Annotated in this window: 219 protein-coding genes, 3 tRNA genes and 1 pseudogene (2 of these 223 only partly in view); 97 read left to right on the top strand and 126 right to left on the bottom strand. The window is 71.5% G+C overall.

The features are described 5' to 3' along the window. Together ACFVQ0_RS09525 and ACFVQ0_RS09520 are read left to right on the top strand one after the other, a co-directional pair. Positions 1-446, top strand: partial view of a pyridoxal phosphate-dependent aminotransferase gene (locus tag ACFVQ0_RS09525; protein WP_390086235.1) — the 3' end only. The gene continues 781 nt to the left of window position 1, outside the view; 446 of the gene's 1,227 nt are visible here — the last part of the coding sequence; its start codon lies beyond the left edge, outside the window; its stop codon occupies positions 444-446. A 134-nt stretch (positions 447-580) separates the two neighbouring features. After that, on the top strand, positions 581-1,603 hold the full coding sequence (locus ACFVQ0_RS09520) for an adenosine deaminase (protein WP_390086234.1): 1,023 nt from the start codon (positions 581-583) through the stop codon (positions 1,601-1,603). A 21-nt stretch (positions 1,604-1,624) separates the two neighbouring features. Here ACFVQ0_RS09520 and ACFVQ0_RS09515 read toward each other — a convergent pair whose 3' ends face one another. Continuing rightward, positions 1,625-2,230: a TetR/AcrR family transcriptional regulator gene (locus tag ACFVQ0_RS09515; RefSeq protein ID WP_390086232.1), complete on the bottom strand. Its 606-nt coding sequence runs from the start codon at positions 2,228-2,230 to the stop codon at positions 1,625-1,627. 87 nt (positions 2,231-2,317) lie between these two features. Here ACFVQ0_RS09515 and ACFVQ0_RS09510 point away from each other — a divergent pair, with 87 nt between their 5' ends. Next, positions 2,318-2,953 (top strand): NAD(P)-dependent oxidoreductase, encoded by a 636-nt coding sequence (locus tag ACFVQ0_RS09510; RefSeq protein ID WP_390086231.1) that lies wholly within the window; start codon positions 2,318-2,320, stop codon positions 2,951-2,953. A 12-nt stretch (positions 2,954-2,965) separates the two neighbouring features. On the opposite strand, the gene ACFVQ0_RS09505 is transcribed toward ACFVQ0_RS09510, so the two are convergent. From ACFVQ0_RS09505 to ACFVQ0_RS09470, 8 genes are all read right to left on the bottom strand, one after another. Further along, positions 2,966-4,021: a UDP-N-acetylmuramate dehydrogenase gene (locus ACFVQ0_RS09505; protein WP_390086229.1), complete on the bottom strand. Its 1,056-nt coding sequence runs from the start codon at positions 4,019-4,021 to the stop codon at positions 2,966-2,968. A gap of 70 nt (positions 4,022-4,091) precedes the next feature. Continuing rightward, the gene (locus tag ACFVQ0_RS09500; RefSeq protein WP_390086227.1) at positions 4,092-5,522 is read right to left on the bottom strand and encodes a DHA2 family efflux MFS transporter permease subunit; all 1,431 of its coding nucleotides are present in this window, start codon (positions 5,520-5,522) and stop codon (positions 4,092-4,094) included. 75 nt (positions 5,523-5,597) lie between these two features. After that, positions 5,598-6,146 carry a TetR/AcrR family transcriptional regulator gene (locus ACFVQ0_RS09495; protein WP_390087739.1) on the bottom strand — a complete coding sequence of 183 codons (549 nt, stop codon included), beginning with the start codon at positions 6,144-6,146 and terminating at the stop codon, positions 5,598-5,600. Positions 6,147-6,278: 132 nt separating this feature from the next. Beyond that, positions 6,279-6,707, bottom strand: coding sequence for a MaoC family dehydratase (locus tag ACFVQ0_RS09490; protein ID WP_390086225.1), 429 nt, complete (start codon positions 6,705-6,707; stop codon positions 6,279-6,281). Further along, positions 6,707-7,159, bottom strand: coding sequence for a MaoC family dehydratase N-terminal domain-containing protein (locus ACFVQ0_RS09485; RefSeq protein ID WP_390086223.1), 453 nt, complete (start codon positions 7,157-7,159; stop codon positions 6,707-6,709). The genes ACFVQ0_RS09490 and ACFVQ0_RS09485 overlap by 1 nt, the downstream gene beginning before the upstream one ends. A 110-nt stretch (positions 7,160-7,269) precedes the next feature. Further along, positions 7,270-7,434: a 50S ribosomal protein L33 gene (gene rpmG / locus ACFVQ0_RS09480; RefSeq protein WP_003956487.1), complete on the bottom strand. Its 165-nt coding sequence runs from the start codon at positions 7,432-7,434 to the stop codon at positions 7,270-7,272. A gap of 90 nt (positions 7,435-7,524) precedes the next feature. Then, positions 7,525-7,597 (bottom strand) — tRNA-Met (locus ACFVQ0_RS09475). Positions 7,598-7,642: 45 nt separating this feature from the next. After that, positions 7,643-7,715, bottom strand: a tRNA-Thr gene (locus ACFVQ0_RS09470). Positions 7,716-8,039: 324 nt separating this feature from the next. On the opposite strand from ACFVQ0_RS09470, the gene ACFVQ0_RS09465 reads away from it, so the two are divergent. Both ACFVQ0_RS09465 and ACFVQ0_RS09460 read left to right on the top strand, forming a co-directional pair. Further along, entirely contained in the window at positions 8,040-9,317 is a 1,278-nt protein-coding gene (locus ACFVQ0_RS09465) for an amidohydrolase family protein (RefSeq protein WP_390086222.1), read from the top strand. Between the two features lie 36 nt (positions 9,318-9,353). Continuing rightward, on the top strand, positions 9,354-10,010 hold the full coding sequence (locus ACFVQ0_RS09460; RefSeq protein WP_073733143.1) for an SDR family oxidoreductase: 657 nt from the start codon (positions 9,354-9,356) through the stop codon (positions 10,008-10,010). 28 nt (positions 10,011-10,038) lie between these two features. Here the strand turns inward: ACFVQ0_RS09460 and ACFVQ0_RS09455 are convergent, their stop codons facing one another. The 4 genes from ACFVQ0_RS09455 to ACFVQ0_RS09440 form a co-directional block, all read right to left on the bottom strand. Then, a complete protein-coding gene (locus tag ACFVQ0_RS09455) occupies positions 10,039-10,512 on the bottom strand; it encodes a DUF523 domain-containing protein (RefSeq protein WP_390086220.1) in 474 nt (157 codons plus the stop codon). Positions 10,513-10,756: 244 nt separating this feature from the next. Further along, positions 10,757-11,440: an HAD family hydrolase gene (locus ACFVQ0_RS09450; protein WP_390086217.1), complete on the bottom strand. Its 684-nt coding sequence runs from the start codon at positions 11,438-11,440 to the stop codon at positions 10,757-10,759. Then, positions 11,437-12,285 carry a GntR family transcriptional regulator gene (locus tag ACFVQ0_RS09445; RefSeq protein WP_390086215.1) on the bottom strand — a complete coding sequence of 283 codons (849 nt, stop codon included), beginning with the start codon at positions 12,283-12,285 and terminating at the stop codon, positions 11,437-11,439. The genes ACFVQ0_RS09450 and ACFVQ0_RS09445 overlap by 4 nt, the downstream gene beginning before the upstream one ends. Positions 12,286-13,050: 765 nt before the next feature. Further along, positions 13,051-13,176, bottom strand: a complete 126-nt coding sequence (locus ACFVQ0_RS09440) for a hypothetical protein (protein WP_390086213.1) — start codon at positions 13,174-13,176, stop codon at positions 13,051-13,053. 25 nt (positions 13,177-13,201) lie between these two features. Between ACFVQ0_RS09440 and ACFVQ0_RS09435 the strand changes: the two genes are divergently transcribed. The 15 genes from ACFVQ0_RS09435 to ACFVQ0_RS09365 all read left to right on the top strand — a co-directional run bounded on the left by ACFVQ0_RS09435 (position 13,202) and on the right by ACFVQ0_RS09365 (position 24,079). After that, complete coding sequence (locus ACFVQ0_RS09435; protein ID WP_390086211.1) at positions 13,202-13,624, top strand: NUDIX domain-containing protein; 423 nt, start codon at positions 13,202-13,204, stop codon at positions 13,622-13,624. A gap of 93 nt (positions 13,625-13,717) precedes the next feature. Further along, on the top strand, positions 13,718-13,984 hold the full coding sequence (locus ACFVQ0_RS09430) for a DUF6284 family protein (protein ID WP_390086209.1): 267 nt from the start codon (positions 13,718-13,720) through the stop codon (positions 13,982-13,984). Beyond that, positions 13,981-14,178 carry a hypothetical protein gene (locus ACFVQ0_RS09425; protein ID WP_390086207.1) on the top strand — a complete coding sequence of 66 codons (198 nt, stop codon included), beginning with the start codon at positions 13,981-13,983 and terminating at the stop codon, positions 14,176-14,178. The genes ACFVQ0_RS09430 and ACFVQ0_RS09425 overlap by 4 nt, the downstream gene beginning before the upstream one ends. Continuing rightward, on the top strand, positions 14,175-14,465 hold the full coding sequence (locus ACFVQ0_RS09420; RefSeq protein ID WP_390086205.1) for a DUF6303 family protein: 291 nt from the start codon (positions 14,175-14,177) through the stop codon (positions 14,463-14,465). The genes ACFVQ0_RS09425 and ACFVQ0_RS09420 overlap by 4 nt, the downstream gene beginning before the upstream one ends. Further along, entirely contained in the window at positions 14,462-15,460 is a 999-nt protein-coding gene (locus ACFVQ0_RS09415) for a DUF2637 domain-containing protein (RefSeq protein ID WP_390086203.1), read from the top strand. Before ACFVQ0_RS09420 ends, ACFVQ0_RS09415 begins: the two co-directional genes overlap by 4 nt. Beyond that, a complete protein-coding gene (locus ACFVQ0_RS09410; RefSeq protein WP_390086201.1) occupies positions 15,457-15,804 on the top strand; it encodes an RRQRL motif-containing zinc-binding protein in 348 nt (115 codons plus the stop codon). The genes ACFVQ0_RS09415 and ACFVQ0_RS09410 overlap by 4 nt, the downstream gene beginning before the upstream one ends. Further along, complete coding sequence (locus ACFVQ0_RS09405) at positions 15,801-16,028, top strand: hypothetical protein (protein WP_390086199.1); 228 nt, start codon at positions 15,801-15,803, stop codon at positions 16,026-16,028. Before ACFVQ0_RS09410 ends, ACFVQ0_RS09405 begins: the two co-directional genes overlap by 4 nt. Before the next feature lie 88 nt (positions 16,029-16,116). Further along, positions 16,117-16,500 carry a DUF6251 family protein gene (locus tag ACFVQ0_RS09400; RefSeq protein ID WP_390086197.1) on the top strand — a complete coding sequence of 128 codons (384 nt, stop codon included), beginning with the start codon at positions 16,117-16,119 and terminating at the stop codon, positions 16,498-16,500. Between the two features lie 81 nt (positions 16,501-16,581). Continuing rightward, on the top strand, positions 16,582-16,902 hold the full coding sequence (locus ACFVQ0_RS09395) for a hypothetical protein (protein WP_390086195.1): 321 nt from the start codon (positions 16,582-16,584) through the stop codon (positions 16,900-16,902). Between the two features lie 90 nt (positions 16,903-16,992). After that, positions 16,993-19,167, top strand: a complete 2,175-nt coding sequence (locus ACFVQ0_RS09390) for an FtsK/SpoIIIE domain-containing protein (RefSeq protein WP_390086193.1) — start codon at positions 16,993-16,995, stop codon at positions 19,165-19,167. 297 nt (positions 19,168-19,464) lie between these two features. After that, positions 19,465-19,746, top strand: a complete 282-nt coding sequence (locus ACFVQ0_RS09385; protein WP_390086191.1) for a hypothetical protein — start codon at positions 19,465-19,467, stop codon at positions 19,744-19,746. 87 nt (positions 19,747-19,833) lie between these two features. Next, the gene (locus tag ACFVQ0_RS09380) at positions 19,834-20,733 is read left to right on the top strand and encodes a bifunctional DNA primase/polymerase (protein WP_390086189.1); all 900 of its coding nucleotides are present in this window, start codon (positions 19,834-19,836) and stop codon (positions 20,731-20,733) included. A 340-nt stretch (positions 20,734-21,073) separates the two neighbouring features. Then, on the top strand, positions 21,074-22,240 hold the full coding sequence (locus ACFVQ0_RS09375; protein ID WP_390086187.1) for a DUF3631 domain-containing protein: 1,167 nt from the start codon (positions 21,074-21,076) through the stop codon (positions 22,238-22,240). A gap of 204 nt (positions 22,241-22,444) precedes the next feature. After that, positions 22,445-22,633 (top strand): helix-turn-helix domain-containing protein, encoded by a 189-nt coding sequence (locus ACFVQ0_RS09370; RefSeq protein WP_363222244.1) that lies wholly within the window; start codon positions 22,445-22,447, stop codon positions 22,631-22,633. Between the two features lie 66 nt (positions 22,634-22,699). Then, complete coding sequence (locus ACFVQ0_RS09365; protein WP_390086185.1) at positions 22,700-24,079, top strand: tyrosine-type recombinase/integrase; 1,380 nt, start codon at positions 22,700-22,702, stop codon at positions 24,077-24,079. A gap of 174 nt (positions 24,080-24,253) precedes the next feature. Here the strand turns inward: ACFVQ0_RS09365 and ACFVQ0_RS09360 are convergent. After that, a tRNA-Tyr gene (locus tag ACFVQ0_RS09360) sits at positions 24,254-24,335 on the bottom strand. Between the two features lie 214 nt (positions 24,336-24,549). Here ACFVQ0_RS09360 and ACFVQ0_RS09355 point away from each other — a divergent pair. The 3 genes from ACFVQ0_RS09355 (at position 24,550) to ACFVQ0_RS09345 (ending at position 26,360) form a co-directional block, all read left to right on the top strand. Beyond that, positions 24,550-25,038, top strand: coding sequence for a YajQ family cyclic di-GMP-binding protein (locus ACFVQ0_RS09355; protein ID WP_311303792.1), 489 nt, complete (start codon positions 24,550-24,552; stop codon positions 25,036-25,038). 150 nt (positions 25,039-25,188) lie between these two features. Continuing rightward, entirely contained in the window at positions 25,189-25,701 is a 513-nt protein-coding gene (locus ACFVQ0_RS09350; protein WP_390086182.1) for a methylated-DNA--[protein]-cysteine S-methyltransferase, read from the top strand. Further along, the gene (locus ACFVQ0_RS09345; RefSeq protein ID WP_390086179.1) at positions 25,701-26,360 is read left to right on the top strand and encodes an alpha-ketoglutarate-dependent dioxygenase AlkB family protein; all 660 of its coding nucleotides are present in this window, start codon (positions 25,701-25,703) and stop codon (positions 26,358-26,360) included. Before ACFVQ0_RS09350 ends, ACFVQ0_RS09345 begins: the two co-directional genes overlap by 1 nt. A gap of 22 nt (positions 26,361-26,382) precedes the next feature. Here ACFVQ0_RS09345 and ACFVQ0_RS09340 read toward each other — a convergent pair whose 3' ends face one another. The 14 genes from ACFVQ0_RS09340 to ACFVQ0_RS09275 all read right to left on the bottom strand — a co-directional run bounded on the left by ACFVQ0_RS09340 (position 26,383) and on the right by ACFVQ0_RS09275 (position 38,869). After that, positions 26,383-26,658 (bottom strand): GlsB/YeaQ/YmgE family stress response membrane protein, encoded by a 276-nt coding sequence (locus tag ACFVQ0_RS09340; RefSeq protein ID WP_389207310.1) that lies wholly within the window; start codon positions 26,656-26,658, stop codon positions 26,383-26,385. 139 nt (positions 26,659-26,797) lie between these two features. Further along, positions 26,798-27,190 carry a YccF domain-containing protein gene (locus ACFVQ0_RS09335; protein WP_390086177.1) on the bottom strand — a complete coding sequence of 131 codons (393 nt, stop codon included), beginning with the start codon at positions 27,188-27,190 and terminating at the stop codon, positions 26,798-26,800. Continuing rightward, entirely contained in the window at positions 27,187-28,050 is an 864-nt protein-coding gene (gene htpX / locus ACFVQ0_RS09330) for a zinc metalloprotease HtpX (protein ID WP_390086175.1), read from the bottom strand. Before htpX (ACFVQ0_RS09330) ends, ACFVQ0_RS09335 begins: the two co-directional genes overlap by 4 nt. Positions 28,051-28,244: 194 nt before the next feature. Continuing rightward, the gene (mscL, locus tag ACFVQ0_RS09325; RefSeq protein WP_390086173.1) at positions 28,245-28,709 is read right to left on the bottom strand and encodes a large conductance mechanosensitive channel protein MscL; all 465 of its coding nucleotides are present in this window, start codon (positions 28,707-28,709) and stop codon (positions 28,245-28,247) included. A 139-nt stretch (positions 28,710-28,848) separates the two neighbouring features. After that, a complete protein-coding gene (locus ACFVQ0_RS09320) occupies positions 28,849-30,450 on the bottom strand; it encodes an NADH-quinone oxidoreductase subunit N (RefSeq protein ID WP_390086171.1) in 1,602 nt (533 codons plus the stop codon). Further along, positions 30,447-31,997, bottom strand: a complete 1,551-nt coding sequence (locus tag ACFVQ0_RS09315) for a NuoM family protein (RefSeq protein ID WP_390087737.1) — start codon at positions 31,995-31,997, stop codon at positions 30,447-30,449. The genes ACFVQ0_RS09320 and ACFVQ0_RS09315 overlap by 4 nt, the downstream gene beginning before the upstream one ends. A gap of 27 nt (positions 31,998-32,024) precedes the next feature. After that, a complete protein-coding gene (locus tag ACFVQ0_RS09310; RefSeq protein WP_390086170.1) occupies positions 32,025-34,025 on the bottom strand; it encodes an NADH-quinone oxidoreductase subunit L in 2,001 nt (666 codons plus the stop codon). Then, positions 34,022-34,450, bottom strand: a complete 429-nt coding sequence (nuoK, locus tag ACFVQ0_RS09305) for an NADH-quinone oxidoreductase subunit NuoK (RefSeq protein WP_390086168.1) — start codon at positions 34,448-34,450, stop codon at positions 34,022-34,024. Before nuoK (ACFVQ0_RS09305) ends, ACFVQ0_RS09310 begins: the two co-directional genes overlap by 4 nt. Next, positions 34,450-35,040: an NADH-quinone oxidoreductase subunit J gene (locus ACFVQ0_RS09300; protein WP_390086166.1), complete on the bottom strand. Its 591-nt coding sequence runs from the start codon at positions 35,038-35,040 to the stop codon at positions 34,450-34,452. The genes nuoK (ACFVQ0_RS09305) and ACFVQ0_RS09300 overlap by 1 nt, the downstream gene beginning before the upstream one ends. Continuing rightward, entirely contained in the window at positions 35,040-35,687 is a 648-nt protein-coding gene (locus ACFVQ0_RS09295) for a NuoI/complex I 23 kDa subunit family protein (RefSeq protein WP_390086164.1), read from the bottom strand. Before ACFVQ0_RS09295 ends, ACFVQ0_RS09300 begins: the two co-directional genes overlap by 1 nt. After that, positions 35,687-36,655: an NADH-quinone oxidoreductase subunit H gene (locus ACFVQ0_RS09290; RefSeq protein WP_390086162.1), complete on the bottom strand. Its 969-nt coding sequence runs from the start codon at positions 36,653-36,655 to the stop codon at positions 35,687-35,689. Before ACFVQ0_RS09290 ends, ACFVQ0_RS09295 begins: the two co-directional genes overlap by 1 nt. Then, positions 36,652-37,773, bottom strand: a complete 1,122-nt coding sequence (locus ACFVQ0_RS09285) for an NADH-quinone oxidoreductase subunit C (protein ID WP_390086160.1) — start codon at positions 37,771-37,773, stop codon at positions 36,652-36,654. The genes ACFVQ0_RS09290 and ACFVQ0_RS09285 overlap by 4 nt, the downstream gene beginning before the upstream one ends. Further along, positions 37,770-38,468, bottom strand: a complete 699-nt coding sequence (locus tag ACFVQ0_RS09280) for an NADH-quinone oxidoreductase subunit B (RefSeq protein ID WP_390086158.1) — start codon at positions 38,466-38,468, stop codon at positions 37,770-37,772. The genes ACFVQ0_RS09285 and ACFVQ0_RS09280 overlap by 4 nt, the downstream gene beginning before the upstream one ends. Further along, positions 38,459-38,869 carry an NADH-quinone oxidoreductase subunit A gene (locus ACFVQ0_RS09275; RefSeq protein WP_123524223.1) on the bottom strand — a complete coding sequence of 137 codons (411 nt, stop codon included), beginning with the start codon at positions 38,867-38,869 and terminating at the stop codon, positions 38,459-38,461. The genes ACFVQ0_RS09280 and ACFVQ0_RS09275 overlap by 10 nt, the downstream gene beginning before the upstream one ends. Before the next feature lie 170 nt (positions 38,870-39,039). On the opposite strand from ACFVQ0_RS09275, the gene ACFVQ0_RS09270 reads away from it, so the two are divergent. The 6 genes from ACFVQ0_RS09270 to ACFVQ0_RS09245 all read left to right on the top strand — a co-directional run bounded on the left by ACFVQ0_RS09270 (position 39,040) and on the right by ACFVQ0_RS09245 (position 48,048). Next, positions 39,040-40,263 (top strand): sensor histidine kinase, encoded by a 1,224-nt coding sequence (locus tag ACFVQ0_RS09270; RefSeq protein WP_390086156.1) that lies wholly within the window; start codon positions 39,040-39,042, stop codon positions 40,261-40,263. 121 nt (positions 40,264-40,384) lie between these two features. Then, positions 40,385-41,785, top strand: coding sequence for a sensor histidine kinase (locus tag ACFVQ0_RS09265; protein WP_390086154.1), 1,401 nt, complete (start codon positions 40,385-40,387; stop codon positions 41,783-41,785). Positions 41,786-41,961: 176 nt separating this feature from the next. Next, on the top strand, positions 41,962-42,621 hold the full coding sequence (locus ACFVQ0_RS09260) for a response regulator transcription factor (protein WP_024493722.1): 660 nt from the start codon (positions 41,962-41,964) through the stop codon (positions 42,619-42,621). A gap of 272 nt (positions 42,622-42,893) precedes the next feature. Continuing rightward, a complete protein-coding gene (locus ACFVQ0_RS09255; RefSeq protein ID WP_390086152.1) occupies positions 42,894-44,846 on the top strand; it encodes a 2-oxoacid:acceptor oxidoreductase subunit alpha in 1,953 nt (650 codons plus the stop codon). Then, positions 44,839-45,924, top strand: a complete 1,086-nt coding sequence (locus ACFVQ0_RS09250; RefSeq protein ID WP_390086150.1) for a 2-oxoacid:ferredoxin oxidoreductase subunit beta — start codon at positions 44,839-44,841, stop codon at positions 45,922-45,924. Before ACFVQ0_RS09255 ends, ACFVQ0_RS09250 begins: the two co-directional genes overlap by 8 nt. Positions 45,925-46,089: 165 nt before the next feature. After that, positions 46,090-48,048 carry an APC family permease gene (locus tag ACFVQ0_RS09245; RefSeq protein ID WP_390086148.1) on the top strand — a complete coding sequence of 653 codons (1,959 nt, stop codon included), beginning with the start codon at positions 46,090-46,092 and terminating at the stop codon, positions 48,046-48,048. A 16-nt stretch (positions 48,049-48,064) separates the two neighbouring features. Here the strand turns inward: ACFVQ0_RS09245 and ACFVQ0_RS09240 are convergent, their stop codons facing one another. Continuing rightward, a complete protein-coding gene (locus tag ACFVQ0_RS09240; RefSeq protein ID WP_390087735.1) occupies positions 48,065-48,409 on the bottom strand; it encodes a winged helix-turn-helix transcriptional regulator in 345 nt (114 codons plus the stop codon). 189 nt (positions 48,410-48,598) lie between these two features. Here ACFVQ0_RS09240 and ACFVQ0_RS09235 point away from each other — a divergent pair, with 189 nt between their 5' ends. The 6 genes from ACFVQ0_RS09235 to ACFVQ0_RS09210 all read left to right on the top strand — a co-directional run bounded on the left by ACFVQ0_RS09235 (position 48,599) and on the right by ACFVQ0_RS09210 (position 54,953). Next, complete coding sequence (locus tag ACFVQ0_RS09235; RefSeq protein WP_390086147.1) at positions 48,599-49,462, top strand: SDR family oxidoreductase; 864 nt, start codon at positions 48,599-48,601, stop codon at positions 49,460-49,462. Between the two features lie 127 nt (positions 49,463-49,589). Further along, positions 49,590-50,633, top strand: coding sequence for an EamA family transporter RarD (rarD, locus tag ACFVQ0_RS09230; protein WP_390086145.1), 1,044 nt, complete (start codon positions 49,590-49,592; stop codon positions 50,631-50,633). A gap of 75 nt (positions 50,634-50,708) precedes the next feature. Further along, positions 50,709-52,259 (top strand): FAD-dependent monooxygenase, encoded by a 1,551-nt coding sequence (locus ACFVQ0_RS09225; RefSeq protein WP_390086143.1) that lies wholly within the window; start codon positions 50,709-50,711, stop codon positions 52,257-52,259. Between the two features lie 58 nt (positions 52,260-52,317). After that, the gene (locus tag ACFVQ0_RS09220; protein WP_390086141.1) at positions 52,318-53,772 is read left to right on the top strand and encodes a hypothetical protein; all 1,455 of its coding nucleotides are present in this window, start codon (positions 52,318-52,320) and stop codon (positions 53,770-53,772) included. Continuing rightward, a complete protein-coding gene (locus tag ACFVQ0_RS09215) occupies positions 53,769-54,428 on the top strand; it encodes a class F sortase (RefSeq protein WP_390086139.1) in 660 nt (219 codons plus the stop codon). Before ACFVQ0_RS09220 ends, ACFVQ0_RS09215 begins: the two co-directional genes overlap by 4 nt. A gap of 66 nt (positions 54,429-54,494) precedes the next feature. Continuing rightward, complete coding sequence (locus tag ACFVQ0_RS09210) at positions 54,495-54,953, top strand: VOC family protein (RefSeq protein WP_390086138.1); 459 nt, start codon at positions 54,495-54,497, stop codon at positions 54,951-54,953. Between the two features lie 29 nt (positions 54,954-54,982). On the opposite strand, the gene ACFVQ0_RS09205 is transcribed toward ACFVQ0_RS09210, so the two are convergent. After that, positions 54,983-55,819, bottom strand: coding sequence for a hypothetical protein (locus ACFVQ0_RS09205; RefSeq protein WP_390086136.1), 837 nt, complete (start codon positions 55,817-55,819; stop codon positions 54,983-54,985). An 83-nt stretch (positions 55,820-55,902) separates the two neighbouring features. On the opposite strand from ACFVQ0_RS09205, the gene ACFVQ0_RS09200 reads away from it, so the two are divergent. Continuing rightward, positions 55,903-56,709, top strand: coding sequence for an HAD family hydrolase (locus ACFVQ0_RS09200; protein WP_390086134.1), 807 nt, complete (start codon positions 55,903-55,905; stop codon positions 56,707-56,709). A gap of 22 nt (positions 56,710-56,731) precedes the next feature. Here the strand turns inward: ACFVQ0_RS09200 and ACFVQ0_RS09195 are convergent, their stop codons facing one another. Next, positions 56,732-57,892: an FAD-dependent oxidoreductase gene (locus ACFVQ0_RS09195; protein ID WP_390086132.1), complete on the bottom strand. Its 1,161-nt coding sequence runs from the start codon at positions 57,890-57,892 to the stop codon at positions 56,732-56,734. An 83-nt stretch (positions 57,893-57,975) separates the two neighbouring features. On the opposite strand from ACFVQ0_RS09195, the gene ACFVQ0_RS09190 reads away from it, so the two are divergent. Next, positions 57,976-58,563, top strand: a complete 588-nt coding sequence (locus tag ACFVQ0_RS09190) for a TetR/AcrR family transcriptional regulator (RefSeq protein ID WP_390086130.1) — start codon at positions 57,976-57,978, stop codon at positions 58,561-58,563. Positions 58,564-58,591: 28 nt separating this feature from the next. Here ACFVQ0_RS09190 and ACFVQ0_RS09185 read toward each other — a convergent pair whose 3' ends face one another. The 5 genes from ACFVQ0_RS09185 to ACFVQ0_RS09165 all read right to left on the bottom strand — a co-directional run bounded on the left by ACFVQ0_RS09185 (position 58,592) and on the right by ACFVQ0_RS09165 (position 63,823). After that, positions 58,592-59,182, bottom strand: a complete 591-nt coding sequence (locus tag ACFVQ0_RS09185; RefSeq protein WP_390086128.1) for a TetR/AcrR family transcriptional regulator — start codon at positions 59,180-59,182, stop codon at positions 58,592-58,594. Positions 59,183-59,379: 197 nt separating this feature from the next. Beyond that, positions 59,380-60,270, bottom strand: coding sequence for an ABC transporter permease (locus ACFVQ0_RS09180; protein WP_390086126.1), 891 nt, complete (start codon positions 60,268-60,270; stop codon positions 59,380-59,382). Beyond that, on the bottom strand, positions 60,257-61,246 hold the full coding sequence (locus ACFVQ0_RS09175) for an ATP-binding cassette domain-containing protein (protein WP_390086124.1): 990 nt from the start codon (positions 61,244-61,246) through the stop codon (positions 60,257-60,259). Before ACFVQ0_RS09175 ends, ACFVQ0_RS09180 begins: the two co-directional genes overlap by 14 nt. Positions 61,247-61,334: 88 nt before the next feature. After that, on the bottom strand, positions 61,335-62,594 hold the full coding sequence (locus ACFVQ0_RS09170; protein ID WP_390086121.1) for an outer membrane lipoprotein carrier protein LolA: 1,260 nt from the start codon (positions 62,592-62,594) through the stop codon (positions 61,335-61,337). A 218-nt stretch (positions 62,595-62,812) separates the two neighbouring features. Continuing rightward, entirely contained in the window at positions 62,813-63,823 is a 1,011-nt protein-coding gene (locus ACFVQ0_RS09165) for a polyprenyl synthetase family protein (RefSeq protein WP_390086119.1), read from the bottom strand. 156 nt (positions 63,824-63,979) lie between these two features. On the opposite strand from ACFVQ0_RS09165, the gene ACFVQ0_RS09160 reads away from it, so the two are divergent. The 4 genes from ACFVQ0_RS09160 to ACFVQ0_RS09145 all read left to right on the top strand — a co-directional run bounded on the left by ACFVQ0_RS09160 (position 63,980) and on the right by ACFVQ0_RS09145 (position 69,509). After that, positions 63,980-65,479, top strand: a complete 1,500-nt coding sequence (locus ACFVQ0_RS09160) for a peptide MFS transporter (protein ID WP_390086117.1) — start codon at positions 63,980-63,982, stop codon at positions 65,477-65,479. 9 nt (positions 65,480-65,488) lie between these two features. Then, positions 65,489-67,483, top strand: a complete 1,995-nt coding sequence (locus tag ACFVQ0_RS09155; protein WP_390086115.1) for a CocE/NonD family hydrolase — start codon at positions 65,489-65,491, stop codon at positions 67,481-67,483. 149 nt (positions 67,484-67,632) lie between these two features. Further along, a complete protein-coding gene (gene fahA, locus ACFVQ0_RS09150; protein ID WP_390086112.1) occupies positions 67,633-68,862 on the top strand; it encodes a fumarylacetoacetase in 1,230 nt (409 codons plus the stop codon). Beyond that, positions 68,859-69,509: a GPP34 family phosphoprotein gene (locus ACFVQ0_RS09145; RefSeq protein ID WP_390086109.1), complete on the top strand. Its 651-nt coding sequence runs from the start codon at positions 68,859-68,861 to the stop codon at positions 69,507-69,509. Before fahA ends, ACFVQ0_RS09145 begins: the two co-directional genes overlap by 4 nt. 35 nt (positions 69,510-69,544) lie before the next feature. Here the strand turns inward: ACFVQ0_RS09145 and recQ are convergent, their stop codons facing one another. From recQ to ACFVQ0_RS09070, 15 genes are all read right to left on the bottom strand, one after another. Then, positions 69,545-71,608: a DNA helicase RecQ gene (gene recQ, locus ACFVQ0_RS09140; RefSeq protein WP_390086107.1), complete on the bottom strand. Its 2,064-nt coding sequence runs from the start codon at positions 71,606-71,608 to the stop codon at positions 69,545-69,547. A 135-nt stretch (positions 71,609-71,743) separates the two neighbouring features. Continuing rightward, positions 71,744-73,408 carry an NADH-quinone oxidoreductase subunit NuoN gene (nuoN, locus tag ACFVQ0_RS09135; RefSeq protein ID WP_390086105.1) on the bottom strand — a complete coding sequence of 555 codons (1,665 nt, stop codon included), beginning with the start codon at positions 73,406-73,408 and terminating at the stop codon, positions 71,744-71,746. Further along, the gene (locus tag ACFVQ0_RS09130; RefSeq protein ID WP_390086103.1) at positions 73,405-75,000 is read right to left on the bottom strand and encodes an NADH-quinone oxidoreductase subunit M; all 1,596 of its coding nucleotides are present in this window, start codon (positions 74,998-75,000) and stop codon (positions 73,405-73,407) included. The genes nuoN and ACFVQ0_RS09130 overlap by 4 nt, the downstream gene beginning before the upstream one ends. Positions 75,001-75,004: 4 nt before the next feature. Then, a complete protein-coding gene (gene nuoL, locus ACFVQ0_RS09125) occupies positions 75,005-76,900 on the bottom strand; it encodes an NADH-quinone oxidoreductase subunit L (protein WP_390086101.1) in 1,896 nt (631 codons plus the stop codon). Between the two features lie 15 nt (positions 76,901-76,915). Next, the gene (gene nuoK / locus ACFVQ0_RS09120) at positions 76,916-77,215 is read right to left on the bottom strand and encodes an NADH-quinone oxidoreductase subunit NuoK (protein ID WP_024493678.1); all 300 of its coding nucleotides are present in this window, start codon (positions 77,213-77,215) and stop codon (positions 76,916-76,918) included. After that, positions 77,212-78,042, bottom strand: a complete 831-nt coding sequence (locus tag ACFVQ0_RS09115; protein WP_390086099.1) for an NADH-quinone oxidoreductase subunit J — start codon at positions 78,040-78,042, stop codon at positions 77,212-77,214. The genes nuoK (ACFVQ0_RS09120) and ACFVQ0_RS09115 overlap by 4 nt, the downstream gene beginning before the upstream one ends. Beyond that, entirely contained in the window at positions 78,039-78,761 is a 723-nt protein-coding gene (gene nuoI, locus ACFVQ0_RS09110; protein WP_390086097.1) for an NADH-quinone oxidoreductase subunit NuoI, read from the bottom strand. The genes ACFVQ0_RS09115 and nuoI overlap by 4 nt, the downstream gene beginning before the upstream one ends. Next, entirely contained in the window at positions 78,754-80,157 is a 1,404-nt protein-coding gene (gene nuoH / locus ACFVQ0_RS09105) for an NADH-quinone oxidoreductase subunit NuoH (protein WP_390086096.1), read from the bottom strand. Before nuoH ends, nuoI begins: the two co-directional genes overlap by 8 nt. Beyond that, positions 80,154-82,661: an NADH-quinone oxidoreductase subunit G gene (locus ACFVQ0_RS09100; protein ID WP_390086094.1), complete on the bottom strand. Its 2,508-nt coding sequence runs from the start codon at positions 82,659-82,661 to the stop codon at positions 80,154-80,156. The genes nuoH and ACFVQ0_RS09100 overlap by 4 nt, the downstream gene beginning before the upstream one ends. Continuing rightward, positions 82,658-84,034 carry an NADH-quinone oxidoreductase subunit NuoF gene (nuoF, locus tag ACFVQ0_RS09095; protein WP_390086092.1) on the bottom strand — a complete coding sequence of 459 codons (1,377 nt, stop codon included), beginning with the start codon at positions 84,032-84,034 and terminating at the stop codon, positions 82,658-82,660. Before nuoF ends, ACFVQ0_RS09100 begins: the two co-directional genes overlap by 4 nt. After that, a complete protein-coding gene (gene nuoE, locus ACFVQ0_RS09090) occupies positions 84,031-84,846 on the bottom strand; it encodes an NADH-quinone oxidoreductase subunit NuoE (protein WP_390087734.1) in 816 nt (271 codons plus the stop codon). Before nuoE ends, nuoF begins: the two co-directional genes overlap by 4 nt. 29 nt (positions 84,847-84,875) lie before the next feature. Next, entirely contained in the window at positions 84,876-86,198 is a 1,323-nt protein-coding gene (locus ACFVQ0_RS09085; protein ID WP_390086091.1) for an NADH-quinone oxidoreductase subunit D, read from the bottom strand. Continuing rightward, on the bottom strand, positions 86,198-86,911 hold the full coding sequence (locus ACFVQ0_RS09080; protein WP_390086090.1) for an NADH-quinone oxidoreductase subunit C: 714 nt from the start codon (positions 86,909-86,911) through the stop codon (positions 86,198-86,200). Before ACFVQ0_RS09080 ends, ACFVQ0_RS09085 begins: the two co-directional genes overlap by 1 nt. After that, positions 86,908-87,462, bottom strand: coding sequence for an NADH-quinone oxidoreductase subunit B family protein (locus tag ACFVQ0_RS09075; protein WP_123524257.1), 555 nt, complete (start codon positions 87,460-87,462; stop codon positions 86,908-86,910). The genes ACFVQ0_RS09080 and ACFVQ0_RS09075 overlap by 4 nt, the downstream gene beginning before the upstream one ends. Positions 87,463-87,480: 18 nt before the next feature. Further along, positions 87,481-87,840, bottom strand: a complete 360-nt coding sequence (locus ACFVQ0_RS09070; RefSeq protein ID WP_024491741.1) for an NADH-quinone oxidoreductase subunit A — start codon at positions 87,838-87,840, stop codon at positions 87,481-87,483. Positions 87,841-88,703: 863 nt separating this feature from the next. On the opposite strand from ACFVQ0_RS09070, the gene ACFVQ0_RS09065 reads away from it, so the two are divergent. Both ACFVQ0_RS09065 and ACFVQ0_RS09060 read left to right on the top strand, forming a co-directional pair. Beyond that, positions 88,704-89,552, top strand: coding sequence for a C40 family peptidase (locus tag ACFVQ0_RS09065; protein ID WP_390086087.1), 849 nt, complete (start codon positions 88,704-88,706; stop codon positions 89,550-89,552). Between the two features lie 294 nt (positions 89,553-89,846). After that, the gene (locus ACFVQ0_RS09060) at positions 89,847-91,049 is read left to right on the top strand and encodes an MFS transporter (RefSeq protein WP_390086086.1); all 1,203 of its coding nucleotides are present in this window, start codon (positions 89,847-89,849) and stop codon (positions 91,047-91,049) included. Between the two features lie 63 nt (positions 91,050-91,112). Here the strand turns inward: ACFVQ0_RS09060 and ACFVQ0_RS09055 are convergent, their stop codons facing one another. Then, positions 91,113-91,463, bottom strand: coding sequence for a MerR family transcriptional regulator (locus tag ACFVQ0_RS09055; RefSeq protein ID WP_390086084.1), 351 nt, complete (start codon positions 91,461-91,463; stop codon positions 91,113-91,115). A 721-nt stretch (positions 91,464-92,184) separates the two neighbouring features. Further along, the gene (locus ACFVQ0_RS09050; RefSeq protein WP_390086082.1) at positions 92,185-92,883 is read right to left on the bottom strand and encodes a TetR/AcrR family transcriptional regulator; all 699 of its coding nucleotides are present in this window, start codon (positions 92,881-92,883) and stop codon (positions 92,185-92,187) included. Between ACFVQ0_RS09050 and ACFVQ0_RS09045 the strand changes: the two genes are divergently transcribed. Next, a complete protein-coding gene (locus ACFVQ0_RS09045; RefSeq protein ID WP_390086081.1) occupies positions 92,872-94,353 on the top strand; it encodes a carboxylesterase/lipase family protein in 1,482 nt (493 codons plus the stop codon). The genes ACFVQ0_RS09050 and ACFVQ0_RS09045 overlap by 12 nt on opposite strands. A 276-nt stretch (positions 94,354-94,629) precedes the next feature. After that, positions 94,630-95,472, top strand: coding sequence for an alpha/beta fold hydrolase (locus tag ACFVQ0_RS09040; RefSeq protein ID WP_390086079.1), 843 nt, complete (start codon positions 94,630-94,632; stop codon positions 95,470-95,472). A 418-nt stretch (positions 95,473-95,890) separates the two neighbouring features. Here the strand turns inward: ACFVQ0_RS09040 and hemC are convergent, their stop codons facing one another. After that, positions 95,891-96,832, bottom strand: coding sequence for a hydroxymethylbilane synthase (gene hemC, locus ACFVQ0_RS09035; protein ID WP_390086076.1), 942 nt, complete (start codon positions 96,830-96,832; stop codon positions 95,891-95,893). A 134-nt stretch (positions 96,833-96,966) separates the two neighbouring features. Continuing rightward, positions 96,967-97,647, bottom strand: a complete 681-nt coding sequence (locus tag ACFVQ0_RS09030; RefSeq protein WP_390086074.1) for a helix-turn-helix transcriptional regulator — start codon at positions 97,645-97,647, stop codon at positions 96,967-96,969. 154 nt (positions 97,648-97,801) lie between these two features. Between ACFVQ0_RS09030 and tgmA the strand changes: the two genes are divergently transcribed. Genes tgmA through tgmC form a run of 4 tightly spaced genes read left to right on the top strand, consistent with a single transcriptional unit; the run spans position 97,802 to position 100,290 of the window. Next, positions 97,802-98,167, top strand: a complete 366-nt coding sequence (gene tgmA, locus ACFVQ0_RS09025; RefSeq protein ID WP_390086071.1) for a putative ATP-grasp-modified RiPP — start codon at positions 97,802-97,804, stop codon at positions 98,165-98,167. A gap of 1 nt (position 98,168) precedes the next feature. Next, entirely contained in the window at positions 98,169-98,492 is a 324-nt protein-coding gene (locus ACFVQ0_RS09020) for a hypothetical protein (RefSeq protein ID WP_390086069.1), read from the top strand. After that, positions 98,486-99,133 carry a hypothetical protein gene (locus ACFVQ0_RS09015; protein WP_390086066.1) on the top strand — a complete coding sequence of 216 codons (648 nt, stop codon included), beginning with the start codon at positions 98,486-98,488 and terminating at the stop codon, positions 99,131-99,133. The genes ACFVQ0_RS09020 and ACFVQ0_RS09015 overlap by 7 nt, the downstream gene beginning before the upstream one ends. Then, positions 99,130-100,290 (top strand): ATP-grasp peptide maturase system methyltransferase, encoded by a 1,161-nt coding sequence (gene tgmC / locus ACFVQ0_RS09010; protein WP_390086064.1) that lies wholly within the window; start codon positions 99,130-99,132, stop codon positions 100,288-100,290. Before ACFVQ0_RS09015 ends, tgmC begins: the two co-directional genes overlap by 4 nt. Before the next feature lie 28 nt (positions 100,291-100,318). On the opposite strand, the gene ACFVQ0_RS09005 is transcribed toward tgmC, so the two are convergent. Both ACFVQ0_RS09005 and ACFVQ0_RS09000 read right to left on the bottom strand, forming a co-directional pair. Continuing rightward, the gene (locus ACFVQ0_RS09005) at positions 100,319-101,602 is read right to left on the bottom strand and encodes a geranylgeranyl reductase family protein (RefSeq protein ID WP_311303867.1); all 1,284 of its coding nucleotides are present in this window, start codon (positions 101,600-101,602) and stop codon (positions 100,319-100,321) included. A gap of 175 nt (positions 101,603-101,777) precedes the next feature. Continuing rightward, positions 101,778-102,470, bottom strand: a complete 693-nt coding sequence (locus ACFVQ0_RS09000) for a demethylmenaquinone methyltransferase (protein ID WP_073733152.1) — start codon at positions 102,468-102,470, stop codon at positions 101,778-101,780. 222 nt (positions 102,471-102,692) lie between these two features. On the opposite strand from ACFVQ0_RS09000, the gene ACFVQ0_RS08995 reads away from it, so the two are divergent. The 4 genes from ACFVQ0_RS08995 (at position 102,693) to ACFVQ0_RS08980 (ending at position 105,994) form a co-directional block, all read left to right on the top strand. Continuing rightward, positions 102,693-103,205, top strand: coding sequence for a SigE family RNA polymerase sigma factor (locus tag ACFVQ0_RS08995; protein WP_390086062.1), 513 nt, complete (start codon positions 102,693-102,695; stop codon positions 103,203-103,205). 17 nt (positions 103,206-103,222) lie between these two features. Then, positions 103,223-104,215, top strand: coding sequence for a hypothetical protein (locus ACFVQ0_RS08990; protein ID WP_390087733.1), 993 nt, complete (start codon positions 103,223-103,225; stop codon positions 104,213-104,215). Between the two features lie 88 nt (positions 104,216-104,303). Beyond that, complete coding sequence (locus ACFVQ0_RS08985) at positions 104,304-105,170, top strand: DUF3152 domain-containing protein (RefSeq protein WP_390087731.1); 867 nt, start codon at positions 104,304-104,306, stop codon at positions 105,168-105,170. A 125-nt stretch (positions 105,171-105,295) separates the two neighbouring features. Then, positions 105,296-105,994, top strand: coding sequence for a DUF3152 domain-containing protein (locus tag ACFVQ0_RS08980; RefSeq protein WP_390086060.1), 699 nt, complete (start codon positions 105,296-105,298; stop codon positions 105,992-105,994). A gap of 27 nt (positions 105,995-106,021) precedes the next feature. Here the strand turns inward: ACFVQ0_RS08980 and ACFVQ0_RS08975 are convergent, their stop codons facing one another. The 4 genes from ACFVQ0_RS08975 to ACFVQ0_RS08960 all read right to left on the bottom strand — a co-directional run bounded on the left by ACFVQ0_RS08975 (position 106,022) and on the right by ACFVQ0_RS08960 (position 110,931). Continuing rightward, positions 106,022-106,672: a hypothetical protein gene (locus ACFVQ0_RS08975; RefSeq protein ID WP_390086058.1), complete on the bottom strand. Its 651-nt coding sequence runs from the start codon at positions 106,670-106,672 to the stop codon at positions 106,022-106,024. Positions 106,673-106,679: 7 nt separating this feature from the next. Next, positions 106,680-107,879, bottom strand: a complete 1,200-nt coding sequence (gene mqnC, locus ACFVQ0_RS08970) for a cyclic dehypoxanthinyl futalosine synthase (protein ID WP_311310858.1) — start codon at positions 107,877-107,879, stop codon at positions 106,680-106,682. A gap of 72 nt (positions 107,880-107,951) precedes the next feature. Continuing rightward, on the bottom strand, positions 107,952-109,679 hold the full coding sequence (locus ACFVQ0_RS08965) for a serine/threonine-protein kinase (RefSeq protein WP_390086056.1): 1,728 nt from the start codon (positions 109,677-109,679) through the stop codon (positions 107,952-107,954). A gap of 373 nt (positions 109,680-110,052) precedes the next feature. Continuing rightward, a complete protein-coding gene (locus ACFVQ0_RS08960; protein ID WP_390086054.1) occupies positions 110,053-110,931 on the bottom strand; it encodes a menaquinone biosynthetic enzyme MqnA/MqnD family protein in 879 nt (292 codons plus the stop codon). Between the two features lie 365 nt (positions 110,932-111,296). Between ACFVQ0_RS08960 and ACFVQ0_RS08955 the strand changes: the two genes are divergently transcribed. Beyond that, positions 111,297-111,500: a cold-shock protein gene (locus tag ACFVQ0_RS08955; protein ID WP_003967102.1), complete on the top strand. Its 204-nt coding sequence runs from the start codon at positions 111,297-111,299 to the stop codon at positions 111,498-111,500. Positions 111,501-111,639: 139 nt separating this feature from the next. Here ACFVQ0_RS08955 and ACFVQ0_RS08950 read toward each other — a convergent pair whose 3' ends face one another. Next, complete coding sequence (locus tag ACFVQ0_RS08950; RefSeq protein WP_390086052.1) at positions 111,640-112,707, bottom strand: CU044_5270 family protein; 1,068 nt, start codon at positions 112,705-112,707, stop codon at positions 111,640-111,642. Continuing rightward, on the bottom strand, positions 112,704-113,354 hold the full coding sequence (locus ACFVQ0_RS08945) for an RNA polymerase sigma factor (protein ID WP_390086050.1): 651 nt from the start codon (positions 113,352-113,354) through the stop codon (positions 112,704-112,706). The genes ACFVQ0_RS08950 and ACFVQ0_RS08945 overlap by 4 nt, the downstream gene beginning before the upstream one ends. A 113-nt stretch (positions 113,355-113,467) precedes the next feature. Between ACFVQ0_RS08945 and ACFVQ0_RS08940 the strand changes: the two genes are divergently transcribed. Then, a complete protein-coding gene (locus tag ACFVQ0_RS08940; protein ID WP_390086048.1) occupies positions 113,468-114,298 on the top strand; it encodes a MerR family transcriptional regulator in 831 nt (276 codons plus the stop codon). An 81-nt stretch (positions 114,299-114,379) separates the two neighbouring features. On the opposite strand, the gene ACFVQ0_RS08935 is transcribed toward ACFVQ0_RS08940, so the two are convergent. After that, positions 114,380-115,606, bottom strand: coding sequence for an amidohydrolase family protein (locus tag ACFVQ0_RS08935; protein ID WP_390086046.1), 1,227 nt, complete (start codon positions 115,604-115,606; stop codon positions 114,380-114,382). 237 nt (positions 115,607-115,843) lie between these two features. On the opposite strand from ACFVQ0_RS08935, the gene ACFVQ0_RS08930 reads away from it, so the two are divergent. Further along, positions 115,844-118,810 carry a BTAD domain-containing putative transcriptional regulator gene (locus tag ACFVQ0_RS08930; RefSeq protein ID WP_390086044.1) on the top strand — a complete coding sequence of 989 codons (2,967 nt, stop codon included), beginning with the start codon at positions 115,844-115,846 and terminating at the stop codon, positions 118,808-118,810. A gap of 209 nt (positions 118,811-119,019) precedes the next feature. Then, positions 119,020-119,214, top strand: a complete 195-nt coding sequence (locus tag ACFVQ0_RS08925; protein ID WP_390086042.1) for a hypothetical protein — start codon at positions 119,020-119,022, stop codon at positions 119,212-119,214. Between the two features lie 96 nt (positions 119,215-119,310). Here ACFVQ0_RS08925 and ACFVQ0_RS08920 read toward each other — a convergent pair whose 3' ends face one another. The 3 genes from ACFVQ0_RS08920 to ACFVQ0_RS08910 form a co-directional block, all read right to left on the bottom strand. Next, positions 119,311-119,706, bottom strand: coding sequence for a hypothetical protein (locus ACFVQ0_RS08920; protein ID WP_390086040.1), 396 nt, complete (start codon positions 119,704-119,706; stop codon positions 119,311-119,313). Beyond that, a complete protein-coding gene (locus ACFVQ0_RS08915; protein WP_390086038.1) occupies positions 119,706-119,981 on the bottom strand; it encodes a hypothetical protein in 276 nt (91 codons plus the stop codon). Before ACFVQ0_RS08915 ends, ACFVQ0_RS08920 begins: the two co-directional genes overlap by 1 nt. Positions 119,982-120,045: 64 nt before the next feature. Then, on the bottom strand, positions 120,046-121,626 hold the full coding sequence (locus ACFVQ0_RS08910; protein WP_390086036.1) for a FadD3 family acyl-CoA ligase: 1,581 nt from the start codon (positions 121,624-121,626) through the stop codon (positions 120,046-120,048). A 93-nt stretch (positions 121,627-121,719) separates the two neighbouring features. Here ACFVQ0_RS08910 and ACFVQ0_RS08905 point away from each other — a divergent pair, with 93 nt between their 5' ends. From ACFVQ0_RS08905 to ACFVQ0_RS08895, 3 genes are read left to right on the top strand one after another with little or no spacing between them, the layout of a single operon-like run. Continuing rightward, the gene (locus ACFVQ0_RS08905; RefSeq protein WP_390086034.1) at positions 121,720-122,889 is read left to right on the top strand and encodes a lipid-transfer protein; all 1,170 of its coding nucleotides are present in this window, start codon (positions 121,720-121,722) and stop codon (positions 122,887-122,889) included. Positions 122,890-122,901: 12 nt separating this feature from the next. Further along, a complete protein-coding gene (locus ACFVQ0_RS08900; RefSeq protein WP_390086033.1) occupies positions 122,902-123,342 on the top strand; it encodes a Zn-ribbon domain-containing OB-fold protein in 441 nt (146 codons plus the stop codon). 6 nt (positions 123,343-123,348) lie between these two features. Beyond that, a complete protein-coding gene (locus ACFVQ0_RS08895) occupies positions 123,349-124,128 on the top strand; it encodes an enoyl-CoA hydratase/isomerase family protein (protein WP_390086031.1) in 780 nt (259 codons plus the stop codon). 12 nt (positions 124,129-124,140) lie between these two features. Here the strand turns inward: ACFVQ0_RS08895 and ACFVQ0_RS08890 are convergent, their stop codons facing one another. Further along, positions 124,141-124,707 carry a hypothetical protein gene (locus tag ACFVQ0_RS08890; protein ID WP_390086029.1) on the bottom strand — a complete coding sequence of 189 codons (567 nt, stop codon included), beginning with the start codon at positions 124,705-124,707 and terminating at the stop codon, positions 124,141-124,143. Between the two features lie 290 nt (positions 124,708-124,997). On the opposite strand from ACFVQ0_RS08890, the gene ACFVQ0_RS08885 reads away from it, so the two are divergent. After that, complete coding sequence (locus ACFVQ0_RS08885; protein ID WP_390086027.1) at positions 124,998-125,642, top strand: hypothetical protein; 645 nt, start codon at positions 124,998-125,000, stop codon at positions 125,640-125,642. 47 nt (positions 125,643-125,689) lie between these two features. On the opposite strand, the gene ACFVQ0_RS08880 is transcribed toward ACFVQ0_RS08885, so the two are convergent. Together ACFVQ0_RS08880 and ACFVQ0_RS08875 are read right to left on the bottom strand one after the other, a co-directional pair. Further along, entirely contained in the window at positions 125,690-128,122 is a 2,433-nt protein-coding gene (locus ACFVQ0_RS08880; protein ID WP_390086026.1) for a PQQ-binding-like beta-propeller repeat protein, read from the bottom strand. 180 nt (positions 128,123-128,302) lie between these two features. Beyond that, on the bottom strand, positions 128,303-129,112 hold the full coding sequence (locus ACFVQ0_RS08875; RefSeq protein WP_390086024.1) for a VOC family protein: 810 nt from the start codon (positions 129,110-129,112) through the stop codon (positions 128,303-128,305). Between the two features lie 346 nt (positions 129,113-129,458). On the opposite strand from ACFVQ0_RS08875, the gene ACFVQ0_RS08870 reads away from it, so the two are divergent. Then, positions 129,459-130,106 (top strand): TetR family transcriptional regulator, encoded by a 648-nt coding sequence (locus ACFVQ0_RS08870; protein WP_389689960.1) that lies wholly within the window; start codon positions 129,459-129,461, stop codon positions 130,104-130,106. 138 nt (positions 130,107-130,244) lie between these two features. Here ACFVQ0_RS08870 and ACFVQ0_RS08865 read toward each other — a convergent pair whose 3' ends face one another. Then, on the bottom strand, positions 130,245-130,802 hold the full coding sequence (locus ACFVQ0_RS08865) for a nitroreductase/quinone reductase family protein (RefSeq protein ID WP_390086022.1): 558 nt from the start codon (positions 130,800-130,802) through the stop codon (positions 130,245-130,247). Further along, a complete protein-coding gene (locus ACFVQ0_RS08860; RefSeq protein ID WP_390086020.1) occupies positions 130,802-132,055 on the bottom strand; it encodes an acyl-CoA dehydrogenase family protein in 1,254 nt (417 codons plus the stop codon). The genes ACFVQ0_RS08865 and ACFVQ0_RS08860 overlap by 1 nt, the downstream gene beginning before the upstream one ends. A gap of 163 nt (positions 132,056-132,218) precedes the next feature. On the opposite strand from ACFVQ0_RS08860, the gene ACFVQ0_RS08855 reads away from it, so the two are divergent. Then, positions 132,219-133,388: an acetyl-CoA acetyltransferase gene (locus tag ACFVQ0_RS08855; protein WP_390086019.1), complete on the top strand. Its 1,170-nt coding sequence runs from the start codon at positions 132,219-132,221 to the stop codon at positions 133,386-133,388. A 33-nt stretch (positions 133,389-133,421) separates the two neighbouring features. Here ACFVQ0_RS08855 and ACFVQ0_RS08850 read toward each other — a convergent pair whose 3' ends face one another. Continuing rightward, positions 133,422-133,826 (bottom strand): type II toxin-antitoxin system VapC family toxin, encoded by a 405-nt coding sequence (locus ACFVQ0_RS08850; protein WP_390086017.1) that lies wholly within the window; start codon positions 133,824-133,826, stop codon positions 133,422-133,424. After that, positions 133,819-134,097, bottom strand: coding sequence for a type II toxin-antitoxin system Phd/YefM family antitoxin (locus tag ACFVQ0_RS08845; protein ID WP_390086015.1), 279 nt, complete (start codon positions 134,095-134,097; stop codon positions 133,819-133,821). Before ACFVQ0_RS08845 ends, ACFVQ0_RS08850 begins: the two co-directional genes overlap by 8 nt. A gap of 75 nt (positions 134,098-134,172) precedes the next feature. Between ACFVQ0_RS08845 and ACFVQ0_RS08840 the strand changes: the two genes are divergently transcribed. Next, positions 134,173-134,931 (top strand): pyridoxal 5'-phosphate synthase, encoded by a 759-nt coding sequence (locus tag ACFVQ0_RS08840; RefSeq protein WP_390086013.1) that lies wholly within the window; start codon positions 134,173-134,175, stop codon positions 134,929-134,931. A 33-nt stretch (positions 134,932-134,964) separates the two neighbouring features. On the opposite strand, the gene ACFVQ0_RS08835 is transcribed toward ACFVQ0_RS08840, so the two are convergent. Both ACFVQ0_RS08835 and ACFVQ0_RS08830 read right to left on the bottom strand, forming a co-directional pair. Continuing rightward, on the bottom strand, positions 134,965-135,156 hold the full coding sequence (locus tag ACFVQ0_RS08835) for a ferredoxin (RefSeq protein WP_390087729.1): 192 nt from the start codon (positions 135,154-135,156) through the stop codon (positions 134,965-134,967). Between the two features lie 32 nt (positions 135,157-135,188). Continuing rightward, on the bottom strand, positions 135,189-136,427 hold the full coding sequence (locus ACFVQ0_RS08830) for a cytochrome P450 (protein ID WP_390086011.1): 1,239 nt from the start codon (positions 136,425-136,427) through the stop codon (positions 135,189-135,191). A 196-nt stretch (positions 136,428-136,623) separates the two neighbouring features. Here ACFVQ0_RS08830 and htpX (ACFVQ0_RS08825) point away from each other — a divergent pair, with 196 nt between their 5' ends. After that, positions 136,624-137,535, top strand: coding sequence for a zinc metalloprotease HtpX (htpX, locus tag ACFVQ0_RS08825; protein WP_390086009.1), 912 nt, complete (start codon positions 136,624-136,626; stop codon positions 137,533-137,535). Between the two features lie 9 nt (positions 137,536-137,544). After that, a complete protein-coding gene (locus ACFVQ0_RS08820) occupies positions 137,545-138,129 on the top strand; it encodes a hypothetical protein (protein ID WP_389207502.1) in 585 nt (194 codons plus the stop codon). A 7-nt stretch (positions 138,130-138,136) separates the two neighbouring features. Here the strand turns inward: ACFVQ0_RS08820 and ACFVQ0_RS08815 are convergent, their stop codons facing one another. Continuing rightward, positions 138,137-138,343 carry a hypothetical protein gene (locus ACFVQ0_RS08815; RefSeq protein WP_390087727.1) on the bottom strand — a complete coding sequence of 69 codons (207 nt, stop codon included), beginning with the start codon at positions 138,341-138,343 and terminating at the stop codon, positions 138,137-138,139. A gap of 544 nt (positions 138,344-138,887) precedes the next feature. Here ACFVQ0_RS08815 and ACFVQ0_RS08810 point away from each other — a divergent pair. Both ACFVQ0_RS08810 and ACFVQ0_RS08805 read left to right on the top strand, forming a co-directional pair. Continuing rightward, the gene (locus ACFVQ0_RS08810) at positions 138,888-139,874 is read left to right on the top strand and encodes a phosphotransferase family protein (protein ID WP_390086007.1); all 987 of its coding nucleotides are present in this window, start codon (positions 138,888-138,890) and stop codon (positions 139,872-139,874) included. Further along, a complete protein-coding gene (locus ACFVQ0_RS08805; RefSeq protein ID WP_390086006.1) occupies positions 139,871-141,229 on the top strand; it encodes an MATE family efflux transporter in 1,359 nt (452 codons plus the stop codon). Before ACFVQ0_RS08810 ends, ACFVQ0_RS08805 begins: the two co-directional genes overlap by 4 nt. Here the strand turns inward: ACFVQ0_RS08805 and ACFVQ0_RS08800 are convergent. Then, on the bottom strand, positions 141,210-141,830 hold the full coding sequence (locus ACFVQ0_RS08800) for a TetR/AcrR family transcriptional regulator (RefSeq protein ID WP_390086004.1): 621 nt from the start codon (positions 141,828-141,830) through the stop codon (positions 141,210-141,212). The two genes, ACFVQ0_RS08805 and ACFVQ0_RS08800, sit on opposite strands and share 20 nt — an antisense overlap. Before the next feature lie 129 nt (positions 141,831-141,959). On the opposite strand from ACFVQ0_RS08800, the gene ACFVQ0_RS08795 reads away from it, so the two are divergent. Then, positions 141,960-142,553, top strand: a complete 594-nt coding sequence (locus ACFVQ0_RS08795) for a DUF1707 domain-containing protein (RefSeq protein WP_390086002.1) — start codon at positions 141,960-141,962, stop codon at positions 142,551-142,553. Positions 142,554-142,589: 36 nt separating this feature from the next. On the opposite strand, the gene ACFVQ0_RS08790 is transcribed toward ACFVQ0_RS08795, so the two are convergent. Both ACFVQ0_RS08790 and ACFVQ0_RS08785 read right to left on the bottom strand, forming a co-directional pair. Beyond that, the gene (locus ACFVQ0_RS08790; protein ID WP_390086000.1) at positions 142,590-143,372 is read right to left on the bottom strand and encodes a thioesterase family protein; all 783 of its coding nucleotides are present in this window, start codon (positions 143,370-143,372) and stop codon (positions 142,590-142,592) included. A gap of 80 nt (positions 143,373-143,452) precedes the next feature. Next, complete coding sequence (locus ACFVQ0_RS08785) at positions 143,453-144,520, bottom strand: zinc-binding dehydrogenase (RefSeq protein ID WP_390085998.1); 1,068 nt, start codon at positions 144,518-144,520, stop codon at positions 143,453-143,455. 137 nt (positions 144,521-144,657) lie between these two features. On the opposite strand from ACFVQ0_RS08785, the gene ACFVQ0_RS08780 reads away from it, so the two are divergent. Further along, entirely contained in the window at positions 144,658-145,215 is a 558-nt protein-coding gene (locus tag ACFVQ0_RS08780) for a TetR/AcrR family transcriptional regulator (RefSeq protein WP_390087725.1), read from the top strand. 25 nt (positions 145,216-145,240) lie between these two features. Here the strand turns inward: ACFVQ0_RS08780 and ACFVQ0_RS08775 are convergent, their stop codons facing one another. Both ACFVQ0_RS08775 and ACFVQ0_RS08770 read right to left on the bottom strand, forming a co-directional pair. Then, positions 145,241-145,630: a Zn-ribbon domain-containing OB-fold protein gene (locus tag ACFVQ0_RS08775; RefSeq protein ID WP_390087723.1), complete on the bottom strand. Its 390-nt coding sequence runs from the start codon at positions 145,628-145,630 to the stop codon at positions 145,241-145,243. 86 nt (positions 145,631-145,716) lie between these two features. Continuing rightward, positions 145,717-146,169 carry a DoxX family protein gene (locus tag ACFVQ0_RS08770; RefSeq protein WP_390085997.1) on the bottom strand — a complete coding sequence of 151 codons (453 nt, stop codon included), beginning with the start codon at positions 146,167-146,169 and terminating at the stop codon, positions 145,717-145,719. Positions 146,170-146,342: 173 nt separating this feature from the next. On the opposite strand from ACFVQ0_RS08770, the gene ACFVQ0_RS08765 reads away from it, so the two are divergent. From ACFVQ0_RS08765 to ACFVQ0_RS08750, 4 genes are all read left to right on the top strand, one after another. Then, the gene (locus tag ACFVQ0_RS08765) at positions 146,343-147,530 is read left to right on the top strand and encodes a flavin-containing monooxygenase (protein ID WP_390085995.1); all 1,188 of its coding nucleotides are present in this window, start codon (positions 146,343-146,345) and stop codon (positions 147,528-147,530) included. A 368-nt stretch (positions 147,531-147,898) separates the two neighbouring features. Next, positions 147,899-150,127, top strand: a complete 2,229-nt coding sequence (locus tag ACFVQ0_RS08760) for an acetate--CoA ligase family protein (protein ID WP_390085992.1) — start codon at positions 147,899-147,901, stop codon at positions 150,125-150,127. A gap of 79 nt (positions 150,128-150,206) precedes the next feature. Then, on the top strand, positions 150,207-151,055 hold the full coding sequence (locus ACFVQ0_RS08755; protein ID WP_390085990.1) for an enoyl-CoA hydratase/isomerase family protein: 849 nt from the start codon (positions 150,207-150,209) through the stop codon (positions 151,053-151,055). Positions 151,056-151,238: 183 nt separating this feature from the next. Next, positions 151,239-151,895, top strand: a complete 657-nt coding sequence (locus tag ACFVQ0_RS08750) for a flavin reductase family protein (protein WP_390085988.1) — start codon at positions 151,239-151,241, stop codon at positions 151,893-151,895. Between the two features lie 10 nt (positions 151,896-151,905). On the opposite strand, the gene ACFVQ0_RS08745 is transcribed toward ACFVQ0_RS08750, so the two are convergent. Next, positions 151,906-153,228: an MFS transporter gene (locus tag ACFVQ0_RS08745; protein ID WP_390085986.1), complete on the bottom strand. Its 1,323-nt coding sequence runs from the start codon at positions 153,226-153,228 to the stop codon at positions 151,906-151,908. A 199-nt stretch (positions 153,229-153,427) separates the two neighbouring features. Here ACFVQ0_RS08745 and ACFVQ0_RS08740 point away from each other — a divergent pair, with 199 nt between their 5' ends. Further along, positions 153,428-153,763, top strand: a complete 336-nt coding sequence (locus tag ACFVQ0_RS08740) for a hypothetical protein (protein ID WP_390085984.1) — start codon at positions 153,428-153,430, stop codon at positions 153,761-153,763. On the opposite strand, the gene ACFVQ0_RS08735 is transcribed toward ACFVQ0_RS08740, so the two are convergent. Together ACFVQ0_RS08735 and ACFVQ0_RS08730 are read right to left on the bottom strand one after the other, a co-directional pair. Then, complete coding sequence (locus ACFVQ0_RS08735) at positions 153,714-154,124, bottom strand: DUF2809 domain-containing protein (protein ID WP_390085983.1); 411 nt, start codon at positions 154,122-154,124, stop codon at positions 153,714-153,716. The genes ACFVQ0_RS08740 and ACFVQ0_RS08735 overlap by 50 nt on opposite strands. Then, positions 154,121-155,353: an MFS transporter gene (locus ACFVQ0_RS08730; protein WP_390085981.1), complete on the bottom strand. Its 1,233-nt coding sequence runs from the start codon at positions 155,351-155,353 to the stop codon at positions 154,121-154,123. Before ACFVQ0_RS08730 ends, ACFVQ0_RS08735 begins: the two co-directional genes overlap by 4 nt. Before the next feature lie 141 nt (positions 155,354-155,494). On the opposite strand from ACFVQ0_RS08730, the gene ACFVQ0_RS08725 reads away from it, so the two are divergent. Continuing rightward, positions 155,495-156,487, top strand: coding sequence for a GlxA family transcriptional regulator (locus ACFVQ0_RS08725; protein ID WP_390085979.1), 993 nt, complete (start codon positions 155,495-155,497; stop codon positions 156,485-156,487). A 25-nt stretch (positions 156,488-156,512) separates the two neighbouring features. On the opposite strand, the gene ACFVQ0_RS08720 is transcribed toward ACFVQ0_RS08725, so the two are convergent. From ACFVQ0_RS08720 to ACFVQ0_RS08710, 3 genes are all read right to left on the bottom strand, one after another. Further along, positions 156,513-157,562 (bottom strand): Zn-dependent alcohol dehydrogenase, encoded by a 1,050-nt coding sequence (locus tag ACFVQ0_RS08720; protein ID WP_390085977.1) that lies wholly within the window; start codon positions 157,560-157,562, stop codon positions 156,513-156,515. Continuing rightward, entirely contained in the window at positions 157,559-158,770 is a 1,212-nt protein-coding gene (locus tag ACFVQ0_RS08715) for an acyl-CoA dehydrogenase family protein (RefSeq protein ID WP_390085975.1), read from the bottom strand. The genes ACFVQ0_RS08720 and ACFVQ0_RS08715 overlap by 4 nt, the downstream gene beginning before the upstream one ends. A gap of 109 nt (positions 158,771-158,879) precedes the next feature. Further along, positions 158,880-159,797 (bottom strand): SDR family oxidoreductase, encoded by a 918-nt coding sequence (locus tag ACFVQ0_RS08710; RefSeq protein WP_390085973.1) that lies wholly within the window; start codon positions 159,795-159,797, stop codon positions 158,880-158,882. An 83-nt stretch (positions 159,798-159,880) separates the two neighbouring features. Between ACFVQ0_RS08710 and ACFVQ0_RS08705 the strand changes: the two genes are divergently transcribed. Continuing rightward, entirely contained in the window at positions 159,881-160,807 is a 927-nt protein-coding gene (locus ACFVQ0_RS08705) for a cyclase family protein (protein WP_390085972.1), read from the top strand. 75 nt (positions 160,808-160,882) lie between these two features. Here ACFVQ0_RS08705 and ACFVQ0_RS08700 read toward each other — a convergent pair whose 3' ends face one another. From ACFVQ0_RS08700 to ACFVQ0_RS08685, 4 genes are all read right to left on the bottom strand, one after another. Next, entirely contained in the window at positions 160,883-161,428 is a 546-nt protein-coding gene (locus tag ACFVQ0_RS08700) for an ATP-binding protein (protein WP_390085970.1), read from the bottom strand. Positions 161,429-161,923: 495 nt separating this feature from the next. Next, positions 161,924-162,871, bottom strand: a complete 948-nt coding sequence (locus tag ACFVQ0_RS08695; RefSeq protein ID WP_390085968.1) for an acyl-CoA dehydrogenase family protein — start codon at positions 162,869-162,871, stop codon at positions 161,924-161,926. 7 nt (positions 162,872-162,878) lie between these two features. Beyond that, a complete protein-coding gene (locus ACFVQ0_RS08690; RefSeq protein ID WP_390085967.1) occupies positions 162,879-164,036 on the bottom strand; it encodes an acyl-CoA dehydrogenase in 1,158 nt (385 codons plus the stop codon). Positions 164,037-164,047: 11 nt separating this feature from the next. Next, positions 164,048-165,241 (bottom strand): amidohydrolase family protein, encoded by a 1,194-nt coding sequence (locus ACFVQ0_RS08685; RefSeq protein WP_390085965.1) that lies wholly within the window; start codon positions 165,239-165,241, stop codon positions 164,048-164,050. A 144-nt stretch (positions 165,242-165,385) separates the two neighbouring features. Here ACFVQ0_RS08685 and ACFVQ0_RS08680 point away from each other — a divergent pair, with 144 nt between their 5' ends. Further along, complete coding sequence (locus ACFVQ0_RS08680; RefSeq protein ID WP_390085963.1) at positions 165,386-166,921, top strand: class I adenylate-forming enzyme family protein; 1,536 nt, start codon at positions 165,386-165,388, stop codon at positions 166,919-166,921. 195 nt (positions 166,922-167,116) lie between these two features. Here ACFVQ0_RS08680 and ACFVQ0_RS08675 read toward each other — a convergent pair whose 3' ends face one another. Continuing rightward, a complete protein-coding gene (locus ACFVQ0_RS08675) occupies positions 167,117-167,638 on the bottom strand; it encodes an EF-hand domain-containing protein (RefSeq protein ID WP_390085961.1) in 522 nt (173 codons plus the stop codon). 94 nt (positions 167,639-167,732) lie between these two features. After that, positions 167,733-168,101, bottom strand: coding sequence for an STAS domain-containing protein (locus ACFVQ0_RS08670; protein ID WP_073733163.1), 369 nt, complete (start codon positions 168,099-168,101; stop codon positions 167,733-167,735). Positions 168,102-168,488: 387 nt separating this feature from the next. Between ACFVQ0_RS08670 and ACFVQ0_RS08665 the strand changes: the two genes are divergently transcribed. Together ACFVQ0_RS08665 and ACFVQ0_RS08660 are read left to right on the top strand one after the other, a co-directional pair. Then, the gene (locus tag ACFVQ0_RS08665) at positions 168,489-169,085 is read left to right on the top strand and encodes an RNA polymerase sigma factor (RefSeq protein ID WP_390085960.1); all 597 of its coding nucleotides are present in this window, start codon (positions 168,489-168,491) and stop codon (positions 169,083-169,085) included. Positions 169,086-169,198: 113 nt separating this feature from the next. Next, a complete protein-coding gene (locus ACFVQ0_RS08660) occupies positions 169,199-170,455 on the top strand; it encodes a zf-HC2 domain-containing protein (RefSeq protein WP_390087721.1) in 1,257 nt (418 codons plus the stop codon). A gap of 42 nt (positions 170,456-170,497) precedes the next feature. Here ACFVQ0_RS08660 and purU read toward each other — a convergent pair whose 3' ends face one another. Both purU and ACFVQ0_RS08650 read right to left on the bottom strand, forming a co-directional pair. Continuing rightward, positions 170,498-171,376, bottom strand: coding sequence for a formyltetrahydrofolate deformylase (gene purU, locus ACFVQ0_RS08655; RefSeq protein ID WP_390085958.1), 879 nt, complete (start codon positions 171,374-171,376; stop codon positions 170,498-170,500). A gap of 28 nt (positions 171,377-171,404) precedes the next feature. Continuing rightward, a complete protein-coding gene (locus ACFVQ0_RS08650; protein WP_024494606.1) occupies positions 171,405-171,851 on the bottom strand; it encodes a hypothetical protein in 447 nt (148 codons plus the stop codon). Positions 171,852-172,025: 174 nt separating this feature from the next. On the opposite strand from ACFVQ0_RS08650, the gene ACFVQ0_RS08645 reads away from it, so the two are divergent. Beyond that, positions 172,026-173,306, top strand: a complete 1,281-nt coding sequence (locus tag ACFVQ0_RS08645; RefSeq protein ID WP_390085956.1) for an ABC transporter substrate-binding protein — start codon at positions 172,026-172,028, stop codon at positions 173,304-173,306. A gap of 42 nt (positions 173,307-173,348) precedes the next feature. Here ACFVQ0_RS08645 and ACFVQ0_RS08640 read toward each other — a convergent pair whose 3' ends face one another. After that, positions 173,349-174,833 (bottom strand): hypothetical protein, encoded by a 1,485-nt coding sequence (locus ACFVQ0_RS08640; RefSeq protein WP_390085954.1) that lies wholly within the window; start codon positions 174,831-174,833, stop codon positions 173,349-173,351. Positions 174,834-175,033: 200 nt separating this feature from the next. Further along, the gene (locus ACFVQ0_RS08635) at positions 175,034-176,416 is read right to left on the bottom strand and encodes a transcriptional regulator (RefSeq protein WP_390085952.1); all 1,383 of its coding nucleotides are present in this window, start codon (positions 176,414-176,416) and stop codon (positions 175,034-175,036) included. A gap of 323 nt (positions 176,417-176,739) precedes the next feature. On the opposite strand from ACFVQ0_RS08635, the gene ACFVQ0_RS08630 reads away from it, so the two are divergent. Genes ACFVQ0_RS08630 through ACFVQ0_RS08620 form a run of 3 tightly spaced genes read left to right on the top strand, consistent with a single transcriptional unit; the run spans position 176,740 to position 179,953 of the window. After that, positions 176,740-177,396: a bifunctional DNA primase/polymerase gene (locus ACFVQ0_RS08630; RefSeq protein ID WP_390087719.1), complete on the top strand. Its 657-nt coding sequence runs from the start codon at positions 176,740-176,742 to the stop codon at positions 177,394-177,396. Positions 177,397-177,449: 53 nt separating this feature from the next. Next, complete coding sequence (locus ACFVQ0_RS08625; RefSeq protein WP_390085950.1) at positions 177,450-178,298, top strand: ABC transporter ATP-binding protein; 849 nt, start codon at positions 177,450-177,452, stop codon at positions 178,296-178,298. Next, positions 178,295-179,953 (top strand): transporter, encoded by a 1,659-nt coding sequence (locus ACFVQ0_RS08620; protein ID WP_390085948.1) that lies wholly within the window; start codon positions 178,295-178,297, stop codon positions 179,951-179,953. The genes ACFVQ0_RS08625 and ACFVQ0_RS08620 overlap by 4 nt, the downstream gene beginning before the upstream one ends. 37 nt (positions 179,954-179,990) lie before the next feature. Here the strand turns inward: ACFVQ0_RS08620 and ACFVQ0_RS08615 are convergent, their stop codons facing one another. After that, positions 179,991-180,920 carry an alpha/beta fold hydrolase gene (locus ACFVQ0_RS08615; RefSeq protein WP_390085946.1) on the bottom strand — a complete coding sequence of 310 codons (930 nt, stop codon included), beginning with the start codon at positions 180,918-180,920 and terminating at the stop codon, positions 179,991-179,993. Between the two features lie 555 nt (positions 180,921-181,475). After that, positions 181,476-182,168, bottom strand: a complete 693-nt coding sequence (locus ACFVQ0_RS08610; RefSeq protein ID WP_073732829.1) for a metal-dependent transcriptional regulator — start codon at positions 182,166-182,168, stop codon at positions 181,476-181,478. A gap of 208 nt (positions 182,169-182,376) precedes the next feature. Between ACFVQ0_RS08610 and ACFVQ0_RS08605 the strand changes: the two genes are divergently transcribed. Next, positions 182,377-183,132 carry an SIS domain-containing protein gene (locus ACFVQ0_RS08605; RefSeq protein WP_390085944.1) on the top strand — a complete coding sequence of 252 codons (756 nt, stop codon included), beginning with the start codon at positions 182,377-182,379 and terminating at the stop codon, positions 183,130-183,132. Between the two features lie 52 nt (positions 183,133-183,184). Here the strand turns inward: ACFVQ0_RS08605 and ACFVQ0_RS08600 are convergent, their stop codons facing one another. Beyond that, entirely contained in the window at positions 183,185-184,609 is a 1,425-nt protein-coding gene (locus tag ACFVQ0_RS08600) for a PAS domain-containing protein (RefSeq protein ID WP_390085942.1), read from the bottom strand. Between the two features lie 357 nt (positions 184,610-184,966). Next, positions 184,967-185,617: a pyridoxamine 5'-phosphate oxidase gene (gene pdxH / locus ACFVQ0_RS08595; RefSeq protein WP_390087717.1), complete on the bottom strand. Its 651-nt coding sequence runs from the start codon at positions 185,615-185,617 to the stop codon at positions 184,967-184,969. A 225-nt stretch (positions 185,618-185,842) separates the two neighbouring features. Between pdxH and ACFVQ0_RS08590 the strand changes: the two genes are divergently transcribed. Together ACFVQ0_RS08590 and ACFVQ0_RS08585 are read left to right on the top strand one after the other, a co-directional pair. Then, entirely contained in the window at positions 185,843-186,952 is a 1,110-nt protein-coding gene (locus tag ACFVQ0_RS08590) for a citrate synthase 2 (protein ID WP_390085940.1), read from the top strand. Positions 186,953-187,120: 168 nt separating this feature from the next. Beyond that, on the top strand, positions 187,121-187,786 hold the full coding sequence (locus tag ACFVQ0_RS08585; RefSeq protein ID WP_390085939.1) for a hypothetical protein: 666 nt from the start codon (positions 187,121-187,123) through the stop codon (positions 187,784-187,786). 98 nt (positions 187,787-187,884) lie between these two features. On the opposite strand, the pseudogene ACFVQ0_RS08580 reads toward ACFVQ0_RS08585, so the two are convergent. The 4 genes and pseudogenes from ACFVQ0_RS08580 to ACFVQ0_RS08565 form a co-directional block, all read right to left on the bottom strand. Further along, a pseudogene (locus ACFVQ0_RS08580) lies at positions 187,885-188,130 on the bottom strand (VOC family protein); the annotation flags it as partial. A gap of 7 nt (positions 188,131-188,137) precedes the next feature. Then, complete coding sequence (locus tag ACFVQ0_RS08575; RefSeq protein WP_390085937.1) at positions 188,138-188,665, bottom strand: cupin domain-containing protein; 528 nt, start codon at positions 188,663-188,665, stop codon at positions 188,138-188,140. Positions 188,666-188,792: 127 nt separating this feature from the next. After that, on the bottom strand, positions 188,793-189,767 hold the full coding sequence (locus ACFVQ0_RS08570; RefSeq protein ID WP_390085935.1) for an SGNH/GDSL hydrolase family protein: 975 nt from the start codon (positions 189,765-189,767) through the stop codon (positions 188,793-188,795). A gap of 168 nt (positions 189,768-189,935) precedes the next feature. Beyond that, positions 189,936-190,841, bottom strand: a complete 906-nt coding sequence (locus ACFVQ0_RS08565) for a S41 family peptidase (RefSeq protein ID WP_390085933.1) — start codon at positions 190,839-190,841, stop codon at positions 189,936-189,938. A 57-nt stretch (positions 190,842-190,898) separates the two neighbouring features. Between ACFVQ0_RS08565 and ACFVQ0_RS08560 the strand changes: the two genes are divergently transcribed. Further along, entirely contained in the window at positions 190,899-191,444 is a 546-nt protein-coding gene (locus ACFVQ0_RS08560; protein ID WP_390085931.1) for an ArsR/SmtB family transcription factor, read from the top strand. Between the two features lie 13 nt (positions 191,445-191,457). Here ACFVQ0_RS08560 and ACFVQ0_RS08555 read toward each other — a convergent pair whose 3' ends face one another. Genes ACFVQ0_RS08555 through ACFVQ0_RS08545 form a run of 3 tightly spaced genes read right to left on the bottom strand, consistent with a single transcriptional unit; the run spans position 191,458 to position 193,512 of the window. Further along, the gene (locus tag ACFVQ0_RS08555) at positions 191,458-192,375 is read right to left on the bottom strand and encodes a hypothetical protein (protein WP_390085929.1); all 918 of its coding nucleotides are present in this window, start codon (positions 192,373-192,375) and stop codon (positions 191,458-191,460) included. Positions 192,376-192,430: 55 nt separating this feature from the next. Beyond that, positions 192,431-192,730, bottom strand: coding sequence for a DUF397 domain-containing protein (locus ACFVQ0_RS08550; protein ID WP_390085928.1), 300 nt, complete (start codon positions 192,728-192,730; stop codon positions 192,431-192,433). Next, on the bottom strand, positions 192,727-193,512 hold the full coding sequence (locus ACFVQ0_RS08545) for a Scr1 family TA system antitoxin-like transcriptional regulator (protein WP_390087715.1): 786 nt from the start codon (positions 193,510-193,512) through the stop codon (positions 192,727-192,729). Before ACFVQ0_RS08545 ends, ACFVQ0_RS08550 begins: the two co-directional genes overlap by 4 nt. A gap of 480 nt (positions 193,513-193,992) precedes the next feature. On the opposite strand from ACFVQ0_RS08545, the gene ACFVQ0_RS08540 reads away from it, so the two are divergent. Then, a complete protein-coding gene (locus tag ACFVQ0_RS08540) occupies positions 193,993-194,949 on the top strand; it encodes a MarR family transcriptional regulator (protein WP_390085926.1) in 957 nt (318 codons plus the stop codon). Between the two features lies 1 nt (position 194,950). Here the strand turns inward: ACFVQ0_RS08540 and ACFVQ0_RS08535 are convergent, their stop codons facing one another. The 13 genes from ACFVQ0_RS08535 to ACFVQ0_RS08475 all read right to left on the bottom strand — a co-directional run bounded on the left by ACFVQ0_RS08535 (position 194,951) and on the right by ACFVQ0_RS08475 (position 209,157). Further along, positions 194,951-195,370 (bottom strand): DUF3592 domain-containing protein, encoded by a 420-nt coding sequence (locus tag ACFVQ0_RS08535; RefSeq protein ID WP_390085924.1) that lies wholly within the window; start codon positions 195,368-195,370, stop codon positions 194,951-194,953. A 30-nt stretch (positions 195,371-195,400) separates the two neighbouring features. After that, positions 195,401-196,159, bottom strand: coding sequence for a hypothetical protein (locus ACFVQ0_RS08530; protein ID WP_390085922.1), 759 nt, complete (start codon positions 196,157-196,159; stop codon positions 195,401-195,403). A gap of 359 nt (positions 196,160-196,518) precedes the next feature. Beyond that, a complete protein-coding gene (locus ACFVQ0_RS08525) occupies positions 196,519-197,655 on the bottom strand; it encodes a pentapeptide repeat-containing protein (protein WP_390085920.1) in 1,137 nt (378 codons plus the stop codon). 86 nt (positions 197,656-197,741) lie between these two features. Further along, on the bottom strand, positions 197,742-198,284 hold the full coding sequence (locus ACFVQ0_RS08520; RefSeq protein WP_390085919.1) for a GNAT family N-acetyltransferase: 543 nt from the start codon (positions 198,282-198,284) through the stop codon (positions 197,742-197,744). 56 nt (positions 198,285-198,340) lie between these two features. Continuing rightward, positions 198,341-198,697 (bottom strand): DoxX family protein, encoded by a 357-nt coding sequence (locus ACFVQ0_RS08515; protein WP_390085917.1) that lies wholly within the window; start codon positions 198,695-198,697, stop codon positions 198,341-198,343. A gap of 114 nt (positions 198,698-198,811) precedes the next feature. After that, positions 198,812-199,405, bottom strand: a complete 594-nt coding sequence (locus tag ACFVQ0_RS08510; protein WP_390085916.1) for a TetR/AcrR family transcriptional regulator — start codon at positions 199,403-199,405, stop codon at positions 198,812-198,814. After that, the gene (locus ACFVQ0_RS08505; RefSeq protein WP_390085914.1) at positions 199,393-200,133 is read right to left on the bottom strand and encodes an enoyl-CoA hydratase family protein; all 741 of its coding nucleotides are present in this window, start codon (positions 200,131-200,133) and stop codon (positions 199,393-199,395) included. Before ACFVQ0_RS08505 ends, ACFVQ0_RS08510 begins: the two co-directional genes overlap by 13 nt. Continuing rightward, positions 200,130-201,755 carry a 4-coumarate--CoA ligase family protein gene (locus tag ACFVQ0_RS08500; protein WP_390085913.1) on the bottom strand — a complete coding sequence of 542 codons (1,626 nt, stop codon included), beginning with the start codon at positions 201,753-201,755 and terminating at the stop codon, positions 200,130-200,132. Before ACFVQ0_RS08500 ends, ACFVQ0_RS08505 begins: the two co-directional genes overlap by 4 nt. Before the next feature lie 143 nt (positions 201,756-201,898). Further along, entirely contained in the window at positions 201,899-203,059 is a 1,161-nt protein-coding gene (locus ACFVQ0_RS08495) for an acyl-CoA dehydrogenase family protein (protein WP_390085911.1), read from the bottom strand. Then, positions 203,056-205,026 (bottom strand): acetyl/propionyl/methylcrotonyl-CoA carboxylase subunit alpha, encoded by a 1,971-nt coding sequence (locus ACFVQ0_RS08490; protein ID WP_390085909.1) that lies wholly within the window; start codon positions 205,024-205,026, stop codon positions 203,056-203,058. The genes ACFVQ0_RS08495 and ACFVQ0_RS08490 overlap by 4 nt, the downstream gene beginning before the upstream one ends. An 11-nt stretch (positions 205,027-205,037) precedes the next feature. Continuing rightward, positions 205,038-206,636 carry an acyl-CoA carboxylase subunit beta gene (locus ACFVQ0_RS08485; RefSeq protein ID WP_390085907.1) on the bottom strand — a complete coding sequence of 533 codons (1,599 nt, stop codon included), beginning with the start codon at positions 206,634-206,636 and terminating at the stop codon, positions 205,038-205,040. Beyond that, complete coding sequence (locus ACFVQ0_RS08480; protein WP_390085905.1) at positions 206,633-208,360, bottom strand: acyclic terpene utilization AtuA family protein; 1,728 nt, start codon at positions 208,358-208,360, stop codon at positions 206,633-206,635. The genes ACFVQ0_RS08485 and ACFVQ0_RS08480 overlap by 4 nt, the downstream gene beginning before the upstream one ends. After that, positions 208,357-209,157 (bottom strand): TIGR03084 family metal-binding protein, encoded by an 801-nt coding sequence (locus ACFVQ0_RS08475; protein ID WP_390085904.1) that lies wholly within the window; start codon positions 209,155-209,157, stop codon positions 208,357-208,359. Before ACFVQ0_RS08475 ends, ACFVQ0_RS08480 begins: the two co-directional genes overlap by 4 nt. A gap of 186 nt (positions 209,158-209,343) precedes the next feature. Here ACFVQ0_RS08475 and ACFVQ0_RS08470 point away from each other — a divergent pair, with 186 nt between their 5' ends. The 3 genes from ACFVQ0_RS08470 (at position 209,344) to ACFVQ0_RS08460 (ending at position 211,840) form a co-directional block, all read left to right on the top strand. Next, on the top strand, positions 209,344-209,907 hold the full coding sequence (locus ACFVQ0_RS08470) for a hypothetical protein (protein ID WP_390085902.1): 564 nt from the start codon (positions 209,344-209,346) through the stop codon (positions 209,905-209,907). Positions 209,908-210,071: 164 nt separating this feature from the next. Further along, positions 210,072-211,178 (top strand): sensor histidine kinase, encoded by a 1,107-nt coding sequence (locus tag ACFVQ0_RS08465; RefSeq protein ID WP_390087713.1) that lies wholly within the window; start codon positions 210,072-210,074, stop codon positions 211,176-211,178. Beyond that, positions 211,175-211,840: a response regulator gene (locus ACFVQ0_RS08460; protein WP_390085900.1), complete on the top strand. Its 666-nt coding sequence runs from the start codon at positions 211,175-211,177 to the stop codon at positions 211,838-211,840. Before ACFVQ0_RS08465 ends, ACFVQ0_RS08460 begins: the two co-directional genes overlap by 4 nt. Positions 211,841-211,862: 22 nt before the next feature. On the opposite strand, the gene ACFVQ0_RS08455 is transcribed toward ACFVQ0_RS08460, so the two are convergent. Next, positions 211,863-212,792, bottom strand: coding sequence for an alpha/beta fold hydrolase (locus tag ACFVQ0_RS08455; protein WP_390085898.1), 930 nt, complete (start codon positions 212,790-212,792; stop codon positions 211,863-211,865). A gap of 339 nt (positions 212,793-213,131) precedes the next feature. After that, the gene (locus ACFVQ0_RS08450) at positions 213,132-213,905 is read right to left on the bottom strand and encodes an SDR family oxidoreductase (protein ID WP_390085897.1); all 774 of its coding nucleotides are present in this window, start codon (positions 213,903-213,905) and stop codon (positions 213,132-213,134) included. 128 nt (positions 213,906-214,033) lie between these two features. Between ACFVQ0_RS08450 and ACFVQ0_RS08445 the strand changes: the two genes are divergently transcribed. Then, on the top strand, positions 214,034-214,372 hold the full coding sequence (locus tag ACFVQ0_RS08445) for a winged helix-turn-helix transcriptional regulator (protein WP_390085896.1): 339 nt from the start codon (positions 214,034-214,036) through the stop codon (positions 214,370-214,372). Between the two features lie 52 nt (positions 214,373-214,424). Here the strand turns inward: ACFVQ0_RS08445 and ACFVQ0_RS08440 are convergent, their stop codons facing one another. Then, positions 214,425-215,408: a DMT family transporter gene (locus tag ACFVQ0_RS08440; RefSeq protein ID WP_390085894.1), complete on the bottom strand. Its 984-nt coding sequence runs from the start codon at positions 215,406-215,408 to the stop codon at positions 214,425-214,427. Between the two features lie 163 nt (positions 215,409-215,571). Here ACFVQ0_RS08440 and ACFVQ0_RS08435 point away from each other — a divergent pair, with 163 nt between their 5' ends. From ACFVQ0_RS08435 to ACFVQ0_RS08425, 3 genes are all read left to right on the top strand, one after another. Continuing rightward, on the top strand, positions 215,572-216,483 hold the full coding sequence (locus ACFVQ0_RS08435) for a LysR family transcriptional regulator (protein ID WP_390085892.1): 912 nt from the start codon (positions 215,572-215,574) through the stop codon (positions 216,481-216,483). 89 nt (positions 216,484-216,572) lie between these two features. Continuing rightward, positions 216,573-216,854, top strand: a complete 282-nt coding sequence (locus ACFVQ0_RS08430) for a type II toxin-antitoxin system prevent-host-death family antitoxin (protein ID WP_326737906.1) — start codon at positions 216,573-216,575, stop codon at positions 216,852-216,854. Further along, positions 216,851-217,255, top strand: a complete 405-nt coding sequence (locus ACFVQ0_RS08425) for a type II toxin-antitoxin system VapC family toxin (protein ID WP_390085890.1) — start codon at positions 216,851-216,853, stop codon at positions 217,253-217,255. The genes ACFVQ0_RS08430 and ACFVQ0_RS08425 overlap by 4 nt, the downstream gene beginning before the upstream one ends. Here the strand turns inward: ACFVQ0_RS08425 and ACFVQ0_RS08420 are convergent. Next, positions 217,252-220,134, bottom strand: coding sequence for an FAD-binding and (Fe-S)-binding domain-containing protein (locus ACFVQ0_RS08420; protein WP_390085888.1), 2,883 nt, complete (start codon positions 220,132-220,134; stop codon positions 217,252-217,254). The two genes, ACFVQ0_RS08425 and ACFVQ0_RS08420, sit on opposite strands and share 4 nt — an antisense overlap. Before the next feature lie 265 nt (positions 220,135-220,399). Between ACFVQ0_RS08420 and ACFVQ0_RS08415 the strand changes: the two genes are divergently transcribed. Continuing rightward, a protein-coding gene (locus ACFVQ0_RS08415) for an ATP-binding protein (RefSeq protein ID WP_390085886.1) crosses the window boundary here: on the top strand, positions 220,400-221,073 show its 5' end (the start). The gene runs 949 nt beyond the window's last position; the window shows 674 of its 1,623 coding nt (coding positions 1-674); it begins with the start codon at positions 220,400-220,402; its stop codon lies beyond the right edge, outside the window.

Genomic DNA, 221,073 nt, shown 5'->3' with positions numbered 1-221,073 from the left:
GCCCCAAGGACGTCGTGAAGGCCGCGACCAACCTGCAGTCGCACGCCACGTCCAACGTCTCCAACGTGGCCCAGATCGCCGCGCTGGCCGCCGTCTCCGGGAACCTGGACGCGGTCGCGGAGATGCGCACCGCCTTCGACCGGCGCCGGCAGACCATCGTGCGGATGCTCAACGAGATCGACGGCGTGCTGTGCCCGGAGCCCGAGGGCGCGTTCTACGCGTACCCCTCGGTGAAGGAGCTGCTCGGCAAGGAGATCCGCGGCAAGCGCCCGGCGACCTCGGTGGAGCTGGCGGCGCTGATCCTGGACGAGGCGGAGGTCGCGGTCGTTCCGGGCGAGGCCTTCGGTACGCCGGGCTACCTGCGTCTCTCCTACGCGCTGGGCGACGAGGACCTCGTCGAGGGCGTGTCGCGGCTCCAGAAGCTGCTGGGCGAGGCCAAGGCCTGAGCACCTGACGCATCCAGCGGGCGACCCTCGGCCACGGCCGGGGGTCGCCTTCTTCGTCCGCTTCCCTGTTCGGAGGGCAACCCGATGGGGAAAGCGGGTACCGGGACACCCCGCCCGTGCGGCAAGATCTATGGATGGAGCGTGACGTACGGCTGTTGCCCAAGGCCCACCTGCATCTGCATTTCACCGGGTCGATGCGGCCCACGACGCTGCTCGAACTCGCCGACAAGTACGGCGTGCGGCTGCCCGAGGCGCTGACCGGTGGCGAGCCCCCGAGCCTGCGGGCGACGGACGAGCGCGGCTGGTTCCGTTTCCAGCGGCTCTACGACATCGCCAGGTCCTGTCTGCGGGCGCCGGAGGACATCCAGCGGCTGGTGCGCGAGGCCGCCCAGGAGGACGTGGCGGACGGCTCCGGCTGGCTGGAGATCCAGGTCGACCCCACCTCGTACGCGCCGCTGCTCGGCGGGCTCATTCCGGCGATCGAGATCATCCTGGACGCGGTGGACAGCGCGTCCAGGGAGACCGGGCTGCCGATCCGGGTGGTCATCGCGGCGAACCGGATGAAGCATCCGCTGGACGCCAGGACCCTGGCCCGGCTGGCGGTGCGCTACGCCGACCGGGGCGTCGTCGGGTTCGGGCTCTCCAACGACGAGCGGCGCGGCATGGCCCGCGACTTCGACCGGGCCTTCGCGATCGCCAGGGAGGGCGGCCTGCTGGCGGCCCCGCACGGCGGTGAGCTGTCGGGCCCCTCCAGCGTCCGCGACTGCCTGGACGACCTCGACGCGTCCCGGGTCGGGCACGGGGTGCGGGCCGCGGAGGACCCGCGGCTGCTGCGCAGGCTGGCGGAGCGCGGGGTGACCTGCGAGGTGTGCCCGGCGTCGAACGTGGCGCTCGGCGTCTACGAGAAGCCCTCCGACGTACCCCTGCGCACTCTGTTCGAGGCCGGGGTGCCGATGGCGCTCGGCGCGGACGACCCGCTGCTCTTCGGCTCCCGGCTGGCCGCGCAGTACGACCTGGTACGCCGTCATCACGCGTTCACCGACGAGGAGCTGGCGGAGCTGGCGCGTCAGTCGGTACGGGGTTCCGCGGCACCGGAGACGGTGCGGGCCGAGCTGCTGGCGGGCGTGGACGACTGGCTGGCGGGGCCGGTCGCCTGACGACCGTGGTGACCGGCCGCGTCAGGCCGCGAGGCCGCTCAGGAGGGTCCGGGCGACCGAGGCGGCGAAGGCGTCGAGCGACTGCGGCGGCCCGCCCGTCTCCGTGGCGTCGTAGGCGAACGCCCGCTGGGCGCAGGCCCCCATCAGCAGGGCGGCGGCCGCGTAGGTGTCGGCGTCGGCCCGGATGCGGCCCGCGGACTGTTCGGCGCGCAGATACGCGTCCACGCCGCGGATCGGCATATGGGGGCCGGTACCCAGCTCGCGCATCGCCGCGATGTGCCGGTCCTTGAGCCTCGGTTCCGCGTACAGGGACGCCGCGATCGGGAAGCTCTGCTCGTAGAAGAGGGCGCCCTCGCGGGCGATCTCGGTGAGATTCCGCTCGACCGTCCGCTCCCCCTCCCCCGGGTCGGCTATCAGCCGCTTCAGGATGCCGTCGACCTTGGGCAGCCGCTCCTTCAGGACCACCACGAAGAGCTCTTCCTTGCTCGGGAAGTGCTTGTAGAGCGCGGCCTCCGAGCAGCCGGCGGCCTTGGCGATCTCCTTGGTGGTGGCGCGGGCCAGGCCGATGGTGAGCATCAGCCGGTGAGCGGCGTCGATGATCCGGGCGCGGGCCGGCTTCTGCTCCATGTGCACTCCAACGAAGCTTGACGGGCGGGTGAGTACTCACTCACTCTAGAGGTGAGTGAATACTTACCCACCCAAGGAGGGTGCGTCATGAGGCTCACAGTGTTCGGCGCGACAGGCGGTATCGGCCAGGAGATCGTCCGCCAGGCGGTGACCGCGGGGCACGAGGTGACGGCGGTGGTGCGGGACCCCGCGCGCCTGTCGGTGCCGCTCTCCGAACTGACGGTTCACACGGTGGCCCGGGTCGACGATCCGGAGGCGCTGCGCGAGGCGGTCGCGGGCCGTGACGCGGTCCTCTCCGGTCTGGGCTCGCGGGGCCGGAAGGCGGGCGGGGTCGCGGAGCGGCTGACCCGCGCCGTGCTGGCGGCGATGGAGGCGGAGGGGACGCGCCGGCTGCTCGTGGTGAGCGCGGCCCCGGTCGCGCCGAAGCCCGCGGACGACCCGCTGATCGACCGGATGATGCTCGGGGCGATCGGCGCGATCCTCAAGGAGGTCTACGCGGACCTCACCGCGATGGAGGCGGCCCTCGCGGCCTCCGCGACGGACTGGACGTCCGTACGGCCCCCGAAGCTCACCAACGGCCCGCTGACGGGTACGTACCGGACGGTCGTCGGCAGCAACCCGCGCAGCGGCCGGTCCATCTCCCGGGCCGACGTGGCGCACGCGATGCTCGCGCTGATCGACGACCCGGCGGCGGTGAAGCAGGGCGTGGGCGTGGCGTACTGAGGACCGGACGGACTACAGGCTCACGCCGACGGTCACCGGTTCGTTCACGAGCGTGACGCCGAAGACCTCGTGGACCCCGGCGACCACCTCACGGGCCAGGGCCAGCAGGTCCTCGGTGCTCGCGGCGCCCCGGTTGGTGAGGGCGAGGGTGTGCTTGGTGGAGATCCGGGCCGGGCCGGTGCCGTATCCCTTGGTGAATCCGGCCCGGTCGATGAGCCAGGCGGCCGACGTCTTGGTGTGTCCCTCGTCCGCGGGGAAGGCGGGGGGCGTCACCTCGGGGCCGAGCCGGTCCTTCACCCGGGCGAGGAACGCCTCGAACTGTTCCCGGTCCAGGATCGGGTTGGTGAAGAACGAGCCGGCCGACCAGGTGTCGTGGTCCTCGGGGTCGAGCACCATGCCCTTGCCGGCCCGGAGGCGGAGCACGGTCTCGCGGGCCGCGGCGGCGGGCACCCGCTCGCCCTCGGCGACGCCCATGGCGCGGGCCGTCTCGGGGTACTTCAGGGGCGCGGAGAGGCCGTCCGCCTCTTCCAGCCCGAAGCGGACCCGGAGCACCACGAAACGGTCGGGTTCGGCCTTGAAGCGGCTGTGCCGGTACGAGAAGTCGCACTCGCTGTTCGGAATGGTGACCGTTTCGTGGCTGTGCCGGTCGTAGGCGACGACCTCCGTGATGGTGGACGACACCTCCTGCCCGTACGCCCCGACGTTCTGGATCGGTGTCGCCCCGGCGGAGCCGGGGATTCCGGCCAGGCATTCGAGGCCGGCGAGACCGGCTTCCACGGTGCGGGCGACGGCGTCCGTCCAGATCTCCCCGGCGGCCAGTTCGAGGCTCGCGCCGTCCAGCACGAAGCCCTTGGTGGCGATGCGCAGGGCGGTGCCGTCGAAGCCCTTGTCACCGATGACCAGATTGCTGCCGCCGCCGATGATCAGGAGCGGGGTGCCGCTGTCGTCGGCCGCGCGTACGGCGTCGACCACTTCGGCGTCGGTCGTCGCGGTGATCAGGCGGGTGGCGGGGCCGCCGAGCCGGAAGGTGGTCAGGGGGGCGAGGGGGGCGTCGTGGAGTTCCTGCACGGGGACAAGAGTACGGTCCGCTCCCCCGCCACCGGGGCGGGACCGCGGACCGTACCGGCGTGGCAGCCCCTCAGGCGGCCACCGGGACACGCTCCCCGGCCTGACCGGTCCCCGGCGTCGGAGTGCCGCGACGGCCCGGGATCATCAGGGTGACCAGGGCGGCGAGGGCCACCACCGCCGCGCCGAGCCAGAGCGCGAGGACGGTCCCGTCCGTGAAGGTCCGCGCGGAGTCGTAACCGCCCTGCGAGGAGAAGACCGTGGCGAGCACGGCGACCCCGAGGGCTCCGCCGACCTCGCGCAGCGCGTTGCTGGCACCGGAGGCGATGCCCTGTTCGGCCGGGCGGACGCTGGACATCACCAGGCCGGCGGCGGGTGCGAAGTACAGGGCCATGCCGATGCCGCCGACGATCAGTCCGGGCAGCTGCGAGGCGTAGGAGGCCTCGGGGGCCAGGGACATGGCGAACAGGCCGAGGCCGGCGGCTTGGAGGGCGAGTCCGGTCGCGACGACCGGGCGGCCGCCGAACCGGTCGGCGAGCAGCCCGGCGACGGGTGCCACCAGCATCGGCATGCCGGTCCAGGGCAGCATCCGCAGACCGGCCTCCGCGGGCGAGTAGCCCATCACTCCCTGGAAGTACTGGCTGAGCAGGAAGATCGAACCGAACATCCCGAGGAACATCAGCAGGCCGGCCATGTTGATCCCGAAGAACGCCCGGCTCCGGAAGAGCCGCATCGGCAGCATCGGGTTCTCGGCGCGGAATCCGTGGCGGATGAACGCGCCTATGAGCGCGGTACCGGCGATGAGCGAGGTGAGGACGACGGGGTCGCTCCAGCCCTCGGAGTTGGCGTTCACCAGTCCGTAGACGATCCCGAAGAGCCCGGCGCTGACCAGCAGGGTGCCCGGGATGTCGAGCCGCGAGTCCGGGGCGTACGACTCGGCCAGGCGCAGCCGGGCGAGCGGCAGCAGGACCAGGCCGATCGGCACGTTCAGCCAGAAGATCCACTGCCAGGAGAGGTGTTCGGTGAGGCTGCCGCCGACCAGTGGCCCGCTGGCCACGGCCAGTCCGGTCACGGCGCTGAAGATGCCCAGCGCGGCACCGCGGCGGGCGGGCGGCACGGCGGCCGTGAGCAGGGTGAGCGTCAGCGGCATCATGACCGCCGCGCCGACGCCCTGGACCGCGCGGAAGGCGATCAGTTCGTTGATCCCGGGCGAGAGGGCTGCCGCGGCGGAGGCGCCGGTGAAGACGGTGAGCCCGATGACGAAGAGCCGGCGCCGGCCGAACCGGTCCCCGAGGGAGGCGCCGAGCATCAGCAGGACGGCGAAGGTGAGGGTGTACGCGTTCACCGTCCATTCGAGCTCCCCCAGCTCGCCGCCGAGGCTCTCGCGGATGGACGGCAGGGCGGTGGTGACGACGAGGTTGTCGAGGGCCGCCATGAATCCGGCGACGCTGGTGATGACGAGGGCCCAGACCGCTCCCGAGCGGCCCGTCACGTGCTGTTCCACTGTTCCCCCTGTGGGTTAGTTATTGATTACTAACTTCGCTGGACAGAAAAACGGGCCGCACCGGGGACGCCCCGTTCAGGCGCCCGGCGCGTCCGGGTCCTGGAACCCTGACCAGACCCGGTGATCCGCCGGATAACCGAGCGAGGTCAGGGTGTTGATGAGCATGCCGTACGCGAGAAACGTGGTCGCCTTCTCGGCGTCCGCACCGAGCGCGAGGGCGATGTCTTCGAACATCCGCAGCCAGCCGGCCCGCAGCGACTCGCCGAACTCGTGGTCCCCGGCGGCCTCGGCCGCCGCGACGGCCGCGTACATCTGCATCTGCATCAGCAGCCGGTCGTGGTCGTGCACGATCAGGCGCTGATAGGCCTCGGACATGGCATGCAGCGCCTCGTCGCCTTCGAGACCCTCGGCGGCGTCCGCGAAGACCTGGCGGGTGTCCGCGATGCACCGCTCGGCGGCGGCCAGGAACATCGCCTGCTTGTTGGGGAAGAGGCGGAAGAGGTACGGCTGCGAGACGCCCACCCGTCTGGCGATCACCTCGGTGGACGTGCCGTGGTAACCGCCGCGGGCGAACTCGGTGATCGCCGCGCGGACAGCGCTTTCGCGCCGCTCGTCCGCACTCATCCTTGCCATGGAGTGAAGTTAGTACTCAATCACTAACCTGGTCAAGCGATACCGGCCTCTCCATACCCGGGCCCCACGCGTAAGGGGCGCGGCCCCAGGACCACACCCCTTACACCACACCTCTCCTACGGGTCAGGCGAGCTGGACCACGGCGCGGGACATGCCCAGCACCTTCTTGTCGTCGCTCATCACCGTCAGGTCGACCCGTACCCGCTTGTCGTCCAGCAGGACGGCCACCTTGGCGCTGACCTCGATCACGGCACCCTTGTCGTCGTTGGGCACGACGACCGGCTTGGTGAACCGGACCCCGTACTCGACGATCGCGCCGGGGTCGCCGGTCCAGTCCGTGACGACCTGGATCGCCTCTGCCATGGTGAACATGCCGTGCGCGATGACGTCCGGCAGTCCGACCTCGCGGGCGAACTTCTCGTTCCAGTGGATCGGGTTGAAGTCTCCGGAGGCGCCCGCGTACTGCACCAGCGTCGCCCGGGTGACCGGGAAGGAGCGCGCCGGCAGCTCCGTACCGACCTCGACCGAGTCGTAACTCACCTTCGCCGTCATCACGCCTCCTCGGCGGCGCGCGCCACCAGCTTCGTCCACGCCGTCACGACCAGCTCGCCGGACTCGTCGTGAACCTCGCCACGGACGTCCAGGATGTCGTTGCCCGCCATGGACTTGACCGTCTCGATGGTCGACGTGACCGTCAGCCGGTCCCCCGCCCGCACCGGGCGGACGTACACGAACCGCTGGTCGCCATGGACGACGCGGCTGTAGTCGAGGCCGAGCTGCGGGTCCTGCACGACCTGCCCCGCGGCCTTGAAGGTGATCGAGAACACGAACGTGGGCGGCGCGATCACATCAATGTGACCGAGCGTCCTGGCCGCATCGGGATCCAGGTACGCGGGATTGGTGTCGCCGACCGCTTCGGCGAACTCCCGGATCTTCTCCCGGCCGACCTCGTACGGCGTGGTGGGCGGATAGGTCCGCCCCACGAAGGACTGATCGAGCGCCATGGGCTCGCAACCTCCTGATGAAAGACGAATGGGCCGAAGTCTCGGAGTACAGCTTCGTACAACGACACGAGGCCGCCCCCAACGGGGGCGGCCTCGTGTACGAGCCTGATTCAGCGCGTTTCGCGGTGCGCGGTGTGCGAGTTGCAGCGCGGGCAATGCTTCTTCATCTCAAGACGGTCCGGGTTGTTACGCCGGTTCTTCTTGGTGATGTAGTTCCGCTCCTTGCACTCCACGCAGGCCAGCGTGATCTTCGGGCGGACGTCGGTGGCAGCCACGTGAGTGCTCCTTGGACGGACGGTGGACGGATGAACGCAAAAAAAAGAGTAGCCGATCGGAGGACCGACCCCACAATCGGCTACTGTTAGTAGCGGTGACCGGACTTGAACCGGTGACACAGCGATTATGAGCCGCTTGCTCTACCGACTGAGCTACACCGCTTTGATGATGAGTCCCCCCGCCGAAGCGGGGATTCCCGATCACCAGAGCCCCAATGCGGAATCGAACCGCAGACCTTCTCCTTACCATGGAGACGCTCTACCGACTGAGCTATTGGGGCGAGCGATGAAGACATTACACGCTCGGTCGCCGATCGCCCAAATCCGTTTCGAAGCCTCATCCAAAGCCCTTGATCGGCGCCGCTCCGACCTCTTGATCAGCCGCTTGATCAGCCGCTCGTCCGGCACTTGATCAGCGGTTCGGCGGCCCCCGGAGCACCTCCCGCCCCACACGTACCCACCCGTCCCGCGCGCCCCGTCACGCGCCCCTGCGGACGGCACCGGGACGACACCGGTACGACTATTCAGCTCTTCCTCGAACCCGGTACGTCACACCTCTAGGCTCGACTCACTCTGCGTGATCCTGCCCCCCTCTCTGGAGCGCGATGCCCGACAGCAGACCGCGGCCGCCGGACGACCACGCCGCCGACCCGGCCCACAGCCGCGAGAGCACGGCACTGACGCTCTGCGGGGCCCGTCTCACCGACGGCCGCATCGTGGACGTACGGCTCGGCGGCAGCCGGATCGAGGCCGTCGGCACCGCCGGCAGCCTCCCCGCGTCCGGCGCGCGCATCGACCTGCGCGGCCACCTCCTGCTGCCGGCGCCCGCGGAGCCGCACGCCCACAGCGACACCGCGCTCACCGCCGACGACGCCGCGACCGGCACCCCCGGACCGGCCTCGCAGCTCCCCGAGGACGTCCAGCGGCGCGCCACGGAGGCCGCGTTGCTTCAACTCGGGCACGGCGCGACCGCGCTGCGCTCGCACGTACGGATCGGCGACGTACAGGGCCTCACCGCCCTCGAAGCCGTCCTCCAGGCACGCCGGTCGCTGCGCGGACTCGCCGACCTGACGGCGGTCGCCGTCCCCCGGCTGCTCACCGGCATCGCGGGCGCCGACGGCCTGGCCATGCTCCGCGACGCGGTGAAGATGGGCGCCGGCGCGGTCGGCGGCCGCCCCGACCTGGACCCGGACCCGACGGGGTACGCGGAAGCCGTCCTGGAGATCGCCGCCGAACACGGCTGCCCCGTCGATCTGCACACGGACAGTGACGACCCGGCCCGGCTGGCCCGGCTCGCGGCCATGGCCGGCGGACTGCGGCAAGGGGTCGCCCTCGGCCCCTGCGCGGGCCTCTCCCGGCTCCCCGGGGAGGCCGCGGCCCGCGCCGCCGACCAGCTCGCCGCGTCCGGGGTGACGGTCATCTGCCTGCCCCAGGGCGGCTGCTGCGGGGCGGAGCGCCGGGGTACGGCTCCCGTGCGGCTGCTGCGCGCGGCCGGGGTGCGGGTCGCGGCGGGCAGCGGGGCGCTGCGGGACCTCGCCAACCCGGTGGGGCGCGGCGACCCGCTGGAGGCCGCCTTCCTGCTGGCCTCGCAGAGCGGGCTGAGCGCCGGGCACGCCTACGAGGCGGTGTCGGCGGAGGCCAGACGGGCGATGGGGCTGCCGGAGGTGCGGATCGAGGCGGGTTTCCCGGCCGAGCTGCTCGCGGTGCGCGGCGAGCGGCTCAGCGGGGTGCTCTCACTGGCGTACAGCCGGATCGTGGTGCACCGCGGCCGGGTGGTGGCCCGGACCAGCGCGGTACGCGAGTACCGCGACTCGGAGACGGGCGGCGGGGCCGGACTCCCCCGCCAGGGACGACCGGATTCCGGCCCCGGCGGCGGGGCCTGAGCGCGCCGCGGCGCGCTGCGGCGTACGGTCGTGACCATGCGCATTGTCATCGCAGGTGGACATGGTCAGATCGCGCTGCGGCTTGAGCGGCTGCTCGCTGCGCGCGGGGACGAGGCGGTGGGGATCATCCGCGATCCCGGACAGCGTGACGACCTGCGGGCCGTCGGCGCGGAACCGGTGGTCCTGGACCTCGAATCGGCCACCGTGGAGGAGACCGCGGAGGCGCTGCGCGGGGCCGACGCGGTGGTCTTCGCGGCCGGCGCGGGCCCCAACAGCGGCACGGACCGCAAGGACACGGTGGACCGCGGCGCCGCCGTCCTCTTCGCGGACGCGGCGGAACGGGCGGGGGTGCGGCGCTACGTCGTCGTCTCGTCCATGGGCGCCGACGCCGACCACCCCGGAGACGAGGTGTTCGACGCGTACCTGCGGGCCAAGGGCGCGGCGGACGCGTACGTGCGCTCCAGGACGGCGCTCGACTGGACGATCCTGCGCCCCGGCATGCTGACCAACGACGCCGGCACCGGCCAGGTGCTGCTCGCCGCGTCGACCGGCCGGGGCCCGGTCCCGCGCGACGACGTGGCGGCCGCGCTCATGGAGCTGCTGGACACCCCGGCGACGGCGGGCCTGACGCTGGAGCTCATCTCGGGCAACGTGCCGGTGATGGTCGCGGTGAAGGACATCGCGGGCAACTGACGAGGGGGCGCAGGGCCCGGCGCCCCGGTCAGCCGCCCGGCGCCGGACGTACGGTGATGCCGTGCCGCTCCAGCAGGGCCGCCGTCACCCCGTCGCCCTCGCGCAGCTCTCCGGTGAACGTCCCGTCATAAACCCTGCCGCGCCCGCACGAAGGGCTCCGGGCCATCAGCAGGGCCTCGGCGCAGCCCGCCCCGCGCGCCGCCTCCAGGGCCTGCCGGGCGCCGTCCAGGAACGCCTCCGTCACATCGCGCCCGGAGTCGTCCACGACGCGTGCACGGCCGTCCAGGACGTCGTGGCCGTCGCCGCCGACGATCTCGGCGGGGCGGCGGGGCGTGGGCAGCCCGGCGGCGACCTCGGGGCAGCAGGACACGGGCCTGCGGTCACCGATGGCCGCGGCGAGCCCGGCGGAGGCCTTGCCCCGGCCGTCGAAGCGACAGGGCACGCCCAGCAGGCAGGCACTGACCAGTACGGATTCCGTTTCCACGGTTGGGTCGTTCGCCACGGTTACGCCCTTCGTCACCGGCACAACAGAGAAGGCCCCCGTCCGAGGACGAGGGCCTTGCTTTGTGGCGGCGCCAGGGTTCGAACCTGGGTAGGCTGAGCCGGCAGATTTACAGCGGGCTACTTCCAGGCCCTCTCATCAGGCGCTTTCACGTTTCCCTGTCTCCTCGGGGGACGTCTGGGGGAAATCCTAGTCGCGCCCCGCACTTTCCCGACAAGCGCCAGGGGCACCGGGCTGGCGGTTTTCACCTGAGGGCATCCGCGATGGCGCCCATGGAGTCGGTCACCGCCACGGCCCCCGCGGCGGCCAGCACAGCCGCCTTGCCTGGCTTGTTGGCGTAGCCGATGGTTGCCACGTCGGCCGCCGTTCCGGCCTGAACGTCGCGTGCCGCGTCTCCGACGAAGATGCACTCCCCGGGTTTGGCGGACGCGGCAGACAGGGCGTCCAGCAGCAAGCGCGGATTGGGCTTCATGGAAGTCGGGTCACCCGGCACACGGCCAAACACCCCCGCAATGGCGTCACCAAGTCCGTGGTCAGCCAGGTAGGCGCGGATCGCATCCCCCGAGTTGTTGCTGATGATCCAAACGGAGCGACCCGATTCGACGCAGGCGCGAATAGCAGGCTCCCCACCGGGGGTCTGCTCAGCAAGCGCGACCGCTTCCACCTCCAGGCGCACCAACGTTTCGTCGGCTCGAACTGCCAAATCCGGCCTGACGTCCGCGACACTACGCAGGAGTGCGAGCGGATCAGTCTCCGTCGCCCAGCCTTCAGGGTCCCCCGGAGCAAGGGCGGGGCTTAGAGAGTCGAAGAGCCCGCGCGCCACATCGGGCGCGGGCAGTCCCGCGAAGACCGAGCAAACCGGTCCGTCGAAGTCGAGAAACACATGCTTGACGGAGCGGAGCACGTCAGTGAGCTGGGTCGTATTCATGGCTTCCGCTCGTAGGAGATGGTGTTCCAGACGCTGTTGAACCAGAGCTGTGCCTGCTGGAGGTAGAGGGAGCCGAGCGATGCATCATCTGGTCCGGCGGAGTGGTGGAAGAGCGTCGTGTCCTTGCCCGTGACGTCGAAGAACGTGCGGGACTCGCCTTCCACTGAGAGCGACCGCTCCCGGAGGGGGTAGAACCCGAAGAAGGCTTCTCGCTGGTTCAGGATGTAGAGCTTGAACAGGCTGGACGCCCGGTGAACACGTACCTCTACGTTCACGGACTTCACCAGTCCGTAGTCCGCGAGCACTTCGACGGAGTGCTTGATGCCGCCGGCGTTCGTCAGCGCGATGTTCCGGGCCCGGTCGCGCAGTGCCGGATCGTCCTGAAGGTCGTCGACCAGTACAGGGACGGCCATGGGTGCGGTCGTGTCGGGCAACAGCAGTCGGACTGTGATCGATTCAGGGGTAAGTCGGCCCGACCGAATCTTGTCCAACGGTTCCTGCATGGCGTTGTACAGGGTCTCGCTGGAGAAGCCGGCGAAGTCGAGTGTGACCTGTGGCTCACCGAATGCTGCCTCGATGTGAGGGCGGAGCCCCACCGGTCGCTCCGTGCGTTCACGCACGAATGACCCGCTGCCCTGGCGAGTGATGATCAGGCCTTCGCTCCGAAGGAGCTCCAGAGCCTTGTCCACGGTGCCGCGCGCCACGCTGTAGCGCCTGGCCAGCTCAGGACCGGAGGGAAGTTTGTCCCCGGGCGTGAAGCCCTCCTTCTTCGTGAGGATCGCAGCTCGCAAAGAGCTGCTGACCTGCTGATACGGCGGTCGCGGGTCGTCCGGATCGAGGCTCATACCTCCATTCTAATCAACATGCCCAACACGCACGACTTACCCAACCCTCTTGACCTGCCTAAGCAGGTTGCCTATGTTGAGCATGTCGCCGAGAACGCAGCGGGGACAGCGAGAAGGGCCGTTCTTTGGGCTGCTTCGAGCTGCACGGCCAGAGCGCCCGGAGGGTCCCGGCAAACAGTCGGGAGTGAGCCCAAAGGAAGCCCTGTTCCTTGAGAACTGAACAGCGTGCCAAGTACTAACGACAGGCATCTGCGACAAGCCGCAGGCCCTGCCGCACGACCAGCAAGCACCTTCCTCCCCGGCCTTTTCAAGGTCAGCGGGACCCGTCCGTGCGGTGAGACAAGGGCAGAGATCGCGACCACACCAAGCACTCATGTCCGCCCGATGGAGGACACCGTGAAGCACCGAAGATTTTGGGCGCCGTCCGTGCTGGACCGGCCGGACCGGTACGCCCCTCGCGTCATCGCCTGATCTGCCGCTCACGCGGCCGGTTGCCGACCCGCCCGTCCAGACCGCTTCCTGCGGGGCTGTACGGGCGGGGCCCTGCACCGCTCACAGCCCCGGTATTCAGCCGCGAGGGCGCCCGATCGAATCGGGCCCGGGGCGCGAGCCACCCGCAGCGGCGGGTGGTCAGACGAAAGGAATCGCTGTGCAGAGCAACGAGGAACTTCGCGCCCAACTCGCCGCCGAGGCTAAGGCCGAGGACGACGCGGCTCAGCGCGCATGGGAGGCCGTCCACGGGCCCACGGACTACCAGAAAGCCATCTACGGCTGCCTGGGCAGCTGCAGCAGCCGCAGCACCCGGTAGCGCGCACCACCGCCCCGGATCATGCCGTGAGGGCGCTGGATCGAATCCGGCGCGGGGCTCTCCATCCGCGTGGTGCTCGCCACGCGGATCACTGCCTGAGGGAGAGACATGAGCATCGAGACGTTCGAGACCATCCGCTACACCGCCGACGTCGTCGTCACCACGACCGACGGGTACGTCCTGCTGATCGAGCGGGGCTGGGACCCGCACGCCGGTCAGTGGGCGCTGCCCGGCGGGCACGTCGACCCCGGCGAGACCAGCCGCGCCGCCGCCGCCCGCGAACTGGCCGAAGAGGCCGGCGTGTACGCGGCGGCGGAGGAACTGACCCAGGTCGGGACCTGGGACGCCCCCGGCCGCGACCCTCGCGGCCGATACGTCACCGTCGCCTACCAGCTCACCGTCATCCCCGGCACGCCTGCCGAAGCCGGTGACGACGCGGTCAACGTCCGCTGGTGGCCGCTCGCAGACCTTCCGCCGCTGGCGTTCGACCACGCCGACATCATCGCCGCCGTCACGGCATCGACCGTCTGACCTACCGCTTCACCCACCGCAACGGCGCGGCCCCGGTGCTCGAACACCGGGGCCGCCGAGCCGTACACCACCTGCTAGGGAGAGAAACGACTCATGATGCACATCGCTGCACTTCAGGCCGCTGTTACGGCGGCCTCCCTCGACTTCGAGCCGTCGGACGCTGAGCTGGACGCGATCGACCGTGAGATGCCGCTGATCCGGGCGGAGGTCGAGTTGCTGGACGCGCAGATCATGACCATCGACCGGCCGGCCAACGAGCTGGACGTACGGCGTATCCGCCGGGCCCGCAACCGGGTCATGGCCGCTCGCCGTGACCTGACGAACCGCGGCGGCACGGTGCAGTCGGGCGGTGCGGCATGAGCGACACCAACCTCACCGCCGTCCGGCAGGCGCTCCTGCTGGTGTTCGCCGGTATCGCCCTGACCGTGATCGGGTCCTCGCTGGACACCGTCACCGGCCGCCCCGTCTGGCGGGCCGTCGCGGTCATCGGCGGCCTCATGCAGGCCGCCGGGTGGGTGCTCTACTTCCGCCGCACGCGGGGCGGTGCCCGATGACGGCGACGTACACCGCGCAGATGTCCACCCGGTCCGGGGGGTGGCGCCTGTATGTGGCGCTGCTGGGTGATCTGGTCTCCGAGTGGCCTGAGCACGACTTCGGACCGGGGCCCGCGATCCCGACGCCGGCCGAGCGTTCACGGGCGCTCACCGCGCTCGGTTTCGTGTTCACCGACGGTGCCGAGTGGGAGTGGGAGGAGTACAGCGCGACGACCGGCGACGACACGTCGCCGGTTCGGCTGCTGGCCTCGATCCGGGTGCGGTCATGGGACGGGGGCGCGTCGTGAACAGTGCTCAGATCCGTTCAGCGGACCGCGCTCTGTCGGTCGGCACGTGGCTGATCGTGGCAGGGGCGATGCTGTACTCGATCCTCACGGTCACGCCCCTCGCGGCCCGTCATACCCCTGACGCGTGGCGGTGGACGGCCCCGATCCTGCCGTTGGTCGTGGACGCGGCGGTCGTGATCGTGGTCCGCCTGGACGCCACGATGGCCCGCCTCGGTGGGCACGGTGGTTGGTGGCCCGTCGTCCTGCGGTGGATGACCGGCTGCATGACCCTGGCCCTGAACGCGGCTGACTCGGCCCTGCAAAGCGACCTGGTCGGCGTGGCCGTCCACTCGGTGGCGCCGCTGCTGCTGATCGTCACCGCCGAGACCGGACTCGCCTACCGGCGGGCCATCGCCACCGCGCTGAACGAGCTGAACGCCCGGCAGCAGGCCGAGAAGCAGTCCGCCGAGCGGGCCCGGACCGAAGCGCGGGAGCGCGCTGAACGCAGTGCCCGCGAGGAACGGGAGCACAAGGCGGGGCTGGCTCGTGAACAGCGCGAGCACGAGGCTGCCTTGGCCCGTGAGCAGCGTGAACACGAGGACCGGGCACGGCGCGAGGAACAGGACCGGGCTGAGGCTCGGGAGCGGGCTGAGCGCGAGGCCCGTGAACGCGCCGAGGGTGAGCGTGAACAGCAGCGGCGCGAGCGTGAACGCCTTGAACGTGAGGCGGCCGCACGCCGGTCTGCTGAGCGGCGTGAGCGCGAGGAGCGTGAACGCCGTGAACACGCCGAGCAGCAGGAGCGGGCCGAGCGTGAACGCCAGGCCCTGCTGGCTGCTGGACCTGCCGAGGAGAAGCAGAGCGAGGAGCTGGCTCGGGCCACGGTCCGGGCCGCGTGCGAAGCCGGGCTGCGCATCCGGCAGGCTGCCGAACTGTGCGGCTGGTCCACCGGCTGGGTGACCGCCCGCTACCAAGAGCACCGCGACGGCGCGGGACTCGTCCTTGAGAGCGCGTCGTGAGCGCCCTGCCCTGCTACCGGTGGCGGCTCGCCCCCGAGGGTCTGGCCACCCGCCGTCAGCTCCGCGCGCTGGGGCTGCGGCCGGGTGGACAGGACGTAGCCGCTCAGATCGAACGGCCCCGGCGTCGCCGCGGGTCGCTGGTCGCCTACCTCTACCGCATCGACCACGCCCGCCCGGTCCGCCCGATGACACCGGGCCGTGCCGCAGCACTGGCCAAGGCCATGACCGCCCGCCGCACCTGCCCGAACTGCCGCTGTGACGTGGGGTACTGCATCCCGCGCTCGCTCGGCATGTGCGTTCCCTGCCACGACACCCCACTGTCCCGGAAGGACATCACGTCATGACTGCCGCCGAGTACCGCCGGGCTGCCGCTCGCATCGTCACCCGCGACCCGCTGCACGGCCCGCCGCTGCGGGACGCCGAGCTGCGCCGCGCCGAGATCCTCGCCCAGCTCTCCCTGTCCGCTGCCATCTCCGAGGCGACCGAGGCGCGCACACCGCTGCTCCAGGACCGGGACCAGTTCAACACCGAGCTGGACGCCCGCGACGCCGCGCGCAACCAGCGCTGATCGACCGCCCCGGATCACGGCGTGAGGCTGCCGGGTCGAATCCGGCACGGGGCACTGCCCGCACCACTCTGCCCTTGGAAGGAACCGCATGGACCAGCACTTGCCTGCCCCTCGGGCGCTCACCGTGATCCAGCTCCCGGACGGAACTCACGCCTACGCCGACCCGCGCACCCTGCCCGCCCAACAGGCGCCGCAGCAGATCGTTCAGCACATCCACCACGCCCCGCCCGATCGGACCGTCCAGCGCCTCGCGCTCGGCTCCGGGGTCGGCGCCGGGACGGTCGCGGCCGGCGTGTACTTCGGCCCGCTCCTGGTCGGTGTCCTCACCGCCATCGCCGCCAACCTCGCTCTCCTCGCGTTCCTGGCCGCTGTCATGGCCTGGGGCGTGGTCACGGTCGTGAAGTCGGTTGGCGGCTCGGAGGGCAAGGCCGCGTCCAAGTCGGTGTCCAGGGCCCGGCGTCGCCGGGGCTGACGTGCCCGTATCCGCCCGGTCTCGTACCGGGCGGGTGCAGGACCGGAAAGCCCGGCCACCGCCCCTTTGGGAGGCATCGTCATGGAGAGCTACACCCCCGCCGAGAAGCGCCAGCGCGCGAAGCTGTTCCGCAAGGGCTTCCGTCAGGCGATGGCCGACTGCGTCGACCCGCGCCTTGAGGCCCAGATCGAGCGCATCGACCAGCGGGCCGCCGAGCGCGGCGCCCTGGAACTGCGGGCCCTGCACCAGGTCCAGGCCGACGCCCGCCAGACCCTCGCCACCGCCAAAGCGGCCGAGCGCACCGCGCCCCGCACCGACCGGGCCGCCGCCCGTCAGGCCCGCAAGACGGCCGAGGACGCCGTGCGCCGTGCCGAGCGCGCCGTGCAGCGCGCCGAGAACTGACCTGGGCGGCCGGATTCCTTGGCCGGCACCGGCCGCCCCGGACTCTCACCCCTTCCGCCCCATCGGGGGCAGACAGGAGCACGTCTCATCATGTCCGACAACGTCATCAGCCTGCACAAAAACGCCCCCGGCACCGTGCCCGTCCTCACGGTGGTGCCCGAGCCCGTGCCGACGGCGCCCGTGCCGCTGTGGGTGCGCTCCGGTCGCGTCATACGGGGCGCCGTCACGCATGAGCGCACCCGGCTCGGAGCCCGCGCCGCGGTCCGGCACTCCCTCTACGTCGCCGGCGGGGCGGGTGTGGTCGCCCGGCGGACGTGGCAGGGCCGGACTGTCGCGGTCCATCACCAGATGAGGGCCGTCGCGGTGGCCGCGGGCAACCAGGAACTCGCCGCCGAGTGGCAGGAGAAGGCGGACCGCTTCCGCACCGACCGGCACCGACGGCGGATGGAGCTGATCAGCGGAGTGCCGCAGATGGTCAAGTCCGCGGCGATCGGCACCGCCGGCACGGAGGGTGCGTTACTGCTGATCGGTGCCTGCATGGCCGTCCACAACCACAACCTGCGCGACGTGATCGCGCCGACGCTGGCCGCGGTCGACGCGGTCCGGGCCCTGTGCTGGTTCGTCGGTGTCGCCTGGGGGCCCGCGCTCGCGCTCGCCCTGCTGGCCGGACTGTCCCACCTGTGGCGGGCCGGACAGCAGCAGCAGACCGCACCCGCCTGGGCCCGCCCCGCCACCAGCGGGGTGGACGACGTCCCGGTCACCCCCTCGGTCGTCGTCAAGGCCCTTGCTGATCTGGGGATTTCCTCGCTGCGCAAGGCCGTCAAGGAGATGGCCGACGGCGCGGCCGGCATGCTCGGCCCCATCACGCTCGCCGGGTGCGGCGTGGAAGTCGATGTCACCCTGCCGTCCGGAGTGAGCACGGAGGAGGTGCTGGGCAAGCGGCGCAAGCTCGCGGAGAACCTCAACCGTCACGAACACGAGCTGCACATGACGCTCCCTCCGGCCCCCCGCACGGTGCGGATGTGGATTTCGGACTCCGGCGCCCTGGACCAGCCCATCGGCCCCTCGCCGCTGCTCACCGACGCGGACGCCACCGCCGACATGCGCCGCGGGCGGGCCCCGTGGGGTGTCGACCTGCGCGGGGATGCGGTGCTGGTCTCGCTGTGGCAGAAGCACATGCTCATCACCGGCCTGTCCAACCAGGGCAAGACCGCCTCGCTGCGGGCGTTGGCTCTGTGGCTCGCGCTCGATGCGCGGGTGGAATTCCGCATCGCTGACCTCAAGGGCGTGGGCGACTGGCAGATGTTCGACGGCATCGCCACCGTCCTCATCCAGGGCCCCACCGACGACCACGTCATCGAAGCCACCGAAATGCTCGAAGGCGCCGTCACGGAGATGGCCGACCGGATCGCGTTGATGCGGGAGCTGACCGCGAAGGGCTGGAGTCAGGACAAGATCCTGTCCGACCCACGCTTCGACCCCCTGGTCCTCGTGGTCGATGAGGCGCAGGTGGCCTACGGCTCCGCTGCTCAGGAGACGTTCGTCACCGAGAAAGGGGCCGTCCGCAAGGGTGCCCCGTTCGGCGGGTCGAAAGCGGACAGCCGCTACTTCCAGGCCGTGAAGAAAATCCACGACCAGGGACGCGCGGTCGGCGTCACCATCTGGGAGGGCACCCAGGACCCGACCAACGAGAACCTGCCCAAGCGCTCCCGCGAGGGCAACCACATCCGCGCCTCCCTCGTCCTGGGCACCGAGTCCCAGGCCCGCATGGCGGTGGGTGACTCCGCGGTCGACGCCGGGGCGGCCCCGCACAAGCTGCGGCAGGGTCTGGACAAGGGCACCCTCGTGGTGGCCGGCGACGGAGTCAAACTCGCCCCTGGACAGCCCTCTGTCACGGCCCGGACCCACTACATCGGCCCGGAGGACGCGGAGGCCATCGCGGAGCGGGCCAAGGCCCTGCGCGCCGGCGTGAAGAGGCCTGCGGGACCGGAGTCGGCGCCGCGGGAGGTCGACCACCTGACCGACGTGGCCGCGGTCCTGGGCAGCGAGGACCGGATGAAGTCCGACGAGATCCGCCAGCACCTGGCCCAGCGGTGGCCCGAGGTCTACAAGTCGTGGTCCGCCTCCGACCTGGTCCAGGCCCTCAAGCCGTTCGGTGCCCAGCCGCGCAAGTACAACGGCAACCAGATGATCTCCCGTGCCAGGGTCTTCGCCGCCATCGAGATCCGCGCCGACGAGACCGAAGACACCGAGAACGCCGGATAGAGCGACGCACGGTGACGGGGAGGGAGTTGGGGAGTCGCGCACATCCTGGGGAGTTCTCCCCAACCGCCTCCCCAACCCGCCCCACCCACGCTGATCAGCGACAACACCGCAGTTGGGGAGCATGGGGAGGCTGGGGAGGCACCCCTCCCCGCACCCCGGAAACCCCCGGAAACAGCCTCTCCACAGCCATCCCCCGACCCATCCATTAGCTACGCAGAGTGACTACGGGTGGGAGTGTGGCCGAAAGATCCGGGGCCACCCTCGTCTCGTCCACAGCTGAACCGAGAGGACAACGCCATGTCCACACACCGCATCGTCTGCTACGTCGCCGCCTGCGACCTCTGTGGAAACACAACCGACCTCGACGGATACGCCGCGCACTTCGACACCCCCACCGACGCCACCGGCAACGCCCACGGATGGGGCGACGTCACCAGCGGCTGGACCCTCGCACCGGACGGACGCCTGGTCTGCGACACCGTCGACGACCACGCCCACGAGTCCGTGCACGAGGCCGCCGGCAAACGCATCCCCGAACCCGGCCCCGACGCCATGTGCGTCATCTTCACCGCCGCCTAGCTACGCCGACGGCGGCCCCCTCTCACGCCAATGAAGCGGGGCCGCCGTCGTCCAGCAGCTCACACAAGAGAACTGGAGACACCCAGCATGCCCCACGACCGCAACACCGCGCCGCTCGAAGCAGCGTTACGAGCAGCCGAACACGGCTGGCACGTCTTCCCGCTCCGCCCCCGCGACAAGCGCCCCGCCCTCCACGGAGAGACCGACTGCACCGGCCTCGGAGACTGCGCCGACGGACACCGCAAGTGGGAGGACCGGGCCACCACCGACCCCGACCGCATCCGCGCGGCCTGGTCGACCGGAGCGTTCAACGTCGGCCTGGCGACCGGCCCGTCCGGGCTGGTCGTCGTCGACCTGGACACGGTCAAGGCCAAGGACTTGAACGGAACGCCTGACGGCGTCACTTCCCTGCAAGCGCTCTGCGAGCGCGCCGGACAGGCCGTCCCCACCACCTACCGGGTCCGGACCGCGAGCGGCGGGGTACACCTGTACTTCGCCACCCCGGCCGGGGCCCGGCTCGGCAACAGCGCGGGCAAACTCGGTACCCACATCGACACCCGCGCCCACGGCGGCTATGTCGTCGCCCCCGGCAGCACCCTCCCCCACGGCACCTACGAAGTGACCGACCCCACCGACCCCGTACCGCTCCCGGAATGGCTGCACGCCCTCCTGGCGCCCCGTCAGGCGTCGCGGGCATTGATGGCCGCACCCGTACCGGTTCGTGCCTCTCGGTACGCGGCAGCGGCCCTCAGGGCCGAAACAGCCGCCGTGGCCGGGGCTGGGGAGGGTTCGCGGAACTGGACGCTGGTTCGGGCCGCCCGCGCTCTGGGGCGGTTCATCCCGTCCGGCGACCTCGCACGCCAGGAGGTAGAGCAGGCTCTTAATTCGGCGGGACTGACGGCCGGCCTCCGCGAGAACGAGTGCCGCGCCACGGTGACCAGCGCACTGAACTGGTCCATCGCCAACAACGCGAGCAGGACCGCATGACGGCACCCAGGAATCCCCCACTTAAGAGCATCCAGACACCCAGCACCGGTCCCAGCACCGCCGGACCGGCCCCCGCCCGATCCGGCAGTGGTGCGCCGAAGGTCGTCGGCCGGCAGGCCGTCCCCTCATCCGTTCGCCCTGACCCGCACGTCACCACGGTGACCGGCATCTGGCCCGGACTCCAGATCCGCACGTCGGGCACCCCGCAAGCCGACTGGCTATGCCACTGCGGCCACCACGAACGCGCACGGGGCCGCAGGGCCGTCACCGAACTCACCGCCCGCGTACGCGTCGGGCACTGCCCCCACACCGCCCCCGCAGAGCACAGGAGGAACGCCGCATGACCGCCACCGCACAGCAGCCCAAGGCGCCCATCGACGGCGCCGCCCTGCTCGATGCGGTGGAGACGTTCCACCGCAGGTTCAACGCCTTCCCGACCGAGGCGGCCTACGTCGCGGTCGCCTTGTGGGACGCACACACGCACCTGCTCGACTGCTTCGACTCCACCCCCCGACTCGCCTTCCTCTCCCCCGAACCGGGCAGCGGGAAGACTCGGGCACTCGAAGTCATCAGCACCCTGGTGCCCCACCCCATGCACGCCGTCAACGCCTCTCCCGCCGCGCTGTTCCGAGCGGTTGCAGACGAGGCCGGACGGCCCACGATCCTTTTCGACGAGATCGACACCGTCTTTGGGCCCAAGGCCAAGGACAACGAGGATCTGCGCGGACTGCTGAACGCCGGTCACCGCAAGAGCGGGGTCTCCTACCGGTGCGTTGGCGACGGCGGCACACAAACGGTCGTTGCCTTCCCCTCATACTGCGCTGTCGCCATGGGCGGGCTCGGCTCGCTGCCAGACACGATCCTGGCCCGTTCCGTCATCATCCGAATGCGGCGTCGCGCCCGTAACGAGCGGGTGGAACCCTTCCGGGCCCGCGTCCACGAACCGCAGGGCCATGCCTTGCGCGACCAGCTCACCACCTGGGCCGAGCAGGTCCGGCCCCGCGTCGACGGCGCCTTCCCCGACATGCCCGAGGGCATCACAGACCGGCCCGCAGACGTGTGGGAACCACTGCTCGCCGTGGCCGACGCGGCCGGCGGAACCTGGCCCGACCGGGCCCGGCAAGCCTGCGTCGATCTCGTCACCGCCGTGAACGAGGACGACCGCGCCTCGCTCGGAGTCAAGCTCCTGACCGACCTGCGCGACCACGTCTTCCCCGGTGAGGACACCGTCTCCACCATCGAAATCCTGCACCTTCTCAACGCCATGGAGGAATCGCCCTGGGGCGACCTCGACGGCCGCCCGCTCAACGCCCGCACCCTCTCCAAGACCCTCAAGGAATACGTCACCGCCAAGAGCAAGCCCATCTCTCCCCGACCACTGCGCATCGGCGGACAGATCGTCAAGGGCTACCACCGAGACGACCTCACAGACGCCTGGAACCGCTACTGCCCCCCGCCCCCGGATTCCTCGGTTACATCGGTTACGCCCCTCCCGATGGGCCTCTGACCTGCGGCGCTTCTGTAACCGATCGGGGCTGTGTAACCGGAAGACCTCCAGTTACATCGCCCCGGTCCCCCGCCACCTGTAACCGCACGCCATCGGTTACACCCCACCCATCGGTTACAGAAAAAGGGTCCCTGACCTGCGATGTAACCGGCGTAACCGATGTAACCGCACCTGTGAGACCGAACCGAGCCAAGGAGTCGCACCATGGCCCGCCCCCAGATGCTCAAGCTCCCCGAAGTCCTCGACGAACTCGGCATGAGCCGTGCCGCGTTCTACCGCATGCGCGCCCGCGCCCAGGGCCCGCGCCTCATCAAGCTCCCCAACGGTCAGCTCCGCGTTCGCCGCGCCGATCTGGACGCCTGGTGGGAGAGGTGCGAAGAGTCCGCCGCCTGACATCGATCTGACGCACCAATCGACAAGGGCCCGCCACCACGGCGGGCCCTTTCTCTCTGGAGCACCATGCCTCTCACCTACGACGTACGCCTGTACTCCATCGAAGTCCGACGAGACCGCCCCAAGCCCTACCGGTTGCGCTGGCTGGTCGGGCACCGCAAGCACTCCAAGAGCTACCAGCTCAAGGCCCAGGCGGATGGACGCCGGTCGGAGCTGATGTCAGCAGTCCGGCGCGGCGAGCAGTTCGACGAGGAGAAGGGGCTTCCCGTCTCCGAGGTCCGTGCGATGCAGGGATCTGTGACCTGGTACGAGCACACCCGTGCCTACATCGATCGCAAGTGGGCCGACGCCCCGGCGAAGTCGCGAAAGAACTACGCGGACGCCCTTGCCACCATCACGCCGGCGCTCGTGAAGACCACCGTTGGCCGACCCGACGCGGCCACGCTCCGCCGGGCGCTCTACGGGTGGGCTTACAACCGCAACAGGTGGGATGAGGAACCGCCGGCGGACGTTACCCAGGCACTCCGCTGGCTGACCAAGAACTCCGTGCCGATCTCCGCACTAGAAGAGTCGGCCACCGTACGACTCGCCCTGGACGCGCTCGCCCTGAAGATCGATGGGAAGTCCGCCGCCCCACGCACCGCGCGGCGCAAGCGCGCCTGCCTGAGCGATGTTCTCGGCCTCGCTGTCGAGCAGCGGTACTTCTCCACCCCGGTCAACCCGCTCACGACCGTGAAGTGGGTCGCCCCGAAAGCCGTCGAAGAGGTTGATCCGCAGAGCGTGGCGAACCCCCGCCAGGTGCGGGCGCTGCTCAAGGGCGTACGCGAGCAGGGCCCGCGCGGTGAACACCTCGAAGCGTTCTTCGGCTGCCTCTACTACGCCGCCATGCGGCCGGCAGAAGTGACGGCGCTCCGGCTGGCCCAGTGCCATCTCCCTGACAAAGGGTGGGGCACTCTAACTCTCCGGGGAGGCTTCGTGAGGGTCGGGAAGGGTTGGACCGACGACGGCCAGGCGCACGAAGCCCGCCATCTCAAGGCCCGCGCAGTGAAGGACTCGCGCCCCGTGCCGATCCCGCCGCATTTCGTGCGCATGCTTCGGCAGCACGTCGCTACGCACGGCACTGCGCCAGACGGGCGGCTGTTCCGGACTAACCGGGGCGGTCTGCTCCAGGAGACCGGATACGGCGAGGTCTGGGCCCAAGCACGCGCAGACGTCCTGACCGAGGAGGAAGCGGTCTCACAGCTCGCCCGGCGACCGTATGACCTACGTCACGCCGGGGTGTCCTTCTGGCTCAGCTCAGGCGTGGACCCGATGGAATGCGCCCGGCGAGCAGGGCACACGATCGCGGTGCTGTTCCGCGTCTACGCCAAGGTGCTGGCCCGTACGCAGGACCGGGCCAATCGGCGCATCGACGCAGCGATGCGCGAGTGGAACGAACCGGAGTAGCCCCGCCCTCTCCTGGGGGACACCTGGGGGACACGCCCTGATCAGACCTGGGATCGGGGCGAGATCAGGTGAGACAAGGTTGGGTTTCGACGCCTCGGCATCGAGTCGCCGGGCATACGAGAAAACCCCTTCCGACCGGCTGAAACAGCAGGTCGGAAGGGGTTTCACTTCCAGTGGCGGCGCCAGGGTTCGAACCTGGGTAGGCTGAGCCGGCAGATTTACAGTCTGCTCCCTTTGGCCACTCGGGCACACCGCCAAGGGATGCTGCCGTCGGGCCCGTCTCGCGACGGCGCTCTGTGGCAACGACGTAAACGATACCTGATGCCCAGGGGTGCTACGCCACTGGATTGATCAGCGGCCCGTACGGGCCGGGGTGGCTAGGCTTTGGGGGCGGCGTGGTGCCTGTGGGCCCCGCGGCCGCCCCGTAGACATTCCGTTTCCAGCACCCCCGATACAAGGAGCCACACGTCATGGCCGACTCCAGTTTCGACATCGTCTCGAAGGTCGAGCGGCAGGAGGTCGACAACGCCCTCAACCAGGCCGCAAAGGAAATCTCGCAGCGATACGACTTCAAGGGCACCGGCGCCTCGATCTCCTGGTCGGGCGAGAAGATCCTCATGGAGGCGAGCGGCGAGGAGCGGGTCAAGGCGATCCTCGACATCTTCCAGTCCAAGCTGATCAAGCGCGGCATCTCGCTGAAGTCGCTGGACGTGGGCGAGCCGCAGCTGTCCGGCAAGGAGTACAAGCTCTTCGCCACCATCGAGGAGGGCATCTCCCAGGAGAACGCCAAGAAGGTCGCGAAGATCATTCGCGACGAGGGCCCCAAGGGCGTCAAGGCGCAGGTCCAGGGTGACGAGCTGCGGGTCAGCTCGAAGAGCCGGGACGACCTGCAGGCCGTTCAGGCGCTGCTCAAGGGCCAGGACTTCGACTTCGATGTGCAGTTCGCGAACTACCGGTAGGACGCGGCGGTCCGGGCGCGGGACGGAATGCGTGGTTCCGCGCCCGGACGTCATGTCCGAATACCGCCGGTCCCGGCGGTTCGGGCGACGCAGACTGGTCCGTGGCAGCCGATGACCGTGCTGTCCGCCGGACGAGATGAGGGACGAGTCATGACCATGTACGCGACGGTCGACAGCCCGCTGGGTGAGCTGCTGCTGGTCGGCGAGAAGGCCGCGGGACCGGCCGGCGACGGGGTCGCGCTCGTCTCGCTCTCCCTGCCGGGCCAGAAGGGCGCGGCGGTCGTCCAGGACGGCTGGGCCCACGAGCCCGGGGCTTTCACGGGGATCGCCGGGCAGCTGCGGGAGTACTTCGAGGGGCGGCGGACCCGCTTCGACATCGCCCTCGCGGACGGTACGGGCACCGAGTTCCAGCGCCGGGTGTGGGCCGCACTGGACGAGGTCCCGTACGGGGAGACGGTGTCGTACGGGCAGATCGCCGAGCGGGTCGGTGCCTCCGGGGCGGGGGTCCGCGCCGTGGGTACGGCCATCGGGCGCAATCCCGTGCTGGTCGTACGGCCGTGCCACCGGGTGATCGGCGCCGACGGGGCGCTGCGCGGCTACGCGGGCGGCCTGGAGCGCAAGGAGCGGCTTCTGGGGCTTGAGGGCGCCCTGGCGGTGAGCTGATGGCCGGGCTCTTCCCCCGGCCGAGGGCGGAGATCGCGCCCGGGGCGGTGCACGTTCCCGAATGGCTTTCCGAGGAGCGGCAGCGGGAGTTGGTGGCGGCCTGCCGGGAGTGGGCGCGCGGTCCCGTGCCGTTGCGGCACACGGCGCTGCCGGGCGGCGGGGTGATGTCCGTACGGACGGTGTGCCTGGGGTGGCACTGGCAGCCGTACCGCTACACCCGCACGGCGGACGACGTGAACGGCGCACCCGTCGCCCCGTTCCCGGAGTGGCTCGGGGAGTTGGGGCGGGACGCGCTGGTGGCGGCGTACGGGCAGGAGAGCCCGGTACGGGCGTACGCGCCGGACACCGCGCTGATCAACTTCTATGACGACGCGGCGCGGATGGGCATGCACCAGGACAAGGAGGAGCGGTCCGGTGCCCCCGTGGTGTCGCTGAGCATCGGTGACAGCTGCGTCTTCCGCTTCGGGAACACGGAGGGGCGGGGAAGGCCCTACACCGACGTGGAGTTGGCCTCCGGCGATCTGTTCGTCTTCGGCGGGCCCTCACGCTTCGCGTTCCACGGGGTGCCGAGGATCCACCCGGGGACGGCCGGTCCCGCGACAGGCATGAGCGGTGGTCGGCTCAATCTGACCCTTCGCGAGACCGGGTTGGGCGTCTGAGGACGGGCGGCCGGAGGGGGTGTCAGCGGCGGTCGCGGGAGTTCCCGAACAGCAGCCGGTAGGCGATCAGCAGGACCAACGAGCCGCCGATGGCCGAGATCCAGGTCGCCGCGTCGAAGAAGTCGTCCTTGGAGATCGGGCGGTCCAGGAAGCGCGCGGATATCCAGCCGCCCACGAAGGCGCCGACGATCCCTATGAGCGTGGTGCCCACGAGGCCGCCGGGGTCGCGTCCCGGCAGCAGGATCTTGGCGATGACGCCCGCGACAAGTCCAAGAATGATCCAGCCAATAATCGTCATGCGTGCGAACCTACCCCTCACTCGGTCTTGGAATCCAAGACGCGGGTGCGGGGTGCATGGTTGCGAAATATGGGCTGTGAGCTGGCCGTACGTGACTCGCGACGCCGTACGTCACCGGCCGTACGTCACCGGCCGACCGTCACCAGCCGGCGAACTGCTCGTCGGTGCTGACGATCTCCTTGCCGAAGGGCATCAGCGATACCGGGATCAGCTTGAAGTTGGCGATGCCCAGGGGGATGCCGATGATCGTGATGCACAGGGCGATGCCGGTGGTGATGTGACCGAGCGCCAGCCACCAGCCGGCGAGGATCAGCCAGAGCACGTTGCCGACGCAGGAGGGCGCGCCCGCGTCCCGGCGGTCGACGACGCGGTGGCCGAAGGGCCAGAGGGCGTAGACGCCGATGCGGAAGGCCGCGAGGCCGAACGGGATGCCGATGATCGTGATGCACAGCAGGAGTCCCGCGAGCAGGTAGCCCAGGAACATCCAGAAGCCGCACAGGACCAGCCAAATAACGTTCAGAATTGTCTTCATGGGCGATGACCTGCCATCTGCTCAAGTCGGGCGATGCGCTCCGCCATCGGCGGGTGGGTCGAGAACATCCTGGACATGCCCCGGCCGGGGCGGAACGGGTTGGCGATCATCATGTGGCTCGCTGTCTCGATCCGGGGTTCGGGGGGCAGTGGAAGCTGCTTGGTTCCGGCATCAAGCTTACGCAGGGCGGCGGCAAGGGCCAGTGGGTCACCGGTCAGCTGGGCGCCGGAAGCGTCCGCCTCGTACTCCCGGGAGCGGCTGACGGCCAGTTGGATGACGGAGGCGGCGAGCGGGCCCAGGATCATGATCAGGAGCATGCCGAGGATGCCGGGGCCCTCGTCGTCGTTGGAGCGGCCGACCGGGATCAGCCAGGCGAAGTTGACCAGGAACATGACGACGGAGGCGAGGGCACCGGCGACGGACGAGATCAGGATGTCGCGGTTGTAGACGTGGCTCAGCTCGTGGCCGAGGACGCCGCGCAGCTCGCGCTCGTCCAGGATCTGGAGGATGCCGTCGGTGCAGCAGACCGCGGCGTTGCGCGGGTTGCGGCCGGTCGCGAAGGCGTTGGGGGCCTGCGTCGGGGAGATGTAGAGCCTCGGCATGGGCTGCCGGGCGGCCGTGGAGAGCTCGCGGACCATGCGGTACAGCTGGGGTGCCTCGAACTCGCTCACCGGACGGGCGCGCATGGCGCGCAGCGCCAGCTTGTCGCTGTTCCAGTACGCGTAGGCGTTGGTGCCGACGGCTACCAGGAGCGCGACGATCAGGCCGGTACGTCCGAAGAAGCTGCCGATGAGAATGATGAGTGCGGACAGGCCCCCGAGGAGTACGGCGGTTTTCAGCCCGTTGTGCCGGCGGTGCACGGTACGCCCTCCAAATGGTGCAGCAGGGGAACCCTTGCTTGGTGGTGCTCCACTCCCCAGTGGAGCCTCCCGTACTGGTCAACGCCAGGCGAGGAGAGCTAGTTCCCTTGTGCTCGCTGCCGCGGGGCCGGGCCGCTCCGGGTGTTCGCTCCGGAGCGGGCCGTAGGCCGTACGGGTGGAGGGGTGCCGACGGGTCAGCGCTGGACGGGGAGTTTGGCGAGCGCCAGGGCCTCGGGGTCGGGCTCGACCTCGCTGGTGCAGTGGGCGCAGCGGGAGGCGACGGCGGGGATCGCGGTGTAGCAGCGGGGGCAGTCGCGCAGCGCGGCCTTGATGTCGACCTCCTCCTGGTCCTTCTTGGCGGTGAAGCGGTCCTGGACCTTGGCCATGGGGACGACGACGCAGAAGTAGAGGACCGCGGCGGTGATGAGGAAGGCGATCGCGGCGGCGACGAAGAGGCCGTAGGGGAACGTCACACCGTCGAACTTGAACTCGGCCTTGCTGAAGTCACCGGTGCCCCGGGTGATGAGGCCGATCAGCGGCACGATGAACGCGTTGCTGAACCCGGTGACGACCGCGGTGAACGCGGCTCCTACGGCGAGGCCGATCGCCATGGAGATGACGTTTCCGCGCAGGATGAATTCCTTGAACCCGTTCAGCACTGCCTCTGGCTCCTCTGTCGCGATGTGACGTTCGTATGCGCTGTGTGACGTATGCGCTGTGTGACGTTCGCATGCGCCGTCGCGCGGGCATGACCCTGCCCTGCGCGGACCGCTCCGGGCAAACCGATCTTGGTGCGCGTCAGAACAGGTTGACGCCGGCGAACCGGAGGACGGCCTGAGGGGCGCCCGACAGGGCGAGGCCGGCGACGGCGGTGATGACGATCGCGGCGGTGAGCGGTGCCGGGGCGCGGTGGGGGGCGGCGGGCCGCCGGCCGGTGCTGTCCTGGGCCGTCCGGTCCTCGGCATCCTCGGCGGCGTCCCGTGCCTCGTCCTCCGCGGGGCCGCGGAACAGGGCGGCGGTCCACTGGAGGTAGTAGTACAGCGCGATCACGACGTTGACGGCCATGACGACGGCGAGCCAGCCGAGTCCGGCGTCGACGGCCGAGGAGAAGACGGTGACCTTGGCGAAGAGGCCGATGATGCCGGGCGGCAGTCCGGCCAGGCAGAGCAGGAAGAAGCCCAGGGTGAGGGCGGCAAGGGGGCGGGTGGCGTAGAGATTGCGGTAGTCGGCCAGCCGGTTGCCGGGGCTGGTACGGGCGACCAGGGCGGCCACCGCGAACGCGCCGAGGTTCACGACGGCGTACATCAGGGCGTACGCGACGGTGGAGCCGATCTGCCGGTCGCCGGCGTACGCGGCGGCGGCGATCGGCACCAGGAGGTAGCCGGCCTGCGCGACGGAGGACCAGGCCAGGAGGCGTACGGCGCTGCGGGCGCGGGTGGCGCTCTGGCGCAGGGCGGCGACGTTGCCGACGGTCATGGTGAGCGCGGCGAGGACGGCGAGGGCGGGGCCCCAGACGTCCGCGTAGGAGGGGAACGCGACCACAGTGACGAGGATGAGGCCGGAGAAGCCGACCGCCTTTCCGACGACGGAGAGGTAGGCGGCGATCGGCAGCGGGGCGCCGACGTAGGTGTCGGGGACCCAGAAGTGGAAGGGCGCGGCGGCCGTCTTGAAGGCGAAGCCGACGAGGGTGAGGGCGACGCCCGCCTCGGCGAGGGTGGCGAGCTGTCCGGGTACGTCGTCGAGGCGGCCGGCGATCTCCGTGAGGTGGAGGGTGCCGGTCGCCGCGTAGACGAAGCTGACGCCGAGCAGCATCACGGCGGTCGCGACGACGGAGGACAGGAAGAACTTCAGCGCGGCCTCGGAGGAGCGCCGGTCGCCGCGCTTGATGCCGACGAGGGCGAAGGCGGGCAGTGAGGCGACTTCGAGGGCGACGACGAGCGTGGCGAGGTCGCGGGCGGCGGGCAGCAGCGCGGCGCCCGCGGCGGAGGACAGCAGCAGGAACCAGAACTCGCCGGCCGGCAGCTTGCGGGTGTCCCCGATCGACAGCAGCGCGGTGAGCAGGGCGCCGCCGAGCACGAGGAGCTGGATGACCAGGGTGAAGTGGTCGGCGGTGTAGCTGCAGGCGTGGCTGCCGGTGGTGAGGCAGAAGGTGGAGCGGTCGCCGTCGCGCAGCGGGAGGAGCAGCGCCAGGGCGGCCACGAGACCGGCGACGGCTCCGTAGCCGAGCAGCGGTTTGCGTTCCTTCGGTACGAAGAGGTCGGCGACCAGGACGACGAGGGCGACGGCCGCGACGGTGAGCGGGGGCGCGATGGCGAGCCAGTCGACGGACTGGACGAGGCTGGTGGTGGTGTCGGCCGCGGTCTGGACGAGGCCGGTGGTGCTGTCGGCCGCTGTGGTCACGACTTGCCTCCTGCGAGGAGCTTCTGCACGGCCGGGTCGGTGAGGCCGAGGAGGACGGCGGGCCACAGCCCGGCCAGGACGGTGAGGGCGGCGAGGGGGGTCCAGGCGGCGAACTCGTGGTGCTGGATGTCGGGGATCCGGTGCGGTTCCTCCGGCTTGGCGCCCATGCAGACGCGGCGTACCAGGATGAGCATGTACGCGGCGGTGAGCAGGGTGCCGAACGCGGCGATGGACATGAACGTCAGGAAGGCGGGGCGGCTCAGGCCGTCGGCCGGGTCGAAGGCGCCGAACAGGGTGAGCATCTCGCCCCAGAACCCGGCGAGTCCGGGCAGTCCGAGGGAGGCGATCGCGGTGAACGCGAGGAGGCCGCCGAGGCGGGGCGCGCTGCCGTAGAGCGCGGCGCCGGTGGCTCCGGAGAGGGTGTCGAGGTCGGCGGTGCCGTAGCGGTCCTTGACTGCGCCGACCAGGAAGAACAGCAGGCCGGTGATGAGCCCGTGGGCGATGTTGGCGAAGAGCGCGCCGTTGACGCCGGTGGGGGTCATGCTGGCGATGCCGAGGAGGACGAAGCCCATGTGGCCGACGGAGGAGTACGCGATCAGGCGCTTCAGGTCGCCCTTGGCGCCGGGCCGGGCCAGCGCGAGGCAGGCGAGCGATCCGTAGATGATGCCGGCGACCGCGAAGGCCGCGAGGTAGGGCGCGAAGGTGTGCATGCCGTCGGGGGCGATCGGGAGCAGGATCCGGACGAATCCGTAGGTGCCCATCTTCAGCAGGACGCCCGCGAGGAGGACGGAGCCGACCGTGGGGGCGGCGGTGTGGGCGTCCGGCAGCCAGCTGTGCAGCGGCCACATCGGGGTTTTGACGGCGAGTCCGATGCCGATCGCGAGAACGGCGATGACCTGCACGGACGAGGTGAGGCCGCGGCCGTTGTCAGAGGCGAGTGCCACCATGTCGAAGGTGCCGCTCTTCAGTCCGATGAGGAGCAGCCCGAGCAGCATGACGACGGAGCCGAGCAGGGTGTAGAGGATGAACTTCCAGGCGGCGGCCTGCTTCCGCGCACCGCCCCAGCGGGCGATGAGGAAGTACATCGGGATGAGCACCATCTCGAACGCCAGGAAGAACAGCAGCAGATCGAGGACGGCGAAGGTCGCGAGGGTGCCGGACTCCAGGAGCAGGATGAGTGCGACGAAGGCCTTCGGGGAGGGGCCCGCGGGCATTTTGAAGTAGCTGTGGAGCGCGCAGAGGAAGGTCAGCAGCGCGGTCAGTACGAGAAGGGGGAGCGAGATGCCGTCGATGCCGAGATGGATGCGGACGTCGAGCGCCGGGATCCAGCTGATGTCGGTGGTGGCCTGCATCTTCGACGGGTGGTCGTGGTCGAAGCCCAGGGCGAGCACGATCGCGGCGAGGAGGATCACGCCGGTCACGGTCACGCCGTGGCGGAGCACGGCCTGGCCGGGGTCGCGGCCCTTGAGTCCGGGCGGGGCCGGGAGCAGGGCCGCGACGGCTCCGAGCAGCGGGGCGACGACGATGAACGCCAGAAGGAACTGCATCACGGATTCGCTCATATCGATCACGGCTCACGACCCGGCGTTGACGTTGGCGAAGACGACGGCGGCGACCGCCAGGACCAGGGAACCGGCGAGCAGCGCGCCGAGGTAGGTCTGCACGTTGCCGGTCTGGGCACGGCGGACGGCGGTGCCGAGCCAGCGTGCGCCGGTGGCGGAGCCGCGTACGTAGGTGTCGACGACCTCGCGGTCCAGGAAGCGGACGAGGCTCGCGGCGGCCTGGACCGGGCGGACGAACAGGGCCGCGTAGACGGCGTCCAGGTGGAAGCCGGTGGCCGCGTGGCGGTGCAGGGGGCCGAGGAGCAGCCGTCCGGGGTCGGCCGGGTCTGGGGCGTCCCCGGCGTCTCCGTAGGCGGCGGTGTGGCTCTCCAGCGCCTCGACCTCGATGAGGGCCGGTTCGGCGTCGGGGTGGGCGGTGACGGAGCCCATGGGGGTACGGGCGGCGAGCGCCGTGGTGTGGCGCCAGGCCGCGTAGGTGACGAGTCCGCCGACCAGGCCGACGCCGGTGGAGAGGACGGCGGTGGTCAGCGACGGGGTGAGGCTGTGGCCGTCGAACCAGTCGCCGATCACGCCGACGGTGAGTCCGAAGGCGATGGTGGGGACGGCCAGTACCCACAGGACCGAGGTCATGGCGACGGGCTGCCTGCCGTGGTCGGGGGCCTCCGTGCCCCGGCCCCGGAAGGCGAGGAGCCAGAGGCGGGTGGCGTACGCGGCGGTGAGGACGGCGGCCAGGAGCCCGGCGATCAGGACGGTCCAGCCGGCGGCGGCCGGGGCGACGTGGCGGTCACCGAGGGCGGTGTGCTCGGCGGCGACGAGGACGGCTTCCTTGGAGAAGAAGCCGGCGAACGGCGGGATGGCGGCCAGCGCGAGGAGCGCGACGGTCATCGTCCAGTACGCGTCCGGGATGCGCTTGGCCAGGCCGCCCATGCGGGACATGGCGGCCAGTGAGTTGGTGCCGGCGGCGTGGATGACGACGCCCGCGGCGAGGAAGAGGACGGCCTTGAACGCGCCGTGCGAGAGGAGGTGGAAGACGGCCGCGCCGCGGTCACCGACGGCCAGGGCGCCGGACATGTAGCCGAGCTGCCCGATCGTGGAGTAGGCGAGGACGCGCTTGATGTCGTCCTGGGCGAGCGCGGCGAGTCCGGAGCCGATCATCGTGACCGCCGCCATCACGGCGAGGACGACGAGCGCCGCGCCGGAGGCGGCGAAGACGGGGAGGAGCCGGGCCACGAAGTAGATGCCGGCCGCGACCATCGTCGCGGCGTGGATCAGCGCGGAGACGGGGGTGGGACCGGCCATCGCGTCGGGCAGCCAGGTGTGCAGCGGGAACTGCGCGGACTTGCCCGCGACACCGGCCAGGAGCAGCAGGGCGATCACGGTGGGGTGGTCGAGGCCGCCGTGGGCGACGGAGCCCAGGATGCCGGTGATGCGGAAGGTGCCCGTGTCGGCGGCGAGGGCGAACAGGCCGATGAGGAAGGGGACGTCCCCGAGCTTGGTGACCAGGAACGCCTTGAGGGAGGCCGCGCGGGCCTCGGGCGTCTCCCAGTAGTGGCCGACCAGGAAGTACGAACAGATGCCCATGACCTCCCAGCCGACCAGGAGCACCATCAGGTCGCCGGAGTAGACGACGAGCAGCATCGCGGAGGTGAAGAGGGAGACGAGAGCCGCGTACGAGGGGTAGCGGGGGTCGTCGCGCAGATACGCGGTCGAGTAGATCTGCACGCAGCTCGCGACCAGGGCGACCAGCACGGCCACGAGGACCGCGAAGCCGTCGAGGTGCAGGGCCAGATCGATCGGGACCGATCCGGTGGGGGTGAGCTGGGTGGCGGCGTCGATGGCCCGGTCGCCGCCCTGGCGTGCGGCGACGACGGCCGCGATGACGAGGGAGGCGAGGGAGGGCAGTACCGCCAGCGGGCGGACGAAGCCGGGGGCGCCGCGCCCGAGGAGGAGTCCGGCCGCGGCTCCCAGGAACGGGAGGAGGGGGACAAGGGCGGCGAGGGTCGTGGTGGTCACGGAGTGGCCTCTGCCTTCTTTGCCTTCCCTGCCGCAGCAGTGGCGGGGTCTTCGGCGGCTTGCGGGGCTCGGGCGTCGCTTTCTTCGTCGTCGCCGGCCGGGACCGTCTCGGCCTCGTCGGTCTCGGCGGTGTCGCGGAGGCGGTCGACGTCGGAACTGCCCCGGTTGCGGTACACGGCGAGGACGATGGCCAGCCCGATACCGATCTCCGCCGCCGCGATGGCGATGGTGAACAGGGTGAGGGCCTGACCGGAGTGCAGGGCGTCGCGGAGCCAGACGTCGAAGGCGACCAGGTTGAGGTTGACGGCGTTGAGCATCAGCTCGACGGACATCAGGACGAGGATCGCGTTGCGGCGCGCGAGTACTCCGTAGAGGCCGGTGCAGAAGAGGAGGACGGCGAGCACGGCGGGATAGGCGAGGTGCATCAGCTCTTGTCCTCTCGGCGCGGGCCGGCCGGGGCGGTGCTCTCCCGGCCCTTGCGGGACAGGACGATCGCGCCGACGAGGGCCGCGAGCAGGAGGACGGAGAGCGCTTCGAAGGGGAGTACCCAGTGCCGGAAGAGGAAGGCGCCGGTGACCTCGGTGGACCCCTGGGCCGGTCCGTCCAGCTCGATCCAGGTGGTGCGGAAGGCGTCCACGACGACCCATACGAGGGTGCCCGCCGCGGCGACGGCCACCGCGAGGGCGGCCCAGCGGTTCTCCGAATCGGCGTCCGGGGACCGGCCGATGGGGGCCCTGGTGAGCATCAGGCCGAAGAGGAGGAGGACGACGACGGACCCTACGTAGATGAGTACCTGCACCCAGGCGATGAACTCGGCCGTGAGCAGGAGGTATTCGACGGCGAGGCCGCCGAGCGCGACGATCAGCCAGAGGGCCGCGTGCACCAGTTGTCTGGTCGTGACGGTGACGAGGGCCGCGCCGAGGGTGGCGATCCCGACCAGCACGAAGGCGATCTCGATACCGGACGGGGAGAGGAAGCCGGGGTGGCTCCCGGCGGCGAGGACGGTGGCGGGCATCACGCCTGGCCCTCCTGGTCCGTCGGGGCGGAGTCTGTCGGGGCGGAGTCCGGCGCGGCGGGTGGGGCGGCGGAGTCCGGCGCGGCGGGTGGGGCGGCTTCGGCGGCGGCCTCCTCCTGTTCGCGCTTGGTCCGGAGCTTGTCCGCCGTCTTGCGGGCGGCGGCGATCTCCTTCGGTTCCTCGGCCCCCGGATCGAGCGCCGACGGCTCGGGCACCGTCCACATCCACTCGCGGAGCTTGTCGCGCTCGTGGGTGAGTTCGAGGATGTCCGTCTCCGCGTACTCGAACTCCGGCGACCAGAACAGCGCGTCGAACGGGCACACCTCGATGCAGATCCCGCAGTACATGCAGAGCGAGAAGTCGATGGCGAAGCGGTCCAGCACATTGCGGCTGCGCTCGCGGCCGCCCGGTGCCGCGGCGGGCACCGTCTCCTTGTGGGAGTCGATGTAGATGCACCAGTCGGGGCACTCACGGGCGCAGAGCATGCAGACCGTGCAGTTCTCCTCGAACAGCGCGATGACGCCTCGGGAGCGGGGCGGCAGCTCGGGCTGCGTATCCGGGTACTGGGCGGTGACGGTCTTCTTCGTCATCGTCCGCAGGGTGACGGCGAGGCCCTTGGCCAGGCCTGCGCCGGGGATCGGGGGCATTAACTGATCGCCACCTTCACGATGCCGGTGAGCGCGATCTGCGCGAGAGCGAGCGGGATGAGCGTGGTCCAGGCGAGCTTCTGCAGCTGGTCCTCACGGAGTCGGGGATAACTCACGCGCAGCCAGATGACGACGAAGGCGAGGACGGCGACCTTCAGGAGCGTCCAGACCCAGCCCAGTCCGTCGGCGCCCAGCGGCCCGTGCCAGCCGCCCAGGAAGAGCACGGTGGTCAGCGCGCACAGCACGACGATGCCCGCGTATTCGGCGAGCAGGAACAGGGCGAACCGGAGTCCGGTGTACTCGGTGTACGCGCCGAAGATGATCTCCGAGTCGGCGACCGGCATGTCGAACGGCGGGCGCTGGAGTTCGGCGAGCCCGGCCACGAAGAAGACCAGGGCCCCGACGATCTGCCAGGGCAGCCACCACCACTCGAAGGCGTCGAGGATGCCGGGGAGCGAGACCGTACCGGCCGCCATCGCCACAGAGGCGGCGGCGAGCAGCATCGGCAGCTCGTACGCGAGCAGCTGTGCGGCGGTGCGGATGCCGCCGAGCAGCGAGAACTTGTTGGCCGAGGCCCAGCCCGCCATGAGCGAGCCGAGCACGCCCACGCCCATCACGGCGAGCACGAAGAAGATGCCCGCGTCGACCACCTGGCCGACCGCGCCCTCCCCCGGACCGATCGGGACGGCTACGAGTACGAGCAGGTACGGGAGCAGCGCGACGGCGGGGGCCAGCTGGAAGACCCGGCGGTCGGCCTCGGCCGGGACGATGTCTTCCTTCTGTACGAACTTCACTCCGTCCGCGACGAGCTGGGCCCAGCCGTGGAAGCCGCCGGCGTACATGGGGCCCAGGCGGCCCTGCATGTGGGCCATCACCTTGTGTTCGGCCTGGCCCACGATGAGGGGGACGGCCATGAACACCGCGAACACGATGACGAGGCGGAGGGCGACGTCCAGTGCGTCGTTCACGCGGTATCGCCTCCGGCGGGGGTGTCGGGGGTCTCTGGGGTGGCTGGGGGTTCAGGTGCGTCTGCTGCGTCTGCTGCGTCTGAGGGGTGCTCGGGGGTGTCGGTGCCGCTGCGCGGGGGCTCTCCCCTGCCCGCCCCTTCCCGAACCGGGGGCTCCGCCCCCGGACCCCCGCTCCTCAAACGCCGGAGGGGCTGGGATGGGGCCGAATCAGAGGCATCGGCGTCAGTCGGGGACGGCGCTCCGTCCGACGGTGCGTCGTCGAAGGCCGGGCGGGCGTTGTGCCACGGCGCGTCCGTAGCCGTCCCCGGAGCGGGAGCAGGCGGAGGAGTCGGCGCGTCCGTGACCGGGGCGGGAGTCGGGGCCGTGTCCGGCGCGGGTGCCGGTTCAGGTGCCGGGTTCGTCGGCCGCTGGCCCGCCGAGCCGTCGCTCGCGCTGCGGGTGCGGCGGGCCGGGCGGTCGCCCGCGGGCCTCGCCGCGCGGGCGGGGCGGGCGGGGGCCGGGGGGAGCTGGCCCTTCAGCGGGCCCCACTCGTTCGGGTCGGGGACGCCGGGCGGCAGCATCGTGCGGCGCTTCGGGCCGCCGTGCTCCGACTCGCCCGGCTCCTTGGCGCCCGGCCAGGCCTTCGCCACGCGGGCCGCCAGGACGAAGTCCTTCCGCAGCGGGTGGCCCTCGAAGCCCTCGGGCAGCAGCAGGGGGACCAGGTGCGGATGGCCGTCGAAGCCGATGCCGAACATCTCGTGCGTCTCGCGCTCGTGCCAGCCGGCGCCCGCGTAGACGCCGATCGCGCTGGGCAGCACGGCGGCCTCGTGCGGAACGGTCGTACGGAGCAGCAGCCGGCGGACAGCAGGGCCGGTGGCGGGGGCGGCGCGGTCGGGCAGCGCGGCGAGGTGGGCGCAGACCCGGAAGCCCGTGCCCGGTTCGTCCACGGCGCTCAGCCAGTCGAAGTAGGTGCAGCCGAGCCGGTCGCGCGCCGTTTCGAGCGCGGCGGTCCAGGACGCGGGCGGCACGTCGACGGTCAGCAGTTCGTACGCCTGCTCCGCCGTGGCGTCCTCGCCGAAGATCTTGGTCACGGCGTCCGGCAGCCGGTCAAAGGCCTCGGCGCTCTCGGCGGCGGTCACTTCCCCTCCTCCTTCGCGGAGTCGGGCGCGGAGTCGGGCGCGGAGTCGGGCACGGGCGGTGCGGCGACCAGTCCGCTGCGCAGCGCGGCGGTGGAGGGGCGGGCCGCGCCACCGTTCCCGTAGCGCTCGCTCAGCGACTCGCGAGCGATCTTCTCCTGAAGCTTGAGGATCCCCTGGAGCAGGGCCTCGGGACGGGGCGGGCAGCCGGGGACGTAGACGTCGACCGGGATGATCTGGTCGACCCCCTTCGTCACCGAGTACGAGTCCCAGTACGGGCCGCCGCAGTTGGAGCAGGCGCCGAAGGAGATGACGTACTTGGGCTCGGGCATCTGCTCGTACAGCCGCTTCACCGCCGGGGCCATCTTGTCCGTCACCGTGCCGGAGACGATCATGAGGTCGGCCTGGCGGGGGCCGGGCGCGAACGGGATCACGCCGAGCCGGATGAAGTCGTGGCGTGCCATGGAGGCGGCGATGAACTCGATGGCGCAGCAGGCGAGGCCGAAGTTGAAGACCCAGAGGCTGTAGCGGCGGCCCCAGTTGAGGACCACCTTCATCGGCTCGGGGGCGAGCCGGGACAGCACACCCAGCCGTTTCGGCTCAGGCAGGAACGTGGGTACGGGTTCGGGACCCGACTCCGGTCCCGACTGCGGCTGTGGCTGCGGCTGACCGGCTGACGACGGGCTCGTCACGTCCATTCGAGGACGCCCTTCTTCCATGCGTAGAGCAGTCCCACGGCCAGGAAACCGAGGAAGATGAACATTTCCACCAGCGTCGTCGCGCCGTATCCGGGCGCGGCGAAGACGGTTGCCCACGGGAACAGGAAGATCGAGTCGACGGCGAAGATCACGTACAGGAAGGCGTACACGTAATAACGGACCTGGGTGTGGGCCCAGCCCTCCCCCACGGGGTCCACGCCGCACTCGTACGTGAGGAGTTTCTCCGGCGTCGGGACCACCGGGCGCATCAGCCGGCCGGCTCCGAAGGCGACGGCGACGAAGAGCACGCCGACCACGGCGAGCAGTCCGACGACCGAGTAGCTGTGGAAGTACTCCGACGCGAGAACGGCCGGTCCCGACAGGTCCGCAACGTCCGTCACGTCCGCCCCCTCGCTCCCTCAAACCTGTTCGACGATCTGTACGCACGGGAGTCTAGGCCCTGTAAAGGAACAGTAAGCAGTCGCGTCGGGCAACGGGTGGGGTTATCCCCACTTCATCGCCACCCACGAGCCCCATGGCGTCCGGATGTCCCACCCGGCAGGCTGGGCCCATGACCATGAGCCCCCAGGTACCCGGTAACGACCGGCCGCCGCCCGTCCGCTTCGCCTTCGACACGTACACCTGGAAGGAGATCGCGCATCTCCTCGCCAATCTCCCGTTGGCGGTCATCGGGTTCGTGTACTCGGTGCTCATGATCGCTATCGGTGTCGGTCTCGCGGTCACGGTCATCGGCCTGCCTCTGCTGGCCGGCGGGCTCCAGGGTGCGCGGCTGATCGGCCGGGCCGAGCGGGGCCGGGCGCGGAGTCTGCTCGGGGTGCGGATCGACGAGCCGAGCCCGATGGTTCCGGTCCGCCGCGAGGAGGGGTTCTTCGCCTGGCTGTGGACGAGCCTGAAGGACCCGGTGGGCTGGCGCGCGGTGCTGTACTCCTTCATCCGGCTGCCGTGGGGTGTGCTCACCTTCGCGTTGACGCTCGTGAGCCTCTTCGTCCTGTGGCCGGTGCTCCCCTATACGGCGCGGTTCATGGCCAACGCCGACCGGGGCATGGTGCGCGGGCTGCTCTCGCCCTCCGACGAGCTGGAACGCCGTATCGCGGAGCTGGAGTCGGACCGGGGGGTGGTCGTCGACACCGCCGCCGCCGACCTGCGCCGCATCGAACGCGATCTCCACGACGGCGCCCAGGCCCGCCTCGTCGCCCTCGCCATGGGACTGGGCCTCGCCAAGGAGAAGCTGACCGACGACCCCGAGGCCGCCGCCAGGATGGTCGACGAGGCGCACGGCGAGGTCAAGGTCGCCCTCCAGGAACTGCGCGACCTCGCCCGCGGCATCCACCCCGCCGTCCTCACCGACCGGGGCCTGGACGCCGCCCTCTCCGCCATCGCCTCCCGCTGCACCGTCCCCGTGACGGTGGGGGTGGATCTGCCGGGGCGGCCGGCGCAGGCGATCGAGGGCATCGCGTACTTCACGGTGTCCGAGCTCCTCCAGAACGTCAGCAAGCACAGCGGGGCGCGCACGGCGTCCGTCGATGTGTGGCGGACGGCGGACCGGCTGCTGCTCCAGGTCACCGACGACGGACGCGGCGGGGCCTCGATGGACGGCGGTACGGGGATGTCCGGGCTGGCCGAGCGGCTGGGCGCGGTGGACGGGCTGTTCGTCCTCGAATCGCCGCCCGGCGGCCCGACGACGGTCACCGCCGAGCTGCCCTGGCGCGACCGGGAGGACGAGAAGGCCGCCGCGCGCGGACGGGCTCCGGGGGTGGGGAAAACCCCCCGCTGAAGAGGGAGACCGGCCTCATGGTGCGCCGCCGCCCGGTACAGCACCCTTGAGGAAGCAAGAAGCAAGCGGCAGAACTCAGTACGCACGTACGCGGAAGAAGCGGAAGAAACGGATGGACGCCATGGCCACGGCTTACGGACCGGATACGCGGGACCAACAGCGCTCGGGCACCGGCACCGGCTTCGGCAGCCGCTTCGGCACCGGTCCGGGCGCCGGATCCGGGGGCGACCGCCCCGACGCGGAGCACGTGTTCCCCGCCGTACTGCGCGCCCCCTTCGAGGCCCGGACGTGGCGCGAGACCCTGTATCTGCTGCTCAGCATGCCCCTCAGCATCGTGTTCTTCACCCTCGCGATCACCATGACGTCGCTGGGCGCCGGGCTGCTCATCACCTTCCTGGGGATTCCGGTGCTGGCCGGGGGCCTGGCCATGTGCCGCGGGTTCGGCGCGCTGGAGCGGGCGCGGGCCCGTGGACTGCTGGGGCTGGACGTGGCGTCCCCGGAGCCGGTGCGGGGGCGGACCGGCGGGCTGATGTCGTGGGTCGGGGCGGTCCTGAAGAGCGGGGTGTCCTGGCGGCACCTGCTCTACTCGCTGCTGCACCTGCCGTGGGCGGTCTTCGGCTTCATCGTCTCGACGGCCCTGTGGTCCTGGGGCCTGGCGGCCTTCACCTACCCGGCGTGGCACTGGATCTTCCCGGCGTACACGGGCGTCGAGGGGATCCAGCTGTACGGGGACGACGGGCACCAGGTCTATCTGGACTCCCCCGTCGAGCTGGCCCTGACCAGCGCCGTCGGGCTGCTGTTCGTCCTGGTCACCCCGTGGATCGTGCGCGGTCTGACCTCGGTGGACCGGCTGATGGTGTCCGGGCTGCTGGGTCCGTCCCGGCTGGCGACGCGGGTCACGGAGCTGGAGTCGGACCGGGGGGTGGTCGTCGACACCGCCGCCGCCGACCTGCGTCGCATCGAACGCGATCTCCACGACGGCGCCCAGGCCCGCCTCGTCGCCCTCGCCATGGATCTGGGCCTCGCCAAGGAGAAGCTGACCGACGACCCGGAGGCCGCCGCCAGAATGGTCGACGAGGCACACGGCGAGGTCAAGGTCGCCCTCCAGGAACTGCGCGACCTCGCCCGCGGCATCCACCCCGCCGTCCTCACCGACCGGGGCCTGGACGCCGCCCTCTCCGCCATCGCCTCCCGCTGCACCGTCCCGGTCACCGTCGAGGTCGACCTGACGTCCCGGCCCGCGCAGGCCATAGAGGGCATCGCCTACTTCACGGTGTCCGAGCTCCTCCAGAACGTCAGCAAGCACTCCCACGCCACCCGCGCGTCCGTCGAGGTGTGGCGGACGGCGGACCGGCTGCTGCTCCAGGTCACCGACAACGGACGCGGCGGCGCCGGCCTGACGTCGGGCAGCGGTCTCGCCGGTCTGACGGAGCGGCTGGACGCGGTGGACGGGATCCTGGTCGTCGAGTCCCCGGTGGGCGGCCCGACCAAGATCACGGCCGAACTCCCCTGGCGCGGCTGACCGCACCCCCGGCAGCCGTCCCCCTCGCACGGCGTCCCCCGCACCTGCGGCCCCCACGCCACGCAACCCCGCGAACGCTCGCCGCGTCACCGCCGATACTGGGATGCTGGATGCCGATCGGCATCCGGGCGGGAACAGCGAGTGGTGGGGGAACAGACGTCGTGGTGGAGGACAGGGTGCGGGTAGTCATCGCCGAGGATTCGGTACTGCTCCGGGAGGGGCTCACCCGGCTGCTGACCGATCTCGGTCATGACGTCGTGGCGGGGGTGGGGGACGCCGAGGCGCTGATCAAGACGGTGGGCGACCTCGCCGGGCAGGACGCGCTGCCCGATGTGGTGGTCGCGGACGTGCGGATGCCGCCGACCCACACGGACGAGGGCGTGCGGGCCGCGGTGCGGCTCCGAAAGGAGTACCCGGGCATAGGGGTACTGGTCCTTTCGCAGTATGTGGAGGAGCAGTACGCCACCGAGTTGCTGGCCGGATCCAGCCGGGGTGTGGGGTATCTGCTGAAGGACCGGGTCGCCGAGGTGCGGGAGTTCGTGGACGCGGTGGTCCGGGTGGCGCAGGGCGGTACGGCGCTTGACCCGGAGGTCGTCGCGCAGCTGCTGGGGCGGAGCCGCAAGCAGGACGTGCTGGCCGGGCTGACGCCCCGTGAGCGCGAGGTCCTCGGCCTGATGGCGGAGGGGCGGACCAACTCCGCGGTGGCGAAACAGCTGGTCGTGAGCGATGGCGCGGTGGAGAAGCACGTCAGCAACATCTTCCAGAAACTCGGCCTGTCCCCCAGTGACGGCGACCACCGGCGGGTGCTGGCCGTGCTGACCTATCTGAACTCCTGACGGTTTCCGCTGGTACCCGGCGGTTCCTGACGCCACGTCCGGCCGCCGGGACCGGACCGCGCGCGACTCGCTCCACACACTCTCCAGTGAGGGTCCGACGAGGATCCGGGTGGCTGATGAATCATGGCGGGACGGCGCCGGACAGGCGTCTCAAAATGCCGTCCAACTTATGATCGGCCAGAGGAAGGCGACCCTTACAGACGTAGGGTGGAGCCTGGGACCGCCGGCGGGCCGGATGGTTCCGAGCCACCGCGCCGAGGGAGGTCCAGTAAGTGACCAGCCAGGTCAGTAGCCCCGCCGAACAGGCCGATGAGGCCAGTGAGGCGCTCGTAGGGGGACAGCGTGCCCCCCAGTCCGCAACAGACAACGGTGACAAAGAGATCCGCCGTCTGGACCGGGTGATCATCCGTTTCGCGGGTGACTCCGGTGACGGTATGCAGCTCACGGGTGACCGGTTCACCTCGGAGACCGCTTCCTTCGGGAACGACCTCTCCACCCTGCCGAACTTCCCCGCCGAGATCCGGGCCCCCGCAGGCACCCTGCCTGGGGTTTCGTCGTTCCAGCTGCATTTCGCGGACCACGACATCCTCACCCCCGGCGACGCGCCCAACGTGCTGGTCGCGATGAACCCGGCCGCGCTGAAGGCCAATATCGCCGATGTGCCGCGCGGCGCGGAAATCATCGTGAACACCGATGAGTTCACGAAGCGTCCGATGGCCAAGGTCGGATACCGGACAAGTCCGCTGGAGGACGGCTCGCTGGAGGCGTACAACGTCCACCCGGTGCCGCTGACCACCCTCACCATCGAGGCGCTGAAGGACTTCGGGCTCCCCCGCAAGGAGGCCGAGCGCTCCAAGAACATGTTCGCGCTCGGGCTGCTGTCCTGGATGTACCACCGGCCGACCGAGGGGACCGAGACCTTCCTGCGGGCCAAGTTCGCGAAGAAGCCGCAGATCGCCGAGGCGAACGTGGCGGCGTTCCGGGCCGGCTGGAACTTCGGGGAGACCACGGAGGACTTCGCGGTCAGCTACGAGGTGGCCCCGGCCACCCAGGCGTTCCCCACCGGTACGTACCGCAACATCTCGGGGAACCTCGCGCTGTCCTACGGCCTGATCGCCGCGGGCCGGCAGGCGGACCTGCCGGTCTACCTGGGCTCGTACCCCATCACCCCGGCCTCGGACATCCTGCACGAGCTGTCGAAGCACAAGAACTTCGGCGTGCGCACCTTCCAGGCCGAGGACGAGATCGCGGGCATCGGCGCCGCGCTCGGTGCCGCGTTCGGCGGTGCGCTGGGGGTGACGACGACGTCGGGTCCCGGAGTGGCGCTGAAGTCGGAGACGATCGGGCTGGCGGTCTCCCTGGAGCTGCCGCTGCTGATCATCGACATCCAGCGCGGCGGCCCCTCGACCGGGCTGCCGACCAAGACGGAGCAGGCCGACCTGCTCCAGGCGATGTACGGGCGCAACGGCGAGGCCCCCGTCCCGATCATCGCCCCCAGGACCCCGGCGGACTGCTTCGACGCGGCGCTGGACGCCGCCCGGATCGCCCTGACCTACCGCACCCCGGTCTTCCTGCTCTCCGACGGGTACCTCGCCAACGGCTCGGAGCCCTGGCGCATCCCCGAGGTCGACGGGCTCCCGGACCTGCGCGTCCAGTTCGCCCACGGCCCCAACCACGAGCTGGCCGACGGCACCGAGGTGTTCTGGCCCTACAAGCGCGACCCGCAGACCCTGGCCCGGCCCTGGGCGGTCCCCGGCACCCCGGGGCTCGAACACCGCATCGGCGGCATCGAGAAGCAGGACGGCACCGGGAACATCTCCTACGACCCGGCCAACCACGACTTCATGGTCCGCACCCGGCAGGCCAAGATCGACGGCATCACCGTCCCGGACATCGAGGTCGACGACCCCGCGGACGCGAAGACCCTGGTCCTGGGCTGGGGCTCCACCTACGGCCCCATCACCGCCGCCGTCCGCCGCCTGCGTGCCGCCGGAGAGCCCATCGCCCAGGCACATCTGCGCCACATCAATCCGTTCCCGCGGAATCTCGGCGAGGTGCTGAGGCGTTACGACAAGGTGGTCGTCCCGGAGATGAACCTGGGACAGCTGGCCACCCTCATCCGGGCCAAGTACCTGGTGGACGCGCACAGTTACAACCAGGTCAACGGCATGCCGTTCAAGGCCGAGCAGCTCGCGACGGCCCTCAAGGAGGCCATCGATGCCTGAGACCAACGAGCTCCTGCAGCCCGCGGAGACCAACGAGCTCCTCCAGCTGGTGCCGAAGTCCGAGGCCAAGCAGTCCATGAAGGACTTCAAGTCCGACCAGGAAGTGCGCTGGTGTCCCGGGTGCGGCGACTACGCCGTCCTCGCCGCCGTACAGGGCTTCATGCCCGAGCTGGGGCTGGCGAAGGAGAACATCGTCTTCGTCTCCGGCATCGGCTGCTCCTCCCGCTTCCCGTATTACATGAACACCTACGGGATGCACTCCATCCACGGTCGGGCCCCCTCCATCGCGACCGGGCTCGCCTCCTCCCGCCGCGACCTGAGCGTCTGGGTGGTCACCGGTGACGGCGACGCGCTGTCCATCGGCGGCAACCACCTCATCCACGCCCTGCGCCGCAACGTGAACCTGAAGATCCTCCTCTTCAACAACCGGATCTACGGGCTCACCAAGGGTCAGTACTCCCCCACCTCCGAGGTCGGGAAGATCACCAAGTCGACGCCGATGGGCTCGCTCGACGCCCCGTTCAACCCGCTGTCCCTGGCCATCGGCGCGGAGGCGTCCTTCGTCGCCCGCACCGTCGACTCCGACCGCAAGCACCTCACCAGCGTGCTGCGGGCGGCGGCCGACCACCCGGGCACGGCGCTGGTGGAGATCTACCAGAACTGCAACATCTTCAACGACGGCGCCTTCGAGGTCCTCAAGGACCGCGAACAGGCCCAGGAGGCCGTGATCCGGCTGGAACACGGCCAGCCCATCGTCTTCGGCACCGACAACGCCAAGGGCGTCGTACGGGACTCACTGACCGGAGACCTGACCGTGGTCACCGTCACCGAGGACAACAAGTCACAGATCCTGGTCCACGACGCGCACGCCGCCAGCCCGAACACCGCGTTCGCGCTGTCCCGGCTGGCGGACGCGGACACCCTGCACCACACCCCGATCGGGGTGCTGCGCAGCGTCGAACGGCAGGTCTACGACACGCAGATGGCCGAACAGCTGGACACCGCCGTCGAGCAGAACGGCAAGGGCGACCTCGGCGCGCTGCTCGCGGGCAACGACAACTGGACCGTGGTCGGCTAGGTCCTCCGCAGGGAGAAGCACGGCCGGCCACCGCTTCGGCCACGCGACGCGGCCCCCGCAGGAACTCCTCCCGGGGGCCGCGTCGCGTTGCCGAACGGGCTGACTTTCCGCGGCGTGCGGCGATTGCGGGCGGTGTCGGGGCCGCCGTCCACGCACCATGTGGCCATGACCCTGGACCGTCCGGTGTACCGCGTCAAGAGACACCTGCTCGGCAAGCCGCTGACCACGGAGCGCATCAGCGAGGAGAAGCTGAGCAACCGGACGGCGCTGGGGGTGCTGGCCTCCGACTGCATCAGTTCGTCCGCGTACGGCTCGGAGGAGATGCTCCGGGTCCTGGTGCCGGTCGTCGGCGCCGCCGCGTTCACCCTGCTGATGCCGGTGACCTTCGCGATCCTGCTGGTCCTGCTGCTGCTGACGCTCTGTTACAGCGATGTGGTGACGATCTACACCCGGGCGGGCGGCTCGTACGTCGTCGCCCGGGAGAACTTCGGGCCGAACGTCGCACAGATCGCCGCCGTGGCGCTGCTCGTCGACTACATCGTGACCGTCGCCGTCCAGGTCTCGGCCGGGACCAACGCCCTCATCTCGCTCGCCCATCTGGCGGGCAACGAGTTCACCGGCCTGGACCATCTCCAGCTGCCGGTCTCCGTCGCGGTGATCGTGCTCCTCGCGTACGGGAACCTGCGCGGGGTCCGGGAGGCGGGCCGGCTCTTCGCGCTGCCCGCCTACCTCTTCATGGCCGCCGTCGGGCTGGTCCTGCTCGCCGCAGCGCTGCGCGGGCTCACCGGCGGGCTGCCGCACGCGGATCCGCACGCCGCCGGGGTCGTGCCGTTCGGCACCCCGGGCAACGGCTGGCTGTACGGGGCCTCGCTCTTCATCGTGCTGCGCTCGTTCGCCAACGGCGGCTCCTCGCTCACCGGGCTCGAAGCGATCTCCAACGGCATCTCCGCGTTCCGCGAGCCCCAGGGTCGCAACGCGCGCCACACGCTCATCGCGATGAGCGTGATCCTCGGCATCCTCGTACTCGGGGTCTCGACGCTGGCCCACTTCACCCATGCCGTGCCGTACACGGACGGCACGCCGACCGTCATCGCGCAGGAGGCCCATCTCGCGTTCGGCGGCGGGCCACTCGGCACGGCCGGGCTGGTCTTCGTACAGCTGGCGACCGCGCTGGTGCTCTACACGGGTGCCAACACCCCGTTCACCGGCTTCCCCTACCTGGCCAGCTTCGTCGCGGAGGACCGGTTCCTGCCGAGGGTGCTGACCCGGCGCGGGCACCGCCTCGCCTTCTCGAACGGCATCATCGCGCTGACCGTCGTCTCACTGGCGCTGCTCCTGGTGACCGGCGCCAGTGTGGACAAGCTGGTCGCGCTGTACGCGATCGGCGTGTTCACCGCGTTCACCATGGCGGGGGCCGGGCTCACCGTCTACCACCTGCGGCGCCGGGAGCGGTACCGCAGGGTGAAGGTCACGCTCAACGCGCTCGCGGCGGCCACCTCCGCCGCCGTCGTGCTGATCTTCGCGGTCACCAAGTTCACCGAGGGCGCCTGGCTGGTCGTGGTGATCTTCCCGCTGGGGGTGTGGACGCTGACCCGGATCAACCGCGAGTACCGGCGCGAGGCCGCCGCGCTCCAGGGCATCCAGGCGCCGGGCGCGGACCGGGCGGTGTACGCGCGCCATCTGGTCCTGGTGCTGGTCGAGGCGCTCGACCTGGCGACGCTGATGGCTCTGCGGTACGCCCATGAGCTGCGGCCCGACGAGATCCGGGCGGTGCACTTCGCGATCGACGAGGCGTACGCCGGGCGGCTGGCCGCCCGCTGGGAGGAGACGTCCGCCACCGCCGTCCCGCTGGAGCTGGTGGCGTGCCCCGACCGGCGGCTGCGCCACGCGATGAAGGAGCTCGCGTACCGCAGCACGGAGGACGGGGACACCTGGCTGACGGTCCTGGTGCCCCGGCGGACGTACAGCAACGCGCTGGGCAAGCTGCTGCACCGGGGCACCGGCGAGAAGCTGGGCAAGACGCTGACGCGGCTGCCGCACGTGGTGGTGACGATCCTGCCGTTCGACGTCTCACGGGCGCTGCGGGCGATGGAGGAGCGGCACCACCGGCCCCCGGCGGGCTGACCGCCCGGCGTACGGGTCAGCCGGAACCCCGGCCGCTCGCGTCGTACGCCGCGCGCGCCGCGTCCACCGCGTCCAGCTGCCGCTCCGACCAGCGGGCCAGGCCCCACACCTGCTCTGCGGCCTCCCGGCCCATCGCGGTGAGCGTGTAGTCCACCCGGGGCGGGATGACCGGCTTGGCGTCCCGGTCCACGAAACCGTCCCGCTCCAGCGTCCGGAGCGTCTGCGACAGCATCTTCTCGCTGACCCCGCCGACCTCGCGGCGCAGTTCACTGAAGCGGTAGGAGCGCTCCAGCAGGGCGGCGAGCACCAGCACCCCCCAGCGGCTGGTGACGTGTTCGAGCACCACCCGGGAGGGACACATCGGCTCCCGCACATCGGGCCCCCGCGCCGCGGTGTCCCTGGCCCTGATGTCTCTGATGTCCCTCACGCTGCTTACGCCCATACCAGTACCTTACTTCAAAGTGCGTACTTTCTTTTGGTTAGCGCTATCCCTATGGTGAGTAGCAGATCGCACGAACGGAACATGAGCACCTAAAGAGGAGCAAACCCCATGAGCATCGTCGTCACCGGAGCCACCGGAGAGCTCGGCCGCCTCGTCATCGACCAGCTGCTGGCCACCACGCCCGCCACCGAGGTCGCCGCCGTGGTCCGGAACAAGGAGAAGGCCGCCGGGATCGCCGCCCTCGGCGTCGAGCTCCGGATCGCGGACTACAGCCGCCCGGAGACCCTGGACGGCGCCTTCCGGGCCGGTGACCGGGTCCTGCTGATCTCCGGCAGCGAGGTCGGCAGCCGGGTCGCGCAGCACACCGCCGTCATCGACGCGGCCAAGGCGGCGGGCGTGGCGCAGCTCGCGTACACCGGCATCCTGGGCGGCCCGGACGCGGACTTCCGGCTGGCCGACGAGCACAAGGCGACCGAGCAGCTGATCCTGGACTCCGGCCTCCCGTACACCTTCCTGCGCAACGGCTGGTACACCGAGAACTACACGGCGAACCTGGCCCCCGTCCTGGCCCACGGCGCGGTCGTGGCCAACGCGGGCGACGGCAGGATCGCCTCCGCCACCCGTGGCGACTACGCGGCGGCGGCCGTCGCCGTGCTGACCGGCGAGGGCCACCTGGGCAAGGCCTACGAGCTGAGCGGCGATGTCGCCTGGTCGTTCGACGAGTACGCCGCCGAGGTGTCCAGGGCGTCCGGCCAGGAGATCGTCCACAAGGACGTCCAGGCCGCCGCGCACCAGGAGGTCCTGGTCGGCGCCGGACTGCCGGCCGACTTCGCCGCGATCCTGGTGGACGTGGACGAGGCGGTTCGGCGCGGGCGCCTCGCCGGTACCAGCGGGGACCTGGCCCGGCTGATCGGCCGCCCCACCACCCCGCTCGCGGACACCGTCGCGGAGGCGGTCGCGGCCCTGCGCTAGCGGACAGCCCCCGGCGATCCCGGGCCCGTGTCATGACCGTCTGGCGATACGGCAATGACACCGGGCCCGGTCGGCGCTACCTTCGTCTGGCCGGCGAAGCGCCGGCGCACATCTGCCGGGAGGGCCCGTGAAGGGGACGAACGAACAGCGGGCCGGGCTGTTGTCCGGATTCGCCGCCTACGGACTGTGGGGCCTGGTCCCGCTCTTCTGGCCGCTGCTGAAGCCGTCCGGGGCGGTCGAGATCCTCGCCCACCGCATGGTCTGGTCCCTCGGCGTCGTCGGCATCGCCCTCCTCGCGCTGCGCCGCTGGTCCTGGATCGGGGAGCTGCTGCGGCAGCCCCGGAAGCTGGCGCTGATCACCGTCGCCGCGGTGGTGATAAGCGTCAACTGGGGCCTGTACATCTGGTCCGTGAACCACGGTCACGTCGTCGAGGCCTCGCTCGGCTACTTCATCAACCCGCTGGTCACCATCGCCATGGGCGTCCTGCTCCTGGGCGAACGGCTGCGCCCCGTGCAGTGGGTGGCGGTCGGCACGGGCGTGGCCTCCGTGCTCGTCCTGGCGATCGGGTACGGGCAGCCGCCGTGGATCTCGCTGGTCCTGGCGTTCTCCTTCGCGACGTACGGCCTGATGAAGAAGAAGGTCAACATGGGCGGCCTGGAGTCGCTCGCGGCCGAGACGGCGGTGGTGTTCGTGCCCGCGCTCGGCTATCTGCTGTGGCTGGGCGCGCGGGGCGAGTCGACGTTCCTCTCCGGGGGTGTCGGGCACGGCGCGCTGCTCGCCTCGACGGGGGTGGTGACGGCCGGTCCGCTGATCCTGTTCGGGGCGGCGGCGATCCGTGTACCCCTCTCCACCCTCGGCCTGTTGCAGTACCTGGCGCCGGTCTTCCAGTTCGTTCTGGGGATCGTGTACTTCCACGAGGCGATGCCGCCCGAGCGGTGGGCGGGCTTCGGCCTGGTCTGGCTGGCGCTCACCCTGCTGACCTGGGACGCGCTGCGGACGTCGCGGCGTACGAGGATGCGGGCGCTGGCCGCGCGGGAGGCGGCGGCGAAGCAGGCACTGCCCGCCGCGGACGGTTCCGGTTCCACCCCGCCCCCGTCTCCGTCCTCACCCCCGTCCCCGTCCGTACTCGCCCTCGGTGACGACCCCGACGCCATGACCCGTACCCCATAATCGTTACTTGGTTGCTTTTTTTACTCGGTTGCTGTTTCCATGGAGCCCAACGGAAACGGCAACCGAGGAGTGCGCATGCCCAAGCCCGCAGCCACCGTGCTGATCGTGGGATCCGGGCCGACCGGCCTGACCCTGGCCATCGATCTGGCCCGGCGCGACATCGGCGTCCGGATCATCGACAAGTCCCCGCAGTTCCCGCGCAGCTCGCGGGCCAAGGGGCCGAACCCCCGCTCGCTGGAGGTCCTTGAGGACCTCGGCGTCATCGATCAGGTGCTGGCCGCCGGTTCGGCGCCGCTGCCGATGCGCAAGTACCGCGCCGGCCGGGTCATCGCGGACACCGACCCGTACACGGCGGCCCGCCCGACGCCGGACGCCCCCTTCGAGCGGCCCTGGCTGATCGCCCAGTGGCGGCTGGAGGAGATCCTGCGCGCCCGGCTCGCGGAGTACGGCGTACGGGTCGAACTCGGCGCCGAACTCGTGGGGCTGGCCCAGGACGACGACACCGTGACGGCGTCCCTGACCGGCGGCCGGGAGATCGCGGCCCGGTACGTGGTGGGCTGCGACGGCGGCCACAGCGCGGTGCGCAAGCTCCTCGGTGTCCCGTTCGAGGGCAGCACGGACGAGGAGCAGGCGATGGTCTGCGGCGACGTCGAGGTGACGGGACCCGACCGGGGCGTCTGGCACCAGTGGTTCGACGAGGACGGCGGCGTGATGCTCTGCCCGATCCCCGGCACCCGCACCGGCTGGTGGTTCCAGGCCTCCCCGGAGACGGACGCCGCGGGCCGCCCCGCACCCCCGTCGCTGGACGGCTTCCGGCGGCTCTTCGCCAAGCACGCCCGGCTGCCCGGCGAACTCCTCACGCGGGCCACGCTCCTCTCCTCCTACCGGGTCAACGAGCGCCTGGCGGACCGCTATCGGGTCGGCAGGGTGTTCCTGGCCGGGGACGCCGCGCACGTGCACTCCATCGCGGGCGGCCTCGGCATGAACACCGGCATCCAGGACGCGTACAACCTGGGCTGGAAGCTCGCCAGGACCGCCACCGGGCAGGCGCCGCCCGCGCTGCTCGACACCTACGAGGAGGAGCGGCTGCCGATCGCGGCCAGGACCCTGGACATCACCGCGGAACGGCTGCGGGCCACGCTGGAGGCGATCAAGGAGCCGGGCGGCGGCCTGGACTCGGCGATCACCCCGCAGACCTACGGCCTGGGCGACGGCTACCACTGGAGCTCCCTGGCGCCCGAGGGCTCCACCGCCCGGCTGCGCGCGGGCGACCGCGCGCCCGACGCGCCCTGCGCCGACGCGGCCACCGGAGCGCCCCGCCGCCTGTTCGAGGCCTTCGCCGGACCGCACTTCACCCTGCTCGGCTTCGGTACGGGAACGGGCCCGGCCCTGCGCGAGGCGGCCGCCGCGCACGCCGGTGAACTGCGGGCGTACGCAGTGGACGCGGGAGGCGCCGAGGGGCTCACCGACGACGGCGGCCGGGCCCGCTCGGCGTACGGCATCGGGCCGGACGAGGATGTCCTGGTACTGATCCGCCCGGACAACCACGTGGGGCTGATCGCCCCGGCCGGGGACCACCGGGCCGTCGCCGCGTACTTGAAGGGTGCGGCATTGGAGCGAGCTTGAGCGCGTCACAGCGGGTCGTCCCCCTGCGGACCTGCTGCTTATATTTTCCTCACATCTTATGACCCGACCCCTGCGCGCCACCGGAGCGTCCCGGACGCTCCTGCGCACCGCGACCGCCACCGCAGCCCTGTTCGCCGTGTCCGTCCTCGCCTGCGGAATCGCCCCCACCGCAGTCGCGGACGACACCGTGCGGACCGTCCATCAGGACGGGCTCGGCCCCGCCGGCCCCTGGCTCCGCCTCCAGGAAACGACCCCGGACCGGGACCCGGGGATCCAGGAGATCTCCCCGAAGCCCGACCCGGTCCACCTGAACGGCAGCCTGCGCCTCGCGATCGCGGCCGGACAACAGGCCCAGGCCGCGCACTACTTCAACGCGACGTGGACGCCGGTACCGATGCGCCCGCTGCTGGACGCGGGGGTCTCGTACTGGGCGTACACCGCGTCCGAGGGCTCCAGCGTCACCGATATCGGCGCCAACCTGCAGTTCCCGGCGTCCTGCGGGGGCTTCACCACCCTGTCGTTCGAACCCGGCGCCAACACCGACGTGCGGGGCGCGGCGCTGAAGCCGGACACCTGGCAGAAGTACCGGCTCACCGACGACTCCGTGATGCGGACCTCGCGCGCCGTGGCGGGCATCCCGGCGGGCGGGGACGCCCCGCTGTCGCACTTCGTCACGGCGTGCGAGGGGGCGTACGGGGTGATCGCCAACATCGGCCGGCTCGGTGACCCGAACGGCACGCTGAACACCTACGTCGACAACATCACCGCGCAGGGCACCACCTGGGACTTCGCCGTCACCGGCCGGGCGTCTGCGGCGCTCACCGTCCCGGAGCGGATCAAGGCGGGCGACGGCCCCCGGCCGGCCGACGTCTCCTACACCGATCCGGCGGACGGCCCCCAGTACCAGGGCATCGGCACGCGCCTGACGCTCAAGGGCCCGGCCGGTCTGAAGCCGGACCAGCTGACCGTCATGTCCGAGGGCTCTGCGGTCCCGCTCACCCGGGAGACGGACGGGTCGCTCACCGGCGAGCTGCGGACCAACCTCCGGGCGGGCGGCACGCTGGAGCCGGGCGGTAGGGCCGGGGCCGCGTTCACCCTGGCGGCGGCCGAGGGCGCGCCGGCCGGACGGCTCGACGTGACGACCGAACTGACCGTCACCGTGGACGGCGCCGACGGCCCGGTCCGCACGGGCGTGAGCGCCACGGACCACAGCCGGATCACCGCCGCCGGCACGGGCCCCAGCCCCTCGCCGTCCCCCAGCCACCCCCACCACCCCAGGCCCACCCCGCCCGGCGGCGGCCACGGCGGCGGCCACTGGGGCGGCGGCCACGGCGGCGCACCCCTGCCGAGCGGCCCGGTCGACGCGGGTGACGGCTCCACCGCCCTGACCGGCTCCGGCTCCGGCTCCGACGGGCTCTCCGGCCCCGGCCTGGCGATCGGCGCGGCCGGGCTGCTGGCAGCCGTCGCCGCCTCGGTCCGCGGGCTCCGCGCGGCCCGGCGCCGACGCGGTTGAGCCCCCGCATCCTGCGGGAACGGCTGCCCCGAGCACCGTTCCCGCGCCCGACCCGGGCGGCCGGGCTGATCCCGGCCGCCGCGGCGGCGCTCGTCCTGCTGCTGGGCTCCCCCCTCGCGGAGCCCGGCGGCGGGGCCGCCCCCCGGTCCGGCCCCGCGCCCACGGCGGCGGCGCCCCTGCCGGCCGTGCTCCCCGCCGCCCGCCCCGTCCGCATCGACATCCCCGGACTCCGGGTCAGCGCACCCCTGGTGGGCCTGGCCCTGGACGGCCGGGGCAGGCTCGGCGTGCCCGATCCGGCGGACCGCAACCTGGCCGGCTGGTACCGGGACGGGGTGCCGCCGGGCTCCCCGGGCAACGCGATCGTGGTGGCCCACGTCGACACCGCGACCGGCCCGGCCGCCTTCGCCGGGCTCGACTCGCTGCCGCCCGGCGCCACCGTGGAGGTCCGCCGCGCGGACCGGCGGATCGCGACGTTCCGCGTCTACGCGGTCCAGGAGTACGAGAAGCGCGACTTCCCCAGCGCCCGCGTCTACGGCCCGACGAAGGACGCCCAACTCCGCCTGCTCACCTGCGGCGGCGCCTACGACCCCGACGCGGGCGGCTACCAGTCCAACGTGGTCGCCTACGCCCGGCTGACGTCGGTCCGGCGGGTCTGACAACTCCGCCAACTCCGCCACGCCGAACGCCCGTTCGACCCCCTGAGTGGGTCCGGACCGACCAGAATGGGCGCCATGCCCCTTGACTGGAAGATCGTCATCGACGCCGCTGACCCGCACGCCCAGGCCGGTTTCTGGGCCGCCGCCCTCGGCTACGAGATCGAGGACAACAGCCCCCTGGTGGAACGGCTCCTGGGCCTCGGCGCCGTACCGGAGGCGATCACGACGACCGCGCACGGCCGCAGGGCCTGGCTCGACCTGGCGGCGGCCCGGCACCCGGACGACCCGTTCGAGCCGGAAAGCGGTACGGGCCTCGGCCGCCGCCTGCTGTTCCAGCGAGTCCCCGAGCCCAAGACGGTGAAGAACCGCCTCCACCTGGACGTGCACGCCGGACCCGACCGCCGTGACGCGGAGGTGGCCCGGCTGGAGCGGCTGGGCGCGAAGGTGCTCCGCAAGGTCGCGGAACCGGGCGGGACTTGGACGGTCATGACCGACCCGGAGGAGAACGAGTTCTGCGTGCAGTGAGCAACGATTTTGCGTGCGGTGAGCAGGGGTCAGGGCCGGGTGGAGGCGGGGGCGCGGCCGCGTGGCGGCGTCCCTGACCCGCCACGGCGATCCGCGCAGGCCCCGAAGTCGAGCGGGCCGAGCTCGGGCCCGGACCAGCCCTCCCACCCGTCCGGGCCGGCCTCCTCTTCGCTCACCGTGACCCCGGCACCGTCCTGCCGACCGGTGTAGCGGAGAGCGGTGCCGTCCCCACCCGACTGGACGACCTGGAGCTCGGCCCGGCCGTCGTGGTCGGTGTCGGTGGCCCGCACCGCGAACACCATCGCGGAGCCGCCCATCCGGACGGTGCCGGTCCGGTCACTGCTCAGGTCACGGGCGAGCGGCCCGTAGCGCACCTCGTGCACCAGCATGTTGTGCCGGGGCGAATCGCCCTCGTCCCCCTGGCTGTAGAAGAGGGCCAGGTCGAGGTAACCGTCGCCGTCGAAGTCACCGAAGGTCCCCCGGGTCGCCATGGCCTCCAGCGGTGCGCCGCGCAGCTTCTGCCAGAACCCGCGGGCCTCGCCGACGCCGACCTCGGTGCGGTGATCGTCGCCGTGGAAGACGACTGAGCCGGTGCCGTCGCGGTCCTGGTCACGGATCTCGTCCAGTTGTCCGTCCGCGTCCACGTCGGCGCGCAGGTTCCGGCTGTCGACGGCGCAGATGGCCATGGGTGCGTGGTCGCCCGGTTCTGGCCCGGTGCCCAGCAGGAGCCATGAGACTCCGGCGACCGCGACGAGAGCGGCCCCGGCCGCCGTGACGCGCCGCCGCCGCCGACGCGCCCGCTGTCGCCGCAGCGTCGCGAGCTCGGCCGCGAGCGTGGATTGCGCCGGTTCTGCGGGCAGAGGCATGGCCGAACCCTACGGGCCGGCCCGTACACCGTTACGTGCCCGGCGAGTTCGGCGCGGAAGACCTCGCTCCCTAGGCTTGCCCCATGCCTCTGCCACCCGCATACTCCCTCGTCGCCACGGACCTGGACGGCACCCTGCTGCGCCACGACGACACCGTGAGCCCCCGCACCCGCGCCGCGCTCGGCCTCGCCACCGCCGCCGGGGCCCGCCACCTCGTCGCCACCGGCCGCCCGGTGCCCGGCGTAAGGGAGTTGTTCGCCTCGCTGGGGTACCGGGGGCTCGCCGTCTGCGGGCAGGGCACGCAGCTGTACGACGCCGGGGCGGGGCGCGTGATCCGTACGGTCTGCCTGGACCGGGAGGCGGCCGCCGCCGCGCTCGGCAAGATAGAGGCCCAGGTGGGGCAGGTCTTCGCCGCGGTGGACCAGGACGGGCCCGACGGCCGGACGCTGATCGAGCCGGGCTACCTGATGCCGCACCCGGCGCTGCCCGCCCACCGGACGTCCCACCGCGACGAGTTGTGGGCCGTCCCCGTCATCAAGGTGCTGATCCGCCACCCGGAGCTGGACGACGACGCCCTGGCCGCCGCCGCGCACGCGGCCGTCGGGGAGCTGGCGACCGTCACGCTGTCCGGGCCCGGCACGGTCGAGCTCCAGCCGTACGGCATCGACAAGGGCGCCGGCGTCGCGTTCGCCGCCGAGCACCTGGGGCTGGACCCGGCCACCGCGATCGCCTTCGGTGACATGCCGAACGACCTGCCGATGTTCCGCGGTTGCGGGTACGGGGTGGCGATGGCCAACGCCCATCCGCTCCTGCGGGCGGCGGCTGACGAGGTGACCCTGTCCCACCAGGACGACGGGGTCGCGGTCGTCCTGGAGCGGGTCTTCGGCTGAACGGCTCCCCCGCGCAGGTGCGTCAGCGCCCGTCCCGGCCCGGGCCGTTCTCGTCGTCCGGGCCGGGCACGGCCAGCAGGAATTCGGCGCCGCCTTCGAGCGTGCGCGCCACCTCGGCCGAGCGCGGGAGCATCAACTTCTCGTAACCGCGCACCGCGTCGTCGACGGTGGCGGAGCGGACGAGCGACAGGGCGAGTTCGCTCGCGTCGAGCATGGCGAGGTTGACGCCGACGCCCAGCGGCGGCATGAGGTGCGCCGCGTCTCCGAGGAGCGTCACACCGGGTGCGCTCTGCCAGGTGTGCGGCACCGGCAGGGCGAGGATCGGCCGGTCGACGTAGGGGCCGTCGTTCTCGGTGATCATCCGGAGGATCCGCGGCGACCAGTGCGCGTACTCGTGCAGCAGCTGTGCCCGGATGCCCTCGGTGTCCGCCGGGCGGAGCCCCGCCGCCGCGATCCAGTCCGCCGGGACGCGCCGCATGATGTAGACGCGCAGGTGGCCGCCGCTGTTCCGCTGCGCGAAGAGGCCGCGGTCCCCGTCGGCGGCATGGGCGCTGCCCCCTCCCACCAGCTCCGCGAGTTCGGGGTGGGCGCTCTCCACGGCGTCGAACCGTGCTTCGAGGAAGCTGACCCCCGTGTACTGGGGTGTCGCGGACGAGAGCGCGGGGCGGACGCGGGAGAAGGCGCCGTCCGCGCCGATCACGAGGTCGGCCTCGACGGTCGTCCCGTCGGTGAACCTCAGCGTGCGCGCCCCGTCGGCCGGTCCGCCCACCGAGTCGAGGGCCCGTCCCCACTGGACCGTCCCTTCGGTGAGCGAGCGCAGCAGGAGATCGCGCAGCTGTCCCCGGTCGATCTCGGGCCGGGCCGTTTCGTCCGCGTCCGGCATGTGGTGGGACCGGACGTTCCCCGCCGGGTCCAGCCGGCGCATCTCCTGCCCCTCGGATCTGGCGAGCGCGAAGAACTCCTCCAGCAGGCCTGCTTCACGGAGTGCGATCTGGCCGTTGTCGTCGTGCAGGTCGAGCGAGCCTCCCTGGTTCCGGGAGTTCTCGTCCGGGTCGCGGTCGTAGACGGTCACGGGGATGCCGTGCCGCTGGAGGATGCGGGCGCAGGTGAGGCCGCCGGGGCCGGCGCCGATGACGGCGATGCGGGCTCGGGCGGGTGTCGGGCTGTTCGCTTCGGTGTTCATGACCCCAGCAAAGCAGGAACGAGTAAGAAACTGCAACCATTACAGTTTCTGCTTCATTCCAGCTATGCGGTAGGGTGGGCGCCATGCCAGACACTCCGGCCGTCGGCCGCCGCGAGCGCAAGAAGGCCGCCACCAGGCAGGCGATCGCCGATGCCGCCCTGGAGCTCTTCCTGGAGCACGGATACGAGCGGGTGAGCGTGCGCGACATCGCGGAGAAGGCCGACGTTTCGACGACGACCCTGTTCGCCCACTTCCCGGGCAAGGAGGCGCTGGTCTTCGACCGCGAGGCGGAGGTCGAGGCCTCGCTGACGGCCGCCGTCCGCGAACGGCCCCCGGGGCAGGACGTCGTCGAGGCGCTCCGCGCCCACGCGCTGACGGCCTGGACACGGATGGCGTCGGACCCGCGCCGGGACCGGTTCACCGCACTGGTGGACGGGACGCCCGCGCTGCGGGAGTACTGGGAACGCATGTGGATGCGGCACGCGAGCGCCCTCGGCGCCGCGATCGCGCGGGAGCTCGGCCGGGAGGCCGATGACCTCGCGTGTGCGGCGCTCGCGCGGTTCGTCCTGGAGGTCCCGGCCCTGGCCGCGTCCGGGCACGACCCCCACGCCTCCGTGGAGACGGTGTTCGATCTGCTGACGCACGGCTGGCAGGCCTCGCAGCACCCGTGAGCGGGGCGCCGGCCGCGACGTACAGGCGTCAGCCCGGCGTCGCCCCGAGCGACCGCAGCACGTGATCGACCAGCAGCGCCACCGCCTCCGGGTCCTGCATCGGTTTGCGCAGCACGTGGCGGTAGTAGACCGGGCCGTACAGCATCTCCACCGCCAGCCGCAGATCTGCACCCGGCGGAATCTGGCCCCTCTCCTGGGCCACCCGCAGCCGGACGACCACCTCTTCGAAGCGGGGTTCGATCAGCTGCGTGCGAACGATCTCGGCCAATTCGTCGTCATGGTGGAGCTCGGAGAGTATCCCGGCGTACGCGGGGCCGAAGGGCGGTACGGAGAGCACGCCGACCGCGCCGTTCACATGGGTCCGCAGATCCGCCGCGATGTCATCGGTGTCGGCGGACGGAGCGGCCTGGACCAGCGCCTCCGTGAACGCCTCCAGCAGCACCGCGCTCTTCGACGGCCACCAGCGGTAGATCGTCTTCTTGCTGACACCCGCCCGCGCCGCGATGGCCTCGACGGTGACGCGGCCGTAACCCCTCTCCGTGCAGAGGTCGAGGGCCGCCTCCAGCGTCGCCCTGCGTGAGCTCTCGCTGCGGCGCAGCGAACTCGGCGATGTGATCATTCGGTGAGCATAGGGCTGTTCGAGCCAATCCTTATTGACAGTCCGTCGCCAGAAGTCGAACAATGCTCAAGCGGAAACGGAACGTACCGTGTCGGCTCGTTCCCGTCCTTCGCACCGTTCGTGCCGTTCGTGCCGCGACGAGCCGATCGGGGGACGGCTCGCCCGGCCGACGGTACGGGTGAGGCCCCCGTTCACGCTCAGGCCGTGATGTCCCTCGCGGTGAAACGGGCCCAGGCCGCCGAGCCGAACACCGCCGCGTACACCCCCTGGAGCTCCAGGTTCTTCACCAGGTCGTCCCAGTAGACCGGGGCGCGCAGCAGGTCCGCGAAGGACAGCCAGTAGTGCGGGAAGAGGTACGGGTGCATCCCGTGCAACTGCGGGATGGTGTCCAGGATCTGCACCGTGATCAGCACCCCGACCGTCGCCGCCATGGCCGCGATGCCGCTGTTGGTGAGAGTGGAGACGAACAGTCCGAGCGCCGCGAAGCCGATCAGTGACGCCGCGACCGCGACCGCGACGACCGCCGCCCGCACCAGGCCCTCACCGAATCCGATCCGGGTACCGGAGATCGTCGTGACGTCACCGACGGGGAACAGCAGCGCGCCCACCGCCAGCGCGGACGCCGCCACGACCAGGGTCGCGAGCAGGCAGAAGGCCAGCGTGGTGGCGTACTTGGCGAGCAGCAGCCGGGTCCGGCCGGCCGGCGCGACCAGCAGGTAGCGCAGCGTCCCCGCGTTGGCCTCGCCCGCGACGGAGTCGCCCGCGATGACGCCGACCGCCATCGGGAGGAAGACCGGGAGGGTGGCGGCGAGCGAGGCGAACACCAGGAAGAGGCCGTTGTTGGTCACCTGGGAGAGGAACGCGGGCCCGCCCCCGCCCCCGCCGGGACCGGCCGGTGAGCCGTCCGCCGTCTCGATCCGCACCGCGATCCCGATCAGTACGGGCACGGCGGCCAGCACCCCGAGCAGGGCCAGGGTGCGCCAGCGGCGCAGGGTGGTGGTCAGCTCCGAGCGCAGGATGCCGAACGTCCACAGCGGGTTGCGCCGGAGCGGGGCGGCCTCCTCGCGCACCTGTTCAGCCTGCGACATCGAATCCCTCTCCGGTGAGCGCGACGAAGGCGTCCTCCAGGGAGGCCCGTTCGACGCCGAAGGACCGTACCCGGACACCGGAGTTCACCAGGGCCGCGTTCAGGTCCGAGAGTTCGACGGAGCCCGGCGGGGCGTCGGCCCGTACCCGGTCGCCGTCGAGGGTGAGGCCGGTGACTCCGTGCTCCTTCAGGACGCGGGCGGCGTCGGCCAGGTCGGGGGTGGTGACGGCGAGCCGGCCCCGGGTGCCCGCCGCGAGCTCGGTGACCGGGCCCTGGGTGAGCAGCCGGCCGCGTGCCATGACCGCCGCGTGGGTGCAGACCTGCTCGATCTCGTCCAGGAGGTGGGAGGAGAGGAAGACCGTGGTGCCCTCCGCGGCCAGCTCCCGGACCAGGGTGCGGATCTCCCGCATGCCCTGCGGGTCGAGACCGTTGGTCGGCTCGTCCAGCACGAGCAGCCTGCGGGGTCTGAGCAGCGCGGCGGCCAGGCCGAGGCGCTGCTTCATGCCCAGCGAGTACGCCCGCGCCTTCTTGCCGCCCGCCGCGGCCAGGCCGACCCGGTCCAGCGCGTCACCGACGCGGGCGGCCCTGGTGCGCGGGTCCGCCGTCGGGTCGGCCCGGTCGTAGCGCAGCAGGTTGTCCCGGCCGCTCAGGAACCCGTACAGGGCGGGCCCCTCGATCAGCGCCCCGACGTGCGGGAGCACCGTGCGGGCGGCGCCGGGCATGGGGCGGCCCAGCACGGTCGCGGTGCCGGACGTGGGGTCGATCAGCCCCATCAGCATCCGGATGGTGGTGGTCTTCCCGGAGCCGTTGGGGCCGAGGAAGCCGAAGACGCTGCCGCCGGGGACGGTGAGGTCGAGCCCGTCGACGGCGAGCTGGCCGCCCCGGTACCGCTTGGTCAGCCCCCGGGTCTCGATCACGGGCTCGGGCCCGCCCGCTGGAACGGGGCCACGCACGGGCACGGTCTCCGCCCTTGTCATCTCTGCTCCCCACGATCGCCCCCGCCCCGCCGTACGGAGGCTACGGCGGGGCGGGCGGATACGTCACGCGATGGCGTACCGGCGTGGCTCAGCTCGCGTTGTCCGCCGCCTTCACCAGCGCGTCCTTCGTGACCGCGCCGACGTACACCCGGCCGTCATCGGTCATCAGCGCGTTGACCAGGCGGGTCTTGAAGACCGTGCCGGAGCCGAACGTGCCGGTGACCTTGTCGCCCATCGAGTCCAGGAGCCCCTGCACCTCGGCCGGCATGCCGTCCGAGGCCTTGTCGCCCGGGGACTTCGTGGGCAGGCCGCTGCCGCCGGGGGCCTTGATCTCGGCGATCGTGCTCCAGCCCTCGCCGGTCACCTTCACGCCCTCGCCCTTGGCGTTCAGGCCCTCGAACGGTCCGAGCCCGCCCTCGGCCTTGTGCGCCTTCTCGCGGTTCGCGGCGCTGTCCGCCTCGGTGACCTCGGCACCCTTGGGCGGGGTGAAGGAGAACGAGGACGCGGCCGGCTTGCCGAAGTCGACGGAGGTGAACCCCGCGTCGATCGCCGCCTTGCCGCCGTTGCTGGGCTGGAGGGTGAACTTGAGCGGCACGCCGGTCTTCGCGTCCACCGCGACGGTGATCGAGCCGATCGTCGAGCCGCTCTGCTCGGGCTTGAGGACCAGCCGGTAGGCGTCGCGCCCCGCGACCTGCGCGGTGCCCCCGACCTTCACGGACGTGGTGCCGTCGGCCGCCTTGAGGGCCTGTTCGGCGAAGGCCTTCGGGGTGGTCGGTACGCCGTCGGGAACCGGCTGCTCACCACGCTCGGCCTTCTCCCCGGCCTTCTCCTTGGCGTGGTAGACGGCGTTGGACTTGCTGTCGTACGCCCAGACCTCGTCGCCGTTGTGGACGATGCTGTACTCCGACGCGTTGTCCAGGATGGACACCCGCTGCCGGTCGGGGCCGTCGGCGGCCACCCGGAGGGTGTGCGTGCCGGACGCCAGCTCCGTCAGCTTCGCCTGCGGGTCCGCGCTCGCGCCGCCCTTGTCCCCCGCGCCGTCCGGCGCGAAGGAACCGGCCAGTCCGCCCAGGGACGGGATGCCGAGGTCGGTGCTGATCTTCACCGTGCCGGACAGCTGCTCCGTGTCCGAGGCGGCGATCTTCTCGATGAGTTCCTGCGCGGTGATCTCCGGCAGATCGGGATCGCCCGAGCTCGCGAGTGCCGGGACCAGCCCGATCGTCGCGGCCGCGACGCCCGCCACCGCGACCGGGACGATGTAGCGCACCGCCTTCCGGCGGCCCGCTACGGCTCGCGCGGGGCCGTGCGGGGCCGTGCCGTTGGTGTCTGCGCTGTCGTTCGGTGCCATGTGTGCCCTACCTCCGTGGTCGGCGGCTTCCGTCGGGATGCACTCGTCCACTCCGTGCCGCCATTCTCACCCGTTTTGGTCAGGAGTGGTTGTTCTCCATCTGACCAAATCGGGGAGCCCGAAGCGTCAGCCCGGGGGAGCAACTCCTCATACCTCTTCGGTATGACACCGGGCGCCTTGGCTCCGCCTACCCGTAGGGGGTGGCGAGCAGACCGGGCTCAGCCCGCGCGGTGCACCACGGCGTCGCACATCTCTTCCAGCGCGGACTTGGCGTAGCAGCCGGGCAGCGGTGCCAGCGTGGCCCGCGCCTCCTCCGCGTACCGGACGGTGTCGCGTCGGGCCTGTTCGAGCGCCGGGTGGGCGCGCAGCCGGCGCAGCGCCTCCGCCAGCCGGCCGTCCTGCGTGAGGTCGCCGTCCAGCAGCGCGACGAGCTCCAGGTCGTCCGGCTTGCCGTCGGCCTCGGCATGCGCCCTCAGGTGGAGGACGGGCAGGGTCGGGATGCCTTCGAGGAGGTCGGTGCCGGGGGTCTTGCCGGACTCGTGGGAGTCGGAGGCGATGTCCAGGACGTCGTCGGCGAGCTGGAAGGCGACGCCGAGCCGTTCACCGTACTGGGTGAGCGTGTCGGTCGTGGCGTCGTCGGCGCCGGCCATCATCGCGCCGAAGCGGCAGGCCACGGCGACCAGCGAGCCGGTCTTGCCGCGCATCACCTCAAGGTAGTGGTCGACCGGGTCACGCCCGTCGCGCGGACCCGCGGTCTCCAGGATCTGGCCGGTGACCAGGCGCTCGAACGCCTCCGCCTGGATACGTACGGCCTCGGGGCCGAGGTCGGCCAGGATGTGCGACGCGCGCGCGAAGAGGAAGTCGCCGGTCAGCACCGCCACCGAGTTGCCCCAGCGGGAGTTGGCGCTGTCCACGCCGCGCCGCACGTCGGCCTCGTCCATCACGTCGTCGTGGTACAGCGTCGCGAGGTGCGTCAGCTCGACGACCACCGCGGCGGGCACCACGCCCGGGGCGTCGGCGTCACCGAACTGGGCCGCCAGCATCGCGAGCAGCGGCCGGAACCGCTTGCCCCCCGCGTGCACCAGGTGCTGCGCGGCCTCGGTGATGAAGGGCACCTCGCTCTTGGTCGCATCGAGCAGCCCCGACTCGACAGCAGCCAAACCGGCCTGGACACCGGCTTCAAGAGCCTGGTCCCGCACGCTCAGTCCGAACGGCCCGACGACGGTCACGAGGGGATCTCCTGTCTGCTGACGATCACACGGAATGTCGATGTGTCGCTGCCATCACTCAAGTCAGCGTATCCGGTCCCCTTTGGATCACCGTGGGCGCCTTCCCGCCACCGCCGGTATGTTCGGGATCAGCTCATACGATCAGGAGTAGTCCCTTTGTCCCACACCGCTCACGACACCGATCCGACCCAGCCACCGCCGGGCGACGACCACGCCTTCTTCGGCCAGCCACGGGGTCTGATGACCCTGTCCGGCCTGGAGGTCTGGGAGCGGTTCTCGTTCCTCGGCATGCAGGCCATCCTCGTCCTGTACTTCGCCGACACGGTCGCCCACGGCGGCCTGGGCATGGAGCCCGGCACCGCCGCCTCCGTCTCCGCGGCGTACGGAACCCTGGTCTACCTGGTCTCCGTAGCGGGCGGCTGGCTGGCCGACCGCATCCTCGGCTCCTACCGGGCCGTCCTGTACGGCGGCATCCTCATCGCCTGCGGCCACTACGCCATGGCGGTGCCGACCGCGACCATGACCTGGGTCGGGCTCGGCCTGATCAGCGCCGGTACGGGGCTGCTCAAGCCCAACGTGGCCACCATGGTCGGCAAGCTCTACCGCACCGACGACGAGCGCCGTGACGCCGGCTTCGCCCTCTACTACATGGGCATCAACATCGGGGCGTTCCTCGGCCCGCTGATCACCGGCTGGCTGGGCGACCACGCGAGCTGGCACTGGGGCTTCTCGGCCGCCGCCTTCGGTATGACGCTCGGCCTGATCCAGTACGTACTGGGCCGGCGTCACCTGGCCGGGCGTAAGCACTCCGCCGAATTCCCGCTGGCCCCGGACGCGAAGCGCACGGTCGTGTGGCGGATCGTCCTGGGTGCCGTCGTGGTCGCGGCCGTCGCCACCGTACTGGCCCTGGTGGGCTGGCTGACCATGGACCGCTTCGTCGACGTACTGACGGTCATCTCGGTGATCGCCCCGGTCGTCTACTTCGTGGTGATGTTCAGGAGCCCGCAGGTGACCCCGGAGGAACGCGGCAGGCTGCGCCCGTACGTGGTGCTGTTCCTGGCCTCCGTGGTCTTCAACTTCATCCTCTTCCAGGCGTACTCGACGATGATGCTGCTGGCGTCGACCAACGCCCGCACGGAGATCTTCGGCTTCCACTTCCCGGCCAGCTGGTACGCCTCCGCGCTCGGCGCCTTCGAGGTCGCGCTCGCTCCGGTGGTCGCGGCCGTCTGGGCGAAGATGGGGCCGCGCCAGCCGCACGCGTCCAACAAGATCGCGATGGGTGTGATCCTCGGCGGTCTCTCGTTCCTGCTGATGGTCCTGCCGACCTCCGGGCACGCCGACGACAGCTACAAGATGGCCGCCTGGTGGATCGTCGGCTCGTACCTGCTGCTCGGACTCGGAGACATCCTGCTGGAGACCTCCGGCATGTCCGCGACCACCAAGCTCGCCCCCAAGGCGTTCGCCAGCCAGACGATGGCGCTCTGGTTCCTCTCACTGGCCCTCGCCAACGGAATCCAGGCCCAGATCGTGAAGCTGTACGGCGAGGTCTCCAACCCCGCCTACTTCGGTGTCAATGGCGCTATCGCGGTGGTGGCCGGTGTGGCCGTCGTCGCCGCCGCCCCCTGGCTCAAGCGCACCATGCACCCCGTCCACTGAGGTACCCCCATGCACATCCGCACCGAATTCCCGTACGAGACGACCCACGAGGACATCCGTATCCCGCTGCCGGACGGCACCCGGCTGTACGCCCGGATCTGGCGGCCGGTCACCGACGAACCGGTGCCCGCCCTGCTGGAGTACCTGCCCTACCGGCTCAGCGACTGGACCGCGCCGCGCGACTGGCAGCGCCACCCCTGGTACGCGGGCCACGGCTACGCCTCGGTGCGCGTCGACGTACGCGGCCACGGCAACAGCGAGGGGCTGCCGGGCGACGAGTACGACGCGACCGAGCTCGACGACGGTGTCGCCGTCATCCACTGGCTGGCCCAGCAGGAGTGGTGCTCGGGGCGCGTCGGCATGTTCGGCATCTCCTGGGGCGGCTTCAACTCCCTCCAGATCGCCGCGCTCGCCCCCGAGCCGCTCAAGGCGATCGTCACCGTGTGCTCGGCGGACGACCGCTACGACAACGACGTCCACTACATGGGCGGCTCCGTCCTCGCCGTGGACATGCACGCCTGGGCCGCGACGATGCTCGCCTTCGTCTGCCGCCCGCCCGACCCGGCGCAGGTGGGCGACGCGTGGAAGGACATGTGGCTGGAGCGGCTCGAAGCCGTCGACCCCTTCATCCACACCTGGCTGGACCACCAGACGCGCGACAACTACTGGAAGCACGGCAGCGTCTGCGAGGACTACTCCGCCATCCAGGCGAACGTCCTCGCGGTCGGCGGCTGGCACGACCCCTACCGCGACACCGTGCTCCGGCTCGTCGAGCACCTGGACCCGGCGAAGGTCCGCGGCCTGATCGGGCCGTGGTCGCACCAGTACCCCGACCGCGGTCTGCCGCCGGGGCCCGGCATCGGCTTCCTCCAGGAGACGCTGCGCTGGTGGGACCAGCACCTCAAGGACAAGGACACCGGCGTCATGGCGGAGCCGCTGCTGAGGTCCTGGATCAGCGAGTCGCACCGGCCCGCCACCGTGTACGAGACGCTGCCCGGCCGCTGGGTCGGGGAGACCAGCTGGCCCTCGGAGAACGTCTCGCCGGTCGCGTACGCCCTCAAGGGCGGACCGCAGATCGTCGACTCACCGCAGCAGACCGGGGTGGACGCGGGCCGGTTCTTCCCGTTCGGCAACGACGCCGACCTGCCGCCCGACCAGCGCGACGAGGACGCCAAGTCGGTGTCCTTCGAATTCCCGGTCGAGGACGCCCCGATCGAGATCCTGGGCCGCCCCCGGGTACGGCTGCGCATCCGGATGGATGTACCGCGCGGCCAGGCCGTCGCCCGGCTCTGCGACGTCGCCCCCGACGGCTCCTCCACGCTCGTCACCCGAGGCGTCCTCAACCTCGCCGCCCGGCACGGCCGGGACCGCGCGGACGACTGGCCCGCGGGGGCCACGGAGGACGTGACGTTCGAACTGAACGGCATCGGGCACACCTTCCCGCCCGGCCACCGCATCAGGCTCGCGGTCTCCTCCTCGTACTGGCCGTGGATCTGGCCGCAGGCCGGCTCGAAGGGCTTCACGCTGGACGCGGAGGGCAGCTTCGTCGAACTGCCGGTGCGCCGGCACACCGAGGACCCCGCGATCCACTTCGAGGAACCCGAGCAGTCGGAGCCGCTCGGCGTCGTCTACCCCGCCACCCTCGACGAGCAGCGCCCCGAGCGGCTGGTGATCCGCGACGTCGCCAAGGGCGAGTGGCGGATGGAGGTCGACCCGCGCTACGGCGGCACCCGGGTCTACCCCGACGGCCTCGAATTCACCGAGGACGCGGTCGAGACGTACACCATCCAGGAGCGCGACCCGCTCTCCGCGCACACCCGCTCCGACTGGACGGTCCGGCTGCACCGGCCGGAGACGGCCTGGGACGCGCTGATCGAGACACGATCCGAGATCAGCTCCGACGCGACCCACTTCATCACCTCCAACGAGGTGGTCTGCAAGGACGGCGGCGAGGTCGTCTTCCACCGGACCTGGGAGAAGCGCATTCCGCGCACGGCCGGGTGAACCGCACCGCCGATCCCCGCGTACTTCCGGACGCGCGGGGATACGGCGGGACTTTCCGGGCATGGGGTGGGTGGTTGGGACTCTGCCGTCGGGTTATGCCGCCCACGTAACGTGTCCCCCAAGCGACCCGGAAAGCGAGGCAGCAACAGATGCCCGAGCAGAGCAGCCCGCTCGAACTGGCCGAGGGCGATCCCTTCGGTCCGCACAACCTTCCGTACGGCGTTTTCTCCGCCCCCGATCGGCCCGGAGAACGACGCGTCGGCGTCCGCATCGGCGGCCATGTGCTCGACGCCGGGGCGGCCGCGCTCGCCCTCGGCTCGCCCTACGCCCAACTCCTGGCCCAGCCCGACCTGATGCCGCTGCTCGCGGCCGGCCGCACCGCCTGGAGCGATGTGCGCCGCGCGCTGACCGCGTGGGTGACGGTCCCGGCCCACCGCCCTGACATAGAGCCGCTGCTGCACCCGGTGGAGTCCGTGACGCTCCATCTGCCCTACCGGGTGGCGGATTACGTCGACTTCTACGCCAGCGAGCACCACGCCACCAACGTCGGCCGGATCTTCCGCCCGGACGGCGACGCGCTCACCCCCAACTGGAAGCACCTGCCGATCGGTTACCACGGCAGGGCGGGCACGGTCGTGGTCTCCGGCACGGATGTGGCGCGCCCGTCGGGCCAGCGCAAGACCCCCGCGGACCCGGCCCCGGTCTTCGGACCGTCCGTGAAGCTGGACATCGAGGCCGAGGTCGGCTTCGTCGTCGGCACCTCCTCCGAGCAGGGGCGCCCGGTCGCGCTCACCGACTTCCGCGAGCACGTATTCGGCCTCTCACTGCTCAACGACTGGTCGGCGCGCGACATCCAGGCCTGGGAGTACGTGCCGCTGGGCCCCTTCCTCGGCAAGTCCTTCGCCACCTCGGTCTCCGCCTGGGTGACCCCGCTGGAGGCCCTGGACGCCGCCCGCACCGCCCCGCCCGCCCGCGACTTCCCGCTGCTGCCCTACCTCGACGACGCGGAGGAGGACGAGCCCGGCGGCTACGACCTGCGGCTCTCCGTCGCCATCAACGGCCAGGTCGTCGCGGAGCCGCCGTTCTCCACCATGTACTGGACGGCGGCCCAGCAGCTCGCCCAGATGACGGTGAACGGCGCCTCGCTGCGCACCGGCGATCTGTACGGTTCCGGCACCATCAGCGGTGCGGAGCCCGCCCAGCGCGGCTCCCTGCTCGAACTCACCTGGAACGGCCGCGATCCACTGGAGCTGCCCGAGGGCAAGCGGACGTTCCTGGAGGACGGGGACACGGTGACGCTGACCGCATGGGCGCCCGGCCCGGACGGCACCCGGGTCGGTCTCGGCGAGGTGACCGGAAGGATCGTGTCCGCGCCATGATCCCGCCGCCGCCCACGCCGACCCTGCCCGAGGACCTGCTGCTGCTCGCCCTGGACCCGGTGCGCGGCAAACCGTACTGCCGCAACCGCTTCCTGGAGTACGCCATGGCCGGGGCCGCCCTGGCGGAGCTGGAGCTCCAGGGCCACGTCACCGGACAGGGCAGTCGCTTCCAGCTCGCCAACCCGCTGGAGCCGCAGGACCCGGTGCTCGCCGGGGTGATGCGGAGCCTGCCGGCACCCGGCAAGGACGGACGGGGTTCCGGGGTGTCGGCCAAGAGGTGGGTCCGGCACGCCGGCCGGCAGGTCGGGGGCCTGTATCTGGACGCCCTGGTGGAGCGCGGCGTCCTGCGCCGCGAGTCCCGCCGCTTCCTCGGCCTGTTCCCGTACCACCGCCACCCCGTGGTGGCGAAGGACGTGGCCGCCCTGGCCCGTACCCGCTTCGACGCCGCCGAGCGAGCGGGCTTCCCCGACCCCCGCAGCCGGGCCCTGGCCGCCCTCGTCTCGGCAGCGGGCCTCTCCCGCTACGTCGGCACGGAGCGCGGCAGCCGCAGCGCCATGCGCCACCTGGTCCACGACCACTGGCCGGCCCACGCGGTGCTCCGCAACATCCGCCAGGACAGGGCGAACCAGTCGGGGGGCGGGGGGTAGGGCCTGTCGGGTGCGGTGGCCCCCGGCAGTCCGCCTCAGTCGTACTCCGGCGGCTCCTCGTCCCAGCCGAACTCCGGGTCGGCGGGCGGTGCGGCGGAGGCAGGGGCAGGAGCGGGGACCCGAGCCGGGGCGGCAGGGGCTTCCGGGGCAGAGACCACGGGTGCCGGGGCCGTGTCCGCCGGGGCTGCGGGTTCCGCGTCGGCGGCCGGGAGCCCTGCCAGGACCTCCAGCACGCCCTCCCCGTACGTCGCCAGCTTCTTCTCGCCCAGGCCGCTGATCCCGCCCAGCTCCGCGAGCGAACCCGGCCGGAGCGTGGCGATCTCCCGCAGCGTCGCGTCGTGGAAGATCACGTACGCCGGGAGGCCGAGCTCCTTGGCCTGGGCGCCGCGCCAGGCGCGCAGTGCCTCGAAGACCGGGACCGCCGACTCCGGGAGGTCGGCGACGGCGGCAGCCTTGCCCTTGCCGCTCTTCGACGACGACGAGGAGCGGGCCGGGGCGACCTTCTTCGGCTCCTTGCGCAGCAGCACCTCGCGCTCCCGGCCGAGCACGGAACCGCTCTCCTCCGTGAGCACCAGCGTGCCGTACTCGCCCTCGACCGCGAGCAGTCCCTGGGCCAGCAGCTGGCGGACCACGCCGCGCCACTCCGCCTCCGCGAGCTCCTCACCGATGCCGAACACCGAGAGCTGGTCGTGGTCGAACTGGATGATCTTCGCCGTCTTGCGGCCCAGCAGGATGTCGATGATCTGGCCCGCGCCGAACTTCTGTCCGCGCTCCCGCTTCAGCCGTACGACCGTGGACAGCAGCTTCTGGGCGACCACCGTGCCGTCCCAGGTCTCTGGCGGGGCCAGGCAGGTGTCGCAGTTGCCGCAGGAGGTGGTGGCGGGTTCCTGGCCGAAGTACTTCAGCAGTTGGGCCCGGCGGCACTGGACGGTCTCGCACAGGGCGAGCATGGAGTCCAGGTGCGAGGCGGCCCGGCGGCGGAAGGCCTCGTCGCCCTCGCCGCCCTGGATGAGCTTGCGCTGCTGGACGACGTCCTGGAGCCCGTAGGCCATCCAGGCCGTGGAGGGGGCGCCGTCACGGCCTGCGCGGCCGGTCTCCTGGTAGTAGCCCTCGACGGACTTCGGCAGGTCGAGGTGGGCGACGAAGCGGACGTCCGGCTTGTCGATGCCCATGCCGAAGGCGATCGTCGCGACGACGACGAGGCCCTCCTCGCGCAGGAAGCGGGACTGGTGGCGCGCCCGGATCCCGGCGTCCAGACCCGCGTGGTACGGAACGGCCTCGATGCCGTTGCGGCAGAGGTACTCGGCGGTCTTCTCCGTGGAGTTGCGCGAGAGGCAGTAGACGATGCCCGCGTCCCCGGCGTGCTCCTCCTTGAGGAAGGAGAGCAGCTGCTTCTTCGGGTCGGCCTTCGGCACGATGCGGTACTGGATGTTGGGCCGGTCGAAGCCCGCCACGAAGTGCTTGGCGTCGGGCATGCCGAGGCGCTGGGTGATCTCCTGGTGCGTGGCCGCGGTCGCCGTCGCCGTCAGCGCGATCCTGGGTACGTCGGGCCAGCGCTCGCCCAGGACGGACAGGGCCAGGTAGTCGGGCCGGAAGTCGTGGCCCCACTGGGCGACGCAGTGCGCCTCGTCGATGGCGAAGACGGAGATCTCACCGCGCGAGAGCAGGCCGAGCGTGGAGTCCAGCCGGAGCCGCTCGGGCGCGAGGTACAGCAGGTCCAGCTCGCCCGCGACGAACTGGGCCTCCATCGAGCGCCGCTCGTCGAGGTCCTGCGTGGAGTTGATGAACCCGGCCCGCACGCCCAGCGCCCGCAGCGCGTCCACCTGGTCCTGCATCAGGGCGATCAGCGGCGAGATGACGATGCCCGTACCGGACCTGACCAGGGACGGGATCTGGTAGCAGAGCGACTTGCCGCCACCGGTCGGCATCAGCACGACGGCATCCCCGCCGGCCACCACATGGTCGACGACCGCTTCCTGCTCGCCCCGGAACGCCTCGTACCCGAAGACCCGGTGGAGCGTCTGCCGCGCGTCGCTCTCGGTCACATCCACGGTCGCTTCTGTCACGTCTGTCACGCCTGTCCTGCCCGTCCCGCTCATCGCTCTGTCCCCCGGCATCCGGCCCGTTCTTGTCCTCACGCTCTCCTGCCACGATAGGCGCCGCGTACGACAGCGCCGGACGGGCTTGACTTCCAAGCCCGTCCGGCGCTGTCCGGCAGTGGTGCGCGCTACCCGCTACCGCACGAAGACTCCCGCCTGGCTCGCCAGGTCCAGGAAGTACTGCGGGGCCAGGCCGAGCACCAGCGTGACCGCGACACCGACCGCGATCGTGGTCATCGTCAGCGGGGACGGGACGGCGACCGTGGGGCCGTCCGCCTTCGGCTCGCTGAAGAACATCAGCACGATGACCCGGATGTAGAAGAACGCGGCGATCGCGGAGGAGATCACACCGACGACGACCAGTCCGCCCGCGCCGCCGTCGGCCGCGGCCTTGAACACCGCGAACTTCCCGGAGAAGCCCGAGGTCAGCGGGATACCCGCGAAGGCCAGCAGGAACACCGCGAAGACGGCGGCGACCAGCGGGGAGCGGCGGCCGAGCCCGGCCCACTTCGACAGGTGCGTCGCCTCGCCGCCCGCGTCGCGCACCAGGGTGACGACGGCGAAGGCGCCGACCGTCACGAAGGAGTACGTGGCCAGGTAGAAGAGGACCGAGGAGATGCCCTCCGGGGTGGCCGCGATGACACCGGCCAGGATGAATCCGGCGTGCGCGATCGAGGAGTAGGCCAGCAGCCGCTTGATGTCGGTCTGGGTGATGGCGACGATCGCACCGCCGAGCATCGTGACGATCGCGACGCCCCACATGACCGGGCGCAGGTCCCAGGTGAGGCCCGGCAGCACCACGTACAGCAGACGCAGCAGCGCGCCGAACGCGGCGATCTTCGTGGCCGCGGCCATGAAGCCGGTGACCGGGGTCGGGGCGCCCTGGTAGACGTCCGGGGTCCACATGTGGAACGGGACGGCACCGACCTTGAAGAGCAGCCCGGTCAGGATCATCGCGCCGCCGATGAGCAGCAGCGCGTCGTTGCCCATGGTGTCCGCGAGCGCCGGGTCGATCTTCTGGATGGAGCCGTCCACGACGGACGCGATCTTGGCGTACGAGACGGAGCCCGCGTACCCGTAGAGCAGGGCGATCCCGAAGAGCAGGAACGCCGAGGAGAAGGCGCCGAGCAGGAAGTACTTCACCGCGGCCTCCTGCGACATCAGCCGCTTGCGGCGGGCGACGGCGCACAGGAGGTAGAGCGGGAGGGAGAAGACTTCCAGGGCCACGAAGAGCGTCAGCAGATCGTTGGCCGCCGGGAAGACCAGCATGCCCGCGACCGAGAAGAGGATCAGCGGGAAGACCTCTGTGGTGGTGAACCCGGCCTTGACCGCGGCCTTCTCGCTGTCGCTGCCGGGCACGGAGGCGGCCTGCGCGGCGAACGAGTCGACCCGGTTGCCGTGCGAGGCGGGGTCGAGCCGCCGTTCCGCGAAGGTGAACACGGCGACCAGCGACGTCAGCAGGATGGTGCCCTGGAGGAACAGGGCGGGCCCGTCGATGGCGACCGCCCCCATCGCGGCGATGTGCGCCTTCGTCGTGCCGTATCCGTCGGCCGCCAGGCCGATCACCGCGGCGAACGCGGCGACCAGCGCGACGACGGTCAGGAACATCTGCGTGTGGTAACGGGCCCGGCGCGGCACGAAGGCCTCGACGAGCACGCCCAGTACGGCGACTCCGATCACGATCAGGACCGGGGTCAGCTGGGCGTACTCGATGACCGGCGCCTTGAACTTCTCGTCAGGAGCGGCCGATGTCACCCCGCCCGCCATTGTCCACAGGCTGTGGACAGCTGTTGCGCTCACTTGACGGCCTCCACCTGGGGCTGCGGGTCCTTCTTCTGTACGTCCGACATGGTTTGCTTCACCGCGGGGTTGACGATCTCCGTCAGCGGCTTCGGGTAGACGCCCAGGAAGACCAGCAGCGCGATCAGCGGGACGACCACCACCAGTTCACGGACCTTGAGGTCCGTCATGCCCTGGACCTCGGCCTTGACCGGTCCCGTCATCGTCCGCTGGTAGAGCACCAGGACGTAGATCGCGGCGAGCACGATCCCGGTGGTGGCGATGATGCCGGCCACCGGATAGGCGGAGAACACGCCGACCAGGACCAGGAACTCACTGACGAACGGGGCGAGTCCCGGCAGCGACAGAGTGGCCAGACCACCGATCAGGAAGGTGCCGGCCAGGATCGGCGCCACCTTCTGGACCCCGCCGTAGTCGGAGATGAGCCGCGAGCCGCGCCGGGTGATCAGGAAGCCCGCCACCAGCATCAGCGCGGCCGTCGAGATGCCGTGGTTGATCATGTAGAGCGTCGCGCCCGACTGGCCCTGGCTCGTCATCGCGAAGATGCCGAGGACGATGAAGCCGAAGTGCGAGATCGACGCGTAGGCGATCAGCCGCTTGATGTCGCGCTGGCCGACGGCGAGCAGCGCCCCGTACACGATGCTGATCAGCGCCAGGACCAGGATCACCGGGGTGGCCCACTTGCTGGCCTCCGGGAAGAGCTGGAGGCAGAAGCGCAGCATCGCGAAGGTGCCGACCTTGTCGACGACCGCGGTGAGCAGCACGGCGACCGGGGAGGTCGCCTCGCCCATGGCGTTGGGCAGCCAGGTGTGCAGCGGCCACAGCGGGGCCTTCACCGCGAAGGCGAAGAAGAACCCGAGGAAGAGCCAGCGCTCGGTGCTGGTCGCCATGGAGAACGTGCCGTTGGCGCGGGCCTCCGCGATCTCGGAGAGCGAGAACGTCCCCGCGACCGTGTAGAGCCCGATCACCGCGGCCAGCATGATGAGGCCGCCGACCAGGTTGTAGAGGAGGAACTTCACGGCCGCGTACGAGCGTTGCGCCGCGGCGTTCTCGTCGCCGCCACCGGCCGCCGCGGCGGCCGCGGAGGAGGTGGCCCGGTCGCCGAAGCCGCCGATGAGGAAGTACATCGGGATGAGCATGGCTTCGAAGAGGATGTAGAAGACGAAGACGTCGGTGGCCTCGAAGGAGAGGATCACCATCGCTTCGGTCATCAGCATCAGGGCGAAGAAGCCCTGAGTGGGCCGCCAGCGCCGGCTCTGGTTCTCCAGGGGGTCGGCGTCGTGCCAGCCCGCCAGGATGATGAAGGGCATGAGCAGGGCGGTGAGCGCCATGAGCGCCACCCCGATGCCGTCCACCCCGAGTTCGTACCGGACGCCGAAGTCCTTGATCCAGGCGTGCGATTCGGTGAGCTGGAAGCGGCTGCCGCCGGGTTCGAAGCGGGCGAGCACGATGCCCGCGAGCACCAGGGTGCCCAGCGAGAAGAGCAGCGCCAGCCATTTGGCGGCGGTGCGCCGTGCGGCCGGGACGGCGGCGGTGGCGATCGCGCCGATCGCCGGGAGCACCGCCGTCGCTGTCAGGAGGGGAAAGGACATGTGATCAGACCGCCCTCATCAGCAGGGTCGCGGCGATGAGAACCGCCGTACCGCCGAACATCGAGACCGCGTAGGAGCGGGCGTAGCCGTTCTGCAGTTTGCGCAGCCGGCCGGAGAGCCCGCCCATGGAGGCGGCCGTGCCGTTGACGACGCCGTCGACCAGGGTGTGGTCCACGTAGACCAGGGAGCGGGTGAGGTGCTCGCCGCCGCGGACCAGGACCACGTGGTTGAAGTCGTCCTGGAGGAGATCGCGGCGGGCGGCCCGGGTGAGCAGCGAGCCGCGCGGGGCGACCGCGGGCACGGGCTTGCGCCCGTACATCAGCCAGGCGATGCCGACTCCGATGACCAGCACCACCATGGTGGCGGCGGTGACGGTGGTCGCGCTGACCGGGGCGTCTCCGTGGTCGTGGCCGGTGACGGGCTCCAGCCAGTGCAGGAAGCGGTCCCCGATGGAGAAGAAGCCACCGGCGAAGACCGAGCCGAAGGCCAGCACGATCATGGGGATCGTCATGGACTTCGGGGACTCGTGCGGATGCGGCTCGTGGCCCTCCGCGTCCGGGACCCAGCGCTTCTCGCCGAAGAACGTCAGCAGCATCACGCGCGTCATGTAGAACGCGGTGATCGCGGCGCCCAGCAGGGTGACCGCGCCGAGGATCCAGCCCTCGGTGCCGCCCTTGGCGAAGGCCGCCTCGATGATCTTGTCCTTGGAGAAGAAGCCGGACAGTCCGGGGAAGCCGATGATCGCGAGGTAGCCGAGGCCGAAGGTGACGAAGGTGACCGGCATGTACTTCCTGAGGCCGCCGAACTTCCTCATGTCGACCTCGTCGTTCATGCCGTGCATGACCGAACCGGCGCCGAGGAAGAGCCCGGCCTTGAAGAAGCCGTGCGTCACCAGGTGCATGATCGCGAAGACGTAGCCGATCGGGCCGAGCCCGGCGGCCAGGATCATGTAGCCGATCTGCGACATCGTCGAGCCGGCGAGGGCCTTCTTGATGTCGTCCTTCGCGCAACCGACGATCGCCCCGAAGATCAGGGTGACCGCGCCGACGACCACGACGACCAGCTGTGCGTCCGGGGCGGCGTTGAAGATCGCGCCGGACCTGACGATGAGGTAGACGCCTGCGGTCACCATGGTGGCGGCGTGGATCAGGGCCGAGACCGGGGTCGGGCCCTCCATCGCGTCACCGAGCCAGGACTGGAGCGGCACCTGGGCGGACTTGCCGCACGCGGCGAGGAGCAGCATCAGGCCGATCGCCGTCAGCTTGCCCTCGGTCGCCCCGCCGGTCGCCTCCAGGACGGGGCCGAAGGCGAAGGTGCCGAAGGTGGTGAACATCAGCATGATCGCGATCGACAGGCCCATGTCACCGACCCGGTTGACCAGGAAGGCCTTCTTCGCGGCGGTGGCCGCGCTGGGCTTGTGCTGCCAGAAGCCGATGAGCAGGTACGACGCCAGACCGACGCCCTCCCACCCGACGTACAGCAGCAGGTAGTTGTCGGCGATGACCAGGATCAGCATCGCCGCGAGGAAGAGGTTCAGATAGCCGAAGAAGCGGCGCCGGCGCTCGTCGTGCGCCATGTAGCCGATCGAGTAGATGTGGATCAGCGTGCCCACACCGGTGATCAGCAGCACGAACGTCATCGACAGCTGGTCGAGCTGGAAGGCCACATCGGCCTGGAAGCCCTCGACCGGAATCCAGCTGAACAGCTTCTGGTGCAGCGCCCGGTCGTCCGCGCTCTTCCCCAGCATGTCGAGGAAGAGCACCACGCCGATGACGAAGGAGGCGCCGGCGAGCAGGGTGCCGAGATAGTGGCCCACGCGGTCAAGGCGTCGGCCGCCGCAGAGCAGCACCGCCGCTCCGAGCAGGGGCGCCGCGACAAGCAGCGCAATCAGGTTCTCCACGGTTCCAAGCTCCCCTTACAGCTTCATCAGGCTGGCGTCGTCGACCGAGGCCGAGTGGCGGGAACGGAACAGCGACACGATGATCGCGAGCCCGACGACGACCTCCGCGGCGGCGACGACCATCGTGAAGAACGCGATGATCTGGCCGTCGAGGTTGCCGTGCATGCGGGAGAAGGTGACGAACGCGAGGTTGCAGGCGTTGAGCATCAGCTCCACGCACATGAACACCACGATCGCGTTCCGCCTGATCAGCACTCCGGACGCGCCGATCGTGAACAGCAGTGCGGCGAGATAGAGGTAGTTGACCGGATTCACTTGGCGACCTCCTCTTCCTCTGCGGTGTCCCGGCCGAGCCGTTCGCCGGAGCGCTGCTCCAGCGCCTTGAGTTCGGCCAGCGACTCGTTGGACACATCGCGCATCTGGCCGCGCTTGCGCAGCGTCTGCATCACGGTGAGTTCGGACGGTGTGCCGTCGGGGAGCAGACCGGCGATGTCCACGGCGTTGTGCCGGGCGTAGACACCGGGGGCGGGCAGCGGCGGCAGGTGGCTGCTGCGCACGCGGTCCTCGGACATCTCCCGCTGGGTCTTGGCCCGTTCGGTGCGCTCGCGGTGGGTGAGCACCATCGCGCCGACCGTCGCGGTGATCAGCAGGGCGCCGGTGATCTCGAAGGCGAAGACGTACTTGGTGAAGATGAGGCTGGCGAGCCCCTCCACGTTTCCGCCGTGCTGGGCGTTGGCGGTGCCGAGCCCGTTGAAGCTGTTCAGCGAGGCGTTGCCGATGCCGGCGATCAGGAGGACACCGAAGCCGAGACCGCAGCCGATGGCCAGCCAGCGCTGGCCCTTGAGGGTCTCCTTCAGGGAGTCCGCCGCCGTGACACCGACGAGCATGACCACGAAGAGGAACAGCATCATGATCGCGCCGGTGTAGACGACGACCTGGACGATGCCCAGGAAGTACGCCCCGTTGGCGAGGTAGAAGACCGCCAGGATGATCATGGTCCCGGCGAGGCTCAGCGCACTGTGCACGGCCCTCTTCATCAGTACGGTGGACAGCGCGCCGATCACGGCGACGATGCCGAGCACCCAGAACTGGACGGCCTCGCCGGTGGACGTCTGGGAGGCCGCGACGGCCAGGCCGGTCATGCGTCCACCTCCGCGCCGTTGCTCTCGTGCGCGTCCTCGGCCGGCTTCTCGCCCTTGGAGACGGCGACCTGACGTTCCGTACCGGGAGCCGCCTCGGTCACCAGGCCCCGGTAGTAGTCCTGTTCGTCCGTGCCGGGGAAGATCGAATGCGGGCTGTCGACCATGCCTTCCTCCAGGCCCGCGAGCAGCTCGTCCTTGGTGTAGATGAGGCTCTCGCGGGTGGTGTTGGCGAGCTCGAACTCGTTGGTCATCGTCAGCGCCCGGGTCGGGCAGGCCTCGATGCACAGTCCGCACAGGATGCAGCGCGCGTAGTTGATCTGGTAGACGCGGCCGTAGCGCTCGCCCGGGGAGTAGCGCTCCTCCTCGGTGTTGTCCGCGCCCTCGACGTAGATCGCGTCCGCCGGACAGGCCCAGGCGCACAGCTCGCAGCCGATGCACTTCTCCAGGCCGTCCGGATGGCGGTTGAGCTGGTGCCGGCCGTGGAAGCGCGGCGCCGTCACCTTCGGCGTCTCCGGATACTGCTCGGTCAGCCGCTTCTTGAACATGGCCTTGAAGGTCACGCCGAAGCCGGCCACCGGATTCTGGAACTTGTCGTCCGAGGACTGCGGGGACTGGGCGGACCCGCCGGCCCCCGAGCCCCCGGAAGCCACACTCGACCCCGTCGGCCCGGTGGCCTTCGGCGGCCTCTGCGGCCCCCGCGACTCAGGCAGTTCAGACATGGTCGGCCTCCTTTCCGTCACTCGGATTTCCGTCACTCTGAGTATCCACGCCGCCACTGACAACGAGCTCCCGCTCACGGCGCGGCACTCGCCTGGGCACTGGCGGCAGGGTCTGTCCGGGCAGCGGTGGCACCGGGAATCCGCCCGCCATCGGGTCGAACGCCGGTTCCGGCTCCGCCTCGGCCGCGTCGGCCCGGCCCTTGCGGTCGCGGAACATGTCGACGACGAAGGAGATCAGCAGGATCGCGATCACGGCCCCTGCCACGTACAGCAGGATCTTCGAGTAGTCGTAGCCCTCGTTGCGCAGCGCCCGCACCGTGGCGACCAGCATCAGCCAGACCACGGAGACCGGGATCAGGACCTTCCAGCCCAGCTTCATCAGCTGGTCGTAGCGGACCCGGGGCAGCGTGCCGCGCAGCCAGATGAAGAAGAACAGCAGCAGCTGCACCTTGATGACGAACCAGAGCATCGGCCACCAGCCGTGGTTCGCGCCCTCCCAGAAGGTGCTGATCGGCCACGGGGCCCGCCAGCCGCCCAGGAACAGGGTGATGGAGACCGCGGAGACGGTGACCATGTTGACGTACTCGGCGAGCATGAACATCGCGAACTTGATGGACGAGTACTCGGTGTTGAAGCCGCCGACCAGGTCGCCCTCGGACTCGGGCATGTCGAACGGGGCGCGGTTGGTCTCACCGACCATCGTGATGATGTAGATGATGAACGAGACCGGCAGCAGCAGGATGAACCACCGGTCCTGCTGCGCCTCCACGATCTTCGAGGTCGACATCGACCCGGAGTAGAGGAACACCGAGGCGAACGCGGCGCCCATCGCGATCTCGTAGCTGATCATCTGCGCGCACGAGCGCAGACCGCCGAGCAGCGGGTACGTCGATCCGGAGGACCAGCCCGCGAGGACGATGCCGTAGATGCCGACCGAGGCGACCGCGAGGATGTAGAGCATCGCGATCGGCAGGTCGGTGAGCTGCATCGCCGTACGGTGCCCGAAGATCGAGACCTCGTTGCCGGACGGGCCGAACGGGATCACCGCGATCGCCATGAACGCCGGAACGGCGGCGACGATCGGCGCGAGGATGTAGACGACCTTGTCCGCCCGCTTGACGACCAGGTCCTCCTTCAGCATCAGCTTGATGCCGTCGGCCAGCGACTGGAGCATGCCCCAGGGGCCGTGCCGGTTGGGACCGATGCGCAGCTGCATCCAGGCGACGACCTTGCGCTCCCACACGATGGAGAAGAGCACGGTCACCATCAGGAACGCGAAGCAGAAGACCGCCTTGACAACGACGAGCCACCAGGGGTCGGTGCCGAACATCGACAGGTCCTCTGCGGCGAGCACCGCGCCGTGCGGGGCCGCGGCCAGTTGAGCGAGGGCAGTCACGCTCGCACCTCCGGTGTCTCGTCGGGAGTACCCGGTGCGGCGGGACCGATCCGCACCAGACCGCCGGGCTGGGCGCCGGTGGTGGCCGGCACGCCCCGTCCGGTGGAGTTCAGCGGCACCCAGACCACCCGGTCCGGCATGTCGGTGACCTGGAGCGGGAGTTCGACGCTCCCGGCCGGGCCGCTGACGGCCAGCAGATCGCCGTCCTTGACGCCCGTCTCGGCGGCGGTGACGGCGGAGAGCCGGGCGACGGCGGCGTGCCGCGTCCCGGCCAGCGCCGTATCGCCCTCCTGGAGCCGGCCCAGGTCGAGCAGCATCCGGTGGCCCGCCAGGACCGCCTCGCCGTCGCCGGGCCTGGGCAGCGGCTGGGACGCCTCGCGCGGGTCCACCGCGTGCGTGCCCTGCCAGCCGCCGAGCCGGTCCAGCTCGCGGCGGACCGACTTCAGGTCCGGCAGCGCGAAGTGGACGTCCAGCGCGTCGGCCAGCATGTGCAGCACCCGGGCATCGCCCGGCGCGAGGGTCCGGGTCATCTGCTCGGGCTTCAGCGCGGCCTCGAACATCCGGGCCCGGCCCTCCCAGTTGAGGAAGGTGCCGGACTTCTCGGCGACCGCGGCCACCGGGAACACCACGTCGGCGCGGTCGGTCACCTCGCTGGGGCGCAGCTCCAGCGAGACCAGGAAGCCGACCCGGTCCAGGGCCTCCAGGGCCAGGGCGGGCTCCGGCAGGTCCGCGGTCTCGACCCCGGCGACGAGCAGCGCGCCCAGTTCACCGGAGGCCGCGGCCTCGATGATCTGGCCGGTGTCGCGGCCGAACCGGGACGGGAGTTCGGCGACGCGCCACAGGGCCGCCACCTCGTCCCTGGCCCGCGGGTCTGTGGCCGGGCGACCGCCGGGCAGCAGCGACGGGAGCGCGCCCGCCTCCACCGCACCGCGTTCGCCGGCCCGGCGCGGGATCCACACCAGGGTGGCGCCGGTGGCGGTCGCCGTCCGTACCGCGGCGCTCAGTCCGCCCGGCACACCGGCCAGCCGCTCCCCCACCACGATCAGGGCGCCGTCGCCGCGCAGCGCCTCGGCCGCGGCGGCTCCGTCGCCGTCCAGGCCGACGCCGCCCGCGATCGCGTCCAGCCACTCCGTCTCGGTGCCGGGGGCGGCCGGCAGCAGCGTGCCGCCCGCCTTCGTGAGCCCCCGGGTGGCGTGCGAGGCGATCCCGAAGGTCCGCTGGCCGCTCTTGCGGTTGGCCTTGCGCAGCCGCAGGAAGACGCCGGGCGCCTCCTCCTCCGACTCGAAGCCGACCAGCAGCACCGCCGGGGCCTTCTCCAGCGAGGTGTACGTGACCCCGCCGCCGTCCAGGTCCTTGCCGCGCCCGGCGACGCGGGCGGCCAGGAAGTCGCCCTCCTCGCTGCTGTGCACCCGGGCCCGGAAGTCGATGTCGTTGGTGTCCAGGGCGATCCGGGCGAACTTGCTGTACGCGTACGCGTCCTCGACGGTCAGCCGGCCGCCCGTGAGGACGCCGGCCCTGCCGCGGGCGGCGGCGAGCCCGGCGGCCGCCGCTTCCAGCGCCTCGGGCCAGCTCGCCGGCTCCAGCTCGCCGGACTCGCCCCGTACCAGCGGGGTGGTGAGCCGGTCGCGCTGCTGGGCGTAGCGGAAGCCGAAGCGGCCCTTGTCGCAGAGCCACTCCTCGTTGACCTCGGGGTCGTTGGAGGCGAGGCGCCGCATGACCTTGCCGCGCCGGTGGTCGGTGCGCGTCGCGCAGCCGCCCGCGCAGTGCTCGCACACGGAGGGCGAGGACACCAGGTCGAAGGGGCGGGAGCGGAACCGGTAGGCCGCCGAGGTCAGCGCCCCGACCGGGCAGATCTGGATGGTGTTGCCGGAGAAGTACGACTCGAACGGGTCGCCCTCGCCGGTGCCGACCTGCTGGAGCGCGCCGCGCTCGATCAGCTCGATCATCGGGTCGCCCGCCACCTGGTTGGAGAACCGGGTGCAGCGCGCGCAGAGCACGCACCGCTCACGGTCCAGCAGCACCTGGGCGGAGATCGGGACGGGCTTCTCGAAGGTGCGCTTCTTCCCGTCGAAGCGGGAGTCGGCGCCGCCGTGCGACATCGCCTGGTTCTGCAGGGGGCACTCGCCGCCCTTGTCGCAGACCGGGCAGTCCAGCGGGTGGTTGATGAGCAGGAGCTCCATCACCCCCTTCTGGGCCTTCTCCGCGACGGGCGAGGTGATCTGCGATTTGACGACCATGCCGTCGGTGCAGGTGATGGTGCAGGACGCCATCGGCTTGCGCTGGCCCTCGACCTCGACGATGCACTGGCGGCAGGCGCCGGCCGGGTCGAGGAGCGGGTGGTCGCAGAAGCGCGGGATCTCGATGCCGAGGAGTTCGGCGGCCCGGATGACCAGGGTGCCCTTGGGCACGCTGATCTCGATGCCGTCGATGGTCAGCGTGACGAGGTCCTCGGGCGGGAGAGCCGCCTCGCCGCCCCCGGAGGGCGCACTCGTGGTGACTGTCATGCGTTCACCCCCCGGTGAGCGTTCTTGTCGTCTTTGTCGTCGGCCCAGACGGTCGACCTGGCGGGATCGAAGGGGCAGCCCTGGCCCGTGATGTGCTGTTCGTACTCCTCGCGGAAGTACTTGAGCGAGGAGAAGATCGGTGAGGCGGCGCCGTCACCGAGGGCGCAGAACGACTTGCCGTTGATGTTGTCGGCGATGTCGTTCAGCTTGTCCAGGTCGGACATCTGCCCCTTGCCGGCCTCGATGTCGCGGAGCAACTGGACGAGCCAGTACGTGCCTTCGCGGCAGGGCGTGCACTTGCCGCAGGACTCGTGGGCGTAGAACTCGGTCCACCGGGTGACGGCCCGCACGACGCAGGTCGTCTCGTCGAAGCACTGGAGCGCCTTGGTGCCGAGCATGGATCCGGCGGCGCCGACGCCCTCGTAGTCGAGGGGGACGTCGAGGTGCTCCTCGGTGAACATCGGGGTGGAGGAGCCGCCCGGGGTCCAGAACTTGAGCCGGTGGCCGGGGCGCATGCCGCCGCTGATGTCGAGGAGCTGGCGCAGCGTGACGCCGAGCGGGGCCTCGTACTGGCCGGGTCCCGCGACGTGTCCGCTGAGCGAGTAGAGCGTGAAGCCCGGGGACTTCTCGCTGCCCATCGACTTGAACCAGTCCTTGCCCTTGTTCAGGATCGCGGGAACCGAGGCGATGGACTCGACGTTGTTCACCACAGTGGGGCAGGCGTACAGACCGGCGACCGCGGGGAAGGGCGGGCGCAGCCGGGGCTGGCCGCGCCGTCCTTCGAGGGAGTCGAGCAGCGCCGTCTCCTCACCGCAGATGTAGGCGCCGGCACCCGCGTGCACGGTGAGTTCCAGATCGAGACCGGAGCCCAGGATGTCCTTGCCGAGATAGCCCGCCTCGTACGCCTCGCGCACGGCCTCGTGCAGCCGCCGCAGTACGGGGACGACCTCGCCGCGCAGGTAGATGAAGGCGTGCGAGGAGCGGATCGCGTAGCAGGCGATCACGATGCCTTCGATGAGGCTGTGCGGATTGGCGAAGAGGAGCGGGATGTCCTTGCAGGTCCCGGGCTCCGACTCGTCGGCGTTGACCACCAGGTAGTGCGGTTTGCCGTCGCCCTGCGGGATGAACTGCCACTTCATCCCGGTGGGGAAGCCGGCGCCGCCCCGGCCGCGCAGACCGGAGTCCTTGACGTACGCGATGAGGTCGTCCGGGGGCATGGCGAGGGCCTTGCGCAGTCCCTCGTACCCCTCGTGGCGGCGGTAGGTCTCCAGGGTCCAGGACTCGGGCTCGTCCCAGAAGGCGGACAGGACCGGTGCCAGAAGCTTCTCGGGGCTGGTCCCGTTCTTGTCGATTTCGGCGGCCAACGTCATCACTCCCCCTCCTCGGCGGCGGGACCGGCCGGGTGGTCCGGGTCGGATGCCGAGGTCTCTTGTGGTGCGTCGTGGGAGCTGAGGTGTTCGGCACCCTTCTGCGGTTCGTCGCTCGGGGCCTCGCCGCGCGGTCCCACCACGCGGGGCTGCGGCGTGGCCTCGCCCTTGGCCAGCTTCAGGCCGATCAGCGAGGCAGGTCCGGCGCCGCCGGTCGCCTCGACCGCGCCGGGGCGCTCGTCGGGGAAACCGGCCAGGATCCGGGCGGTGTCCTTGTACGAGCACAGCGGGGCGCCGCGGGTCGGCTCGACGGTGCGGCCGGCGATCAGGTCGTCCACGAGCCGGGTCGCGCTCTCGGGCGTCTGGTTGTCGAAGAACTCCCAGTTCACCATCACGACGGGCGCGAAGTCGCAGGCCGCGTTGCACTCGATGTGTTCGAGGGTGACCTTGCCGTCCTCCGTCGTCTCGTCGTTGCCGACGCCGAGGTGCTCCTTGAGCCGGTCGAAGATCGCGTCGCCGCCCATCACCGCGCAGAGCGTGTTGGTGCAGACGCCGACCTGGTAGTCGCCGCTCGGCTTGCGCCGGTACATCGAGTAGAAGGTGGCGACCGCGGTGACCTCGGCGGTGGTGAGGTCGAGCTGCTCGGCGCAGAACGCCATGCCCGTACGGGAGACGAACCCCTCCTCCGACTGCACCAGGTGGAGCAGTGGCAGCAGCGCGGAGCGGCTGCCGGGGTAGCGGGCGATCACCTCCTTCCCGTCCGCTTCGAGCCTGGCGCGCACCTCGGCCGGGTAGGCGGGGGCGGGGAGCTGCGGCATCCCCAGACTGACTTCGCTGCGTGCTTCGGTCACCGGTCGACGCCTCCCATCACGGGGTCGATGGACGCGACGGCGACGATGACGTCAGCGACCTGGCCGCCCTCGCACATCGCCGCCATGGCCTGGAGGTTGGTGAAGGACGGGTCGCGGAAGTGGACCCGGTAGGGGCGGGTGCCGCCGTCGGAGACGACGTGCACGCCGAGTTCGCCCTTGGGCGATTCGACGGCGGTGTACGCCTGCCCGGCGGGGACCCGGAAACCCTCGGTCACCAGCTTGAAGTGGTGGATCAGGGCCTCCATGGAGGTGCCCATGATCTTCCTGATGTGGTCGAGCGAGTTGCCGAGTCCGTCCGGTCCGAGCGCGAGCTGCGCGGGCCAGGCGATCTTCTTGTCGGCGACCATGACCGGTCCCGGCGCGAGCCGGTCGATGCACTGCTCGATGATCCGCAGCGACTGGCGCATCTCCTCAAGGCGGATGAGGAAGCGGCCGTAGGAGTCGCAGCTGTCGGCCGTGGGGACGTCGAACTCGTAGTCCTCATAACCGCAGTAGGGATCGGTCTTGCGCAGGTCGTGCGGGAGTCCGGCGGAGCGCAGGACGGGACCGGTGGCGCCGAGCGCCATGCAGCCGGTCAGGTCGAGATAGCCGACGTCCTGCATGCGGGCCTTGAAGATGGGGTTGCCGGTGGCGAGCTTGTCGTACTCCGGCAGGTTCTTCTTCATGGTCTTCACGAACTCGCGCAGGTGGTCGACCGTGCCGGGGGGCAGGTCCTGGGCGAGTCCGCCGGGCCGCACGAACGCGTGGTTCATCCGCAGTCCGGTGATCAGTTCGAAGAGGTCGAGAACGAGTTCACGATCGCGGAAGCCGTAGATCATGATCGTCGTGGCGCCGAGCTCCATGCCGCCGGTGGCGATGCACACCAGGTGCGAGGAGAGCCGGTTGAGCTCCATCAGCAGCACGCGCAGGACGGTCGCCCGGTCGGGGATCTGGTCCTCGATGCCGAGGAGCTTCTCCACCCCCAGGCAGTACGCCGTCTCGTTGAAGAACGGCGTGAGGTAGTCCATGCGCGTGACGAAGGTGGTGCCCTGCGTCCAGTTCCGGAATTCGAGGTTCTTCTCGATGCCGGTGTGGAGGTAGCCGATGCCGCAGCGGGCCTCGGTGACGGTCTCGCCGTCGATCTCCAGGATCAGCCGGAGCACTCCGTGGGTGGACGGGTGCTGGGGACCCATGTTGACGATGATGCGCTCGTCGTCGGAGGCGGCCGCCGACTGGACGACCTCGTCCCAGTCGCCGCCGGTGACCGTATATACAGTCCCCTCGGTCGTGGCGCGTGGTGTCGCGTGGGGAGTGGTCATCAGGAGTACGACCTCCGCTGGTCCGGAGCCGGGATCTGGGCGCCCTTGTACTCGACGGCGATGCCGCCGAGCGGGTAGTCCTTGCGCTGCGGGAAGCCCTGCCAGTCGTCCGGCATCATGATCCGGGTGAGGGCGGGATGCCCGTCGAAGACGAGCCCGAAGAAGTCGTACGTCTCGCGCTCGTGCCAGTCGTTGGTCGGGTAGACCGCGACGAGGGACGGGACGTGCGGATCGCTGTCCGGCGCGGACACCTCCAGCCGGATGAGCCGGCCGTGGGTGAGCGAGCGCAGGTGGTAGACGGCGTGCAGCTCGCGTCCCTTGTCACCGAGGAAGTGGACGCCGCTCACCCCCGTACAGAGCTCGAAGCGCAGTGCCGGGTCGTCGCGCAAGGTCTTCGCGACGGTGGGCAGGTGCTCGCGGGCGATGTGGAAGGTCAGCTCGCCGCGGTCCACGACGGTCTTCTCGATGGCGTTGTCCGGGAGGAGACCCTGTTCCTCCAGGGCCCCTTCGAGCTCGTCGGCCACCTCGTCGAACCAGCCGCCGTACGGGCGCGAGGTGGCGCCCGGCAGCGTGACGGTACGGACGAGCCCGCCGTAGCCGGAGGTGTCGCCGCCGTTGTTGGCGCCGAACATGCCCTTGCGTACGCCGATGACCTCGCCGGTCTCGTCGCGCGGGGTGGGGACGCCGTTGGCGCCGGGCTGCTGGTCGCTCATCGCAGCAGCCCCTTCATCTCGATCAGGGGCAGTGCGTTGATCGCCGCTTCCTCCGCCTCGCGGGCGGCCTCCTCCGCGTTGACCCCGAGCTTGGAGCCCTGGATCTTCTGGTGGAGCTTGAGGATCGCGTCGATCAGCATCTCGGGACGCGGCGGGCAACCCGGCAAATAGATATCAACCGGCACAATATGATCAACACCCTGAACAATGGCGTAATTATTGAACATCCCGCCTGATGACGCGCAAACCCCCATGGAGATGACCCACTTGGGATTCGGCATCTGGTCGTAGACCTGCCGCAGGACGGGCGCCATCTTCTGGCTGACCCGTCCCGCCACGATCATCAGGTCCGCCTGCCGCGGCGATCCGCGGAAGACCTCCATCCCGAACCGGGCCAGGTCATAGCGACCGGCCCCGGTCGTCATCATCTCGATGGCGCAGCAGGCGAGGCCGAAGGTGGCCGGGAATACGGAGGACTTCCGTACCCAGCCGGCGGCCTGCTCGACAGTGGTCAGCACGAAGCCGCTGGGCAGCTTCTCTTCGAGTCCCATGGTGTGCCCCTCAGCCCCTCAGTCCCATTCCAGGCCGCCGCGACGCCACACATACGCGTAGGCGACGAAGACGGTGAGCACGAAGAGCAGCATCTCGACGAGCCCGAAGATCCCCAGGGCGTCGAAGGTGACCGCCCAGGGATAGAGGAAGACGATCTCGATGTCGAAGACGATGAAGAGCATCGCCGTCAGGTAGTACTTGATCGGGAAACGGCCGCCTCCGGCTGGAGTGGGGGTGGGTTCGATACCGCACTCGTACGCTTCCTGCTTTGCCCGGTTGTACCGCTTGGGGCCGATAAGCGTGGCGCTGACCACGGAGAAGATCGCAAACCCTGCCCCGAGGGCGCCGAGCACGAGGATGGGCGCGTAGGCATTCACGCTCCTCGCTCCTTCCAGTCGTCCTTGACCGTTGGACCGCATCGGGCGATCTGGCTCGCCACCTCACCAAGATCGTGCACATGTGAGGCAGTTCACAAGCCCGACTGCCCCGCATCCTATGCCCGCCGTCCTGTGATCTGCGACACGGGGTACGACAACGCCTTTGTGATCTCCACCACCTGACGAACGATCATGAAGTCGGATGAGCGGTGATCTTCATACACGAAGCGGCCGAGTGATCACGAGACGTGACATCCGGTGCCGTCATGGCTGGTCAAAGAGGTGTTGCTCTATCAAGCGATGGCACCTACAGCCAAATTGGCGATGGACGCGATGCGGTGATATAGGGATCTGCCCCACTCTGGGGCGGGGCGGGCCATCGAGGCTGCCGGGAGGTCACCGAGGGGCCACCGGGGGGCAACGGGGGCAACTCCCGGGGGCGTGACGGACGAACCACCCACATCGGTACATCAACCCACTAACGGACGAATGGGCCATCACGCACGGCCAGTTCGACACCCGCACCGCACCCCTCGCGACACCTCTCGCGACGCCCCTCGCCACACCTCTGGCGCGAGGCGCTCGTATGCCCATCACACCGAGACCATGCTGTGACCTGCGTCACCCCACCACTGCTGCCACACAAGCGGGCTTGGCCAACGGTATGAACGGATGGTAAGTGACGGGCAATTCGGGCGTATTGCCGAAAACCCGTGATCACAGCAGTGATCACGCCTGCCCGATTTGCCCGTTACGGCGTCAATAAGGGTCCCCGGAAAGCGGATTCACAGATTCCGGACGTAACTGTGTCGCAACACACGTTTCTTGATGGGACCCCTGGGGCCCTGATAGCGCTAGTACCCATGTCCCACACCGCTCTCATACCCAGCCACCGGAAGCCCCGCCAAAGCGCCTCGAAGACGGCGCTGCGGGCCGGAGTTGCCGGTGGCGTCCTCAGCACCATCGCGGTCGCAGGCGCTGCCGGTCCGGCCCAGGCCGAGCCGGTGACCCAGACCATCGAGATGCCCACCATCACGGCGGGCCTCTCCACCACCGTCGCGGCGTCCGCGGAGGCCACGCAGCAGGTCGCCCTCGACCTGGAGACGCAGGCCAGCGAGGACGCGGCAGCCGCCACCGCCGCCAAGGCCGCCAAGAAGGCCAAGGCGGAGGCCGTCCGCAAGGCAGAGGCCAAGAAGAAGGCCGAAGCCGCCGCGAAGGCCAAGGCGGAGGCCAAGGCAGAGGCCGCCGAGCGCGCCTCCCGCTCCACCGAGCGCACGACGCTCAGCGCCCCCTCGGGCTCCTCCTCGTCCGGCTCCTCCGTGTCGACCGCCTCCGCGCCGGCCTCCTCCTCCGCATCGGGCTCCGCGGCCTCGGTCGTCTCCTTCGTGCAGATGCAGGTGGGCGACGCGTACGTGTCCGGCGGCACGGGCCCCAACTCCTGGGACTGCTCCGGCCTCGTCCAGGCCGCGTTCCGCACGGTGGGCGTCGACCTGCCGCGCGTCTCGCAGAGCCAGTCGACCGCGGGCACCCAGGTCGGGCTCGGCAACCTCCAGCCGGGCGACATCCTGTACTGGGGCGGCGCGGGCAGCGCGTACCACGTCGGGGTCTACGTGGGCGGCGGCCAGTTCGTCGGCGCGCAGAACTCCTCGACCGGTGTGGTGCAGCGCCCCCTGGACTACGACATGCCGACGGGCGCGGTCCGCGTTCTCTGATTCACGTCACCAGAGGCCACGGCACCTGAGTTCACGTCACCAGAGTTCGCGGCACCTGAGTCCACGGCACCTGAGTTCACGGATTCACAAGCGCCTCGGGCGCACGCAGAAGAGCCACAGCTCCCCCGCTCGGGAGCCGTGGCTCTTCGGCGTTTCCGGGTGCGATCCCCAGCGGGAACCCGACATCACCCCCGGCGGTCACGGTTGACGTCGCGAACCTGCCGGACGCCGGCCGCGTGCGCTTGTGAACTGGAGCGAACAGCCCCGCTCCACCGAGCCCAGGACGGCCCCGTCATGCCCACCGAACTCATCGCCCCCACCCGCACCCCGCGCCGCACGCCCTTACGCGGCTGGTGGGCCGTGTCCGCCATGACCCTGGCCCTCTTCGCCATCGTCACCACGGAGATCCTGCCGATCGGCCTCCTCACCCCGATCGGGGCCGAGTTCGGCGTCGCGGACGGCACGGCGGGCCTGATGATGACGATGCCCGGCTTCCTCGCCGCCGTCGCCGCCCCGACGGTGACCCTCGCGACGGCCCGGGTCGACCGCAGGCTGATGCTCTGCGCCCTGGTCCTGCTGCTCGCGGCGGCCGACTTCCTCACCGCGGCCGCGACGGCCTACTGGATGGTGCTGGCCGCCCGGGTGCTCGTCGGCATCACCATCGGCGGCTTCTGGTCGATCGGCGTCGGGCTCGCCGCCCGGCTGGTCGGCCCCGCGTCGGCCGGGCGGGCGACGGCGGTCATCTTCGCGGCCGTCCCCCTCGGTTCGGTCCTCGGCGTCCCCGCCGGCACGTTCATCGGTGACCTGGCGGGCTGGCGCACCACGTTCGCGGCGATGGGGGTGCTGAGCACCGGCGCGCTGGCCCTGCTGCTCCTGACGCTCCCCGCCCTGCCCCCGGCCGAGGCCACCCGCCCCTCGGTGCTCCGCGCCCTGCTCCGGTCCACGGGCACCCGGCACGCGCTGCTGATGACGTTCCTCATCGTCATGGCGCATTTCGCCACGTACACCTACGTAACTCCCTTTCTCCGACAGATCACCGGCACCGATCCGGCGCAGCTCACGGGATACCTGCTGCTCTACGGCGCCGCCGGGGTGGCCGGCAACTTCATCGGTGGCGCACTGGTCACACGCGCCCCCCGCCTCGCCTTCGCGACGGCCGCCGCGACGATCGCCACCGCGACCGCCCTCCTCCCGGCCCTGGGCCGCACCGACTGGGGCGCCCTCGCCCTGCTCATCGCCTGGGGACTCGGCTACGGCGCGGTCCCGGTCTGCTCCCAGACCTGGTTCGCCCGAGCGGCCCCACAGGCACCCGAGGCCGCCACGGTCCTGTTCACCGCGTCCTTCCAGGCAACACTCGCCACCGGCGCCCTCACCGGCGGCGCGATCGTCGACCACACCTCGCTCCGGGCTGTGATGTGGTGCGGGGCGGGGGTGGCGGGGCTGGTGGTGCTCGCGGCGGGCGCTAGGCGCGCGAAGCCGCGTACGACGGACTGTTGAGGACGAACCTGACGCCGGTTCCGCAGACGTCGCCCGCGACAGATCTCCGCGCCGGGCAGGACCTCAGCGCGCAGACCCCGCCTGCGGGTTCCGGGACTCGGCGGCGCGGCGGTATTCGGCGTTGATGCGCTGGGCCTCTTCGAGCTGGTCTTCGAGGATCACGATGCGGCAGGCGTCTTCGATCTTCGTGCCCCGGTCGACGAGTTCACGGGCCCGGGCGGCGATGCGCAGCTGGTAGCGCGAGTACCGGCGGTGGCCGCCGTCCGAGCGCAGGGGGGTGATCAGCCGGTTCTCACCGAGGGCACGGAGGAAGGCGGGGGTGGCGCCGAGCATCTCCGCGGCTCGGCCCATGGTGTAGGCGGGGTAGTCGTCATCGTCGAGGGTGTCGGCGGGGCGGGGACTTCGAGGGGGCATAGCACCTCATCTTTCGGGGACATGGTCGAGGGGCCCGAGCGCCTTACGGCACCCGGGCCCCGAGCTTTCAACACCATCTACCGGCTGACTGCGCCGGCCTTCTTGTTCCGCTCGTCCGCCTGGGAGGGCAGAGGTGCGGGGATCGCATATGCGTGACCGGGGACCACCTTCCGTTCTGGGGCCTGCGGTACCCGAGCGGTGCTTCTTCTCGCCCGGGCGATCCTGATGGCGTCTGCTCCTTACCTCGTTCGAAATATCGGTCGTTCCTGCGGGTACTGCGGTACTGCTTGCGACCCCTGGGGCCGCTCGGCCCGGCTGCCAGCGAGGGAGCCCACCGTTTCCGGCTCCGCCACTCCGCCGCCGTTCCGCATTCCGTTCGGTCCTGCGCCCGGCAGTTCGTGTCTGCCGCGCCGTCTTTGCCGTCCTGGTTACGAGGAAAACACTACTCACGCCACAAGCCAGATGTCTACTCTCGCCACGACAGTTTTTCTTCGTTGCGTAGTCACGGGCTTCCTGCTGTACCCATGTGAGGGAACTTGCTCCGCTGCGGGCATGAAGTCCGCCGGTACGGGCAGGGACACTTCTCAGGGGTAGACGCGAGTCGTGAACAGCCATTGAGCGAGATCGCCGGCCGGGCCCAGCACTTGTCGGATATGCGCCTGTCGGATATGCGCCTGTCGGTCATCTGGCTGTCGGTGATGTGTCTGGTCGCCGCTCGGCCCTAGCCGAACAGTCCGTCCAGGTGCTGGTCCACGGCCTTGAGTGCGTCCTCGGGATCGATCACGTTCAGTTCGATCAGGGTGGCGAAACCGGTGAGAGCGAGAAGAAGGTTGGTCTCGGTCGCCGGGTCGCGGGTGGAATCGATGTGCCCGTCCGCGATCGCCTGGCGGATCAACTGTTCTATCTGCGCGCGCCCTTGGACCATGGCGTCACGCGTGCGCGTGAGTACCTTCTCGTCGTGCAGCGCCTCCAGGACGTACGCGGCGTTCATCCGGCTGGTCGCACGAGCGTCGGCGTGGATCGGAAGCATTTCCGTGAGCGTCAGTCGGAGTACATCGCGGGGATGCGGCGGGTCGCCGAGTTCCTCCAGGCTTCGACTGATGCGCTGCGCGGTCTGCTCGGCGGCGAAGTCCATGGCGAAGGTGAGCAGGGCCTGCCGAGAGGCGAAGTAGTGCTGCAGCTGTCCGTGGGAGATGCCTGCCTCGCGTGCGATCTCGCGCAGGCTCAGGTGCAGCACTCCACGCAGGTCCACCACTCTCCACAGCGCTCGGGCGATCGTTTCGCGGCGCTCGCGGTGGTCCACTTGTTTCGGCACGGTCTGCCCCAATCCTTTTCCAATACAGTTGACATAATACAGCTGACCGATAAACCTGGAGAGCCTGCGGATACCGGCCGGAGAGGACAAGCTGTGCCTGAGCATCCAAGAGTGCGTACCGCCGAGGGCTTGGTGGAGGGCCGCCGGCGACAGGGGCACGCGGTGTTCCGCGGCATCCCCTACGCTCAGCCACCCGTGGGTGCGCTCCGCTTCGCCGCTCCTGTCCCGGCGCGCCCCTGGGAGGGCGTCCGGCCGGCGGTCGAATTCGGACCTGTCGCACCGCAGTCCGGGCCGACTCGGGCGGATCCGTCCGAGGACACGGGCTGGCTGACGCTCAACGTGTCCACGCCGGACCCAGGCAGTGGGGGCCTGCCGGTGTTGGTGTGGATCATCTGCGGAGGCTACATGGCGGGTGACCCCGGCGACCCGATGTACGACCCCACGGCGCTGACCCGGGCGGGGCTCGTCGTTGTGAGTGTCAACTGCCGTATGGGTGCGGAGGGGTTCGCTCTCCTCGACGGCGCTCCGGCCAACCGTGGCCTGCTCGACCAGGTCGCGGCACTGGAATGGGTACGGCGGAACATCGCCCGGTTCGGCGGGGACCCGGAGCTGGTCACCGTGGCCGGGCAGTCCGGCGGGGCAGGGTCGGTCGCCGCGCTCCTGACGATGGCGTCGGCACGTGGCCTGTTCCGGCGGGCCATCACTCACTCGGCGCCGGGCCTGCACTGCATGCCCGCCCTGGCGGAGCAGGTCACCGCAACGCTCGCGGACCGCCTCGGCACCGCGCCCACCGCTGCGGCACTGGCCGACATCGCCCCGCAACGCCTGGCCGACGAGCTGACCGGACTGTGCGTCGACCTCCCCCAGTACGGGGAGCGCTGGGGAAGGCTTGCCCACCTGGGTATCGCGGTGTGCCCTGTGATCGATGGCGACATCCTCACCGAAACGCCCTGGACCGCCCTGACCGGCGGCCGTGCCGTCGGCGTCGACCTCCTCGTCGGCCACACGCGCGACGAGTTCCGGCTGTTCAGCGTCATGATGGGGCGGCGGGGAACGTTCACCGCGCAGGACGCCGATACTGCCCTGGACTTGTTCGCTCCGGGGCCCGGCGGCCCGGACGCGTACCGCGCCGCCCACCCGCAGGCGGGCCCGGAAGAACTGCTGGAGACGGTGTTCTCCGACGCCACCTTCCGCATGCCGTCGTTGCTGCTGGCCGAGGCGAACACGGCGGCGGGCGGCAAGTCGTTCCTCTTCGAGCTGCAGCTCAGCTCACCGACCGTCGGTGGCGCCTGCCACAGTCTCGACGTACCCCTGGCGTTCGGCACGTTGGAGAGCCCCAACGGCAAGCAGCTCCTCGGTGAGGAACCCGCGCCCGAGGCGGTCGAGGTGTCGCGCGAACTCCAGCAGGCATGGGTCCGCTTCGCCGCCACCGGCAGTCCCGGGTGGGCCGCTTACGATCCCGGCCGGCAGCTGACCCGCGTCCTGGCCGCCGAACCGAGGACCGTGCCCTATCCCGAGCAGGCTTCGCGCCGGATCTGGCAGGGAGTCCCCCCTGCTCCCTTCGACCTCAACTGAACCCGGTACGGCTGCGTACGGGCTCCGGGGCGCCATCGAGCGACAGAAGGGGATGCGTGGTTTTGTCAGCGGCACTGAAGACACTCCCGAGCGCGCAACACATCGGCAGCCGAGGCCGCACATCAGCATCAGGAGCTGGGCCGCCCCGCCGGGGCGTCGGGTTCATGCCTGCTACGGCCGGACCACGTTCCTTCGTCACCGACAGATCCACAGATCCACAGAGCCACAGAGCCACAGAGCCACAGAGCCACAGAGAAGAATTCAGGGAGGCCGGAGATGGAGCCGGTACACGTCACCGTCTGGAATGCCGGCCCGGAGACCGGAGCGAGTACCGTGCCCGGCGTCTTCGTACACGGCATCTTCACCTGGGCCGAGGACGCCGCATACGGATTCGCGGCCCAGCGCCCTCTCGCAGCCGGGCGCCCGCTGCTGTTGGTGGACCGGCGCGGCTACGGCGGCTCTCCCGACACCGCGCGCAGCGACTTCGAGACCGATGCCGACGATCTCGTGAGGTTGCTCGATGGCTGCCCCGACGGGGCCCATCTGGTCGGCCATTCCAATGGCGGGCTGGCCGCGATGCTGGCCGCGGCGCGGCGTCCCCGAGCGGTGCGGTCGCTCGCCCTGATCCAGCCGTCCGCCTTCAGGGCGGCACCGGATCATCCGGCGGTACGCGAACTGCTGGACCGGGTGGAGAAGACGGCCGGCACGCAACAGAAGGCGCAGCCGAAGGGTTCGGGCCCCCGCCAAGAGGCGCAGCCGGATGAGTTGGACCCGGCCGAGTACCTGCGGCTGTCCACGGAAGGGCTCGGCATGCCGATGCCGGAGCCGACGCCCGCGAGGCTGCGTGCCGTTCTTACGTCGATGCATGAGCGGCCGGTCTGGGAGGCGGATCCGCCATTGGAGCCACTGGCCGCCGCTTCTTGGCCCAAGCTCGTCATCTGGGGCACCTGGGAGGACGCTCCGGAGCTGTACCGCCGGTATGCCGGGGAGCCGCTGGTGGCCTGCGCGGAGGCGGTCGCCGACCGGATCGGCGCCCGCCGTCTACGGGTGCCGGGCTACTACCCGCACACTCAGCATCCGGCTGAAGTCAATGCTGCGCTGCGTGAGTTGTGGTCCTGACGGGGCGCCGAGTCGCGGCCGGGCCAACCGCCCCGGGGACGCGCGGCGAGGTTCGCCTGCCTGGAGAGCGCAGAACTGCTGATGTGGAACGGTCATTGGATGGCCGGCTCTGCTCCTGCCCATGGAAGGCAGGCGCAGCGCCGCTGCCGCTGAGGATGCGCGGCCACTGACATCCGGTCGACGGCGACGCGACGCGACGGCGACGAGGAGGGCCGACGCCTGCCACGTACAGGGACGAGCCCCGCACGAGACGGGCGCGGGCCCTCTCCTGGGGCGGGCCAGGGCGACTGGGTCGAGGCTCTCGGGGCGCTGCATCGCGGCAAGCCCCGCGGGTTCACGCTTGCCGCTCCCCCAGGGGCGCCACATCGAGTGGCCCGTACGCCCCCTGCCCCCCTGATGCTCACCCCCTCGACGCCACTCAGTGCGCGATGCCGTCGATCAGCTCACGCGCGCCCTGACGCAGCAGGCTGACGGCGACGGACGTGCCGAGGGTGGCCGGGTCGAGGGGCCCGGCCCACTCGTGGGCGTTGAGGACGGTCTTGCCGTCGGGGGTGAACACCTTTGCCCGGAGTGAGAGCTCGCCGCTGCCTTCGACCTTGGCGTATCCGGCGATCGGGCTGTTGCAGTGCCCTTGCAGGACGTGCAGGAGCATCCGCTCTGCGGTCGTCTCGCGATGAGTGCCCGCGTCACCCAGCTCGCTGATCACGTCGATCAGGGCCGTGTCGTCCTCGCGGCACTGGAGAGCGAGGACTCCCGCACCGATCGGCGGGCACATCAGCTCGGGCGACAGCACTTCGGTGATCACGTCGGTACGGCCGATGCGTTCGAGCCCGGAGAGCGCCAGCAGCAGCGCATCGGCCTCCCCGGCGGCGAGCTTCTCCAGGCGCCGGTTGGCGTTGCCCCGCATCGGTACGCAGTCCAGGTGCGGGTGCGAGGCGGCCAGCTGGGCGATGCGCCGGACCGACGAGGTGCCGACGCGCGTGCCGGCCGGGAGCTCGTCGAGGCGGAGGCCCTCCGGGTGGATGAGCGCGTCCCGGATGTCGTCGCGGGCGAGGAACGCGGCGAACGTCGTACCGGCGGGCAACGGCCGGTCGGCGGGGATGTCCTTCACGCAGTGCACCGCGAGATCCGCCTCGCCCGCGAGGAGCGCCTGGTCGACCTCCTTCGTGAACGCGCCCTTGCCCTCGACTGCCGCGAGATCGCCCATCCACTTGTCGCCGGTCGTCCTGACCGGGACGACCTCGGTGACGGTGTCCGGGTAGCGGGCGGCCAGCAGCGCGCGGACGCGCTCCACCTGGGCGAGGGCCATGGGCGAATCGCGGGAGACGATGCGGATCAGATTCAGTCCAGAGGCGGTCATAGCGCCCACGATAGACCTCGGTCCGGAGCTTGGGGTGTCAGGCCCGGACGTCCATCTCAACTTCATCAGAAGCGGGTTGGAGGCATCGGGGAGAGCTGTACGAGAACGTGGTCGGCGCACCGCCTTTGCCGGGGTCACCGGGATCGCAGACGGTCGATGAAGTCGGCCACGCCCTCCACCTGTCGGTAGGGCTTGAACGCCGGGGCCAGCTCACGAACGAGGGTGACGCACCGCTCGGCGCCGATCCTGGTGGCGAGGTCCAGCGATTCGGTGGTGACGGCCAGGGCCTGTTCGATGTCGTTGGACCGGAGGAAACCCTTGGCCTGGTAGGTCAGGAAGATGCCGCGTGTCTTGTCCCTGGCCTTGGGCAGCAGAACAGCCGTCCGCCCGCTGAGTGCGGCGGTGAGGCGGTCCGTCTCGATCGTGGCCCACTGGGCGGCGAGGCCGGCCAGCGCAGCCGCGCTGTAGGTCATGAAGCTGCGGCGGTCCATGGCGGCTTTCTGTGCGTCTCGAAGTACGTGAACCGTGTGCGCCGTCCCGAGCGGCATAGGGAGATCCCGGCCGGGCAGCCAGTCGGGCCAGCCGTACAACTCCATTTCCGTCACGGGGACGCCGAAAGCTTCGGCTATCAGGATCTGCGAGTCGGGGCCGGGCTTCTTACGTCCGTTCTCCCACCGGCTGATGGCTGTCTTGTCGGTACCGGAACGGAGTCCGCGTCTGCGGGCGACCCGGTCGAGTCGCGCGGCCAAGTCACTCTGCGACCACCCGCGCAGTTCGCGGGCGTAGGCGAGGGGGTGCCGGATCGGGTCGTCCACGCGTCAATTCCATCATCGACAGTGACCGCAAGCGTACTGCGAGCGAGGACGGGACAACCCTGGGACTACACATTGCGCCTGTCCGGGGCACGTCCTATCGGCTGTACTCAATACACATCGACAAGTTCCCGCACGAAGTGGAAGGAGTCTGTTCATGAAACGACGAGCCGCAGCCACCGGCCTCGGAGCCACGTCAGTCGAGGACCACCCGCCGGGCCTGCTCACGGCGGGCAAAGGGATGAAGGAGAACCCGATGTCCATCGCTGTCCGGCCGTGGGGCGTCAAGCGCCTGGCCCCTTACCCCACCACCGTGCGGTACCCGTTCACCCGGACCGAGGTCGATCCCGAGACGCAGACGACGCGCTACTTCGACGCGGCAGGCCGGACCGTCGACATGACGGGCGGGCACGGCACCAGTCAGTCGACGTCCTCACCGACCTCGACCGGTGCCGACGGCGGGGGCTCGCAGCCGCCCGCCCCCGCAGACTCGGACGCCCTTGAAGACCACGTACCGGACTGACATGGCCGACTCGCCGGTTCTCGTCATCACCGCACTCGGTGACGTCACAGCGGATCTGGTGCTGAGTGAGCTGTACGGCCGAGGCGTCCCGGCCGTACAGCTCGACCCCGCCGTCGACTTCCCCGAGCACGCACGCATGAGCGTCCGGGTCGGGGAAGCCCCGTTCACGGGGGACCTGAGCACAGCTTCCAGAAGCGTCGGCCTGTCCGCCGTCCGCTCGGTCTACTGGCGGCGTCCCACGCCCTACGGCGACCCGCGGCAGGGCGAGTCGCTCCAACGCGTTTCGCCCTCGAACAGTCACGCGCCGGATACACGGGGATGCTGACCGCGCTCCCCGAGGTGCCGCACGTCAACCACCCCATCCGCAACCGCGCCGCCGACCACAAGCTCGCCCAGCTCGGCACGGCCGAACGTCTCGGCTTCTCCGTACCCGAGACCCTGATCACGAACGTGCCCCGGGACGCCCGCGCGTTCGCGGCCGAGCACGGGGCCGTGATCTACAAACCGGTTCATGGCGTGCACCTCACAGGGGAGGACGGCCGTAACCGGACCATCTGGGTTCGCCCTGTCCACGCCGACGAGCTCGACGACTCGATCGGCCTATGTCCCCACCTGTTCCAAGTGTGTGTTCCGAAGATCGCGGACATCCGGCTCGCCGCCGTCGGTGACACGTTGTTCGCCACACGGATCGACACCGCCGGCGATCACTTGGACTGGCGGCAGGACCAGCGTCTGATCACCTGCTTGCCCGTACCGGTCCCGTGCCAGGTCCGTGAGGCCGTCGGGCGCTTCCTCCGCGCGTTCGGGCTCACGTTCGGCGCGTTCGACTTCGCCCTCGACGAGAGCGGCCGATGGTGGTTCCTCGAATGCAATCCGAACGGTCAGTGGGCATTCGTCGACGAGCCCACGATCCGAGCGATCGCGAGCGCGCTCGCTGACATCCTCCAGAAGGGCGCACCCGCATGACACCCGAGCAATCCGCAGCCCTGCGCTGTCGCCTCGTCCAACAGCTCGTCGACGAGGGCCTGCTGCACGACCCGGATGTGCTCCGCGCGGCCCGGACCGTACCGCGCGAGACGTTTCTCGGCCGAGCGGTCTACCTGCCGAGCGACCCGCCGGGTGTCACCGTGTGGACGCCGACTCGGCGCGCCGACGTCCCGGCCGAGGAGTGGCTGCGCCTCACCTACCGGAACACGACGTGGGTCACGCAGATCGATGGCGTACTCGCGGAGGACGCCGCCGCGCCGATCACCGGCGGCACGCCGACATCGTCCTCGACCCTCCCCGGGCTGGTCCTCTGGATGATCGAGCAGGCCCGGATCACCGCCGGCAACCGGGTCCTGATCATCGGCGCCGGTACGGGGCTGTCGACCGCCTACGTGTGCGAGATCGCGGGCGAGGGCCGCACCACCGCGATCGAGACCGACCCCGCCGTCGCCGAGCGCGCTCGCGAGGCCCTCGCCGAGGCCGGGTACGCACCGACGCTGGTCACGGGCGACGGTCTGCGCGGACATGCTGACCGGGCCCCGTACGACGTCGTCCTCGCGTTCTGCTCCATGCGCCATGTCCCGTACGGCCTGCTCCCGCAGATCAAGGACGGGGGCACCCTGCTCGTCACCCTGGCCGGATGGGGGTTCGGGCACGGACTGGTGCTCCTCACCTCTGACGGCGAGGGCGGAGCAGCAGGCCGGTTCCTGCCCGGGTACACCTCGTTCATGATGGCCCGCACACACGACCGGCCCCCGCACGGACCCGTCGAACTGCTGCCGGGCGAACAGCGGCGGAGCAGGATCGACCCCGCGCTGCTCGACGACTGGAGCGGCCGATACGTCGCGCAGCTCGCCGCCCCGTCGGCCGAACGGCTCGGCGCGGGACACGAGCAGGTCCTGCTCGACGTCGCCACGGGCTCGCAGGCGCGGACTCAAGCGGCCGAGGACGGCGACGGCTGGACCGTGATCCAGCGTGGCCCGCTCAAGCTGTGGGACGCCGTCGAGGACTCGATCGCCCTCTGGCAGGCCCACGGTTCGCCGCACCTCTCCGAGTTCGGCATGACGATCACCCCCCGCGTCCAGCAGGTGTGGCTGGGGTCTCCGGACGGTCCCGGCTGGACGCTGCCCGTCTAGGCGGTTCTCGAAGACCCCCGCCCGCCCCTCAGGCCTTCGGCGCCACCTTCGAGAGGCCGTTGATGATGCGGTCCATCGCGTCGCCGCCCGTCGGGTCGGTGAGGTTGGCGAGCATCTTGAGGGTGAACTTCATCAGCAGCGGGTGCGTCAGACCGCGCTGGGTGGCGACCTTCATGACCTTCGGGTTGCCGATCAGCTTCACGAAGGCGCGGCCCATCGTGTAGTAGCCGCCGTAGGTCTCCTTGAGCACCTTCGGGTAGTTGTTCAGGGCCAGTTCGCGCTGGGCCGGGGTCGCGCGGGCGTGGGCCTGGACGATGACGTCCGCGGCGATCTGGCCCGACTCCATGGCGTACGCGATGCCCTCGCCGTTGAACGGGTTGACCATGCCGCCCGCGTCACCGACCAGCAGGAGGCCCTTGGTGTAGTGCGGCTGGCGATTGAAGGCCATCGGGAGGGCGGCGCCGCGGATCGGCATCGTCATGTTGTCCGGGGTGTAGCCCCAGTCCTCCGGCATCGACGCGCACCACGCCTTGAGGACCTCGCGCCAGTCCAGCTCCTTGAAGGCGGCGGAGGAGTTGAGGATGCCGAGGCCGACGTTGGAGGTGCCGTCGCCCATGCCGAAGATCCAGCCGTAGCCGGGCAGCAGGCGGTCCTCCGTGCCCCGGCGGTCCCAGAGTTCCAGCCAGGACTCCAGGTAGTCGTCGTCGTGGCGGGGCGAGGTGAAGTACGTACGGACCGCGACGCCCATCGGGCGGTCCTCGCGGCGGTGCAGGCCCATCGCGAGGGAGAGGCGGGTGGAGTTGCCGTCGGCGGCGACGACGAGCGGGGCGTGGAAGGTGACCGGGGTCTTCTCCTCGCCGAGCTTCGCGTGTACGCCGGTGATCCGGCCGGTGCGGGGGTCGGTGATCGGGGCGCCGACGTTGCAGCGCTCGTACAGCCGGGCGCCGCCCTTCTGCGCCTGGCGGGCCAGCTGCTCGTCGAAGTCGTCGCGCTTGCGGACCAGCCCGTAGTCCGGGTAGGAGGCGAGATCCGGCCAGTCCAGCTGGAGCCGGACGCCGCCGCCGATGATGCGCAGGCCCTTGTTCCGGAGCCAGCCGGCCTCTTCGGAGATGTCGATGCCCATGGAGACGAGCTGCTTGGTGGCGCGCGGGGTGAGGCCGTCGCCGCAGACCTTCTCGCGGGGGAAGGCGGTCTTCTCCAGGAGGAGGACGTCCAGGCCCGCCTTGGCGAGGTAGTACGCGGTCGTGGAGCCGGCTGGGCCTGCCCCGACGACGATCACATCCGCGCTGTGTTCGGACAGGGGCTCGGTCACGGTCGGATCTCCCGAAGACTCGAAATCGCGTGCCGCGCGGCACATGTCCCGTGCAGTCTATGGGGGCCCTCCGGTCAACCTCCCGAAGGGCTCCCTCATGTCGACCGCGCCCCGCGCCCGGCGCCCCGTACCTCGGCGCCGGGGCCGTCGGACGCGGACGCCCCGGCGCGAGCGCTCAGGCGCGGACGCCCCGGTGCAGCGCGACCACACCGCCGGTGAGGTTGCGCCAGGCGACGTCCGACCAGCCGGCCCGCTGGAGCTTCGCCGCGAGCCCGGCCTGGTCGGGCCAGGCGCGGATCGACTCGGCGAGGTAGACGTACGCGTCGGGGTTGGACGACACCGCGCGCGCGACCGGCGGCAGCGCCCGCATCAGGTACTCGGTGTAGACGGTCCGGAACGGCGTCCAGACCGGCTGGGAGAACTCGCAGATGACGACCCGGCCGCCCGGCTTCGTCACCCGGTACAGCTCGCTCAGCGCCGCGTCCGTGTCCTGGACGTTGCGCAGCCCGAAGGAGATGGTGACCGCGTCGAACGTCTCGTCCCGGAACGGCAGCCGCGTCGCGTCGCCCGCCGTGAACGGCAGCCAGGAGTTGCGCTTCTTGCCCTCCTGGAGCATGCCGATGGAGAAGTCGCACGGCACGACGTACGCCCCGGTCGCGGCGAACGGCAGCGAGGACGTCGCGGTCCCGGCGGCCAGGTCGAGGACCTTCTCCGCGGGGCGGGCGTGGACCGCCTTGGCGACCTCCTTGCGCCACAGCCGGGCCTGGCCGAGCGAGAGCACGTCGTTGGTCAGGTCGTAGTTCGCCGCCACGTCGTCGAACATCGAGGCGACTTCGTGCGGCTGCTTGTCCAGGGAGGCTCGGGTCACGCCTCCCATTCAAGCAGTCCGCCCGTGGAGCGACGGGACGGGCCCGCCGTCGGGAGACCGGGCAGCCCCCGCCCCACTTCACCCCGCCCCGCCCGCCCGGCCCTGCTTCGCACCGACCTGTCCGGAATTCGGACACGAGTTTGGATTCGGCTTCAACCTTTCCGGCCCGTGCGCTCTCAGTAACAGCGGGAGAGACCACCTACGGACCGTGAAGGGGGCCGGATGAGCGCGGGGCCCGGCCGGGACGGCGGCGACAGCTTCGAGGAGTTCGCGCGGGCGAGCCAGCGCCGGCTGTACCGCACCGCTTACCTGCTGTGCGGCGACGCGGAGGCGGCCCGTGATCTGACCCAGACGACGCTGGCCAAGCTGTTCCAGCACTGGCACCGGGTGAGCGCCGCCGACCATCCGGACGCCTATGCCAGGACCGTGCTGACCCGCACCTATATCGCCGAGCGCCGACGGCGGCTGCGCGACTTCCGTGCCCATACGCCGATCGCCGCGCACGCACCCGCGGTCGGTCCCGAGCTGACGGTCACCCTGCTGGCCGCGCTGGCCGAACTACCGCCCCGCGCAAGGGCGATGGTCGTACTGCGCTACTGGGAGGACCTGAGCGTGGAGACCGTGGCCGAACTGCTGCGGTGCAGCCCGTCCACCGTGAAGAGCCAGTGCTCGCGGGCGCTCGCCACCCTGCGTACACGGCTGGGCGACGCACACCTCTACACCACCCGAAGCTGAGGAGAACCGTCGTGGACATGTCTTCTGACCGCTCTCCCGGCCGGGCCGCGGACGACGAGGCCGAGACCCTGCTGATCAGGGCCGCCATGGAGCAGGCGACCGACGGTGCGCCGACCCTGCCGGACCTGGTGCCCGCCGCCCTGGTCCAGGGCCACCGGCGCCGCACCCGGGCCCGCGCGGCCATCGGGGCGGTGGTGACGGGTGTGGTGGCCCTCGGCACACTCGGCGCCGTCCTGCCGCTGTGGAGCGGGAACGGGAACGGGAACGGCAACGGGAACGGCGGTACGGAACCGGCCCGGACGTGGTCCGCCGCCGCGCGGCCCACGAGCATCGCGCCGACGCCGTCCCCCGAGAACGCCCCGACGAGCACCCCGACGGACGTGCCGTCACCCGCTTCGTCGGGTCCGGTGTCGCCGGTGCCCACGGATGCGCCGGAACTGCCCACCGTGCACATCGAGCCGTCCCCCGGACAGTCGTCCATGGCCGACCTGCCGGCCGCTGAGCGGACCCGGCAGCAGAAGTTCCAGCGCCATGCCGCGCTGCTGCTCAGCGAGTTGCTGCCACGGAAGGTGGGCTCGGTCCACCCGGTGGACCTCGCCGTCAGCCGGTACCAGGCCGGGATCGGGAGCGAGGTCTACCCGGTCGTCCTCTCGGTGCGCCCCGGGAGCGGCCGGAGTGTCGCTCCGCAGGAGGCGCCCTGCCCCCAGTACCCGGACGACCTGCCGCACTGCGAGCGGGCGACGCTTCCCGACGGGACCGAGGCCCGTGCCCTGACGTCGGTCGCCGGCCCGGACGGGTCACCGGCCGCCACGCGCACCCTGGTCCGCTTCACGTACCGCGACAGCGCGGTCGTCCTCTCGGTCGGCGGTGACGACGGCACAGGGGGGCCCTCACCCGTCACCGCCGGTCAACTGCTCGCCGTCGCGGGCGACTCCAGGTTCCTGGAGCTCGTGGAGTACGCGACGGCACACCCCATGGAATCGAAGGAGTACGCGGATCGTGTCGGCTGAGGTACGGAGACAGCAGGGACAGCGACGGGCCGGCCGGGAGGTCTGGCGGCGCTCACGGCGGGAACGTCGCCGCCGGGGCCGGATACGGCTGCTGGTCGCCGTCCTCGTGCCGACGGCCGTGATCTGCGTCGCGGTGGCCGCCTCGCCGCTGTGGACCGGCGGGGACGATCTGTCGGCCGCTGCCGCCGCGCCCGGATCAGACAACTCCGGTCCGGGTTCGGGTTCCGTCTCCGTCTCCGGTTCCGGCGGCAAGTCGGGGGCCGAGGACTCCGGTTCCGGTTCGAAGGGCGGGGCGAGTACCGGACCGAAGGCGCGGGCCAAGCCGAAGGCGAGCCCGAAGACGAAGCCGAGCTCCGACACCGACTCCGGTACCGAGAAGGGCGGCGGCCATCCCGCCATCCCCTCCCACGGCCCCGGCACCTTCACGGTCGCGCGGGCCGGCGCGACCTCGGGCGGTGGCAACGCCTACCGGGTCGAGGTGGAGGACGGCACCGGCGTCGACCCGGACGCGGCCGCCACCCAGATCGCCGGGTTCCTCGCGGCGCCGCGCGGCTGGGCGCACGGCGGGCAGCACACGTTCCACCAGGTCACGAAGGGCCCTGCGGGGCTGGTCGTCCGGATCGCCACGGCGGCGACCGTCGACAGGATCTGCGGGAGCAGCGGCCTCAACACCCATGGCGAGGTCAACTGCCGCGTAGGCGTCGATGTCATGGTCAACCTCAAACGCTGGCAGACCGGTTCGCCCGAGTTCAACGGGCCCCTGGCCGACTACCGCGCCCTCATCATCAACCACGAAGTCGGCCACTGGCTGGGCCACGGCCACGAAACCTGCCCCGGCAGCGGCCGCCCCGCCCCCGCCATGATGCAGCAGATCTACGGACTCAAAGGATGCGTCGCCAACGCCTGGCCCTACGGCACCAACGGCAAGTACCTGGGCGGACCCTCCGTGCCATGAGGCTCCTGTGACTCCTGAGGCACCCGCCCTGTCCGCTTCGTGGGCGAGTGGACTGAACCAATCCGGGGCATCAGCGGTCATTACAGAGGGGAATACGAACACCTGAGCACTGGGGAGGGGCGCGGATGTCCGGATCGGACGTGCGTCGGCAGGGTCAGCGGGGGCGTGGCCGGAAACGGCTGCTCGTCATGGCCGTCGTCCCGGTCGTGCTGGTGGCGGCCACCGTGGCGGGGCTCCGGTGGAAGAGCGAGCGCGCGGGCCGCGCCGACTCGGGCTCCACCGCCTCCTTCACCGTCGCCCGCGCGGCCGCGTCGACCACCGGCAGCGGCCACGCCTACCGGGTCGAGGTGGAGGACGGCTCCGGCCTGGACCCGGACAAGGCGGCCGCAGAGGTCGCCCGCATCCTGGCCGCGCCCCGGGGCTGGTCGCACCACGGCGAGAACACCTTCCGCCAGGTCGCCGAGGGTCCTGCGGGGCTGGTCATACGGATCGCCTCGCCCCGGACCACGGACAGGATCTGCGGGAAGAGCGGTCTGGACACGCACGGCGAGGTCAACTGCCGCGTAGGCGTGGACGTCATGGTCAACCTCAAGCGCTGGCAGACCGGTTCGCCCGAGTTCAGCGGCCCCCTGGCGGACTACCGCGCCCTCATCATCAACCACGAAGTCGGCCACTGGCTCGGCCACGGCCACGAAACCTGCCCCGGCAAGGGCCGCCCCGCCCCCGCCATGATGCAGCAGATCTACGGACTCAAGGGATGCGTCGCCAACGCCTGGCCCTACGACGCCAAGGGCCAGTACCTGGGCGGCCCGTCGGTGCCGTGAGACTCCTGTGCGCGGTGTTCGACGCGCTCAGCGCCGCCGGTACACCAGCCGCCCGCCCAGAACGGTGACCACGCAGGTCCCCGCCCCCGCCGCGACGAGCGCGGTCTCGTCCGGTACGTCGAACACCGCGAAGTCGGCGCGGGCCCCGGTGACGAGCGGGGCGTGCACGGAGCCCGGCAGGTCGCGTCCCCCGGCCAGCGGATCGAGGCCCCTGACCTCGCCGTCGGGATCCCCGGCGACGGACGGCACCTCCACCAGACCGGAACGTGACACCGCCGTCCGCACAGCCGGGTCGCGGAACGGGCCGGTGACGTGCGTCGTCCCGTACCGCAGCATCTGCTGGAGGCCCCGGCGTACGCTGCCCGCCCACCGGGTCGGGTCCAGCTCCCGCGCCAGCCGCGCGAACGCCTCGCCCGACAGCGGATCGGCCCCGAGTTCGTCCGCCTCGCGCGGGTCGGGGTGGTAGCAGCGGGTCAGCAGCCACTCCGCGTGCCGCTGCCGGAGTCCGGGGGCGATGACGCCCGGCCACTGCCGTACCCGCGCCGCCGGATGAGCGGCGGCGACCGCCTCGTACGGACCGAGGGCGACGATCCGGTCCCCGTCCACGGCCACCGCGCCCCGCTCGACGGGGCCCGCGCCGACCGGAAGGACCAGCGGCGCGGCGTGGACGGTCAGCACGGCGGCGTCAGTTGGCGTTCAGGAGCTTGAGCTCCGGGTGGGCGGTGCCGCCCTCGATCGCGGTGGACGAGATGTGCGAGACGACGCGCTCGTCGACCGGGTCGTTCGCCGGGTCGTCGTGGACGACGAGGTGCTCGTACGTGGTGGCGCGCTGGGCCGGGACCCGGTCGGCCTTGCGGATGAGGTCGATGATCTCCAGCCGGTTGGAGCGGTGCTTGGCACCGGCCGAGGAGACGACGTTCTCCTCCAGCATGATCGAGCCGAGGTCGTCCGCGCCGTAGTGCAGCGACAGCTGGCCGACCTCCTTGCCGGTGGTGAGCCAGGACCCCTGGATGTGGGCGACGTTGTCCAGGAAGAGCCGGGCGATGGCGATCATCCGCAGGTACTCGAAGAGCGTGGCCTGCGTCTGGCCCTTCAGCTTGTTGTTCTCCGGCTGGTACGTGTACGGGATGAAGGCGCGGAAGCCTCCCGTCCGGTCCTGTACGTCGCGGATCATGCTCAGGTGCTCGATGCGCTCGGCGTTGGTCTCGCCCGTGCCCATCAGCATGGTGGAGGTCGACTCGACCCCGAGGCCGTGGGCGATCTCCATGATCTCCAGCCAGCGCTCGCCGGACTCCTTGAGCGGGGCGATCGCGGTACGCGGCCGGGCCGGCAGCAGCTCGGCGCCCGCGCCCGCGAAGGAGTCGAGGCCGGCGGCGTGGATGCGGCTGATGGCCTCCTCGGCGGAGACCTTGGAGATCCGGGCCATGTGCTCGATCTCGGAGGCGCCGAGCGAGTGAATGACCAGCTGCGGGAACGCCTTCTTGATCGCGGAGAAGTGCTCCTCGTAGTACTCCACGCCGTAGTCCGGGTGGTGCCCGCCCTGGAACATGATCTGGGTGCCGCCCAGCTCGACGGTCTCCGCGCAGCGGCGCAGGATGTCGTCGAGGTCGCGGGACCAGCCCTTGGCGGTGTCCTTGGGCGCGGCGTAGAAGGCGCAGAACTTGCACGCCGTCACGCACACGTTCGTGTAGTTGATGTTGCGCTCGATGATGTACGTCGCGATGTGCTCCGTACCGGCGTAACGGCGTCGGCGTACGGCGTCGGCGGCCGCGCCCAGCGCGTGCAGCGGGGCGGAGCGGTAGAGGTCGAGCGCCTCCGCCGGAGTGATCCGCCCGCCTTCGGCGGCTCGGTCGAGGATGGGCTGGAGGTCGGCCTTCTCGGTCACCGGGCTGTCACCTTTCGGCGGTTTTTCAACGGATCTACGGACCGGTTCAGCGTACGCCAGCCCTGCCGCAGGTCAGCCGCCGGACCGGTCGAGCGTGCCGTAGGGGAGCCCGGCGCCCCGCTCGTCGGACCGGAAGCGGAGGGTGTCGTCGTCGACGCGGGTGAAGTGGAGGTCCGAGTCGGTGGTCGTGCACAGGCCCGCCGTGCCGGGGCGTTCCGGATCGACGCGCTCCCGGAACAACAGCTCCTTCTCGGTGCCCGAGGTGAAGGACGCGACGCTGTGACAGCTGATCTCGACGCCGAGGGTGGAGATCGTCGTGCTCGCACGCATCACGTCGGCGCCCTTCTTCCCCTTCCTGATCACCACGCTGAGCGTGCCGTGCGGCTGACCGGTCGTCTTCTCGGTGAGCGGCCCCTCCCAGGTGCCGATGAAGCTCTTCGGCACCTCGCCGACCTGACCGCCCGGAGTGGCGGCGCTGTCACCGGGGCTGCTCGGCCTGGGCGAGGCGGTGGCGCCCGGGGTGCGGTCGGTGCCTCCGTGGTCCGCGTTGTTGCTGCCGCTACCGCCCGGCATCAGGTCGAAGACGTAGGCGCTGCCCACGGTCACCGCGGCGAGCGCACCGGCCACTGCGAGGGCGACGGTGCAGCTCAGCCTGCGCCCCCGGTGCTGCTCGCCCGGCCGGGAGTCGGCGCCGACACTCACGGTGAACCGGGAATCGGGCGCGCGCTGCCCCGGCACCCCGTCCGTTCCGGGGCCCGGCGGGTACGGCGGCGGGCCCGTACCCGGTCCGGTCAGGGGGGCCGCCGGTTCGACCGGCGGGCCGAACACCCCGAGTGCGGGGCCCCCGTCGAACCCGTGCGAGGCGTTGGTGAACGGCACCGGCCCCGACCGCACCGGGGCGTCCTGCGGTTCCAGGTCCAGCAGCGCGACCGCGGAACGGCTGACCTCGCGCTCCAGGCGGCCGGGCAGCCAGCCCGCCGCCACCCGGGGAGCCGCGCCGCCGGGGGCCAGCCGCTCCGCGAGCAGTGCCGGACCGGGCCGGTGCGCCGGGTCCTTCGCCAGGCAGGAGGCGACGACCTCGCGCAGCTCGCCCTCCAGGTCGCCCAGCTCGGGCTCCTCGTGCACCACCTTGTAGAGCAGTACGGCGGACGAGTCACCGAGGAAGGGCGCGGCACCGGTGGCCGCGTACGCGAGCACCGCACCCAGTGAGAAGACGTCGGCCGCGCCCGAGATCTCCTGGCCCCGGATCTGCTCCGGTGCCATGTAGCCGGGCGAGCCGACCGAGACCCCGGTGGAGGTGAGCGAGGCGGTGGCGTCGATGGCCCTGGCGATGCCGAAGTCGATCAGCCGGGGGCCGTCGAGGGCGAGCAGCACGTTGGAGGGCTTCACGTCACGGTGGATCAGGCCCTGCTCATGGACCGCGCCGAGCGCCTCCGCCAGCCCCGCGCCCAGGGTGCGTACCGCCTGTTCGGGCAGCGGGCCGTGCTCGGTCACCGCGGCGGAGAGCGGGGGCCCGGCCACGTAGCCGGTCGCCACCCACGGGACGGGGGCGTCGGGATCGGCGTCCAGGACGGGCGCGGTCCACTGGGCGCCGATCCGCCGCGCCGCGTCCACCTCGTGCCGGAACCGGGCGCGGAACTGCTCGTCGAGCGCGAAGTGCGGATGGACCACCTTGACCGCGACGGTGCGGCCGCCTGCACTGCGCCCCAGATAGACGCGCCCCATGCCGCCGGCACCGAGTCTGCCGATCAGCCGGTAGGCACCGATGCTCAGCGGTTCGCCGGCTTCCAGCGGCTGCATATGCGGACTCCCCCTGTGGACACCGGCCCGGACCTCCGACCGAAGCCTAGAGCCGAAGGTCATGCGGTCCCAGGCAAACCATCCGCCGATATCGCCCCCGAGGGAACGAACGGCGCCATTCATCACAAGAAAAGAGCGCGAATGTGTCGTTCCCGGGTGACGGACCGATTGGCGGAAGCCACCGGGGCGCACTCCCGACGCTTCCCACTAATCGGCCATTCAACGCGTATTCACTCGAATCGATATCCCGAGGGAAGACCGGAAGGGGGAAGAGGGAAGGCGGGAACGGGCGCGGAAAGGGCGGCGGGTAGGTGGAATGCATCATTCCACCTACCCGCCGCATACCCTCGCGTGCACTCAGCCGCTCGCGCGCTCAGCCGCCGAGCAGCTCCACGTTCACGTCCGCGGCGAAGCCGGTCGTCGGGCCGGTCCGGCGGGCGAACTCCTGGACGCCGGCCAGCTGCGCCGGACCGAAACGGAAGTCGAGGGTCGTGAAGTAGCGCTCCAGGACCTCCGCGTCGAAGGCCTCCCAGCGCGCGGCCTGCTCCGCGACCTTGGTGACCTCCTCAAGGGAGACGTCCCGCGAGGCCAGGAACGCCTCGTGGACCTTGTTCACCGCGGTGGGCTCGGCCGCCAGGTAGTCCTTGCGGGCGGCCCAGACCGCGAAGACGAACGGCAGCCCCGTCCACTCCTTCCACATCGCGCCCAGGTCGTGGACCTGGAGGCCGAGGCGGGGGGCGTCGTGCAGGTTGGCGCGCAGCGCCGCGTCACCGATGAGGACGGCGGCGTCCGCCTCCTGCATCATCACGCCGAGGTCGGGCGGGCAGGTGTAGTAGTCCGGGGTCACCCCGTACCGCTCGGCGAGCAGCAACTGGGCCAGCCGTACCGAGGTGCGGGAGGTCGAGCCGAGCGCCACCCGGGCCCGGTCGAGGTCCTCCAGGGGGCGCTGCGACACGATCACGCACGACATGACGGGCCCGTCGCAGCCGACCGCGATGTCGGGGAAGGCGACCAGGTCGTCGGCGTTGCGCAGGAACTCCACGAGCGTGATGGGGCCGATGTCCAGATCGCCCCTGATCAGCTGCTCGCTGAGCTTCTCCGGGGTGTCCTTCGAGAGCTCCAGGTCGAGCAGGGTCCCGGTCCGCGCCAGCCCCCAGTAGAGGGGAAGGCAGTTGAGGAACTGGATGTGGCCGACGCGCGGCCGGTTGCGACGGTCGTCGCCTGCGACGGTTGAGACGGTTGAATTGTCCACATCGCGAGGCTAGACCTGTCGGCCCCCGACGGCCCCACCGGGGGCGCGCGGCGCCGCGCGATCCCTCTCCCGGGGGGTTCCCCGAATGGCGGCCGACCCCCTCGCGCAGGGGTTCTCGCAAGGTCTCCCGGCCCTGCTCGGAGAGGGTCCCGGACCGCTCACGCGCACGGCAATCAAACATTCGAGTCGCGTGATCTTTCCCTCTACCCTTCCGCACATCCTGCGTGCTAGGCTCAACGCCAAGTTGCAGTTTGGTTTCCCTTGCAGTACAGAGCCTGCGGAGCATGTAACCCGCAGGCTTTTGTAGTTTTCAGACTTCTTTGCAGGTTCTGGAGCAGGGCAACCCTTTGGCCCAAGGAGGGCTTATGGCTACCGGAACCGTCAAGTGGTTCAACGCTGAAAAGGGCTTCGGCTTCATCGCCCAGGACGGCGGCGGCCCGGATGTCTTCGTCCATTACTCCGCGATCAACGCGTCCGGGTTCCGCTCCCTTGAGGAGAACCAGGTCGTGAACTTCGACGTCACTCAGGGACCCAAGGGTCCGCAGGCTGAGAACGTCACCCCGGCCTAGTTGCCCGGGTCGGCCGATCGCGGCCGGTAACGCAGTACCCAAGGAGCCCCGCTCCCCCGCCTCGGCGGAGGAGCGGGGCTCCTGCCTGTGTGCCCTGCTTCTCAAGGTCCCGGCTTCTCAAGGTCCCGCTTTTACGGCTCTATTTCTTGGGCGTCTCGTCGCGGCTGTCCACGACGCCCCGGTCGAGCACCGCCTGCATCTCCGTGACGGTGCCCTTCTTGCCCAGCTCGGTGTTCTGGACGAGGTAGGCGCGCATGCCCAGGTAGTCGTAGCTGTTGGCGTCGAAGACCAGTTCCTTGCGCTCGTGGTCCCTCTCGTCCGTACGGGCGAGTGCCACACCGGGGCGGCCGTCGCCGTCCTGGGCCTTGTCCAGCGCGACGACGCCGGGGATCTTCGCCGCCGCGCGGTAGATCGCCGCGCCGGTCTCGGGCGGCAGGACGTTCTCGTTGATCAGGCCGCCCACGTAGTTGAAGAGGTTCTGATCGGACGAGCCGGAGTACGCGGCGTCCTCACGGAGCTTCTTCAGCAGCGCGTCGGGCTCGGTGGGCAGCTTCTCCAGCGCGGCGTAGGTGTGGTTGCGGTTCCACTCCGCGAGCCCTTCGTCACCGTCGCGCGGCGCCGACCAGATGATGTCGTCGCCCGGCTGCTTGAGGCGGCTCTGCACCTTGTCGGGGTTCTGGGACGTCCACGCCTCCCGGTAGTACGTCTTCAGCTTGAGGGGGCTGCCGTCCTCGGCCTGCATGTTGGAGTAGTGCGAGCGCACGTAGACGAACTGGTTCACGCCGACACGGGCCGCGGGGCCCTCCGCGGCGCGCTCCGCGACGTTCTCCATCAGCGCGCCGACGCCGTTCGCCGAGCCGACCTCGACCTTGACCACGGGGGCCGCGCTCAGGTGGTAACCGGTGTCGCCGCCGCTCCCGCCGGGACCCGCGAGGAAGGTGAAGGCGAGCGCGCCGGCGGCGGCCATGCCCACGGGCACGGCGTACCAGGCGCGGTTGCGGCGCGGCCGTAGCGCCGTCGGGGTCTTCTCGCCCCGGACCTGGGTCTGGACCTTGTCGGGGGCCTCGTCCCAGACCTGGGCCCGGTGGATCTCGTTCATCAAATGCTCCCTGAGCAGCCGGTGACGGTCGCCCGGCAGGACCGGTCCGTGCGGCTCGGGCAGCTGCGCCCTGAGCTCCCCCGCAACCTTCTCGGCGTCGGCACTCATCGGTTTCCCTCCCTTTCGTTCGACCGGACCGCGGTGGCGCGGTCACTCAGGTACTGTCCAGTTGATCCGGGTAGTTCCATGTTTCTTGTGGTTTCTGCGATTTTCCTTTTCTCGTCCTCGGTGAGTTCCCTCAGCCGTTTCCGGGCCCGGGAGAGCCTGGAGCGGACGGTTCCGACGGGGACTCCGAGCGCCCGTGCCGTGTCCCGGTAGTCCAGGCCGTCCCACACACAGAGCAGGAACACCTCCCGCTCCTTGGGTCTCAGCCGTCGCAGCGCGGCCTGTGCGGCGGCGAGCTGTTCCGCGTCGTGGATGCGGCCCACCAGCTCGTCCGCGAAGTCCGGCACGGCGGGTCCGGCCGGCATCCGGGTCAGCGCGGCGTCATGTCTGCGGGCGGCGCGGCGGGTGTTGCGCAGGACGTTGGTCGCGATGCCGAGCAGCCAGGGCCTCAGCTCCTCGTCCGACTCCCGCAGGGTCGCGCGCAGCCGCCACGCCTCCAGGAAGGTGAGCGACACGATGTCCTCGGCGCCGGCCCAGTCGCCGGTCGAGCGGACCGCGTACCGGAACACCGTCTGCGCGTAGTCGTCGAAGAGGCCGCCGAACGCGTCCGGGTCGCCTGCCCGTATCCGGGCTCTCAGAGAATGCTCCACGTCATGTCCTGTCCACGACGGGCGGCAGGTTCCAGTGGCCTGCGTCACACCGGTGCCGGGGCCACGCGATGCTTGACCTTGACACCGTGTGAGGCCGTGCACTGGGAGACATCATGTTCACCATCGGAGACTTCGCCCGCCACGGGCGGGTGTCGGCCCGGATGCTGCGTCACTACGACGCGATCGGGCTGCTGCCCCCCGACAGTACCGACCCCGACACCGGCTACCGCTACTACGGCGGCGGCCAGCTCGCCCGGCTCAACCGGATCATCGCCCTCAAGGATCTCGGCTTCACGCTCCAGCAGGTGCGGGCCGTCCTCGACGAGGAGGTGGGTCCGGAGGAGCTGCGCGGGATGCTGCGGCTGCGGCGTTCGGAGCTGGCGGAGGCGGTGGCCGCGGCGGCGGCACGGCTGGCCCAGGTCGAGGCGAGGCTCCGGTCGATCGAGAGCGAGGGACACATGCCAGTGGACGATGTGGTGGTCAGGAACGTCGCGGCGGTACGGGTCGCGGAGCTGACCGGGGTGGCCGCGGGCTACGGACCGCAGGACATCACTCCGGTGATCCGCCCCCTGTACGAGCAGCTGCTCCCGCTGCTGGAACGGGCCGGGGTCGCCCCGGCGGGCCCCGGGATCGCGCGCTACGGGGACGCTCCGGAGGGCGGCGGCGCGGTCGTCGTGCACGCCGGGGTGACGGTCTCCGCACCGCCGGGGCCGCTGGGTGACACCGGGATCACGGTGGTCGAGCTGCCTCCGTTCGAGGCGGCGACCGTCATCCACCGGGGCTCGATGGACGGCGTGCTGCCGACATCGCAGACCCTGGCACGCTGGATCGACGGCTCCGGTTACCGGTCTGCGGGGTACGCACGCGAGGTCACCCTGGAGTGCCCGCAGGACGAGTCGCGGTGGGTGACGGAGCTCCAGGAGCCGGTCGTCAGGGAAGCCTGACGCGCCGGGGCGGGGCCGCCGGTACGACGGGCGGCCCGCCCCGGGGGTTGGGCCGCCCTCGTGCGGACGGCCCCGCCCCTCCTACGCGCCGGGTCCCGCCCACAGCCCGTCGTCGGTGAGCCCGAGCAGATCGATCGCGTTGCGGCGCACGATGCGGTCCACCACGTCCGCGTCGAGGTGCCCCATCTGCTCCTCCCCGACCTCGCGGGACTTGGGCCAGGTCGAGTCGGAGTGCGGGTAGTCCGTCTCGTACAGCACGTTGGGAACGCCGATCGCGTCCAGGTTCTTCAGCCCGAAGGCGTCGTCGAAGAAGCAGCCGTAGACGTGCTCGGTGAACAGCTCCGACGGCGGCCGGTGGACCTTGTCCGCGACCCCGCCCCAGCCCCGGTTCTCCTCCCAGACCACGTCGGCGCGTTCCAGGATGTACGGAATCCAGCCGATCTGCCCCTCCGCGTACATGATCCGCAGGTTCGGGAAGCGTTCGAACTTGCCGCTCATCAGCCAGTCGACCATCGAGAAGCAGCAGTTGGCGAAGGTGATGGTGGAGCCGACGGCGGGCGGCGCGTCGGCCGAGGTGGACGGCATCTTCGAGGACGAGCCGATGTGCATGGCGATCACCGTCCCCGTCTCGTCGCAGGCCCGGAGGAACGGATCCCACTCGTCCGTATGAATGGACGGCAGTCCGAGATGTGGAGGTATTTCGGAGAACGCCACCGCACGCACCCCGCGCGCCGCGTTGCGCCTGACCTCCTCGGCTGCCAGCTGCGCGTCCCAGAGCGGGACGAGGGTGAGCGGGATGAGCCGGCCGTGCGCGTCCGGGCCGCACCACTCGTCGACCATCCAGTCGTTGTACGCGCGCACGCCGAGCAGGCCGAGTTCGCGGTCCTTCGCTTCGGTGAAGGTCTGGCCGCAGAAGCGGGGGAAGGTCGGGAAGCAGAGCGCGGACTGCACGTGGTTGATGTCCATGTCGGCGAGCCGCTCGGGCACCGAGAACGAACCGGGACGCATCTGCTCGTACGTGATGACTTCGAGCTTGATCTCGTCCCTGTCGTAGCCGACGGAGGTGTCGAGGCGGGTGAGCGGGCGGTGCAGGTCCTCGTACACCCACCAGTCGCCGATCGGGCCTTCGTCGCCCTTCGCACCCATCACGGGCGCGAACTTTCCGCCCATGAACGTCATTTCCTTGAGCGGCGCCCGGACGATGCGCGGACCGGAGTCCGCGTACTTGGACGGGAGCCGGTCCCGCCAGACATGAGGGGGCTCCACCGTGTGGTCGTCCACCGAGATGATCTTCGGGAAGGTCTCCATGCGTACCACGGTAGCGTTGATCTGACGAACCGTCAGCTATCTGTGCGAGGCTCCGTTCCACAATCGTTGTCGAGGGCTCGTGCAGAGAGTCACCCACTGCTGACGTGTCCGCCCTTCACAAGGCAGACTGTTGACGGCGATACGAACGGTATGGAGCAATCCGGATCTCCTCGGCGGTGTCCCGACATGTTCGGTGCGGCACTGGGCAGTGCGCAGAGAGCAGGACAGGAGGCGGCAATGGGCCGTGACGACGGGTCACGGGTGCGTGTTCCGGAACAACGAGCTCCGGAGCGGCAGCCGACGGACGGTACAGAGCTGCGCTTCTCCGTGCTCGGACCGGTACGGGCCCGGCGGGGCGACGAGACGCTGCCGTCCGGTTCGCCGCAGCAGCGCGCCCTGCTCTCCGCCCTGTTGCTGCGGGGCGGTCACACCGCGACGGCCGGTGAACTCATCGACGCCATCTGGGGCGACGAGCCGCCCTCCCAGGCGCTGGCCGCCGTACGCACGTACGCCTCCAGGCTCCGCAAGGTCCTGGGTCCGCAGACCCTGGCGAGCGACTCCGGCGGGTACGCGATGCGCACCGGGCCCGACGCGCTCGATGTGACCGTGGCCGAGGAACTGGCCGCCGGCGCGGAGAAGGCCCGCGCCGCGGGTGACCGCTGCCGGGCCAGGACGCTGCTGAACAAGGCGCTCGCCCTGTGGGACGGCGAGGCGCTGGCCTCGGTGCCCGGCCCGTACGCGGAGAACCAGCGCACCCGGCTGGAGGAGTGGCGCCTCCAACTCACCGAGACCCGCCTCGACCTGGACCTGGAGGTCGGCTGCCACGCGGAGGCGGTCTCCGAACTGACCGCGCTCACCGCCGCGCACCCGCTGCGCGAACGGCTGCGCGAGCTGCTGATGGTGGCCCTGTACCGCAGCGGCCGGCAGGCCGAGGCCCTCGCGGTGTACGCGGACACCCGCCGGCTGCTCGCCGAGGAACTGGGCGTGGACCCGCGCCCCGAACTGGCCCAGCTCCAGCAGCGCATCCTCCAGGCCGACGAGGAGCTGGCCCGCCCGGTCGACGAGCCGGTCCAGGCCGCCGCCCCGGTCCGCCCGGCCCAGCTCCCGGCCACCGTGCCGGACTTCACCGGCCGCACCTCCTTCGTCCGCGAGCTGAGCGACCGGCTCGCCACCGCGGAGGGCTCCGTGATGGCCGTCTCCGCCCTCGCGGGCATCGGCGGCGTCGGCAAGACGACCCTGGCCGTGCACGTCGCCCACCAGGCCCGCCCGCACTTCCCGGACGGCCAGCTGTACGTCGACCTCCAGGGCGCGGGCTCCCGCACCGCGGAACCGGAGACGGTGCTCGGCGCGTTCCTGCGCGCCCTGGGCACGGCGGACTCCGCGATCCCCGACTCCCTCGACGAACGCGCCGCGCTCTACCGTTCCACGCTGGACGGCCGCCGCATCCTGATCCTCCTGGACAACGCCCACGACGCGGCCCAGATCCGGCCGCTGCTGCCCGGTACGGCGGGCTGCGCGGCGCTGGTCACCAGCCGGGTGCGGATGGTCGACCTGGCGGGGGCGCATCTGGTCGACCTGGACGTGATGTCGCCCGAGGAGGCGCTCCAGCTCTTCACCCGCATCGTGGGCGAGGAGCGCATCAACTCCGAGCGCGAGGCCGCCCTCGACGTGGTCGCCGCCTGCGGATTCCTCCCGCTCGCCATCCGCATCGCCGCCTCCCGGCTGGCCGCCCGCCGCACCTGGACGGTCTCGGTCCTGGCCGCCAAGCTCGCGGACGAACGCCGCCGGCTGGACGAACTCCAGGCGGGCGACCTCGCGGTGAAGGCCACCTTCGAACTCGGCTACGGCCAGCTGGAACCCGCCCAGGCCCGCGCCTTCCGCCTCCTGGGCCTGGCGGACGGCCCCGACATCTCCCTCGCCGCCGCGGCCGCCCTGCTCAACCTGGAGCCGCACGCGGCGGAGGACCTCCTGGAGGCCCTGGTCGACACATCCCTGGTGGAGTCCGCCGCGCCGGGCCGCTACCGCTACCACGACCTGGTCCGCCTCTACGCGCGTTCGTGCGCGGAGCGGGACGAGGAGGCCCCGCAGGAGCGGGAGTCGGCGTTGTCGCGGCTGCTGGACTTCTATCTGGCGACGGCCGCGGGGGTGTACGCGCTGGAGCGGCCGGGGGACCGGCTGGTGGATCAGCTTGAGCCGACGGAGCACCCGGGGCTGTCGTTCAGCGATCGGCACGACGCCCAGGACTGGCTCTATTCGGAGGCCGGAACCCTCCTGGCGTGCCTGCCCCAGTCGTCCGGTCCGACGATGCTGCGCCGGGCGATCGATCTTCTGTGGGCCGCCCTGGACCTCGCCGAGTCCGGTGCCAACTCGAAGCAGTACGAGGTCGCCGCCTCCTTCATGCTGGATGCCGCGCGCCGGTGCGGTGACCGCAGGGCCGAGCGGCGCGCCCTGGTGACGCTGAGCAATGCCCATCTGGTCGCCGGCCGGTTCAAGCAGGCCGACCAGGAGGCAGTCCAGGTTCTGCGGCTTTCGCCGGACGCACATGACCCGCTGCCGGACTGCTGGGCGCTCAACCACCGCGGGGTCATCGCGATCTACCAGAGCCGCCACGAGGACGGCGAGAAGTACCTGACCCGGGCGATCGAGGACTTCCGTGCGGGCGAGAACCTGCCGGGCGAGGCATCCTCCCTCTGCAACCTGTCCCGGGTTCATCTGGCCATGGGCCGGACCGCAAGTGCTGTCGCGCTGGCCCGGAAGGGCATCGGTATCTACGACAGCATGGGCCACTCGCTCCGGGGGGCCAACGCCCGGTACGCCCTTGGGATCGCGCTGACCCGAAGCGGCGAACTCACCGAGGCGACCCACAGCTTCGAGGAAGCCCTGGACGTCTTCCGCGACAGCCGCCAGCGGCTCTGGGAGGGCATGACCATGTTCCGCCTCGCGGAGACGGATCTGGCCGGGGACAACCCGGCACAGGCCGCTTCCAAGGCAGAGATGGCGTTGACCGTGCTGCGCGGCATCGGCGGGGAGTGGCGCCGGGGGAACGTGCTCACCGTCCTTGGCCACGCCCTCAACGGAATCGGCCAGTCGGGGCGGGCAACGGCCTGTTGGCACGAAGCTCTCGCGATCTACGAAGCCCTCGACTCCGACGAAGCGGCCGAGATCCGCACTCTGCTGATGCGCGTATCCACTGAGCAGCCATAACCGGCGCCCGGACCGGACGTTCATCGTTCGTTTATCGCCGGGCGGCAATCTCATGCGTGTCGATCCGTCGCGTCGGGGGGCAGGCGGGGCGACACGAGCGGCCAACCACTAAGGTGATCGGCCCTGACAGGGGTCCGCCCGGCAGTCCACGGGGGAACAGCCGGGCGGACCCCCCACGCAGCTCGCCAGCCACAACGGAGATGACGACCATGAGCGAAGCGAAGAAGAAGACCGACCCGATCATCAAGCCCACGGACACGCACGCGACGGGCGCCGAGTCGGGTACGGCGACGACCCAGGACACGCACGCGACGGGTGGCGACATCAAGGCCATGGACACCCACGCCACCGGCAGCCCCATCAAGCCGACGGACACCCACGCCACGGGCGAGCCGGCCAACTAGAGCCGCAATTCGACGGGGGTACGGGGGCACGGCCGCGGCGGCGCGGAGGGGGAGCCGTCGCGGCCGCGGCATGTCCGCGTCCGGACGGGCGGGCCCTCACACCCCCCGCACCAGCACCCTCGCGCCGCACAGCTTCCCCATGTCGTCCTCGTCCGAGGTGAAGACCACCACCCGGCCCGGCTGCCGGTCCGCGATCACCGCGAGGGCGGCGTCGATGGCGTACTTGTGGCCGTGCAGACCGGTGTCCCTGAGCAGGCGGATCGCCCCGTCGGCGACGTCCTTGGTGACGGGCTCGACGACGACCCTGGACATGGCCCAGTTCCACACGCCCGCCCGGATGTCGCTGTGGTAGGCCTCGACGAGGGTCATCGAGCTGGTCACCACGCGGAATCCGGACTGATGCGCTCTGGTGAGAACGGCGGTCATCGCCCGGTCGCGCAGTACGGACTTGGACAGGGCTTCGCTGTCCAGCACGAACGTCATGTCTGCCATCACGCCGCCTCGGCCTCGCCGCTTGCCGCTGACTCCCGGTCCTCGAACCAGCGCTCGATCTCGCGCAGCTCAGCGGCGGCCGCCGCCTGCTCCTCCTCGGTCAGCGGTCCCCCCTCTTCCTGCATCCACCCCACCAGCTCCCCCAGCCGGTCGTGCTCACGCTGGCGCTCTATGGCGCGGGTGACATACGCGCTGAACGCGCCGGGCCCGACCTCGGCCCGGATCTCCTCCGCCAGCTCCTCCGGCAGAGTGACCGTGTACTTCTTGGTTGCCATACCCATCACCATACTGCCGGCCGGACTCACGCACACAGCCCCATCACTCCATAAGGTGATCACTTCATTCCATGGAGTGATGAGCGCGTGTGTCCCGCCCCCGCAGCTCCCCCTTCACCACCTTGCCGCTCGCGTTGCGCGGGAGCTCGCTGACGAACTCCACCGCCCTCGGCACCTTGTAGTTCGCCATCTCGCGCCGCGACCAGGCGATCAGGTCGTCGGCGGTCACCGTCGCGCCCGGACGGCGGACCGCGTAGGCCTTGCCGACCTCGCCCAGGCGGGGGTCGGGGATGCCGATGACCGCGATGTCGGCGACGTCCGGGTGCAGGCCGAGGAGCTGTTCGATCTCCGCGGGGTAGGCGTTGAAGCCGCCGACGATGAACATGTCCTTGATCCGGTCCGTGATGCGCAGGCTGCCGTCCGCGTCCAGGACGCCCACGTCGCCGGTGTGGAGCCAGCCGTCCGGGGTGATCGTGGCGGCGGTGGTCTCCGGGTCCTCGAAGTAGCCGCGCATCACGTTGAAGCCCCGGACCAGGACTTCGCCCGGTTCGCCGGGGGGCGCCAGGACGCGGATCTCGGTGCCGGGGATCGCGCGGCCGGAGGTGGCGGCGATGGTGCGGGCCGGGTCGCCCCGGCGGCACATCGACACGATGCCGCTCGCCTCGGAGAGGCCGTAGGCGGTCAGGACCGTGGCTATGCCCAGTTCGGTGCGCAGCCGCTCCACCAGCTGGAGCGGGACCACCGCCGCGCCCGTCACCACCAGGCGGAGCGCCGAGAGGTCGTGGGCCGAGCGGGCCGGGTGGTCCAGGAGCGACTGGTGGAGGGTGGGCGGGCCGGGCAGCACCGAGATGCGCTCGGCGGCTATGTTGGCGAGGACGGTGTCCACGTTGAAGACCGGCTGCGGGACCATCGTCGCGCCCCGCATCAGGCAGGCGATCACGCCGGCCTTGTAGCCGAAGGTGTGGAAGAACGGGTTCACGATCAGATAGCGGTCGCCCTCGCGCAGACCGGCCAGCTCGCTCCAGATCTCGTAGCAGCGCAGGGTCTGGGAGTGGCTGATGACCGCGCCCTTGGGGTGTCCTGTGGTGCCCGAGGTGTAGATGATGTCGGAGGGGGCGGACGGGGCGATGGCGTCGGCCCGTTCCCGTACCCGCTCGGGAGAGACCCCCTCGCCGGAGGCCAGGAAGTCCTTCCAGGTGACGTAGTCGGCGGGGGCGGTGTCCGCGAGGACCACCACCGTTTCCAGGTGCGGGAGTTCGATGTCGGCCCGGCGCAGCGAGGCCACGTACGACGTGCCGAGGAAGGTGCCCGTGACGAAGAGCAGCTTGGCCCGGCTGCGCTGCAGGATGTACGCCGCCTCGGTCCCCTTGAAGCGGGTGTTGAGCGGCACCAGGACCGCCCCCGCGGTCACCGCGCCCAGCGCGGAGACGATCCAGTCCAGGGTGTTGGGCGCCCAGACCGCCACCCGGTCCCCCGGTTCCACCCCGGAGGCCATGCACGCGGCGGCGGCCCGTTCCACGCGTTCGCCGAGTTCCGTGTACGTGATCCTGGTGCGGCCCTCGGCCACCGCCTCGCGGTCGCCGTACCGTCGCGCCGCCTCCCGTACCAGGTTCGGGACGGTGGACCATTCCTCGTCGCCGCGCATCTCGTGCCCTCCGCCTCGGTCCGAACGGCCCTGCCGACCGCAGTAGCTGACTATCCGTCAGATTAGCTGTAGCCTCCTCCGCTGTCAGCAGTCATGACGGCTTCGGAGGTGGCGGTGGCGACGCTCAAGGACAAGACAGCGATAGCCGGGATAGGGCAGACGCGGTTCGCGAAACACCTGCCCGAATCGGAGAAGACCCTGGCCTGCCGGGCCATCGTCGCGGCGCTCGACGACGCGGGCATCGCCGCGTCCGAGGTGGACGCGTTCGCCTCGTACACGATGGAGGAGACCGACGAGGTCGAGGTGGCCAAGTCCATCGGGGCCGGTGACGTGACCTTCTTCAGCAAGGTGGGGTACGGGGGCGGCGGCTCCTGCGCGACCCTCGCGCACCTCGCCGCGGCCGTCGCCACCGGGCAGGCGAGCGTCGGCGTCGCCTGGCGGTCCCGGAAACGGGGGTCTGGCCCCCGGCCCTGGAAGAACACCGCCGTGCAGCTGCCCACCCCCGCCCAGTGGACCCGGCCCTACGGACTGCTGCGGCCCGCCGACGAGATCGGCATGCTGGCCCGGCGGTACATGCACGAGTACGGGGCGACCCGCGACCACCTCTTCAACGTCGCGCTCGCCTGCCGCAACCGCGCCAACCAGAACCCCGACGCCGTGATGTACGAACGCCCGCTGACCCGCGACATGTATATGACCTCGCGCTGGATCAGCGAGCCGCTCTGCCTCTTCGACAACTGCCTGGAGACGGACGGCGCCCTGGCCTGCGTCATCGTCTCCGCCGAACGGGCCCGCGACTGCCGGCAGAAGCCCGTCTACCTCCACTCCGTCGCCCAGGGACTGCCCGCCCAGCACCACGGGATGGTCAACTACTGGAACGACGACCCGCTCACCGGCCCGGCCTGGGCCGCCGCCCGACAGCTGTGGAAGCAGGCCGACTTCGGGCCGGACGACGTCGATGTCGCCCAGATCTACGACGCGTTCACCCCGCTCATCCCGCTCTCCCTGGAGGGGTACGGGTTCTGCGGGCGCGGCGAGGGCGCCTCCTTCACCGAGGGCGGGGCGCTGGAGAGCGGCGGCCGGCTCCCGATCAACACGGGCGGCGGCGGGCTCAGCGAGGGGTACGTGCACGGCTTCAACCTCATCAACGAGGGCGTGAAGCAGCTGCGCGGCGTCTCCACCGCCCAGGTGCCCGACGCCTCGACCTGCCTGGTCACCGCCGGGGAGGGCGTGCCCACGTCCGCCGTACTGCTGAGGAACTGAGGAGCGATCGAGATGGATGCCATGCTGCTGCCCGTCATCGACGACGACGGCGCGCCCTTCTGGGAGTACGCGGCCCGCGGTGAACTGCGCGTCCAGGCGTGCGCCGCCCCCGACTGCGGACGGCTCCGCTTCCCGCCCCGGCCGTGCTGCCCGCACTGCCAGTCGTTCGAGAGCGAGTGGCGGGTGATGAGCGGGCGCGGCCGCATCTGGTCGTACGTGCTGCCGCACCCGCCGCTGCTGCCCGCGTACGCCGAGCAGGCTCCGTACAACGCGGTGGTGGTCGAGCTGGCCGACGCCCCCGAGATCCGGCTGGTCGGCAATGTGGTCAGCGGGCCCGACGCACCGCTGAACTCCGTCGATCCGGAGCGGCTGCGGATCGGGGCCGGGGTGAAGGCGGTCTTCTGTCCCGTCTCCCCCGAAGTGACCATGGTCCGCTGGCTGCTGGAGCGGTGAGGGGCGATGGCGCTGCGTACGGAGACGGACCGGGAGACCGGGGTGGCGCTGGTCACCCTGGACCGGCCCGAGAAGCTCAACGCGATCGACCTCGCCACGGCCGCCGAACTCGTCTCCGTCTGGCGGGCGTTCCGGTACGACGACGGGGTGCGGGCCGTCGTGCTGACCGGCGCGGGCGGCCGGGCGTTCTGCACGGGGATCGACCGGGGCGTGGACGTCCCGCAGCCCTCGTCCCCGTACACGATCGAAGATCCGCTGATCGCGGTCGGGCCGAAGGCCAACGACCTGTGGAAGCCGGTGATCGCGGCCGTGGAGGGGATGGCCTGCGGCGGGGCGTTCTACCTGCTGGGCGAGGCGGAGTTCGTCATCGCGTCCGAGGAGGCGACGTTCTTCGATCCGCACACCACGTACGGCATGGTCAGCGCGTACGAGGCGATCTCGATGGCGCAGCGGATGCCGTTCGGCGAGGTGGCCCGGATGTCCCTGATGGGGACGGCCGAGCGGGTGTCGGCCCGGCGCGCGTACGAGACCGGGCTGGTCAGCGAGGTGACCCCGGCCGGCGGCGCGGTGGCGGCGGCGCTGCGGGCGGCGGCGGTCATCGCCTCCTACCCGACGGCGGCGGTGCAGGGCACGGTCCGGGCCGTCTGGTCGGCCAGGGAGGCGGCGAGGACACAGGCGCTGGCCCATGCCCCGCACCTGATCGCGCTCGGGAACCTGGCACCGGAGCGGCAGGCCGAGCTGTTCGAGGGGCGGGGCAGGGGCGGCGGTGAGCCCCGGATCAGGTGAGTACGGCGTCGGTCAGTACGTGAGCTCCGCGGTGACCGAGCACTTCTTCACCCGGGAGACCCTGCTCGGGTTGTGCATCCGGACGGAGACGGTCTTCGTGTCGCCGCCGTCGGCGTCCACGGTCGCCTCGCCCGCGTCGACGGGGTTGCCCCTGGAGTCGAGGAAGCTCACGTCCACCGTGTACGTGTGGCTGCCGGTTGCGTTCGCGGTGAGCCGCACGGTGGAGGTGGTGACGGCCTTGCGCTTGCCCTTGCGGGGTGCCGCGCAGCGGAAGACGTACGCGCGGGGCGCGTCCGTCGCGGTGGCGGTGGGGGTCGCCGTGTCGTAGGTGGAGCCGCTGGACGAGCTGCCGGACGAGTAGTCGTCGTTGTCGTAGCTGGAGTTGGAATCGGTGTCGTGGTAGGTGCCGTTGCTCTTCTTGGAGTTGGAGCACCCACCGCCGCTACTGCTGCTGGACTTCCGGCTCTTGCTCTTGCTCCCGCTCTTGCTGCCGTGTCCGTGGCTGGAGCTGGAGAAACCGGTCAGTGCGAGGACCACCGCGACCAGGACCACTGTCAGTTTCATGTGCTGCCGCATCATCGATGCCGCCCCCCTTGTGTGGTGATTCAGTTGTTCGATGCCTGCCGGTGTTCGACCCCGGGGCCGAACAGCCGCGCGACACCGTAGCGCACAGCATGGCCGGTTTCGCCCGGCAGTCCAGTCATGGCCCTGTCACGGTCTCGTCATCGTCCGACGACGGGCCCGCCCACGGCCGGTCCGCCGCCGTCTGGTGGCGGGGGTCATCCGCCCGGCGTAGCGTCGGGAGGCGAGAGCGGTGCTGTTCCGCGCCACCGGCCGGTGGCGCTCGCGCGTCACGCTGGAGGCCGGAGATGATCCGTAACGTCCTCGGCTCGATCGTCGCTCTCGCAGGAGCGGCGGCCGCCGTGCTGAGCCCCTTCCGTGACTGGTACGACGGCCGCCTCGGGCGGTACTACCGGATCGATGATCTCTTCACCGGCATCACCGCGACGCATCCCGCCCTGTTCGGTTCGATCCTGCTGCCCTTCGCCTTCGCCGCGGTCGTGACGGTCCTCGGCGTGGTGCTGCGGTCCCGGCTGCTGGTCGCCCTCGCGGGCGTGGTGGTCCTCGGGTTCACCGTTCTCTGGATGGTCCGGCAGGGCCAGGCGGCCGGCGAACTCACGGTCACCGGCGACGGTTCCGGACTCCAGGAGGGGGTCGCGAACGCGGCGGGCGGCGGGGTGCTGCTCCTGCTGGGCGCGGCCCTGATGTCGGGGCGGCGGCGAAGCGCGGGGCGGCCGGGGCGGTACGAGCAGCCGGAGCCGTACGACCCGCCGGGCTCCGCGGACCCCGACACCTGGCCGCCCACCAGGGAGCCCGGCCCGTCGGTACAGACGAGCCCCTGGCCGGAACCGGAGACGGACCCGTACGTGGGCCCGGAGCCCGCCCCGCCCCCGGAGCCCGGCCCGCCGCCGGAATCGGGCCGGCCGCCGAAATCGAGCCCGTCCGGCGATTGAGGACGAAGCGGCCCGCCGGGCGCACCCGGCACGAGGGCCCGTTCGCCCTACGAGCGCGGCCTGTTGCCCGTCCCCGTGCCCTTCAGCGCGTCCAGCGCGTACACGCAGCGGTCCTTGCTGCACGCGTACACCACCCCGCCCTGCGCGACCGGGGAGCCCGTGATCTCGCCGCCCGTCGCGAGCTTCCAGCGGAGCTGGCCGCCCGCCGCGTCCAGGGTGTAGAGCACGTGGTCGGCCGAACCGAAGTGGACCCGGCCGTCCGCGACGACCGGTGAGCCCACCACGTCGCCGCCCGCGGCGAACCGCCACTTCGGGGTGCCGGTGACCGCGTCCAGCGTGTACAGCGCGCTGCCGCTGCCGACGTGCACGTTGCCCGTCGCCACCAGCACCGGTTCGGTCGACTGCCGGGACTCCGTGGCGATGCGCCAGCGGTCCTTGCCGGTCGCGGCGTCCAGCGCGTACACCGTGCCGAGGTAGTCCGCGAGGTACACCCCGCCGCCGGTCACCGCCGGGCCCGGCGCGAACGCGGGCGGCGAGAGGAAGACCGCGGGGGACTCGAAGTGCCAGCGCACCCGGCCGGAGCCGATGTCCAGCGCCAGGACCCGGGTCCCCGCGCTGACGTAGGCGTAACCGTCCGGCGCCGGGGTCACCCGGACCGGCACCCCGCCGCAGGAGGCCGCGTCGCCCACCGGGTACGACCAGCGCTCGATGCCCGTCCGGGCGTCGACGGCGCGCAGCCGGGCGTCCTGCCAGAGGTAGACCGTGCCGTCGTGGATCGCGGGTCCGGCCTCCGCCGTCTCGAAGTCCGTCTGCGCCCCGGTGGTCTCCCAGAGCTTCTCCCCGGTGGACGCCTCCCACGCCTGCACGCCGCCGCCCCGGGTGCCGGTGACGACCGTGCCCCGGTCCGCCTTGAGCGAGTACACCCACGCGTCGCTCTGGAGCCGCCACCGCTCGGCGCCGGTGACCGCGTCCAGGGCGTAGAGCGAGGGCCCGTCCGAGGCGTGGATCCGGCCGCCCTCGACGGCCATCGCCCAGGCCACGTCACGGGTCTTGAACTGGCGCCGCCCGTTGCCGGTGTCCAGCGCGTGCACCTCGAAGGAGGTGACGTAGAGGAGCTCACCGACGACGACCGGCGTGCCCCACACGTCGTTCGACATCCGGAACCGCCAGGGCCGCCAGCGGTCCGGGCCGGAGTCCGGGCCCGGGGGCGCGTTGTCCGGCGCGTGCGCCGGGGCGGGCACCGGGGCGGTATGGGCCGTGAGCGAGCCGTTCGGCCCGCCGGGCGGGCGCACCCAGCCGGTGACCGGAGCCGCCTCCCCCACGGCGGCGGTGGCGCGTACGTCCTGGGCGCGCGGACCGGGCCCGATCGGCACCTGGGCACCGGAGAGCCGCACCGGACCGCCCGCGTCGGACGCCTCCGCGGGCAGGGCCGCGGGCGGGGCAGACGGCGGTGCGGCCGGGGGGCGCGGATCCGTGGCTCCGGGCCGCCGGGCGGTGTCCCGGCCGGCGCCCACGTGCGTGGCGGGCAGCGGCGGGGCGGGCGCTGGCGCCGGCGCCGGTACGGGAGCCGGCGCGGCGATCACGCGTCCGCCGCCCCGGCGCAGCTCGATCATCTCGGTGGCGGAGGCCGGCAACCAGGCCGACGCCGTACCGCTGTCGTCGCCACCGGAGGCGAAGAGGTGCGGGGCGAGCTGGGACTGGAGCTCGGCGGGGGTGGGCCGGCGCGAGGCGTCCATCTGCATGCAGGACTCGATCAGCGACCGCAGATCGTCGGGCAGGCCGCCCAGGTCGGGGCCCTCGCGCAGCAGCATGAAGACCGTCTCGACCGGGTTGGCCCCGTGGAACGGCGCGTGGCCGGTCGCGGCGAAGACGAGCGTCGAGCCGAGCGAGAAGATGTCGCTGGCGCCCGTGACGCTGCGCGAGTCCCGCGCCTGCTCGGGCGACATGTACGCGGGCGTGCCGACGGCGACGTTCGTCATGGTCAGCCGGGTGTTGGAGACGCCGGACGCGATCCCGAAGTCGATGACCCGGGGGCCGTCCTCGACGACGAGCACGTTCGACGGCTTCATGTCGCGGTGGACGAGCTTCGCGCCGTGGATGGACTGGAGGGCCTCGGCGATGCCCGCCGCCAGCCAGCGCACCGCCTGGGTCGGCATCGGCCCGCACTCATTCACTATTTCTTCCAGTGAGGGCGCGGGCACATAGGCGGTGGCGAGCCAGGGCACGGCGGCGCGCGGGTCGGCGTCGACGACGGCGGCGGTGTAGAAGCCGCTGACCGCGCGGGCCGCCTCCACCTCGCGCGTGAACCGGACCCGGAACAGCTGGTCCTCGGCCAGTTCCGTACGCACCGTCTTGATCGCCACCCGCCGGCCCGACGCCGAGCGGGCGAGATAGACCAGCCCCATGCCGCCGGCCCCGAGCCGCCCCAGCACCTCGAACGGGCCGATCCGCCTCGGGTCGTGCTGCGTCAGCTGCTCCATCACTTACCTGCCACCCTCCCCGTACGGGCCCCGGTCGCCCGATGCCCGCGAAAACCCCGCCCTGTGCAGCGTCTCACCACTGGGCGCCACCCGACGGTGCGCACCCCGATTGTTCCTGGCCGAGGCGCCGGTTGCGAACCCGGGGGCAGAACCGGGTGTCGTGGATCACTCCAGGCGGTATCAGGACACCGGTGGCTGAAGTACGGCGAAGACGGCGCCCTGGTCGTCCTGGAGCACCGCCATCCGCCCGTACGGGATGTCGAAGGGCGGTGCGGAGACCCGGCCGCCGAGCCGGACGACGGTGTCGGCGGAGGCGTCGCAGTCCGCCACGGCGAAGTAGTTGAGGAAGTAGCTGGGCATCATCGCGGGGAACGCGTCGGTGATGACGCTGCGCCCGCCGACCGCGGTGTCCGGGCCGGGTTCGGTGCCGGCCGGCGACCACATACGGAAGTCGACGCGGGACTCGTCGGTGTCCGGGTCGCCCGGTGTGCCGGGGCCGGCCTCGTCCGGATCGACCGAGCGGAAGCCGAAGACCTGCTCGTAGAAGGGGTCGACGCGTTCCTTCTGCCGGGTGTAGACCTCGGTCCAGCAGAAGGAGCCCGGCTCGTTCTGCTTCTGGAAGCCCTTGCGTTCACCCGCCTGCCAGAGCCCGAAGACCGCGCCGCCGGGATCGGCGGCCTGGGCGAGCGCGCCCAGCCGGCCGGCCCGCACCGGTTCGGTGATCACCTGGCCGCCCGCCTCCCGGACGCGGGCGACGGAGGCGGTGATGTCGTCGGTGGCGAAGTAGATGCCCCAGGCGGTCGGCATCCGGCCGTCCTGCTTGGCGGCGAGCGCGGCGACCAGGGCCCCGTCGCTGAGGGCGTCGGTGTACGGGCCGTCGCCCGTACGGAAGGTCCAGCCGAAGAGCTCGCCGTAGAAGCGCTTGCCGGCTTCGAGGTCGGAGAGCTGCACATCCACCCAGCACGGCGCGGACTGCGCGAATGCGGCCATGGGCCCGGATCCTTCCGTCGCGGTGACGCTCGTCACAGCCAACGTAACCGCGGGTCGCCGCACGCGCGCCCCAGCCCGCCAGTGCCGGACGCGGGACGGGGCGCACCATAGAACGTACATTCGAGACAAGACTTCCGAATCGCCGTCGTCACGGAAAGTTATCCACGGAAGTTATCCACAGGCTGTTAATAACACTAATGTAAGTGTGGGTAGTGGAAGCGGAACCGTGGGGCGCACTGCGGGGCACATCGGCGGAAACCGCCGCACTCCCCCCACCACGTCTACGCCCCTCCCCATTTGCAGTCGGCCGAATCGCGCTCCGATCACCCGTCGGTAAGCTGACGGCATGACAGGACAAGTACGCACCGTCGACGGCCGCGTGGCCGGCCGACGCGGACAGGCGACGCGGCAGAAGCTGCTCGACTGCCTCAGCGAGATGCTCAGTTCCTCGCCGTACCGGGACGTCAAAGTCATCGACGTCGCCCGGAAGGCGGGGACTTCACCCGCAACCTTCTACCAGTACTTCCCCGACGTCGAGGGCGCCGTCCTTGAGATCGCGGAGGAGATGGCCAAGGAGGGTGCCGGACTGACCGAACTGGTCGCCGGGCGCTCCTGGGTCGGCAAATCGGGCTGGCAGACCGCAGAAGAACTCGTCGAGGGGTTCCTCGACTTCTGGCGGCGCAACGACGCGATCCTTCGCGTGGTCGACCTCGGCGCGGCCGAGGGCGACAAGCGGTTCTACAAGATCCGCATGAAGATCCTCAACTCCGTGACCAACTCCCTTACCGATTCGGTGAAGGAGCTCCAGGCCAAGGGCAAGGTCGACAAGGACGTCAGCCCCGCGGCGATGGCCGGATCGCTGGTCGCGATGCTCGCCGCGGTCGCCTCGCACCAGAAGGGCTTCACCACCTGGGGTGTGAAGCAGGCCGAACTCCGGCCGAACCTCGCGCTGTTGGTGCATCTGGGCATCACCGGCAAGAAGCCGACCAAGTAGCGCCCGCGCCGGATTCCCGTACTGGGTGACGCGCGGTGATCCCGGGCGCCCCAGGTCCTGTCTCACCGACGGCGGACCACGCATGTGGTCCGCCGTCGGTGTATCCGGACACCTCCGCCTCCGTGAACCCGCGCACCCCTACGCCGGACCGTCGCGCCGCTCCAGCCGGAACAGCCGGATCTCCCGGTCGATCCGTGCCTGGTACGCCGCGTAGGGCGGCCAGAACTTCAGCGCCGCCTCCCACACCTCGGCGCGCTCCTCCCCCGCCAGCAGCCGGGCCCGCACCGGTATCCCGACGCCCTTCCAGCTGATCACCGGAGCCTCCGGGTGCGCCAGCAGGTTCGCCGTCCAGGCGGGATGCCCCGGACGGCCGAAGTTGCTGCCGACCAGCACCCAGCTGCCCGTACCGCTGTCACCCGTACCGCCGCTTCCCTTGCCACCGCTTCGCGTACCGCCGTTTGCCGTACCGTCGTCCCGTGCCATCGGCATGCAGGCCAGCGGCGTCGTCCGGAGCTGCCCGCTGCGCGCCCCCGGCACCGTCAGCACCACCCCCGGCAGCATCTGCGCGCTGAGCAGCACCTTGCCCCGGGTGAGCCGGTGCACGGCGCGGTCCATGGCGGGCACGACGTGAGGGGCGATCCGCGCGAAGGTCCGGGTCGAGGAGACCTTCTGGACGAGGCGTACACCGGGCGCCATCAGACGGCCACCCGTTCGGTCGGGCCGCCGCCGGTCCGCCCCTGTTCCGCCCGGTCCCGCTCGCCCGGCGCGTCCCCGAAGAGTCCCGCCCGCTGGGCCGCGTGGTCGCGGAGCCGGTGGACGGGGCCCAGCAGCAGTTCGTCGGCGGCGGCCCGCTTGAAGTACAGCTGCGCCTCGTGCTCCCAGGTGAAGCCGATCCCCCCGTGCAGCTGCACGGCCTCCGCGGTGGTGACGCGCAGGGCCTCCAGCGCCTGGGCGAGGGCGAGCCCGCCGGCCTCCGGGTCCCAGGCCGCGTAGTACGCCGCGGAGCGGGCCGACTGCACCCGCACGTACAGGTCCGCGAGGCGGTGCTTCACGGCCTGGAAGGAGCCGATCGCCCGGCCGAACTGCTCGCGCTCCCCGACGTAGGCGACCGTGCGTTCCAGCGCGCTCGCGGCGGCTCCCACCGCCTCCGCGGCGAGCGCGGCCGCGGCGGCGCGGCCGGCCAGCGCGAGGGCCGCCGTCGCGTCCACCGTGTCGTCGGCGCCGAGGAGTTCGGCCTCGGTGTCGCGCAGCTGGATCCGGGCGAGCGGCCGGGTCTCGTCCAGCGCGGTCTGCCGGGTGCGGACGAGTCCGCCGGGCGGTTGCGGCCCGTCCGTCCTGACCAGGAACAACAGGGTCCGGCTGCGCGGGAAGCCGCCCGTGTGCGCGGCGACCAGGAGCAGCCCGGCGCTGTGCCCGTCCAGCACCTGGTCCGCCTCCCCGTACAGCCGCCACCCCGCACCGTCGCCGCCGGCCGGCCGGGCCTGGACGCCGCCCGCCCGGCCGCCGCCCGCCCAGCTTCCGCCGGTCAGGTCGCCGGTGAGGCCGAGGGCGGTGGAGAGGGAGCCGCCCGGTACGGCCAGTGTCGCGGTGAGCCCGCCCGCCGCGACGGCCGGCAGCAGCGCGGCGCGCTGCTCCTCCGTGCCGAGGGCGGCGATCAGGGGCGCGGCGAGCACGGCGGTGGCGAGCAGCGGGGACGGCAGCAGCGCGCGGCCCGCCTCCTCGCAGACGACGGCGAGCTCGACGGGGCCGCAGCCGGCGCCTCCGTACTCCTGCGGGAGGGCGAGTCCGGGCAGCCCGAGGTCCTGGGCGAGCCGGCGCCACAGCTCGGCGTCGTAACCGTCCCGGGTGCCCACCGCGCTCCTGATGTCCTCGGGGCCGCTGTGTCTGGCCAGCAGTTCGCGCACGGTGCGGCGGATCTCGTCCTGTTCCGCGGTGAAGGCGGCATCCATCGTCGGACTCCTTCCCCTCGGAGGCCGACGGCCTCCGATCTGACGGGCCGTCATGCTAGGGCGGATGTTACGAGATTCCCAGAGCCGCGCACCGTGACGGCCCACAAGATCCGGCCGCCGCGGCCCGGTTCACCCGGCCCGAATCTGATGTACCGTCAGATTCATGCCTTCTTCCCACCGCAAGGTCGCTGTCGTCGGCATATCGCTCGCCGACTGCGGACGCGTCGACACGGCGACGCCGTACGCCCTGCACGCCCAGGCCGCCCGCCGGGCGCTCGCCGATTCGGGCCTGGACCGCTCTGTCGTCGACGGGTTCGCCTCCGCCGGACTGGGCACGCTCGCCCCGGTCGAGGTCGCGGAGTACCTGGGGCTGAAACCCACCTGGGTGGACTCCACCTCGGTCGGCGGATCGACCTGGGAGGTGATGGCGGCCCACGCCGCGGACGCCATCGCGGCGGGCCGCGCCAACGCCGTACTGCTGGTCTACGGCTCGACGGCACGGGCGGACATCAAGGCGGGCCGCCGCACGTCCAACCTCTCCTTCGGGGCGCGGGGCCCCCTCCAGTTCGAGGTGCCGTACGGGCACTCGCTGATCGCCAAGTACGCGATGGCCGCCCGCCGCCACATGCACGAGTACGGCACCACCCTGGAGCAGCTGGCCGAGGTGGCGGTGCGGGCCCGCGCCAACGCGGCCGCCAATCCGGACGCGATGTTCCGCACCCCGGTCACGGTCGACGAGGTCCTGTCCGGCCCGATGATCGCCGACCCCTTCACCAAGCTGCACTGCTGCATCCGCAGCGACGGCGGCTGCGCGGTGCTGCTGGCGGCAGAGGAGTACGTCCCCGACACGGCGAAGGACCCGGTCTGGATCCTGGGCACCGGCGAGCACGTGTCGCACTCCGCGATGTCCGAGTGGGACGACTTCACGGTCTCCCCCGCCGCCGTCTCCGGCCGCCTCGCCTTCGAACGGGCGGGGGTGCGCCCGGCCGATATCGACCTGGCCGAGATCTACGACGCCTTCACCTATATGACCCTGGTGACGCTGGAGGACCTGGGCTTCTGCGCGAAGGGCGAGGGCGGCGCGTTCGTGGAGAAGGGCCGCACCGGCCTGACCGGCGAGCTCCCGGTCAACACGGACGGCGGCGGCCTGTCCGCCTGCCACCCCGGCATGCGTGGACTGTTCCTGCTGGTGGAGGCGGTACGCCAGCTGCGCGGCGAGGCGGGGGAACGCCAGGTCCGCAAGGCGGGCGGCCGGCTGCCGGAACTGGCGGTGGCCTCCGGCACGGGCGGCTGGTTCTGCTCCTCGGGAACGGTGGTGCTGGGGCGGGGGTGAGGGGGTGCGGGGGTGAGGGTGCTGCGCCCCGGGTCACACAGCGACGACGTCGAGGACGCCTTCCAGCCCCTTGAAGTCGTCCGCATTGCGGGTGAAGAGCGGCAGTCCCCTGACGGAGGCAATGGACGCGATCATCAGGTCCATGCGACGAGGACGGGGGTTACGGCCCGCAGCCACGACAAGGGACACCAGGCTTCCGTACCGGGCAGCCGCCTCGGCGTCGAAGGGGAGCGGCTCGAAGTCGGCCACGGCCGCGCCGAGCTTCTCCATCCGTGCCGCGCGCACAGCCGCGTCCCCGGCCATCGCGACGCCTTGCTGGAGCTCGGCCATGGTCACGGCGGTGAGCGCCGGGTAGGCGGGAAGATCCTCGGCACTCAGCAGGTCGAGGTCGATGTACGCGCAGGTGTCGAGCACACCCACGCGGTAGCGCTCAGCCACGCGCGCGCTCCCAGGGATCGTCGTCCCCGGCCCGGTCCTCGTCACCGAAGAGCTCGTCCGCCTCGCGACGCATCGACGCAGCGTCCACGCGGGGAAGCCGCCGGTGCCTGGCCACCAGCTCCTCCGCACTCAGCCTCCGCTTACGCGTGAGCGGCCGGAGCTCCGCGACCTCTATCCCGTTGCGGGTGATGTGGAAGATCTCGCCCTCCTCCACAGCGTTCATGACATCCGCGGACCGGTTCCGGAACTCGCGCTGCGTGATGGTCTTCATGCATCCAGCGTAGCCTTACGTGTCTCGCCGTGCTACAGCGTTCTCGATGCGCGGTCCGTGAGGTCCAATGGCCGCATGACCGACGCATCCGCATCCGCCTCCACCGCCCAGCGCGCCTTCCGTGAGCTGCTCCACGCCCAGCGCGTGTGGGACATCGAGCTGCCCGCCTTCGACCCCGCCGCCGCGCCGCGGGCCCCGCTCCCCCTCTTCCACGGCTGGTTCGCGGAGGCGGTGGCCGCCGGGCAGACGGAGCCGCACACCATGACCCTGGCCACCGCCGGCGCGGACGGGCTGCCCGATGTGCGGACCCTGATGCTGCACGACGCGGACGAGCGCGGCTGGCACTTCGCCACGCACGCGGGAAGCGCGAAGGGCCGCCAGCTCGCGGCCCGCCCGCATGCCGCGCTCGGCTTCTACTGGCCCGCGCAGGGGCGGCAGGTACGGGTACGGGGTCCGGTCACCGCGTGTTCCGCCGCCGAGAGCCGGGCCGACCTGCACGCCCGTTCCACCGGCGCGCTGGCCTCCGCGCTGGTGGGGCGGCAGAGCGAGGTGCTCGGCTCGACGGGCGAGCTCGACCGGGCCTCGGACGCCGCCTGGCAGCGGGCCCGGACGGAGCCGGAGGCCGAGGTGACGAGCTGGACGCGTTATGTCGTCGAGCCGTACGAGGTCGAGTTCTTCCAGGGCGACGCGCGGCGGCGGCACGTCCGGCTGCGCTACCGCCGGGAGGCCGGGGCGGCGGAGGCGGCGGAGGCGGCGGGAGCCCCTGGTCCCACCGGAACCGCCGGGGCCACCGGGACCGCCGGGGCCTGGCAGCGGGAGCTGCTCTGGCCCTGACGGCACCCTCGGCTGTCGCCGCCTCCCGGTCGGTCAGTTCACCGTGATCGCCTGCACCGGGCAGGCACGGGCCGCCTCGCCGACCATCGGCCCGCCGAGGGCGTCGTCACCGGGCTCGGGCAGCAGCTCGCTGAACCCGTCGTCGTCCTGGGTGAACACCTTCGGCGCCGCGAGCGCGCACTGGCCCGCGCCGATGCACACGTCCTTGTCGATATCGATCCGCATCTCAGCAGAACCGCCCTTCCGATCGGTTTCCGTCACCACGTCACGGGGAGTTCCAGCAGCCCCTGGATCGTGTCCCCCGGTTTGAACGGGACGTCGTCCGCGGGGACCGCCAGCCGCAGACCGGGGAGCCGCTCGAAGAGGGCGGGCAGCGCGATCTCCAGTTCGGCCCGCGCCAGGTTCTGGCCCAGGCACTGATGGATGCCGAACCCGAACGCCACGTGGTTGCGCGCGTTGCGGCCGAGGTCCAGCTCGTCGGGCGAGGGGTACACGGACCCGTCCCGGTTGATCACCGACGTGGACAGGAGGACCCCGTCCCCCGCCCGGACGGTCACCCCGCCCACCTCGATGTCCTCGACCGCCACCCGCGACAGCCCGTCCGCGATGGACAGGAACCGCAGCAGCTCCTCCACCGCGGCGGGCATCCCGCTGCCGGGCCCGTCACCGGTGGAGGCACCGGCCGCCCGCATCAGGGCCAGCTGTTCCGGGTGCTGGAGAAGGGTGAAGGTGCCGAGCGAGATCATGTTCGCGGTCGTCTCGTGCCCCGCGACGAGCAGGATCTCGGCCAGCCGCACCAGCTCCTCGGTGTCCACCGCACCGGTCTCCAGCTGCTTGACGATGAGCTCGTCCAGCAGCCCCTCGCCGGGGGCGCGCCGCTTGCGCTCGATCAGGACCCGGAAGTACTCGTCGAGGGCGTCCCGCGCGGCTTCGACGTCGGAGGCCTCCGGGCCCCGGAGCAGCTTGCGCGACTGCGCCTCGAAGAACTCGTGGTCCTTGTAGGGCACCCCGAGCAGCGCGCAGATGACCATCGAGGGCACCGGCAGCGCGAAGGCGCTGACCAGATCGGCCGGCGGCCCCTGCTCGACCATCGCGTCGAGGAGGCCGTCCACGGTCGCCCGGATCTGCGGCCGCAGCGCCGCCGTCCGCCTGACCGTGAAGCTCGGGATCAGCATCCGGCGCTGGGCGTTGTGCTCGGGATCGTCGACGCCGATCAGTTCCACCCGGCGCTGGGTGGTCTCGGCCTGCCGCTTGGCGAACAGCGGGAACTCGGGGTGTTCCCGGTCGGACGACAGCCTGGGGTCCGCCAGGAGCGACCGCGCCTCGGCGTGACCGGTCACCAGCCACACCGTCCGGCCGGTGTAGATACGGACGGGGGTCACCGCCTGCTGCCCCCGGGTCTCACTCGGATAGCCCGTCGGCGGGTGGTACGGGCAGCTGCGGTTCTGCGGAAAATCGATCGTCGCGGTCTGGGTCTCGATGTCGGTCTCTGCCATGGAGGACCTCGCAAAGAAGGGGGGAGTCCTGCCGATCACCCACCACTAGATGCCCTAGGCACCTAACTGGGCTAGGCGTTGTTCGGCCAAATACCGCGTACCGGACGCGCCCGCCACGGCTCATTACGTTCCGCCCTTATCCGATTTCAACCGCCGAGGAGCACTATGGGAAGCAGATGAGGACTGGAGGTCACCCATGACCCGAACCCGTAGCCGGTACGCCTCGGACCGCGGTCTCACCACGCGCATGGTCACCACCATGTTCCTGATCGGCCTGCTGTACGTGGTCCTGGTCGGCGTACTGCTCGCCGTGCTGCGCGGTGCCTGGCCGATCATCCTGATCATTACCGGCGGCATGTTCATCGCCCAGTTCTGGTTCAGCGACCGCATCGCCGCCTTCAGCATGGGCGCCCGTGAGGTCACCCCGGAGGAGGCGCCGGAACTGCACGGCGCCATCGACCGCATCTGCGCCCTCGCCGACATGCCCAAACCCCGGGTGGCGATCTCGCAGAGCGACGTACCGAACGCCTTCGCCACCGGCCGCAGCGAGAAGACGGCCCTCGTCTGCGCCACCACGGGGCTGCTGCGCAGACTGGAGCCCGAGGAACTGGAGGGCGTACTCGCCCACGAGATGTCGCACGTCGCGCACCGTGACGTCGCCGTCATGACGATCGCCTCGTTCCTCGGCGTACTCGCGGGCATCATCACCCGGGTGGCGCTCTGGGGCGGCTTCGCCCGCAACAGCCGCAACAACGACCCCATCGGCATCGCGATCATGCTCATCCCGCTGGTCAGCGCCGTGGTCTACGCCCTGAGCTTCCTGCTGACCCGCCTGCTGTCGCGCTACCGCGAGCTGTCCGCCGACCGCACCGCCGCCCTGCTCACCGGCCGTCCCTCGGCCCTGGCCTCCGCCCTCACCAAGGTGAGCGGCCAGATGGCCCGGATCCCGACGGAGGACCTGCGGAAGGCGGAGCCGTACAACGCCTTCTACTTCGTCCCGGCCTTCTCCTCCAAGGAGAGCCTGAGCCGGCTGCTCTCCTCGCACCCGACCCTCGAACAGCGCCTCGACCAGCTCTCCCGCATCTCCGCCGACCTCTCCCGCCCGTAAGGAGCCTCCGTGGGTCTGCTCGACACCATCCTGGGCCGCAGCAAACCGGTCCGCCCCGACCTGGACCAGCTCTTCGCCGTCCCGTCCGCCGCCCTGACCCTCCAGGCGGCGACGGGCTTCGTCCCGACCGGCCTCGGCTCGGTGTGCTTCGCGGGCGTGGAGGGCGGCACGTTCGCCCGTATCCAGCAGGACGTACGGGAGCTGCTGGACGCCGACACCGCGCACGGCGGCATCCCGGTGGAGTTCAGCCGGGACTCCTACGGCTACACCTGGCTGCTCGCCCGCCAGCCCGCAGAGGACACCGCCGCCCTGGTCAACGACCTGCACGCGGTCAACACCCTGCTCCAGGACGGCGGCTTCGGCCCGCAGCTGCTCTGCTCCCTGATCGCCTTCCGCGACGACCAGGACCGCCCCCTGGCCCTGGTCTACCTCTACAAACGCGGCACCTTCTACCCCTTCGCCCCGGTCCCGGGCAGCGGCGAGAAACGCGACAACCAACTGGAGCTCCAGGTCCGGTCCGCCCTCGGGGACGACCTCCGCGTGGAGAAGGACCTGGCCCGCTGGTTCCCGGTGTGGGGGGCGCCGGGGCTGTGATCAGCCCTCAGCCATCGGAGTCCGCGCGGGTGAACACGTGGAACCGCCCGATCGGCTCGAAGCCGCGGCGGGTGTACCAGGCGTGCGGCCAGTCGTCGGGGTCGGCCAGGAGGAAGAACAGGCCGCAGTCCGACGCGTGCCGCAGAGCGGCGGCGAGGAGCGTGTCCGCGTAGCCGCGCCGGACGTGGGTGTCGGCGGTGACGACGTCCTCGATCTGGGCGATCCCCCGGGAGGCGTCGCGGTGTACGTCATGACGAGTTCGGTCACGTGGGTGTACCCGGCCGCGGTGAGGGCGGGTGCGCAGTCGGTGCCGGTGCTGTCGTCGAGCACCGTGATCTGGCGGTGGCGCAGGTGGCCGAGAGCCGTCTCGGCCAGGGCGGGGAGTCCGGCGGGGTGCGGTGACCGTTCGAGCACGAGCTGGTTGTGCTCGTACGACGCGGCGTACGCCGGGTCCAGGACGACCAAGCCGCCGGGAACCTCGTTCACGACTGCGGCCTGCCGCCTGGCGAAGGACAGGCGGAAGGCCGCGACGCGCTGAAGATCTCTTACCGGCATCCGGGCAGCCTAAGGATCAACGCCTTCCGGCACGACCGCATTTACCTCCGCCCGACCGGTCACAGCTCCGTCGTGCGGCTCGCAGGACCGGTGCGAAGAAACCCGTCCATCCCTCTGGCGCAGAATTTCTACCACATGGTAAGTATTTGTGGTCGCCCGCCGAGAGCCGTGCGGTCGGCGCGCCGCTGACGAAGGGAACGAGAGTGGAGAGCATCACCAAGAACAGGCAGACTCCCGAGGTGCTGCGCGCCATGATCGAGCGCGCCTACGGAGCCGGGCAGGTCCCGGCCGGGGACGGGTGGGCGAGTGAGCTGGGGCACGGCTGGTTCAACGTCGCCTACCGCATCCGCCTGCGCGACGGCGCCGAGGTCGTCCTGAAGATCGCCCCGCCGCCCGCGGTGGAGGTGATGACCTACGAGCACGGCGCCATGTCGATCGAACTGGCCACGCTGGACCTGCTGAGGACGCATACCTCCGTACCCGTCCCCGCCGTCCACTTCGCCGACCGGAGCCGCGAACTGTGCGACGCCGAATACTTCTTCATGCCGTACATCGACGCCGACAACCTCGGCATCATCGAGGAGGCGCTTCCGGCGGCCGAGCGGGACGCCCTGATGGAGCAGCTCGGCACGTACAACCGGGAGATCAACTCCGTCCGCGGCCCGCACTTCGGCCCGCTGGCCGGGCCCGGCCACGCCACCTGGCGGCAGGCGTTCACCACGATGACGGAGAACGTGCTCGTCGACGGCGAGCGTCGCGGCGTCGATATCGGCTGGGAGTACGACACCGTGCGCGCGGCCGTGGCCGCGCACGCCGACAGCCTCGACGAGGTCACAGAAGCCCGTCTGGTGGAGTGGGACCTGTGGGCCAGCAACGTGATGGTCCGCGACGGGAAGATCGTCTGCATCATCGACCACGAACGCGCCTTCTACGGCGACCCCTTGATGGAGGCCGGTTTCACCGGCACCCAGCTGGCCGCCTTCGGCGACCCGGCGTCCTTCATGCACGGCTACGGTCACGCCGGGCTGACCGGGACCGAGCAGACGCGCCGCCGCCTCTACGGCCTCTACCTGGTACTGATCATGGTCATCGAGACCGTGTACCGCGGGCACACCGACAGCAAGCAGTACGACTGGGCCCGCCTCCGCCTCGACGAGGCCATGGCGCTGCTCGGCCACACCCGCCGGTGACGTCCGCACAGGCCCCGGCCGTCACCGACCACACGACCCGGCTCGGCACCGAGCCGGTGGGCCGGCTGCTGTGGCGCGCCTGCACCCAGACCACCGCCGCGGTAGGCGTGTACGGCGTCTACGCCCTCACCAACGCCTGGTTCGTCGGCCGCGGCGTGGGCGACACCGCCATGGCCGCGGTCAACCTGGTGGCCCCGCTCCTGCTGCTCCTCGGCGCGGTGTCCACCACCGTCGGCGCGGGCGGCGCCTCCCTGATCTCCCGCGCCCTGGGCACCGGGGACCACCGGGCCGCCGCCCGCGCGGCGGGCAACTCCTTCGCCCTGTTCTGGGCCTGCGCCGCGGCCACCACCGCACTCGGCCTGGCCTTCCTGGACCCGCTGCTCGCCCTGCTCGGCGCCACCGGCGAACTGGGCGCGACCGCCCGCCCCTACGCCGTGGTGCTGCTGTGCGGGGCCCTGGTGTCCACCGGCTTCTCCAGCCTGGTGCGGGCCGAGGGCCGCATGGGGTTCTCGACCCTGCTGTGGCTGGTGCCCGTCGCCGTACAGATCACCCTGGACCCGCTGCTCATCTTCGGATTCGGCATGGGGGTACGGGGCGCCGCGCTCGGCACCGTCGGCGGCCAGGCCGTCTCCGCCGCGATGAGCCTGTGGTTCTTCTTCGTACAGAGGCACCGCCCCTACCGCGTCGGCCCGCGGGACCTGTTGCCCCACGGCCCGACGCTGCGAGCGCTGCTCGGCGTCGGCCTGCCCTCGTTCCTGGCCGGTACCGGTGTCACGCTGCTGGCCGTCCTCGTCAACTCCACTCTCACGGCCGCCGGTTCGGCCACCGCGCTCGCGGCCTACGCCGTCTGCGCCCGCCTCCAGACCTTCGTGATGATGCCGCACACCGGCATCAGCCAGGGACTACAGCCGATCGTCGGCTACAACACCGGCCGCGGCCTGCCCGGCCGGGCGCTCAAGGCCCGCAACTACTCGCTTCTCGCGTCCGTGCTGTACGGGCTGGTCACCGCCGCCGCCCTCGCCGCCCTGGCCCGCCCGCTGGCCGGCCTCTTCCTCAACGACGCCGACACCATCGCCACCGCCGGACAGGCGCTGCCGGTCATCGCGATCGGGCTCACCGTCGCCGGAATCGGCCCACTGGTGGCGGCCTACGCCCAGTCGCTGGGCCGCCCGGCACCCGCGTACCTCATCTCCATCGGCAGCCTGCTCCTGATCAAGGTCCCCCTGATCGCCACCCTCGGCCGGCTCGGCACCACCGGGGTCTGGACCGCCCTGGCCGCAGGCGAGGTGGCCACGGCGGCTGTCGCCCTCCTGCTGCTGCGACGCCTCCACGGAGCTACGTCAAAGGCTCCTTGAGGAGCTGCTCCAGGTGGGCACGGAGCACCCCGGCCATGTCCACCTCGTCCGGACTCGTCAGCCACTGCACCTGCAACCCGTCCATCAGCGCCACGAACCCGGCCGCCGCCACCCGGGGATCGACACCCTCCCGCAACGCCCCCTGCTCCGCCAGCTCCCGCAACGCCCGGTGCACGTACTCCCGCGTCGTCCCGTAGTGATCCGTGAAGTACTGATGCGCGGGATGGTCCTCGGCGAACGCCTCCGCCGCGAGGCGTACGTACAGCTCCACAATCCCCGGATGCCCGGCGTTGTGATCGGCCAGAGCCACCAGATGCCGCACCGCCGCCGTCGGTGAGTACTCCTTCGGTCCGAGCCGTGCGTTGTCCTCCTCGTCGCGGCGCTCCAGCACCGCCGCCAGCAGGGCCTCACGGCTGGGGAAGTAGTAGTGGAGGCCCACGTGGCTGAGACCGGCGCGCTTGGCGATCTCCCGCAGCGAGGCGCCGTGATAGCCGACGTCCGCGTAGACCTCCGCGGCCGTCGTCACGATCTGCTCACGGCGCGCCCGCCCTTTCGCATACCCACGCGAAGAGGCAGGCACCTTGGCTTCCGCATCAGACATGCCCCCCATCATCGCAGCGGCGATGACCGGAGGCTCCGTGGCCGCGGAGCCTCCGCACTGCGCGGTGACGGCGCACTCGTACCGGAGGAGTGAGCGGCCGGGCTGCGGGGTCTCCGTATTATCAGGTGCATGACTGCAGAGCCCTCGCCATCCGCCGGCCGCATGCGTGCCTCCGACGCCGACCGCGAGGCGGTCGTGGAACTGTTGCGGGAGGCTGCGGCCGACGGGCGTCTGGACCTCGATGAGCTGGACACCCGGCTGGGTCACGCGCTCGCGGCCAAGACCCGGGGCGAACTCGTACCGCTCACCGACGACCTCGGGCCCGCCGTGTTCGACCCCGGCGAACCGCTGACCCTCAAGGGCGGCATCCACGGTGCAGAGCGCACGGGCGTGTGGAAGGTGCCGCCGAGGATCGTCGCGTACGGCGGCCTGGGCGGCGTGCGCCTCGACTTCACGCGGGCGGAGTGCCGGCTGCGCGAGATCGAGGTGGACGTGGACGGGCAGATGGCGGGCGTGCGGATCGTCGTCCCGGTCGGCTGGAAGGCGGAGACCGATGCGCTGGACCTCGGTTTCGGCGGGCTGAAGGACAAGACCGAGGGGGACCACCGGCTGCCGGGCACCCCGGTCATCCGGCTCACGGGGACGTGCGGCGCGGGCGGCGTCGTCATCCGTAACCCCAACCTCCGCGAGCGGCGCAGGCAGCGCAAGGGCCTCGCGCGCTGAGCCTGGACTCCGGACGGGCCACGCCGCCCGGACGGCTTACGCGGGCCGGACCGTGAGGATCTGCTGGGCCTGGCCGACCGGTCCGTGGATGTCGTGCAGGACGGTGCTGGTGATGCCCTGGCCGGTGGGTCCGAAGACGACGGTGGTGTCGAGTCCGGTCCAGCCGCCCTCTGGCTGGCGCTGGAGGTGGATGGTCAGGTCGACGTTGGGGAACGTCCAGGCCGTGGGGGGCTGGCGTACGGCGATGCCGTTGGCCGTGTCGACGAGCGCGACGTAGGACGCGAGCGGCGTGGCGGCCTCGCCCGCGACCAGGTCGAGGGGGGTGGAGATCCACGCGGCCGTGCGGCCCGGCGTGGGCGGCGCGAGCGGGCGGACGTCGATGGACGCGATGTAGCCGCCGGGCCAGAGGTCCGCCATGCGCCAGGGGGCGAGCGTTTCCGGGGCCGCGAGCCTGTCGGCCTGGCCCCCGGCGACCGGGGCGGTGTCGATGGCGGCGAGGCACCAGGCCCTGGCGCGTACGACGGGGCGGTCCGCGATCAGGGCGACGGCCTCGACCAGTTCGATGGTGCGGCCGGGCCGGATGGTCTCGACCCGGATCTCGCACTCGTCCAGGGCGAGCCGTCCGAGGATGTCGAAGCTGATCCGGGACAGCAGCAGCCGCTCACCCGGCCGGTCGGCCAGATGGTGGTCGATGGCGTGGACGATGAGGCCGCCGAGCGGGCTGAAGTGCACTTCGTCCGTGCTCCACGCACCGCCCGCGTGGGCGGTGGGCTTGAAGCGGTGGTCGTCGATGCGCTCGTAATAGCTGCCCGTGTTCATGGAGTGCGTCCCTCGCGGCCGTACGGATCAAGGAACCTCACCCTGCCACCCGCCCGGTCACCGGTCGGCGGCCGGGTCCCTCAGGCAGGTCCTGCGGCACCGGGGTGCAGGACGATCTTTCCCACGTGCTCCCTGCGGGAGAGCGCGTCCTGCGCCTCCGCGGCCCGGTCCAGCGGGAAGGCCGCGGCGATGACGGGCTGGACCTCCGCCCGACGGGCCAGGTCCATGAGGAGGGCGAAGTGCCGGCGCGTGTGCATCGCGGACCCGATGAGCTGGGCGTTGTGCAGGTAGAGACGGCGCACGTCAAAACTCACGCCGTAGCCGCCGAGTGCGCCCGCGATGACCCACCGGCCGCCCTCGCGCAACTGCGGCAGCCCCTCACTCACGAGTTCGCCGGCCACGACGTCGAGCGCGACGTCGATGCCTTCCGGGGCGGCGGCGCGGAGCTGTCCGGCGATGTCTCCCGCACGGTCGACGACCGCGTGCGCCCCGGCCGCCCGCACCGCGTCGATCTTGGGTCCGCTGCTGATGGCGAGGACCCGCGCGCCGCGCGCACGGGCGATCTGCACCAGCGCGAGGCCGACCCCGCCGGACGCCCCAGAGACCAATGCGGTCTCCCCCTGCCGCAGCCGGCCCCGTTCGATCATGCCCAGCGCCGTGCCGTAGGCGGTCGGGAGCGTCGCGAGCTGGTCGTCCGTGAGCGGGGAATCCGTCACGTCGTGCACCTGCTCCACCGGCGCGGTCACGTACTCGGCGTACCCGCCGTCGCGCTCGCTGCCCATCAGGCCCACCGGGTTGGCGTCCGGCCCCTCGCTGTCGTAGATCGCGGGGTCGACGACCACGCGGAGTCCGACGAGGCTGCCCGCCACTCCGGGCCCGACGGCCACGACGCGGCCGGCCACGTCGGCACCCTGGATCCGGGGGAAGTCGACCGGACCGCGCCAGCCCGACTTCGCGCCCGGGTCCCCGGGGCGCCCGTAGGCACCCTCCCGCGTCCACAGATCGGTGTTGTTCAGGGCCACCGCGGCGACCCGGACCAGCACCTCTCCTGCCCGAGGGGCGGGGACGGGGACCTCCGCCGGCTCAAGGACCTCCGGCCCTCCGTGCCCCGTGATTCGCACCGCTCGCATGACCTGGGACTCACCCATCGCTTGAACCTCCTCGCAGGTATACTGATCTGTGAACACGTTCCACCGTACACCGATCAGTGAAGAGGCTCGCAGTGACGGTTCCCGCAGGGCACGAACTCACGGGGCAGCACCCCTCGGGGGCGGCGGCACGGCCCGTGACGGCGGCCGGTCTCCGCATCGTGGCGGCCGCCGAGGAGTTGTTCTACGAGCGCGGGATCACCGCGGTCGGGGTGGACCTGATCGCCGAGCACTCGGGGGTGACCAAGCGGACCCTGTACAACCGGTTCGGTTCGAAGGACAACCTCGTGGCGGCCTATCTCACGGGCCGCGACCAGCGCTGGCGGGCGCTCGTCCGTACCGCCGTCGACTCCAGCGGCACTCCCGCCGAGGCCGTCACCGCACCCTTCGACGCGCTGCGGACCTGGAGCGGGGCCAACACCCGCGGATGCGCCTTCATCAACGCACTGGCCGAACTTCCGGACCCCTCGCACCCCGCACACCGCATCGCCGCGAACCAGAAGCTGTGGCTGCTGGACCTGTTCAAGGAACTCGCCACCGACGCGGGCTGCTCGCACCCGGACACCCTCGCCGCCCAACTCCTCGTGCTGCACGAGGGCGCCGTCGCCACCCAGCCCCTCCCGTTCGACGGCTTCCCGGAGAGCATCGCCCTGGCGCGGGCCCTGGTCCGGGCCGACGTACCGCCCGGCCGGTAGGGCGCGTCCGGCGAGGCGCCCCCGGTCAGCCGCCGGGCCGGAACACCGCCACCGCCTCGCGCCCCTCCTCCTGCCGGAACGTCACCCGCAGCTGCATCCCGATGGCGAGCGCGGACTCCTCGCACTCCACGACCTCCGTCATCATCCTCGGCCCCTCCGCCAGGTCGACGACGGCCGCGACGTACGGCACCCGGCCGCCGAACGGGGGCAGGTCGTTGCGGTGGACGACGGACCAGGTGTAGAGCGTGGCCCGGCCGCAGGCCCGTTCCCAGTCGACGTCCTCGCTCCAGCAGTGCGGGCAGAACTCGCGCGGGTAGTGGTGCGCCCGGCCGCAGTCCCGGCAGCGGCGCAGCAGCAGGTGGCCCTCGGCGGCGGCGTCCCAGTAGGGGCGGGTGGACGCGTCCGGCTCGGGCAGGTCGTAGCGGGGGGCCGGCGGGGGCCCGGCGGGAGCGGCGGCCGGGGTGGTGGAGGTGGCTGGTCCGGTGGCTGGTCCGGTGGCGGTCACAGGAAGAGTCCGATCGCGTGGTCGAGGGACCAGGTCTGCCAGGACATCGCGAACAGCGCGACGAGCGAGCCGAGCGCCATCATCGCGTTCTGCCCCTGCTCGGCCCAGTCGTGGATCATCAGCACCAGATAGAGCAGGTTGAGCAGCAGCCCCGCGATCAGCGCGACGGGGGTCAGCAGGCCGGTCACCAGGCCGAGGCCCAGGGCGAGTTCCGCGTAGACGACGACGTACGCCATCGCCTTCGGGCGCGGTGCGACGACCTTCTCGAAGCCGCTCCGGACCACCGGCCAGCGGTGCTTGGCCGCGACGTCGGCGGCCCAGGCGATGCCGGTGCCGCGCTCGAACCAGCCCTTCTTGTCCTTGTGCCGCCAGCTCTCCAGCCACCACAGGCCGAGGCCTATCCGGAGCACGGCGAGCCACTGGGCTCCGTCGAGCCAGATCGTCCGCATGGGGCCCTCCCGTTCACGTAATCTGACGGTACGTCAGTTCACCTGATGGCGACGGCCCGCGCAAGGGGTGCGCACCCCCGGCCGATGCCCGGGTGTGGACCCGTGATCAATTCGCAATCGATTCCGGTCTTGACCGAGACCCATCAACAGGGCGCGCGATTACGCTCCAAACCATGCCCGACAGCACATCTGCCCCCGGTAGCCCCATTCCGGCCTCCGTCACCCGCACGGAGGACCGGCCCGTCTACGTCATCGGCGGCGGTCCGGGCGGTCTCGCCGTCGCGGCGGCCCTGCGCGCACAGGGCCAACGGGCCGTCGTACTGGAGAAGTCCACGGACGTCGGCGCGTCCTGGCGGCGCCACTACGACCGGCTGCACCTGCACACCACCCGGCGCTGGTCGTCCCTTCCGGGGCTGCCCATGCCCCGCCGGTTCGGCCGCTGGGTCTCCCGCGACAACGTGGTGCGGTACCTGGAGAAGTACGCCGAGCACCACGAGCTGGAGGTGGTGACCGGCGTCGAGGTCTCCCGCGTCGACCGGGCGCCGGACGGGACCGGGTGGCGGCTGACCGCGACCGGCGGGCGCGAGCTGACCGGGCGGGCGGTGGTCGTGGCCACCGGCTTCAACCACACCCCGCGCATCCCCGACTGGCCCGGCCGCTCCACGTTCACCGGCGAACTCGCGCACGCCGCCGAGTACCGCAACCCGGCCCCCTACGCGGGCAAGGACGTCCTCGTCGTGGGCGTCGGCAACACCGGGGCCGAGATCGCCGTCGACCTGGTGGAGGGCGGGGCGGCACGGGTACGGCTCGCGGTGCGCACCGCTCCGCACATCCTGCGCCGCTCCACGGCGGGCTGGCCCGCCCAGGGCACCGGCATCCTGGTGCGCCGGCTGCCGGTCGCGCTCGTCGACCGGGCCGGGGGCCTGCTGACCCGCGTCTCGATGCCCGATCTCGCCGAACACGGGCTGCCCCGCCCGGACACCGGCCTGTACTCGCGGGTCAAGGACGGGGCCATCCCGGTCCAGGACGTGGGGCTGATCAAGGCGGTGAAGGACGGCCGCGTGGTGCCGGTGGCGGCCGTCGAGTCGTTCGACGAGGACGCGGTGGTGCTGGCCGACGGGTCCCGGATCACCCCGGACGCGGTCATCGCGGCGACCGGCTACCTCCGCTCCCTGGAGGGGCTGGTCGGCCACCTCGGGGTGCTGGACGCCCGCGGCCGGCCCGTCGTGCACGGCGGCCGTACGCCGAAGGAGGCCCCCGGGCTGTACTTCACCGGCTTCACCAACCCGATCAGCGGCATGCTCCGCGAGCTGGCCCGGGACGCGGAGAAGATCGCCAGGAAGCTCGCCCGCAGGGGCTGAACCCGAGGCTTGGGCCAGGCCCGCCCCTGGGCGCGCGGTCGCGCGGGGCTTGGGCCAGGCCCACCCCTGGGCGCGCGGTCGCGTGGGCGCCACCCTGCCCTCAATCGCCGGGCGGGCTCGAAGGGGCGGACCCCGCCCCGTGGGGGCACCCGTGGTGGGTGACCCGGGGGCGGGAGCTCGGTGGCAGGGGCTCGTGTCCGGACCCGTTCCGGTGCCGTGTCGGCACTCGCGGAACCGCCACTCTCAGCCTTTGCCTGCACACCCATTCCTGACGGGCCGTCAGTTCAGTAACCTGACACGGCGTCAGCTCATGACGCCGGCCGGGCAGCGCGAGCGCCGGGGACCTTCGAGCAGGAGTGGGCGGAACGATGCTTGGATCGACTCACGGCACCCTCACCACCGACTTCCGCGCCAGGGTGGTGGCCTGCGGCGAGGAGCCGCACGCCGCCGTCCACAGCATGACGGCGGCCGCCGCGGAAGGCGATCTCGACGTCAGCGGCCGTCCGCTGCACGCGGCCGTACCGGATCTGGACCGGTTCTTCCGGCCGGAGTCCGTGGCTGTCATCGGCGCGTCCGACACCGACGGCCGGCCCAATACCGGCATCACCCGGCAGCTGATCGCCTGGGCCGAGCGCGTCGGGGCGCGGCTGTATCCCGTGCACCCCACGCGGGAGTCCGTCTTCGGGCGGCCCTGCTCTCCTTCCGTGTCCGAGCTGCCGGAACAGGTCGATCTGGCGGTACTGCTGGTCGGTGACCCGCTCCCGGTGATCGAGGAACTCGCGCACGCCAAGGTGAGGTTCGCCGTCGCCTTCGCGTCCGGTTTCGCGGAGACCGGGGCGGAGGGCGCCGCCGCGCAGGCCCGGCTGGCCGCCGCGGTGGAGCGGTCGGGGCTGCGGCTGCTCGGGCCGAACACCAACCTCAACGCCTTCGAGGAGTTCCGGGACGACCTGGAGGGGCCGGCGATCGCGCTGATCACCCAGTCCGGCCACCAGGGGCGCCCCGTCTACACCCTTCAGGAGCTGGGCGTGCGGCTCTCGCACTGGGCGCCCACCGGCAACGAGGCGGACCTGGAGACCTCCGACTTCATCTCGTACTTCTCCCAGCGGCCCGAGGTCGGGGCCATCGCCTGCTACGTGGAGGGGCTCAAGGACGGGCGCTCCTTTCTGCTCGCCGCCGACCGGGCCGCACGCGCCGGTGTCCCGGTGGTGGCGGTCAAGGTCGGGCGGACGGAGACGGGGGCCAGGATGGCCGCTTCACACACCGGCAAACTGACCGGCGCCGACCAGGTCGTCGACGCGGCGATGCGGCAGTTCGGCGTGATCCGGGTGGACGGTCTCGACGAACTCCAGGACACCGCGGCCCTCCTGGCACGGGCGCGCAAGCCGCTGGCCGACGGGGTCGTGGTGTATTCGATCTCGGGCGGCACGGGCGCGCACTTCTCCGACCTGGCGACCGCGGCGGGCCTGGACATCCCCGTCCTCTCCGAGGAGAAGCAGGCCGAGCTGTACACCTGGATACCCGACTACCTGAACGTGGCGAACCCGGTCGACAACGGCGGTCACCCGGTGGGTGACTGGCGGGGCCGGAAGATCATCGACGCGATACTCGCGGACCCCTCGGTCGGGGTGCTGATCTGTCCGATCACCGGCCCCTTCCCGCCGATGAGCGACAGGCTCGCGCAGGACTTGGTCGACGCGGCGGAGGCCACGGACAAGCTGGTGTGCGTGGTGTGGGGTTCGCCGGTCGGCACCGAGGACGCCTACCGGACGACGTTGCTCGGCTCCTCGCGCGTCGCCACCTTCCGTACCTTCGGCAACTGCATCACCGCGGTGAAGGCCTATCAGGACCACCACCGCTTCGCCGCCTCCTACCGCTCCCCCTTCGACGAGGCGCCGCGCACGCCGTCGCCCTCCTTCCGCAAGGCGCAGGCACTGATGCGTCCGGGCCACCAGCTGAGCGAGCACGCGGCGAAGCAGCTGCTGCGGGCGTACGGAATCCGGGTGCCCCGCGAGCAGTTGGTGACCAGCGCCGCGGCGGCCGTCCGGGCGGCCGGGCTCGTCGGCTACCCCGTCGTCATGAAGGCGTCCGGCGCGCGGCTGGCCCACAAGACCGAACTGGGCCTGGTCAAGGTCGGGCTCACCTCCGCCAGCCAGGTGCGGGACGCCTACCGCGAGCTGACCGACATCGCGCGCTACGAGGACATCGAGCTGGACGGGATCCTGGTCTGCCAGATGATCGAGCGGGGCGTCGAGATGATGGTCGGCGTCACGCAGGACGCGCTGTTCGGCCCGACCGTGACCGTCGGGCTCGGCGGCGTACTGGTCGAGGTGCTGCACGACGCGGCGGTGCGGGTGCCGCCCTTCGGCGAGGACCAGGCGAGGGCGATGCTCGGCGAACTGCGCGGCCGGGCCCTGCTGGAAGGGGTGCGCGGCGGGGCGCCGGTGGATGTGGACGCGCTCGTCGAAGTGGTGCTGCGGGTGCAGCGGATGGCCCTGGAACTGGGCGATGACCTGTCCGAGCTGGACATCAACCCGCTGATGGTGCTGGGCCGCGGGCAGGGCGCGGTGGCGCTGGACGCACTCGCGGTCTGCCGCTGACCGGCGCGCCGGCCGACTCCCCCGCCGCGCCCGCCACCAACCCCTCGCCCTGCCCCGCCACCTGCTCAGGAGCTGCCCCATGCCGTCCTCCCCCGAAGACACCACCGACCACACCGACCACCACGACCCGTCCGGATCGCCTGATTCATTGATACTCCACGCCACTGACAACGGCGTCTCGACGATCACCCTCAACCGCCCGGAGGCGATGAACGCCGTCACCTGGGACCAGCGCGAACGCGTGATCGCGCTGCTCGCGGAGGCCTCCGCGGACCCCGGGATCAGGGCCGTCGTCCTGACCGCCACCGGCCGGGGCTTCTGCGCCGGTGCCGATCTGCGGGGCGCCCCGGCGACCGGCGACCGGGTGCCCGGCGATGTCGCCCGGACGATCCGGCTGGGCGCCCAGCGCCTGATCGCCGCCGTCCTGGACTGCGAGAAGCCCGTCATCGCGGCGGTCAACGGCACGGCGGCCGGTATCGGGGCCCATCTCGCGTTCGCCTGCGATCTGGTGCTGGCGGCCGAGTCCGCGAAGTTCATCGAGGTGTTCGTGCGCCGCGGCCTCGTGCCGGACGGCGGTGGCGCGTACCTGTTGCCCCGGCTGATCGGGCCGCAGCGCGCCAAGGAGCTGATGTTCTTCGGGGACTCGCTCCCGGCCCGGGACGCGGAGCGCCTGGGGCTCGTCAACCGGACCGTGCCGGACGAGGAGCTGGCGGCGACCGCGCGGGCCTGGGCCCAGCGGCTGGCCGAGGGCCCCACCCGTTCGATCGCCCTCACCAAGCAGCTGGTCAACGCCTCGCTGGACGCCGACCGCGCCACGGCGTTCGCGGCGGAGGCGATGGCCCAGGAGATCAACATGACCACGCGGGACGCCAACGAGGGCGTGGCGAGCTTCGTGGAACGGCGAGCCCCGAAGTACCGCGGGATCTAGCCCGCATTGACCCTGCCCCTGCCGGGGCCGGCGGACGCGTGACGACTCAGCGTAGCCGTCACCGAGCCACGCGTCGTCGACAGGCGGGCGGCGCAGTGCCTGACGAAGGCCGAGGAACGGTCCGCACCCCTTCCCATCTGACGCCTCGTCAGTTCTAATCGAAGAGTGATGGGACACGCAGGCATGGCCGCAACCGCCGTCCGCTACCTCAGGTCCGTCGGCGCCGCGACGGCCGTCGCTCCGGTGCCGGTCGATCCACTGCCGCGCCCGGCCCTGCGGGCCGTCGCAGATGACGAGCGGCTGCCCGTGGACCCGGGTGAGTTCCGCCGGGTGCTGGGGCACTTCGCGAGCGGGGTCACCATCGTCACCGCGCACGATCCGGACGGCAGCGACGGCACCGGCGGCACCGGCCGTACTGACGGCACCGGCGGTCCGGCGGGGTTCGCCTGCCAGTCGTTCGCCTCGCTCTCGCTGGATCCGCCGCTGGTCACGTTCATGGTCGCCCGTACGTCGACGACCTGGCCGCGCATCGCCCGCGCCGGGGCCTTCTGCGTCAACATCCTGGGCGCGGAGCAGGGCGCGCTGTGCCGGGCCTTCGCGGTGAGCGGGGCCGACAAGTTCGCCGGGGTGGCCCACTCCCCCGCGCCCGCGACCGGGTCGCCCCTGCTGGACTCCGTGCCCGCCTGGGTCGACTGCCGCATCCAGGCCGTCCACACCGGCGGCGACCACCTGATCGTGGTCGGCCGGGTGGAGGCGCTGGGGGCGGCGGACGAGGACGGCGGGGACGGGGACGGGCCGTTGCTCTTCCACCAAGGGGCGTTCGGGCGCTTCAGCCGCTGAGCGCACCCGGTCACAGGACGACGGAGGCCGCCGGGCTCCGCCGGATCACCAGTGCCATCAGCGCGGCCGTCGCGCACAGGGCCCCGGACGCGTACCAGACCATGTCGTACGAGCCGAAGTGGTCGCGGGCGACCCCGCCGAGGAACGCCACCAGGGCGGCGCCCACCTGGTGGGAGGCCAGGACCCAGCCGAAGACGATCGCGCTGTCCTCCCCGTACTGCTCCCGGCACAGGGCCAGCGTCGGCGGGACCGTGGCGACCCAGTCCAGGCCGTAGAAGACGATGAAGAAGACCATCGGCGGGTGCACGGTCGGCGCCATCAGCATCGGCAGGAACAGCAGCGAGATCCCGCGCAGCGCGTAGTAGACGGCCAGCAGCCGGCGGGCGTCGAAGCGGTCGGTGAGCCAGCCGGAGAAGACCGTGCCGATGATGTCGAAGATCCCGATGACCGCGAGCAGCGAGGCGGCGGCGGTGATGGGCATGCCGTGGTCGTGCGCCGAGGGCACGAAGTGCGTACGGATCAGGCCGTTGGTCGAGGCGCCGCAGATCGCGAAGGTCCCGGCCAGCAGCCAGAACGGTCCGGTGCGGGCGGCGTCGAACAGGATGCGCAGGGTCCGGCTCGCCGCGCCCCGGGCGGGTGCGGGCTTGTCCGCGTACTCCCCGCCGTACGGGGCCAGGCCCACATCGGCCGGGTGGTCGCGCATCAGGAGCCAGACGAACGGGACGACGGCCAGGGCCGCGAGCGCGACGGTCACCGAGGCCGGGCGCCAGCCGTGCCGGTCGACGATCCAGGCGCAGAGCGGCAGGAACACCAGCTGACCGGAGGCGCCCGCCGCAGTGAGGATGCCGGTGACCAGGCCCCGGCGGGCGACGAACCAGCGGTTGGTGACCGTCGCGGAGAAGGCCATCGCCATCGAGCCGCTGCCGAGGCCGACGAGCACGCCCCAGTAGATCAGCAGCTGCCAGGCCGCCGTCATCCAGACGCTGGCCAGCGCCCCGGCGGCGACCGCGCTGAGCGCGACGACCACGACCCGGCGGATGCCGAACCGGTCCATCAGCGCCGCCGCGAACGGGGCGGTGAGCCCGTACAGCGCCATGTCGACGGAGACCGCGAGGCCGATCTCCCCGCGCGACCAGTCGAACTCGGCGTGGAGCGGGTCGATGAGCAGTCCGGGAAGGGAGTTGAAGGCCGCGCCGCCGATGATCGTCACGAAGGTGACGGCGGCGACGATCCACGCGCGGTGGATCCGGGGACGGGGCCGCACCTCGGAGGCGGTCCGCCGGCGGGCGTCCGGGGCGGGAGATCTCGTTGTCTGGGGCACGTCACTCAGCATCCGGCCACCGCCACCTCCCCCACGAGTGGCCCGAGGGACACTGTTCGCAGGAATCGGGCCACGCCGCTCGACCGGAGCGCGTACGCTCTCCAGCTCCGGCGGCTCGCACGCCCGAACACCCGAACGCCCTTACGCCCGTACGGGCGGCATCCGGGGGTACGGAACCGAGCCGCTTCCGTCCACGCCCTCGGGGGGCCTCATGTACTGGGTCGCACGCCAGAGATTCCACCACCGCTCCGCGCTGATGCAGGGATGGGGCGTCGCGCTGCTGCTCGCCGCCGCCGCGTTGTGGGTGTGGCTGGCGGTCCTGCTGGTGGACCAGCGGGACGCGTACTGCTACGGCACGGTGTCCAACTGCGAGTTGATCACCGCCTGGCCCCAGCAGCTCACCCTCCTGGCCGTGTCCGCGCCGCTCTCCCTGCTCGGGGCGGCGCTGCTCGTCGGCGGGAGTGTGCGCCGGCAGACCAGCGCACACATCCTCCAGGTCATCGAGATGCAGAAGTCCGAGGACCGGGCCCGATCCGGCGGGAAGTAGCCGCCAGGACAGCCCAGACGGCCGCCGCGCCCACCGCGTACCAGAGCAGGTCCGGCGCGTTGAACGTCGAGCCCAGCACCAGCCGCGCCACCCCGCTCCGCCGGGACAGCTCCGCCGGCACCCCGGTCAGCTGGAGCAGCTCGACGGCCCAGCTGACCGCCAGCCCCGTGCCCGCCACCACCACCGGCCGGGCGCGGGGGGCGCACAGCGCGACGAGGGCGCAGATCAGGACCGTATAGAGCGCGTCCCCGGCGTACTTGGCGAGATCCCCGTCCGCGACGGTACGGACGCCGAGCCCGGCCGCGACCGTGACCACGGCCGCCCCCGCCGCCACGGCCCGTGCCGGAACGCGGCCCCTCATCCGATCCGCTCCAGCCGCCTGATCGGCCGGGCCCCCAGCAGCACGCCCACCGCCAGCAGGTTGATCACGGCCCCGGCCAGCAGCACCTCCGGTGCGCCCACCCGGTCCGCGACCGGGCCCGCCAGCGCCCGGCCCGCCGCCAGCATCAGCAGCGATCCGGCCACGTCGTAGGCGTGCAGCCGGTTCAGCGCTTCCGGCGGCACCTGTGTCTGGACGGTCGTCGACCACATCACCAGCCAGAACGCGAACGCCGCGCCCGCGATGAACTGCCCCGCCCCCAGCGCGGACACGGGCAGCCCGAGCCCCAGCGCCAGCAGGTTCACGCACACCCCGGTCAGCGCCACGGCCCCCGCCGCCAGCGGGCGGCGCGGCCGCAGCCGCAGGGCGAGCAGCCCGCCGACGACACTGCCCGCGCCGTTCACCGCCATCATCGCGCCGTACGTCCCCGAGCCGTGCGCCTCGGTCACCTCGACGGCGGTCAGCGGGAGCATCGGGCCGAGCACGGCGAAGCCGTACACCGTCCAGATCGCGATCACCCCCCACAGCCAGCTGCGCGCCCGGAACTCGCGCCATCCGTCGACCAGTTCGGCCACGAACGTGCCGCGCCGCGCGTCGTCGGACGGGGCCGGGGCCAGCCGCAGCAGGAAGAGGCAGACACCCGAGACCAGGAACGTCGACGCGTTCGCCGCGTAGACCGCGCCCGCGCTCGCGAGGCCGACGAGGACGCCCGCGAACGCCGGGCCCGCCATCGTCATCAGCGCCTCCGAGACCCGGAGCACGGCGTTGGCGCGCTGCACGTCGGAGGAGACCCGGGGCACGGTCGAGGCGACGCCCGGCTGGAAGAGCGCCGCCCCCACACCGGCCACCGCGCTCAGCGAGTACACCGCCCACAGCGGCGGGTTGCCGACCGCGAAGGAGACCGCGAGCGCGGAGGCGCCGATCAGCCGCAGCGTGTCGGCGATGATCATCATCCGGCGCGGCGTGAACCGGTCCGCGAGTACGCCGCCGAAGAGGACGAACAGCGCCAGCGGCCCCATCCAGGCCGCCAGCGCGTACCCCACGGAGGAGTGCGGGCGCCCCGCGCCCAGCAGGCCCGCCGTGAGCGCCACCGGGATCATTCCGTCCCCGAAGAGCGCCGCGGTCCGGGCGACGAAGAAGAGCCGGAAGTTGCGGTTCCAGAGGGGTTCGGCCCCGGCGGGCGGGTACGGCAGCGGGGGCAACTGGGACAACGGGGACGCGGGGGACAAGGGGGACGCGGGGGACGCGCGATCCGCGGCGGGAATGCGCGCGCGGTCTGCTGACTTTTCCTTCACACCGATGACATGTATCAGCTTATGGTCTATACCAGCTAGTGGTGAAGGGAGTCCGCAGTGCCGCACCGAGTCGTCGTTCTCGCCCTCGATGGGCTGCTCCCCTTCGAACTGGGCATCCCGCAAAGGATATTCGGCCGTTCCCTCGGATCGGAGCCGCTCAACCGGGGCGAGAAACTCTATGAGGTCGTGACCTGTTCGGTCCGCCCGCCCGGCCTCGTCCACACCGACGCGGACTTCACGATCACGGTCGAGCACGGACCGGAGGCCCTCGCCACCGCCGACACGGTGGTGATCCCCGCCAGCTACGAACTCGGCCCCGTCTACTCCGAGGGCCGGCTCACCGACGAACTCGCGGCCGCCTTCGCGTACATCAGGCCCGGCACCCGGATGGTCTCGATCTGCACCGGCGGCTACGTCCTCGCCGCCGCCGGGTACCTCGACGGGCGCCCCGCCACCACCCACTGGTCCTCCGCGGACCACTTCCAGGCGCTGTTCCCCGCGGTCCGGGTCGACCCCGACGTCCTGTTCGTCGACGACGGCGACGTCCTGACGTCCGCCGGGGTCGCCGCCGGGATCGACCTCTGCCTGCACATTGTGCGCCGCGACCACGGCACCGCCGTCGCCAACGACGTCGCCCGGCGCACCGTCGTACCGCCGCACCGCGACGGCGGCCAGGCACAGTACATCCAGCGCCCGGTCCCCGACGCCCAGATCGCCGGCACGACCACCGCGCGGGCCTGGGCGCTGGGGCGGCTGGAACGGCCGATCCTGCTGCGCGACATGGCGCAGCAGGAGTCGATGAGCGTACGGACGTTCACCCGGCGGTTCCGTGAGGAGGTCGGGATCAGCCCGGTCCAGTGGCTGACCCAGCAGCGGGTGGAGCGCGCCCGTCAGCTGCTGGAGTCCACCGACCTGTCGATCGACCAGGTCGCCAGGGACGCCGGTTTCGGCACGCCCACCTCGCTGCGGCAGCACCTCCAGGCGGCGCTGGGGGTGTCGCCGACGACGTACCGCCGGACGTTCCGGGCGACGGCGGGAGACCGCTGCTGAGCGGCCTCCCCACCCCGGGACACCCTCAGAACACCAGCACCCCGCGTGCCACCCGTCCGTGGTGCGCGTCGTCCGCCGCCTTGGCGAAGTCCTCCACCGGGTAGGTCTCGGTGACGAGTTCGTCCAGCAGCAGCCGGCCCTCCCGGTACAGCTCCGCGTACAGCGCGATATCGCGCTGCGGGCGCGAGGAGCCGTAGCGGCAGCCCAGGATCGACTTGTCCAGGTACATCGACGAGACGAGGAACGACGCCTCCGCCGTCGCCGCCGGTACGCCCAGCAGGATCGCCTGGCCGTGCCGGTCGAGCAGGTCGATCGCGGTACGGATCAGCTCGGTGCGGCCCACGCACTCGAAGGCGTGGTCGGCGCCGTGCGGCAGGATCTCCTTGACCCCCTCGGCCGACGTCAGGAAGTGGGTGGCGCCGAACTGCCGGGCCACCGCCTCCTTCGCCGGGTTGGAGTCGATGGCGACGATGGTCAGCGCCCCGGCGATCCTGGCGCCCTGGATCACGTTGAGCCCGATGCCGCCGGTGCCGATCACGACGACGCTCTCGCCCCGGTCGACCCTGGCCCTGTTCAGTACGGCTCCGACTCCCGTCAGCACCCCGCAGCCGATCAGGGCCGCAGAGGTCAGGGGCAGGTCCGCCGGGATCTTCACCGCCTGCACGGCCTTGACCAGGGTCCGTTCGGCGAACGCCGAGTTGGACGCGAACTGGTACAGCGGCTTCCCGCCCCGCGAGAACGGCTTGCCCGGCATCCCGATCGCCTTGCGGCACATCGTGGGGCGGCCCCGGTCGCACTGGGCGCAGGCGCCGCAGCTGGCGAGCGTGGACAGGGACACGTGGTCGCCGGGCGCCACATGGCTCACCCCGGCCCCGACCGCCTCGACCACGCCCGCGCCCTCGTGTCCGAGCACCACCGGCAGCGGGAACGGGATCGTCCCGTCGATCACCGACAGGTCGCTGTGGCAGAGCCCCGCCGCGGCCACCGCGACCAGTACCTCGCCGGGACCCGGATCACGTATCTCCAGATCGTCGACGACCTCGGTCCGCTTGCCGTCGAAGACGACGCCTCTCATCTCGGCTCCCTCGGTAGGCCGAGCACGCGCTCGGCGATGATGTTCCGCTGGATCTCGTCCGAGCCGCCGTAGATGGTGTCGGACCGGGTGAACAGGAACAGGCGCTGTGCCTCGTCGATCTCGTACGGTGCGCCGGGCGACCAGTCGTGCGGGCCGACGGCTCCCGCCGCGCCCCTGATCTGCACGGCGAGTTCGCCCAGGCGTTTGTGCCAGCCGCCCCAGAGGAGTTTCGCGACGCTGGGGGCGCCCGGGTCCCCGGTGGTGCCGAGGGTGCGCAGGGCGTTCCAGCGCATCGTCCGCAGCTCGGCCCACTGGCGGACGAGCCGTTCGCGCAGGACCGGGTCGTCGGTGGCGCCGCTCTCGACGGCCGCCCGGACCACCCGGTCCAGCTCCGCGGCGAACCCGATCTGCTGGACGAGCGTGGAGACGCCGCGCTCCAGGGCCAGCAGACCCATGGCGACGGCCCAGCCGTTGCCCTCGCCGCCGACCACCTCCTGCGCGTGCGCCCCGTCGAGGAACACCTCGTTGAACTCACTGGTCCCCGACATCTGCCGGATCGGCCGCACCTCGATCCGGCCCGGCTGGTCCATCGGCACCAGCAGGAACGACAGCCCGTGGTGCCGCCGCGAACCGGGCTCGGTACGGGCCAGTACGAAGCACCAGTCGGCGTCCCGCGCGAGCGACGTCCAGACCTTCTGCCCGGTCACGCGGTAGCCGCCGCGCTCCGGATCGCGTACGGCGGCCGTCCGCACCCCCGCCAGGTCCGAACCCGCGCCCGGCTCGCTGTACCCCTGGCACCACAGGGTCTCGCCGCGCGCGATGGGCGGCAGGAAGCGGCGGCGCTGCTCCGGGCTGCCGTGGGCGATGAGGGTCGGGGCGAGCAGGTTCTCCCCGATGTGGCCGACGCGGGCGGGTGCCCGGAGGCGGGCGTACTCCTCGGCCCAGACGACCTGCTGGGTGAGGGTGGCGGTGCGGTTGCCGTACGCCCCATCGCCCGAGCCGTCCCCGTCCCCCTCCCAGCCGAGGCCGATCCAGCCGCCCCGGCCGAGTTCGCGCTCCCAGGCGCGGCGGACGGCGATGCCCTCGTGCTCGCTCCCCGGGCCGCCGGTGCCGATGCCTGCCGCGTACGCGTCGACGAGATGGTCCTCCAGCCAACTGCGCGCCTCCTCGCGGAACGCGGCGTCGTCGGGGCCGAAGCTGAAGTCCACGGTGAGTCCTTTCCTTTACGGGGTTGGGGGCGCCCGCTTCAAGCCCGTCCGGCGATTGAGGACCGGGGCCCGGGGCAGCGCCCCGGAGGGGTTCGGAAAGCGCGCCCGCCTACGCGTTCGGCCGCTTCGCGGCCCGCGCCGCCTCCGCCATCGCCTCCAGCTGCGCCAGCATCGGCATCGGGTCCGTGCCCACCGTCCCCGGGAGGAAGTCCGCGATGCGTTCCGGGGTCCAGGCCGCGCCCTCCGCGTACCCCGCGCGCAGCTCCCTCGGCTGGGCCCAGACCGCGATCTTGGGACCCGCGATGGTGTACACCTGCCCGGTGATGCTCTCCGCGCGGGCCCGGTCGCTGAGGAGGTAGACGACGAGCGCGGCCACGTCCTCGGGCTCGCCGATCTCCTTGAGCTCCATGGGTACGTTGGCGGACATCCGGGTCCGCGCCACCGGGGCGACCGCGTTGGCCGTGACGCCGTACTTGTGCAGGCCCAGTGCCGCGCTGCGGACCAGCGAGATGATCCCGCCCTTCGCCGCGCTGTAGTTCGCCTGGGCCACGCTGCCCTGGTGGTTGCCGCTGGTGAAGCCGATCAGCGTGCCCGCGCCCTCCTGCTTGCGCATCACCGCGGACGCGGCCCGGAAGACGGTGAAGGTGCCCTTGAGGTGGGTGGCGACCACGGGGTCCCACTCCTCCTCCGACATGTTGAACAGCATCCGTTCACGCAGGATGCCGGCCACGCACACCACCCCGTCGATGCGCCCGAACCGGTCCAGCGCGGTGTCCACGACCCGCTGCCCGCCGGCCATGGTGGAGATGTCGTCGGCCACCGCGACCGCCTCGCCGCCCGCCGCCACGATCTCCTTGACGACGGACTCGGCTATCTCGCTGGCGGGTTCGCCGCCCTCGATGGAGACGCCGTAGTCGTTGACGACGACTCTCGCCCCCTCGGCCGCCGCGGCGATCGCGACGGCCCGCCCGATGCCTCGTCCGGCACCCGTGACGGCCACCACTTTGCCTGCCAAGAAGTTCCCCATGCCCGGCCCCTTCCCGCGGTTTCTGACGGACCGTTAGATTCTATGGGTCATCAGGTCCACCGGCACAAGCCCCAGGAGGCTCCATGTCACTGCCGGACGAGTTCCACGACATCGCCAAGCGCGTGAACAACTGGGGCCGCTGGGGCGCGGACGACGAGATCGGGACGCTCAACCTGATCACCGACGAGGTCGTCCGGGAGGCGGCGGCCACCGTGCGCACCGGGCGACGGGTGCCGCTCGCGCTGCCGCTCAAGCAGGACGGCGTACAGAGCGGGCTGATCCAGGGACGGATCAACCCGCTGCACACCATGGTCCAGATCAACCAGGAGCTGTTCGGCCCCGGCACCGTCGCGACCAGCGACGACACCGCGGTCCTGAGCCTCCAGACCGCCACCCACTGGGACGCCCTGACGCACGTCTCGCACTCCGGGAAGATCTACAACGGCCGCCCGGCCGACAGCATCACCCCGCACGAGGGGGCCAGGTTCAGCGGCATCGAGAAGGCCCCGCACATCGTCTCGCGCGGGGTGCTCCTCGACGTGGCCCGCGCCCACGGGGTGGACAGGCTGCCCGGCGACCACGCCGTCACCCCGGAGGACCTGGACGCGGCGGAGGAGCTGGCCGGGGTGCGGGTGCGGTCCGGGGACATCGTGCTCGTACGGACCGGGCAGGTGCAGGTCTTTCTGGCCGGGGACAAGAACGGGTACGGCTATCCGTCACCGGGGCTCTCGATCCGGACGCCCGAGTGGTTCCGGGCCCGGGATGTGGCCGCGGTCGCCAACGACACGCTGACCTTCGAGATCTTCCCGCCGGAGATCGACGATCTGTGGCTGGGCGTGCACGCGCTGGATCTGGTCGAGATGGGCATGCTCCAGGGCCAGAACTGGAATCTGGAGCAGTTGTCCACAGCCTGTGCGGAGTCGAAGCGCTACGGCTTCCTGCTCTCCGCGATGCCGGAGCCGTTCGTCGGCGCGACCGGCACTCCGGTGGCCCCGGTCGCGGTCTTCTGAGCAGCGGCGACCGCGTCGCCGGGGGGCCGGGCGCGGGGCGAAGCCCCGCGCCGGCAGGACCGGTCGGCTGCGAACCTATGCGCGATGGGTGACCGCGTGCGACGGCTCGTACGCGGCACCGGCACCGGCATCGCAGTCGCCGGCCCCGCACGCCCCGGCGCCGTGCGCACCCGCCCCATGGGCGCAGGGCTGCATCTGCACCTGGATCACCGGAATACTCCGGTCCACCTCGCACCAGATCCGCTTGCCGGCGCCCTCCGGCTGCCAGCCCCAGCGGTCGGCCAGGCCGTCGACCAGCTCAAGCCCCCGGCCGCCGGTGTCCTCGCCCTCCGCGTGCCGCTGCTGCGGCGGGCGGCAACTGGTGTCGGCCACCTCGACCCGTACGGTCCCGGCGTTACCCGGCGCCCCCGTCGAGCCGAACAGCATGCGCAGCACGGCCGGGCAGCCGGTGTGCACGACCGCGTTGGTGACCAGTTCCGAGATCAGCAGGATGAGCGTCTCGGCCAGCGGCTCGTCGTCTCTTATCCCGGACACGAGCAGTCTCGAACGCGCCCATCTGCGGGCCCGCCCGACCTCCGCCGGGTCGGCCCCGACCTCCAACTGAACCTGAAGCACCTGCACCGCTCACACCATCCGAACCGGCGGACACATCGCCTCGCGCCTCCTCAGGGTCACGGAACGTGATTCCCTTACGAGACAGCATGGTTGACGTACAGTCACCGCAACAAGCGCTTCGGGCATATTCCAGCGCGAAGGAGTACGCGTGGTGCATACTGTGCGACGCACGCTGCGGAGAGTCGAACAGAGGCGCCCGGCGGCCACGAAAACCCCGGGAAACGTTTCCCCGGCAGGCCCGGCCCCTCTGAGTGGATCACGAGCAGGGCACCTCTCGCGGACCGGAGCAGCCGCACAGGCCACATCCGGATCGCCAGGTTCCAGAACCACTCGCATCCAACGGAGCGTACCCGAGCCCGGCGCCGACTCCACCCCGTGACGAATCACGCAAAGGACACAAGCCGGTATCGGTGCTTACCGACTGCACTGTGTCACTGCTCAGCGTGAACCTCAGGGGTCCGTCGCGTCACCCGCACGCAGCGGGCGTCCGGCCGCCCCGGATCAGCCCAGATCGGCGGCCAGCGCCTCCTCCGCGTCCGCCGCCGTCAGCCACTGCCCGGCCCGCAGCCAGGCCCGCTTCAGGTGCAGGTGCACATCCGCCTCCCAGGTGAAGCCCATGCCGCCGTGCACCTGGAGGCAGTCGCGGGCGTTGCCGACGGCCGCCTCGTCGGCCAGCAGCTTGGCCCCGGCGATCTCCACCGGGTCCGCCGTCACGGCGGCCGCGTAGACGGCGGTACGGGCCGTCTCGGCGCGCACCAGCATTCCGGCGCACAGATGCTTGACCGCCTGGAAGGACCCGATGGGCGCCCCGAACTGTTCACGTTGACCGGCGTGTTGAACCGCCGTCTCCAGGCTGCGGGCGGCGCTGCCGAGCTGCTCGGCGGCGGCCAGCAGGGCGCCCTCGCGGCGCAGCCGCGCCCCGTCGGGCAGTGGCTCGCCCTCGTACGCCGACAGATCCCCCACCCGCCACAGCGGGGTTCCCGGGTCGAGCGACCGTACGGGCTCGGCCTCACCCAGGAGCCGCCGCAGCACCCCGCCACCGAGCAGCCTGGCCGAGTCCCCGTCGAGGACCAGCAGCGCGTCGGCCGCCGCCAAGTGCCCGACCGGCCGCCCGGCCTCCGCCAGGGCCACCACCGCCTCGCCCTCCGCGGCCCCCTTCACCGCTCCCGCGGCCAGCTGGGTGGCGATCAGTGGCCCCGGCAGTAGGCACCGCCCCACCTCATCGAACACGAGTACGGATTCGGGCAGCCCGAGCCCGACGCCGCCCGCCGTCTCCGGCAGCCGCAGCGCGAAGAGCCCGGCCGCGCCCAGCTCCCGCCACAGCTCACCGCCGACTCCCCCACCCCCGTCCAGCGCGGCCCGCATCCGGTCCCTGTCGAACCGCCCGGCGAGCAGTTCCCGCATCCCCGTCCGCAGGGCCCGCTGGTCGTCCGAGAGCTGGAAGTCCACTGTCCGCTCACCGCCCCTTCGGCAGGCCGAGAATCCGCTCGGCGACGATGTTGTGCTGGATCTGCGAGGTACCGGCCGCGATCGTGTACGAGAGCGAGGAGAGCCGGTCCAGCACCCACTCCCGGTCCAGGTCGAGGGCGTCGCCCGCGCCCAGCACCTCGGCGGCCGCCTCGTACAGCTCCTGGCGGGCGTGCGAGTACCGCAGCTTGAAGACCGAGCCGCCGGTCCCGGGGACGCCGCCACTGGCCTGCGCCTCGCTGACGTTCCACTGGGTGAGCCGCCACAGCGCCCGGAACTCCGCGTTCAGCCTGCCCAGCCGCCGCCGCAGCACCGCGTCGTCCCACCGCCCGTTCCTGCGGGCCTCCGCCGCCAGCGCGTCCAGCGTCCGGCGGCAGGCGACGACCTCCCCCACGAACGCCGTGCCGCGCTCGAACGAGAGCGTGACCATGGTGACCCGCCAGCCGTCGTTCTCCGCCCCGACGCGGTGCGAGACGGGCACCCGCACCTCGTCGAGGAACATCTCCGCGAACTCCGTGGACCCGGCGAGCGTGCGCAGCGGCCGGACGGTGACGCCGGGGGCGTCCATCGGCATGGCGAGCCAGCTGATGCCCCGGTGCTTCGGCGCCTGCGTATCCGTCCTCACCAGCAGCTCGCACCAGTCGGCGACCTCCGCGTGCGAGGTCCAGATCTTGCTGCCGCTGACCACGTACTCGTCGCCGTCGCGGACCGCGCGGGTCCGCAGCGAGGCCAGGTCGGAGCCCGCGTCCGGCTCGCTGAAGCCCTGGCACCAGATCTCGTCGCCGCGCAGCACCGGGGGCAGCCAGCGGGCCCGCTGCTCGGCGGTGCCCTCCGCGGCGATGGTGGGTCCGGCGTGCAGCAGCCCGACGAAGTTGGCCCCGACGTAAGGCGCCCCGGCCCGCTCCGTCTCCTCCAGGAAGATCAGGTGCTGAGTCGGTGTGGCGCCCCGGCCGCCGGCATCGACAGGCCAGTGCAGACCCGCGTAACCGGCGTCGTACAACAACCGCTGCCACCCGCTGTCGTACGCCCGCCGCCCCGGCCAGTCGCCGGGGTCCGGCTTCGGCGGCAGCCCGGGGAGCACCGAGCCCAGCCACTCCCGCAGCCGGGCCCGGAAGGCTTCCTCTTCCTCCGTGTACGAGAGGTCCATGACGCACGCGCCTACTTGTCGAGGTCGAGGCCGAGCATCCGGATCGCGTTCCCGCGCATCAGTTTGTAGATGGTCTCGTCGTCCAGTCCCTTGACGTGGTCGAGCGCGACCTCCTTGGTGTTCGGGAAGGTCGAGTCGACGTGCGGATAGTCGGTCTCGAAGGTCGCGTTGTCCCGCCCCACGACGTCCAGGGACGCCACCCCGTGCTTGTCGCGGAAGAAGCAGCAGAACATCTGCCGGTAGTAGTACGTGGACGGCGGCTCCGGGATCAGATCGCGCACCCCGCCCCAGGCCCGGTGCTCCTCCCAGACGTCGTCGGCGCGCTCCAGGGCGTACGGGATCCAGCCCATCTGCCCCTCGCTGTACGCGAGCTTGAGCTGCGGGAACTTCACCAGCACCCCGCTGAACAGGAAGTCCATCATCGAGGCCATCGCGTTGTTGAAGGACAGCGAGGCCTGGACGGCGGGCGGGGCGTCGGGCGAGGCGGCGGGCATCTGCGAGCTGGACCCGATGTGCATGTTCACGACCGTGCCGGTCTCCTGGCAGGCGGCGAAGAACGGGTCCCAGTACCCCGTGTGGATCGACGGCAGCCCCAGATAGGTCGGGATCTCCGAGAAGGTGACCGCCCGCACCCCGCGCGCCGCGTTCCGCCTGATCTCCGCGACCGCGAGATCGATGTCCCAGAGCGGGATGATGCACAGCGGGATCAGCCGGCCGCCGCTGTCCCCGCACCACTCCTCGACCATCCAGTCGTTGTAGGCGCGCACGCACGCCAGCGCGACCTCCTTGTCGTGCGCCTCCGCGAAGGTCTGCCCGCAGAACCTCGGGAAAGTGGGGAAGCAGAGGCTCGCCTCGACGTGGTTGAGGTCCATGTCCTTCAGCCGCTCGACGGGGTCCCAGCACCCACGCCGCATCTCGGCCCGGGTGATCCCCTCCAGCGTCATGTCGTCGCGGTCGAACCCGACGGCGGCGATGTTGCGCTTGTACGGGAACTTGAGGTCCTCGTAGATCCACCAGTCGGTGGGCGGACCGTCCGGGTCCATCGTGATGACGTACTTGCCGCCGGTGTACTCCAGCTCCCCGATGCCCGCCGTCAGCGGCTGCGGGCCGCGCTCGCGGTACTTGGCCGGCAGCCAGGTCGAGAACAGGTGCGGCGGCTCGATCACATGGTCGTCGACGCTGACGATCCGAGGCAGTTCCGTCATGGTGTCCCCTTCGGCGCACGCATTTCTGATGACCCGTCAGATTGACGTCGCACTCAGGCTAGCCCCGCACCCCTGGACCGACAAGGCGCAGCGCTCTACGCTCTCCGCACGATCTGACTACCCGTCAGCTGTGAGGGGTTCGCCGTGAACGAGACCGCACATGCCCTGGGAGCATCGGGCACCTTCTGGGAGCTCATCGAACGCCGGGCCGCCCTGACGCCGGAGCGGCCCTTCCTGATCCAGGACGACCGCACACTCACCTTCGGCGAGCTGCGCACCCGCACGGAGCGGGTGGCGGCGGGCCTGTACGACATGGGGGTACGCCCCGGAACCGTCGTCGCCTGGCAACTGCCGACCCGGCTGGAAACAGCGCTGCTGTCCTTCGCGCTGGCCCGGATCGGGGCGGTGCAGACCCCGCTCATCCCCTTCTACCGCGACCGCGAGACCGGCTACGCGCTGCGCGAGTCGAAGGCCGAGTTCTTCGCGGTGCCCGGCACCTGGCGGGGCTTCGACCATGCGGCGATGGCCGCCCGCCTCTCCGCGGACCTCACGCACCCGCCCCGGATCTTCGAGGCGTACGACACGCTTCCGGACGGCGACCCGGCGGTCCTCCCGCCGCCCCCCGCCGACGGCACGTCGGTGCGCTGGATCTACTGGACCTCGGGCACCACCTCCGACCCGAAGGGCGTCCTGCACACCGACCGCGGCCTGATCGCGGCCGGCTCCTGCCTGGCCCACGCGCTGCACCTGTCGGCGGACGACGTCGGCTCGATGGCCTTCCCGTTCGCCCATGTCGCGGGCCCGGACTACTCGGTGATGCTCCTCCTGTACGGCTTCCCGGCCGTGCTGTTCGAGCACTTCGCGATGCCGGACGCGCTGGCGGGCTACCGGCGGCACGGGGTGACGGTCGCGGGCGGCTCCACCGCGTTCTACTCCATGTTCCTCACGGAGCAGCGCAAGGACCCGGCCACCCCCCTCATCCCCACCCTCCGCCTCCTCGCGGGCGGCGGCGCCCCGAAACCCCCGGAGATCTACCACGCGGTGGTCCGCGAGATGGGCGTCCAGCTCACCCACGGCTACGGCATGACCGAGGTCCCCATGATCACGATGGGCGCCCCCGACGACACGGTGGAACACCTGGCCGGAACGGAGGGCCGCCCGCCCGAGGGCATGGAGATCCGGATCACCGACGAGGACGGCAAGCGGGTGCCCTGCGGGGTGGACGGCGAGGTGCGGCTCCGGGGCGAGGCCGTCTGCCAGGGCTACCTCGCCGCCGCGAGCCCGTTCGACGCGGACGGCTTCCTCATCACGGGCGACGTCGGCCACCTCCGGCCGAGCGGCCACCTCGTCCTCACCGGCCGGCTGAAGGACATCATCATCCGCAAGGGCGAGAACATCTCGGCCAAGGAGATAGAGGACCTCCTCGCCCGCCACCCCGGCGTCGGCGACGCGGCGGTGATCGGCCTGCCGGACGAATCGCGCGGCGAACGCGTCTGCGCGGTGCTCGAACAGCCCCCGGGCGCCGCGCCCCTCACCCTCCCCGACGTGACGGCCTACCTCCGCGCCGAGGGCCTGTCCGTCCACAAACTCCCGGAACAACTGGAGATCCTGGACGCCCTCCCCCGCAACGAAACGCTCCGCAAGGTCCTGAAGTACCAGCTGCGGGAGCGGTTCGCGTAACTTCCCCGGTCCGGGGCGCGGGGTTCCGTCCTCAAACGCCGGACGGGCTTGATTTTGTGCGGGTACTCCGCCCCACCCACCGGGAATGGCACACAACGCGGAGCACCCGCACAAACAAGCCCGTCCGGCGATTGAGGACGGAACCCCGCACCCCGGAAAGGGGCACCCAAAACTCGCGCGCCCCCCGGCCGAGGGCTACGCGTCGGGTTCGATCACCGTGAAGTACGCGGAGAACGCCGCCACCGCGTCCGCCTCCGCGACCCGGCCGTCGTGGTCCGCGTCCAGGCTCTGCGCGCCGAACGCCGCCGCGTCCGGGCTCGCGCCGAGCACGCGTAGCGCCCGTTCCACGGCCGGTACCGCGGCTCCGCCGTCCTCGCCCTCGGCGGCCACGGCGAGCGCCGCGCGCAGGAAGGGGCGGGCGATCTCCGCGAACCGCTCGGGGTTGTCTCGGAGCCGTTTCACCGCGCCGCCGACGAACTCGGCGCGGCTGACGCGCTGGTCCCCGTCCACGTCCGCGATGCCCGCCATGCCCTGCCAGAAGGCCTCGGCCCCGCTGTAGAGGGCCTGGCCCTTGTCGCAGCGGGCCGTCGTACCGAACTCGGTGAGCAGACGGGCCGCGGCGGCGTCGAAATCCGCGCGATCGATGTATCCGTTTCCGTCCTGGTCGAAGGCGGCGAAACGGAACGCGATCTTGCGCTCATACTCTGCGCTGTCCATGCGGGGAGCGTACGACGCCCACGGGGTTCGCGTGTCATTTACCCGCGTCAGAGGTGTGACAGGCCGGGCACCCCAAGGCGCCGGACGGACCGTTTCAGGCCGAGAGCGGCTGAGCCGCGTCGTCCACGGCGGAGTCCCAGTCGGGGTAGACCTCGAACAGCCGGCGTACTCCGAGAGCGGCGAGCACCCGGTTGACGTGGGAGCCGTCCTCCGCGCCCCTGGCGGGCAGGATCAGCCGCAGCCGGCCCCCGCAGGAGCGCATCAGGCGGCGGGAGGCGATCAGCACGCCGACGCCGCTGGAGTCGCAGAAGAAGACCTCGGAGAGGTCGAGCACGACATCGTGGCGGCCGACGGCCACCGCGTCGTGGACGGACTGCCGGACCGCAGGCGAGGTGACCAGATCCAGCTCACCGCGTATGTGCAGCACGGTCCAGCCGCTCTGCTCGCTCTCGGCCACGCTCAGTGGCTTGCGGGAACGTTCCGGGGCGAGCCAGGCCGCGTGGTTCGTGGCAGCCGGAAGGCCGTGTCCAGGAGGGGATGGCTTTGTCACGCGACTGGGCCTCTCGTTCCGGGGATTCCGGGGAATTCGCGATCCGGAAGTTTGCGTTCCTCCTCGCGGCTGCCCCGGCGCACACTCCATGAAACACCGCCTCCCCCATGAAGGCCCAGCAGGGTTTCAGGCAGAAATGATCACTTCAGGTCTGATTCCGTCGCCACGGAGGCCGCATTCCCTACCATCCAGGGCGTTCGCGCGGGCGGAGTTGCCGCAAAGTGCGTGCATGATCCAGGCGGCCGACTACATTCGGTGTGACGAGGGGTACAGAGTCACGGGCACAGGGCTGGGGGTCTCATGGCCAATAACGCACCACCCCGCTGGGACCGCAAGATGCAGCAGCGGCTGGCCCGCGGTGAGGCCGCCGCCCTCGGCGAGCTCTACGACCGGTTCGCCGCGCTCGTACACAGCCAGGCCCACCGGATGCTCGACGACGAGAGCGCCGCGGACCTGGTGACCAGGGAGGTCTTCGGGTACGTGTGGGAGAACCCCGACGCCTACGACCCCAAGCAGGGCTCGATGCGGTCCTGGGTCGCCCGGCTCACCCACCGCCAGTCCGTGCGCCGGCTCCGCAGCACCGCCGACGCGGCGGCCCGCGAGGACGCGGAGGACGGCGAGGCCCGCGCGGATCCGGCCGAGCTGGAGGAGCGGGTGCGCCGGGCCACCGCGGCGGCCCGTGCCGACTACATCGTCGCCTCCATGCCCGCCCCGCTGCGGGCGGCGCTGGAGCTCGCGTACATACAGCGCCGGGACTACCGGCAGACCGCGGCCGACCTCGGCGTCACGGAGGACGAGGCCAGGCGCCGGCTTCGACTCGGCCTCCAGCTGCTCTCCACCGCCCATACCCGGCCCCTTGAGGACACCTCACCGCCCGGATACGGGCGGCGGCTGTGACCGACGACGGAGAAGGACCCGCCGGTGACGGCCGCGAGCACGGCGGACGGGACGACGAGGTGCGTGGCGCCCGTCGGATACCGGGCCCGCGGGCCGCGGCGGACGACTTCGACATGGATCACGTGACGCCACCACCACCCGCGCCCCAGCCGGAATCCGTACCGCCGCAGCCGGAACCGGACCAGTCCGGCAACCGGCCGAACCCGCCGCCGAATCCACTGTCGGCCCCGCCGCCGGCCCTGGTGCTCCCGCACCGCGTGCTGAAGGCGCTCCTCGGCGCGTGGGCGCTGTCCGCCTGTTCCACCGAGGAGACCGAGGCCGTGGAGGAGCACCTCACGGAGTGCGCGCCCTGCGCGGACGAGGCACTGCGGCTGCGCGACGCGGTCGGGCTGCTGCACACCGACGGCAGCCTGGACCTCGATCCGCTGCTCAGGACCCGGGTGCTGGACAACTGCCTGAGCCGACGGCCGGCCCAGATCCCGGTGCCCGACTGGGCGGCGCCGTACGACGCGGAGACCGCCCGCCTCGACGCACTGCTGCGTGACATCGGCACCTCCGAGTGGCACGCCCCGGTGCGGCTGAAGTGGTTCGAGGGCGAGCGCCTGGCCCACCGCAAGACGACGGTCGCCGGGGTGATCGGTCACCTGCTGACGGTCGACGGGCTGGTCAGCACCGCTCTCGGACTCGACGACCCGCTCGCCGACAGTGTCCCGGGCGCCCCGCGCCGGGGCCCGGGACCGGTCCTCGCGCCGACCGCCCGTACCGAGAGGTACTGGTCGGCCGCGCGGCTGCCGCCGACCCGTGCCGTCCGTGAGCCGTGGCGCGAGCAGAGCCACACGCTCATCCGCACGGTGTCGTTCGCGGGCCGCGGCGTCTCGGACCTCTCGGTCTCCTACGGCGATTTCGCGCTGCCGTTGCAGGACGCCCTGGTGGACCGCGCGTTCGAGTGCTGGGTGCACGGCGGCGATATCGCGAGGGCGGTGGACTACCCGTACGAGACGCCCTCCGCGGCCCACCTCAACCGGATGATCGATCTGGCGGTCCGGATGCTGCCCGCCGCGCTGGCCGGACGGCGACGGGCCGGGCTCGCGGGTCCGGCCCGCGATCTGGTGATGGCAGGTGCCCCGGGCCGCTCGCTCCACCTGGAGGTCGAGGGCCTGGGCGGTGGCGACTGGTACATCGCGCTGGACTCACCGGCGGCGGTCGGCTCCCCCGACCACACGGTGGCGCAGGTCGCGCTGGACGGCGCCGAGTTCTGCGAGCTGCTCGCGGGCCACGTACCGCCGGTGGAGACGGCGGCCGGTCAGCGCGGTGACCGTGAGGCGATCGAGGACGTGCTCTACGCGGCGGCCTCGCTCAGCAGACTGTGAGCCGGGCCCGGCAGTTGAGCGACGGCGCCAGGACGACAGGCCCTAGGGGAAGACCACCGTGCGGCGGCCGTTGAGCAGGATGCGCCGCTCCGCGTGCCACTTCACCGCGCGCGCCAGGGCCCGGCACTCCACATCGCGTCCGATGGCGACGAGCTGGTCCGGCGTGACGCCGTGGCTCACCCGCTCCACCTCCTGCTCGATGATCGGCCCCTCGTCGAGGTCGGCCGTCACGTAGTGCGCGGTGGCGCCGATCAGCTTCACGCCACGGGCGTGCGCCTGGTGGTACGGCTTGGCGCCCTTGAAGCTCGGCAGGAAGGAGTGGTGGATGTTGATGATCCGGCCGCTCAGCTGCTTGCAGAGGTCGTCGGAGAGGACCTGCATGTAGCGGGCCAGCACGACCAGCTCCACGTCCTCCTCACGGACCAGCTCCAGCAGCCGCGCCTCGGCTTCCGCCTTGTTGTCCCTGGTCACCGGGATGTGCCGGAACGGGATGTCGTACGAGGCGACGAGCTCGGCGAAGTCCGTGTGGTTGGAGACGACCGCCGCGATCTCGACCGGCAGTGCCCCGGTCCGGGAGCGGAACAGCAGGTCGTTCAGGCAGTGGCCGAACTTGCTGACCATGAGCACGATCCGCATCCGGTCGGAGGAGCGGTGGATCTGCCACTCCATCCGGAAGGAGTCACCGATCGCGGCGAAGCTCGCCCGCAGCTTCTCCGCGGTCACCGGGCTGTCCGCGGAGAAGTGGACCCGCATGAAGAACAGACCCGTGTCGTGGTCCCCGAACTGCTGGCTGTCCTCGATATTGCAGCCGGTCATGAAGAGATAGCTCGACACGGCGTGCACGATGCCCTTTTTGTCGGGGCACGAGAGCGTGAGGACGTACTGCTCGGGGACGGTGTCAGCAGGCTGCGGCGCGGTCATTCCCGTAGGGTGCCACACCGCCCGGATCTCAGGCCGTTCTGGTCATGATGCGGAGCACGTCCAGCGAGCGCGGCGGTACGTCCGGGTCCTCGCCGTCGTTCGAGGCGAGCAGCACATGGGCCTCGCGGGCGGCCCGGACGGCTTCCGGCCAGCCGTGGTGCTCCAGGTACGCGGAGACAGGGGCGTCCGCGCCGACCTGGTGCATGATGCGCAGCACCCGCAGCACGGCGACGTCCACGAGGGCGGCCTCTCCGGAGTCCCGGAAGACCGTGCCGACGTACTTCTCGGCGGACCAGTTGTCGAGCCAGGTGTCCTCGACCAGGCGGTACACGGCGTCGGTGACGTCGCCGTATCCCTCCCGGCCGGCCAGCCAGCACTCGTGGTGGAAGACGGGGTCGGAGAGCATGTGCAGCGCCGAGCGCACGTTGCTGCGCCAGCGCCACCACGGAATGTCGTTGAGCGGCATGCCGCCCATGGTGGAGGAGCGACGGCCGCGACGGGAAGTGTTCTCGGAACCTTGCTGCACAGCTGTCGATCGTACGTTCCCTTTCCGGCCTCCCGTGCGGCCCCCTGTAATTCACCCGGATGTCACCGAGCGTTGAACGGACCACACTGCGGCGTTACCCGGGGCCGGGAAGGGTCAGGGCCCATGACCGGACGGCAGCGCCCCACTCTTCCCCGCCCTATCAGGCCGCTCATCGGCACAGTGGCGGCAGGGGCCCTGCTGATGACCGGCTGCGGTGTGCTCCCTGGGGCCTCGGGGGACTCCAGGGAGCCCGTCACCGTCGTCACCTGGGCGCCGAGCGGCGCCTCCGGCCCGGACAGCGCCGACATGGCGGGCATGACCGCCATGGCGCAGACGTACGCGCGCTGGATCAACGGCAGCGGCGGGATCGACGGCCACAAGCTGCGCGTCGTCACCTGCGACGAGCAGGACACCTCGATCGGCGCGGGCCGCTGCGCCCGCCGGGCCGTCGAGGAGAAGGCGGTCGCGGTCGTCGGCTCGTACAGCCGGTACGGGCGGGCGTTCATGGCACCGCTGGAGGTGGCCGGGATTCCGTACATCGGCGGCTACGGCGCCTCCGAGGAGGAGTTCCGCAGCTATATGTCCTACCCGGTGACCGGCGGGCAGTTCGCGCTGCTGGCGGGCAACGCCAAGCAGCTGGCCCGTGGTTGCGAGCGGGTCTCGCTGGTGCGGCCGGACACGCTGGGCGGCGACGGGCAGTCCTGGCTCCTGAAGACCGGCCTCACCGAGGCCCGCCGGCCCGCGCCCGCCGACATCCGGGCGTCGGAGACGGCCACTTCCTACGACAGCGCGGCCGGGCAGGCACTCGCCGGGGCGGGCGCGGCCGGCGGCTGCGTGACCGCCGTACTGGGCGACCGCACCGAGACGTTCTTCGACTCCTTCCGGCGGCTGGCCCCGGCGGCCGCGGCGGTCAGCATCTCCTCGGTGCTCGGCAGCGTGGGCCAGCCGCTCATCGACCGCACGGGCGGCCGCGACAGCCCGTTCGAGGGCGCGTACGTCACCGGCTGGTACCCGGACGCGGGCGACGCCCGCTGGAACCGGATGCGGCAGGTGATCCGCGAGCACGCCTTCGGCGACAACCGGATCGACCCGGACGACACGGGGGTGCAGACCACCTGGATCGCCTATACCGCGCTGAAGTCGATCGTCGAGTCGCTGGACGAGCCGGTGATCACCGCGGGGAAGGTCACCAAGGCCCTCAACAAGGGCATCCGGGTCGACACCGGCGGCCTCACCCCCGAACTGCGCTGGCGCTACGAGGACATGATCGGCTCGGACTCGTACCCGCGCATCGTCAACAGCAAGGTGACGTTCCAGGTGGTGCGCGACGGCAAGCTGGTCGCCGACAAGAAGGGCTTCGTCGACGTGACGAAGACCCTGTCGGACGCGAGCGCGACCGGCTGAGACGGGCGGAGGGGCGCCCGTCCCCCGAGCCGGTCGCCGGGCTCAGAGCGCGGTCGCCTCGCGCTCGGTCAGGCCGTACTTCTTCGCGATGGTGTTCCACAGCTTGGACGCCTCGCGCTTGGCCTTGCTCGCCTCGCCGCTCTGCGCGTTGGCCGCCTGCGTCTGCGGGGTCGTACGGGCCTTGCCGTGCTTGCAGACCTTCTTGCTCTTGGCCTGCGCGGCCCAGGCGGCGTAGTGGTCGTCGGCGGACGCGGAGGCCTGCCAGGCCTTGGTGAGCGAGGCGGTCAGCTCGCCGTTGTTCGGCAGCTTGTCGACCGAGAGGCCCTTGAGCCGGGTGACCAGGTCGCGGCGCTGCTGGGCGGCGCCCTTGAGGTCCGACACGGCCTTGTCGAGGTTGGTGCAGGTCTTGGTCTTCTCGACGGCGCCGATGACGGCGGCCCGGCTGTTGTTGCTGTCGGCGAGCAGCTTGTCGAGCGCTTCCGCCTGCGGCTTCGCCGGGTCGGGCGCGGCCTTGCTGGAGGGCTGGGCGGCGGGTGAACTCGCCGAGGCCACCGGCTCCTTGCTGTCCTTGTCGTCGTCGCCACCGCTCAGCAGCGCACCGGCGCCGAGCCCGATCACCGCACAGCCGACGACGACCGCGGCGATCAGCGGGACGTGCGCGGGCCGCTTGCGCCGCTCCTCGCGCCCGTCACCCGCCGACCCGTCCTCCGGACCGTTGTACGGGGGCGGCGGCTGCTGGTACGACTGCTGGGGCTGCGGGGGGCCCTGGTACTGCGGGGACTGCTGCCCGGGGTCGAACCGGGGCATCTGCTGCGTCGCTCCCGCGGGCTCGTCGCTGCGGAAGAGGTTGTCGAACTCGGCGGGCGGCGGCCGCTCGCCGGGCGTGCCCGGTCTGATCCCGTACGGGGCTCCACCGGGCACCGGGGGTATGTACTGGGTCGCGTCGGCGTCCTGGCCGCCCTGCGGGGGCTGCTGGTACGCCTGCGACCGGCCCTGGCCCAGGTACTGGGTCGACTCCGCGGGGTTCTCCGGCGGCAGCCCGCCCGGCGCGGGGCCGGAGGGCACCGGAGCGATGTACTGCGTGGCGTCCGAGTCCCCGCCCGTGTTCATGCCCATGCCCGGTACGGCCTCGGGGGGCAACGGCTGGGCGTACGGGCCCTGCGGCTGGGCGGGCGGCAGCGGCTGCGGCTGGCCGTAGGAGGATCCCTGGTGGCCCTGCTGACCCTGCCCGTACTGGCCCTGGCCGTACGCCGGGTTCTGCTGCTGCCCCTGGTCGTACTGCCCGTGCTGCTGCCCGTACGCGGGTCCGCCGCCCTGCTGCCCGTACTGGCCCTGCGACGCGGCGTCCTGGTGCGGCGCCTGCGGCCCCCAGGGCTGGCCCCACGGCTGGCCCTCCGCCGGGGCGGGCTGGTTCGCCGGCGCCCCCGGCGTCCAGGGCTCGCCGCCACCCGCGGGCAGCACGACACCCTCGTGTGCGGGTCGTACAGCAGGGAGCTGCTGCTCGTCGCCCTGTCCGCTCTGTGTCACCGGGACTCCTACGTGTGAACCTATGGAATCGTCGGCTCACGCTACCGGGTGCCGGCCGCCCTTCGCCAAGCGCGTGAGGTCGCTCACCACCCCTTCACAGCGGCTGTAACGCTCAGCGGCCTTAAGACGCAGTTAATGGGGTCGGCCGGCCCGATCGTCCCGATTCGGACACCGTGGCGGGTTCCGGCCGCACCCTCCGTTCATGCCGCCTGGAGCTCCAGCCGGGCCCCGAACTCCCGTACCGCGGGCTCGTCCCCGTACGGCACCAGCCGTTGCTGGAGGTCCTCCAGATACTCCGCGCCCCGGCTGGAGCGCACCGAGCCGAGCAGCTCCATCGCCCGCGTCCCGGTGTGGCAGGCCTGCTCCACCTCGCGCAGCTGCACCTGAGCCGTGGCCAGCAGCGCCAGGCCGATGCCCCGGCGGCGGGCCCGGGACTCCGGGTGGCCGTCCAGGGACTCCTTCGCCCGGCGCGCGGCGGACTCCGCCTGGCCGAGATCGCGGTGACAGTGCGCCAGTTCGTCGGCCAGGTAGGCGTGGTCGAAGTGCGCGATCCAGTCGGGATCGTCACCGCTGTCCGGGTCCGCGCGGTCCAGGGCCGCCTGCGCCAGGCTCGCCACGGAACGGCAGGTGCCGGCGTCCCCGAGGAGGGCGTGGCCGCGTGCCTCCGCGGCGTAGAACATCGCCTCCGCCCTCGGCGTGACCCGTCCGCGCGCACCCTCCTGCGCGGCCCTGGCCAGTTGGGCGATCTCGCGCGGATTGCCGAGCTGGGCCGCGAGATGGCTCATCGACGCGGCCAGCACATAGCCGCCGTAGGCGCGGTCACCGGCCGCCTGGGCGAGGCGCAGCGCCTGGATGTAGTAGCGCTGGGCGAGCCCCGGCTGACCCGTGTCGATCGCCATGTACCCGGCGAGTTCGGTGAGTCGCGCGACCGCCGCGAACAGCTGCCGCCCGGTCGATTCGCGGTACGCGCCGGAAAGCAGCCCGGAGACCACGCTGTTGAGGTAGTGCACCAGGACGGGCCGCACATGGCCGCTGCCGAACCGGTGGTCGAGGTCGACCAGCGCGGCCGTCATCGCCCGCACCGCCTCCACGTCCGGCATGCCGACCCGGGCCCCGGCCGCCCGTGCGACCTGCGGGTCCGCACCGCTGATCAGCCAGTCCCGGCTGGGCTCGACCAGTGCGGAGGAGGCCACCGCAGAGCCGGTGAGGAAGTCCCGGCGGCCGACGTCGCTGCGCCAGAGCTCGCAGACCTGCTCGATCGCCCCGATCACCGTCGGGGCGAACTGGAGGCCCACACCGGAGGCGAGGTTCTTGCCGTTGGCCATCCCGATCTCGTCGATCGTGACGGTACGGCCGAGCTTGCGGCCGAGTGCTTCCGCGATGATTCCCGGCGCCCTGCCGCGCGGCTGCTGTCCGCGCAGCCAGCGGGCGACCGAGGTCTTGTCGTATCGGAGGTCGAGGCCGCGTTCGGCACCGACCATGTTGACGCGGCGGGCCAGGCCCGCGTTGGAGCATCCGGCTTCCTGAATGAGCGCTTGCAGCCGTTCGTTCGGCTGGCGTGCGACGAGAGGCCTGGCTGCCATGTTTGTCCCCCTGAGGCCGCGGTGATGGTTGCGGGATCACTGCCCGACATATGCCTGAGAAATGCGCCGATTCATCGTGTTGGTCACTTTCACGACGTCTTGCATCTTTCGTCACAGCAAGCGCTCTAAGATGCGAGTCGAACTGTGCCGGAATTCCCGTATCTGGTTACCCCTCCTTCGCCGTGACGCCTACCGCGCGCCCCCGTCCATGCATCGATGCGCCCCGTATGCGGGAGCGGAACGGCCCCCAACCGCGCACGTCACGCCCGTAACCCCAGGTGGTGGCGGGAGTTGTGCTGTGCGTGGAAGAGCCCATCGGAGTCATGGAAGCCGCGCCGGTCCCCCAGCAGCGTGCGGAGCCGCTGCTCGACGCCGCCGTGCGGTACGCGGACGAGCGCAACTGGGACGTGTGCCCCGGCACCTGGCTGGAGCCGGCCGACGGGGTGGAGCGGTGCTCGTGCGGCGAGGGCCGGTGCGCGGCTCCCGGCGCGCACCCCACCCAGGCCGACTGGGCGGGCCTGGCCACCGGCAGTGGTGCGGCGGCGCGCCGGATGTGGGAGCGGCAGCCCCGGGCGTCCATCCTGCTGCCGACCGGCCGCACCTTCGACGCGATCGACGTACCGGAGTCGGCCGGATTCCTGGCGCTCGCCCGGATGGAGCGCCTCAGCCTGCCGCTGGGCCCGGTCACCCGCGCCCCCGACCGCCGGATGCAGTTCTTCGTACTGCCGGGCGCCGCCGCCAAGGCCGACGCGCTGGTACAGCGGCTGGGCTGGAGCGCCCCCGCGATCGGGCTGCGAAGCTGCGGCGAGGGCCAGTACGTGACGGCGCCGCCGACCCGGGTCGGCGGGAGCGGCTCCGTGCAGTGGGCGCGCCGCCCCACCACCGCGAACCGCTGGCTGCCCGAGGTGGAGGAGCTGATCAGCCCGCTCGCCTACGCCTGCGGCCGGGAAGCGGCTGACGCGCGGACCCGCCGGACGTAGCCCGCCTTTCGTAGGGTGGCCCCCACACACGGGGACTTCGAAGGGCGTGCACCATGCCGGACCGGCACGATACGGACAGGACAGAGCAGACAGCGCAGACGGCGCGGACGGCCGAAGCGGACTCGCCGCGGGTGGCACCGCCCGCGGTGCGCGTGGAGGGGCTCTGGAAACGGTTCGGGGAGCAGACGGCGGTGGCCGGAATCGATCTGGAGCTGCCCGCGGGCAAGTTCATCGGTCTGGTCGGCCCCAACGGCGCGGGCAAGACCACCACCCTGTCCATGGTCACCGGGCTGCTCCGCCCCGACATGGGCCGGATCGAGGTCGGCGGCCGGGACGTCTGGCGCGATCCGGTCGAGGTGAAGTCCCGGATCGGTGTGCTGCCCGAGGGCCTGCGGCTCTTCGAGCGCCTCTCTGGACGTGAACTGCTCGGCTACACCGGCCGGTTGCGCGGGCTGCCGGGGCCCGAGACGGACAGCCGGGCCACCCAGCTACTGGACGTACTCGACCTGGCGGGCGCCCAGCACAAGCTGGTCGTCGACTACTCGACCGGCATGCGGAAGAAGATCGGGCTCGCGGCGGCGCTGCTGCACAACCCCGAAGTGCTCTTCCTGGACGAGCCGTTCGAGGGCGTCGACCCGGTCTCCGCGCAGACCATCCGCAAGGTGCTGGAGCGCTACACCCGCTCCGGGGCGACCGTCATCTTCTCCAGCCATGTGATGGAGCTCGTCGAGTCGCTGTGCGACTGGGTGGCCGTGATGGCGGCCGGCAGCATCAGGGCCCAGGGCACTCTGGCGCAGGTGCGCGGGGAGGCGCCCAGCCTCCAGGACGCGTTCCTGGAGCTCGTCGGCGCGGGCGGCCGGGACGACGGCGACGCCCTGGACTGGCTGGGCGGTGCCCGATGAGCGTGCTGGACGCCCCGGCGGGATCCGGGCCCCGGACGGACGCCGCGGGCGCCATGGGCGGTACGGCCCTGGTCCCGGTCTTCGTCCGGCTGAAGCTGTCGCTGCTGCGCAACGGGCTGCGGCAGTCCTCCGGGCGGCGGGCCGCGTACATCACGTCCGTCGTCGTCACCCTGCTGATCGCCGCGGGCCAGCTCATCGCGCTGCTCGCGCTGCGCGGCAACGCCCACGCGGAATCGCTCGTGGTCCTGCTGGCCGAGGTGGTGGCGCTCGGCTGGGCCGTGATGCCGCTGTTCTTCTCCGACGGGGACGAGACCCTCGACCCGAGCCGTCTGGTGATGCTGCCGCTGCGGCCGAGGCCCCTGATCACCGCGCTGCTGACGTCCTCGCTGGTCGGCATCGGCCCGCTGTTCACGCTCTGCCTGACCACCGGTTCGGTGATCGCGCTGGCCCACGGTGCGGGCGCGACGGTGTTCGCGGTGCTGGCCGCCCCGCTCACCCTGCTGGTCTGCGTGGCGCTGGCGCGGACCGTCGCCACGGCCAACAGCCGGCTGCTGACGTCCCGCAAGGGCCGCGATCTGGCGGTCCTCAGCGGCCTGGTGATCGCCGTGGGCATCCAGGCCGTCAACTTCGGCGCGCAGCGGCTCGGCCAGGCCGGCGGCCTCTCCGCGCTGGACCCGGCGGCGGAGGTGGTGCGCTGGCTGCCGCCCGCTTCGGCCATCGGCTCCGTGCACTCCGCGTCCCAGGGCTCGTACGGCCGGGCCACCGTTCAGCTGCTGCTCTCCGTGGCGGCGCTGGCCCTGCTGGTGTGGCTGTGGCAGCGCAGCCTGGTGAAGCTGATGACCGCGCCGGACGGCTCGACGCTCGCCGCGGCCGAACCGAACCGGAAGAAGTCCGGCTCGCGCGGCTCCGGGGTCTGGGCGCTGCTCCCGGAGGGGCGCACCGGCCCGGTGATGCAGCGCAGCCTGCGCTACGTCGCCCGGGACCCGAAGACCAAGGCGGCGTGGGTGACGGCGCTGGCGATCGGGCTGATCGTGCCGCTGCTCAACGCCTTGCAGGGCACCGGCTCCGTCTACTTCGCCTGCTTCGCCGCCGGGATGCTCGGCATCCAGATGTACAACCAGTTCGGGCAGGACACCTCCGCGTTCTGGATGGTGGCCATGACGATCTCCTCGACCCGGGACGCGTACCTGGAGGTGCGGGCGCGGGCGCTGGCCCTGCTGCTGATCACCCTTCCGTACACGATCCTGGTGACGGTGCTGACCTGTGCGCTGCTCGGGGACTGGCAGCAGCTGCCTGGGGTCATGGGGCTGTCGTTCGCGCTGCTGGGCGCGATGCTGGCGACGGGCGCGGTGGCCTCCGCGAATCTGCCGTACTCGATCCCGCAGGACGGCGCGTTCAAGAACGTGGCGCCCGGGCAGGCCGGGCTCGCCTGGATGTCGATCTTCGGCGGCATGGTCTCCGCGGCGCTGCTGTGCGCCCCGGTGATCGCGGCGACGATCTGGCTGCGGGTCGCGGGTGCGCAGGAGTGGCTGTGGGTGCTGCTGCCGGCGGGTGCGGTGTACGGGGCGCTGCTCGCCTGGGCCGGGCTGCGGGTGGCGGCGCCCCGGACCGCGGACCGGCTGCCGGAGATCCTGGCGGCGGTCAGCAAGGGGTGACGAGGGGCGGGTGCCGGGGCGGGGGCGGGCGGAAGCGTTACGGAGCCACCGGCTCCCGCTCGTCCCGGTCGTCCCTGTCGTCGCGGTCGTCCCTGTCGTCGCGGTCGTCCTCTGCCAGCTGGTCCAGGAAGGGTTCGACCGCGGACCGCCAGCCCTCCGGCTGGTCGTAGTGGACGAGGTGTCCGGCGTCGGCCACCTCCGCGTACTGCCCGCGCGGCAGCACCCGGACCATCTCCTGGGCCTCCGCCCGGCCCAGCTCGCCGTCCAGCCCCCGGAGCACCAGGGTCGGGCAGCCGACCTGGGCCAGCTCCTCCCAGTGCGCCTCGAACACCCAGGTGGCGCGGGACTGGAGCATCTGGCGGCGGGAGAAGACGGGCCGCCAGCCGTCGGCGCTCTCGGCCATCACCTCGGCGAAGAACTCGCCGCGCGAGGGGCTGGGCCGCTCCACCCAGGGGTCGTCCTCGCCGAACCACTTCCGTACGTCGGACAGCGTCGCGAACGGCACCGGCCAGGACGTGAACCAGTCCTCCCACTCCCGCTGCGAGGCCGCCCCGAGCGCGGAGGCCCGCATGTCGCAGATGACCAGGGCCCGGACGAGGTCGGGGCGCTTGGCCGCGAGCTGCCAGGCGGTGAGCGCTCCCATGGCGTGCCCGACGAGGGTCACGGGGCCGAGGTCGAGCTGTTCGATCGCCGCCTCCGCGTCTGCGACGTAGGCGTCGCGCGTGTACGGGCCCTCGGCGGGCTTCTCGCTGCGGCCGTGGCCCCGCTGGTCGAGGCCGACCGCGCGGTGCCGCTCGGCGAGCCAGCGGGTGGTGGAGGCCCAGTGCGAGGCCCGGCCCATCAGCCCGTGGAGCAATAAGACACCGGGGGCGCGTTCGCTCTCCGCGCGCTCCTTGGGCGGATCCGCGAACTCCCAGGCCGCGAGGCGTACGCCGTCGGTTCCGGTTACATCGATGCGCCGCACCATAGTTCTGGCACCCCCTTCTGGTCCCTCGATCACCGTGTGGTCGCGTACCAGCAGACTATCGAACTCTTATTCGAAAACTGGGTTCCGGCACGCAACACCGCTCGTTCGAGTGACCGCTTCCAAGGATTGACGTCGGCCGGGGAGGGGAGGTTTTCTCCGGGAGGCGGGCCACTCGGGGATGAGGGCCCGCAGGGACCGACCTGAAGAGCTCGGGGCTCCAGGTCGGAAGCAGGGGAGGACAGGCCCCGGTGCCGTGAGGCGCCGGGGCCATCCGCCGTTCACGGGGCCCCTGACCGGGGCCGGAAGCGGCCGTGGACGCGCGTCCCCTCCGGTGCGCAGGCCCGTGCGCAGGCCTGTACGCAGGCCCGGGCGCGGGCCGGACACGCACAGACGACGGGCGCATACCCTGCTCCCCTCCCCGGCCGCGCGGCCGGGCGGCGGACACTCTCAGGTAATCCCACCGGCACAGCCTGGCACGCGATCCCTCCGGGCGCTGCTGTTCCGTACGGAAAAACGGAAGTGGAGGGATTGTGGAGGGGTTGGGGAGCTGAGGAGTCAGCGCTTGGCCACGAAGACGTGCGACGCCACCTCTGAATCCAGCTCCGCCGCCTCTCCGCTGCTGCCGACCAGCACCCCGCCGGGCGACTCCGTCACGCTGACCACGGAACCGGGCTGCACGCCCGCCCGCCGCAGCGTGTACATCAGCTGGGCGTCCGTCTGGATCGGCTCACCGATCCGGCGGACCACCACGGTCTTGCCCTCGGCGCCCGGGTCGAGATCCGAGAGGCTCACCATGCCCTCGTCGAGGAACGGATCGGCCTCGGCCTTCTCGCCCAGCTCCTCCAGACCGGGGATCGGATTCCCGTACGGGGACTCCGTCGGGTGGCGCAGCAGCTCCAGCACCCGCCGCTCCACGGCCTCGCTCATCACGTGTTCCCACCGACAGGCCTCTGCGTGGACCTGCTCCCACTCCAGGCCGATCACGTCGACCAGCAGGCACTCCGCGAGCCGGTGCTTGCGCATCACCCGGGTCGCCAGCCGGCGCCCTTCGTCCGTCAGCTCCAGATGGCGGTCGCCCGCGACCTGAACCAGGCCGTCGCGCTCCATGCGGGCCACCGTCTGGCTGACCGTCGGACCGCTCTGGTCCAGCCGTTCCGCGATCCGGGCGCGCATGGGGACCACGCCTTCCTCTTCAAGTTCGAGGATGGTGCGGAGATACATCTCCGTTGTGTCGATCAGTCCGGACATTCGTGCCCCTCGATGCAATCGTGCGCTGGCCCTCACCCAATTCTGACGCATACCGCTGACAACCGTGCCTCGTCGGTCCGATGAGGCCCATCGGGCCCGGCCGCGCGGGCCCCGTGCGGTATTGACATGTCACTGGTCCAGACCGCAACGTGATCGGCGGTACGGACGCCCCTGGTCACCTCCACCCCGCCGGAAAGGCCCTCCTCAGATGAGCGAAAGCAAGCTGGCCGGTCAGTTCTTCGACGCAGCGATCGGCCTGCTGGAGCGGGTGCGCGACGAGGAGTCCGGCAACATCGCGGCAGCCGGTGCGGCCATCGCGGACACCGTGGAGGCCGGGGGCCGGCTCTTCGCCTTCGGCGCCGGGCACTCCTCGCTCGCCGCCCAGGACGTCGTCTACCGCGCGGGCGGCCTCGCCCTGATGAACCTGATGGCCGTCCCCGGCGCCCTCGGGGTCGACGTCATGCCGGCGACCCTGGGCTCCGCGCTGGAGCGGGTCGACGGCCTCGCGGGCGCGGTCCTCGACTCCAGCCCCGCGAAGCCGGGCGACGTGCTGGTGATCATCTCGCTGTCCGGGCGCAACGCGCTGCCGGTGGAGATGGCGATGAACGCGCGTGCGCTGGGCCTGAAGGTCATCGGCGTCACCTCGGTCGCGTACGCGGACGGCACCCGGTCCCGGCACAGCTCGGGCGGCTTCCTGCGCGACCACTGCGACATCGTGCTGGACAGCAAGATCGCGATCGGTGACGCGGAACTGAACGTGGACGGCATCGAGGCGCCGTTCGCGCCCGCCTCCACGGTGGTCACCAGTGCGGTGATGCAGGCGATGATGGCGGCGGCCGCGGAGCGGCTGCTGGAGCGGGGCGTGGAGCCGCCGTTGCTGCGGTCCGGGAACGTCGACGGCGGCCATGAGTGGAACGGGCGCGTGATGGCGCAGTACGCGGACCGGATCTTCTACCGGCACTGAACCGCCCGGCGGCGGGTGAGCGGGGCCGTCGGCGGACGGGGCCCGCGCGTCCTCAGCCGCCGGACGGGCCGGAAGTGCCGGAGTCGGCGGCCCTCAGCGCCTCGTACAGGTCCACCGACGCCGCGACGCGGTCCGCCACGCTCTCCGCGTACACCGCGTCCGGGCGTTCGAAGGCGGCGCGGTGGGCCGAGCGCAGGAACGTCACCACGCCCAGCGTCCGGCCCCGGCTCCGCAGCACCGCGCACAGGGCGTGCACCGAGTCGGCCGGCCACTGCCGCCCGGCCGCCCACTCCCCCGCCTCCCCGGCCCCCGCCGTGGCCCGTACCGAGCCCGTGCGGTCCACCGCCTGGAGGGCGGGGTGGCCGGGTACGTACCGGAGCGGGATGCCGCCACCGGCCACCGGCAGGCACGGGCCCGGCGCGTCCGACGGCGTCGCGGCGGCGCGGACCAGCCGGTCCCCCGCCACCAGGTCGATCAGCGCGTGGTCCGCGAAGCCCGCGAGCGCGTAGTCGAGCGAGGTGGTCGCCGCCTCCATCGGGTCCTCGCACTCGGCCGCGGAGTGCGAGGCCCGGTGCAGCTGGTTCGACCGGAAGCGCGCCCGGTCCGCGTCCTGGGCGGCCAGCTTCGCCGCCGTGATGTCCTGGAACAGCCAGCCGACGCCGAGCGGCACCGGTTCCTCCGCGAGCGGCGAGGCCAGCCGCACGAAGCCGCTGCGCCAGCAGCGCCGACGGCTGCCCTCCGCCGTCCGCAGCGTCACCCACAGCTCGACGGGGGCGGGCGGGTCCCCGGCGGCCAGCACGTGCTGGAGCGCGCCCTCCAGGTCCTCGACGCCCTGCACGATCAGCTCGCCCAGCGGCCGTCCCAGCAGGGCCGTGCGGCCGCCGCCCAGCGCGCGGGCGGCGTGGGCGTTGACGACGGTCGGCCGCAGGTCCACATCGACGAGGACCACCCCCCACGACGCGTCCTCGAACAGCGCCTCGCTCAGCGCGATGGCCCGCTCCAGATCGATCTGCGCGTGCACCTCGCTGAACGCGCAGTACACCCCGGCGGGCTTCCCGTCCGCGCCGCGCACCCCGGCCGACTGCGTCCGCACCAGCACCCGGCCGCCGTCCTTGCGCAGCAGCGCGAACTCGTGCACCTGCCGCCCCGGCCCGTCCATGACGGCCATCAGCCGCCCCTGGACCTCGCCCGCGTCCGCCCGCCGCACCGCCCATCCGGCGAATCCGGGCTTCCCGACGGCCTCCGCCGCGGACCAGCCGAGAATCCGCTCGGCCTCGCGGTTCCAGTGGGTGACGGTGCCGTCCGCGTCGAAGGCGCAGAGCGCGGCGTCCATCCCGTCGAGCAGGGCCGCCAGCAGCTCGGAGCCGGGAATCGCCGCCGGCCCGTCCACCTGCGCCTCCGGGGGTCCCGGCCGCCCCTCCGGGCCTTCCTCGGGCCCGAGAGCGTCGGTGGTTCCGCTGCTCCTGGAAGCACTCATCCCCGTACCCCCTGCAGGACGTGTCCGGCATTACCGCACGTCACACCATTGAACTCGAACGTGACCCAGCACACAGCGACTTCACCGAAATCAGTGGCCCGTTAATTCGGTTGTGCGGCCCCGGAGCGGTTCCTAGGCTGTGGGTACACAGGAAAGGAGGTGTTCCGGAAGTGATTTCTTTTCGGACTCGTGAGGTGACTGCGGGCTGACGCCCGTCGTCGCACTCTTCGAAGTGCAGGCCGGACGCCGGCCAATCCCAAGCAGTCGCCGACCCGCAGGCTCGCCGGTCAGTCCGGCCGGCCCCTCCGCGAGGAGGGTCCAGAGCCTGCGGGTTTCTGCGTCTTCAGGGGCGGCGTCCTACGGGCTCAGCCGCTCGACGCGCCACCCGGCCCCGCTGCCGGCCGCCCCGTCCGCGTCCTCGCGTACGTAGCGCAGCCGGTCGTGCAGCCGGTTCTCGTGGCCCTGCCAGAACTCGATGGTGGCCGGGACGACCCGGAAGCCGCCCCAGTGCGGGGGCGCCGGAATCCGTTCGCCCTCCGGGTAGCGGGCCGACAGCTCCTCGTAGCGCCGCACCAGCTCCTCGCGGGAGCCGATCACCGAGGACTGTTCGCTCGCCCAGGCGCCGAGCTGGGAGCCGTGCGGGCGGGTACGGAAGTAGGCGGCCGTCTCCTCGCGGCCGACGCGGGCCGCGCTGCCGGTGACGATGACCTGGCGGGCCAGCGGGTGCCAGGGGAAGAGCAGCGACACGCGCGGGTTGGCGGCCAGTTCGCGGCCCTTGCGGGACTCGTAGTTGGTGAAGAAGACGAAGCCGCGCTCGTCGTACATCTTCAGCAGCACCGTCCGGGAGGACGGCACGCCGTCGGGCGTCGCCGTGGACACCACCATGGCGTTCGGCTCGTGCAGCATGCCGCCTGCGGCGATCTGCCGGAACCAGCGGGCGAACTGCTGCATGGGGTCCGCGGCCAGGCTGTCCTCGGAGAAGCTCTCGGAACGGTACTGCTCGCGCATCGCGGCCGGATCGGTGGTGGAATCGAAGGAGGAATCTGCGGTGGACACACGCTCATCCTGCCGCAGCGGCCGAGTTTGCCCGGCGAGGAGGGCCGTCAACCGTTCCGGGAGCGAACGGGGAGCTGTGCCGGATGTCACGCTTCCCGGTCACGTCGGAACCCGCCAATATCGTGGAGCGAGCCGTTCGCGGCCCGCCCGCAGCCGCCGATCCGAGGGAGCCGCCTGATGTCCGACTTCGTACCCGGACTCGAAGGAGTCGTCGCGTTCGAAACGGAGATCGCCGAACCTGACAAGGAAGGCGGTTCGCTCCGGTACCGAGGGGTCGACATCGAGGATCTCGTCGGCCACGTGTCGTTCGGCAACGTCTGGGGGCTGCTGGTCGACGGGGCGTTCAACCCCGGTCTGCCGCCCGCGGAGCCGTTCCCGATCCCGGTCCACTCCGGTGACATCCGGGTGGACGTGCAGTCCGCGCTGGCGATGCTCGCCCCCGTGTGGGGCCTGAAACCCCTCCTGGACATCGACGAGGAGACCGCGCGCAACAACCTGGCGCGGGCCGCCGTCATGGCGCTCTCGTACGTCGCCCAGTCGGCGCGCGGGCAGGGCGTGCCGATGGTCCCGCAGAGCGAGATCGACAAGGCCGGGTCCGTCGTCGAACGGTTCATGATCCGCTGGCGCGGCGAGCCGGACCCCCGCCATGTGAAGGCCGTGGACGCCTACTGGACGTCCGCCGCCGAGCACGGCATGAACGCCTCCACGTTCACCGCCCGCGTCATCGCCTCCACCGGCGCCGACGTGGCCGCCGCGCTGTCCGGTGCGGTCGGCGCGATGTCGGGCCCGCTGCACGGCGGCGCGCCGTCCCGCGTCCTCGGCATGATCGAGGAGATCGAGCGGACCGGGGACGCCACCGCGTACGTGAAGAAGGCCCTGGACAAGGGCGAACGCCTGATGGGCTTCGGGCACCGCGTCTACCGCGCGGAGGACCCCCGCGCCCGCGTGCTCCGGCGCACGGCGGAGGAGCTGGGCGCGCCGCGCTTCGAGGTGGCGCAGGCGCTGGAGAAGGCCGCGCTGGAGGAGTTGCACGCGCGCCGCCCGGACCGGGTGCTGGCGACGAACGTGGAGTTCTGGGCGGCGATCATGCTGGACTTCGCGGAGGTGCCGGCGCACATGTTCACGTCGATGTTCACGTGTGCCCGTACTGCGGGCTGGTCGGCGCACATCCTGGAGCAGAAGCGGACGGGCCGCCTGGTGCGGCCCTCGGCGACGTACACCGGTCCGGGGACGCGCAGCCCGCGGGAGATCCCGGGATTCGACCAGCTGGCGGACCTGGGCAACTGAGGGGCGGCCGGGGGGCGGCCGGGGCCGCCCGTCGCCGCGCCGCGCCGAGCCGTGCCGCGCCCGTCGCATTCCTGTGGCATGCCTGTGTCATTCCCGACCCATTCTGAGATGCGTCTGCTGAACGCATGGCTGTCGTACGGGGCAGCCCTTATTGCCAGTTAGGTCGAAATGACACACAAGGGACGCATCTTCTTCGCAGCCGCTCTCGCCACCATGGGGCTCGGGCTCACGGCATGCAATGACAGCGACGACTCGTCGTCGGCCAAGGAATCGCCCTCGGCGTCCGCCCCGGCGTCGGCCGATCCGGCGGCGTCCGACTCGGCGGCGGCGGACCCGAGCAGCCCGTCCGCGGACCCCGGCGACGACGGTGCCGCCCCGGCCGGTGACGTCACCGCGCCGGGCACGAAGCTCAAGGTCGGCGAGAAGGCGGTGCTGCCGTTCAAGTACGGGACGGAGAAGAAGGGCACCATCGCCGTGACCGTCACGGCGATCGAGAAGGGCGCGGAGGCCGACATGGCCGGATTCGGCGCGAAGGCGAAGGGCATGACGCCCTACTACATCCGCATGAAGGTGGAGAACGTCGGCGGCACCGACCTCTCGTACTCGTCCCTGAAGCTGCGCGGCGAGCTGGCCGACGGCGGCCCCACGGGCATCGTCCTGATCGGTGACCTGCCGGGCAAGTGCGACAACGAGACCGCGCCGCGTGACTTCGCCAAGAAGGGCGCCTCGTACGAGACCTGCTCGCTCAGCGCCACGAAGACCTCGCCCATCGCGGCCGCCTCGTTCGACGAGGGCGACGCGTACAGCGACAGCCCGGTCCTCTGGACCAGCTGAGCCCGTTCCCACGTCCGCGCGCCGGGCATCTCGTCCCCGACGACATGCCCGGCCGACGGCCGCGGTCGCGGAGGGATCAGAGGATCTCGATCGCCTTTCTAGGAGTTGGACCAGTTCCTGGTGGAGAGCACCAGGAGGTATCCGTCCGGGTCCTGCACGGTCACGCCCCAGGTGTCCCAGTACGGATTGTGCGCGGGCACCCGCTTGCCGCCGTGCTGTTCGAGCCGCTCCACGAGGGAGTCCGGCACCGGTTCGCCGAGGTAGACGACGAGCAGGTCCTCCGGGGTGGGGCGCGGGTCCGTGGGGGCGGCGGGGTCGTGGACGAGTTCGAGGTGCCAGGCCGCGTAGCGGCTATTCCGCCTGCCCGTTCCCGAAGTCGAAGTCCTCCACGAAGTAGCTGTCGTGCCGGATACGGAACTCCTTCAGCTCCTCCGGTCCGCGCCGCGACACCTCCGCGACCTGCTCGAAGTACTCCTCACGCGGGGCGCCCGGAGAGAAGAGCATGAGCATGGACATGGGTTCGTCGGTCACGTTCTTGAAGGCGTGCAGACCGCCGACCGGCACGTACAGGAAGTCGCCCTCGCGGCCGGTGACCCACTTCTCGCCGTTGAAGAGCTCCAGCTCTCCGGAGAGGATGTAGAAGGACTCCGACATCGCCCGGTGGAAATGCGTCTTCGCACCTGCCGATTTCGGCCCCAACACGCCCTTGTACAGACCGAATTCGCCGCCCGTCGATTCCTGCGTGGCGAGGTAGCTGGTCGATCCGCCCGGCGACGAGACCTCCGGCGGGGTGTCGGCCGGCCGGAAGGACGCGTTCACCTCGCCCTCGGCGCCGTGGTAGCGGGGCTCCGGGTACCGCATGTTCTCGATGTACGACATCACGCACTCCCTCTTTCGGCAGGTCCACCGAAAGGATCTCCGCCCGCCCCGCGCTGCCGCATCGGACCCGCGAACGATCCTCGCGGAAACGGGGGCGGAGGTCCGGCGACCTAGGACCCGTCGGAGGTCAGCTCGGGTCGATGGTGTTCAGCATCGCTTCTTCGACGTGGTCGGCGGCGTTGCGGTGGCCGCGCGCGTTGGGGTGCACGAAGGAGAGCTGGTCGGGAAGGGTGACGAAGCCTTCGACCCACTTGGCGTCGTCGCAGACGCTGTGGTCACGGGAGGAGGCGTAGAGGTCGACGAAGCGGGCGGTCTCCTGCGTACCGGTCGAGTCGTCGATGGCCTTGTTGAGGGGCTCCAGGACATCGGTGCGCAGCCAGGCCAGGTCGCCCTGGGCGATCGTGCCGAACTTCGTCAGGTCGCCGAAGGTGCACTTGGAGACGTCCTGGGGGATGACCGTGGGGTAGCCGACGGCCAGGATCTTCGCCTTCGGTGCGCGCTGGTGGAGCACGGTGAGCATCCGGTCGTATTCATGGCGCACGGTCTTCAGCCGGTCCGGGACCTCGGCTGCCAGGGCGTCCTTGCACGGGGTGCCCTTGCCTTCGGCCTCGCCGCCCAGCTGCGCGCACTTGGTGAGGAAGTCGGCGAAACCGAGGGAGTTGCCGCCCACGCCGACGGTGATGACATCTGTGCCCGCGCCCACCGCCTCGGACTGAGGGGGAACCGGAGGGAAGGGGTAGTCCGGGTCCTCGGAGATGGGCGGCAGTTGACGGCCGATCGGGTTCTGGGGCGTGTCGGTGACGTTCGCGATGGTGGCGGCGCCACAGCTGACGTTGGTCAGCTCGAACAGGCTGCCGAGGTCGCGGTCGACGACCTGGGGGTAGGACCGGTCGGTGCGCTCGCATCCGTCGCGCGGGACCTCGAAGGTGTCGCCCGCGGCCCGGATGACTCCGGCGGTGTACGAGTCACCCAGGGCGACCCACTCCAGCTGCCCGGCCGCTGCGGCGGGGTGCGCCGCGGCGAACTGGGCGGGTACGGCGGCGCCTGCGGTGAGAGCTACGGCCGAGCCGAGCAGGGCGAGACGGGTACGGAAGCGTGCCACGACAACTCCAGGGTGGGGTGACAATTCCGCCCGACCATATACGCAGAGTCACGGATCATGGTGGTTATTTCACCGACAGTATCCTTTTGGGGCACTGTCCCACGATGCTCACACCTTTCCCGCGCGTGATCTGGTATCCACGCGACGACCTCCGGAGTCCGGCGGCGATCAGCCCGCCAGTCGGGCGAGGGCCAGCGTGTGCGCCCGGTCGAGGGACTCGGCGGCGGGGCAGGGGACGTCCGGCTGTACGCCGACGCCCTCCCAGTTCGTACCCGAGACGGGGTTGATGGCGCGGCCGAAGGGGATGGTGGCCTCCAGGTGCGGGTGCACGGTCCAGCCCTGGCACGGGTGCGCGCCGCCCCGGGTGCTCTCGCCGACGACCACGGCGCGGCCGAGCTGCTGGAGGTCGTACGCGAGCTCCTCGGCGGCGGAGAAGGTGCTGTCGCTCGTCAGCACGTACAGCGGCTTTGTGCCGCCGAAGCGCGCGCCGGGAACGTGCGGCGGGGTCCAGGACTGCTCGGTGCGCTCGCCGCCGCGCCAGTACATGGTGTTGAGGTGGGTGCGCTCGTCCAGCAGGTAGCCGCAGACGAAGGCGACCGTGTCCGGGTCGCCGCCCCGGTTGCCGCGTAGGTCCACGATCAGCGCCTGTGCGCGGGAGGCCAGGGTGAGGGCGGCGCTCAGGGGCTCTGCGGCCCAGTCCAGCGGGAACAGCATCGGAGCCAGCTCGACCACGGCGACCCCTCCGTCGAGCAGCTGCAACCGGGGTACGCCGCCCAGCGAGGCGTCGAAGTCCCGGCGCATGGCCTCCAGGGTGGCCGCCCCCGCCTTCGGGGGCACCGGCTCGGCGTGGTGCTTCAGCCTCAGGTGCCGGTCGCCGTTGACGGACTGGAGGTCCTCGGTGACCAGACGGGCGAGCTCCTCGGCCTCCTCGACGTCGTACGCGCCCTCGGCCAGGCGTCGTTGGAGCAGGCCCGCTATCTGTTCGGCCGCCTCGGGGAAGACGTATCGCTCGGTCAGGAGCCGGAGCGTCTCGTCGATGACCGGGGCGGGCTGGAGCTTCGTCGATGTCGTCATGGGAGGGAGTACAGCACCTCACTTGCGAAAGCGTCAAAGGTTTTAGACACTTTCTTTATGAGTGATCAGCCTTCCCACTCGCCGCCCCCCGAGGACATCCTGGAGATCGGCGCGCCCCAGCAATTCGCCGCGCTCGCCAACCCGTTGCGGCAGCGGCTGCTCTTCGCCCTGGGGCACCGGCCCGCCACCGTCAGCCGGCTCGCGGCCCAGCTCGACGCGAAGAAGGGCAACGTCGCCCACCACCTCAAGGTTCTCCGCGAAGCCGGGCTCGTCCACATCGCGGAGACCCGCCAGGTCCGGGGCGGCACCGAGCAGTACTTCCAGCGCACGGCCCGTCACATGGTCGTCGCCGAACCGCAGGCGGCCGGCACGGCCGCGATGCTCGCCGCCGTCGCCCAGGAGCTGGACCGCTCCCCCGTCGAACCCCACCTGACCCTGCGCCACCTGCGTCTCACCCCCGCGAAGGCGAGGCAGCTCGGAGAGACTCTGGCCGGACTGGTCGACGACGCCGAGGAGGACGGCGAGGTAGACGGGCAGGAACAGCCCCTGCACGGTGCGCTCGTGGTGCTCTACCAGCAGGCCAGTGAGCCGGACAGTCCATGAAGGCGCGCCCGGCTCACTGGATCAGGCTGGCGTGCGGGTGGTCCGGGGACTCCGGGCAGACGTAGAGCTGGAGATGGTTGCCCTTGGATACCTGGACCCCGGGCGGGTTCGCCGTGCCGGAGAGGTCGAGTCCGGGCAGGTCCTGGTCCGCGTAGGGAATCCAGCTGTGGCCGTCGGGATGCCACTCGTCCGAGGCGATCGTCAGCAGCGGCACCATCCCGGCGCCGCACGTGACGCAGAACTGGTCGTCGGGATCGGTGAGGCCCCACGGGGGACAGCCGCCGACCTTCCAGCCGGGGGCGTCGGACAGCTCCTCCATGTAGTACTCGTGCGGGCCGTCCTCGAAGGACCTGTCCATCGCGACACCGGCCGCCTCCCAGGTCGCCCAGTCCTCCATCTGCCGCTGGGTTCCCTCGTCCAGGGCGAGCATGTTGGGGTACTCGGTGATCTGTTCCGGCGTGAGCAGGCACGGCTCCGGTACGTAGTTGTCGTCGTACTCCTGCACGGTCGGTCTGGGCGGCGCCGCGAGTATCCCGGTTACCTCGGCGGCGGTGCGCCAGACCAGCGCGGTCGGCGGCTTGAGCTCCGGCGGGTGCTCGCAGGGGCACCACAGCACCTGGAGCAGATCGGCCCCGCCGGGCGGGTCCAGCAGGGGTACGTCGCGTACGTACAGCTGGGCCACGGGCAGCATCGCGCTCGGCCCCACGCGCTGCTCGCCCGTCTGCTCGTCGCGCCACTCGTGCCGCTCCTCGCAGTACGGCCACGGCTCGTCGGCGGGCCACAGCAGCGGCCCGCCGACCGAGCTCTCGTGCGGCGACGGGGATCCGGGCCTGGGGTGCAGGCGGACCGCCGTGCGCGCCAGCGGGGCCAGCTGCGGAAAGACCGTGGTCACGTCGATCGGCCGAGGCGGCGTCCTGCGGATGGCGTTCATACGTCGATGCTGCCAGCCGCCTCTGACAACGGGCGCCTGCCGCCGAGGCAGTGCCTCAGCGGCCGACGTGTGCGGTGAACGCGGCCCAGGCGGTGGGCGGCAGGGACAGTTCCGGGCCGTCCGGGTTCTTGGAGTCGCGGACGTGTACGGCGGCGGTGTGCGCGGCGACTTCGACGCAGGCGCCGCCTTCGTCACTGCTGTAGCTGGACTTCTGCCATTCGTAGGCGACTTCGAGGCACTGGCCGCCCTCATCGCTGCTGTAGCTGGACTTGAACCACTCGTAGGCGACTTCGAGGCATGCGCCGCCCTCGCTGCCGCTGTAGCTGGACTTGAACCACGCGCGTGCAGTACTCATTGCTCTCCCAGTAGACGAGCCAGCAGGCCCAGGGTGTCTTCGGGGCTGAGGGCCTGAGCTCGCAGCATCGCATATTTCTGGGACAGCATGCTGATCTCATCGGGGTCGGAGATGAGCATGCTGCCGCGCTGCGTTTCGGAGTAGGCGACCTGTTGGAAGTCGGGTGTTTCCAGGAGCGTGAAGGGTCCGGCGAGCCCGGCGTGGGTCCGGTGGTTCAGCGGGAGAATCTGAAGGCTCACGCCCGGCAGCATCGCGCACGCACGCAGGTGGCGGAGCTGCTCCACATGCTCCTCGTCGCTGACGAGTTGGAGCCTCACCACCGGCTCCCAGATGACAAAGCTGATCGTCGGCGGCTCTGCGCGGTGCAGGATCTCCTGGCGTTCCAGTCGCGAGGCGGTCTGGATCGCGATGTTCTCCTCGCTGAACGCGGGCACCCTGTTGCGGAACACGGCCCGTGCGTAGGCCTCGGTCTGGAGGAGTCCTGGCAGGACCTGGTTGTCGTACCAGGAGAGGGCCAGCGCCGCCCGTTCCAGGTCCATGTACTGCTCGGCCCAGGCGGGTACGAGATCGACCTCCGGCATGTACTCCACCGCCGTGGCCAGCGCGCCCTTCGTCTCCAGCAGCTCGTCCAGCCGCTCCGCCAGGTCCGGGAGGAGCGAGCGGCGGCCCTGCTCGATGGAGGCGATCGTCTCCACCTGCACCCGCGCTAAATCGGCGAGTTGGGCCTGCGTCAGTCCGGCCGCGACGCGGAAACGTGCGAGTAGTTTGCCCACGAGCTTCATGGCCGACGCGTTCTTGCGCAGTCGATTCCTGGGGTGCATACGGTCCTCAATCCCACCCATGTCCGTGATCCACGCCCTGTCGCACCCGTACAACGAATCTGTACGGGTCCGACAAGACTTCCCGCTCGAAACTCGCAGCTCGGGGGTCGAGCTCCGGGCTTCAAGAGGGGGGTTCACTCGTTCGAGCGTACGAAGGGGCGAGGCGGGCCCGGAGCTCGATGCTTGGGATTCGAGCCCCGAGTTTCGAGCTCCGAGCCACGAGCTTCGAGGTTCGAGCGCCTTCTTCCAACCGGTTGGGAAAGAAGGGTGGTTGAGAAGACCTCCCCTACCTCCCCGACCCGTCACGGACCGCAAGTATGACTAATGGTGACAGCTTGCGACGCTGCGTCGCGACTGTCTACGGTGCGAGAACGAAGTGACCCCGACGCGGTGTTCCAACACCGGCCGGGGTCTGACCTCAAGATCGAAAGCACCGATCCCGTGGCTGATCAGAACTTTAGTCCCGCCCTGTCCGCGTCCGCAGTGTCGCCCCCGTACCCGATGGCCCATCCCGGCTACGGCAAGCGAACCGCACCGCACCAACGCCCGTCCCACGCGGATGACTTCGCGCTGCTGCCCTTCCGGGAGCAGTACGTCGCCGGGTTCATCGAGCGGCTGCCCGAGGGCGCCGCGATGAGCGTGAAGTGCCTCGCCAAACAGCTCCCGCTCTACGGGCAGCAGGCCATCAGCTCCGCGCTGACCGCGCTGTCGGTCGCCGGGCATCTGCGGCGGGTGCGGTGCGCGATCGGGGACGGTGACGAGGTGCGCTGGGTGTTCCGGACCTACTGGTCGCGGACCGCCCACGACAACGAGTGGTGGGCGGCCCACCTCGCCCCGGCGCCGGTACGGGAGCCAGCGCCCGTTTCCGTACCCGAGCCGGCGCCCGTTCCCGTACCCGAAGCTGCGCCCGTACCCGTACAGGAACCGCAGCCAGCGAGCCCCGCCGCCTCCCCCGCCTACCTCGCGCTGGCCGGGCTCGGGCGGGTCGACGCACGTCTCGCCCTCTCCGCCGCCGACTGCGCGGCCCTGGCGGCCCTGGCCGAGCGGTGGTTCGCACGCGGCGTGGACGCCGACTACCTGACCGCCGCGCTCACCGCCGGGCTGCCCGCCCGCGTCGACTCGCCGGCCGGGCTCGTCCGCCACCGCCTCACCGGCAAGATCCCGCCCGCGCTCCCCACCGCTCCCACGCCGCCGCCTGCCGGGACCCCCGTACGGCGCGTGATGATGGAGTGCACGGAATGCGGCACCCCCGGCCGCCCGGAAGCCCTCCCCGACGGCCTCTGCCAGCCCTGCCGACAGCCCGCGACACCCAGCGCCGCCCCTGTTGCCGCCCCGCCCGCCGAACGCGACGTCACCCAACTCGTCGCCGGGCTCCGCGACCTCCTCAAGGCACCGTGAGTCAGAGGCCGTGCGGGGTGTCCCCGGAACCGGTCAGGACTCCGAGGACCATCAGGATTCCGAGCGTCAGGAACAGTGCCCCGACCAGGAGAAGAATTCCGACATCGAAGATCCTTCTCCCGACGAGGTCGATTCGCGCGACGTTCGGATCGGCGGGAGAGTAGCGCACGGGGACCTCACCGCCCACGGGAAGCCGCCTGATCCCTGATGATCTGGACTGGAACGTGTGACGCCTGCCCTGCGCGTCAACGAATTCGACCACCGGGAAAGTGCCCCCGCCGTTCGGGCCGCTCGACACGTTGTGGCTGACCACCAGACCCCTGACACGCATCCCGTCGCGTCTGAGGCCGTGCTGGACGTAGGCCTCGTGTACGCCACAACAGAGCACGATGACTCCTGCTACCACCCATATCCAGACCACCACTGCCACCTTTCATGACGCGGGCTGAGGTCAGCCCCGCCAGCGCATGCCGTGCTGATGTCGCAGACGGTGGATCTCCCACCACGCCAGTGCCGTCACCGATGCCGGGCCGCCGAAGGCCGCCAGCGGTTCCAGTCCAGGCGGCAGACCGCCTGCGGCCGCCCCGCTGAACAGGGCGAACACCCAGACCGCCGCGCACGTGGTCAGCGCCGGAAGCGCCGGGTGGGCGGCCGAAAGGCTGAAGCCGTTGCGGACCGCCGGTCCGGAGGCGAAGGACACGAAGTAGACGATCCACCAGAACGGCGCCCAGAGGGCCAGCACGGGGAGGTACATGAGGAACATGGTCACTTCGGTGATGGTGTGCGGCAGCAGCGCATCCATGGTCATGAGCGTCACCACGAACAGCACCGGCACGAGCACCCAGGCGACGACATAGCCCAGGATGGGCAGACCGGCGCCCCTGAACTGCGCCCGCATGAGCAGTCGCCGCTCCCGACGGGCCACCCAGTACAGCACCGCCGCCACCAGCACCGCGCTCGCGAGCGCCAACCAGGGTGCGAGGTACAGCCGTTGCACGAACTGGTTCCAGGCATCCGACACACCGCCGTAGACAGCCAGCAGCCCGCCCGACATGGCGATGGCGACCCACGCCCGCACTCGTTGCACCTTCAGCACCGCGCGGTCCTCGACGCGTCCTTCAGGGCGGGAGGGAAAGACGCGGCGGGCGGTCCGGCGGGCGTTGCGGGCAACCAGGTAGGAGACCACCACCACCACCGTCAGCCACCACATGCACGGCACCATCAGCACCCATGCGAGGGGCCGCACGCTCCCGGGTTGCCGGCCGCCCATCAGCTCGTGCAATGAGGGCCATTCGTCCTCACGCAGCCGACGCCACAACGGCGTAAACGGCTGCGGCGTGTTGCCCGGACCTCTTGGAGGGCGGGGCGGATAGGGAGGGTAGGGAGGAGGGGAAGGCGGAGGGACAGGCGGAGGGAAAGGCGGTCGCGGACCGCGTAAGTCAGGGGCCATGTCAGTCCCTTTCACTGCGTGGGGGGAACAGTCCCTTTCAGCTTGTGGGGCAAAAGACGCGATCCGCCCGCATCCGGTTCCGGCACGCCCCGCCAGGAGCCCCCGTGCCGCCCGGGATCTCACCGCAGCGGCGGTACCTGCTGCGTCATCCCCGGTGGCTGGAGCAGGGGCGAGGGCTCGGGGCCGGGGTCATCGGTGACGACGACCCCGGCGGCCGTGTGGTCGAATCCGGCGGGCCAGCGGGTGTGTTCGCTGGCCATGGCGCCGGTCAGGCGCGCTTCGACGAGGTCGGCGGTGCTCAGGTCGGTGCCGCGCAGGTCGGCCATGCGGAGGTCGGCGCGTCGGAAGACCGCGCCGTGGGCGACGGCCTTGCGCAGGTTCGCCTCGCGCAGGTCGGTCTCGGTGAAGTCGGCGTCACGCAGGTCGGTTCGGACCAGCTTGGCGCCCCGCAGGTCGGCCAGGACGCAGCGGGCCCGGCGGAGGATCGCGGTCGTGAGGTCGGCGTGCCGCAGGTTGACCGAGACCAGGGACGTCTGGGTCAGGTTGGCGCGGTACAGGCCTGCCGCCTCCAGGCTGGTGCGGTCGAAGTTGACCTCGTGGAACCAGAGTCCGTCGCAGTCGGCCCGGCGCAAGTCGGTGATGCCGAGATTGACCCAGGACTGCTCCCGGTGCTGGCACAGCACGCCGAGCGCGGTCAGCGCCACCTGGGCGTCGGCGGCGCGGGTCTCCAGGGGCGCGATGTCGTTGATGTGCACGTCCGCCGCCGGTGATTCCGGCCCGGTGGGCGGCCAGGGCAGGTGCGTACGCAGATACGCGGCCTGGATGGAGATGATGGCCTCCCGGTCGCGGTCGGACTGCTCCGCGATCCGCCACAGCGCGTGCAGCCCGCCGATGCGCACATCCAGCTTGTCGCTGCCGAGCTGGTCGACGGCCCGGCTGAACCGGTCGGTGACGTAGCCCTCCTGGGTGGCGCGCAAACCGTCCTGGCTCACCCGCAGTTGCCGCCAGGTGGCGTACGCGCCGAAGAGCACGACCAGACCGCCGACCACCTGTAGCAGCGTCGTGCGGACATCGTTCACCGCCTTCAGCCGGTCCTCCGCCGCGACGCTCGCCCCCGCGAGATCGTGACGCACCACCACACCCGGCAGCAGGACGAACACCGCGCCCAGCACGGCGAGAACGACCAGCCCCGCCGCCACGGCCAGCAGAGCCACGGCCGCACGGCGCCTGACCCGCCCGCGGTCCGGTTCCCCCATCCCCGCCCCCATGGGCACAGGAGCCTAGGCTCCCCTCGGTAGGCGATCAAGGGGCGGCGCGGTGAGGCGGTGGCGGCCCGTCGTCGTCAGGGGCGGTCCAGGCCCCACGTCTGGAGGGCGTAGGGCCTGCCCTTCTCCTCGCCCTCGATCAGGGGGATGTCGAGCAGGCTGAAGCCCGCCCGGGTGGCGACCCCGACGCTGGCGGCGTTGTCGGCCTCCAGCTCCAGGATCACCCGGTCCGCGCCCAGCTCCTCGAAGGCGTACCCCGCCATCAGGCGTACCGCCCGTGCGGCCAGGCCGTGGCCCCGGTGGGCGGGGCCCACGGCGTAGCCCAGCTCCGTGCCCTCGGGGGCGCGTCGCAGCATCACCTCGCCGAGCGGGGCGCCGCCGTCCTCGGTGATCGCGAGCAGGATGGTCGAGCCCTCCTCCCGAAGGCGCCGGGCCTTGTCCAGGCGGGCGTGGGCGGCCTTCTCGTCGAAGGGCGAGACGATCGGGGTCCAGTGCGCGATGTCGGGGTGGTCGAACAGGTCCGGCATCGCGGTCAGGTCGGCCTCCGTCCAGTCGCGCAGGACGAGGCCCTCCCCCGTCAGCTCGATCCGGGCGGGGAAGGGGGACGTGTTACTGGTCATGGTGCGGGGCCTCCCTGGCCTGTCGGGACCGAGCAGGATATCCGGGCCCCCCGCCGCTACCAGGCGCCGTGATCGAGCAGCCCCAGCACCAGGACGGCCGCCGCCGTGGCGAGGAACACGATCCCGCCCACGATGTTCCGGGAGCCCACCCGCAGGTGCGCGTAGATCGCGCCGATGAAGTAGAGGATGAGGCCGATGGCGGCGAGGGTGCCCAGGACCGGGACGACGAGTCCGGCCAGCAGCCCCACCGTGCCCGCCGCGAGCAGCGACCCGAGGACCGGGACCCACTTGCGGTCGATGCCCTTCATGTCGGCCTGGGTCTTCGGGTAGTCGTGGCCGATCAGATAGGTGACGGCGGCGGAGCCGTTGAAGACCACGCCGAGGATGGTGAGGGTGAGGTATGCAGCGGACACGGTTTCTCCGATTCAAGGGGTAGCGCGTTGCCCGGCGCTCCCCCGCGGGAGGCCGTTTCCCTGAACGACGAAACGGATGAACCCAGTTGTGACATCGCTCCCGGACGGGCGGTGTCAGCCCAGCGCGTCCTCGATCATCGCCGCCCACTGCGTCACCACGCGGCGGCGGCGGGCCGTGTCGTCGGTGAGGACGTTGGCCAGGCCCAGACCGCGGGCCATGTCCAGGAGGCCCTGGACCGTCTCGCGTACGCCGGGGCGGTTCTCGTCGGCGTGCAGGAGGCCGACGGCGATGCGGTGGGTCTCGCGGCCGACGCGGGCCTCCAGCTCGGTGACGCGGGGGCGGAGCTGCTCCTCGTTGGAGGCGGCGACCCAGAGTTGGAGGGCGGCGCGGAAGAGCGGCCCGGTGTAGAGGTCGACGAGGGCGGCGACGACCGCCGCGCGGTCCTGGTCGGGCAGGGCCCGCAGGGCGGCGGAGCGTTCCTCCGCGACGTACTCGACGGCTGCGGTGAACAGGTCCTCGCGGGTGGGGAAATGGTGCTGGGCGGCGCCGCGCGAGACCCCGGCGCGTTCCGCGACGACTGAGACGGTGGAGCCCGCCCAGCCGTGTTCGGCCAGGCAGGAGACCGCGGCTTCCAGGAGCCGCATGCGGGTGGCCCGGCTGCGGTCCTGCTTGGGGCCCGCGCTTCTGCCCTGTGTCACCACACCCATGCGGGATCCCGTCGTTCGAGGAAGGCCGTCATCCCCTCGCGGGCCTCCTCCGAGGCGAAGAGTGCGGCGGAGCGGGCGATGAGGTCTTCCGCGTGCTGGTCGAAACTCTCCAGCACACTAGCCGTGACCAGCTCCTTCGATGCCCGCAGCCCCTGTGGGGAGGCCCGGCGCAGCCCGTCGAGCACGGGGGCCAGCGCCTCGTCCACGTCGTCGGTGGCGGCGGCCAGCGTGATGAGGGAGATCCGGGCGGCCTCCGTGGCGTCGAAGCGTTCGCCGGTGAGGTAGTAGCGGGCGGCGGCGCGCGGGTCGACGCGCGGCAGCAGGGGTATCGAGATGACGGCCGGGGCGAGGCCGAGGCGGGATTCGGTCAGCGCGAAGGTGGCGCCGGGTCCGGCCGCCGAGATGTCGCAGGCGCCGAGCAGCCCGAGCCCGCCCGCCCGGACGTGGCCGGTGACCCGGGCCACCACCGGTTTGGGCAGTGCGACGATCTGCCGCAGCAGTGCGACGAAGGCCGCCGGGTCCGCGGGGGCGGTCAGGTCGGCGCCCGCGCAGAAGGTGTTGCCGGTGTGGGTGAGGACGACGGCCCGTACGGCGTCGTCGGCCGCGCACGCGGCGAGCGCGGCCGAGAGCTCGACGACCAGCCGCGCGGAGAGCGCGTTGCGGTTGGCCGGTGAGTCCAGGGTGAGGGTGGTGATGCCGCGCTCGTGCGTGGGGGCGGCCAGCGTCATGGGGTCTTCTCCGGGGTGTCGGGGGCGGTGCGGGTCTTCTCCCGGTCGCGCAGTTCGCGGCGGAGGATCTTGCCGGACACGGCGCGCGGTACGGAGTCGATGAACTCGACCTGGCGGATCTTCTTGTACGGGGCGACGCGCTCGGTGACGTACGCCATGACGTCGTCCGCCGTGAGGTCGGCGGGGGCGACGGTCGCCCGGCGGACCAGGAAGGCCTTGGGGACCTCGTTGCCGTCCGCGTCGTACACGCCGATGACGGCGGCGTCGGCTATGGAGGCGTGACCGAGGAGCAGCGCTTCGAGTTCGGCGGGGGCGACCTGGTAGCCCTTGTACTTGATGAGTTCCTTGACCCGGTCGACGACGAACAGCCAGCCGTCCTCGTCCACCCGCCCGATGTCTCCGGTGTGCAGCCAGCCGTCGGCGTCGATCATCGCGGCGGTGGCTTCGGGGCGGCCGAGGTAGCCCTTCATCACCTGCGGGCCGCGGATCAGGATCTCGCCGTCGGTGCCGGTTCCGGCGTCCTCGCCGGGGGCGTCGAGGGAGAGGACGCGCATCTCGGTGTTGGGCAGCAGGGTGCCGACGGCGCCGGGCGGCGGGTCCTCGGCGGCCAGCGGGACGACGTGGGTGCCGGGCGACAGCTCCGTCATCCCGTACGCCTGGCGCAGGGGCGGCAGGCCGAGCCGGCGGGAGCAGGCGGCGGCCAGTCCGGCGTCGAGCGGGGCGGCGGAGCTGACGATGTACTCGATGGAGGACAGGTCGTACCGGTCGACGACCGGGTGCTTCGCGAGGGCCAGCACGATCGGCGGGGCCACGTACAGCCCGGTGATGCGGTGTGTCTCGATCGCGGTCAGGAACTGGGCGAGGTCGAAGCGCGGCAGGACGACGACGGTGGCGCCGCTGCGCAGCGGCGCGTTCATCAGGGCGGTGAGCCCGTAGATGTGGAAGAAGGGGAGCACGGCCAGGATGCGGGCTTCGGTGTCCATGGGGACGAAGGGGCGCAGCTGTTCCAGGTTGGTGGCCATGGAGCGGTGGGTGAGCATGACGCCCTTGGGGACGCCGGTGGTGCCGGAGGAGTACGGCAGCGCGGCGATGTCCTCGGCCGGGTCGATGGTGACCATCGGTTCGGGGGCGGTGGTGGTGAGCATGTCGAGGATCGAGGTGTGCCCGTCCGCGTGGTCGCAGACGAAGATCTCCTCGATGCCGCCGACGAGTTCGGCCGCGCGGCGGGCGGTGTTCAGGAGCGGGGAGGCGGTGACGATCCAGCGTGCGGAGGAGTCGCGGAGCTGGCTCGCGAACTCCTCCGCCGTGGCGAGCGGGTGGGCGGTGGTGACGGTGGCCCCGGCTCTGGTGGCGCCGAAGAAGACGGCCGGGTAGGCGATGGTGTTCGGGCTGTGCAGGGCGAGTACGTCGCCCTTGGCGAGTCCGGCGGCGGCCAGCCCGGCGGCGATCTTGCGGTGGAAGGTGTCGAGCTGCCGGTAGGTGAGCCGGCGGCTGTCGTCCGTGCCGTCGATCAGGGCGACCCTGTCTCCGAACTCCGCGGCGGCCTGGCCCAGCACCGCGTCGTGGATGGCCGTGTCGAGTGGCTGGACGTCGGGGTAGTCGCTCCGGAACACGTGCGCCATGACGGGAGTCCCTTCGGTGCGGATGGCGGGGCGGCCGCTTCGGCGGGCCGCCCCGTACGACGCGTGCGAGGTGACGTGCGACGCCGGGGCCGGGACCGGATGCGGCGGGTCCCGTACGGCGTGGAGGGACAGAATGGCTGCTGTCAGTACGACTTGGGGAGACCCAGGGACTGGTGGGATACGTAGTTCAGGATCATTTCCCGGCTGACCGGAGCGATCCGGGCCACCCGGGAGGCGGTGATCAGGGAGCCGAGGCCGTACTCGCGGGTGAGTCCGTTGCCGCCGAGGGTGTGCACGGCCTGGTCGACCGCCTTGACGCACGCCTCGCCCGCCGCGTACTTCGCCATGTTCGCGGCCTCGCCCGCCCCGGCGTCGTCCCCGTCGTCGTAGAGCCGGGCGGCCTTCTGCATCATCAGCCGGGCCAGTTCGAGTTCGATGTGGGCCTGGGCGAGGGGGTGCGCGATGGCCTGGTGGGCGCCGATGGGCTCCTTCCACACCTGGCGGGTCTTCGCGTACTCGACGGCCCGGCCCAGCGCGTAGCGGCCCATTCCGATGCCGAAGGCGGCGGTCATGATGCGCTCGGGGTTGAGTCCGGCGAACAGCTGGAGGAGGCCCGCGTCCTCGTCCCCGACGAGCGCGTCGGCGGGCAGCCGCACGTCGTCCAGGACGAGTTCGAACTGCTTCTCCGGGGCCTGGAGTTCCATGTCGATCTGCGAGCGCTGGAAGCCGGAGGCCTCGCGCGGGACGATGAAGAGGCACGGCTTGAGCCTGCCGGACCTGGCGTCCTCGGTGCGGCCGACGATGAGCGTGGCGTCGGCTATGTCGACGCCGGAGACGAAGACCTTGCGGCCGGTGAGCACCCACTCCTCGCCGTCGCGGCGGGCGGTGGTGGTGATCCGGTGCGAGTTGGAACCGGCGTCCGGCTCCGTGATGCCGAACGCCATGGTGAGGCTGCCGTCCGCGAGGCCGGGCAGCCACTGGCGCTTCTGCGCCTCGGTGCCGAATCGGGCGATGACGGTGCCGCAGATGGCGGGTGAGACGACCATCATGAGGAGCGGCGATCCGGCCGCGCCCAACTCCTCCAGCACTATGGAGAGTTCCGCCATGCCGCTGCCTCCGCCGCCGTACTCCTCGGGGAGGTTCACCCCGAGGTAGCCGAGCTTGGCGGCCTCCGCCCACAGCTCGCGGGGGTGGGCGCCGTCGCGGACGACGGACGTCATGTAGTCGCGCCCGTAGCGCTTCCCGAGGGCGGCGACGGCTGCGCGCAGGGCCTGGTGCTCTTCGGTTTCGAGGACGGTGCTCATGCGGTCTCCTCAGCGGGTTCGGACGCGTCTTCCGTGACGACGGCGAGCAGGGCGCCGACCTCCACCTGGAGGCCGGGTGCGGCGTGCAGGGCGGTGAGGGTGCCGGTGGCGGGGGCGAGGATGCGGTGCTCCATCTTCATCGCCTCCAGCCAGATCAGCGGCTGCCCGGCCTCCACGGCGGACCCGGCCGCCAGCCCCTCCGCGAGGCGGACGACGGTGCCGGGCATCGGGGCGAGCAGGGAGCCGGGTTCGGTGCGTGCGGCGGGGTCGGTGAAGCGGGGCAGGGCGGTGAAGGTGTACGAGCCGGTGGCGGTGTCCACGTACACCCGGTCGTCGTGGGCGGTAACGGCGAAGTGCCGGGTGACACCGCCGGTTTCGAGGGTGACGCGGTCGGGGCGGGCGGCGACGATCCGGAGGTCGGGGCCGGTGGTGAGCCCGTCGCGGGTGGTGCGGTAGGCGATGTCGTACTCACGGCCGTCGGGTTCGCCGCGGTAGCGGCGGAGCTGGGGCTGCGAGGGGACGTTGCGCCAGGCGCCGAGGCGGGCGGGGCCGGTTGCCGTCCTGGCGGTGGTGGTGGCTGTGCGGTGGGTGGCTGTGGCGAGGGCGGCGGCGGTCGCGGCCAGGCGGACGGCGGCCTCTTCGGGGGCGGGGGTCAGGGCGGCCAGGTGGCGTCCGTAGAAGCCGGTGTCCAGGCGGGCCGCCGCGAAGTCCGGGTGGCGCAGGGAGCGTACGAGCAGTTCGCGGTTGGTGACCGGGCCGTGCACGCGGGCGCGCTCCAGGGCCCGGGCGAGGAGGCGGACGGCTTCGGCGCGGGTGGGGGCGTGCGCGATCACCTTGGCGATCATCGGGTCGTAGTGCACGCCGATGGTGTCGCCGTCGGTGTACCCGGTGTCCAGGCGCACACCGGGCTCGTCCGGCACCTCGAACGAGAGCAGTGCTCCGGTCTGTGGCTGCCAGTCGCGCGCCGGGTCCTCCGCGTAGAGCCGGGCCTCGACGGCGTGCCCGGCGGGCTGCGGGGGATCGGCGGAGGGCAGCGGTTCGCCCTCCGCCGTACGGAGCTGGAGGGCGACCAGGTCGAGGCCGAACACGGCCTCCGTCACCGGGTGTTCGACCTGGAGGCGGGTGTTCATCTCCAGGAAGTACGGCCGCCCGTCCTCGGTGACCAGGAATTCGACGGTGCCCGCGCCCCGGTAACCGACGGCCCGTGCGGCGGCGACGGCGGCGGTGTGCAGCCGGTCGCGCAGCCCGTCGTCCAGACCGGGTGCGGGGGCCTCCTCGATGACCTTCTGGTGGCGGCGCTGGAGCGAGCAGTCGCGGGTGCCGAGCGCCCATACGCCGTCGTGCTCGTCCGCCATGACCTGGACCTCGACGTGCCGGCCGCGCTCCACGTACGGCTCCGCGAAGACCTCCCCGTCCCCGAAGGCGGACAGCGCCTCCGCCGCCGCGGCGGTCAGCTCGCCCTCCAGGTCGACCAGTTCGCGGACGATCCGCATGCCCCGCCCGCCCCCGCCGGAAGCCGCCTTGAGCAGCAGCGGCAGGTCCTCTGCGCGGGCCGCGGCCGGGTCGACGGGGGCGAGGAGCGGCACCCCGGCGGCGGCCATCAGCTCCTTGGCGCGGGTCTTGGACGCCATCAGCTCGATGGCCTTGACCGGCGGGCCCACCCAGACCAGCCCCGCGTCCCGCACGGCGCCCGCGAATCCGGCGTTCTCGGAGAGGAACCCGTACCCGGGGTGGACGGCGTCGGCGCCCGCCGCGAGGGCCGCGGCCACGACGAGATCGCCGCGCAGATACGTATCGGAGGGGGCGGACCCCGGCAGCCGTACGGCGGTGTCGGCCTCCCGCACGTGCAGCGCGCCGGCGTCCGCGTCGGAGTACACGGCGACGGTGGCGATGCCCAGCGCGCGGCAGGTGCGGAAGATCCGGCAGGCGATCTCGCCCCGGTTGGCGACAAGAAGGGTTCTGATCATGTCGGTTCCTCTCACATCCGGAAGACGCCGAAGCCGCCGCGGGCGCCCTCGACCGGTGCGGTGTGGATGGCGGACAGGCACATCCCGAGGACGGTCCTGGTGTCGCGCGGGTCGATGACCCCGTCGTCGTACAGCCGCCCGGACAGGAACATCGGCAGCGACTCGGACTCGATCTGCTGCTCCACCATGGCGCGCAGCCCGGCGTCCGCCTCGTCGTCGTACGGACGCCCCTTCGCGGCGGCGGAGGCGCGGGCGACGATGGAGAGCACCCCGGCCAGCTGCTGCGGGCCCATGACGGCGGACTTGCTGCCCGGCCAGGCGAAGAGGAAGCGCGGGTCGTACGCCCTGCCGCACATGCCGTAGTGCCCGGCGCCGTAGGAGGCGCCCATCAGGACGGACAGGTGCGGGACCTTCGAGTTGGACACCGCGTTGATCATCATCGCGCCGTGCTTGATGATGCCGCCCTGTTCGTACTCCTTGCCGACCATGTAGCCGGTGGTGTTGTGCAGGAAGAGGAGCGGGATGTCGCGCTGGTTCGCGAGCTGGATGAACTGCGCCGCCTTCTGCGACTCCTCGCTGAACAGCACGCCCTGCGCGTTGGCGAGGATGCCGACGGGGTAGCCGTGCAGCCGGGCCCAGCCGGTGACCAGGCTGGTCCCGTAGAGCGGTTTGAACGCGTCGAAGTCCGAGCCGTCGACCAGCCGGGCGATGACCTCGCGCGGGTCGAAGGGCACCTTCAGGTCGCCGGGGACGATGCCGATCAGCTCGTCCTCGTCGTACTTGGGAGGCTCCGCCGGGCCCGGATCCGCGTGCGCCTTGCGCCAGTTGAGGCGGGCGACGATCCGGCGGGCCTGGCGCAGCGCGTCCTGCTCGTCGGCGGCGAAGTGGTCGGCGAGACCGGAGGTGCGGGCGTGCATCTCGGCGCCGCCGAGCGATTCGTCGTCGCTCTCCTCGCCGGTCGCCATCTTCACCAGCGGCGGGCCGCCGAGGAAGACCTTGGACCGCTCCTTGATCATCACGGTGTGGTCGGACATCCCGGGGACGTACGCCCCGCCCGCCGTGGAGTTCCCGAAGACGACCGCCACGGTCGGGATACCGGCGGCGGAGAGCCGGGTGAGGTCGCGGAAGAGCGCCCCGCCGGGGATGAAGATCTCCTTCTGGGAGGGGAGGTCGGCCCCGCCCGACTCGACCAGGCTGATGACGGGCAGCCGGTTGGCGAAGGCGATCTCGTTGGCGCGCAGGGCCTTCTTCAGGGTCCAGGGGTTGGAGGCGCCGCCGCGTACGGTCGGGTCGTTGGCGGTGATCAGGCACTCGACGCCCTCGACCACGCCGATCCCCGTGACGAGCGAGGCGCCGACCGTGTAATCGCTGCCCCAGGCGGCGAGCGGCGACAGCTCCAGGAACGGGGTGTCCCGGTCCACGAGAAGTTCGATGCGCTCGCGGGCCAGCAGCTTGCCGCGCGAGCGGTGCCGCTCGACGTACTTCTCGCCGCCGCCCTCCAGCGCCTTGGCGTGCGCGGCGTCGAGTTCGGTGAGCTTGTCGAGCATCGCCGCCCGGTTCGCGGCGTATTCGGGGCTCGCGGTGTCGAGCCCGGTGGGCAGGACGGTCATGCGTGCACCTCCGGTGCGCTCTCCAGCAGGGCCACGGGTATCTCCAAGTGACGGGAGCGGAGCCACTCCCCCAGCGCCTTGGCCTGCGGGTCGAACCGGTGCTGGGCGGCGACGCCCTCACCGAGCAGCCCGTGGACGGTGAAGTTCAGGGCGCGCAGGTTCGGCAGGACATGGCGTACGACGGTGAGCGGTGCGGTCTCCGGGAGGAGTTCCCGGAAGCGCTCGACGGTCAGCTCGTGGGCCAGCCACCGCCATGCCGCCTCGCTCCGCACCCACACCCCCACGTTCGCGTCCCCGCCCTTGTCGCCGCTGCGGGCGCCCGCGAGGAGCCCGAGCGGCGCGCTGCGGGTGGGCCCCGCGTCCAACGGCTGCGGCAGCGGCGGCTGTTCGGTTTCCGCGAGGGCGAGCGTCCAAGCGGGCGGTTCCTGCGCCTCGCGCCGCCCGTCGGGCAGCACCGCGAGGTGCGTGACCTCCCCGGCCGGTACGTACCGGGCCTCGAACACCCCGTAGGGCGCGCCCTTTCCGGGCGGGGCGGTGACGTGGAAGCCGGGGTAGCTGCCGAGGGCCAGCTCGATCGCGGCGCCGGACAGGGCCCGCCCGACGGCGTCCGGATCCTGGTCGCGGACGACGAGCCTGAGCAGGGCGCTCGCCGTCTCCTCGGTCGCGGCGTCGGCCCGGTCGGTGCGGGCCGGCTCCCAGCGCACCTCGGCCGGCTGCTTTCCGGCGCGGGCGAACGCGTCCGCGATCTGGTCCCGGACGAGCCGTTCCTTGGCCTCGATATCGAGACCGGTGAGGACGAAGACGACCTCGTTGCGCCAGCCGCCGAGCCGGGTCAGCCCGGCCTTGAGGGTGGGCGGCGGGGCCTCGCCCCGCACCCCGGAGATCCTGACCCGGTCGGGGCCGTCGGTGGACAGCCGTACGGTGTCGAGCCGGGCGGTGACGTCGGGCCCCGCGTACCGGGCGCCGCCGGTCTCGTACAGCAGTTGGGCGGTGACGGTGCCGAGGTCGACGACGCCGCCGGTGCCGTCGTGCTTGGTGATGACGGAGGTGCCGTCGGCGTGTATCTCGGCTATGGGGAAGCCGGGGCGGCGGATGTCGTGGTCGCGGAAGAAGGAGTAGTTCCCGCCGGTCGCCTGGGTGCCGCACTCCAGCACGTGCCCGGCGACGACCGCCCCGGCGAGCGCGTCGTGGTCGTCCGGCCCCCAGCCGAAGTGGGCGGCGGCGGGGCCGGTGACGAGCGCCGCGTCGGTGACCCGCCCGGTGACGACGACGTCGGCACCGGCCCGCAGACAGGCGGCGATGCCCGCGCCGCCGAGGTAGGCGTTGGCGGTGAGATACCCGTCGGGCACGGGGAGGCTGTCGCCCTCGACGTGGGCGACGCGCACCGGGACGCCCACCTTGTCGGCCAACTCCCTTACTGCGTCCGCCAGTCCGGCCGGGTTGAGGCCGCCCGCGTTGGCGACGATCCGTACTCCGCGCTCGTGGGCGAGCCCGAGGCCCTCCTCCAGCTGGCGCAGGAAGGTGGTGGCGTAGCCGCGCGAGGGGTCCTTGAGCCGGCCGCGGCCGAGGATGAGCATGGTCAGCTCGGCGAGATAGTCGCCGGTGAGGACGTCGAGGGGGCCGCCGGTGAGCATCTCGCGCACGGCGTCGAAGCGGTCGCCGTAGAACCCGGAGGCGTTGCCGATCCGCAGCGGCGAGGGGTACGCGTCCGTCCCCGAGGTCATGCGCCGCTCCCGCGCTGCGGGGCGCGTCCAGGACCGGCGGGCCCGGCGAAGGCCTGCGCGATGCCCAGCCACACCTCCGCGTCGGGTCCCTCGGCCCGTACGGCGAGGTCGTCGCGGTGGGCGCGCTGGGTGACGAGCAGGCAGAAGTCGTGCAGCGGCCCGGTGACCCGCTGGCCGGCGTCCTCCGGCCCGTACGCGATCAACTCGCCTCCGGGCCCTTCCAGTTCCACCCGGAACTCCTCACCGGGTGCCGGGATGCCCCGTACCAGGAAGGCGTAGTCCCGCGCCCGTACCCCGATCCGCGCCACGTGCCGCAGCCGGGCGGTGGGGGTGCGGGTGACGCCGAGCGCGTCGGCCACGTCCTGACCGTGCGCCCAGGTCTCCATGAGGCGGCCTGTCGCCATGGAGGCGACGCTCATCGGCGGCCCGTACCAGGGGAAACGGGTCCCGGCGGGGGCCGAGCGCAGGGCCTCCTGGAGCCGCTGCCGCCCGTCGCGCCAGTGGGTCAGCAGGGCGGGCGGCGCGTACGCCGCCACCACCTCGGCGGCGGCCTCGTCGACGAAGCCCTCCGGATCCCGCGCCGCCTTCGCGACCTCCTCCCCGAACTGCTCCGGTTCGGTGACGGAGAGCAGCGCCACCTCGTCGGTCCAGCTCAGATGGGCCACCTGGTGGGCGACGGTCCACCCTGCGGCGGGCGTCGCGCCCGCCCACTGCGGGGCGCTCAACCCGGCTACCAGCAGGTCGAGTTCCTCGCTCTCGCTGCGCAGATCGTCGAGCACGGCTGAGGCATCGGACACGGTGCGCTCCCCTCGGGGCGTGGCGGTGTGCCCCGGAGCCTGCCAGCGGGACAGAAAACAATCAAGCGTGCTTGCATGGTTTCTCCGGATCGGGTCGTCACCCGGTCCGGGGCGGCACCGATCTCCACCTCTCGTTCCACCCATGGGTCCAGGTGCGAGAGACCGTGCGGCAGCAGTCTTGAGGGCATGACAACCACCGACTGGATCACCGACATCGCCCTCGTCCTGGTCGTCTTCCGGCAGCTGCGGGAAGGCCGGCTGGACCTCAAGACCTTCCTGATCCCGCTGGGGATCGTGGCCTTCGTGGCGCACTCGTACCTCCACAGCGTGCCCACGGCGGGCAACGACCTGGTGCTGATCGGCGCGCTGATGGCCGTCGGCGCGGCCCTCGGCATCGCCGGCGGCGTCTACACCCGGATCCGGGCCGTGGGCGAGCACCTCCTGATCAAGGCCGGCGTGATCTCCGCGGTTCTGTGGGTGCTCGGCATGGGCGCCCGCATGGGCTTCCAGATCTGGGTCTCGCACGGCGGGGGCGCGGACGACGTGGCGCGGTTCAGCATCGCCCACCACATCACCACGGATCAGGCCTGGGTCGCCGCCTTCGTCCTGATGGCGCTCACCGAGGTCATCACGCGGCTCGCCACGATCTTCGTCCGGAGCCGGATGGTCGACCGGACCGGTGCCGCCGGTACGGCGAAGCGGCCCGCTTCCGCTCCCGCGCCCGCCCTCGACCGTTCGGTCCGGCCGTGACCTCTCGACCGTACGGCCCGGCCGTGAGCTATGGTCACGCCGTGCCCGAAGCACCGAGCGCCCCCGAAGACCGGAACGGGCCCACCGCGCAGAACGCCCCCGGGCCGGGCCTCCCCCCGCAGGGGAGGCCCGGCCCCCGGCCCGTCGCCGTTCAGGACCCCCGTGTGCAGTGGGTCCTGACCCTGTTCGTCATCGCCACCGCCTTCGCGACGGTCCGCCCGCTGGGGCTGAGCGGCCGGGGTCTCGCGGTCACCGTGCTCCTCGTGGTCAACTCCCTCGCGCTGGTGGCCCGGCATCTGCCGGAGACCAAGGTCCCGCCCCGCGCGTCCCTGATCTGGCTGACCCTCGCCATCGCCGCCGCGGCCGCCCTGATCGGCGTCAGCCGCAGCGGTTCGAGCTACCTCTTCGCGTACTTCCTGGTGGGCCACGCCGGATTCCGGCTGCCGGTGAAACAGGCCGTCAGCCTCGCGGCGCTGAGCAGCCTGCTGTGCGGCGGCGTCCTGTACTTCCACCTCGGCCCCGGCCACCACCTGCTGCCCTGGGCCCTCGGGCTGACCACCGGCGCCCCGGTCGTGATGGGCATCGTCAACCGCAGCCGCCAGCGCGCCGTCTGGGCGGTGATCGACGCCGCCGAATCGTCCGAGCGGGCCGCCCGCGCCGAGGCCCAGGCCGCCGTCCTGACCGAGCGCGGACGGATCGCCCGCGACGTGCACGACGTCCTCGCCCACTCGCTGGCCGGCATCAACATGCAGCTGGAGCTCGCGGACGCGCTGATCGAGGCGGGCGACCTGGAGAAGGTCCGGGAGGCGAACCGGAAGGCGCACAGCCTGGTCAGGCAGAGCCTGGAACAGGCCCAGTGGACCGTGCACGCGCTCCGCGAGGACGCCCTGCCCCTGGTCGGGAGCCTGACCGCGCTGATCGACTCCTCCGGCCACCGCGATGCCCTCACCGTCAACGGGACCGTCCGCGACGTGCCGTCCCGGATCACCCAGAACCTGCTGCGGATCGCCCAGGAGTCGCTGACCAACGCCGCGCGGCACGCACCCGGCGGCGAGGTCCGCGTGGAGCTGACGTTCGACGCCGCGTCGACGACACTGAAGGTCCGCAACAGTCCGGCGACCCGTGCGGTGCGCGTGGGCGTCGGCAGCGGGATGGGACTGATCGGCATGCGGGAGAGGGTCGCCCTGCTGGGCGGAACGATCACCGCGGGGCCGGTCACCGAAGGACCGGCCGCAGGCGGCTGGCAGGTGGAGGCAGTGATTCCGGAATGACCGAACCGACACAGGGCACCCAGCCGTTGCGGGTGGTCGTCGCCGACGACCAGGCCGCCGTGCGCGAGCCCCTGGCCGCCGTCCTCGGCCTGGCAGAGGACATCGAGGTCGTCGCGGCCGCCGCCGACGGTACCGAGGTGCTCGCCGCGGTCGCCGCGGGACCGGTGGACGTGGTCCTCATGGACCTGCGGATGCCCGTCATGGACGGCACCGAGACGACCCGGCGGCTCACCGACGAGCACCCGGACGTGGCCGTCGTCGTCCTGACCACCTTCGCCGACGACGACTCGATCCTGGCCGCGCTGAGCGCGGGGGCCCGCGGCTACCTCACCAAGAACGCGGGGCGCCAGGACATCACCCGCGCGATCCGCGCCGCCGCGGCGGGCCAGTCCGTGCTCGACCGCGAGGTCCAGGACCGCCTCCTCGCCACCGTCCGCACCAGACCCACGGCACCGGGGCGGACACTGCCCGCCGACATCACGCCCCGCGAACGCGAGGTCCTCACCCTCATCGGCCAGGGCCTGCCGAACCGGGCGATCGCGGAGAAGCTCTTCATCAGCGAGGCGACGGTGAAGACGCACATCAACAACCTGTTCGCCAAGGCGGACATCAAGGACCGCGCCGACGCGGTGCGCCGCGCGATCGGAGCGGGCCTGGCCTGACGACCCGGCCCGGCTTCGCCGGTCAGCTCGCCGGTGCGGCGACCATGCCTTCGATCTCCTTGAGCACCAGGTCGGGGCGGTCCTTGGGGACGTCGTGGGAACTGCCCTCCGCGGTGACGAGCGTCCGGCCGGGCCCGCTCTTCGCGAACGTGGCGGCGGCGTCGCGCCAGCGCTGGGCGTCCACCGGGGACGCTTCGAGCGGGGTCTTCTCCGAGACGATGACGGTGGCGGGCACCGCGTCCGGCCAGACGACCTTGTGGAAGGCCCGGTGCGTCGGGACGTAGTTCTCCGCGGTGGACAGGAGCTGGCGGTTCCGGGGGTCGTCGGGGTTCTTCTTCGCGGCGTCGACCTGCGGCCGGCTCGCCGCCACGAGACGGGCGATCTCCTCGTCCGTGAAGAGCGGGGGCAGATTCGCGTCGACCAGGACGGCGCCCGAGAGCATCCTCGGGTTCTCCTCGGCGAAGTAGTTCGCGATCTCCCCGGCCTGGGAGTGGGACACCAGGGTCACGTTCCGGGTGACGCCCAGTTGCTCCAGCCCCGCCTTGAGGTCGCCGACCGCGCTCTCCACCTTCCACGGCCCCGGCACGACCTCGCTCCTGCCGAGACCGGCCCGGTCGTACGTGATGACGGTGGCGCCGGTGTCCGCGTGGAGCCTGGGGACGAGGGCGTTCCAGTACGAGGAGTCCTCGCCGCCGCCCGAGTCCAGGACGATCGTGCGGCCGTTGCCCGGCGTGACGTGGAAGGCCACGCGGTGACCGTCGTTGGTGATCATGCGCAGCTTGGACGCACCCGCCCGGTCGGCCGCCGGCGAGGCGGAGTGCTCGGGGGCGGGGTCCTTGGGGGCCGGGTCGCTCGCGCCGCAGGCGGTGACGGCCCCGGCGGTCAGGGTCAGCAGGGCGAGGGCCGACAGAGCGCGGTAAGCGGACCGGTGCTTCGGGGAAAGGCGCGACATGGCTGATCCTTCGGGGACTTGAGGTGCGGGGCTGCTTGTGGGTCCAATCATTCGGAAACGCGGCAGGCCGAAGAATCCGCCTGACATGCCTGTCGGCGGTGGCGTTGAAGCCAGTGAGCACGCGGGGGATAACCCCCGAAGACGATCACTCGACGCGCTGTCCGGCAGCTCCGTACCCCGTGCGAGCCACACGGGGTACGCACGCGAGAGGAGGTGGGGCTGCCCTTTCTACTGCCCCCGGGACGCCGCCTCGGCCGTCTTCGCCGTGGTGCCGGCGCCGTCCAGAGCCTCGCGACCCCCTGCCCGGCTCGTGGCCGGCGGAGTGCTCGGGCGGGTGGCTCAGGCAGGCCTGCCGGCCGGGCCGCCGACGAGGACCGACCAGCCGCCGTCGACCCGCAGCGTCGTACCGGTGGCCACGGCGAGTACGGGGTCGGCGGCCAGTGCCACCGCGGCGGCGACGTCGTCCGGCTCCAGCATCCGGCCCAGCACGGACTCGCGGGAGAGGAGGGCGCCGCGCTCGCCGGTCAGGACTTCTGCGGTGGCGGGCGTCCTGACTGCCCCGGGGGCGACGACGAGCACGCTGACGCCGTCGCGCGCGCTCTCCGCGGCGATGTGCCGGGCGAAGGTGGCCAGGGCGGATTTCGCGGTGCCGTGCGCGAGTCGGCCTTCGCCGACGTAGTCCGCCGCGGTGCTGCCGATGTAGATGATCCGGCCCGCGCCCCGCGCCCTCATCGGCACGAGGACGCGCTTGGTGATGTGGAAGGCACCGGCCAGCTCGCCGGTCACCTTGGCCGCGAAGTCCGCCCAGGACAGGTCCGTCAGCGCGGCGAAGGGCGGCGGAGCGGTGTTGGCGGCCGCGACTACAGTGTCGATCCGCCCGTGGGCGGCGAGAATCCCGCTGACCAGTTCGTCGACGGCGGCCGGGTCGGTGACGTCGGCCCCGGCGCTTGACGCGCTGCCGCCCGCAGCCTCGATGGCACGCACGGTTTCGGCCGCGTCGGCTTCACCGGTCCGGTAGTTGACGATCACGTGGTGACCGCGCGTTCCGAGCTGCCGAGCGATGGCCGCCCCCAGGCCGCGCGCGGCGCCGGTGACGAGTGTGGTCGGTTTCATGCTTCCTCCCCAGGTCTTGAGCAGGTCGCTAACCTAAGGAGAGCGCAGATGCGGCGGAAGGCGCTCACCACGTGGTGCGGTGCTCACCCGACGGTGAGCGCGCAGTCCAGGAGCCCGGGAGAGACGTGATGGGTGACGTGTTCCACAAGGACTGCCCGGCGCGCGAGGTGCTGGGGCACCTCGCCGGCCGGTGGACGATGCTGATCCTCACGGCACTGCTGGCCGAACCGCTCCGCTATCACGAGCTGCGCACGGTGGTCGCGGGTATCAGCGACAAGAGCCTCGCGGCCACCCTCCGCTCACTCCAGCAGGACGGCCTGGTGCACCGTCGGGTCGGCACGGGACAGCCGCCGTCCGTGACGTATTCGGTCACCGAGCTGGGCCGCGGAGCGGCGGCCGCGCTGGACCCGCTGCTGCGCTGGATCCGTGCCAACGCGGCGGACATCACGGCACGCCGCGAGACCTGACCGGCCCCGGTCGCGCCCAGGTGGAGCGAGCCCCGAGAACTCCCGGCAGCGCTCAGGACTCCCGGGCGGGAGGCCGCCCGCCGCCCGGCTTCCGCCGGCCCCCCACCTGGCTGCGCACCGCGCCCATGCTCGCCCCGATGACCAAGGCGATGGCCAGGGCGTCCGTGGTGGAGAGCGCCTGGTCGAGGATGAGGAAACCGGCCGTGGCCGCGATGGCGGGTTCCAGGCTCATCAGGATCGCGAAGGTGGGGGCGGGCAGCCTGCGCAGCGCCATGAGTTCGAGGGTGTACGGGAGGACGGAGCTGAGCACCGCGACGGCCGCGCCCAGCCCGAGCGTGCTGGGCACCAGGAGCTTCGAGCCGGACTCCATGATGCCGAGCGGGAGCGAGAGCAGGGCGGCCACCACCATGGCCATGGCCAGTCCGTCGGCCTGCGGGAAGCGGCGGCCGGTGCGGGCGCTGAAGATGATGTACGTCGCCCACATCGCCCCCGCGCCGAGCGCGTACGCGGCGCCCACCGGGTCGAGCCGGTCGAAGCCGCCGCCGCTGAGCAGCAGGACACCGCCCAGGGCGAGGGCCGCCCAGACCACGTTGACCAGGCGGCGCGAGGCGAACACCGACAGGGCGAGCGGGCCGAGCACCTCCAGGGTGACGGCCGCGCCGAGCGGGATGCGGTCGGCGGCCTGGTAGAAGAGCGTGTTCATGGCGCCCATCGCGACGCCGAAGGTGAGCACCGTGCCCCAGTCGGCCCGCGAGTGGCCGCGCAGCTTGGGACGGCAGACGACGAGCATGACGAGCGCGGCGGCGGCGAGGCGCAGCGTGACGACTCCGAGGGCGCCGGCCTTCGGCATCAGCAGGACCGCGACCGCCGCGCCGAACTGCACGGAGAGGCCGCCCGCGACCACCAGCGCGACCGGGGCGAGCGCGGCTCCGCGCCCTCCGGCGGGGGCCGGGCCGCCCGGCTCACCGAGGGCGGTGACCGCCTCCGGTACGGAGACTGCGGCGGCCGATTCTGCGGCGGTGCCCTGGTCGTTCACCTGTGGCCTGACTTCCTTGGATCACGGTACGCGAGGCAAGTGCAATATGCTGCACTGCCCAATTGAAGATACTGCACTCACCTCGTGCAGCCCATCCCCTTACCGTAGGCACCTCCGCGTGGCGCGTGAAATGCCGACTGGTCTCCCGTTATGCTCCCGGCGCATGAGTACAGGACAGGGCGCGGACGGTGCGGACCGGAGCGCCGGACGCGGTGTCGAAGTCCGCCATCTGCGCGCGTTCCTCGCCGTGGCCGACGAATCCAGCGTGACCCGGGCCGCCGCCCGGCTCAGGCTCACCCAGCCCGCCGTCTCCCGCACCCTGGCCGCCCTTGAACGGCACCTCGGCATCCGGCTCGTCGACCGCTCCACCCACCACCTGGCCCTCACCCCCGAAGGCGTCGCCTTCCGCGACAAGGCGGCCGCCGCCGTGGCCGCCTTCGACGCGGCGCTCGACCCGGAGGGACTGCGCGGCCGGCCGCTGCGGCTCGGGCACGCTTGGTCCGCGTTCGGCCGCTACACCACACCGCTGCTCCGTGGCTGGCAGGAGCGATATCCGCAGACCCCGCTGGAACTGCGCCGCATCGACGACCGCACCGCCGGACTGGCCCGGGGCGAGGTCGACGCGGCCCTGCTGCGCGGCCCGGTCGAGACACCCGGTCTCGTCACGGAGGTGCTGTACGTGGAGGAGCGGGTGGCCGCCGTGGCGGCCGACGGCCCCCTCGCCGGCCGCGCCACCCTCCGGCTGGCCGATCTGGCGACCGGCACCGTCGTCCTGAACACCGTCTCCGGCACCACCACCCCCGACCTGTGGCCGCCGGGCGCCCGCCCCGCCGCCACCCTCACGGTCGCCAACACCGACGACTGGCTGACCGCCATCGCGGCGGGGCGCGGCACCGGGGTGTCGGCCGCCTCGACGGCGACCATGCACCCGCACGCCGGGGTCACCTACCGCCCGCTCACCGACGCGCCGACCGTCCCGGTGCTCCTCGCCCGCCGCGACGCACCCGGCCATCCGGCGCTGGCCGATCTCGCGTCGCTGGCCCGGGAGATCGTGGGGCGGGACACCGGCCGGTGAGGGCATGCCCACCGCGCTACGCGCACCCGGCTGGGTGACCGACCCCTCTCGCGATTGCCGTACCTACATTATGTAGCTACATTCGGAGCATGGAAACGATCGGGTTGCGTGAGCTCAACCAGAACCCGTCCAAGGCCGTGGCGCTGGTGCGCTCGGGCGTGCCCATACTCGTCACCGACCGCGGTGTTCCCGTTCTGCGCATGGTGCCCGAGGCCGAGACACCCGACCCGCTCCGTCGCATGATCGAGTCCGGCGACGCCACTCCGCCCGCCGAGCAGGGCATGCCGGACCTGGCGCCCGAACTGGCACCGGATCTGCCGAGCCTCTCCGGTCTCCTGCTGTCGGAGCGCGATGAGGAGCGTCGGCGTTGATCTACCTCGACTCCTGCGCGCTTCTGAAATTCATCAAGCCGGAGAAGGAATCCGAGGCCCTGCGCGCCTGGCGTGCGGCGCTGCCGGAGGGGACCGAGCTCCTCACGAGCGACCTGGCCCGGCTGGAGATCACCCGCACGCTGCACCGGGCCGGGGTCGACCCCCAGCGCATCGCGTACTTCGTGGCCCAGGCCGTCCGTGGCGTCTACCTGATCGATCTCACCAGCACCGTCCTGGCGCGCGCGACCGCCTATCAGACCCCCGAGCTGGGCACCTCGGACTCCCTCCATCTGGCGACCGCCGACCCCTTCCGGGTGGGGCTGACCGCCTTCGTCACATACGACAGTGAACTGGCCAAGGCCGCAGCCGACTTCGGTCTCCCGGTGCACGCGCCCGCTTAGCAGGCGTCCGGGGCCGGAGCCCCCGGGTCCAGCCCCTCCGCCAGCACCTCCGCCAGGTGCCGCCCCCGCACCCCGCCCAGCTGGGCCAGCTGCGTCCGGCACGAGAACCCGTCCGCCAGCACCTCCGCGCCCGGCGGCGCCTCCCGTACCGCCGGCAGCAGCGCGTCCTGCGCGCAGGCCACGGACACGTCCCAGTGGCCGCGTTCGAAGCCGAAGTTGCCGGCCAGTCCGCAGCAGCCGCCGGTGAGTTCGCCGGTGAGGCCCGCCCGTTCGCGGAGCCGGCGGTCCGGACCGTCGCCGAGGACCGCGTGCTGGTGGCAGTGGGTCTGGCCGGTGACCGGGCGGTCCAGGCGCGGGGGCCGCCAGTCGGGGGCGTACTTCTCCAGGTACTCGGCCAGGGTGTGGACGGAGGCGGCCAGTTCGGCGGCGCGCGGGTCGTCCGGCAGCAGCTCGGGAAGGTCCGTGCGCAGGGTGGCCGCGCAGCTCGGTTCGAGGACGATCACCGGGGAGTCATGGGTGCCGGCCAGCCGGTCCAGGGTGCGGCGCATCACCTTGCGGGCCCGGTCCAGCTGGCCCGTGGAGACGTACGTGAGGCCGCAGCACACGCCCGGCCCCGGTGCCAGGACCCGGCGGCCCGTCGCCGCCTCCACGACCTTCACCGCCGCCCGGCCCACCTCGGGCGAGAGGTACTCGGTGAAGGTGTCGGGCCAGACCGTGGCCACCTGGTCGTTGGAGAGGATGAACGTCCCCCTGCCCCAGCGCCGGTTCAGCCACCGCGTGAACGTCTCCCGGGCCAGGACCGGAATCCCCCGCTCCGGTGCGATGCCCGCCAGCCGCTTGGCGAGCGCGGCGAGAGGGCGCACCCGGGCCAGGGCGTTCAGGGCGCCCGCGAACGGGGCCGCGAGGCGCAGCCATCGCGGGAGCCGTCCCAGCGCGTAGTGGGAGGCGGGGCGCAGCCGGTGCCGGTAGTGGTGGTGCAGGAACTCCGCCTTGTACGTGGCCATGTCCACGCCCACCGGGCAGTCGCTGCGGCAGCCCTTGCAGGACAGGCACAGGTCGAGCGCGTCGCGTACCTCTGTCGAGCGCCAGCCGTCCGTGATGACCCCGCCCGCCGGACCGGCCAGCATCTCGTGCAGCAGCCGGGCCCGGCCCCTGGTCGAGTGGGCCTCCTCGCCGGTCGCGCGGAAGGACGGGCACATCACGGCCGGGCCCGCGGCTTCCTTCGTACGGCATTTGGCGACGCCGACGCACCTGCGCACCGCTGCCGAGAAGTCGCCGCCGTCGTGCGGGTAGCCGAAGGCGACGTCGACGGGTCCGCGCGGCAGCACGTCGAAGCGGAGGTTCTCGTCGAGGCGGGCCGGGCGGGCGAGGATGCCCGGGTTCATGCCGCCGTCCGGGTCCCAGAGGTCCTTGAACCGGGCGAAGAGGCCGACCAGTTCGTCCCCGTACATCTTCGGCAGGAGTTCGGCGCGGGCCTGCCCGTCGCCGTGTTCACCGGAGAGCGATCCGCCGTGGGCGACGACGAGTGAGGCGAGCTCCTCGGAGAAGCGGCGGAAGCGGGCCACGCCGTCGCCGCTCAGCAGGTCGAAGTCGATCCGCACGTGGACGCAGCCGTCGCCGAAGTGCCCGTACGGGGTGCCGTGCAGTCCGTGTTCGGCGAGCAGGGCGCGGAAGTCGCGCAGGTAGGGGCCGAGCCGGGCGGGCGGCACCGCGCAGTCCTCCCATCCCGGCCAGGCCTCGCTGCCGTCGGGCATCCGGGTCGCGGTGCCCGACGCGTCCTCCCTGATCCGCCACAGCGCCCGCTGCCCGGCCGGGTCCGTGACGACGGCGGTGTCCACCGCCTCCGCGGACGCCGCCCGCGCGATCCGCTCCGCGTGCGCCCGCGCCTCTGCGGGGGTCGCGCCGCCCGTCTCGACGAAGAGCCAGGCGGCCCCGCGCGGCAGCCCGGCCGGTTCGCGTACGAGGTCGGCGGCCATGCCCTCGACGGTCAGCGGGTGGTACGGGAGGAGGCCGGGGGCGGCCTCCGCGGCGGCGGACTCGTCCGCGTACCCCAGTACGGCGAGCGCGCGGACCGCCGGGGCCTCGACCAGCCGCACCGTCGCCTCCGTGACGACACCGAGCGTGCCCTCACTGCCGCAGAACGCGCGAGCGGGGTCCGGTCCGCGCTCGGGCAGCAGCGCGTCCAGGGCGTATCCGGAGATGCGGCGCGGGAGTTCGGGGAATCCGGTGCGCAGCGGCGCGAGGTGGGCGGCGACCAGCTCCGGCACCCCGGCGGGTCCGGTCGCGCCGGGCTCCAGCCGCAGGGTGTCGCCGCCGTAGCGGGCGACGGTCAGCGCGTGGACGTTGTCGGCCGTGGTGCCCCAGGCGACCGAGTGCGAGCCGCAGGAGTTGTTGCCGATCATGCCGCCGATCGTGCAGCGGCTGTGCGTGGACGGGTCCGGGCCGAAGGTGAGCCCGTGCGGGGCGGCGGCGGCCCGCAGCTCGTCCAGGACGACGCCCGGCTGGACCACCGCCGTACGGGAGCCGGGATCCAGCTCGACGACCGAGCGCAGGTGGCGCGTGAGGTCCAGGACGACCCCGGTCCCGGTGGCCTGCCCGGCGATGGACGTACCGCCACCGCGCGGCACGACGGGCACCCCGTGCGCACGGCAGACGGCGAGCGCGGCGGCGATGTCCTCGGCGTCGCGCGGTGCGACGACCCCGAGCGGCACCCGGCGGTAGTTGGACGCGTCCATCGTCGTCAGGGCCCGCGCGGCGGCGTCGAACGCGACCTCACCGCGCACCGCGGAGCGCAGCGCCCCGGCGAGCGCGGTCGAGTCGGGGGCGGTGCGGTGGGGTCCGGTGCGGTCGGGGCCGGTTGTTGCCTCACGAGGTGCCATCCGGCCAGGATGCCGCCGGTCCGGGCCGGTGCGCGCCCGCCTCCTCGCGTTTCCGTCGAATGCGTCAATACCTAGGAATTTGACGGGCAAGCGAACACATACGCAACAGAGAGCACCACAAGTTCTTCCCAAACAGATCGTCAATTCTCATATAGTGACTGAGACTTGTCTGGGAATCTTCTGTTCCAGTTGTCTCACTTACCTACCGCCTAACCGACTTGCCCGAACCGTCCCGTCCGTCACCGTCCGCCCCCAAGGACTCCGCTTGCGCCCCTCAACCAGGCCGACCGCAATTGCCCTGCTGGCCACGGTCGTCATCACCGGGTCCCTGTGTCTCTGGGCGGTCCTCGCCGCCCCCGACTCGGCCAGGACCGCTGTGGCTTGGGGGGCCGGTGCCGCGGCCGTGCTGCTGTCCGCCGCTGTCGCCACCGCCGTCCACGCCCGTGCCTCGGCGCGGCGGCTGCGGGAGGAGAACGCGGCCGAGACCCGCCGGTTCGGCGCGGAGACCTCCCGGCTGGTCTCCGCCTCCGCCCAGGAGGCCCAGCGGTTCACCGCCGAGACGGCGAAGGTGAAGTCGGCGGCGGCCGCGGAGGTCGCCCGGGTCACCGAGCAGGCCGCGGCCGATGTCGAGCGGCTCACCGCGCAGAACGCCGCGCTCAAGGCCCGCGCCTCGCGCAGCGAGACCGAGCGCGCCGCCGCCGTGGCCTCCTGCGCCAACGCCGCCGGCCGGATGCAGGCACTCGCCACGAGCATGCTCGCCGACCTGCGCGAGATGGAGCACCGGCACGCCTCGGAGGACGTACTGGGCGACCTGCTCCACCTGGACCACCGCACCGCCCAGGCGGGCCGGCTGGCCGACTCCATCGCCGTGCTGACCGGTGCGCGCTCCGGACGCCGTTGGGCCAAGCCCATCGTCATGGAGTCGATCCTGCGCGGAGC

It is taken from the genome of Streptomyces sp. NPDC057900 (assembly GCF_042887885.1).
Lineage (GTDB): Bacteria > Actinomycetota > Actinomycetes > Streptomycetales > Streptomycetaceae > Streptomyces.
This window is presented reverse-complemented; position numbering and strand designations above follow the sequence as displayed.

What these genes read in the sequence shown, in the direction of transcription:
- ACFVQ0_RS09520 (WP_390086234.1), top strand. Translation starts at nt 581, where the DNA reads ATGGAGCGTGACGTACGGCTGTTGCCCAAGGCCCACCTGCATCTGCAT.
- ACFVQ0_RS09515 (WP_390086232.1), bottom strand. Translation starts at nt 2,230, where the DNA reads ATGGAGCAGAAGCCGGCCCGCGCCCGGATCATCGACGCCGCTCACCGG.
- ACFVQ0_RS09510 (WP_390086231.1), top strand. Translation starts at nt 2,318, where the DNA reads ATGAGGCTCACAGTGTTCGGCGCGACAGGCGGTATCGGCCAGGAGATC.
- ACFVQ0_RS09495 (WP_390087739.1), bottom strand. Translation starts at nt 6,146, where the DNA reads ATGAGTGCGGACGAGCGGCGCGAAAGCGCTGTCCGCGCGGCGATCACC.
- ACFVQ0_RS09490 (WP_390086225.1), bottom strand. Translation starts at nt 6,707, where the DNA reads ATGACGGCGAAGGTGAGTTACGACTCGGTCGAGGTCGGTACGGAGCTG.
- ACFVQ0_RS09485 (WP_390086223.1), bottom strand. Translation starts at nt 7,159, where the DNA reads ATGGCGCTCGATCAGTCCTTCGTGGGGCGGACCTATCCGCCCACCACG.
- ACFVQ0_RS09465 (WP_390086222.1), top strand. Translation starts at nt 8,040, where the DNA reads ATGCCCGACAGCAGACCGCGGCCGCCGGACGACCACGCCGCCGACCCG.
- ACFVQ0_RS09460 (WP_073733143.1), top strand. Translation starts at nt 9,354, where the DNA reads ATGCGCATTGTCATCGCAGGTGGACATGGTCAGATCGCGCTGCGGCTT.
- ACFVQ0_RS09450 (WP_390086217.1), bottom strand. Translation starts at nt 11,440, where the DNA reads ATGAATACGACCCAGCTCACTGACGTGCTCCGCTCCGTCAAGCATGTG.
- ACFVQ0_RS09445 (WP_390086215.1), bottom strand. Translation starts at nt 12,285, where the DNA reads ATGAGCCTCGATCCGGACGACCCGCGACCGCCGTATCAGCAGGTCAGC.
- ACFVQ0_RS09435 (WP_390086211.1), top strand. Translation starts at nt 13,202, where the DNA reads ATGAGCATCGAGACGTTCGAGACCATCCGCTACACCGCCGACGTCGTC.
- ACFVQ0_RS09430 (WP_390086209.1), top strand. Translation starts at nt 13,718, where the DNA reads ATGATGCACATCGCTGCACTTCAGGCCGCTGTTACGGCGGCCTCCCTC.
- ACFVQ0_RS09425 (WP_390086207.1), top strand. Translation starts at nt 13,981, where the DNA reads ATGAGCGACACCAACCTCACCGCCGTCCGGCAGGCGCTCCTGCTGGTG.
- ACFVQ0_RS09420 (WP_390086205.1), top strand. Translation starts at nt 14,175, where the DNA reads ATGACGGCGACGTACACCGCGCAGATGTCCACCCGGTCCGGGGGGTGG.
- ACFVQ0_RS09405 (WP_390086199.1), top strand. Translation starts at nt 15,801, where the DNA reads ATGACTGCCGCCGAGTACCGCCGGGCTGCCGCTCGCATCGTCACCCGC.
- ACFVQ0_RS09400 (WP_390086197.1), top strand. Translation starts at nt 16,117, where the DNA reads ATGGACCAGCACTTGCCTGCCCCTCGGGCGCTCACCGTGATCCAGCTC.
- ACFVQ0_RS09395 (WP_390086195.1), top strand. Translation starts at nt 16,582, where the DNA reads ATGGAGAGCTACACCCCCGCCGAGAAGCGCCAGCGCGCGAAGCTGTTC.
- ACFVQ0_RS09390 (WP_390086193.1), top strand. Translation starts at nt 16,993, where the DNA reads ATGTCCGACAACGTCATCAGCCTGCACAAAAACGCCCCCGGCACCGTG.
- ACFVQ0_RS09385 (WP_390086191.1), top strand. Translation starts at nt 19,465, where the DNA reads ATGTCCACACACCGCATCGTCTGCTACGTCGCCGCCTGCGACCTCTGT.
- ACFVQ0_RS09380 (WP_390086189.1), top strand. Translation starts at nt 19,834, where the DNA reads ATGCCCCACGACCGCAACACCGCGCCGCTCGAAGCAGCGTTACGAGCA.
- ACFVQ0_RS09375 (WP_390086187.1), top strand. Translation starts at nt 21,074, where the DNA reads ATGACCGCCACCGCACAGCAGCCCAAGGCGCCCATCGACGGCGCCGCC.
- ACFVQ0_RS09370 (WP_363222244.1), top strand. Translation starts at nt 22,445, where the DNA reads ATGGCCCGCCCCCAGATGCTCAAGCTCCCCGAAGTCCTCGACGAACTC.
- ACFVQ0_RS09365 (WP_390086185.1), top strand. Translation starts at nt 22,700, where the DNA reads ATGCCTCTCACCTACGACGTACGCCTGTACTCCATCGAAGTCCGACGA.
- ACFVQ0_RS09355 (WP_311303792.1), top strand. Translation starts at nt 24,550, where the DNA reads ATGGCCGACTCCAGTTTCGACATCGTCTCGAAGGTCGAGCGGCAGGAG.
- ACFVQ0_RS09350 (WP_390086182.1), top strand. Translation starts at nt 25,189, where the DNA reads ATGACCATGTACGCGACGGTCGACAGCCCGCTGGGTGAGCTGCTGCTG.
- ACFVQ0_RS09345 (WP_390086179.1), top strand. Translation starts at nt 25,701, where the DNA reads ATGGCCGGGCTCTTCCCCCGGCCGAGGGCGGAGATCGCGCCCGGGGCG.
- ACFVQ0_RS09340 (WP_389207310.1), bottom strand. Translation starts at nt 26,658, where the DNA reads ATGACGATTATTGGCTGGATCATTCTTGGACTTGTCGCGGGCGTCATC.
- ACFVQ0_RS09335 (WP_390086177.1), bottom strand. Translation starts at nt 27,190, where the DNA reads ATGAAGACAATTCTGAACGTTATTTGGCTGGTCCTGTGCGGCTTCTGG.
- ACFVQ0_RS09315 (WP_390087737.1), bottom strand. Translation starts at nt 31,997, where the DNA reads ATGCAGTTCCTTCTGGCGTTCATCGTCGTCGCCCCGCTGCTCGGAGCC.
- nuoK (WP_390086168.1), bottom strand. Translation starts at nt 34,450, where the DNA reads ATGCACCTCGCCTATCCCGCCGTGCTCGCCGTCCTCCTCTTCTGCACC.
- ACFVQ0_RS09300 (WP_390086166.1), bottom strand. Translation starts at nt 35,040, where the DNA reads ATGCCCGCCACCGTCCTCGCCGCCGGGAGCCACCCCGGCTTCCTCTCC.
- ACFVQ0_RS09295 (WP_390086164.1), bottom strand. Translation starts at nt 35,687, where the DNA reads ATGCCCCCGATCCCCGGCGCAGGCCTGGCCAAGGGCCTCGCCGTCACC.
- ACFVQ0_RS09280 (WP_390086158.1), bottom strand. Translation starts at nt 38,468, where the DNA reads ATGGACGTGACGAGCCCGTCGTCAGCCGGTCAGCCGCAGCCACAGCCG.
- ACFVQ0_RS09270 (WP_390086156.1), top strand. Translation starts at nt 39,040, where the DNA reads ATGACCATGAGCCCCCAGGTACCCGGTAACGACCGGCCGCCGCCCGTC.
- ACFVQ0_RS09265 (WP_390086154.1), top strand. Translation starts at nt 40,385, where the DNA reads ATGGCCACGGCTTACGGACCGGATACGCGGGACCAACAGCGCTCGGGC.
- ACFVQ0_RS09250 (WP_390086150.1), top strand. Translation starts at nt 44,839, where the DNA reads ATGCCTGAGACCAACGAGCTCCTGCAGCCCGCGGAGACCAACGAGCTC.
- ACFVQ0_RS09245 (WP_390086148.1), top strand. Translation starts at nt 46,090, where the DNA reads ATGACCCTGGACCGTCCGGTGTACCGCGTCAAGAGACACCTGCTCGGC.
- ACFVQ0_RS09240 (WP_390087735.1), bottom strand. Translation starts at nt 48,409, where the DNA reads ATGTGTCCCTCCCGGGTGGTGCTCGAACACGTCACCAGCCGCTGGGGG.
- ACFVQ0_RS09235 (WP_390086147.1), top strand. Translation starts at nt 48,599, where the DNA reads ATGAGCATCGTCGTCACCGGAGCCACCGGAGAGCTCGGCCGCCTCGTC.
- ACFVQ0_RS09225 (WP_390086143.1), top strand. Translation starts at nt 50,709, where the DNA reads ATGCCCAAGCCCGCAGCCACCGTGCTGATCGTGGGATCCGGGCCGACC.
- ACFVQ0_RS09220 (WP_390086141.1), top strand. Translation starts at nt 52,318, where the DNA reads ATGACCCGACCCCTGCGCGCCACCGGAGCGTCCCGGACGCTCCTGCGC.
- ACFVQ0_RS09210 (WP_390086138.1), top strand. Translation starts at nt 54,495, where the DNA reads ATGGGCGCCATGCCCCTTGACTGGAAGATCGTCATCGACGCCGCTGAC.
- ACFVQ0_RS09205 (WP_390086136.1), bottom strand. Translation starts at nt 55,819, where the DNA reads ATGCCTCTGCCCGCAGAACCGGCGCAATCCACGCTCGCGGCCGAGCTC.
- ACFVQ0_RS09200 (WP_390086134.1), top strand. Translation starts at nt 55,903, where the DNA reads ATGCCTCTGCCACCCGCATACTCCCTCGTCGCCACGGACCTGGACGGC.
- ACFVQ0_RS09195 (WP_390086132.1), bottom strand. Translation starts at nt 57,892, where the DNA reads ATGAACACCGAAGCGAACAGCCCGACACCCGCCCGAGCCCGCATCGCC.
- ACFVQ0_RS09190 (WP_390086130.1), top strand. Translation starts at nt 57,976, where the DNA reads ATGCCAGACACTCCGGCCGTCGGCCGCCGCGAGCGCAAGAAGGCCGCC.
- ACFVQ0_RS09185 (WP_390086128.1), bottom strand. Translation starts at nt 59,182, where the DNA reads ATGATCACATCGCCGAGTTCGCTGCGCCGCAGCGAGAGCTCACGCAGG.
- ACFVQ0_RS09180 (WP_390086126.1), bottom strand. Translation starts at nt 60,270, where the DNA reads ATGTCGCAGGCTGAACAGGTGCGCGAGGAGGCCGCCCCGCTCCGGCGC.
- ACFVQ0_RS09175 (WP_390086124.1), bottom strand. Translation starts at nt 61,246, where the DNA reads ATGACAAGGGCGGAGACCGTGCCCGTGCGTGGCCCCGTTCCAGCGGGC.
- ACFVQ0_RS09170 (WP_390086121.1), bottom strand. Translation starts at nt 62,594, where the DNA reads ATGGCACCGAACGACAGCGCAGACACCAACGGCACGGCCCCGCACGGC.
- ACFVQ0_RS09155 (WP_390086115.1), top strand. Translation starts at nt 65,489, where the DNA reads ATGCACATCCGCACCGAATTCCCGTACGAGACGACCCACGAGGACATC.
- fahA (WP_390086112.1), top strand. Translation starts at nt 67,633, where the DNA reads ATGCCCGAGCAGAGCAGCCCGCTCGAACTGGCCGAGGGCGATCCCTTC.
- ACFVQ0_RS09145 (WP_390086109.1), top strand. Translation starts at nt 68,859, where the DNA reads ATGATCCCGCCGCCGCCCACGCCGACCCTGCCCGAGGACCTGCTGCTG.
- recQ (WP_390086107.1), bottom strand. Translation starts at nt 71,608, where the DNA reads ATGAGCGGGACGGGCAGGACAGGCGTGACAGACGTGACAGAAGCGACC.
- ACFVQ0_RS09130 (WP_390086103.1), bottom strand. Translation starts at nt 75,000, where the DNA reads ATGTCCTTTCCCCTCCTGACAGCGACGGCGGTGCTCCCGGCGATCGGC.
- ACFVQ0_RS09115 (WP_390086099.1), bottom strand. Translation starts at nt 78,042, where the DNA reads ATGACCGGCCTGGCCGTCGCGGCCTCCCAGACGTCCACCGGCGAGGCC.
- nuoI (WP_390086097.1), bottom strand. Translation starts at nt 78,761, where the DNA reads ATGTCTGAACTGCCTGAGTCGCGGGGGCCGCAGAGGCCGCCGAAGGCC.
- ACFVQ0_RS09100 (WP_390086094.1), bottom strand. Translation starts at nt 82,661, where the DNA reads ATGACAGTCACCACGAGTGCGCCCTCCGGGGGCGGCGAGGCGGCTCTC.
- nuoE (WP_390087734.1), bottom strand. Translation starts at nt 84,846, where the DNA reads ATGCCGCAGCTCCCCGCCCCCGCCTACCCGGCCGAGGTGCGCGCCAGG.
- ACFVQ0_RS09085 (WP_390086091.1), bottom strand. Translation starts at nt 86,198, where the DNA reads ATGACCACTCCCCACGCGACACCACGCGCCACGACCGAGGGGACTGTA.
- ACFVQ0_RS09080 (WP_390086090.1), bottom strand. Translation starts at nt 86,911, where the DNA reads ATGAGCGACCAGCAGCCCGGCGCCAACGGCGTCCCCACCCCGCGCGAC.
- ACFVQ0_RS09075 (WP_123524257.1), bottom strand. Translation starts at nt 87,462, where the DNA reads ATGGGACTCGAAGAGAAGCTGCCCAGCGGCTTCGTGCTGACCACTGTC.
- ACFVQ0_RS09065 (WP_390086087.1), top strand. Translation starts at nt 88,704, where the DNA reads ATGTCCCACACCGCTCTCATACCCAGCCACCGGAAGCCCCGCCAAAGC.
- ACFVQ0_RS09060 (WP_390086086.1), top strand. Translation starts at nt 89,847, where the DNA reads ATGCCCACCGAACTCATCGCCCCCACCCGCACCCCGCGCCGCACGCCC.
- ACFVQ0_RS09055 (WP_390086084.1), bottom strand. Translation starts at nt 91,463, where the DNA reads ATGCCCCCTCGAAGTCCCCGCCCCGCCGACACCCTCGACGATGACGAC.
- ACFVQ0_RS09050 (WP_390086082.1), bottom strand. Translation starts at nt 92,883, where the DNA reads ATGCTCAGGCACAGCTTGTCCTCTCCGGCCGGTATCCGCAGGCTCTCC.
- ACFVQ0_RS09040 (WP_390086079.1), top strand. Translation starts at nt 94,630, where the DNA reads ATGGAGCCGGTACACGTCACCGTCTGGAATGCCGGCCCGGAGACCGGA.
- hemC (WP_390086076.1), bottom strand. Translation starts at nt 96,832, where the DNA reads ATGACCGCCTCTGGACTGAATCTGATCCGCATCGTCTCCCGCGATTCG.
- tgmA (WP_390086071.1), top strand. Translation starts at nt 97,802, where the DNA reads ATGAAACGACGAGCCGCAGCCACCGGCCTCGGAGCCACGTCAGTCGAG.
- ACFVQ0_RS09020 (WP_390086069.1), top strand. Translation starts at nt 98,169, where the DNA reads ATGGCCGACTCGCCGGTTCTCGTCATCACCGCACTCGGTGACGTCACA.
- ACFVQ0_RS09015 (WP_390086066.1), top strand. Translation starts at nt 98,486, where the DNA reads ATGCTGACCGCGCTCCCCGAGGTGCCGCACGTCAACCACCCCATCCGC.
- tgmC (WP_390086064.1), top strand. Translation starts at nt 99,130, where the DNA reads ATGACACCCGAGCAATCCGCAGCCCTGCGCTGTCGCCTCGTCCAACAG.
- ACFVQ0_RS08995 (WP_390086062.1), top strand. Translation starts at nt 102,693, where the DNA reads ATGAGCGCGGGGCCCGGCCGGGACGGCGGCGACAGCTTCGAGGAGTTC.
- ACFVQ0_RS08990 (WP_390087733.1), top strand. Translation starts at nt 103,223, where the DNA reads ATGTCTTCTGACCGCTCTCCCGGCCGGGCCGCGGACGACGAGGCCGAG.
- ACFVQ0_RS08980 (WP_390086060.1), top strand. Translation starts at nt 105,296, where the DNA reads ATGTCCGGATCGGACGTGCGTCGGCAGGGTCAGCGGGGGCGTGGCCGG.
- ACFVQ0_RS08965 (WP_390086056.1), bottom strand. Translation starts at nt 109,679, where the DNA reads ATGCAGCCGCTGGAAGCCGGCGAACCGCTGAGCATCGGTGCCTACCGG.
- ACFVQ0_RS08955 (WP_003967102.1), top strand. Translation starts at nt 111,297, where the DNA reads ATGGCTACCGGAACCGTCAAGTGGTTCAACGCTGAAAAGGGCTTCGGC.
- ACFVQ0_RS08950 (WP_390086052.1), bottom strand. Translation starts at nt 112,707, where the DNA reads ATGAGTGCCGACGCCGAGAAGGTTGCGGGGGAGCTCAGGGCGCAGCTG.
- ACFVQ0_RS08940 (WP_390086048.1), top strand. Translation starts at nt 113,468, where the DNA reads ATGTTCACCATCGGAGACTTCGCCCGCCACGGGCGGGTGTCGGCCCGG.
- ACFVQ0_RS08935 (WP_390086046.1), bottom strand. Translation starts at nt 115,606, where the DNA reads ATGGAGACCTTCCCGAAGATCATCTCGGTGGACGACCACACGGTGGAG.
- ACFVQ0_RS08930 (WP_390086044.1), top strand. Translation starts at nt 115,844, where the DNA reads ATGGGCCGTGACGACGGGTCACGGGTGCGTGTTCCGGAACAACGAGCT.
- ACFVQ0_RS08925 (WP_390086042.1), top strand. Translation starts at nt 119,020, where the DNA reads ATGAGCGAAGCGAAGAAGAAGACCGACCCGATCATCAAGCCCACGGAC.
- ACFVQ0_RS08920 (WP_390086040.1), bottom strand. Translation starts at nt 119,706, where the DNA reads ATGGCAGACATGACGTTCGTGCTGGACAGCGAAGCCCTGTCCAAGTCC.
- ACFVQ0_RS08915 (WP_390086038.1), bottom strand. Translation starts at nt 119,981, where the DNA reads ATGGCAACCAAGAAGTACACGGTCACTCTGCCGGAGGAGCTGGCGGAG.
- ACFVQ0_RS08910 (WP_390086036.1), bottom strand. Translation starts at nt 121,626, where the DNA reads ATGCGCGGCGACGAGGAATGGTCCACCGTCCCGAACCTGGTACGGGAG.
- ACFVQ0_RS08905 (WP_390086034.1), top strand. Translation starts at nt 121,720, where the DNA reads ATGACGGCTTCGGAGGTGGCGGTGGCGACGCTCAAGGACAAGACAGCG.
- ACFVQ0_RS08900 (WP_390086033.1), top strand. Translation starts at nt 122,902, where the DNA reads ATGGATGCCATGCTGCTGCCCGTCATCGACGACGACGGCGCGCCCTTC.
- ACFVQ0_RS08895 (WP_390086031.1), top strand. Translation starts at nt 123,349, where the DNA reads ATGGCGCTGCGTACGGAGACGGACCGGGAGACCGGGGTGGCGCTGGTC.
- ACFVQ0_RS08890 (WP_390086029.1), bottom strand. Translation starts at nt 124,707, where the DNA reads ATGATGCGGCAGCACATGAAACTGACAGTGGTCCTGGTCGCGGTGGTC.
- ACFVQ0_RS08885 (WP_390086027.1), top strand. Translation starts at nt 124,998, where the DNA reads ATGATCCGTAACGTCCTCGGCTCGATCGTCGCTCTCGCAGGAGCGGCG.
- ACFVQ0_RS08880 (WP_390086026.1), bottom strand. Translation starts at nt 128,122, where the DNA reads ATGGAGCAGCTGACGCAGCACGACCCGAGGCGGATCGGCCCGTTCGAG.
- ACFVQ0_RS08875 (WP_390086024.1), bottom strand. Translation starts at nt 129,112, where the DNA reads ATGGCCGCATTCGCGCAGTCCGCGCCGTGCTGGGTGGATGTGCAGCTC.
- ACFVQ0_RS08870 (WP_389689960.1), top strand. Translation starts at nt 129,459, where the DNA reads ATGACAGGACAAGTACGCACCGTCGACGGCCGCGTGGCCGGCCGACGC.
- ACFVQ0_RS08865 (WP_390086022.1), bottom strand. Translation starts at nt 130,802, where the DNA reads ATGGCGCCCGGTGTACGCCTCGTCCAGAAGGTCTCCTCGACCCGGACC.
- ACFVQ0_RS08860 (WP_390086020.1), bottom strand. Translation starts at nt 132,055, where the DNA reads ATGGATGCCGCCTTCACCGCGGAACAGGACGAGATCCGCCGCACCGTG.
- ACFVQ0_RS08855 (WP_390086019.1), top strand. Translation starts at nt 132,219, where the DNA reads ATGCCTTCTTCCCACCGCAAGGTCGCTGTCGTCGGCATATCGCTCGCC.
- ACFVQ0_RS08845 (WP_390086015.1), bottom strand. Translation starts at nt 134,097, where the DNA reads ATGAAGACCATCACGCAGCGCGAGTTCCGGAACCGGTCCGCGGATGTC.
- ACFVQ0_RS08840 (WP_390086013.1), top strand. Translation starts at nt 134,173, where the DNA reads ATGACCGACGCATCCGCATCCGCCTCCACCGCCCAGCGCGCCTTCCGT.
- ACFVQ0_RS08835 (WP_390087729.1), bottom strand. Translation starts at nt 135,156, where the DNA reads ATGCGGATCGATATCGACAAGGACGTGTGCATCGGCGCGGGCCAGTGC.
- ACFVQ0_RS08830 (WP_390086011.1), bottom strand. Translation starts at nt 136,427, where the DNA reads ATGGCAGAGACCGACATCGAGACCCAGACCGCGACGATCGATTTTCCG.
- htpX (WP_390086009.1), top strand. Translation starts at nt 136,624, where the DNA reads ATGACCCGAACCCGTAGCCGGTACGCCTCGGACCGCGGTCTCACCACG.
- ACFVQ0_RS08800 (WP_390086004.1), bottom strand. Translation starts at nt 141,830, where the DNA reads ATGTCTGATGCGGAAGCCAAGGTGCCTGCCTCTTCGCGTGGGTATGCG.
- ACFVQ0_RS08795 (WP_390086002.1), top strand. Translation starts at nt 141,960, where the DNA reads ATGACTGCAGAGCCCTCGCCATCCGCCGGCCGCATGCGTGCCTCCGAC.
- ACFVQ0_RS08790 (WP_390086000.1), bottom strand. Translation starts at nt 143,372, where the DNA reads ATGAACACGGGCAGCTATTACGAGCGCATCGACGACCACCGCTTCAAG.
- ACFVQ0_RS08785 (WP_390085998.1), bottom strand. Translation starts at nt 144,520, where the DNA reads ATGGGTGAGTCCCAGGTCATGCGAGCGGTGCGAATCACGGGGCACGGA.
- ACFVQ0_RS08770 (WP_390085997.1), bottom strand. Translation starts at nt 146,169, where the DNA reads ATGCGGACGATCTGGCTCGACGGAGCCCAGTGGCTCGCCGTGCTCCGG.
- ACFVQ0_RS08765 (WP_390085995.1), top strand. Translation starts at nt 146,343, where the DNA reads ATGCCCGACAGCACATCTGCCCCCGGTAGCCCCATTCCGGCCTCCGTC.
- ACFVQ0_RS08760 (WP_390085992.1), top strand. Translation starts at nt 147,899, where the DNA reads ATGCTTGGATCGACTCACGGCACCCTCACCACCGACTTCCGCGCCAGG.
- ACFVQ0_RS08755 (WP_390085990.1), top strand. Translation starts at nt 150,207, where the DNA reads ATGCCGTCCTCCCCCGAAGACACCACCGACCACACCGACCACCACGAC.
- ACFVQ0_RS08750 (WP_390085988.1), top strand. Translation starts at nt 151,239, where the DNA reads ATGGCCGCAACCGCCGTCCGCTACCTCAGGTCCGTCGGCGCCGCGACG.
- ACFVQ0_RS08745 (WP_390085986.1), bottom strand. Translation starts at nt 153,228, where the DNA reads ATGCTGAGTGACGTGCCCCAGACAACGAGATCTCCCGCCCCGGACGCC.
- ACFVQ0_RS08740 (WP_390085984.1), top strand. Translation starts at nt 153,428, where the DNA reads ATGTACTGGGTCGCACGCCAGAGATTCCACCACCGCTCCGCGCTGATG.
- ACFVQ0_RS08735 (WP_390085983.1), bottom strand. Translation starts at nt 154,124, where the DNA reads ATGAGGGGCCGCGTTCCGGCACGGGCCGTGGCGGCGGGGGCGGCCGTG.
- ACFVQ0_RS08720 (WP_390085977.1), bottom strand. Translation starts at nt 157,562, where the DNA reads ATGAGAGGCGTCGTCTTCGACGGCAAGCGGACCGAGGTCGTCGACGAT.
- ACFVQ0_RS08710 (WP_390085973.1), bottom strand. Translation starts at nt 159,797, where the DNA reads ATGGGGAACTTCTTGGCAGGCAAAGTGGTGGCCGTCACGGGTGCCGGA.
- ACFVQ0_RS08705 (WP_390085972.1), top strand. Translation starts at nt 159,881, where the DNA reads ATGTCACTGCCGGACGAGTTCCACGACATCGCCAAGCGCGTGAACAAC.
- ACFVQ0_RS08690 (WP_390085967.1), bottom strand. Translation starts at nt 164,036, where the DNA reads ATGGACCTCTCGTACACGGAGGAAGAGGAAGCCTTCCGGGCCCGGCTG.
- ACFVQ0_RS08685 (WP_390085965.1), bottom strand. Translation starts at nt 165,241, where the DNA reads ATGACGGAACTGCCTCGGATCGTCAGCGTCGACGACCATGTGATCGAG.
- ACFVQ0_RS08675 (WP_390085961.1), bottom strand. Translation starts at nt 167,638, where the DNA reads ATGGACAGCGCAGAGTATGAGCGCAAGATCGCGTTCCGTTTCGCCGCC.
- ACFVQ0_RS08665 (WP_390085960.1), top strand. Translation starts at nt 168,489, where the DNA reads ATGGCCAATAACGCACCACCCCGCTGGGACCGCAAGATGCAGCAGCGG.
- ACFVQ0_RS08660 (WP_390087721.1), top strand. Translation starts at nt 169,199, where the DNA reads ATGGATCACGTGACGCCACCACCACCCGCGCCCCAGCCGGAATCCGTA.
- purU (WP_390085958.1), bottom strand. Translation starts at nt 171,376, where the DNA reads ATGACCGCGCCGCAGCCTGCTGACACCGTCCCCGAGCAGTACGTCCTC.
- ACFVQ0_RS08650 (WP_024494606.1), bottom strand. Translation starts at nt 171,851, where the DNA reads ATGGGCGGCATGCCGCTCAACGACATTCCGTGGTGGCGCTGGCGCAGC.
- ACFVQ0_RS08645 (WP_390085956.1), top strand. Translation starts at nt 172,026, where the DNA reads ATGACCGGACGGCAGCGCCCCACTCTTCCCCGCCCTATCAGGCCGCTC.
- ACFVQ0_RS08635 (WP_390085952.1), bottom strand. Translation starts at nt 176,416, where the DNA reads ATGGCAGCCAGGCCTCTCGTCGCACGCCAGCCGAACGAACGGCTGCAA.
- ACFVQ0_RS08630 (WP_390087719.1), top strand. Translation starts at nt 176,740, where the DNA reads ATGGAAGCCGCGCCGGTCCCCCAGCAGCGTGCGGAGCCGCTGCTCGAC.
- ACFVQ0_RS08625 (WP_390085950.1), top strand. Translation starts at nt 177,450, where the DNA reads ATGCCGGACCGGCACGATACGGACAGGACAGAGCAGACAGCGCAGACG.
- ACFVQ0_RS08620 (WP_390085948.1), top strand. Translation starts at nt 178,295, where the DNA reads ATGAGCGTGCTGGACGCCCCGGCGGGATCCGGGCCCCGGACGGACGCC.
- ACFVQ0_RS08615 (WP_390085946.1), bottom strand. Translation starts at nt 180,920, where the DNA reads ATGGTGCGGCGCATCGATGTAACCGGAACCGACGGCGTACGCCTCGCG.
- ACFVQ0_RS08610 (WP_073732829.1), bottom strand. Translation starts at nt 182,168, where the DNA reads ATGTCCGGACTGATCGACACAACGGAGATGTATCTCCGCACCATCCTC.
- ACFVQ0_RS08605 (WP_390085944.1), top strand. Translation starts at nt 182,377, where the DNA reads ATGAGCGAAAGCAAGCTGGCCGGTCAGTTCTTCGACGCAGCGATCGGC.
- ACFVQ0_RS08600 (WP_390085942.1), bottom strand. Translation starts at nt 184,609, where the DNA reads ATGAGTGCTTCCAGGAGCAGCGGAACCACCGACGCTCTCGGGCCCGAG.
- pdxH (WP_390087717.1), bottom strand. Translation starts at nt 185,617, where the DNA reads ATGCGCGAGCAGTACCGTTCCGAGAGCTTCTCCGAGGACAGCCTGGCC.
- ACFVQ0_RS08590 (WP_390085940.1), top strand. Translation starts at nt 185,843, where the DNA reads ATGTCCGACTTCGTACCCGGACTCGAAGGAGTCGTCGCGTTCGAAACG.
- ACFVQ0_RS08585 (WP_390085939.1), top strand. Translation starts at nt 187,121, where the DNA reads ATGACACACAAGGGACGCATCTTCTTCGCAGCCGCTCTCGCCACCATG.
- ACFVQ0_RS08575 (WP_390085937.1), bottom strand. Translation starts at nt 188,665, where the DNA reads ATGTCGTACATCGAGAACATGCGGTACCCGGAGCCCCGCTACCACGGC.
- ACFVQ0_RS08565 (WP_390085933.1), bottom strand. Translation starts at nt 190,841, where the DNA reads ATGACGACATCGACGAAGCTCCAGCCCGCCCCGGTCATCGACGAGACG.
- ACFVQ0_RS08560 (WP_390085931.1), top strand. Translation starts at nt 190,899, where the DNA reads ATGAGTGATCAGCCTTCCCACTCGCCGCCCCCCGAGGACATCCTGGAG.
- ACFVQ0_RS08555 (WP_390085929.1), bottom strand. Translation starts at nt 192,375, where the DNA reads ATGAACGCCATCCGCAGGACGCCGCCTCGGCCGATCGACGTGACCACG.
- ACFVQ0_RS08550 (WP_390085928.1), bottom strand. Translation starts at nt 192,730, where the DNA reads ATGAGTACTGCACGCGCGTGGTTCAAGTCCAGCTACAGCGGCAGCGAG.
- ACFVQ0_RS08545 (WP_390087715.1), bottom strand. Translation starts at nt 193,512, where the DNA reads ATGAAGCTCGTGGGCAAACTACTCGCACGTTTCCGCGTCGCGGCCGGA.
- ACFVQ0_RS08530 (WP_390085922.1), bottom strand. Translation starts at nt 196,159, where the DNA reads ATGTGGTGGCTGACGGTGGTGGTGGTGGTCTCCTACCTGGTTGCCCGC.
- ACFVQ0_RS08525 (WP_390085920.1), bottom strand. Translation starts at nt 197,655, where the DNA reads ATGGGGGAACCGGACCGCGGGCGGGTCAGGCGCCGTGCGGCCGTGGCT.
- ACFVQ0_RS08520 (WP_390085919.1), bottom strand. Translation starts at nt 198,284, where the DNA reads ATGACCAGTAACACGTCCCCCTTCCCCGCCCGGATCGAGCTGACGGGG.
- ACFVQ0_RS08510 (WP_390085916.1), bottom strand. Translation starts at nt 199,405, where the DNA reads ATGGGTGTGGTGACACAGGGCAGAAGCGCGGGCCCCAAGCAGGACCGC.
- ACFVQ0_RS08505 (WP_390085914.1), bottom strand. Translation starts at nt 200,133, where the DNA reads ATGACGCTGGCCGCCCCCACGCACGAGCGCGGCATCACCACCCTCACC.
- ACFVQ0_RS08500 (WP_390085913.1), bottom strand. Translation starts at nt 201,755, where the DNA reads ATGGCGCACGTGTTCCGGAGCGACTACCCCGACGTCCAGCCACTCGAC.
- ACFVQ0_RS08495 (WP_390085911.1), bottom strand. Translation starts at nt 203,059, where the DNA reads ATGAGCACCGTCCTCGAAACCGAAGAGCACCAGGCCCTGCGCGCAGCC.
- ACFVQ0_RS08490 (WP_390085909.1), bottom strand. Translation starts at nt 205,026, where the DNA reads ATGATCAGAACCCTTCTTGTCGCCAACCGGGGCGAGATCGCCTGCCGG.
- ACFVQ0_RS08485 (WP_390085907.1), bottom strand. Translation starts at nt 206,636, where the DNA reads ATGACCGTCCTGCCCACCGGGCTCGACACCGCGAGCCCCGAATACGCC.
- ACFVQ0_RS08480 (WP_390085905.1), bottom strand. Translation starts at nt 208,360, where the DNA reads ATGACCTCGGGGACGGACGCGTACCCCTCGCCGCTGCGGATCGGCAAC.
- ACFVQ0_RS08470 (WP_390085902.1), top strand. Translation starts at nt 209,344, where the DNA reads ATGACAACCACCGACTGGATCACCGACATCGCCCTCGTCCTGGTCGTC.
- ACFVQ0_RS08460 (WP_390085900.1), top strand. Translation starts at nt 211,175, where the DNA reads ATGACCGAACCGACACAGGGCACCCAGCCGTTGCGGGTGGTCGTCGCC.
- ACFVQ0_RS08455 (WP_390085898.1), bottom strand. Translation starts at nt 212,792, where the DNA reads ATGTCGCGCCTTTCCCCGAAGCACCGGTCCGCTTACCGCGCTCTGTCG.
- ACFVQ0_RS08450 (WP_390085897.1), bottom strand. Translation starts at nt 213,905, where the DNA reads ATGAAACCGACCACACTCGTCACCGGCGCCGCGCGCGGCCTGGGGGCG.
- ACFVQ0_RS08445 (WP_390085896.1), top strand. Translation starts at nt 214,034, where the DNA reads ATGGGTGACGTGTTCCACAAGGACTGCCCGGCGCGCGAGGTGCTGGGG.
- ACFVQ0_RS08435 (WP_390085892.1), top strand. Translation starts at nt 215,572, where the DNA reads ATGAGTACAGGACAGGGCGCGGACGGTGCGGACCGGAGCGCCGGACGC.
- ACFVQ0_RS08430 (WP_326737906.1), top strand. Translation starts at nt 216,573, where the DNA reads ATGGAAACGATCGGGTTGCGTGAGCTCAACCAGAACCCGTCCAAGGCC.
- ACFVQ0_RS08420 (WP_390085888.1), bottom strand. Translation starts at nt 220,134, where the DNA reads ATGGCACCTCGTGAGGCAACAACCGGCCCCGACCGCACCGGACCCCAC.